Raw genomic sequence first — 230,686 nt, forward strand, 5'->3', positions numbered from 1 at the left:
CCAGTGGTACGATAATTTTCCACACCATGGCACTGCAAACAACGGTTTGTATTCGTGGTAATTTGATACCCTTCAACACTGTGAGGGATCATCGGTGGCTGGTTAACGTAGTTCAGTGCCATTTTTTCCTGCTCTTTAGGAATATGAATGCCACTTTCTGGTGTACCTGACACTTCTGGTGATTGAGCCAGATCGACGCCATTCGCCGACCATGCAAAACTGCTCACGACAACGGCCATACCCGCTATCCAACGGCTTAAAGTTCTTTTCAGGACAGGGTTTTTCATGATTTAGCTCCCGAACTCCATTTTAGTGTTATTTTAAAAACGTCCTCAGAACAGACATCAATACAGCGACCACACGTCGTGCAATCTTTCGCCGTGATCTGTGCTGGGGCTTGTTTATCAAGAACCGGAACGCGCAAAACTTGCGGCTCAGGACAAACGTGGAAACAATCCATACAGCGGTTACACTGCTCTTTTTTATGGGCGGTCACGACTAAAGCCCCTTTACACCCCGCGACACCATACAGTGCGCCGAGTGGGCATAAGTGACCACACCAACCATGTTCCACGACCAATAAATCGAATAAAAACAGTGCAATTAAAACTAAAGCGCCGCTACCAAAACCAAAAATCAAACTACGTCCCATCAGAGAAACAGGGTTAATCCATTCCCAGAGCAACGTTCCCGTTAATGCCGAGCCCAACAAAATCACACCCAGCAAAACATAGCGGATGTAACGTGGGATCGTGGCGGATTGATTGAATTCGAATTTTCGACGCAGCCATGCCGCCGCATCCGTGACCAGATTCACAGGGCACACCCAACTACAGAAAACCCGTTTTCCTAACAGGGCATACACCCCGAAAACAATCCCTGCACCGATTAACGCGGAGATCCCCGGTAAGTAACCACTTGCTAAGCTTTCAAGAGTAATCAGCGGATCCGTCAATGGGATCGTATCCAGCAATAAGCTGCTACTGTAATTGCCATGTAAGATCCACACGCCTAACCATGGACCACTCAAAAACATGGCTAACACTAACAACTGACTGGTACGTCTCAATACCAACCATTTATGGCTTCCCCACCACCCTTTTTTCGCCAGAGCCTCACGTCCGGCATCGTGCTTACGATTTGCCATTGTTACCCTCCAGCCAACCAAAACGGTAATGGTGACCTAATTCCCCTTTTGCCAGCGAACGTGGCAATACTTTAATTGCCGACTCCTCAAGCACACACGCTTGTTCGCATTTACCGCACCCCGTACAGTAATTACTGTTCACAGTCGGCAAGAAACGCGCGTGTTTACCGGTTCGATGGTTTTGTTCAAGTTCCAGAGTGATAGCCTCGTCAATCACAGGGCAAACTCGGTAGCACACATCGCATCGTAACCCTTGAAAGTTCAAGCAGTTCTCTTGGTCGAGTAACACTGCCAGCCCCATACGAGCATCATTGATAGAGGCAATATCCTTATCCAACGCACCACTTGGGCACACTTTGGCGCAAGGAATGTCTTCACACATTTCGCACGGGTTTTCACGAGCAATAAAATACGGTGTACCGGCTGCCATGCCAGACGCCAATGTGGCGAGTTTCAACATGTCGTAAGGACACGCTTGCACACATTGACCACAGCGCACACAGGCACTTGCAAAAGCACTTTCGTCTAAGGCACCCGGCGGGCGAAGATGCACTCCGCTCGCTCGGGAGGTTTGTTGCTGAAGCCCCAGTACCACACCAACAGCCGCCAGTCCACCCGCTGCGCGAGCAACATCACGCAAAAAACGGCGGCGACTATTCTGGGAACTCGGTTTCTGGGACATACGCAATTACACCTTTTCCAATTTAACTGCACATTTCTTGTAATCCGTCTCTTTTGATAGCGGATCCGTTGCATCCAGAGTGAGGTTATTCACTAACTGAGACGCATCGAAGAATGCCATATAAATCAAACCTTTTGGTGGGCGGTTACGGCCACGAGTTTCCACGGTTGAGAGCACTTCACCACGGCGAGAAAGTACTTTTACTTTGTCTCCACGACGTAAGTCTTTGGCTTTTGCATCCAGCGGGTTCATAAACACCACGGACTCAGGGAATGCACGGTGCAACTCAGGCACACGGCGAGTCATACTGCCGGTATGCCAATGCTCAAGAACACGTCCGGTGGATAACCATAAATCGTATTCAGCATCTGGCGCTTCTGCGGCTGGTTCAAATGGCAGCGCGAAAATCACCGCTTTACCATCTGGCTTGCCGTAGAATTGATAACCCTGTCCAGCTTTTACGTACGGGTCATTACCTTCACTGTAACGCCATTGGGTCTCTTTACCATCCACGACTGGCCAACGGATACCGCGAGCTTTGTGGTACGCATCAAAATCCGCTAAATCATGACCATGACCACGACCGAAGCCTGCATACTCTTCAAACAACCCTTTTTGCAGGTAGAAGCCGAGTTCACGGGATTCATCATTCAGCTGGTCATCGGCCAGTTCTGTCAGTGGGAATTTGGTCACAGCCTCGTTAGCAAACAGAATGTCGTATAACGTTTTTCCGCGATATTCTGGTTTTTTCGCTAATAACTCTTCCGGCCAAACGTCTTCCGCTTTGAAGCGGCGAGAGAACAGTACCATCTGCATTAAGTCAGATTTAGCTTCCCCTGGTGCGGGTACTTGCTGACGCCAGAATTGTGTACGGCGCTCTGCGTTACCGTATGCCCCTTCTTTTTCTACCCACATTGCTGTCGGTAAAATCAGGTCGGCAGACAGAGCACTGACGGTTGGGTATGGGTCTGACACCACGATAAAGTTACGTGGATCACGCCAGCCCGGCATACGCTCTTCATTAATATTTGGGCCCGCTTGCATATTGTTATTGCACATCACCCAATAGAAATTGAGCTTGCCATCTTTTAATGCGCGGTCTTGAGCAACAGCGTGTAATCCCACTTTTTCTGGGATAGTTCCCGCAGGTAATTTCCAAACGTTCTCCACTTTTTCACGATGTTTTTCGTTGGTGACCACCATATCTGCCGGTAAACGGTGAGAAAACGTTCCCACTTCACGCGCAGTACCACAAGCTGATGGTTGACCCGTTAAGGAGAATGGTCCACAACCTGGTTGAGAAATTTTACCGGTCAATAAGTGCAGGTTATACGCCAAGTTATTCGCCCAGACGCCACGAGTGTGCTGGTTGAAGCCCATTGTCCAGTAGGAAACGACTTTCACATTAGGATCTGCGTACAGCTTCGCTAGCGCTTCTAACTGATCTTTCGGAACACCCGTCATTTCAGCGGTTTTGTCGAGGGTATATTCCGCAACAAATGCTTTGTAATCATCGAATGTCATTGGCTCAGACGCATCTGAACCTGGGTTTTTGGCCTTCTGCTCTAAAGGATGCGTTGGACGTAAACCATAACCAATATCAGTAGCCCCACGACGTAAATTAACGTGTTTATCGAGGAAGTCCTGATTCACCGCATTGTTTTGAATAATGTAGTTAGCGATGTAGTTAAGGATCACTAAGTCTGATTGCGGCGTAAAGACAATGCCGTTATCCGCTAATTCGAAGCTACGGTGTTTAAATGTAGACAGTACAGCGACACGAACATCAGGGTTAGAGAGACGACGGTTGGTGATACGCGACCATAAAATTGGGTGCATTTCCGCCATGTTCGAACCCCACAGCACGAAAGCATCTGCATGTTCGATATCATCGTAGCAGCCCATAGGTTCATCCATACCAAAGGTACGCATAAAGCCTACAACCGCTGATGCCATACAGTGACGCGCATTTGGGTCTAAGTTATTTGAACGGAAGCCACCTTTAAATAGTTTGGATGCAGCATAGCCTTCCCAAACCGTCCACTGACCGGAACCAAACATTCCGATACCTTCAGGGCCTTTCTCTTTGAGGGTGGTTTTGACTTTCTCTTCCATCACATCAAAGGCTTTTTCCCACGTAATTGGGGTAAATTCACCGTTTTTATCGTACTCACCGTCTTTCATACGCAGAAGCGGTTGAGTTAAACGGTCTTTTCCGTACATGATTTTTGGTAGGAAATAGCCTTTAATGCAGTTCAGACCACGGTTTACAGGAGCTTCTGGGTCACCTTGGCTCGCGACGATACGTCCGTTTTGCGTTCCAACTAAAACCCCACAGCCTGTACCGCAGAAACGGCAAGGTGCTTTATCCCATTTAATGCTTTCTTGCTGACCAACCACTGCTTTCGCAATACTTGGTACGCCAACGCCTGCCGCCGCAGCAGCGGCCGCTATCGCATTGGCTTTCATAAAGTTACGACGACTGAGTTTCATACTTTTTCCTCACATTGCTCATCCTGCTGGTGATAAACCAGTGAAACATCCAATACACCATCGATATCACGGATAAAATCGATAGTATCTAAAAGCGTTTTGCTGTCTTCCCCTTCCACAACCACAATTAACTTGCCATTTTCAGGGGAGGAAATAGCCACTTCGCAGTTGGGTTCTTGATGTAATTCATCTGTCACAGCTGGAATGCGTTCACTTTTGACTTGAACAATCAAACTGCAAACTTGCCAGTTATTGTGCATCTTCATGCTCCATGGTAATGGCTGATACAGGACATCCTGCGACACATGCGCCACAACCTGTACAACCCTGCATATCAATGTTTGGCTGGTAAATACCGGCCAGTGATGGACGAAAGGCGATCACTTGAGGCTCACAACTGTCTTCACAACGACGACATTCAATCGATTTGTACGCCAGACAGTGTTGCCCAATGGCAATCTTGATATTCCAAGGCTGGGTATTTTGAGGAAGGAATATAGGCTCAGGACAGGCCTCTGCACATGCATAACAGAATGTGCATTCACCACGCTGAAAATCGACCATGGGATAACCACCAGGACCCGGTTGCAAAATTGCCGTTTCACAACTCTTGATACACTGGTTACAACGAGTGCACTGTTCAATAAAACGTGCTTCGCTACCACTCCATGGTGGTCGAATTACGGGTGCAGCATTACGCCAAGCCCCCGTTAAAACTCCCCTACGGGTGATATCAACCATGTTTATTTCCTTTACATTGCCCAACCAAAAACTGCTAAAAGAGACTGATAAACCGTACTTTTTATATGATTATTTATTGTGAATATTAATTAGCTAGCTATCAAAAATACATACTACCTAGTAGGTAAACTCATTTTTTGCTTTATTATGAAGAAAACCGTCATTCTTTGACGTTTCACATCGAAGACACAGTTCGAATATCGAGAAATGCAGGTTTGAGGTTGTTTTATAATTATTCATTAACATTTAATAAATATGATTTGCGAATTTAAACCTTATTTTTAATAGTCAAATTTATAATTAATGAAAATATATACCACTAAAGTAGTATATTATGAGCACTTTTACAAAAAACTATATTTACTTTTTTTGATTTTACGCACGTTTTAATTCAAAAATTGACCAACTTATTTATCCATCATATTAGTGAAAATATAATTTACTATAAATATCAGCATGATAATAAAAATAACAATGTGTAAATAATAATCATTATTATTTAATGGTTTAATCTATACTCTGCGTTAAAAAATAAAATTTAATATTTTTTTATTTATTCAATTTTCTCCATTTTTATTATTTTTCATCGATTAAAAAGTAAACTCATTTTAATTATTGATCAAAGACAATATTTTTTGTGTGGTTTTTTGCTAATTATATAAGTTGGCAATTGTCTGATAGCAATAGTGCGATTGTTATCAAATATAAAAATAAATACAGCTAATGGGATGGCTGGCTTAAAAACACTCGAGGCCCTTATGGCAAAGATAAGAAATAATGCACTGTACCTACTGAGTGTGCTTGCAGGGATATTTCTGTTTACCTCTGTACAGGCACAAACTCCAACAAAAGATTCCACATCAACCATCAACGCTCGAAACGAAACCTTTGAAGCGGCGCACCCTGATCAATACCATTCATGGCGCGCGACTTCAGAACAATCACAACGAGAAGATGCACTGGCTGAAGATCCTCGCCTTGTCATTTTATGGGCTGGGTACCCATTCTCTCGTGACTACAATAAACCTCGTGGCCACGCCTACGCGATTATCGATGTTCGTGAAACACTGCGAACAGGTGCGCCAAAAAATGCTGAAGATGGTCCTCTTCCTATGGCATGTTGGAGCTGTAAAAGCCCTGACGTTGCTCGATTAATTCAGGAACATGGTGAAGATGGCTACTTCAAAGGTAAATGGGCAAAAGGTGGCCCTGAAGTCGTCAACGTATTGGGTTGTGCAGATTGCCACAAAACAGACTCCCCAGAGTTTGCCAAAGGTAAACCTGAACTCACACTCTCTCGCCCGTACGCTGAACGCGCCATGGAAGCCATCGGCAAGCCATTCGATAAAGCGAGCCGCTTCGACCAACAATCTATGGTGTGCGGTCAATGTCACGTTGAATACTATTTCTCTGGCGAAACTAAAGCCGTGAAATTCCCTTGGGATAACGGCACTAAAGTCGAAGACATGGAAGTGTACTACGACAACATTGCCTTCTCTGACTGGACAAACTCCCTGTCTAAAGCCCCAATGCTCAAAGCGCAACACCCTGAGTATGAAACTTGGAGCGCAGGTATCCACGGCAAAAACAATGTGACCTGTATTGACTGCCACATGCCAAAACTGCAAAACGAAAAAGGGGAACTGTATACCAGCCATAAAATCGGTAACCCATTCGATAACTTTGAACAAACCTGTAGTAGCTGCCATACCCAAAGCAAAGAGCAACTTCAAGGCATTGTTGCCGAGCGTAAAAAAGCTATCCAAGAAATGAAAATCAAAGTGGAAGATCAGTTAGTACGCGCTCACTTTGAAGCTAAAGCAGCTTGGGATGCAGGCGCAACCGATGCTGAAATGAAAGATATCCTTGCTGATATCCGTCATGCGCAGTGGCGTTGGGATTTAGCTATCGCGTCACACGGTATCCACATGCATGCGCCAGATGAAGGGTTACGTATGCTCGGTGGTGCAATGGATAAAGCCGCAGATGCCCGTGCCAAACTGGCGCGTTTACTGGGTTCAAAAGGCATTACTCATGAAATCGCGATCCCAGATATCTCCACCAAAGATAAAGCGCAGCAAGCCATCGGCTTGGATATACAGAAAATTAATGCCGAAAAACAAGAGTTTTTAAAGACTGTGGTACCTGAATGGGATGCACAAGCTCGTAAAAACGACCTGTTAGCCAAATAACCACTCACCCCAGTTCGCTGGGGTGCAATAACCAATGGAGTGAATATGAGCGTACTACGTTCGTTATTAACTGCTGGGGTGCTGGCGTCAGGCTTGTTATGGGCGATATCCGCGTCGGCAACACCACAAATGGCTGAAGAAGCTAACAAAGACGGTCGTTGGCAAGTTACGCAACAGCGTAATCCAGACAATGCTTGCCTTGATTGCCATAAACCCGATAAAGAAGGGATGCATGGCACCCATGCTGAGGTCATCAACCCGAATAATAATTTGCCGGTGACGTGCACCAATTGCCACGGCAAACCGAGTCCTAATCACCGTGAAGGCGTCAAAGACGTCATGCGGTTTAATGATCCGATGTACAGTGTGGAACAACAAAATAGCGTCTGTTTATCTTGTCACTTACCTGAACAACTGCAAAAAGCGTTTTGGCCCCACGATGTTCACGTGACCAAAGTGGCTTGTGCGAGTTGCCATGACCTCCATCCAAAGCAAGACACCATGAAAGTGCTGAGTGATAAAGGTAAGGTCAAAATCTGTGTGGATTGCCACTCAGATCAGCGAGATAACCCGAACTTTAACCCCGCAGCGGTGAATGTTCTTAAGGAGCAGCCATGAGTTGTTCTCGTCGTCAATTCATAATCTATTCAGGCGCACTGGCGGCGGTAGGCGGTGTGGCGGGGCATTCCCTCGCCAATACCATGAAAGTTGACGGGGTGCGATATGGCATGATCCACGATGAAACACTGTGTATCGGCTGTACTGCCTGTATGGATGCATGTCGGGAAGTCAACCAAGTTCCAGAAGGCGTATCAAGGTTGACGATTATTCGCAGTGAGCCCATCGGCCAATTTCCTGACATCAAATATCGATTCTTCCGCCACTCTTGCCAACATTGCGAACATGCCCCTTGTGTCGATGTTTGTCCAACAGGGGCTTCATTCATCGATAAAACCACGGGGATTGTGGATGTAAACCCTGATCTGTGCGTTGGCTGTCAATACTGTATTGCCGCCTGCCCTTACCGCGTCAGATTTATTCATCCCATCAGCAAAACCGCCGATAAATGCGACTTTTGCCGTAAAACCAATCTCAAAAAAGGGAAGCAACCCGCTTGTGTCGAAGCGTGTCCAACCAAAGCGTTGGTGTTTGGTAATTTAGATGATCCAAACAGTGCGGTGTCGCTAATGCTCCATGAAAAACCCACCTATCGATTCAAAATTGCACTGGGAACGAAACCCAAAATGTACCGAGTTCCCTTTAAATATGGGGAGGTTAGCCAATGACAACCACTTCAGCTTTTCATTTTGAGTCGTTAGTCTGGGACTGGCCCATCGCCGTTTACCTGTTTTTGATTGGTATCTCTGCGGGGTTAGTGGTTCTGGCTGTATTAATGCGCCAATATGTCCCCAATGCTGCCACCAGCAACAGTACTATCATGCGTACTACGCTAATTTTAGCGCCGACCACCATTATTCTCGGTCTACTGATCCTCATTTTCCACTTAACCCGTCCATGGACGTTCTGGAAATTGATGTTTCACTACAGCCCAACTTCTGTGATGTCCATGGGGGTGATGCTGTTCCAAGTTTACATGGCGGTATTAGTGGTTTGGCTGGCTAAAATTTATGAGCAGGAGCTCGTCCAACTGCAACAAAAATGGCTACCTAAACTGACGATAATCCCTCGTGTTTTAGGTTGGCTAAGTCGCATCATGCGAGGATTAGATATTGCTATGCTAGTCTTAGCTGTATTGCTAGGGGCGTATACAGGGTTCTTATTATCGGCACTCAAATCCTATCCATTCTTAAACAACCCAATATTACCGGCTTTATTCCTCTTTTCGGGAATTTCGTCGGGACTGGCGGTGAGTTTACTGGCAATCGCCCTGCGCTATCGCAAAAATGTTCATAACCCTGAAACGGTCTTTTTACACCGTGTAGAAAGCTTCGTCGTTTGGTTAGAGATATTTTTGCTAGCGGCCTTCTTTGTGGGATTGGCGCTCGGTGATGATGGAAAACTGCGTTCGTTAATTGCGGCATTAGGCGGTGGTTTCTGGACTTGGTGGTTCTGGCTTGGCGTCGTGGGAATTGGTTTTGTGGTTCCCCTCCTATTGAAAAAATGGCAACAACAAGGTAGCCAAGCTTTTCGGGTTATTGTGGTCAGTGGCGCAAGCTTAATTGGCGTGTTTTTCCTGCGTTTCTTTGTCCTATACGCAGGACAACTGACAGTCGCATAACCGACTTAAACTAAAGGTGATACTTGGAAATTTTCCTTCCCGAAATAGGGTTTATCAGCTTGCTACTGGCGCTGTGTATCACCAGCTATCATACCCTATTGGGGTTTATCGGCGTTTTCAGGCACGTCCCGAGGCAAATGTCTCAGGGCGTGCTCTGGACGTCTTTGCAATTCACTTTTTTATTAACCGCGTTTCTCAGCTTAACCGCCAGCTTTGTTCTCAGTGATTTTTCCGTTATTTATGTGGCTCAACATAGCCACAGTTTGTCCCCTCTTGTTATCAAAATTGCGGCAGTCTGGGGAGGACACGAAGGTTCACTGCTTCTGTGGGTGCTGTTTTTCTCCGGTTGGAGTACCTTATTTGCATGGCGTTATCGCCGCCAAAATAGCCCATTTTTTCCTTTAACATTATGTGTACTGGCGGCTATTTGCACGGCGTTATTACTGTTTGTTGTGTTCTATTCCAACCCGTTTGAACGCCTGTTTCCGCCTGCAATTGAAGGTCGCGATCTCAACCCGATGCTGCAACATTGGGGGTTAATTTTACACCCGCCGCTACTTTACCTTGGTTACAGCGGATTGATGCTGGTGGCCGCGTTAGTGCTCGCGTCATTAATGGCGACGCCCACTCTACTTCCCGAAAATTCCAGTCAACCTATAGCTCAGTTGTGTTGGCGCTTTGCGGTGCCAAGTTGGTGCATACTCACTAGCGGTATCATCCTCGGTTCTTGGTGGGCATACAGTGAATTGGGCTGGGGAGGATGGTGGTTTTGGGATCCCGTTGAAAACGCCTCTTTACTTCCTTGGCTTTCAGCCACTGCGTTGCTGCACAGTTTATCTATCACTCGCCGAACAGGGCTGTATCGCCACTGGAGTCTGTTGCTGGCGATTATCACATTAATTTTAGCGCTGCTCGGTACACTGATTGTCCGCTCTGGGATCTTAGTGTCCGTTCATGCATTTGCCTTAGATAACGTGCGTGCCGTTCCGCTATTTTTACTCTTTACCGTTTTAAGCCTTGGCGCCCTGTTTATTTATGGTTGGAAGGCGAAATTCCCACCTCAAGAGCCTCGGTGCAAAACATCACGAGAAATCTATTTATTACTGACATTGATTTTGTTTACCGCAGTTTTATGTATCGTACTGACGGGCACCTTATACCCGATGCTCTATGGTTTATTAGGGTTAGGTAAGATCTCGGTGGGCGCCCCCTATTTCAATCAGACATTACTGCCATTTGGCCTGTTTATGCTGGTGGTAATAGCGCTTGCCACGCTCAAATATCGCGATATTGCCAAGAACGAAAATCACACGCCACTTCAACGGCTGTTGATGATTATGCAGCGAAAACTTCCTGCCATTATTGCTCACGCAGGGGTTATTCTGTTCGCTATGGGAATTGCCCTTTCCTCAACACAGAAATCAGAAATCAGCCAAAATATCGCCGTCGGGCAATCAATCTCAGTTGGCGGATATCAATTCCAATTTCAGCAATTACAACTGGCGGCTGAATCCAACTACACCACCGAAAAAGCGCTGATCCACGTCAGCCAAAATGCAGGTCAAAATGGCTTTGATATTGTCACTGAGCGTCGCCTGTATATGGCTCGCCAGCAATTGATGATAGAGCCGGGGATCCACTGGGGATGGATGCGTTCTTGGTATGTAGTGCTGGGAGAAAAAACGGGCACTGAGCGCTATGCGATGCGTTTTTATGTACAAGAAGGCATTCAATGGATTTGGGGTGGTGGGTTTGTGATGTGCTTAGGTGCGTTGATGAGTTGGTTTAGGGGGCGAAAACATGATTAAAAAAATCGTTATGTTGCTCCTGCTGCTGTGCGCCTTGAATGCGCACGCCCAAATAGTGGATACCTGGGAATTTAATTCCAATGAGGAACAAGAATTATCTTTGCAGATTGCCTCACAGTTACGTTGCCCTCAATGCCAAAACCAAAACTTATTAGAATCCAATGCACCTACCGCAGTCAGTATGCGCCATCAAGTTTTTAAAATGGTCTCTGAAGGGAAAAGTGAATCTCAAATTAAACACTATATGACCGAGCGTTATGGTGACTTTGTTTTATATAATCCCCCATTAACGCTTAGCACCCTACTATTATGGTTACTTCCCGTATTTACGGTTCTTTGTATTATCTTTATTTTATGGAAAACATTAAAAGTAAAAAATAAAATTAATCAGCGCATTATTTTATTAGACCCCTCTATTCCGTTAATAGAAAAATACAACCGGACTCACTCTGACATACAATTATTACCGGCTATCAATAATGAAAAAATACTTCAGTATCCTCATTGGAATAAGATAAGTAACATCCTTATTATCATCATAATCTGCATTATGATAGCGGGATATTTTTTATTACCACGATTCCACTCAACACTTGATTTATATCAAAGACAAAATGACCCTATTTTGCTGTTTACACCATTAGAGCGTGAAACGCAGGATCTACAACGTTTACAAGCAGATATCCGCCAATCCCCTGAAAACAGTGAACTTTGGGCTGTTTTAGGTGAATACTATCTTTATCAAAATAGCTATGAAAATGCTTTAATTGCCTATGGCTATGCACTCAAATATCGCGGGGAGAATGCCCAACTCTATGCCGCAATTGCCACAGTGATGTATTACCAAGCCGGACAAGTGGTTACAAATGACACACAGAAAATGATAGACAAAGCATTAAGTCTAGATAAGAATGAAGTCACCGCATTGATGTTATTAGCCTCAGATGCCTTTATCAATGCCAATTACACAACGGCGATTAATATCTGGCAAAACCTACTTGATAGTAATAATCCTAGAGTCAATCGCGCTCAAATTATTGAAGCCATTCATATGGCTAAATTAATGGAAAATAGTGGGAAACAGTGAAAAAAAATAATAAAGGCCCCTGAACCTTTATTACTTCGCGGTATCCATAATTGATAAAAAATAATAATAAGTTTATTTATTAAATATAATAATCTAGAAAAAATATCATGACGAATAAGATGCTTTCTATCTTAGTGATTATTCTTATCGCAGGAGGATCATTTCTTGCAGGAGTAATGGCTAACTACACACCTGATTTAGATGTTATCAAGAAATCCGAGCGAGCTGTGGAAGACTTGTTGAATTTCCCTAAAACCGTCGAATTTAAAGATGTGAAATACCATGTCATCAGAGAGACCTCTGATCGCGGTATGTTAGGCTACGTTTGTGGTCAAGTTCTGGTATTTGATGCAAAAAATAGCTATACCTACAAACGTTTTATGGTGAAAACGTACCTGAATGAAGATGGTAGAAATATCGTTTCCATTCCGCTATTGGATAGAGACGAAATGGAATTTCCGCTTGAGGAATTTAATTACTTGTGGCGTAAAAATTGTCAGAATAGATAATTATACTTAATTGAATATTATCTATTTCCTACGAAATTAATGATTTTTCTCTGAGTCTTATTTACAGCAACATGAAGGCTTGCCTGTTAATTCTGCTTCTTGGATTGGTGGGCATTTCACCGTGCCATAAGAACAAAAAAACGCAGCAATCCCCTTCTAATGGCTTTAATAATACACCGCAACCCGTGCATTCATAAAACCACTGACAAGCATTGGTTGGCATCATCTTCCATTTTCGAACACCCACATTCTGGGCACGTAATTTCAGACATCAATTCAATTTTGGCTTGACTCATTTGATCCTCGATAGGGTATTTCACAATAAATAATTCTGTTTATCCTACAAAATTATGTCGCCCTTATCCTTGCGCCAAATTAGGTTTCTCACACAAAATAAAAATGCGGTTCCAATAGCATTTCCCGCAAGGTTGATATACAGTTTTCCACTTTTTTCAAAGCACCCTAGATTTTGGAGGCGAAATGTTTATTGGTTTTGACTACGGAACATCTAACTGCTCCGTCGCAATCATGAAAGATGGCAAACCGCAATTGTTACCCCTTGAAGGCAACAATTTTTATATTCCATCAACCTTGTGTGCGCCGACAAGAGAATCGGTTTCAGAGCACTTATTTCGCCATCTGAATATTTCTCCGACAGACTCAGTTGGTCAGCAAATCCTCCGACGCTCTATTGCGTTTAATCAGGATGAAGGCATTGAACTCGAGCCGGAAGATATCGTTTTCGGGCAAGCGGCGCTGGACTTATATTTAAGCGACCCTCGTGATGTCTACTATGTAAAATCACCTAAATCTTTTTTAGGTGCATCAGGCTTACACGAAACCCAAGTCAGTTTCTTCGAAGATTTAGTGTGCGCCATGATGGCAAATATCAAGCATACTGCCGAAGCAAGTACCCAACAAACCATCACTGACACGGTGATTGGTCGCCCAATTAACTTCCATGGACGTGGTGGCGAACTGGCGAACCAGCAAGCGGAAGCTATCTTATTAAAGGCCGCCAAACGTGCTGGATTTCAGAATATTGCGTTCCAGTTTGAGCCCGTTGCCGCAGGGTTAGAGTATGAATCCACCCTCACCAAAGATCAGACCATTTTAGTGGTGGATATTGGTGGGGGAACCACCGACTGCTCACTGATCCAAATGGGTCCTAGCTACAAAGATAGCCACGACCGTACAAGTTCTTTGCTAGCCCATACAGGTCAACGTGTTGGCGGAAACGATCTGGATATTTTCGTTGCCTTAAAACAGTTAATGCAGCTTTTTGGTATGGAAAGCCAATATCAATCGGGGATCAAGATGCCTCTGTTGCAGTTTTGGAACCCAATTGCCATTAACAATGTGGAAGCACAAAAAGAGTTTTATTCTCGTGCTAACCTCAATGCATTAACCCGCTTACAGCAAGATGCTCAAGAGCCTGCCTTGCTCGCCCGTTTGCTCGAGGTTTATCACCAAACGCTGGGTTACAGCATTGTACGCAAAGCGGAAGAGGCGAAAATCGCCCTCTCTGATGAGCAAAATTATTTAGCGAAAATTGCATTATCTAAAGAGCTGCTTGAAGTGAATATTGGACGTGATCAATTGATTGATGCGATTGAATCACCAAAAAGCAAAATGATTGAGTTGGTGAAAGAAGCCGTTGTGCAAGGAGGCGTTCAACCGGATGCTATTTTTGTCACCGGGGGTAGCGCCCGCTCGCCTATTTTACATCAAGCGATTCAAGAACAATTGCCGAACATTCCCATTGTTCGTGGTGATGATTTTGGCTCGGTTACCGCTGGGTTAGCCCGCTGGGCGCAAACCTGCTTTAAATAATCGAGTTCCCAATGCCGTTCATACGGCATTGGGTTTTCACGCTCCTCAACTACTCCTCGAGTAGACGCCCCTCTTTTAAGTAGCTGATTTTATTTGCCATTAACTGAGCTTCATCTTCACTGTGGGTCACCAACAACGCAGTTTGCCCCGCTGCGCGTAAAATATCCCGCACTTCTTGCCCTAAGCGTTTTCGGCTATCCGGATCAAGGCTCGAAAGCGGTTCATCCAGCAACAACACCGCAGGCTGTGGCGCTAACGCCCTTGCTAATGCAATGCGCTGCTGCTGACCACCCGACATTTCGTGAGGATAGCGTTCCGCTAAGCCGCTCAATTCTACCAAGGTTAATAGCTGTTGAACGCGAGCATTTTGCTGTTCTTTAGGCTGTTTTCTTAGCCCAAATGCCACGTTCTGCGCCGCCGTTAAGTGAGGAAACAAGGCATAATCTTGGAAAACCATACCAACATTACGCTGTTCAGGCGGCAGGTGAAGATTTGGGCCAGCAACACAGCGGCCACCCACGTAGATGGTTCCTTGCTCTACCTGTTCAAACCCAGCAATCGCTCTCAATGCCGTGGTTTTCCCGCATCCTGAAGCCCCAAGTAAACAACCAATTTCCCCAGCATCGATATGCAAAGAAAAGCCATTAAGCACATGGTTACGTTGATGTTTGTTGCCATAAGAAACATGGACATTGTCAAGAACTAAGGTTGAATCTGACACTGAAGACATTCCTTAACATAATCATTTTTATTGAGACGACCGTTTTGATTGAGATGAAGTCAACTGACTGCGCGCTAGGAGGATCACAGGCAATGTTCCTGCTAGCACAATTAATAGTGCCGCGATCGCGCCTTCTTCATAGGTTCCTCGCGCTGCCTCTGCATATAACGAGGTTGCCAACGTCTCAAAATTCACCGGACGTAACAGTAATGTGGTCGGCAACTCTTTCATCGCATCCGCAAACACCAATAAAGCACTGGTGACAAGTGCCGGACGTAATAGTGGCAGGTGCACACGAAAGAACGTTCGCAGCTCGCTTTCCCCTAGCAGCCTTGAGGCTTGTTCCATACTCGGCGGAATGCGTGTTAACCCAGCATCAATCGCCCCAATGGAGATCGCCATAAATCGAATTGAACAGCAGATAACCAATAAAATTCCCGTTGATAACAGCGGTAATCCTCGAAAATCCAATAGCTCCGCCAGAAAATTATCCAGCGCCATACCCGGAGTTAACAAACCAATCGCCAATACCGTCCCGGGTACTGCATAACCCAGCGACGCAATTTTCATCAAGGTTCGTCGCCATTCTTGAGATGAACCGGAAATCGCGCTCGCTCTGGCATACCACGCCACCACAATGCTCACCAACGTCACAACGACGGTGACACCCGCCGCTAGCAATAATGAGTTTTGTAATGACTGCAACAGGCTGCTTGAGATTGTCATGCTGTCACTGATGCGTTTAAGACTTTCCCACCCCAAAAATAGCGCTGGCGCTAAAAAGCCTAACACGACGGGTAGCGCGGTGACACACGTCGCTAATATGGCTTGCCATCCCGTCAAACGCGATGGCAAGATCCCCCGCATTTGCCGCCCAGTACTGTAGCGCTGATTTTTTCGACCGTAATATTCTAATGCTAACAGCAAAATAATCACGGTTAACATCGAGCAGGCAATTTGCGCCGCAGCGGGTAGATCAGAGCGTGTCACCCATGTGGTGTACACCGTCACGGTCAATGTATTCACACCTAAAAATTCCGATGCGCCGATATCATTGAGGGTTTCCAGCAGAGCGAGGCTAGTACCCACTACTAAGGCAGGTCGCGCCATGGGTAGCGCCACTCGGAAAAATGTTCCCGTGGAACTGAGCCCAAGGGTTCGAGCCGCTTCCAGCAAATGGGCTGGCTGGCTCATAAACATGGCTCGCATGGTCAAGTAAACATAGGGGTAAAGTACCAGACCAAGCAGCAAAATAGCGCCCGTCATCGAACGGAGATCAGGCAGGCGGAATTGGCGCGGTGAGTCGTACCCTAAAACGCTACGAATAAATTCTTGAATCGGTCCAATAGGATGCAGTAAATCTAACCATGCAAACGCCACAATGTAGGTTGGCATCGCTAGAGGTAGTAACAGCGCCCAGCTAAACAGCTTTCGACCTGGGAAATCAAATGCAGTCACCAACCATGCACACCCCGCCCCAATGGTCATCACCATGGCGCCAACACCCAGCAATAAAATTAAGGTATTTAAGGTGGCATCGGGAAGCACATAGCGCATCAAATGTTCCCAATGGCTGAATCCTGAGCTTGCAGCCAGACCTAATAAAAACAACAAAGGGGTCAGAACGCCGAGCGTAATGACCACCACAGAAAGGGTTAATGGCGAGAAACCAACGCGCGGTAACCCGAAAGCCCCGCGCGTTGAGGTTAAGCCAGTTTTATTGATCGAATCCAACTTTATCTACCAACTGACTCGCTTGTTTACGGTATTTCACAATTTCGGTAAGTGGAAGAGTATCCACATTAATTTCACCAATCGCGTTATTGATGGTCGCATCCAGTGGAACGCCTTTGCGAATTGGGTATTCATAGTTTGCTTGCGCGTACAGTTGCTGTGCAGGAACAGAAACCAAATATTCCATCAACTTAACCGCTTCGGCTTTGTGAGGAGCATGACGAGCAACGGCTGCACCAGTGATGTTGACGTGCGTACCGCCATCGGTAAAGGTTGGCTGAACCACTTTGATAGCATCCCCCCATTTACGTGCGTCAGTGCCTTCTTTGGCATTTTTCATGTGGCCCACATAATAAGAGTTCGCTAAACCAACATCGCAGATACCGCCAAGAATATCTCGAGCGACATCACGGTCTCCGCCCGTTGCTTTACGTGCTAAGTTAGCTTTCACACCGCGTAACCACGCTTCCGTTTTCGCTTCACCGTCGTGGGCAATCATTGCTGCCACTAACGCGGTGTTATACGGGTGCTGGCCTGCACGGATACAAATCTTGTCTTTCCATTTTGGATCGGCTAAATCTTCGTAAGTGATGCTAGTTAACGGCAAATCTTTTTCCGCATACAGCACGCGAGCGCGCATCGATAAACCAAACCATTGGTTATCTTTGTCGCGTAATGAAGCAGGAATAGCGTCATTTAATACTTTTGAATCCACAGGCTGGGTAACGCCTGCTTCGACTAAATCGATGAGATTCCCTGCATCCACTGTCATTAATAAGTCCGCAGGCGAGTTTTTACCTTCCGCTTTGACGCGCTCTAACATACCGTCTTTGACATAGACAGTATTGACATCAATAGCCGTTTCTTTGGTAAAGGCATCCAGCAGTGGCTGGATCAGTCCCGGCTCACGAGTGGTATATAACGTTAAAGAATCTTTTGCCATGGCAGGCAGTGCGCAGGTAATAATAAGCGATGAGGCCAACGTAATTAAACGTGTTTTATTACGTAAAAAATACATTTTTTTCAACATGTTGCTATCTTCTCCAAGGTGAAGTGATGCTTAAACTAGTATATTGAGTATTTTTAACTGGTCGAAAAAAGTATATTGATAACCAATCTCGTTTGCAAATTATTTTCATCGGTTAATAATACGCATTAATGACTATTAAAATTTATTTATAATTTATTATTTGGTATTTATTCTTTTGTGAAGGATTTTTTGCAGGTGGTCTGTGGTCTGTATTCAGGATTTTTAAAATAACAGTCAATATTACCAAAACGATAATGATGACAACATTCTACAGTAATATTAATATGTTAAGGTCTCAGTGATGGGTAAATGATAAAAGATCCACTGCCCCCTATCACAACGGATCATCCGAATTTCTGATGAGCATATGAATCCTTATTTAAAGCAAAAAGGCTCAAGATATTTCTTCTTGAGCCTTTTCATCTATCTAATTCCATTCACTAATCATACATAAATGTCACGCCAATCACAGACTGCACTTTCCCTGCGGTTACCTGACCTTGAGTTCTCGAATATCGTGCGCTTAGTCCTAAGTTCACCGCTGAACTTCCTACTCGACCTAACTGGACGTTTTGGTTTGCTGGGATCGCATTACCATTGCGAACCATTTGGATCCCTACTCCTTTTGCAGCATTAGCACCAGACAGGGTATTAGCAAAAATATTGCTGCTCGTATCCGTTGTACCTGTTAAATAATAGGAGATATTCTGGCTCGAAGCGCAATAGATAGATAAGGGTACCGGCTGAGCACTTCCCGGATATTCCGGTAAGTTGACCACCACATTACGCGAAGAAACATCACAGCCACCAATAGGTACCACAACATCATTGTTGGCATACAAGTTCCATGTAAAGGTCGATGTATTGACGTTACCGCCCCCTACGATGTTAGAACCAACTTGGTACATTACCAATGTTGCAAAGTGGGTTCCTCGGTTAACCACTACACCACCCGCCGCAGAAATAGGGGTTAAATACAATTGGGTATTCCATGCGGTGTAATTGCCCGATGGAAAATCTTGCTGGTGAGTTGGGTTAGTCAAAGGGAACGTATAGCTTGAGCCATAATATCGTAATGAGCCTCGAAAGTTATTCAATACCCCACCATAAGCGGAACCACGGATCATATTCACTTGGTCACGTCGCGCTGATGGGTCATCGTTCTTACAAAATATTGAATTCGACAAATCGACTACTAAGTTTTGACCAGCTTGAACACTTGGCTGCAAGTTAACATACGCATTGGCAGTCACTGGGCTTTGTGTGTAGCTTAAAACGTTTCCTGTTGAGTCGTAACAGGTAAAAGCATATGCCGAAGAAACACCGGCAAAATAGATAAATGAGTTAACACAGATTAATTTAACTAGCTGTTTTATATTCATAATATTGCTCACAGATACGTATAGGTGACATCAATTGCCGCTTGGATGGTGCCTTGTGTCGCCCCGCCTCTCACCGATATTGCTCTTACTTGTAAAGGAAAACTGGTTGAAAGCGTTGCATCGCTGACTGGCATGCGTTTTTGTGCGCCGTTATTTAAATTATTGCCCGATGAATCTTGAAGTTGTAGCTGGATATTGCCTGCTGTACCTTGGTTTTTGTAGTATCCCACCGAATCAGCGACACCTTTGAAAGTCGCCATAACTACCGATGTACCAACAGGGCAATTGGTCAAATCCAGCGACACAGTATGCCAATCCGATGCCGACCCCGGTGAGGTCAAATTGAACGTGTAAAGATCACCCAGATCCACATTGGCCGTCTTGGTTGATACCGTACAAGGTTTCGCAACAACGCTTCCATTGACCGTCACTGTTACGTCAGCCGCGTGTGTGGAGGTTATTGATGAAGATAACAGCCCCAAAAATAAAACTGTCATCATTGTTGATTTATACGTCATTCATCGCATCCTCTATTTACTGGAATTCGAGCGTAAATGTGGCGGTTGCTCGAATATGCCCTGCCGTAACGGGCAATTTTGACGCCATTAAACGTGCATTGAAATTGAGTGTATTGGCTTTTCCTGCCACTAAAGGCGTCCATGCAATATTATTTGAGTCCGCATTGAGGACTAATGGGTCTTTAGCACTGTCTAAAATCTGAATGCCTGCCCCTGTCGCATTTGCGCTACCGGGTTCTAATGCCAGTAAGGTTTTGTTACTCGAATCTGCAATACCGACAAACCCGACTTTGACTGCTGTTACCGCAGAACCGCAAGGTGTTAGCTCAATACGAAACGGTACTGTTGGCGTCACTTCCCCCACTGAGTGCAGCTGTTTCACCGCATTCAGGAGCAAATCCACCACTTGATTTTGTGAACCAGGAGCCACGGCACAAGTGTTATCTCGTACATTGCCTGTAATGTTAATGGTGCTATCCGCCGCCAATGCATTGGAACACAAGCACAAAGAGGTCAACATTGAGGCAAAGAAAATATTCGATTTATCAAACACTATGGGCTCCTTAGAGGCACTCGGCACTATACTTACTGAGGATTTCATATTGGCTTTCTGCTGGCAGTGTGTAATTAACCTTACACTGAGCATCCGCCCCATCTCCCCAACGTGCGATTAATTGTCCGGTTAACGGCAAACCAGTTAAGTAAACTTGCCCATCTTCCGCCACAATATTGCCACCACTATTTTCACCAGAAGAAACAACCGAACCGAATGGCACCGGTTTTCCATGGCGAGTTAATGTCATCAGAACTTTGACCCCAACTTTCGGTTGGAAATCAGCGCGAACTACAGCACCACGAGTTGGCACCACATTCAGGACGGGATCATCCAGATCCACGTTGTTCGCTAACGTATTGGTATTCAAAGCAATACGGTTTTCACGATATTCAGTGGCATAAGGTAATACCGCATAGCCCCGCCAGTCAGTCTCAACCCCAGTTTGGTTTTCGACTTTCACATGTCCCGCACCCGGCGCTTTCACTAATACCACGGTATCGTTCATTGGTTGACTTAGCGTTAATCCATTTTCATGAGCTAAGACGCCCCCACTCACACCGTAGTAAACTTGGCGAATATTATCGGCATAGCTATAACCGACGTTGGCATTTCCATAAGCCCCGCGATAGTTCAGAGATGTATAACCCGTTCCTGAAGAGTTACCTTGCCCACCGCCTGCATACCCAGCTTGAACGCTATAACTTAAGTTATTGTCTTCCAATAACGTTCCGTATAAACCGGCGGTGTTATTTACGCGACCTTTGAGATCGTGAGAAACGTTGTAACTTGCGCTGGCATTACGCCAGATAGACTGACTGTCTGAACGTAACCAATGGCTAAAGGGAATGTTGACGTTCAATGCCAGCATTTGGTCGTTGCCATCCTGCCATGAGTTTTTGGATAGGCTGTAACTTAATCCCCAGCTAATCCCTTTAATCAGCGTGTTAATCCCTACCTGTAATTGCTTATCCGCTTTACTGGTATTCCAATACGTTTCATGACTTCCCGTCACATACATAGTGGATTGCTCACCCAGCTGCTGGGTTAGAGTTAACTGAATTTTTTCGCGCTTGTTATAAGCTAAGTTGTAATAGTCAGAAAACTTAGGTGTCACTTGGATAATGCCGTCTTGCGTCGCAAGGTTATACCCTGACATCCGCTTGTAGGTCGTATCCGCAAATGAGTAGTAACCCTTTGTTGAGTACCGGTAACCCGCCAGCTGAATAATCGTGCCCGTTTCATTCAGAGATTTGTTATATAAGAAACGAATTGACTGACCTTGATGGTTGCTGTCATCCGGTAATTTGGCATTTGCATGGGTAATATCGATGGATAACGCCCCAAAGATACCGATATTTTTACCTACCCCAGCGTTAAAAGCTTGGTAGCGATTAGCTAACTGAGTTCCACCATAGAGCGTCCAGCCATATGACAAACCGTGCAGTAACGTAGTTTGTAAGAATGTCGGTTTTTCCTGATTGCCGCTTCCCGAACGGTAATCCCCTACAGTGACGGCATATTGAGTATGCCCTTCACGTTGGAGCAACGGAACGGATGAATATGGCACGGTAAAGCTCTGTACGGATCCATCCGCTTCCGTGATCGTCACATGCAAATCACCACTATTCCCCGCAGAATAGAGATCGTTAATAACAAACGGTCCCGGTGGGAATGTGTTGCGATAGATCTCATAGCCATTTTGCTTAACAGAGACATCCGCTGTGCCGCGAGCGATCCCTCGGATCACGGGTGCAAATCCTTTTTGGCTTTCAGGCAGCATATTGTCGTCCGAAGCTAATTGGATGCCTCGGAAGTTAACGCTGTCGAAAATTTCGCCCGGTGTGTAGCTATCACCCAGCGTTAAACGAGAGCGGATCACATTGATGCCGCGCTCTAAATAGGTATTGATATGTTCCCAGCGAGTTTCACTATTTGCTGTGCCTGTGCTGTGGCTCCATGTGGAGTTATCTCGTAAGCGCCACGCGCCAAAGTTTAAACCACTTTGTAAATTCAAATAGTTATAGCTACTGTGCTTTCCGTCTTGGTTACGCGCACTGCTTCCCGTCAGGCTATAGTTTAAAATACCTGCAGTGATCCCTGAATCCCAAAGCTCCGGAGGAATAAAACCTCGTGCTTTGTCTTTCATAAACAGCTGTGGAACGGTGATATATAACCGTTGCAAACCCACATCAAATCTCGCCGTTGAATCCTTCACGGTGGATGATAATGGTTCACAGGTATCTTTGGGTTTCGTCTGTAATTCTGGCAGCGCTAATGTATTGATCCCCATCTTGGCCAATTCATTAGGCGTTAAACAAGGGGATAGCTGTTTATCATTTTTATCCAGAACAAAGTTCACATCCCGGGTAAGTAAATAACCATCATTAAGATAGACATCAACACGATAAGTCCCTTCAGGAACTTCTTGCCCTTGTTCAAACGCAGATAAATCTGCGACTGCTGAAGGATCATCCGCTAAGAAACGGGGGTTAAAATATAACTCTGCCGTCGCCCATGTTGGATAAAGGCATGCGCTTATCAAGAATGCCAGCGGAACCAAAGGAAAATGGCGTTCGAATCTGCATCCCAAAAATGATCCTTTTTTTGAAATTAATAGCCCTTTTTCAGATGTCAGATGTGACATGCTCCCTCCGCTCAACAATGTTGCTCAGCAAATTTCCAATTTGGAATGATGTTTAATTATTTTCGAGAAATAAAAACGTATGTTTTTACTGCATTTTTCCTGTCATTTTCGGCGTTAGTGCGCCGTAATCATTAATGGTTTGGTAGCTAATAGCACCATTTCCATTGGAAGGAACATTCACTGACGCATCACCAAATGGAGGAACAAGCACATTATCCAATTTTGCTGCACCGATTTTTAAATCTGTGACAGTGGCAAAATAAGGCGTTGGGTTAACCACAATCAGTGAGCTGCCTTGGCGCTTAAAGCGTAATTCTTCAGCCACTTTATCCGGTGCAATAGAGAGACCTGTAGGACGGTAATACAATTTAATGCGGCTAATAATCGCTAACTGCAACGTATTCTCGCTCATGTTCGCTTTGTCCATTGCTGGAATCGCTTTCACATTCAGCCAAAACAGCGTTTCTCTGTCTTTCGGCAATTGGTTATTGGTCGCATCAATAATGCGCAGTGTATTTTCTTTAACGCCTTTCATCGTGAAAAGAGGTGGTGTAATCGCAAATTGGCTATCTTTTTGGCCATTGGCATTTTCAACCCACGATTGGATCAGAAAAACGCCCTTTTCATCATTATTGGTCACGGCAAGTTGAACCTGCTTTTGATCCGCAGGATAAATCACTCGCGTTGCACCTAATGCAACACCTGCATAAACCTGAGTGGACACGGTTGAACAGAGTAAAAGTAATAAGGCGGTAATGAACTTATATGTTTTTCTGGTTTTCATGTTTACATCTGTCCTTTTTTTACTAAAAAATGAAATCAATATGTCACTGTCTTTTTCGGTATTTTTATTCATAAGTCAGTGAGAATAGTGCTTGAGCATTCGCTTTTCCGCCCATGATGTTCTCGCTTGTCGAGCGATACTTAGCAACAAAATGCAACGTCATATCCCCATCACGCAGATTAGCTATTTTACGTGGAGCACTATTCACCGGAATTAAGGTATTTTTTGAATCAAAAATGGCTACTCCTACACCTTTCGCGGTGCTAGGCCCATCGCCGATGGAAAAAATATCTGGGTTCCTTTCATTAGCCACACCGTTGAAGGTTATGGATATATACTCACTGACCGCATCGCTACACTCTCGTAGGTGAAGATCAAACGCAGTCGGTGCTGAATCTTGGCCTGGAGCCTTGAATGCATTAGTGCGCACTTGCCCCATATTCACTACCAAATTACGATCTGAAGTTTCAACAGTGCAGCCTTCTGCAATTAACTCCCCTTGAAAGCGCATCCCGCCACCAGGAAGTTGAACTTTCCATTTATTCCCAGCTTGCAAAAATGGAGAAAACAGAAGGAGTGAAACTGCCAGCAGCTCTCTCATAAACTTCCACCTTTTGGTTCGTGAATAAAAGCCATCCTTGGCTTATCAAATGGGATATCCCTAATCCTTTTTAATGATTACTCGTATTGAACTGCGAAGGTTGCATCTGCGTTAGCAACACCAGCAGTTGTTGCACCCAGTGCGAAGTAACGAGCTTGGAATGGCAGAACGTTTGCACCGTCATTCAGAGTGATAGGGTTACTGAATGTTGCACCATCCAGACCCAGAGGCGCGCTCTTACCATCTAAAATTTGGATACCAACGTTAGTCGCTGCACCTGAAGCTGAAGAAGCAACAGATAATACTGTTGGGTTAGTTGCATCTGCAGCAACACCGGTAAAGGCAACTTTTGCAGAAGTAGCAACTGTTGTATCACAGTCGTTTAATTGGATATTGAAACCAACAGAACCACTGGTATCGCCCAATTTAGCTAATTTAGCTGTACGAACTTGACCTAAACGAACAGTTTGCTCTACAGAACCAGCATCAACAGCACACGCTGCATTCACTAGCTCACCTTTAAAGTGTACTTGACCGCCGTTTACGGTTGTTGTTGCAGCCATTGCAGCGACTGAACCTAAAGATAAAGCTGAAATAACAACAAGTGCTAGTGATTTAACTTTCATAATATTTCCTTATGTATATTTATTAAGTACATCTTGATAGAAAAAAACAAATACAGACTTCATGACACCATAATTAAAACGACCGAATTTAATTAAATTGCCTAAAACAATTTAATTAAATTTGAATGATTTTAAAAAATAAGGGTCTATCACTCTATTTTCGAGTGTTTGTATACACTAGAATCAAACAGATACTTCATTTTTTCGAAGAAAACATCAATATCCCTGCTACTCATCTCAAGTGCATTAAATAGTATGATAAGTTTGTCGAATGATATATTATTCACGCCGTTTTCATACCGAGATATTTGCTGCTGGCTTACATTAATACGCTTCGCCAATTCACTTCCTGTTAATCCTGTGCGCCTACGGTAGTCTTTTAACATCCTGCCAATATTATTTGATAATGGTTCATAATCTCGCATTTCAAACCTCTCAGATCATATTTCGCTGATTATTTTTTTATATTATCGATATAGGAAAATACTCTTCAGCTGTTATTAAGTTATAGAATTAAAACTGTAGTTAAAAATTGTTTTTTTCGATCGAAAAAGAGCTATTTGATATACGCAGGCTATCAATCATAAATATTAATTCATTTAAATCAATAAATAATCAAATATGAGTAAAAAATTAAAATATAAAAATCAATGCCTTATAAATATCTTGAAATACCAAAATAAATAATTGAAGATATTTCTTTAAATGAAATAAGACACGTATAACACGATATACATGTGAAATAGACACAATAATTTACAATAAGGAGCAATATATAAAAACAAAACCGTTAATTAATGGAAAACAATAACCAGCACATTAAAATTAATTCGCAAAGATAAAGATAAAAACAAATCGAAAAAAAGATAATCGATATTGGAATACCCTTAGATTTATAAAAAAATAATAAAACAGCACAAAATCGTAATACCCACAAAAAACCCCAATTAAGAGTTGAAAATAATTTTCAAGAAAAACAAAAAACTGAATTCATTATAGCTGCATATAAGAATAATCCTAGTAAGAGTTAAATAAATATGTAAGTAATTATTACACCCACTATTTAACCTTTATTTCGTGTTTTTAATTACATTATTTAAATTAAATTTAATAATTTTATAACTTTGTAGATTAAATAATCATGTATGTTTGAAAAATATCAATAAAACCTATTCATTAACTATCAATTATTTATTTGATGATTTATTCAACTCGAATCACTGAACTAAAAGCTCAATATATACATTAAAGATAGTTTAGAAATAATAATGCAATTGATCAGTATAAATACTAAGTAACATTGTATAGGTTTTTTATAGAGCTCCTAGGAAAGCTAGCTCGCCTATGTTGTGAGAGTTGAGTCGATAGCATTAGAGAACGATTGGATAAGGAAAGCAGTAAAGATACTCGGAATAACAGAAGGGAAATCGGTATTATTTAGACAACGTCGTTGATATGCCTTTAGAGGGTCAAATAAACCACCCACTATAGGGGTGGTTAGAATTTAAAACAATTAGGATACGGCACTTGCCTTCTCTAAAATTACTGGAATATTTTTATACGCAGGAATACCACATTGAGGGTCAAAGTTATCAAGTGCTATCAAATTATTTGCTTCAGGAAAATAAGTGGCAACACAGCGATCAGCCATATCATAGATAACCACTTTTAGATTATCTAAACGACGTTTAGTCCTATTTTGTCGATTATCCAAGGCAATAACATTGACTCTATCACCCGCAGATAATTTTTGTTTTTTTGCCTGAGCTTCACTGATAAAGATGACGTCTCTCTGTCCAAAAACACCACGATAGCGGTCATTCATTCCATAAATAGTTGTATTGTACTGGTCATGACTACGTATAGTTGCCAAAACTAATTCGCTATGTGTCGCAGACTCTGGATCTTCAATGACACCTTCAGTTGTTATAAAGTTTGCTTTACCTGATTGAGTTAACCACTTACGCTGAGCCGCTGCATTTGTTAAATGAAAACCGCCAGGAATTCGGATTCTTTTGTTGTAATCTTCAAAACCTGGTAATACAGCTTCCATTGCATCACGAATTTTATCGTAATCATCAATGAAATCATCCCATTCAACTTTTGAGTTAGGAATCGTCGCTTTGGCGAGACCAGCAACAATGGCACATTCAGATTTTAAATATGGGCTAGCAGGTTTTAGCTTGCCATGTGAAGCATGTACCATTGACATAGAATCCTCAACAGTAATGCTTTGCGGACCTGATTTTTGAATATCTACTTCTGTACGACCTAATACAGGAAATAAAAATGTATTCTTTGCCGTCAACAAATGTGACCGATTAAGTTTGGTCCCAATATGAACAGCCATATCAAGTTTTTTCATTCCACTGTAGCACGCATCTTTATCCGGCATTGCAACAGCAAGATTCCCACCCATACAAATCAATGCGTTGACTTTCCCTTCAGAGATTGCTTGCATGCTAGCCACGGCCGCATGACCAAAAGCGACAGGAGGCTTAAAACCAAAGCGTTGCTCAATTTTGTCTAGAAAAGATTGGCTTGGCTTTTCGGTTATTCCAACGGTACGATCGCCTTGCACATTAGAATGCCCTCTCAATGGACAAATTCCCGCACCATCCCGACCAATATTACCTTTCAATAATAAAAGATTGATCAGTTGCTGAATATTTTGAGTGCCATGCTGATGCTGCGTAATTCCCATTCCATAACAGATAATAGTGCTTTTTGCTTCAATATAAAGTTGAGCAATTTGTTCCATTTCATCGCGAGTCATGCCACTCACAGATAAAATATCATCCCAAGAAGTAGACAATACATCGTGCTTAAGCTCCTCGAAACCAACGGTATGAGTACTTATAAATTCATTATCTAATATAGACGCTTGACCTTTTGCTACCGCCGCATCGTGATGCTCAATAATGATGCGAATAACACCCTTAATTAATGCAGTATCTCCACCAATTCTAACTTTATAGTAATATCCTGCGAGGGGCGTGGACTCTAGCGCCAACATCTCAATTGGATCTTGCGGGTAAGTGAATCGTTCTAACCCTCTTTCTTTTAAAGGGTTAATTGCGATAATTTTGGCACCTCGTTTTGATACTTCACGAAGTGAACTGAGCATTCGAGGATGATTCGTTCCTGGATTATGTCCAATACAAATCACTAAATCAGCCTTGTCAAAATCGTCAAGTAATACCGTACCTTTACCCACACCTATTGAGGCGGCAAGCCCGACACTTGTCGGCTCATGGCACATATTTGAACAATCTGGAAAATTGTTGGTTCCATACTCTCTGGCAAAAAGCTGATATAAAAACGCAGCTTCATTTGAAGTTCGACCTGAAGTATAAAATTCAACAGAATTAGGATCTGAGTAATTTGATAACCGTTGACCTATTTGAGCAAACGCATCGTTCCATTCAATTTTTTCATAGCAATCTGTTTGCTCATTATATTTCATTGGGTGAGTTAGACGACCTTCATTTTCCAAGTCACAATCATTCCACGTTAACAATTCACTAACGGTATGTTTCGCAAAAAACTCAAGTGTTGCTCTCTTTGCCGTGGCTTCCCATGCCATCGCTTTTGCACCATTTTCACAGACATCAAACGATGCACTATGTTTAGGGTCGGGCCATGCGCAACCTGGACAGTCAAAACCTTGGGGCTTATTCATTTCAAACATAGTAATAATATCGGGTACAATATCCATCTGCTCGCGTATAGCTTCAGCGACAGCTTTAACTGCCCCCCAACCCGCAGCAGGTCCAGTGTAATTTTCGATTTTTTCTTTCATTTTCATTACTCTTTTAAATTTAAATGTAACAAGAAATAAACGTTATTTTATTACAGTGTAATTATGATTAATGTGGAGTGACGAATACCGACTTATCTTTTTTTGAATATAATTCAAAAAAAGAAATATTATTTCATGGATAACATATCAAATAGAATTAATAATAATAAGGAATTATCTTCCATTAATAACTTTTAATGTATCGGCTATAGATTAAAACTCTAGTGGATTTAAAAAATATAAAATTATCAAATAAATATATAAATCCACATACATGTTCTTGCTCTGTTTTAAACAAATAGGACATTTTGCAATATAATATAATTCAATTAATGAAGTGTTAAATAACAAAATCAACAGTTAAATATTATATGGCTTAGTTTGAGCAGAAAGCACCATATTCATCACCTAACAAGGATATCAACATCCAAAATCTACAACTATTTTAGGTATTAATGATGAATTACCTTATAGTTAAATAGGTAGACGTTAATTGAACGAAGATAGGCTAAGATCAGCTGATTCCCTGAATTTTAGGCATAAAAAAAGACATCCTTTGATGTCTATTGAGATGCGCTTGCTTGAGAATGGTACGCCCTACAGGATTCGAACCTGTGACCTACGGCTTAGAAGGCCGTTGCTCTATCCAACTGAGCTAAGGGCGCATTGTATGCGCAGACAGCCTATCTGGCTGATGGCGTTGAATTATACGGTTGCTGAGCGCCGAGTCAATGGCTTTTCACTACTTAAATAACGATATGGTTACTTTATCTATCAGATAGACCTGACATTGCTAGCAAGTTCTGACAAAATAGAGGCATCCCCCGTGTCTCATATATGGATTAAGTTACAGATGTTAGCAAAAATTATTGATGGGAAAACGATTGCGCAAGCAATTAGACAGGAAGTTGCTCAAAAAGTACAAACTCGTATTGCCAATGGTAAACGAGCTCCAGGGCTTGCCGTTATTCTCGTAGGCGCTAACCCCGCTTCTCAAATTTATGTTGGCAGTAAGCGACGTGCTTGCGAAGAAGTTGGCTTTATTTCTCGCTCCTATGATTTACCAGACACGACCACTGAAGCTGAACTGCTCAAGCTGATTGATGACCTTAACCAAGATAATGAAATTGATGGCATCTTAGTTCAATTACCATTACCTGCTGGCATTGATAACGTCAAAGTGATTGAACGCATTCATCCCGATAAAGACGTCGATGGTTTCCACCCTTATAACGTCGGTCGCTTATGTCAACGTGCCCCTCGCCTGCGTCCTTGTACGCCAAGAGGGATTGTTACCTTACTTGAGCGTTATGACATTAATACCTACGGTTTAAATGCCGTTATCATTGGCGCATCAAATATTGTTGGTCGTCCGATGAGCCTTGAATTATTATTAGCGGGCTGCACCACCACCGTCACCCATCGCTTTACCAAAGATCTCGAACAGCATGTCCGTAATGCGGATCTACTGGTCGTGGCTGTGGGTAAACCTAACTTTATTCCAGGCGAATGGATCAAACCGGGCGCTATCGTTATCGATGTGGGTATTAACCGCTTAGAAAATGGCAAAGTGACTGGAGATGTTGATTTCGATGAAGCGTCAAAACGCGCTGCATGGATCACGCCAGTACCGGGCGGTGTTGGGCCAATGACCGTGGCTACACTGATTCAAAACACGCTACAGGCGTGCGAAGAGTACCACGATATTTAATGTAATTTGGAGTCACAATGGATATTTTTCATCTTGATGGTCATCCCCATATCGAGCTATGCGACCTGCTAAAAATTGAAGGTTGGGCAGAAAGTGGTGCGATGGCAAAATCAATGATTGCTGATGGCTTAGTGCAAGTTGATGGCGTTGTTGAAACACGTAAACGCTGCAAAATTGTCGCAGGCAAAGTCGTTTCTATGGGAAGCGAGCAAATCAAGGTACAAGAGTAGTTCTAACCACATCCTTGATGGAGGTAAGCTGAGACCCAATTCAGCTTACCTTTTGTTACCCAATCAAAAAGCCCACTTACTGCTTGTTTTTGTTGGGGATAATGGTGCATTTGTGAATTCTTGTAATTGCCGATATTGCGCTTCATTTTGAACCATATTCGGGCTTCCTGTCTCCCGCAACGCTAATACGATATTTTCCATCGATAATTTATTTCCTGCCTTCCTCCACTGCATGCATGCTGCTAATACCCCTGTTCGGCCAATGCCAGCTTTGCAATGAATAACGGGAAGTGGTTTATTTTTTCCTTCTATTTCTACTCCTTGATTTTTATAGAGTTCAAATAAGCTGCCTTCATTAATTGTTCCAATAATCCGGTTTAATTTAATTAATTCCTCGGTTGACACCGTTCCACCATCATCCCAATTAGTCACGTGGATCACAGGGATTGAATGCTTTTTATAGCCATTAAAAATATCCATTTTATATTGGCTAAACTCTAATGATTTTTCTCCTACATTGATTTGTTTAGGTTCTACTTTATAGTCTTTTTTTTCTCGCTTAGTGGTAACTTCAATGGCGCCATATTTTTGATTACTCATAAAGTAAGGTGGCAGCTTATCTTTTTGAAAAACAGAACCGTGGATCTCTTGCTTTGATGCTAAGACAACTAATATCGGAGTCTTATTTGCCATGAGCATAGATAGATGATTTTCAATGGCTTGAGCATTATCTTTGGGGTATTGGCAGCGAATAGCTAAATTTTCCCCATTAATTTGTAGTCGATTAGCTGCGAGAGGCACAATGGATTTATCGACACTCCGTATTGATATTTGCGTGTGTTTCGCACTACCAATATTGGGATATCGCTGCCCTCTATTCTCCGTATCGTATTCAATGTTTTTTTCATTCAGCAATAACTGCGTTTTTTCAGTCAATTTATCGAATACCGAAACTTGGGTAGCGGCTTCTATATTTAATTTCAACTTTAGCCTATTTTTTTTGACGGATTTTGCTTCAGACAAGTGAGGGCTAAGTTCGGAGATATTTTGGATAGAATGAATACGCTTAGGGAAATGGCTTGCAGTTGATGATGCAGGAAATTCTGTCGATTGAGATACGGTTAGTCGATTAGCGTTTATTGGAAACATATTTATCCTTATCTATGTTTTCATTGTGAGTGAATTCACCATTTCGGTGACCCAATGTTAAATTCCACTGTTAATATTTCACTCAACAGTATCGCCAATAACCCTCATCCTCTCTTGCAAATTTAGCCGCAATACCCATAAAAAAAGCCACCAAAAATAGATCATTTTTAGTGGGCCTTATTCTTATTTGTTAACCTGATTAACCTGACTAACTTGGTCAACCTAAATTCTCTAAATTACTCGAATTGTAGCAAACAGGTATTACGCAAAGTTCGAGAAAGAGTAATATTCTAAATAGTTCGTGTTGTGGCTAGGCGGCTAGCAAGGATATCTCGGGGAGCATACATAAGTATGTGACCCGAGTAGCCGAGTGACGCCAACAACGCCACAGCGCGAAATATGACGAATATTATTTGCGACGCCACGTCGTGCCAGCAGACGAATCCTCCAACACAATTCCCATCGCTGTTAAAGCATCGCGTGCCTGATCCGCCAGCGCCCAATCCTTACTTTGACGCGCATCGTTACGCTGTTTAATCAGTGCTTCGATTTTTGCGACTTCCGCGTCATCTTCGCCTTGTGCGCCACCTTGCAGGAAGGTTTCAGGATCTTGCTCTAACAGACCCAGCACTTTTGCCAGCTCACGTAATTGAGCCGCCATACCGTTTGCTGCATCCATGTTTTCAGTTTTCAAGCGGTTTAATTCACGCGCCATATCAAACAATGCCGAATAAGCTTCTGGTGTATTGAAGTCGTCATTCATCGCTTCACAGAAACGGCTCTTATACACTTCACCGCCTGCTGGTGCAGCCGATTTATCCGTACCACGCAGCGCGGTATACAGACGCTCTAACGCGGTGCGGGCTTGCTTTAAGTTCTCTTCGGTATAGTTCAATTGGCTACGATAGTGACCCGAAAGCAGGAAATAACGTACGGTTTCTGCATCGTAGTACTCTAATACATCACGGATGGTAAAGAAGTTGTTGAGAGATTTAGACATTTTCTCTCTATCAACCATCACCATACCGGAGTGCATCCAGTAATTAACGTACGGGCCATCATGGGCACAAGTAGATTGTGCAATTTCATTTTCATGGTGCGGGAACATTAAATCTGAACCGCCGCCATGAATATCAAAATGGTTGCCTAATGTTTTGCTGTTCATTGCCGAACATTCAATATGCCAACCTGGACGACCTAATCCCCACGGTGATTCCCAGCTTGGTTCACCCTCTTTGGACATTTTCCATAACACGAAGTCCATTGGATTACGTTTTACATCAGCCACTTCAACACGGGCACCCGCTTGAAGCTGGTCTAAATCTTGGCGAGATAATAAGCCGTAATTTGGATCAGTTTTGACTTCAAACATCACATCGCCATTATCTGCAACATAAGCATGACCGCGCTCAATCAAGCTTTCGGTTAGCTCAATGATTTCATGAATATGGCGAGTAGCACGCGGTTCGCTGTCTGGACGTAGGATATTTAATGCATCAAAATCTTTGTGCATTTCCGCTAACATGCGCGTGGTTAACTCTTCCACGCTTTCATTATTTTCAGCGGCACGTTTAATGATTTTGTCATCAATATCCGTCACGTTACGCACATAATTCAGGTCATAACCTAAATAGCGTAAATAGCGGCTAATTGCATCGAAAGCCACAAAGGTACGACCGTGACCAATATGACACAAATCGTAAATGGTGATGCCACACACGTACATCCCAATCTTTCCAGCATGGATGGGTTTAAATTCTTCTTTTTGACGACTCAGTGTATTGAAAATCTGCAGCATCTTTTTATTTCCATTTTATTAGTACGTGTATATCTATCATACATCAGATTATCGCGATGTTGAGGATAAAATATCCAGATTCAACCTTACGAAAATAGCACGGTATTGAATCGCGATCACCCGAAGAAAGCAAGGTTAGCACCTGACTTTATCGCCTGATTTATTAGGTCACTGTTATGGGATAACCTATTTTGCAAACACACTGTCGCTTCAAGTCAGGTTTTATCTGTGATATAAACTTGCTGATCTCAACGCTTTCGCAAGTTAGCGCATAAAAAACAATTATTCAGGATAGCTATTATGGTTACATTTCATACCAATCACGGTGACATCGTTATCAAAACTTTCGCAGACAAAGCACCCGTTACTGTCGAAAACTTTTTAACCTACTGCCGTGAAGGTTTCTACAATAATACCATTTTCCACCGTGTTATTAACGGCTTCATGATCCAAGGCGGTGGTTTTGAGCCGGGCATGAACCAAAAAGACACTAAAGCGCCTATCAAGAACGAAGCTAATAACGGACTGAAAAACAGCCGCGGTACATTAGCAATGGCTCGTACTAACGATCCACACTCAGCAACAGCACAATTCTTCATCAACGTCGCTGACAATGACTTCTTAAACTTCCGTTCAGAGCGCCCAGATGGTTGGGGTTACTGTGTATTTGCTGAAGTGGTTGAAGGCATGGACGTTGTTGACAAAATCAAAGGCGTTTCCACAGGTCGCAGTGGTTTCCACCAAGACGTACCTCGCGAAGACGTAGTGATTGAAAAAGTGACTGTCAGTGAGTAATCCCTGAATTTATGTCCACTTATATCATTGCAGACTTGCATTTAAGTGAAGATGAACCGGCGATCACCGCCGGTTTTCTTGCATTTATTGAACAGCAAGCCATCCACGCCGACAGCCTGTATATCCTCGGTGATTTTTTCAATTATTGGATTGGCGACGATGATAATACCCCCTTGCATCATCAAATCGCTCAAGCCTTAAAACAGCTGAGTGAACGTGGAATTCCTTGTTATTTCATTCATGGCAATCGCGATTTTTTATTGGGTCAACGTTATGCAAAGCAGTGTGGCATGACCATTTTGCCCCAAGAAACTTTACTTGAACTTTATGATAAGCGTATTTTAATTATGCACGGCGATACGTTATGCACCGACGATGCCGCTTATCAAAACTACCGTAAAAAAGTCCATACTCCTTGGATCCAACGGGTATTTTTACTTCTACCGCTCTTTATTCGCCGCCGTATTGCGCAAAAAATGCGTCGCAATAGCCAATATGCCAGCAGTATGAAATCCGAAGCCATTATGGACGTCAATTCTGACGCGGTGATTGATGCCTTAAATCGCCACCAAGCACAATGGATGATCCACGGACATACGCATCGCCCTGCTATCCACGAAATTAATATCGGTGGTCAACTTCATTTTCGTGGAGTTTTAGGCGCATGGCACAGCGAAGGTTCCGCCTTTGTGATCAACGAAAACGGCATTGAGCTTATTTTCTTTCCTTTTTAACATAGTTTCCTTTTTAGCATTCCTATCTTGATAAAGACACCTAGGTAAATTGTTGGTCGTCAGTACGACCGTTTGCTTACTTTATAATCACGCAAACGTTTTCCTTGTCCAATTACCGTGATATGATCGGGGCAATTCACATTCCCACCCTCAGGGTGATATTTTTCAATACAGGGATCACACCAAATGACTGCCCAAGTTCCTGCTCAATCTGCGGCAAAAATCGCCATTGTTATGGGTTCTAAAAGTGATTGGACAACCATGCAGCATGCTGCTGACGTGCTGACCGAACTGCAACTGCCTTTCCATGTTGAGATTGTTTCTGCACACCGCACGCCAGACAAACTGTTTTCTTTTGCTGAAAATGCCAAACAGAACGGTTTTGATGTGATCATCGCAGGTGCCGGTGGTGCAGCCCATTTACCAGGAATGTTAGCCGCCAAAACGCTGGTTCCCGTCCTTGGTGTCCCTGTACAGAGCGCGGCATTAAGTGGTGTCGATAGCCTGTATTCTATCGTTCAAATGCCAAAAGGCATTCCCGTTGGCACACTTGCTATTGGGAAAGCAGGCTCAGCTAACGCCGCTCTGCTAGCCGCACAAATTTTAGCCACTCATGACAGCGAACTATTCAATCGCTTATCCGCATGGCGTGAAGCACAAACTAACGACGTATTAAATAACCCAGATCCGAGGGAAGCGTAATGAAACCGGTTTGTGTCCTTGGTAACGGTCAATTAGGTCGCATGTTGCGCCAAGCAGGCGAACCGCTGGGTATTTCTGTCTTTCCGGTTGGGTTAGATGCCGAGCCTGAAGCCGTTCCTTATCAGCAAAGTGTGATCACTGCTGAAATTGAGCGCTGGCCTGAAACCCCATTAACCAAAGAGTTAGCACGTCATAATGCATTTATTAACCGTGATATTTTTCCTCGGTTAGCTGACCGCTTCCCACAAAAAAGCCTGTTCGACTCGTTAAATTTATCGACAGCGCCTTGGGCACGATTAGAATCACCAGACCAATGGCCTGAATTATTTGCCACTCTGGGTGATTTTTTAATCGTCAAGCGCAGAACGGGTGGCTACGATGGCCGCGGCCAATGGCGTGTTCGCCCCGGTGACGAGCAAAACCTCCCAGCAGAAATTTACGGTGAATGTATCGTAGAGCAAGGGATCCCATTTGATGCTGAAGTCTCCGTGATTGGTGCTCGTAGTCAATCCGGCGAATCCGTATTCTACCCAATCACCCATAATCTTCACCAAGAAGGAATTTTACGCACCAGCGTCGCTTTCCCTGATGCAAACCCTGCCCAGCAACAACAAGCACAGGCGATGCTCAGTGCCGTGATGGATGAGTTAGGGTATGTCGGTGTGATGGCAATGGAATGTTTTGTGGTTAGCGATAAACTGCTGATCAACGAAATCGCCCCTCGCGTTCATAATAGTGGACATTGGACACAAAACGGCGCTTCCATTAGCCAATTTGAGCTTCACTTACGCGCGATTTTAAATTTACCGATGCCAACGCCTGAAGTTTTCAGCCCTGCAGTAATGGTCAATTTAATTGGCACTGATGTTAACCAAGAATGGTTAAATCTACCTTTAGTCCATTTACATTGGTATGAGAAAGAAGTGCGCCCAGTGCGTAAAGTGGGTCACTTAAATCTGACTCATAGTGATGTTCATCAACTCGAAAATACCCTCGATAGTTTGATCCCAATGCTGCCAAATGAGTATAAAAGTGGCATTGAGTGGGCAAAAACAAAATTAGGCTGGTACTCTCGCCAAAAATAGGGAAAATAGCGCTATTCGTGCCCGAGAGTAATATTTCGGGCATTGTGCTATTTTTGCCCTACTTTTATAGTGATTACTTGTGAGTGATGACTAACTCACTAGGGCACCACTGGAGTACATATGCCAGAAACACAAGCCTCACCATTTAGTCCGTTATACCAATGGTCAATTCTTATTCTCCTCGGGCTGGTTTACTTCCTTGCTACCGCCACCACCTTCACCTCATTAGGCGTAGTATTACCGAGCATGATCGGCGAATTAAAATGGAGTTGGACTGAGGCAGGCTTTGGTTTTACTTTACTCGGGTTAACCTGCGGTTTAGCGAGCTTTCTACCCTCATTGCTAATACGTAAAGTCGGTGTTCGTCTCACGCTGCTTTTAGGGATGCTGGTGTTCTGCTCTGGCTTCTATAGCCTCTATTCCACCGAAGCTATCAGCACCTATTTCTTAGGCACTGCCTTGATTGGCATCGGGTTTACACTATTAGCGACCGTTCCGGGCACCTATGTACTTTCTCGCCTATTTGAAAAACAATCTCTGGCATTTGGATTGTATTTCACAATTGGCGGATTAGGCGGCGTTGCCGGTCCTTGGATTTACTTCTACGCATCGAATCAATTAGGCTCTTGGCGGATGCACTGGGTATTGTGTGCAGTTTATCTTAGCATCGTCACCATCATCACTATCTTGGCATTACGTGAAGGAAAAAAAGAACAAGACCACGCCAAGAAAGTAATGCAAAAACAAGTCAGTCACGCGAATAAGCCTATTTATCGTACCGCTGAAGTTTGGACCGTTCGCCGCGCATTACGCACTTGGCAATTCTATTTAATTGCTGCGACGTATACCTCTTTCCTATGGTGCGGGATCACTGTGAACAGTTTTGCCGTAGCACACATTGAAGAGCGTGGATTTGGCATGACTATCGCGGTTTCTTTGCTGAGTACCATGGCGTTTGTGAATGCATTTTCGCGCTTCTTAGGCGGCGCAGCGGGTGAATGGCTGGAGCCGAAACGTTTATTGATCGGTAGCCTAATTATCATGGTGCTTGGCGTCGTGGCACTAAGTATCTCCACATCATGGTTCTGGCTGATTTTGTTCGTGATTTGTGTGGGTGTCGGCTACGGCATGACCTTCTTAGCGTCCAGTGTTTTACTGTCCAATTATTTTGGGCGCGGACCTTATTTAGAGTTGTTCTCCGTCGTCAATTTAATCTCAACAATTGCCTGTTTAGCGCCATTTATCGCAGGGGCAATTAAAGATATTACGGGTAGTTTTACCCCTGCATTTTTAACCATCGCCGCCCCTGTCATTGTCATTCTCTTTTTTACGTTGATGATGAAGCCCCCTGCTTTAGAAGTAAAAAAAGATTAGCCCACAAAAAGAAAAATGCTCGGGGATAACCCGAGCAAATATCAAACCAAGGGAAAAACAAGGATCCATTTACACGTTCTACTTCTTACCGGTATAACCGATTACGCATTACTTCAATAACTCTGGTACTTTCAGCAAGATAAATTCATTATCATCCGCTTGATTGGGTTCACGACTGGAAGAGAATGGGTAGTTATTATCGTTACCGACAATAATATGTTCATCATCCACCACATCCACGTTTTCAATCGTGAAGAATGGGAAGGTAAATACCCCATCATTTAGCGGTTTTCTGGCTAGATTATTAGGATCTTGGATGCTCATCAGGTCAATATAGGCTTGCTTATCCACTGCACCACCTACATTTTTATCCGAAAACTCAATACGATAAACACGTTTAAATTTGGCTAAATTGCTAAAGCAATTTTCTTTGTTTGTTGCGCCTTCCGCACACGCTTTATCCGCAGTGCCTTCCCCATTATCACGTTCGATAATTAAACCGTGAGTGTCATCAATCAGGTTAAAATCACCGATGGCATTTTGATTATCTTCAAACACATATAACCAACTGCGCCCCGTCCAATCTTGCTTTTTCACATCAAATTCAAGAATACGCGCCGCTTTTTTGCCGTTCACATTCTCGTGGTCTTGTTTATCTTCTTGCCACAAAGCCCCTTCCAGCATCGGATAAAGTTTGGTGCCATCCGGCGATGATGCCATTCCCTCAAAACCTTTTGAGCGATTGACTTGGAAAGTCACTTTATCCGCAGGTTTACCCGGCGTTGTCAGTGTGTAGTGGTCAGGGGAAACAACTTTCTTGCCTTCAACTTGCGTTTCAAATAGCGCCAACACCTTGCCATTTAAATCCATCTTGATGAGATAAGGTCCAAATTCATCTCCCACCCACAAAGCCCCATCCGCAAATTGAAAACTCTCTGGGTCAAAGTCACTGCCTGTTAAGTAACGCTGTTCACTACTTTCGTTAATAATATGAAAAGGAATGATTTTATTGGGGTCGTGGAAGAAAATCGTTTTCAACGGGTTGGTTTTTCCCGTTTTAAAATCAATATCATATTGGGTTAAATAGAGCATCGAATCGGGGGAATTCATTTTATTCCCAAAACCATTATCCGTCAGAACCCAGTAGGTACCATCATCCATACGCTTGATACCCGAATGACCTTGTAACGGCTGCCCCTTGATAGGCACAAACTTACCTGTTGGGCGTCCATCGGACTTCCCTTCAACTTTACCCAGCGTATCAACACGGGTTCCTGTGGTGTATTTGCCGCTGTATTGCATATCGGACGGTGCATTTTCCGGCGTTGGTACTGTCGTATCCACCGATAAAATGGCATGCCCTGCGAGAGTGGCTGGAACTTGTTTTTGAGCAAACCCTGTGGTGCTAAAAGAAAGTAATCCCATCAGTAAAGAGAGTGATGTCAGCTTAAATGTTATTGGAGTTCGGCGAGCCATTGTTATTTTCCTATTTAGTCGCATCAATAATTGACACAGGAATCATAACCACGGTGAATGAAGGTTTTGTGAAGGATTAGAGACAGTTCGTTTAACCAGTCGCATTAACAAAATAATATTTATTTGATGTTGATACATAAACTTAAAAAACTTATACAGCGAAGCTCAAGCATCCGATTTTCATTTTTAAATAGAATAGCCACCTTCGTGGCTATTCTATTTTTTATCCCATTAACCGTTTGATAATCGGCGATGTTGATTGCCAGTACCGAGTAATCTCAGCCCCAACCAACCGCCGCACACCGATAATAAGAACCCAGCACAGAGCGGTAATAGCACCCACAAGCGCCATTCTGGCTGCCACGGGAAATCAAATACCTTAGTTTGCAGTAACCATAGTGCGACTTCAGCCCCAAATGCCGCAGCTAGCCCTGCCATTCCACCGAGTAAGGCAAATTCACTCCATAAAGTACGGCGCATCAATTTTTTGCTCGCACCGAGGGTGCGATACACCACCAGCTCCCGCTCTCGTTGGCTCATACCCACTTGAATCTGTGCGAGTAGCAATAATAAGCCACAGAAAATCACCAAGACCACCATCACTTCTAAAGCTTGGCTTACCTGCTGTAAAATCTGCTGAATTTGCGTGATGATAGCGCCAGTATCCAGCACATTAATCGTCGGATACTGATGGCTCAACTGAGTTAACAGTTGCCCATCACCATCATAATGGAAGCTACTCAACCACGTTTCTGGCATTGGTGATAACGTTTCTTCCGCAAAAATAAAGTAGAAATTAGGACGCAAACTTTCCCAATCCACTTTACGAATACTACTCACTTTTGCCGTGAAAATCTGCGAACCTGCATTGAATGTTAGCTTATCGCCGATTTTTAACCCTAACTCTTTAACGACAGTTTGCTCAATGGAAACTTCCCCCGCTTTCGGTGGCCAACTCCCTTGCTCTAACTCGTTTGCAGGCGGCAATGTTGATTGCCACGTTAAACTAAGCTCTCGCCTAACCGTGTTATTATTGGGATCGCGAGCATCCGCCCACTCAATCGCAGACTGATCATTTATTTCCGATAAACGCGCTAACACAACCGGATTAAACTCCGTTGGAGTGACTTGGTACTGCTTCAAAAGCTGCGTTACGGGATCAAGCTGAGACTGAGTCATATTGATCAGAAAATAGTTCGGGCTATCCGCAGGGAGCTGCTGCTGCCAGCGATCTAAAAGATCCCCTCGAACCAAAATCAATAACGCCAATAACATAAATGACAGTGAAAATGCGCTCATCTGCGTAATAGTTTGCAATGGTTGGCGTAACAAGCGACTGACTGATAAACGCAAGCTTAGCTGGCGAAATTGCATTTTTCTCAGCAACCACAACCCTAGCCAACCAATTAATGCCAGAAGCACCGCTACTACGACAATCCCCAGTAAGATTGACCATAGCAGTGGGTTTACCCCCGCAAACAGGAATAACCCGCCGACCACAATCAACGTAACCACAGGCAGATAATAATACAGTGGCCAAATGGGTGATTTGGCATCTTCCCGTAACACTCGAGAAGGTTGAGTGCCCATTAATTGGTAGTAAGGACGGATCCCCACAATAATCGCGATGATAAACAGCGTGGCCACCGCCCAGATCCACGGCCAAAGACTGGCGCTCGGCAAGGCTTTAGGTAACATTGCCGACAATATCTGCATTAAAATGCCTTCAAAAGCCAGTCCCAGCAAAGACCCTAATAATGCCGCAGCCACTAAAATCACTAACCACTGACCAATAATCCACTTACGTAGCGCACTGCGGCCAGCCCCTAGTGTTTTCAAAACCGCAATAAGCTGATGACGGCTTCGACAATAATGGGTCATTGACACCACCACCGCCGCGATCGCCAATAACAGCGTTAGCAACACCGATAACAGTAAAAACTGCTGAGCGCGCTTAAAGGTTTTCCCCACCGCACCGCTGTCATCATCCAAAGTATACCAGCGCTGATCGCTACGTAACTGAGCATCATATTTCTCTTTGAATACATCAATCGCTTGGCGAGAACCCGCAAACATATCGCGATACGTTAAGCGGCTTCCCACTTGAATCGCCCCAGTTAATGGCGCATCCTCAATCGAGATCAACACCCTCGGTGCAATTTGAAAGGGGTTAAAACCACTATCCGGCTCCTGAATTAACGTCCCTGAAATCGTGAACGTCCCATCGCCGATATCAATCTGTTCGCCAACCTTTAAGTTCAGTAATTCCAATAACCTCGGAGCGACGAGAATATGCCCTTTGGTGGGTTTTAACCCCGCAGGCTCGGTCACTAAGTCACCGTATAGCGGATACCCCGTATCTGCCGCTTTCACTAACACTAACTGCGGGCGCCCCTCTTCATCAGCAGTAGAATACGCCATGGTCGAAAATGAAATCTGCTGGCTCAAAGTCAGACCTGCTTGCTTTGCAGCATCAAGCCAAGTTGAATCGCTCGGATGAGATGAACGCAGCACCAGATCCCCTGCCAGCAACTCTTGGCTCTGATAGCTCATGCTATTTTCAATGCGGTCACTGATACGCCCTAACGCCAGCACGCAGGCTACCGCCAAGGTTAACGCGAGCCACACAATCAACAGAGACGGCGTTTTCCATTCACGCCAAAACCAGCGCCAAATCATGACTCTTCCCTCAGTTGCCCATCAACTAACCGTAATCGACGTTGGCAACGGGCAGCTAACTCATTGTCATGGGTGACCAAAATTAGCGTGGTACCGTGCTCTTTGTTCATCGCAAATAACAAATCGGCGATTTTATCCCCCGTATGCCGGTCAAGGTTCCCCGTCGGTTCATCAGCAAACAAAATTTTGGGCTGGCCGTTAAATGCGCGCGCCAATGCCACCCGTTGTTGTTCACCGCCCGAAAGCTGAGCAGGCATATGCTTTAAGCGATTCCCTAACCCTAAATCCGTCAGTAAGCTCACTGCCTGCTGGTGACTTTTAGCCTCGGATTCGCCACGTAGTAATGAAGGTAATTGAACGTTTTCAAGCGCATTCAAGGTTGGAATAAGCATAAAGGATTGGAAAACAAAGCCGACACTTTGCGCCCGTAATCGCGCCCGCGCTTCTTCGTCCATGGTCGTTAAGTCTTGGTCAAGCAACTTCACGGTGCCGCTAGTGCCATCATCCAACCCAGCAATAATGCCTAGTAAGGTGGATTTTCCTGATCCTGACTCACCAATTAAGGCAATTGTCTGACCAGACTCGACAATTAGCTCGACTCCTTGCAATATAGTCAGTTCATGTTCACCTTGACCAACACGTTTAATGAGATGATGAACTTCAAGAATATTTTGCGCCGACATATATTGGTTTTTCTCCTGTTAGTTACCGCCAGTGGTCAAACACTCGCGGCAACGAAACTATTGATCCTCGGCGATAGTCTTAGTGCAGGCTATCGAATACCCGCCGAGCAAGCTTGGGCAACATTACTTGCCGAACGTTGGCAAAAAAAGTCGCCACCGATTTTAGTTATTAATGGCAGTATTAGTGGAAATACCGCCTCTCAAGGGTTAGAGCGTCTCCCCACTCTTCTAGCCCAGCACAAACCTGACTGGGTGCTGATTGAGCTGGGAGCTAATGATGGTTTGCAAGGGCTATCTGTTGAACAGTTAGGTATAACATTACAACAGATTATTGACCAAATAGAGCAAAATGGTGCTAAACCGCTCTTAATGCAAATTCGTATCCCGCCAAACTACGGTAAACGCTATACATCCAGCTTTGAAAAAGTGTACCCAACGCTGGCTGAAAAAAATAACCTTCCGCTGATCCCATTTTTTATGGAGAGCGTGATCACCAAACCGGAATGGATCCAGCCTGATGGTATTCATCCAACTGAGCAAGCCCAGCCCACGATTGCAGATTTTATGGAAAAACAGCTATCGCCCTATTTATTAACCAAATAAAGTTGTTCATAAAATAAAGTTATTACCCAAATAAAGTTATTAGCTAAATAAATTTGTTGGGTAAATAAATTATAATGAACCAATATGATAGCGAACATTTAGCCCAGAGTAGGTAAAGTTATGCAAAAAACGGTATTAGTGACAGGGGCGTCAAGTGGCATAGGGTTGTGCGCTGCACAGACTTTAAAACAGCGTGGTTATCGCGTGATAGCCACCTGTCGAAAACAGGCTGATATTGAACGATTACAATCACTTGGCTTCGAAACTGTGGCGTTAGATTTAGACGACCCAGTAAGTGTTGAAGCCGCTGCTCAGCAGGTTCTGACGCTCTGTAATGGGAAACTTTTCGGATTATTCAATAACGCCGGATTCGGAGTATATGGCCCATTGAACACCGTGAGCCGCCAGCAATTGGAATCCCAATTTTCCAGTAATTTTTTCGGAGTTCACCAATTGACCTTCCTGCTGCTTCCCGCCATGCTGCCGCATCATGAAGGTCGTATCGTGCAAACCAGCTCTGTAATGGGCATTATTTCAACGCCGGGTCGCGGAGCTTATGCCGCCAGCAAATATGCGCTGGAAGCTTGGTCAGATGCCTTGCGCTTAGAATTACAAGGTTCTGGTATTCACGTCAGCTTAATTGAGCCTGGACCTATCCACAGTGCCTTTACCCAAAATGTGGCGCAAACTCAGAAAGATAAGCCGGTTAAGAATCCGGGAATTGCCGCAAAATTTACGTTATATCCTGAAGATGTGGTCAAAAAATTGATTTTGGCATTAGAGAGTCCGCGTCCACGTGTACGCTACTCCGTCACATTATTAACGGTTTTTGTGCGTATACTAAAACGTATATTACCCGATAAGCTGATGGACAAAGTCCTCGCGGGTCAGGGCAAGAAAGATTGAAAAAACAGAACTAAGCCCCCATTTCATTGACATGATTAATAACGAATTTTAAAGAGACTGTTTATGTTAGCTAACGCACAAATTATTGATATTAACGAGACCAACCTACACCAGACCATCGAACAATCCATGAACATGCCTGTCATGTTCTACTTTTGGTCACCACGCAGCCCGCAAAGCTTAGAGTTCACCAGCATGTTAGAGCGTATTGCTCAAGATTACGCGGGGCTATTTATCCTTGCAAAAGTTAACTGCGATGAAGAACAAATGATCGCCAGCCAATTTGGCTTAAAAGGCGTTCCAACGGTTTATGTGCTGCAAAATGGTCGCCCAGTTGATGGCTTCGAAGGTCCACAACCTGAAGAGGCGGTGCTGCAAATACTCTCTCGCGTATTACCAAGCCCAGAAGAGTTAAAAGCCGCGCAAGCCGCTGAATTAGTGGCTGAGGGCAAACTTCAAGAGGCTCTGCCATTACTGAAAGAAGCCAACCAACTTGCGCCTAAAAACAGCGATATCACATTCTTATTAGCCGAAGTGCAAATTGGTCTACATTTAATTGATGATGCCGAAGCCTTGTTAGCCACTGTGCCAATGCAAGATAAAGATAGCCGTTATCAAGGCTTAGTGGCTCAAATCGAATTAACCAAACAAGCTGCGGATACCCCAGAAATTCAGCAGCTGATAAAAGAATTCAATCAAGATCAAGAAAATACTACGTTAGCCGTTCAACTGGCGTTAAAGCTTCACGAAGTCAATCGCAATGAAGAAGCGTTAGACATGCTGCTCACCTTCTTACGCAAAGACTTAAACGCAGGGGATGGCGCAATCAAAAAAACCATGATGGATATCATGTCAGCAATGGGAACAGGTGATGCACTTGCGAGCAAGTTCCGTCGCCAAGTTTATTCATTACTTTACTAGTTAAGGATTACCTATGGATTTGTTCGCGTCTGGTGCGTTACCAGTTGTTATTCTTGTCATTATTGCCGTTGTTATCGTTACCACTTGCGTAAAAACGGTACCACAAGGCTTCCAGTGGACAGTTGAGCGCTTTGGGCGTTATACCCGTACGTTACAGCCGGGTTTACACCTTTTAGTGCCATTTATGGATAAAATTGGTCGCCGTATCAATATGATGGAACAAGTCCTTGATATTCCATCCCAAGAAGTTATCTCTCGTGATAATGCCAACGTGACCATTGATGCAGTCTGCTTTATTCAAGTGATTGACCCAGTGCGTGCGGCGTATGAAGTCAGCAATTTAGAATTATCCGTTCTGAACCTCATCATGACCAACATCCGTACGGTTCTTGGGGCGATGGAGCTGGATGAAATGCTCTCCCAGCGTGATTCTATCAATGGCCGCTTACTGCACGTGGTGGATGAAGCCACCAACCCATGGGGCGTAAAAATCACCCGTATCGAAATTCGTGATGTCAAACCGCCAAAAGAACTGGTCAGTGCGATGAACGCTCAGATGAAAGCGGAACGAACCAAACGTGCCGATATTCTGGAAGCGGAAGGTATTCGTCAAGCGGCTATCTTAAAAGCGGAAGGTGAAAAGCAGTCGCAAATTTTGAAAGCGGAAGGTGAACGTCAATCCGCTTTCTTACAAGCAGAAGCGCGTGAGCGTGCGGCAGAAGCGGAAGCCAAAGCGACTCAAATGGTTTCTGAAGCGATCGCCGCCGGTGATATGCAGGCTATCAACTACTTTGTGGCACAAAAATACACTGACGCCTTGACCAGCATTGGCTCAGCGGAAAATAGCAAAGTGATCATGATGCCATTAGAAGCCAGCAACTTAATGGGCGCGATTGGTGGGATCACTGAACTCATTGGCGAAAGCAAAAAAATGGGCGCAAACAAAAAGCAGGCTAAAGAATGATAGAATTTATCAGCACTCAACCCGTCTGGTTTTGGCTATGTCTTGGGGGATTACTGCTGATTGCTGAACTTCTTGGCACAGGTGGCTACCTACTTTGGTCCGGCATTGCCGCCGTCACCGTTGGAGTGCTCACCTTTGCATTGCCATTCCTCAGTTGGGAATGGCAAGGTATCTTATTTGCGGTATTTACCGTCGTTTCTGCGATTTTATGGCGAAAATGGCTCAGTCACCGCAAAGCCAGCCGTGCCGATGATGTCAATCAAATCAGCCACCAGCTGGTTGGTGTCAGGGCACGCTTGCTAACTGATACCGAAGAGGGGTTTAGCCGCGTGCGCCTCGCCGATGGCAGTTGGCGCGTATACAGCGACGTCCCATTAAAAGCGGAAGCTGAAGTGGAAGTGACCGCCGTGGACGGAAACACCCTAAAAGTTAAGCCTTACCATGGTGACAACAGCCACGCGCCAGATGGTCAATAATCGGGCAGTCTGCCCCTTCATCACCGGGGCAGACATCCACTAATTCTTGTAACGTATCTCGAATAGCCGACAGCTTTAAAATCGTCTGCTGAATTTCATCAATTTTCGCTATCGTCGCACTTTTCACATCCGCACTGTGGCGGCTTGGATTACGAAACAATCCCAGTAATTCCCCGCACTCGTCCAGCGTAAACCCCACATCTTTGGCTTGCTTTAAAAGCATCAGCTCATCGAGATGTCTGGCTTGATAATAGCGATAACTATTATCCCCGCGTTCCGGTGGTGTGATCAGCCCTTTATCTTCATAAAAGCGAATTGCTTTAGCTGTCAGACCGGTTTTTTTGGCAATTTCACTAATATTCATAATTCCCCTTGACCTTACCCTTGTGGGAAGGTTTAACCTTAACTACATAGCGGATTATAGACTGATTTTGTGTACAAATTATAGCCCCTCGTTATGAGAAGGCCCGGAGAATCAAAAATGAAAATAATTCTATCCTTACAAGGTTTGAGCTGCATGCATTGCGTCGGCTCCGTGACAAAAGCACTGCAAGCACGCCCTGATGTTGAATCGGTCAACGTCACTATTGATTACGCGGTAATTGAAAGTAGCGCTAGCGTCGAATCCCTCATTCAAACCATTGTTGATGCGGGTTATGAAGCCACTGAAGCGACTGCGCCAAATGTTGAATTGCAACTCTCTGGCTTAAACTGCATGAAATGCGCAGGGAAAACCCAGCAAGCATTAGAAGCGGTTGAAGGCGTTGCTGCTGCGGTTGTAGATACTCAACTGGCGAAAGTTTATGGCACTGCCTCTGCAGCGGATTTAATCGCAGCGGTAGAAGGCGCAGGATTCCACGCAGAACTTGCCCAAGAAGGTGCTAGCTCCCCAAAAACTGAGCCGCTGAAGACATCAATTGAACAGCCGGAAACGGGTTCAGCGGCAGTTTGCGATATTCCGGCACAAGAGTCTGACCTCGGCGAACAACCTGACATTGCCGTGACCGATGACAGCATTCAATTATTACTCGATGGCATGACCTGCGCCAGCTGCGTCAGTAAAGTGCAAAAAGCACTTAATAGCGTACCTGGCGTGGAAAACGCACGAGTGAACTTAGCGGAACGCAGTGCTTTAGTCACTGGAACTGCGAAGCCCGATGACCTCGTTGAAGCTGTTGTAAAAGCCGGTTATGGCGCTGAAATCATCCAAGATGAAGCCAAGCGCCGTGAACGCCAGCAAGAAATCGCGCAAGCTAATATGCGCCGCTTCCGTTGGCAATCTGCGCTAGCCCTTGCTTTAGGTGTGCCCGTGATGATTTGGGGGATGATCGGCGACAACATGATGTTAAGCGCTGATAACCACAACATTTGGCTCACTATTGGGGTGCTAACGCTGCTGGTGATGATTTTTGCAGGTGGGCATTTTTATCGCAGTGCATGGCAAAGTTTAAAAAATGGCAGCGCCACCATGGATACCTTGGTTGCCTTAGGTACTGGTGCGGCTTGGCTCTACTCGATTGTCGTCAATATTTGGCCTGAGATGTTCCCAGAACAAGCTCGCCATCTTTATTACGAAGCCAGCGCCATGATCATCGGTCTGATTAACTTAGGTCATGCCCTTGAGCAGCGCGCACGCCAGCGTTCCTCCAAAGCCTTAGAGCGATTGTTGGATTTAACGCCACCAACGGCCCGCGTTGTCACCGAACAAGGGGAAGTCGATATGCCCCTTGCTCAAGTGAAACAAGGCATGGTTTTACGCTTAACCACTGGGGATCGTGTCCCTGTCGATGGCGAAATCATTGAAGGCGAAGTGTGGCTGGATGAAGCTATGCTAACGGGTGAGCCTATCCCGCAGCAAAAAAGCCGTGGCGATGCAGTACACGCAGGAACTGTTGTGCAAGATGGTACCGTGTTATTCCGCGCTGCCGCTGTGGGTAGCCAAACCACGTTAGCGCGTATTATTCACTTAGTCCGCCAAGCGCAAAGCAGTAAACCGCAAATCGGGCAATTAGCGGACCGTATTTCGGCAGTGTTTGTCCCTGTTGTGGTAGCTATTGCAGTGATTTCAGGGGCAATTTGGTATTTCGTGGGCCCGGCCCCGCAAATTACCTACGCGCTGGTTATCACGACCACGGTACTGATTATTGCCTGCCCGTGTGCTTTAGGTCTTGCAACGCCGATGTCAATTATATCTGGTGTCGGTCGCGCTGCAGAATTTGGGGTATTGGTGCGTGATGCGGATGCACTACAACAAGCTAGCGAACTTGATACCATCGTCTTTGACAAAACGGGTACCTTAACTGAGGGTATGCCACAAGTTACTGATATTCACCTGTTCAACGGCTTTAATGAATCACAAGCTCTGCAATTTGCGGCGTCCCTCGAAAGTGGCTCTAACCACCCGCTGGCTCGTGCAATTGTTAGCCGAGCAAAAGGTCTGGATATTGTTGCCAATCAGCAATTTAGGACTTTGGCTGGATTAGGTGTCACCGCAGTTGTTGAGGGTAAAACCGTTTTACTCGGCAATCAGAAACTGCTGGCTGAAAACCAGATTGATACCCGTGAAATAGATGAAACGCTCCATCAGCAAGCGTCTCTTGGGGTTACGCCAGTGCTATTGGCGGTTGATGGTCAGATTGCGGCACTGCTGTCTATTCGCGACCCATTGCGTGAAGATAGTGTTAGCGCCCTCGCCCGTCTGCATAAACAAGGCTTCCGCTTAGTGATGTTAACCGGGGATAACCCAGTCACAGCCAAAGCGATCGCCAAAGAGGCGGGAATTGACGAAGTGATTGCGGGGGTGATGCCAGACGGAAAATCTGCTGCAATTGAAGCTTTGCAAGCCAAAGGTCATAAAGTGGCAATGGTGGGTGATGGTATCAACGATGCTCCCGCTCTCGCTCGCGCTGATGTCGGGATTGCCATGGGTGGCGGCAGTGATATTGCGATTGAAACTGCGTCAATTACCTTGATGCGCCAGAGTCTACACGGCGTTGCAGATGCAGTGTCTATCTCCAAAGGAACTCTGCGTAATATGAAACAGAACTTGTTTGGGGCCTTCGTGTATAACTCGCTAGGTATTCCGATTGCTGCCGGTATTTTATACCCAATTACTGGTACGTTATTGAACCCTGTTGTGGCAGGAGCCGCCATGGCGCTCTCTTCCATTACCGTAGTCAGCAACGCCAACCGTTTATTACGTTTCAAACCTGAAAAATAGCCGCATCAAGCCACCTTTATTCTTTAAAGGTGGCTTTTCCAACATTTTGACTCAACGCAATAAATCGCCCGAATACCTCAGTGACTTCATCATTCCTGTTCTATAATTAAGTGATTTTAATTATTTTCACTGTTTGAGGGTTCCATGTTAAATATTAATCGCGAAAAACTCACCAACTTAGCTAATGGTGATGTGAAAAAGCAACGTAATATTTTGGCGGTTCTCGCCGTGTTATTACTGCTAGGTGGTATCGCCTGTTTAGCTAATCCGGTTGCCTCTGGTATTGCCGTCAGTGCTATTGTGGGCGTGTTATTAATCTTAAGTGGCGTCGGCGCCATTGTGAGCATCCTGAGCACCACTATCTATACAGGTTGGTCTCGTCTCTTTGGATTTGTCATCGGGATTATTTACTGCATCGTCGGTTATGCTTTTATCAAAGAGCCTTTACAGGGTTTAATCGCCATGGCAATGCTGATTGCAGCGCTGTTTATTATTGGCGGGGTAATGCGCCTATATGCCGGTATCCAGCAAATTAAATCTGCGGGTGGTTGGATGCAGATTATTATCGGGGTTCTGGACTTCTTTATTGCTTACTTATTAATTGGCAATGGTCCGATTACCTCAATTGCGCTGTTAACCGCATTAATCGGTATCGAATTAATTTTCAGTGCGTTTGGTTTATTCTCTCTATTAAGCCTATTAAAGCGCAAAGACTAATTTGCATAATGACTCACGTAATATAATGAATAGCGCCTGATGATGAGGTGCTATTTTTTTATCTGCAATTTGTCTGCTTAGTGATAGGCAATATTTTAGTAATAGACCGTATCGTGCGGTGTAATTCGCAAATTCCCACAAGATTGTTTACTCTGTTTGTCTCAGTCGTTAAATCAGGATAAATATCAGATGGGAAAACTACTCGAAAACTTAAAAAGTTGGCTGCACCGGGGAGTGGCTCCGAATTATCCTTATCCTGCTGTTGATGTTCGCTTGCCTAATAATATAAAGCTGCACATTGTTGGCAGTATTCATATGGGAACTGAAAATATGTTTCCCTTATCCGCGACCTTGCTCGATAAAATCAACCATGCAAATGGTCTGATTGTTGAGGCGGATATCACTCAAGCAAACTCCCCTTTTCCAACGTCTACAGCCTTGATAGCGCCGATTTCCCAGCGATTAACGGACACCGAATTTTCCCTGTTTTTGCAATACTGCCAAGAGATACGTCAATCCCCCACTCAGTTTGACCATCTTCCTTCATGGCAAGTCGCCCTGACCATGCAAGCCACCCAAGCGCAGTTATTGGGTTTACGGGGTCACTACGGGATTGATTACCAACTGATCCATAACGCGCTAGCCCAAAATAAGCCCATCATTGAGCTAGAAGGTGTAGACTCCCAAGTGCAATTACTGCTCGATTTACCCGATGATGGTTTGCCATTATTGCAAGATACCTTAATCCATTGGCGTGCCAATGCCCGCTCCTTGCAAACCATGATTAGCTGGTGGCTGGATTTTCAACCGGAAAATTGCGTTACATTACCGAATACCTTTAGCGAAGGGGTTTATAATGTGCTGATGACCCAGCGTAATCAGGAATGGGCAAGCAAGCTGAAAACCTTGCCTACGGGCAATTATGTTGTCGCCGTGGGGGCGCTGCATTTATTTGGTGAACAGAGCTTAATTGATTATTTACGAAACGATAATTGATAAAACCCAGTCATGAAAAAAGAAAAGGAATAATTATGACTCCGGCAGTAAAATTACTGGAAAAACAAAAAATTAAATTCACGCTACACCCTTATGATCACGATCCCAATGAGAGTAATTTTGGTGATGAAGCCGTCCAAAAATTAGGCTTAGATGCCAAGCAAGTCTTCAAGACCTTATTAGTCGCGCTTAATGGCGATCAAAAAACCTTAGCCGTGGCTGTCACTCCAGTCTCTGGGCAGCTCGATCTCAAATCTGTCGCCAAGGTATTTAAAGTCAAAAAAGTCGAAATGGCCGACCCGCAGATTGCCCAAAAAACCACGGGATATTTGCTGGGTGGGATCAGCCCATTAGGTCAGAAAAAACGCCTTCCGACCGTGATTGATAGCCAAGCCCAAGAATTTACGACTATGTTTATTTCCGGTGGCAAGCGCGGTTTGGATTTAGAACTCGCACCAAGCGATCTGGCGAGTGTACTAAATGCCAGCTTTGCGGATATTAAGAAAGAATCGTAAAAAATAAAAAGCCCCAATCAAGGGGCTTTTTCATACTCATTACCGATTATTTATTTTTATAAACAATCTCGCCTTTTGGCTCGTAATCAGCAGCTTTTAATGGGGAATGTTTCTCAATATAACCTTTGAGCACTTCCGCATCCACAAAGCCCGTATTAACGTAGTTTGGATGATTATCGATAGCTGGATAACCGTCGCCGCCAATCGCGTTGAAGTTTAACGTCGCCATACGATAAGTTTTATTCTTATCGACTGGCTTGCCATCAATCTTCACGTCGCTGATTGTGCCATCCGCATTCAGAGTCAGGCTCACATTATAGAACTGGCCGTAAGCACCAGAGTCAGGTTTCATGTTAGCGACCGCTTGCAGGTACGGCAGAACTTCTTCGCCTTTAAAGTCCACATACACTAATTCGTTAGCAAATGGCTGAACTTTCAGGACATCTTTATAGGTGATATCGCCGCTTTCGATGGAATCACGCACGCCGCCGCCACTCATGATGGCAAAATCCGCCCCTGCACGCTCTTTTTGAGCCGCCAGCAGTAAATGCCCCATATTGGTTTGCTCAAAGCGCACTTTATTACGGTCGCCCATTAGCTTGCCTTCCACTGAACCGACTTTCACGCCTAATTGCTGGTCACCTTTATCTTGATAAGGGGTTAGCAATTTTGTCATTTCAGGGTTATGTGCAATTTCCTGTGTGTAGTAGACGTAATCCGATGAACCGTCGTCTTTCTTCACTTTTTTCTTCAGGTTAATTGGGATCAGCTGATAGTGTTTTAAGGTGAATTTACCGTTTTTGAATTCAAAATCGGCACGACCCACATATTTACCCCACTCATGGGCTTGAACAATCCAGGTGCCATTTTGGTTGTCTGGCGCACATGGCGTTCCCGGCACATAGTCTTCTTGTTTGTAGTTTTTATTCTCTTGAGACATACAAACAGGGTCTTGTGAGTGACCACCCACTATCATATCTAAATAGCCAGCAGGTAAGCTACGCGCCATTTCAACATCACCTGGTGCGTTAGAGCCATGTTTGCCGTCATCGTAATGCCCCATATGGGTTGCTGCGATAATAATGTCCGGTTTCTCTGTTGCGCGTAACTCTTCCACCACTTTTTTAGCTTCAGCGGCAGGAACACGGAATTCAACATCAGGGAAGTTTGCCGGATTACCGATTTTTGCCGTGTCATCTGTGGTTAAACCCAGAACTGCAATTTTCACGCCTTGCTTATCAAAAACCTGATAAGGCTTAAACAGACGTTTGCCTGTGCTGGTTTGATAAATGTTGGCAGATAAAAATGGGAATGTTGCCCATTTTTCTTGCTGCTTCAGAACTTCTAGCGGGTTATCAAATTCGTGGTTACCAAGCGCCATCGCATCGTAGCCCACTAAATTCATCCCTTTAAAATCAGGCTCGGCATCTTGTAAGTCAGACTCTGGTACACCAGTATTAATATCCCCACCCGAGAGTAATAAAACGCTGCCACCTTGCTTCGCAACTTCGTCACGAATTTCATCAACCACGGTTTTTTGTGCCGCTAAGCCATACTCACCTTTTTCATTGTGCCAAAAATGACCATGGTGATCGTTAGTATGCAAAATAGTGATGTTATAGGTTTTATCTTTTTCCCACGCATTTGCCATCGCTGCGGGTAGCAGCGCTAACGAGACAGTTAATGCGCATGCGGATGCCTTAAATGTCAGTTTCATACATTCTCCCTGCTGGTATAGAAATCTCTACCGATTACGTAGTTTTTTATGCGTAATAAGCTTATGAGGTAATAAGCCATGTGTTAATAGACTCAGTCTTATAGCATAAAAATGATGGCAAGATCTGAGCGGCTATGCACAAACAGAACGCTGTTACAAAGAAATGAGATCTGGATCGACTAATATTTTCCACCAATTTGCCCATGCCACTCATATTGCCATTTAAATAATTTCTATATTAGTTATATTGGTTACAATTACGCAACAAACTAAAGTGACGATGATGAGCGAGCAAACAGCAGCGAATGGCGGCGCCAAACCCGCTAATAAAACGGGAAAAACCGTTTTCAGTATTTTGACGGCAATCAGTGTCTCCCACTTACTGAATGACATGATCCAGTCGCTAATATTAGCGATTTATCCCCTATTACAATCTGATTTTTCCCTAAGCTTCGCTCAAATTGGGATGATCACCCTCACTTACCAAGTCACGGCATCACTTTTACAGCCGATTATTGGTTATTACACCGATAAGCACCCACAACCCTACTCTTTGCCAATAGGCATGAGCTTTACCTTGTCGGGCTTACTATTATTAGCGATGGCTGAAACCTTCCCAACCATCTTAATCGCTGCCGCGTTAGTGGGTACTGGTTCTTCTGTATTCCATCCTGAATCTTCACGGGTGGCGAGGATGGCATCCGGTGGTCGCCATGGTTTAGCACAATCCTTTTTCCAAGTGGGTGGCAACCTCGGCGCATCATTAGGCCCTCTACTTGCTGCACTGATTATTGAACCTTATGGCAAAGGCAACATCGGCTGGTTCTCGTTCGCAGCACTACTCGCCATTATTATTCTTTTGCAGGTTAGCAGTTGGTATAAACAGCAGCATCGCGCAGCAAAGAAAAAACCCGTTATTCACGGAGAAATTAAAGTACTGCCTCGCAAAGTGGTGATTGGCTCTCTCAGCGTTTTATTAGTTTTAATTTTCTCAAAATATTTCTATTTAGCGAGTATTAGCAGCTACTACACTTTCTATTTAATCGATAAGTTTGGTGTTTCGGTACAAAACGCCCAAATTCACTTGTTTGTATTTTTATTCGCCGTTGCGGCGGGTACCATGATTGGTGGCCCTATTGGCGATAAAATTGGACGCAAGTATGTTATCTGGTTTTCTATCCTTGGAGTTGCCCCATTTACGTTGATTTTACCTCATGCGTCACTCTTCTGGACCGGCGTCCTGACGGTGATTATCGGAATGATTTTAGCCTCAGCATTTTCGGCGATTTTGGTGTACGCTCAAGAATTGATCCCAGGTAAAACGGGGATGGTTTCAGGGCTATTCTTTGGTTTAGCCTTTGGTATGGGAGGCGTTGGTGCTGCTGTCTTGGGTCATATTGCAGACCAAACCAGTATTGAGCAAGTTTATCAATATTGTGCCTTTCTACCATTATTGGGTATTTTTACTGTATTGTTACCAAATATAAACAACAAATAGCCTTATTACCTTATTTTATCCATACTTATGTTTTCATAAGTATGGATAACCCTTCCTTTATTTCACAAAAGACTTCCATAAAAATGACTAAAATAAAAAGCTTGTAACGATTTAGCCCTATCAGCTCGATTTTTTTTTAGAAACCAGTCAATTTTTTAAAGAAATTTGTTTTCAAAACCGCTAAAATAGATGAACACGCAATTTGTATTTCAAAATGGTGATTAACGTCATCAACATTTTGAAAGCCAAAGGCATGTACCCACCTTTCTATTCATAAACAAACCAGAGGAGACTTAATGGAGCATTCAACGCCCTTAATTACAACCATTGTTGGTGGTCTCGCCCTTGCATATATATTAGGCATGCTCGCGCAGCGCTTAAAAATTTCGCCACTTGTCGGTTATCTTGCCGCGGGTGTGTTAGCGGGTCCTTTTACCCCCGGTTTTGTTGCAGACACCACCCTAGCCCCTGAACTCGCTGAGATTGGGGTTATTCTTTTGATGTTTGGTGTTGGTCTACATTTCTCATTAAAAGATTTATTAGCCGTAAAAGCGATTGCCATCCCCGGCGCCATCGCTCAAATAGCCGTCGCGACTTTATTAGGCCTTGGCTTATCGATGTTATTCGGTTGGGGCATATTTACGGGAATTGTCTTCGGTCTCTGTCTCTCAACCGCCAGTACCGTTGTATTACTACGCGCACTTGAAGAGCGACAACTGATTGAAAGCCAACGCGGGCAAATCGCTATTGGCTGGCTGATCGTTGAAGACTTAGCCATGGTTCTCGCCTTGGTGCTGTTACCTGCTGCCGCAGGGATCATGGATAGCAATGAAGCCAGTTTTGGCGAATTAGCCATGAGCCTTGGATGGACAATAGGTAAAGTCATTGCCTTTATTGTCATTATGATTGTCATCGGGCGAAAAGTTATCCCATGGATTTTATCTCGCACGGCATCAACAGGTTCCCGTGAACTGTTTACGCTTGCGGTTTTAGCGCTTGCATTAGGTATCGCCTATGCTGCTGTCGCGATTTTTGACGCCTCCTTCGCACTAGGTGCATTCTTCGCAGGCATGGTGCTAAATGAATCAGAGCTGAGCCATCGTGCGGCTCAGGACACTTTACCGTTACGTGATGCATTTGCAGTACTGTTCTTCGTGTCTGTCGGGATGTTATTCGACCCAGTGGTTCTCATTGAGCAACCGTTAGGGATCCTCGCTGTTCTCGGTATCATTATCATTGGTAAATCCGCCGCCGCGCTGGTGCTCGTACGAATGTTTGGGCACTCACGCCGTACCGCATTAACCATTTCTGTCAGCTTGGCACAAATTGGTGAGTTTGCCTTTATTTTGGCCGGTATGGGTCTAGCACTCGGAGTCATGGATAAAGACGCGCAAAACTTGGTATTAGCTGGTGCGATTGTCTCTATCATGTTAAACCCAGTGTTATTCAGCCTATTGGATAAATATCTGGAAAAAACCGAGACCATCGAAGAACAGCTTCTGGAAGAAACACTGGAAGAAGAGACTCAGATCCCTGTGGATATTTGTGGTCATGCAGTGATAGTGGGTTACGGTCGTGTTGGCGGCATGCTGGCTGATAAACTGCGTCGTCGTGAAATCCCATTGGTTGTGGTTGAAGATACCCGTGCACGCTTTGAAGAGCTGGCTGAAAATGGTTTCTGTGCCATCTTAGGTAATGGTGCAAGTAAAGATATCTTAAGCTTGGCCCGCATTGAATGTGCAAAATCCCTGTTACTGACCATTCCAAACGGTTATGAAGCAGGTGAAATTGTGGCTACCGCCAAAGAGCTGAATCCGAATATCACCGTGGTCGTACGCGCCCACTATGATGATGAAGTCAGCTTTATTAGAGAGCGCGGTGCAGACCACATTATTATTGGTGAACATGAGATTGCAAAATCTATCACCACGTTAATGTGCAATGATGTGGCCGAATTTGGTTGTGCTATCCCGGATGATAAGGATAATCACAACTCAGATGGTAAAAATTTGGATGAATATCTAAAACCGAGCCACTAAGTTCATTATCAATTAAGTTTATTTTTAATTGAAAACAAAAAAGCCGTAACTGATTAACGTTACGGCTTTTTTTATTATGAATTCAGCATTTTTTCAGCAAATTCACTGTCAGTCCACACAGGTAAACCTTTATCTTTGAAGAATTGAATTTCTGCGGCAACACCACCGCTTTTTTCCCATCCCGCCAGCGTCAGAACAATCAAACCATCACAACGCTTTAAAAACTCCATATCAATCTCTGACCATGCCACTTTTTGCCCTTGAGAGGCTAAGTACTGGTTGATTGGATGAGTCATAGTAATTTGGCTATAAGTTGCAATTCCTTTAAGCGCTAATTCCGCGGCATATTGGGTACAAGCTTGGAAACGCATTTCCACAACATTACTATCAGGATCAGAGTATGGGCACGCAATAAAATAGAGTTTCATTTTAATTCCTAGTGTCGTATTTAACGAATTTTAAGCAAAGTAATCCTATGAAAAATAAATGAATTATTCTCCATAGGGTATAAATTAAATGAGTAATACTTTGATTTTTATGGCTTACAGAATATCTGCAATAATAATTTTGGTTTTCGGGCGCTTTTTATTTTCAGCTAATTTAAAGTCTTTAGTGGTAGTAATGAGATAATCGATATTCTCCCATCCTGCCACAAAATTAATCGCATGCTTATGGGCTTTTGTTCCATCAGCTAACACCATCAGCTTATCGCTATTTTCCTGCATTTTTTGCGCAATGGCTGCCTCATCAACGTGTTGATCCATTACACCATGCTGAGGATGAAAAGCACCAGCGCCGATAACCGCATAATCCGCGAAAAATTCCGTAATATTCTTTAATGCGATTGCGCCTAAGCAGGCATTTTGTGCCGCATTAAATTGCCCACCAATCAAAATCGTTTCGATGGTCGGGTTTTCCTGCAATGTGCTCGCTAACAACGGTGAGTTTGTTATCACCGTAATATTATCAATCGACTTAATGCGTTGGCTAAACTCAAAGGTCGTCGTACCAAAATCAATAAACAGTGTGTCTCCGGGCTTAATTAATTCCGCTGCTTTTGCTGCTATCGCTTTCTTTTCATCAACAGCAGCTTGCGCTCGTTCTGTAAAATTACGCTCAAATTTGGACTGAATATTGACAGCCCCACCGTGAACTTTCTTTAATAATTTTTGAGTTTCAAGCTTACTCAGATCACGGCGGATAGTTTCTTGCGCCACATTAAAATGCGTTGCAAGCTCCTGTACATACACCTGACCTTGAGTCGATAACATCTCAATGATGGTTTGGTGTCGTACTTTTGAGGAGCGTCCCTCACACATAGTTTAATCCTTCTGACCATTTAACATTTCCAGCACTATACAACAGTGACAGTAATTTCAGTAGCACTCGCTTGGATTTTTGTTAAATCGATATTTTTCAGCAAAATACGACGAGTCGGTAAGCAGCGACGACGCTTTTCATACAGCACGGTATTGCCCGCCATCACACGGATTGTTCCCGTTATTGCCGTGTTGACTTGAATGTTGAAATCCACATTTTTCGCCGTATTTTCGGACATATTAATACATGCAGGTACTGTAAAATGAATTGGCTCAGCAAATCGAACCGGCAATCTATTTCCTTGCTGTACATCCATTTGATGATGATTAGCTAATAAATCATCCGCAATATACCCGCCGGTGATCACCCCTTCTTGATAGCACTGATCCCCCATATCCGCAGGATGTAGCATGTTACCCGCCGCGTAATAGCTGCCATCCGAACAGCGGCTACGCTGGTCAGTGACGGGTTTGCCTGTATTGGCCTCAAAATTCAGGTGGCTTTTACGAATTAACGTATTTTCACCCACAAAGCCCCCGGTGAAAATCACAGAGTCGCACTCAATTTTGCGTATTTGTCCTGCGGTTTCCACCATCACATATTCCACGCGCTCTAACCCACCAATTTCCGTAATTTTGCTATTCACATACACTGGCGTTCCCATGGCTTTAGCAAACAATGAGGCAGGTTTGAATGCCAGAATTCGTTCGCCGCTTTCAATCATGGCTTTGGCTTTTACGCCCGCATTTTTTAATGTCCATAATGCGGAGAAACTGACTAACTCGCTACCAACGATCACCGGGTTTAAACACGGTTTTTGCCCTTTTAAATAGACAAATTGCTGCAGTGCACCCGCTGTTAAAATACCTTGAGGACGTAAGCCTGACACCAATCGAGGATGACGTGGAGTTTCTCGAACGCCTGTGGCAATCAAAATACGCTTACCGCGCATTTCAACCACCCCATCTGGTGTTGTGACTGTTAAAGTGCCATTAGGTTGTAATTGCGTCACAGTGCAACGCGTTAGTATTGGTGTATCGCCCAAGTCTTTAACAATTTTTTCCGCAAACTGGTTGCCTTTCATTGGGCGTTTGAATACTAACAAACCGAAAGTGGGATGTTGGCAATGACGAGGGACACCACCCGCGTGGGCTTCACGCTCTAAAATCGCAATATTGTGAATACCACGGCGACGCAATGTTTGTGCTGCCGCGATACCTGCCGGCCCTGAGCCAATAATGATCACATCGTAATTTAAGCTCATTTCACTGCCTCCATCGCTAAGGTATTGTCAAAGCGGTCGTTAATAATTTCAGCGACCTGACTACTACAATAAAAACCGTTGCAACGCCCCATCATGACGCGAGTTCGACGACGAAGTGCACCTAAACATTCTGGTGGAATGTCAGAATCAAACGCGGCTTCAATTTCTCGTTGAGTCACTAACTCACAGTGGCACACAATGCCGCCATTATTTTTACATTGGTAATCACGCTCATCATATTCAGAGAGCATCGGCATCTTAGGCCAAATTAATTCAGTTGGCGGTGATAGCTCAAATAATGCGTCAAAATTCTCTTGGTAAAGTTTCCCTAAGTGATTGGCGACCCCCAACGCTGCCGTTAAGCCCGTTGAACGAATTCCCCCAGCACATATCCACTGCCTTTCGGGGTAATCATTAATTCGATAATATTTTTCTTCCGTGGCGGGACGTAATCCCGCATAGGTGGCCGTCACACTGTAATTATGCAGTGATGGCAACATCCGTGAGCCTTGGTCGATTAAATCTTGCAAAACCTCTTGCTTCACTTCCGCTTTCCAGCGGTCTTGCTGTTCTTCCGCTGTTGGGCCTAACAGTAAATTACCGAAAATGGTTTTCGATAACAGAACACCTTTAGTAATCGCTGTGGGTACAGGCAAAATGATCGCATTGATATCGGCCGCAGCCACTTTGTCGTATACCAAAAACTGACCTTTGCGCGGTTTAATTTCGAATGGTGATGGGTGGCAAATCGATTCCACAATATCCCCATTAATACCGGCACAGTTAATCACTAATCGGGCAGAAAATTCACCTTTTGATGTGGATAATGTCCAAATTCCCGCATTTAGCTCACCCGCAGTCACTTCACAGTGGAATTGATATTCTGCACCGTGCTTCACGGCTTGAGTTAAATACGCCAGCGGCGTGCTCCATGGGTCAATCACCGATTCCCCCGGAACCTCAACCGCTGCCAGCGCACCTTCAGCCAAATGGGGCTCTCGACGATAAAGCTCTTCTTTATCTATCATGCCCACATCCATGACGTTGTTAGTGTGTGCTTGCTCTACAATGCCCGGCAACTTATTGAGCTGCTCTTCGTTCCAAGCCACGACTAACGCGCCAGTTTTGAGTAACGGCAAGTTCATTTTTTCTCTAATATCAATGAATTCCTGATACCCATCTTGCATGCATTCCAATTCTAATGTCCCTGGTGTGGCATCAAAACCGGTATGTAACAACGCGCTATTTGCTTTGCTTGCTCCTGATAAAATATCGCCACCACGCTCTAACAGCAGTGTTTTAGCGCCCATCAATGTGAATTTTCGGGTCACTGCACAGCCAATGACACCCCCACCGATGACAATGACATCCCACATTTTTTTATTATTAGCATTCATGGCTGAAATCCTTAATATAAAACTTGGACACATAAAACCACATAATTCCCACAACCACAACACATAAAACAACACAAACCACAATAACACTCCAAAAACTTCTCACATTGTTATCTTATTGTGACAGTTCTCACATTCACAGAAGTTATTGTGAGTTTTTTGTGGATTTTATTTCCGATTAAACGATAGTAAGCAAAAAAACAAACCTATTTACAACATTTATAACACTGGGAAATTCAGCGATGCTCAATCAACGTTATGCCGCTATCGATCAGGGAACAACGGGAACCCGGGTCGTCGTCTTTGAAGAAGGCGGCCATTACTATTCCCCGATGAGTATTCCACACAAGCAAATCACCTTAAACAGTGGTTGGGTTGAGCACGATCCTGAAGAGATCCTAACGAACATCATTAAGTGTCTGAATAGTTGTGAAGTCGTTGATGCTATTGGTATTTGTCACCAAGGCGAAAGTATTGTTGCGTGGGATGCTCAGACTAAGCGCCCCCTTTATAACGCAATTGTTTGGCAAGATCTGCGTACTGAAAAAACCATCCAGCAACTTAAAGAGGCGGGACTTGAGCCGCTTGTCCAAGCAAAGTCGGGGCTGCCCTTAGATCCTTATTTCTCGGCCAGCAAAATGGGATGGATTTTGGAGAATGTGGTGGGGGCCAAATCCCTTGCGGATAAAAATCGTCTACGCATAGGCACTATGGATGCATTTTTCCTTGATCGTTTATGCGATGTTTTTGTGACGGATTATAACTCCGCATCACGTACCTCTTTACTCAACATTCATACGCTAGAGTGGGATCCACAGCTGTGTGAGATTTTTGGTGTACCAATCCACTGCTTGCCACCACTGCGCGACAATATTGGTGACTTTGGCTCCGTCAATCTCGACGGGCATCTCACGCCAGTCACCGCGATTATTGTCGACCAATTTGCAGGAACCTTTGGCCATGGTTGTCGCCAAAAAGGGGATGCCAAGATTACCTTTGGTACTGGCGCATTTTTGCAAGCCTTGACGGGAAGCTATATCCCACAAACTCATCAAAGCGGATTATTACCCACACTTTGCTGGAAATTTCCAGGAGAAGCCCCTGTTTTCGGTTTAGATGGTGGTGTGTATAACGCCGCCTCGGCAATCAACTGGGCACGTAAAATCGGTCTATTTGAGGATTTTGATGAGCTTTCAGATTTTCGCGATGAGCCCGCGATTAAACGTGGTTTAGCGTTTGTACCTGCACTTTCAGGCTTAGGCTGCCCTTATTGGGATCGCAGCGCTGCTGGCTTATGGGCGGGACTCTCATTAGATACCGATAAGAAAGATATGATGCAGTCGGTCTTAGAAGGAATCGCCGCCCGCTCCGCCGAAGTTATTTTCACAATGGAGAAAATCTCTCCATTAGGTCAGTCCATTTCAGTCGATGGAGGGTTATCGTCAAATCAGTACTTTAAGCAGTTTTTAGCTAATTTATTACAAAAAAATATTGAAGCACCAGCAAATCGTGAAGTCACAGCACTCGGGGCTGCCTTGCTTGCTCGTAAAGGTTTGGGAATAAGCCATGAAATGGCGATACGACGCAATACTAGCGTCACACGCCCTGATGGAACCAACATGCAAGGTGTAATGGAACAGTATCGCGACATTATTGCCCGTTCTCGCCAGCTCAGAAATTAATTCTTCCAACAATAAAAAAGAAAGGAAACCCTACTATGGCCGAATTCGGAAACTATATTATCTACTTAATCATGTGCGGTGCCGTGATTGGTGCCGTTGCATCGATTGTCAGGCCTGCCAGCGACCTCGGAAAAGAGTTTGTAAACGGTATTTTTTCTATTGGTCCCGTGTTTCTCGCTCAAGCTGGGATCATGGCAGCCGTTCCGCTACTTTCACAATTAATATCTTACATCCTAGGGCCAGTATTTAGCTCAGTAGGCTCAGATGTCTCCATTGCAGCGCTGTCTATTATCGCTGTGGATATGGGCGGATATCAGTTAGCCGATGCCTTAACTACAAATCGCGATATGTGGATCACCGCGATGTTGATCGGTTATACCTCTGGAGCAACCATTGTTTATCTGATCCCTGTTGGTTTAACGATGTTAAACCGTAAAGATCACAAATATTTAGCCTTAGGGGCAATGGCAGGATTGATCTCAATCCCATTCGGGGTACTGGCTTCATTGCTGTTGATCACACTCAATAATATCCCGGTTCGCGATATTATTTCGACGAACTCCCCCGCCACGCATCAACTCACCCTTGATTTCTTGACGATGCTGCAATATTTAATGCCGCTATTCGTTTTCTGTTTCTTGCTGGCAGCGGGCTTAAAATATCGTCCAATGTTAATGGTTACGGGCTTTTTGATCTTCGGTAAGATCATGGATGCATTCGTAAAATTAGTATTAGCCTTCTCCATTGTGGAACATTTTACCGGCGTATTTAGTAAAGTCTTTGGGGCTTGGGGATTCGATCCGTTATTTGCCGATCAAAATGAATTATTCCGTGCGATCGAGATTGCAGGTTATATCGGGATCATGCTCGCAGGTACATTCCCTATCTGTTACCTGTTCCAACGCTACTGCAAACCGTTAGTCAGCGCACTCAGCCGTCGATTAAAGCTGAGCGATACAGGTTCACTGGGTTTCATCATGGTGATGGCAAATATCATTGCAACTTACCACTTATTCAAAGAAATGCGTGCAAGGGATAAAGTATTGTGCGTGGCCTTTGGGGTCTGTGCTCAAGCGACGATTGGCGACCACTTAGCCTTTACCGCAAACTTCCAACCAACATTGGTACTACCAATCCTGTTAGGTAAATTAGTGGGTGGTTTCTTAGCGGTATTTATTGCGATTAAAATCTCTGTTCCACAAGCTATGCGCTATGAACAAGAAGATGAAAAAGCCGTTGAGGCTGTTAAAGCTGAGCACCCTGCGGGGATCGCCAAAGAAGCTTAATCGTTCTCATCATGATAAAAACAAAAACACCTCATTCGAGGTGTTTTTTATTTCTGTGTTATTTATTTCTAACTACCAACTTCAAGTTAGCGATCCCAATAGGACTCTTCTAAGCTATCTTCTTTTTCTGGTAGCCCGCGGGTTAAGCGCGGTGAATGCTGAGAAAGAACTTGATAACTCACACGGTTCGCATACTTACACACCTGCGCCAGCGAGGAGTAAGTGAGATATTGGCGTTCGTGCTTACTGGAATTCGGCACATTTGAACGGTGATAAGAGTTCGCCGTAATATCATGCAGTAACGCAGATAACGCCCCATCACCCGCGCCATTGGTGTTCATGATTTTTTCGGGGCCACCCATATAAGGTTCAATATGAGAGAAAATTCGACGAGGTTGTTTGCAATCTTGCATACGCATCGCGCGGCTAAATTCATACAGATTAAATTCAGCAATGGCTCCCGGCAGTAGTGGGTGCTGAGTTTTACGTTTATATTCTTCTTCTGTAAAACCTGCCATATACAGCCCTGAAGGCCCTGCGGTACATAAAACAAGGTCAACCCAATCCAGCGCCATATTAGATGCCAATAGGGGATCGCTAAAGCCGGTTAATTCTAAGGCCTCATCTTCGTTCATGGCGACCACGGAGACATGATCTTTAAGGAAATCACGCCAGAATTGCGGGTCTTGAGCGATAACAAACTTGGTTCCCAATGTCAGTACCACGGGAACATTATGTTTTTTCGCATAATGGATAGCTTGCATCGTCGCATCCGGCATGGTTTCCCCCGGCTTGCAACGCACTAAATAAGCCGTTAATACCAGCGCTGATGCGCCTGCGATAATCTCTTCAGGAATGCTATCGGGGTGTAAGCGGTTCATATGCCCCGGGCTAATCGCAAACGTACGTTCACCGTTATCAGTCACGAGCGTAAAACAACGCCCGATAGGGCCATCTACCCCTTGTAGGTAGTTTAGATCCATACGGCTTGAAGTATGGCAGAGGTAGCGATAAGCATAACTACCAATCTGAATATTGTTGCACATCGTGCCCAATAAGACGGAGCGGTCATCGGCTAAGACAGAGTAATTGTGAAGCGTATTTCCTATCGTACCGCCTGCAAACTCATGGGTGATCAGTTTCTTATCGGTGAGCTCTTTGTAGAGCGCTTCAGCCGCATCGTCTTCGATAACTAAAGAGTGACCTTTACTTAATTGATAACGTTCAATAAATTCATCATCAATTTTGGCTTCAATATCGACGAGCGTTTGGTCGATGCCCACAATATACGATTTGCAGTTTTCATCATCAGAGAGCATCTCTTTCATCGGTTGTAAAAGAGGATCTCTGAGAGAGACGGGAAAGTAATGTTTAGATTTGCGTTGACCGGGGAATTTCATATTGGGAACATTAAAAAAGGAACATTTCCGTATTCTAACACGATAAAACAAAACCGGCACCCTTCGATAAAAAGGTGCCGGTTAGGTATTTATAACGCTTTAGAGTGATTACTTACGGCGAGTATTTTGCTGATTATAGTTACGGTACAGGTCACGACCTAGTACAAACGCACAGCTCATAATAAAGCCAAGAATAGCGCCTAATGCCACGATAAGCATCGATTTAGGTGAGTCTTTAGTAATCGGTAAATCCGGAGTCAGGATAAATCTCACTGGCTCAAAATCTAATTCTTTAGTTGTGAGTGAGTTTAAGTTTTCAATATAGACTTTTGCATTTTGCAGTTTTTCACTGATCAGCGCTAAGTCGCGGTTCTTTAACTCAATGCCCAATTTTTCTTCTAACGCTTCTGAACCTAATGCAATTGGGTAATCAGGGTCATCATTAATTGCCACTGAGTCTCTTGCAATAGGACGTGTAATTCCGGCGGCTTTCGCGATGGTAATAGCGCGTTTTAAACGCTCAATTTTAACATCATAAGAAATCTGAATTTTGTTGGTATCTTGTTTTAATGCTTCAACGCTATAAATCAGTTGGCGTGCAATCGCATTATCCACTTCAGTTTTCATTCTTTTACGGACAATACTCGCCGTATAGCGAATATACCCATCCATTAAATCTTGCGCTTCAACCGCTGTTGGCGCGGTAAATGACAGAACGACGTCGCTATCATCACTGTCTTTTTCTTTACCGTTGTATTTCAATTTAATCGAATCCGCTATGATGCGATTCACTAAGCGTTGAACCTCGAGAGGATCATTTTTATTCTCGAGTTTATCAAGCAGTGTTTTAAAATAATCGGTGCTTTTAACGAAGGCTTCTTGGTTAACTTTAGAACGGTATTGAACGATAAATTCGTTATAAATACGCTGAGAACCCAAGTCAACTTCCATGCCTAATGCATTTAAGCGTGCTGAAAATTCATTAGCTTCTTTTACCTCTTCAGACGTTGGCGGAATAATAACCGCTTCACTCGTCCACTTCTGAGGTAACATTTTGACAACCCCAATACTCAGTGCGGTAACAATGACTGTTGCAATAATAATCAATAACTTATTCTTGAACAGAACCGCTACCAGCGCCATGAGATCGATCTCATCATTGTGCTGCAATTTATATTGCGGATCTTGCTCTAGCTGTTTTTTTAATTCTGGAGATAAATTGGTTTTTTCAGTCATGTTAATTCCAAACAACGCACTCTAAATTGTACCATTGAATATTGAGGTCATAATTATAGTCAAAATTTAAGTTTTGGATATAACCATTAACCTTCTTTATGAAATTACCTATCAAATCACTCTTTCTAAGTGATTTTTCAGAATTAACTGAATCATATTGATGCTGATATCGCTGTCATTCAGTGCAGGAATATAACGATATTGCTCACCACCATTATGTAAGAAAAATTCTTTATTTTGCTCGCTAATTTCTTCTAATGTTTCTAAACAGTCCACCGAAAACCCTGGGCAAACCACTTGCACTGACTTAACACCCTCTGACGGTAGCTTTTTCATCGTCTGATCCGTGTATGGGCTTAACCACGGTTCACGACCAAATCGAGATTGGTAAGTCATTAACACTCGGTCACTTGGAAATTTCAGGGCCTGCTTTAATAATTCTGTGGTTTGCTCACATTCTTTATCATAAATATCCCCTGAATCGCAGTAACGCTGCGGGATACCGTGGAAAGAGAGGATTAACCTATCCGGCTCACCATGTTCCGCAAAACTGGCTTCGATAGATTCCGCTAAGGCTTGAATATACGCTGGGTGTGTCGCATAGCTGCGAATAAACTGCACTGACGGGATAGTCCGCATCGGTTTAAAGGCGCGAGTGATGGCTTCATAAACCGCGGCAGTCGTGGTGCATGAATATTGTGGATACAGCGGTAAAACCACTAATTCCGTCACATCTTGTGCAATCAAGTTGTCGATAGCACTCTTTATTGACGGCGAGCCGTAAGTCATTCCCAGCTCAATCGGCGTATTAGGAAAAAATGCAGATAATTTTTCTTTCTGACGCTGTGAATAAACCAATAATGGCGAACCTTCATCCATCCAAATTGAGCCATAAAGTTTTGCTACTTTGGAAGCGCGGATTGGCAAAATAGCGCCATGTAAAATCGGCTTCCAAATCAATGGGGAAACATCAATAACACGCGGGTCAGTCAAGAATTCAGCTAAATAGCGTTTAACGGCTGTTGTTGTTGGGGCATCGGGTGTCCCCAAATTTACCAATAGAATTCCATATTTTTTTTCTAACATTAGAACAGCTCCTAATTGATAATTATTCCCAACAATAACAGATTTTAGTAACTAATTTTGCCAACTTGTGGCACAAAAAGAAAGGCAGCGTTTTTGCGCTGCCTTGTTTATTTGAATCTATTTAGATCACGCTCAGAAAAATTAGCCTAAAATTTTTGCTAACTCTGCGCTCACTTCAGTCACTTTGCGAGTACCGTCTAACTTGAAGTACTGAGTGCTGCTCGCTTTCGCTTCATTTTGATAGTAAGCGATTAATGGCGCTGTCAGTGCATGATATTCAACCAAACGTTTACGAACCGTGTCTTCTTGGTCGTCTTTACGGATAGTTAATTCATCGCCAGTTACGTCATCTTTGTTTTCAACTTTAGGTGGGTTGAAAGTGACGTGGTATACGCGACCTGATGGTGCGTGAACACGGCGACCAATGATACGCTCAACAATGATTTCGTCAGGAACATCGAATTCTAAAACGTAATCAACGTTGATGCCTGCTTCTTTCATTGCATCCGCTTGAGGAATGGTACGCGGGAACCCATCCAACAAGAAGCCATTGCGACAGTCATCTTGTTTGATGCGCTCTTTCACTAATGCGATAACCAGTTCATCAGTCACTAATTTGCCGTTATCCATCAGCTCTTTAGCTTGTAAACCTAATTCGCTCCCTGATTTTACAGCGGCACGTAACATGTCGCCGGTTGAAATCTGAGGGATCCCAAACTTCTCCATAATAAATTGAGCTTGAGTGCCCTTACCAGCGCCTGGAGCGCCAAGCAGAATGATACGCATTGCGTAAACCCCTTGCTATTTAGTTTTTTATAATTTGAAAAGAAAACGCTCTACCATACCATTAGCATGGCATCTGACTCAAGAAGACACGTAAACGTTTTCCCATTTATCTTTTTTCGCAAAAGAAAAAAACCACGCAAAAAATCGCTTTTTTACGTGGTTTATGTTCGAAAACGAAAATACCTTAATGGACTACTTTAAAAGTAATTCGTTGATTTTTTTGATGAATAAGTTTGGATCTTCCAGCGTACCGCGTTCTGCCAGCAAGGCTTGGTCGAGTAGTACATCCACCCAATCTGCAAACACGCTTTCATCTTCCACTTCAGACGCTTTTTTCACCAATGCATGGCTCGGGTTCAGCTCGAAGTTATATTTCACTTCTGGCGCCGCTTGACCCGCAGCCGCGAATAATTTCGCCATTTGGGTGCTCATTTCATCCGCATCTGTGGTCACAATGGCTGGTGTATCGGTTAAACGATGAGTCAGTTTCACCTCTTTCACACGGTCGCCCAAGAAGGTTTTTACGCGCTCAACAAATGGCTCTAACTGCTTCTCGGCTTCTTCTTGCTCAGCCTTGTTTTCATCCGCTAACTTGTCTAACGACTCATCAGCTTTGCTCACAGATTGGAACTGTTTGCCATCAAACTCAGAGAGGTAGTTCATCATCCATTCGTCAATGCGATCGGATAACAGCAGAACCTCGATGCCTTTCTTACGGAACAGCTCTAAATGCGGGCTGCTTTTCGCGGCAGCGTAGCTATCGGCAGTGATAAAGTAAATCTTATCCTGACCTTCCACCATGCGGCTTACGTAGTCTTCCAGCGAAACATTTTGTACGCTACTGTCGTTATGGGTGGTTGCAAAGCGCAGCAGTTTTGCAATCGCTTCACCGTTGCCCATATCTTCCGCAGGGCCTTCTTTCATAACCAGCCCGAATTGCTGCCAGAAAGTTTGGTATTTCTCTGCGTCGTTTTTCGCCAATTTTTCCAGTGTTTGCAGAACACGTTTTGTCAGTGCACTGCGCAAGTTGCGAGTCAGTGCGCTGTCTTGCAGAATTTCACGGGAAACGTTCAACGGTAAATCGTTGGAATCCAATACCCCACGAACGAAGCGCAGGTAATTAGGCATGAACTGCTCAGCATCATCCATAATAAAGACGCGTTGAACATACAGTTTTAAACCGTGGCGCTGGTCGCGGTTCCACAAATCAAATGGGGCTTGAGATGGAATATACAGCAGACTGGTATATTCCTGTTTCCCTTCCACACGGTTATGCGCCCACGTTAATGGGTCAGCGTAGTCGTGGGAGATATGCTTGTAGAACTCAATATACTCTTCGTCTGAGATTTCAGATTTGCTGCGAGTCCACAGCGCTTTCGCTTGGTTGATTTTTTCCCAAGTAACCGTGCCGTCTTCTTCGTTTTTCTCTTCGATTTCAACGGGCAGCGCAATATGGTCAGAATACTTGCTGATAACGGAACGTAAGCGCCAGTTATCTAAAAACTCTTTTTCGTCATCACGTAAGTGCAGGGTAATTTCGGTTCCGCGATCGGCTTTTTCGATATCTGCGATAGTGTATTCACCTTCGCCAGCAGATTCCCAGAATACTCCTTCGCTCGCATCAGCACCCGCTGCACGGCTGCGTACGGTGACTTTATCGGCAACGATAAATGCGGAGTAGAAGCCCACACCGAATTGGCCGATCATTTGGCTATCTTTGACTTGGTCACTGCCTAATGATTCTAAGAATGATTTGGTGCCTGATTTAGCGATAGTACCTAAGTTTTCAATGACTTCTTCACGGCTCATACCGATGCCGTTGTCACTGATAGTTAGCGTACCTTTGTCTTTGTCTGCGCTAATACGCACACGCAGTTCGCCGTCATTTTCATACAGTTCAGGCTTAGATAATGCACGAAAACGCAGTTTATCCGCCGCATCGGATGCGTTGGAAATGAGCTCACGCAGAAAAATTTCTTTGTTTGAGTAAAGAGAGTGGATCATCAACTGTAGCAGTTGTTTGACTTCTGATTGAAACCCACGAGTTTCTTGTCCTTTCATACTCATTAATCGCCTCTATATCATCAATCTAATAGTTAGTTTTGACTTATCGATGGAAACTAATTTGGGGACAAAAAAATAGAATTCAACCACTAACCACAAATTAGCCGCCAAATTAATCTAAACGAAAGGAAATTACCAAAAACTACGATGCTTTGCTTTGAAGGTTTTGAATTAAGGTTTTTGCTTTGAGGGGTTTGCCTTTAAATTTTAAAAACAACTCCCCACCATCATCCTCTAAATAATTTGTGCCGTAGCTAGGCGTCGAATGCATTAATCCCTGGGAGCATACACAAGTATGTGACTAGGGTTGATGCATGAAGACAACAACGCTACGGCGCAAAGAATGACGAGGACTTTAGAGCCGTTGGCGTCCCGCCAACGAGTGAGAAAGGGTGGTTCCGTCAACCATCTCTAACTCCCCACCGACAGGCACCCCATGCGCAATCCGGCTCGCCGCCACCCCATACTGCGCACACATCTGCCCAATATAGTTCGCCGTCGCCTCCCCTTCTACTGTCGGGTTGGTCGCCAAAATCACTTCAGTGATGTTTTCCGATGCAAGTCGCTCTTCGAGCCTATCTAGCCCAATATCCATCGGTCCAATGCCATCTAATGGTGACAGATGCCCCATGAGTACGAAATAGCGACCTGAGAATTGACCGGTTTGCTCAATAGCATAAATATCTGCGGGGCTTTCCACCACGCAAATCAGCCCATTTTGCTGACGGCGCGGGTTATCGCAGATATTGCAGGTGTCTTGCTCAGTAAATGTGCGGCAATCGCGGCAATGCCCGATTTCGGACATTGCACGAGTCAGAGACTGAGCCAAACGCATTCCGCCACTACGGTCACGTTGCAGAAGTTGGAAAGCCATTCGCTGCGCTGACTTGGGTCCCACACCGGGGAGACAGCGCAGCGCTTCCATCAATGATTCAAGAAGCGGACTCGTTTGCATTAGAATGGCATCTTAAAGCCTGGTGGCAGTTGCATACCGCTAGATACGCTAGCCATTTTTTCTTTTTGCGTTTCTTCGATACGACGAGCTGCGTCGTTGAATGCCGCAGCAATCAAGTCTTCCAGCATATCTTTGTCGTCTTCTAACAGGCTAGGATCGATTTCAACACGACGGCAGTTATGTGAACCGTTGATGGTCACTTTGACTAAGCCAGCACCAGATTCGCCAGTAGCTTCGAGTTGAGCGATTTCTTCCTGAACTTTCTGCATTTTATCTTGCATTTGCTGGGCCTGTTTCATCAGGTTACCCAATCCACCTTTACCAAACATAGTTTTCTCTCACAACTGAGGCTACAGATTCGCAACTGTAGCGTTAAACGGGGCGAATACTCTCTTCATCCAATTGCGCATCAAACATGGCGCGCAATTTTTGAATTGTTTTATCCGCAATAATAGACTGACGGGCTTGCGCCAGTTTCTCTTCATAAATCGCCTGACGCCACTCCAGCGGCGTTTTCACCGCCGTATTATCATCGTGAACGATTTTCAGTTCAACAGGGCGACCATAATGTTCACTCAACGCGTCTTGCAACGCTTTGAGAGCGTTAGGTTTATCAAGATGGCGTTGAGCAGAGCGCAAGTGCAATACAATTTGCGACTCATCCAATTCTTCTTTATATGAATTCAAAGCCAATTGTTCAACTAGCTTCGGAATATTTAATTGCGCAATTTCCCCTGACCAACTATCACGCTCGCGCCCTTCTTCGGTGATTTTTATTGCTAATTCAGGGGTTTTCTCATATTCCAACGCCTCTTTGATTTCAGTTGGCGTTGTTACTGCGTCTTTTGCGTCAAGAACTTCACCATTTTGAGGCTTCCACTGGTAAGGCTTCGGCTTCGCAGGCTTTGTCTTCTGTGACGCTTTTTCCATCACATTTTGCTGATGTTTGCTGGTTACCGCGGCCAGCCGTTCAAGTGCTGAAACCGCCGGCTTAGCCCTTTCGGACGTCACCGGATGAGTCTTTTTTGGACTCGGATCCTCACTTTGTGGCGTTTGTAGTGCCTGTCTGGCTTTTAATAGCTGCAATGTTGGGCTATTTTCCGGTAAGTTCTCTGCGCTCGCAGGCTGCGGGGCCGGGCGTCTTACCGTTGATGGTGCTGGCTCTGGCTGAAAAGTGGACGTCGGCGCGCTTGAAACTAATTTCGGCGGCAATTCCACTTCTTCAATAATGCTCTTTGGGTGGAAGGCTAGCGCTCTTAATAGCGCCATTTCCACGCCCATGCGTCTTTCTGGCGCGAATGTCAGTTCTTTGCGCCCCACCAGCAAGGTTTGGTAGAAAAGTTGAAGATCCGCTGGAGAAATTAATCGTGCCACTTGTCTTAGGCGCCCTTCCGTGGAGGAAGGATCGGTTTCTTGTTCCGCGGGCAGTAGTTGGATCATCGCGATGCGGTGAAGCTGAGAGAGGATTTCAACCAGTAAGTTTTCCCAATCAGCGCCACGGGAAGCAGCTTGCTCGACTTGGGCCATCACACCAAGACCATCAGCACGAACTAAGGCTTCAATAATGGCGAGCGGCTGCTCATCGTCAAGTGTGCCCAGCATTTGGCTAACGATATCCGCAGTGACTTTACCTTGCCCCATGGCAATTGCTTGGTCAGTCAAGCTCAATGCATCACGCAAACTGCCGTCTGCGGCGCGGGCAATCAACTGACGAGCGCGAGTATCGTGCTCAATATTTTCCGCGTTTAGGATCAACTCAAGCTGTTCGCTGATTTGTGGGACATCCAACGCTTTTAGATGGAACTGCAAGCAGCGGGATAAAATCGTGACAGGCAGTTTTTGCGGATCGGTTGTCGCCAGTAAAAATTTGACGTGTTCCGGTGGTTCTTCCAGTGTTTTAAGCAACGCATTAAAACTGTGGCGCGACAACATGTGAACTTCGTCAATAAGATAGACTTTAAAGCGACCACGCGCTGGTGCGTACTGAACGTTATCCAGTAATTCTCGCGTATCTTCGACTTTAGTGCGTGATGCCGCGTCAATCTCAATCAGGTCAACAAATCGCCCCTGTTCAATTTCCAAACAGTTGGCGCATTTTCCGCAAGGTGTTGCCGTGATCCCCGTTTCGCAGTTTAACCCTTTGGCAAACAAGCGGGCGATCGTGGTTTTCCCGACACCGCGGGTACCCGAGAAAAGATAAGCGTGATGAAGCCGTTGGTGCTCTAGCCCATTAGCAAGTGCAGTCAACACATGCTGCTGACCAACAACGTCTGAAAATTTTTGGGGGCGCCACTTACGGGCAAGTACCTGATAGCTCATGGATTCCACTGTTATTCAACATGGGACATTGATAAATATAATAATAGTACCATGCTACCACAGCCTCAACCCATTGGGCGAGACTGCAGTAAAAATAGTAAGAAGAGTGCGGAGCAGATTAGTGGCCTGGGAACTCAACAAGACTATAGGAAGTAACGCCTTCTTTTGCTAAACGCTCAACGCCGCCTAAATCTGGCAGTCCGATAACGAAAGCAGCATCCACCACTTTTGCGCCTAGCTGTTTGATCATTTTCACGGTCGCTTCGACAGTACCGCCAGTTGCTAGCAGGTCATCCACCACCAGCACGTTGTCTTGTGCGGTAATGCTGTCTTTGTGGATTTCCAGAGTGTCGGTGCCGTATTCCAGATCATACGTCATACTTAAAACTTCACGCGGTAATTTGCCTTTTTTACGCACAGGCACAAAACCTACGCCTAAGCGTAATGCAACAGGAGCGCCGAACAGGAAACCACGGGCTTCAGTACCAACAATTTTGGTCACACCTTTGTTTTGATAATGCTCAACCAGCATATCGATTGTCGCTTGATAAGCCGCCGGGTCATTTAACAGTGTGGTAATATCGCGAAACAGCACACCCTCTTTTGGATAGTTAGGGATAGTCGCGATACTTTCTTTAATCAATTGCAGTTGTTGCTCTTTAGCGGTCATAATAAAAACCAATATAGTAAATACGAAAGGGTAGAATCTATGCAAACTACCATAAAAATGCAATAAGAAGCCGTCTATTTGCTGTAAGTTTTATTGTTGGATATCAATATTCCGCCACTTTTCACATTTATTGAGAATAAAAAATGAAAACACAGGCTCTGTTAGAGGCATTGAAAAAGCAGATTGATGAGTTAGCTGAGCGCGTCGCCCCCATCAAAGACCATGAGTTTTCACACTCCCGATTTGATATGCAGCTATTTAGCCATAAATCCACCAAACTGGGTGATTGCCAGAAAGAGCTCAATACCTTGTATCAGCAATTGTGTAATAGCGTTTCGCTAAACCATGCCCAGCAAGTGAACTTTTTAACCGAAAAAATCGTGCATCAAATGCAAGCTATTTCCCGCGAACTCTCCACTCAAGGATTACGGGAAAAAGAAGATTCTTTTCGGACGAAAAAGGAGCAGGTTGATTTATATGAACGTTTATCACAACATCAAGATTATGAACGCCGTTTACAAGCAATGGTAAGCGAAAAAGAACTCTATTTAAGTGGCTTAACTGACTCACATTTACAGCACCAGTGCCAAAAAGAGCTCGCCGCGTTAGCCGGGCGCTTATACCGCTGTAGACAAGCATTAATGCGTATTGAAAAAGCCATCGAGCACCAAGAAAACCAATTTTTTGATTAGAGGATCGTGAATGGAAACACTGGACACTGCACCACTCGAAACTCAGCTCGCGGTAGATTTAATTTACTTATTAGAATCGGCTGAAGTCGATACCCATACCGTCCTGAAAGCATTAGAGATAGTTAAGCAGGATTATCTCAACAAACAGGCCGCCGAAGCAGCCTGTCAGAATGGTAATTAACGCAGGTTATTTTTCATCGCCATTTTTATCATTATCTTTGTCTTTGATAATTTTCGTCACTTCCTGCACTTCATCACCCTGATTGTTATGCAAATGCACTTCTAATTGATTGAAGGCGATATTGATATCGTTTTCACGGCATAACCGGTCAATTTCACGGTTCACTTCATCACTGGTGATGGTACGCTCACCGATCTGGCGTACATAAAAACGCAGTTCGTGGTCTAACGTGCTAGCGCCAAAACTTAAGAAGTAGGCTGCAGGTGCAGGGTCCGTCATCACTTTGCTGTTAGAGGTTGCCGCTTGCAGTAATACGCGTTTCACTTTTTCCAGATCGGAACCATACGCAACACCTAAAGAGACCGTAATTCGCGTAACCGTGTCTGAGAGCGACCAGTTGATTAAGCGCTCAGTAACGAATGCTTTGTTCGGGATAATCACCTCTTTGCGATCGAAATCCACAATCGTAGTGGCACGAATACGGATCTTACTGATCGTTCCCGAGTAAGTCCCGATGGTGACGGTATCCCCAATACGAATCGGTCTTTCGAACAATAAAATAATCCCCGAAACGAAGTTCGCAAAAATTTCCTGTAAACCAAAACCGAGACCAACGGTTAAGGCAGCGGCTAACCATTGCAACTGATTCCATGTCACCCCTATCATCCCGAGGGAAGCAATCGCCCCGATACTGACAATCACATAGGTCAACATGGTGGTGATGGCATAGGTGGAACCTTGGCGAAGTTTGAGTCGTGACAACACCAACACTTCCAATAACCCTGGTAAGTTGCGCGTCATAATCCACGCCACCACTACAATCACCACCGCTAAAATTAGGTTGGCCAAAGTCACATGCTGCATGATATTCGCCCCTTCCGCTGATGTAGCGGTATAGCTCCAGAGTTGGATGCTATCGAGGAAGGAGAAAATCGTAATAAAATCAGACCAAATGGCGTAAAACGCAAACGCAAAGATAATAAACAGCACCATTGTCGTTAAGCGCAGAGACTGCTGGCTAATCAACTCAATGGTCATAGGCGGCTCTTTGATAGGCTCGTTTTCAGTTTCTTCTTGCTGTTTTGACTGCGCTCGACGCTCAAGCGCACGCTTATACGCCAGTTTTCTAGCGCCTAAACTTAAGCCTCGCAAGCAAACATTATACGTGATGTACCAAAGCACCAGAAGATACAAGCTATCTAACCAACGGTTGGCTAAACGGAGTGTGGTGTAATAGTAACCCGCAATCATCAAGCCAATTAAAATTAGCGGCGAGAATGTCAGTAACGTGATCAAAATGGAGCGCGTTAAGTGGCTACCCGTTTCCTTCCAAACCTGTTTACAGAACGGAATAGTAAAAATACACAATAATAATAAACAGATAGAAACCACGAGCTGCCCAATCACATCCTCAGACACCTTCAGCGGGTTAATCATTCCATAGGTGGAAAAGAAGATAAGCGGGATCAGCGGCACCGATAAACGCACCATACGACGACGCATACGCTGGGCATTTTCATGTTCAATATTAAAGTGTTTCTCTGCAATACCTTGAGGTTTTAATACCCTGAACGTTAATTCAAATAGCGCCCAGAAAATCGCGAGTTGCAAGAAATAAGACCAAATAAACTCCCCTTGCAGATTACCGGTTTTTAAGAACCAGTAACCAATGGCGATAACCACTAATGAAATTGGGATGGTTTGCAGCAACGTGAGTAACAGAGCCAACGGTGTATTCAGTACGCTGTCGTTACGCAAGCTAGATAAACGCAGGTCAATATCATGTAGACGCTGAGTGATTTTTCGATTCAACCAGATAAAGATCAGTGCCGCCAATAACAACGGAATCGTCACCCACAGCGAGCTCAGCAAGCCTTTTTTCAGGCTCGATAATGAAAAATCAAAATCGAGGTGAGTTAGTTGATTTTTGGCCGCTTCAGGGAACGCTTTTAACCACTCAATATCCATCGGTTTATTACTGTTTACCCAGAAAATCTGCTGAGCCAAAGTATGCTCAAGCGAGCTAACCACACTCAATAATTGGTTTTGATCCAGTTGCAAATTAATGGCTTGGGAAATTTGACCACCTAATTGTAAATTCAATTCATCCAATAATTCACGGCGAACATCCAGAATTTTTACCAGCGCCGCTTTATCTTCTGGGGTAAACAAGCGGGCATTTTCTTGTTCTCCGACCTTAACCGCTTGCTCATGCTCCAGATTATTAATGTAATCCGTAGGTTGGTATAACGCATCACGCTGCTGGTTTATATCAAACTGCTCCAAACGTAGGTCGGCGATGGTGACAGGCAAATTTTTGGTGAGAATATCCGCGGGTAAATCAATTTGTTGCTGAAAAAGAATTCGCGATAGCAGCAAGCTTCCGCGTAATACGTTGATTTGCTCTTTTAAGTTTCGTTCTGATTGAGTGGCGCGTTCTAACCAAGTTTTTACTCGGATACCATTTTGCACCATTTTGTTGCCGTCTTGAGTCACTTCAATCAAGCGGTTGCTCAGCTTGTTATTGATCTCCACCTCTTTTTGTATAATCGGATTTTGCTGCACCGCATCATCCGTAGAGGTATTTTGTGCTTCACGTACTGTCGATTGAGAATCACTGAGACGCACTTTGCTGATAGCGTCTTGGATCACCTGAATTCGGGCATCGAGTTGCTCAATGTACGCCGCCGTGTAATCACGCTGTTTCTGCAAAACATCTTGGAGTTGCGTATTAGCTTGGAGAACGCGCTTTTGAAATTCGTTTTGCTGCTGTAGAAGGTATTGCTCAAGTTGCAGCATATTCACTTGTGTGGTGCGCAGCTTGCTGGAGTCGGTCAATGTGCTGTTAAGCTCGTTACGGATCTCTTGCAGTCTTCGAGCATTGTCCAACATGATAGCTTGGGCGCGCTCAGGTTGAGTTTGCAAACCGATCAGTTGGCTGTTGTATGTGGCGAGATCATTTTGCTCAGCTTGCAGGTTATCCAAATGGGTTGCCAACATGGACTCTAATTGTTGCAGGCTGCTATTTTCAATTTGGTGCTGAAAGTTAATATCAGGATTTTCATTCTGATTTTTTATTTGTAATAAACCTTGAACCGCTTTTTTTGACTCTTCACCGGAGTGACTTAATTTTTTTTGCAGTTCGTCTGAACGCTGATCGAGTTTTTCCAGTTCATCATAATAATTTAATGACTTTTCCAAATCGGCGATAGCGAGTTTATCTTCTTGCCCTGCATTGTTTTTTTTATTTAGCGAATTGAGCTCTGTTTTTATCTCGTTTTTGCTGGGAAGGTTACTAATTGTTGCTGCGGAAATTTGAAAAGAGAAAAAGGTGATGGCAAATGCCAAAAATATTCTAATTGAATATAACCACGCTTTTCTGTATTGCATTAGTGGGCCCATGATATCTCGTTGTGATCCTACTATTATCTAGCTCTTAAATTGTTTAGTTCTAATATACTTAGATCTAATATACTGAGTTCTAACTTGCTATTTGAGCTGCAATTTTGACAAACCGCAGCTCAATTCTCAAAAAGCTTTTTTAATCTATGGCGATAAAATTAAAAGGTGAGAACTTTTTCAGCATCTAATGTCCACGCAGCCAAATCAACCAATGTACCGATTTCGACACCATCAATTAATGGCAGATCACTGATACCTCGAGCATCAGTGCAGGTTTTGCATAACTTAACAGGGACATTTTGCGCGGTTAAAATCTCTAACATTTGCTGAAGGTTATACCCTTCTTTCGGTTTTTGCGCTGTGATCCCAGCAGTAACTGCGTCAGACATTAAGAAAATTTTCAGGTCGGTTTGTGGGTGTTGCTCTTTTAGCGTGATAGCTAAGCGCAGAGAGTTAAACAACATTTCACTTCCGTATGGCGCGCCATTCGCAATGATCAAAATGGATGACATGGTTTTCTCCGATTATTCGTTTGGCGTTGGTTTGACTCGCAGTGAGACGCTATTTTTAAGCGTTTCTAATAGAGTATCAACTAACGTCGTGGTATGTGCGTCTATCATAAAACGCTCTGGCTGTAATAACCAGTTTTCAAGTAAGCCCGACATCAGTGCTCGGATCATCACCGCGCTACACGCTAAATCTAAATCGGCTGGAAGTTGTCCCGCATCCACGCAATCACGTAAATTTTTAATAATCCGCTGTTCACTTGCGAGATAGTTTTCACGCTTAAAATCAACGACAGATGCCATTTCTCCGACTAATTCGCATTTTAAGAAAAAGATTTCCATTAACGCGCGATTTTTAGGAGTACTAATAAAATCGGTAAGAATATATATTAGCAATTCTCTTAGTATTAAAAGTGGATCATTGGTATATTTCGAACGATAATAATCCTCAGCTTGAGTAATTTGATTATCGCTAAATTCACAGGCTTGATGGAACAGATCCACCTTATTCTTAAAATGCCAATATATAGCTCCCCGGGTAACACCCGCAGCTTTGGCTATATCGGCTAATGATGTGGCTGTTACTCCTCGTTCAGAAAATGTTTTGATGGCTGCATCTAATATTTCCTGACGGGTTTCTTCAGCCTGTTGTTTAGTTTTTCGTGCCATTGACGCCCGTTTTTATCGAAAGCTGATTTACATACATTAGTGTATGTTTGTACTATAGCATAGTGATAAATCATATAATTTGCTTTTTTTCTTAATTTTGTTTTGAACTCATATCGATTAATTGAGGTTAACTTATGCGAAAAAACAGAGGGGTGTTACCTCTGGCTCTGTTGGTCCTTTCAGGCGGCTTAGCGTTATCTGGTTGTAACGAAGAACAGAAAGGTGGCGGTGAACGCCCGGCGCCTGATGTAGGAATTGTTACGCTGAAAGCTGAACCTCTGACCATTAAGACCGAACTTCCTGGCCGTACATCTGCATTTCGTATTGCAGAGGTTCGCCCACAAGTAAGTGGCATCATCCTAAAACGTAACTACAAAGAAGGTAGCGATGTTGAGGCTGGCGTATCGTTGTATCAAATCGATCCGGCACCTTTCCAAGCAACCTACAATAGTGCTAAAGCAGAATTAGCCAAAGCGCAAGCAAATGCTAATCTCGCCGCATTAACTGTTAAACGTTATAAGCCACTGCTTGGCACGAATTACATTAGCCAACAAGAGTACGATCAAGCTAGCTCAACATATGCGCAATCATTAGCAGCGGTAAAAGCCGCTGAAGCGGCAGTTGAAACAGCGCGTATTAACTTGGATTACACCAAAGTCACTTCCCCTATCAGTGGACGTACAGGCAAATCCAACGTAACTGAAGGTGCTTTAGTTTCTGCTGGTCAAGCAACTGAACTAATGCGCGTTCAACAGTTAGATCCAATCTATGTGGATGTCACTCAGTCGAGTGAAGATTTCTTACGTTTAAAAGCTGAAATCGAAAATGGTGCTCTGCAAAAAGAGCCGGGTAAAGCACCTGTTAGCTTAGTCATTAGTGGCGGACAAGAATACGCGCAGAAAGGACAATTAGAGTTTTCTGACGTGACTGTCGATGAAACCACAGGTTCCATCACAATGCGTGCTGTATTCCCTAACCCGAATAAAGAGCTGATGCCAGGTATGTTTGTTCGCGCTATTTTAGAAGATGGTGTGAAAGAAAACGCGATTTTAGTCCCACAACAAGGTGTTGCACGTACTCCACAAGGTGATGCGCAAGTGATGGTTGTTGGCGCTGAAAACAAAGTTGAAGTACGCAAAGTACAAGTCGCACAAGCGATTGGCAACAACTGGTTAGTGACTGAAGGCATGAAAGATGGCGACCGTGTCATTGTGATTGGCTTACAGAAAATCAAGCCAGGTATGGTTGTTGTGCCGAAGCAAGCAAACTTAGAAACTCAATCCATTGTAGACACTCAGGCAAAACCTGAAACCGCGTCTAAATAAGGGAGCTATTGATTAATGCCTAAGTTTTTTATAGATAGACCAATTTTTGCATGGGTAATTGCGATTATCACCATGCTTGCGGGTCTGCTGGCAATTATCAAGTTACCTGTCGCTCAGTACCCGACGATTGCACCGCCGGCTGTTTCCATTTCAGCTAACTACCCAGGGGCGGATGCGTCAACGGTACAAAATACGGTGACCCAAGTTATCGAACAGAACATGAACGGTATCGATAACTTGGTGTATATGTCATCAACCAGTGATTCATCAGGTTCAGCAAGTATTACGCTGACTTTTGAAGCGGGTACTGATGGCGATATCGCCCAAGTACAGGTACAGAATAAGCTCCAGTTGGCGATGCCACTATTACCTCAAGAAGTACAGCAACAAGGTATTAGTGTGGATAAGTCCACCAGCTCATTCTTAATGGTTGCAGGCTTTATTTCTAAAAACGGTTCAATGGGTCAATACGACATTGCCGACTACGTAGGGTCAAATATTAAAGACCCACTTAGCCGTGTAAATGGTGTTGGTGAAACCCAGCTGTTTGGTACCCAATATGCAATGCGTATTTGGTTAAAACCAGAGCAACTTGTTAAGTACAATATGACAACTTCGGATGTCATTAATGCTATTCGCGTACAAAACAACCAAGTTGCTGCCGGTCAGTTAGGGGGAACTCCTCCTGTTGGCGGCCAGCGTTTGAACGTCTCAATTATTGCTCAAACCCGTTTAAGTAACGTTGAAGAGTTCTCTAACATCTTACTGCGTGTGAACCAAGATGGTTCACAAGTACGTTTGAAAGATTTAGCCACTGTTCAACTGGGTGCGGAGAACTACAGTACCGTTGCTCGCTTTAACGGTATGCCAGCAGCAGGTATCGGTATTAAATTGGCAACTGGCGCTAACGCACTGGATACGGCGAATAACGTACGTGCAGCCTTAGCTGAGATGGAACCGTTCTTCCCTGAAGGGTTAGAAGTAGTTTACCCATACGATACAACGCCATTCGTTAAGATTTCGATTAACGAGGTAGTTAAAACGCTAGTTGAAGCGATCATGCTGGTTGTTGTGGTTATGTATCTGTTCTTACAGAACATCCGTGCAACATTGATCCCAACTATCGCCGTACCGGTGGTTCTGTTAGGTACCTTTGCTATCTTGTCGGCCTTTGGCTACTCGATAAATACCTTAACCATGTTTGCGATGGTACTTGCCATCGGTCTTCTCGTGGATGACGCCATCGTTGTTGTTGAAAACGTTGAGCGTGTAATGCAAGAAGAAGGTCTGCCACCAAAAGAGGCGACCAAAAAATCCATGGGCCAAATTCAAGGTGCTCTGGTCGGTATTGCAATGGTGCTGTCTGCGGTATTTATCCCAATGGCCTTCTTCGGTGGGTCTACAGGGGCAATTTACCGTCAGTTCTCTATCACCATCGTTTCATCGATGCTGCTATCGGTATTAGTTGCGATGATCCTGACCCCTGCACTGTGTGCAACTATGTTGAAGCCAATTGAAAAAGGCAGCCATGGTTCCACGAAAGGGTTCTTTGGATGGTTTAACCGCGTATTTGAAAAGCAAGCTCACCATTACACAGACAGCGTAAGCCGTATGTTGAATGGAACAGGTCGTTACCTTGTGATCTACGTTTTACTGGTCGTAGGCATGGCATTCATGTTCGTTCGTCTGCCATCGTCATTCTTGCCAGCAGAAGACCAAGGGGTGTTCTTATCCATGGTGCAGTTACCACCAGGATCAACTCAAGAACAAACCGAAGTCATCTTGGATGAAGTCAGTAATTACTTCAGAGTAGATGAAGGTAAAAACGTTGAGTCTGTATTTACCGTTGGTGGCTTTAGCTTTGCAGGTGCAGGGCAAAACATGGGTCTCGCGTTCGTCGTTCTGAAAAACTGGGATGAGCGTAAAGGTAAAGAAAACCATGTGGATGCGATTGTTGCGCGTGCAAACGCAGCACTATCCAAAAAACAAGGTGCCTTTATTTATGCCTTTAACTTGCCTGCAATCGTCGAATTAGGAACATCAAACGGTTTCGATTTCGAACTGGTTGATAAAGGCGGTTTAGGCCATGACAAACTGATGGAAGCACGTAATCAGTTACTTGGACTGGCAGCGCAGCACCCTGAAATTCTGCAAGGTGTACGCCCTAATGGCCAAGATGATACATCGCAATACCGTATCTATATCGACCAACAAAAAGCACAGGCGCAAGGCGTTGCGATCAGCGATATCAACGCAACTCTCAGCTCCGTGTTTGGTGGTACTTACGTCAACGACTTTATCGACCGCGGTCGTGTGAAGAAAGTTTACGTACAAGGTGACGCGGAAAGCCGTATGTTGCCGTCAGATATCAGCAACCTGTATGTTCGTAATAACCAAGGGAAAATGGTGCCATTCTCGGCATTCTTAGATACATCTAAAGATCCTTGGAAATACGGTTCACCACGTTTAGAACGTTATAACGGTGTTCCAGCGATGAACATTCAAGGCCAAGCAACAGAAGGTCAAAGTACCGGTGCTGCAATGCTGATGATGGAAAAACTGACCACAGAAAACCTACCTGCGGGTATCGGTTATGAGTGGACAGGTATGTCGTACCAAGAGCGTTTGTCTGGTAACCAGGCACCTGCCCTGTATGCGATTTCCCTGATTGTTGTATTCCTGTGTCTGGCTGCACTGTATGAAAGCTGGTCTGTACCGTTCTCAGTTATGTTAGTGGTGCCACTTGGGGTTATCGGTGCGTTACTCTTCACCTCCGTCCGAGGCTTAGATAACGACGTTTACTTCAAGGTAGGGCTGTTAACCACCATTGGGTTATCGGCGAAGAACGCAATCTTGATTGTTGAATTCGCCAAAGACTTGATGGAGAAAGAAGGTAAAGGATTGATTGAAGCAACATTAGATGCAGTTAAAATGCGTCTAAGACCAATCCTGATGACATCACTGGCATTTATGCTGGGTGTTATCCCTCTGGTATTCAGTAATGGTGCAGGTTCTGCGGCACAAAACTCCGTCGGTACAGGTGTACTGGGTGGTATGTTCGCAGCAACATCATTGGCTATCTTCTTCGTTCCGGTATTCTTTGTGGTGATCCGTCGCCGCTTTGCAAAGGTACCAGAGCACGTTGATAACCATCAGCCACCAGCAAACCACTGATTAAATTCATAAGTACAAAAAGACCACAGCAATGTGGTCTTTTTTTTTTGCTATCGCTCAGGGATTTTTAGTAGGTCTATTCTATTTTTTGATAACTGCAGAATGAGAAATTAGCGTTATAGTCATCCTCGTTAAGGACATTTAATAGCAAGGAACTTATAACAGATGGCTCATACAATAATGCTAACTAGACCCTTTCTACTCAGTCGGAATATTCGTTCAACAACGGCTATTGAGCATCATTTTTTCTTGAGCAATGAAAACCATGGTCAACGGAGTTTGACCATCCAAATCGCCAAGATGATATGGGCGAAAATCACCCAAATGGAGGGACGCTCTCCAAAACAACGAGTCATCAAGCTAGTTAATTCAAATTCATCTAGCCAACCCTCATCATCCTCACCTTTTCAATTCGCAAAGCCTGTCTTGTTTGCTAATCGCTTCAATCATCAAAATGCCCCTTTTATCACTTCCTCGAAACAACACAACTTCAATCCATCGAACACCATTTTCATTCCCCTTCATGACGGTATTTTGAGTGCAGGTCGTTATACGAAAATCGAGACTTTTCATCAACAAGCACACCATCTTGTGACAGACAAGGACGTCACGACTTTCGGTAATACCCGCCCTCTTGAAAGCCATCAAACATTATGCAAAGTATGCACTCTTTGCCTGCAAAATATAATTGATATTAAAGGATTCACTCAAACTAGAAATTCCTCACTACGTGGAAATAGTGAGATTTCAATATTCAGAACAGGAGCCTTTCAGCTAGGGAAGAACCAATAGGTGCTTGTCATATCAACAGCATCAGAAATAAAAAACGGCCTCATTCTCTGAGGCCGTACTATTTATTTGTCGAATTTTCTGGTTTCTATTACAGCCAGAAGAACCAAGCAAATAGAGAGATGACAATGATACATGCCACGTTCAATACAGCACCCACACGTACCATTTCAATTTGTCGAATATAACCCGAGCCAAACACAATCGCATTCGGTGGTGTCGCGACAGGTAGCATAAAGGCACAAGATGCACCAATACCGATAATCATGGTTAACGCCATGACTGGCATACCTAATGCTTCCGCAACTGTTGCAAAGATTGGAACCAACAGTGCCGCACTGGCTGTATTACTGGTAAATTCCGTCAGGATGATAATAAAGGTTGTCACCGCAAGAATGATCACAAACCAATGGCTTTCACCAAATGTCATTTGCATCCAGTCTGCCATGATTTTACTTGCACCAGATGAGCTTAAAATCGCGCTCAGTGTCAAACCACCACCAAACAGCATTAATACGCCCCACTCGGTATTTTTTTGGATTTGTGACCAGCTAGCCACGCCCGTAATACCGATTAATACTGCCGCGCTCAATGCGATGATGGTATCTAAATCTTTCACACCACCTAAAGCTTCGCTAATAAATGTACTGGTGATCCAGCAAACAACCGCTAAAAAGAAAATGCCCATTGCGGTAATACGTTTACCATTCCATTCAACTTTTTCTAATTCAATGTCAAAACGGTGTTTTAAATTCGGACGCAGCATCATGTACATCAGCACAAACATCATTGGCAGTAAAACTACCATGATTGGAATGCCGTATTTCATCCATGATAAGAAATCCAAGCCAAGCGCAGAAGCGGCGATCGCATTCGGCGGGCTACCTACAATCGTACCTAAACCACCAATACTGGCACTATAAGCCACACCCAATAACACGAATACAAATGTATTGCGCTCATGGCGAACATCAAGGTTAGAAAGAATACCTAAAACCAGCGGTAACATCATTGCGGCTGTTGCCGTGTTGCTGATCCACATGGATAACCCAGCGGTCACCACGAACAGTAAAATCACAGCAACCGATAGACGCCCACGAGCAGCCATCAACAAGCGGTTAGCTATTAGGCGGTCAAGACCTTGAATATGCAGTGCAGTTGCTAACGCAAATCCACCAAAGAACAAAAAGATAATTGGGTTAGCAAAAGCTTTTAACGCATCCCCGGTTCCCATTAATCCCAGCCCAACAGCCAGTAAAGGAATACATAATGCCGTGATAGTGACGTGAATAGCCTCTGTTAACCAAAGCACGCCCACAAAGACCATTAAAGCCAGTCCCGCATTTGCTTTTGGATCAAAAGGCAAAAATTTCAACAGTAAAAGTAAAACTACAATATCAACCGCTAGGATAATCCAACCACGCTTATTTGAAGGGGTTGGAGAAGCCGATGGTGTCAAAGATTCGGAAGCATCCATGTTAACTCCATAGCTCGGAAGCAATTTAAGTTTTCGAGTAATTTTTGTTAATCGTTTTTTAAGAGGAGTAAAATATAGAGTTAATTGAATGAGATGAAAATGTAGATAGCCCAAAATTGCGATCTGCACCCCGCAATTAACTCACTTTATGGTGAAAATCGTAAAAATCTCACTGCTAATTCACAAAAATGGCAATTAATTACTTAAGACAATGTATAGGTAAGAATAACTAACTGCGACGTTTCTCTATAAATTCCCCTCACCAGAAATATATAACAATTTGATAGTTCAGATAAATAATTCCATTTCTATTTTGTGAGCTGTAAACCAGCGGACTATGTAATTCAGGCTGGCTTACATTTTTATGAGTTATCCTTGGGATGGATGGCCTAACAAACCATTATGCAATGTCATGCTCGGTAACCACTGGGTATCCATTCTAGGCATTCCTAATGAATCTTTCTGTGCAAACCCTGCAGCCTGTTCCGACAACAACGAAAAATGAACATCACTTTCAATACGCTGATAATCCTTAAGCTCAATATGCGTTTCTGCCAGATCAATCGTTAAATCCAGTGAGTGGCGCTGAATAAATTGTTCTAATGACACATCTTTTGTTTGGTTGATGAAACGTAACTGCAAATGTTGATGAGCCTGTTTTTGATCACCAAAAACTTGCCTCAACACTAAAGTGGTATTTTGGCTCATATCTGTGATAAATAAATCGTCATCGTGCTGGCTCATCACCAATTCATCACTCTCTGAGACAGGTAAAATTAGCGTATCTAACTGAGAATCAAGCGCATGATTATCGATAATAATAGAGTGGTAATACGCCCATGATTCTTTCGAAATCCTGTAAGTATCCTGTCCATTTCCAGCACTCAGCACGATGTTTTCCACATCCTGAATGATTGCGGGCGATAACCTATCATTTTGCTTGCCACCACGAATAATCAATGAAGAACCGATATGAGCGCTTTGTGATTGGTTTTCATTCGCTAAAATATCGACATACAGAATTTCACCGCTTTCAGCAAACATTAACAAGCCATTACCGACAATTTTCACATTATCAAACCGTAAATCAGGATAAACATCGACAATTTTTGGTAACTGAGCGCTGCTGATCAAGTGCTGGCCTTGTCCAAATGCAGAAGATAACTGATTCTCCATCGCAAATGACTGGCGATACAATTTCTTAGCTGTTGGATCAAAAATTAATCCAGCTGAATTATCCGCACTTAATCCCAGAAACTGAATATTATTTTCTAATGATAATTCATCAGCAATAATCAATTTTCCATTCATGTACCATGCGGGAATATTTTGCAGGGAATTTTCTTTATTTAGCCCAATCAACGTGATTGTTTTACAGCAATAATAATCCCCCAATTTTTCCCACCAATTTGCCCGCTCTTTAAACCAAACTTCATTTAATGCAACGGGATGATATTTCCCGCTAGCATCAATTTGGCAAACGACACCATCCGAATCAGACAGAAATAAATTACCTTGCCAAAATATAACGTTTTGTATGTTATGAGGGGTGTTCACAATCCATGCTGTCGGTTTAATCACATTTAATATGTTCTGCCCTGCACCTTCTTGGCGATACAGTTCTTTATTTTTATGGCTGTAAAAATAGAAAACTTCCGTTCCCTTATCATCAAATAGGCTTCCCATTAATGCTAAATCAGGCGGAATAGCCCAATGGTTTTGATGTAATCGGATATTGGTCGGCTCTTTACCATAACCAAGAGAAGGAGATAAATTAGGTTTAATAAGAAGATTGTCCTCCACTCTTAACCAATAACGGTGTAGAGCTTGGTTACTATCAATCCCTGATATCGTCACGCTCTGACCTAAATCAGCTTCAATCTGTACAGACTGCTTACCATCAGGTTTGTGAGTACCACTTAACATATAGTTCTGTAGGAATCTCTGAGGCGTTATCGTTGAAAACTGGGTTGGTGTTTGAGCTAATTGTTCTAATAAAGTTGAATTCGCATTTAAGCCGATTAATTTAATTTTATTTTGCTCAAGTTGAAAATTAACAACTTCATTAGTATCAGTATATTTGCATGAAAAATAAATATGCCCATCACCTTTCCATAACTGTAATATTTCAAATGGACGATTATTTTGATTTTCTAATTGATATTCAGCACTCACCCCACCGGTTGTAATATCCACTTCCCATATTCGCTTTTGTACTGGTAAGTAGAAATAAGCCAAATCATCCACCACAGCACTAAAAATAGCGTACTGTTTATTAGAATCTAAAGTATCAATAAAAATATAGCGCTGATTGCTCACATCATAGAAAGCTCGCCCCACATCCTTGCCATTGTGTTGGTGATTATCGATAGCAATATACTGCCCGTGCGCTTTATGCTGCTTAGCATAGTGCTGTAAATGTTGGTCTAAACTTTTGGGAATTCCTTGCCATAATTTTTCATCTTCACTCAAAATAGCTACCTGAGATGCTGAAAAATCAATTTCCTGTACTTCTTTATTTTTATCAACAACGACGATTTGACCTTTCACGCGGTCAACATCGATATCGATTTCAATATTCCCCACTATTAATTGATTATTTTGAATTTTAACCGCGCTATTATCCAACTGGCTGGCGTCTATAATCCATTTTGAATTTTGATTATTTTGCGCATCATCCGTTAGGCTGATACGTACCCCATTATTTAGATTGAGCTTATACGTTCCACCGTAACCTTTTATTTTATATTCAATTTTTCCATACCATTCCTTCGCTAGCTGAGGAATAACTAATTCACGATTTTTTTCATCTAAAATAACATCAATTGGGGTATCCACATATTCATGGAAAATCTGTGTAATAGTATTTTCGCTAGGGAATATATAGAAATCATAATCAAAATTATCTTCCTGTTCTAATCGGCGAATAACATCGAAACCATTATCATGACGCGATGTACATCCCGGCCATAAGTTGTAATTGTATTTAATATAGGACTTAGGAATAACAGGTAACATAACGGAATCGGCATGACTAAAATCTAGTTCATGCGTCGCTGACTGATAGCCAATACCCTGACGGATATTTATAGCTTGCTCTCGATCTTTAACCATAGTAGGGAAATTTCCTGCCCAAAATATATAGTTATGGCGCCCACCACCCGAAGAGCGAGGACTTGTTCGATAAATATATTGGCTATCAAATTGAATTTTGTTATTTCTTAAATCGAGTGAATCAAACACAGCGCTGATGAATCCCCTAATGATTTTGGTAAAAATCATTAAGTTAAGGTGGATACACATCTTGTCATATGATCAAATGGTTTCGCGAAAAATCAATAATCAGACAACAAGATGTGCGAACTCGATATTTTACACGACTCTCTTTACCAATTCTGCCCCGAATTACACTTAAAACGACTCAACAGCTTAACGTTGGCTTGCCACGCATTACTTGACTGTAAAACTCTCACTCTTACCGAACTTGGCCGTAACCTGCCAACCAAAGCGAGAACAAAACATAACATCAAACGAATCGACCGATTGTTAGGTAATCGTCACCTCCACAAAGAGCGACTCGCTGTATACCGTTGGCATGCTAGCTTTATCTGTTCGGGCAATACGATGCCCATTGTACTTGTTGACTGGTCTGATATTCGTGAGCAAAAACGACTTATGGTATTGCGAGCTTCAGTCGCACTACACGGTCGTTCTGTTACTCTTTATGAGAAAGCGTTCCCGCTTTCAGAGCAATGTTCAAAGAAAGCTCATGACCAATTTCTAGCCGACCTTGCGAGCATTCTACCGAGTAACACCACACCGCTCATTGTCAGTGATGCTGGCTTTAAAGTGCCATGGTATAAATCCGTTGAGAAGCTGGGTTGGTACTGGTTAAGTCGAGTAAGAGGAAAAGTACAATATGCAGACCTAGGAGCGGAAAACTGGAAACCTATCAGCAACTTACATGATATGTCATCTAGTCACTCAAAGACTTTAGGCTATAAGAGGCTGACTAAAAGCAATCCAATCTCATGCCAAATTCTATTGTATAAATCTCGCTCTAAAGGCCGAAAAAATCAGCGCTCGACACGGACTCATTGTCACCACCCGTCACCTAAAATCTACTCAGCGTCGGCAAAGGAGCCATGGGTTCTAGCAACTAACTTACCTGTTGAAATTCGAACACCCAAACAACTTGTTAATATCTATTCGAAGCGAATGCAGATTGAAGAAACCTTCCGAGACTTGAAAAGTCCTGCCTACGGACTAGGCCTACGCCATAGCCGAACGAGCAGCTCAGAGCGTTTTGATATCATGCTGCTAATCGCCCTGATGCTTCAACTAACATGTTGGCTTGCGGGCGTTCATGCTCAGAAACAAGGTTGGGACAAGCACTTCCAGGCTAACACAGTCAGAAATCGAAACGTACTCTCAACAGTTCGCTTAGGCATGGAAGTTTTGCGGCATTCTGGCTACACAATAACAAGGGAAGACTTACTCGTGGCTGCAACCCTACTAGCTCAAAATTTATTCACACATGGTTACGCTTTGGGGAAATTATGAGGGGATCTCTCAGAACACAGCGCCAAACTTAGGAATCAGCAGTTTTTTATCTGCCATAAAGTCATAACCATTGCCATTATAGGCGCTATCCAACGTAGAAAAATAGACGCCAACGGCTTTTGCATCTTCGCCAATAATCGCAAAATTACGTGCTAGCCCTACGAAGCCAATACCTACCCCTGCAACCATCACACTGGCACTCCCTAATGCAGCCGCTGCTGTGGAACACCCTATTACACCTAGCCCAACCCCACCCGCTCCAGTCACAAAGCTTGCTGAATCAAAAGTAAGTTGAGTGCTAAATATAATGCGCTCGGGATCACTATCTGCATTGGTGAGTTCGTAAATATCAAATCCCACAAGAACACCACTAAAAAGGACGACCAACCCTTCATTTGCTGTTTTTGCCATCGATGAAAAGAAACAGTTCATCTCCGTTGCACTGGCTTCGCTTTCCGCTTTTAATCCAAGCTTGATGATTTTATTTATTTTTATCATATCATTGACGGTACTATGTGCCATCATTGAATAATTTACGTAAGTATGAATTTTTAGCGCCAGAAATAAATTCGATGATTTTTTTCTCTCTGAGACTTCGTTACGATTTTTATTCTCCACCCACTGAATAATGGATTGAATTGCGATCCCTGCATTCAAACCATCAACGGAGATAGCGCTTGCTTCATTAAGTCGTACTTTTATTTCATTCTCTTCAAATCGATAATACTTACTGAAAATACCCATTTGTTCGACTGAATATTGGTGAAACTCGATAAAAGTTTTATCTGTCGTTTCAACCCAACGAGTTAAGTCTGTATTATCAATATTGATAAATTTAATTCGATATGTATTGTTCTCAGTTTGCTCTACAGTCGAAAATAGTGGGATCCATTTTTCATTAAAGTATTTTTCCTCAGCAAGTTTCATTGTTGCTTCATTGATTCGCTCTCCCCACTGTTGAGCATCAAGTATTGCCAGTGTACTTTTTAATTTTGTGTCTTCAGTAATTTCTTTTTGATTAAAAATTAATTCTTCAACTTTTTTTCCTCTGTCACTTAAATCAGATAATTTTTCATCAATACTTAAATCATTGACGGTTAAATGATGACCGATAGGGACTTTTGCCATATCGTCTGTATTAATAAAGACCAATTCAAATGCTGGTTTATTATCAACTTCATAGGCAGAATAGTAATCGGCCATTTTCTTTTCATTGAAAAATTTTTTTAAAGATGAAAAAAGACACTTGCTATTTTTAAATGAAAACAGCCCAAAATTAGGATCATAAAAGTAATAAGTACTTTTCCCTTCAATTACTGTTTTACCTACCAGCATTGAGTGGCTTTTGCTGTTTACAGCGAACATTATGGTTTCAGACTTAATATCTAGCAGAGTTTGGATTTTTTTCAGTCCCATAATACCGTGGGAAAAAGAAGCTTCGACTGCTGCAACATTAGAGTGTAATTTTTTCAGCGAATCTTGTAATAATAAAGAATCTCGGCTTTCAGGGTTAGCCGCTGCGATGTATAGCTTATCAATGAGTTTATCCGCACCAAAATGCCCTTCTCGCGCTAAGCTCACCGACATCCCTCTGACCAAGGGATAACAGCGCCCACCGGATTCACTTTTTACTAACGATAAATAAAAATCTTGTGGAATTAATCGATTTACCTTACTGCCAGATTCAGAAAATAACTCGCTGATTTTCCCTGTTTGCGTCAATATGTTAGTGATATATTCAGCATGTGCTGTTTCTTGAATAACACGATATAACGCACCACGTTCTCTTGCCGTATACTCATTTGTGACATACATTTTTTTCAGTTGCTGTGAAGGGACAGTATCATTAACACCTTTCATACTGATGTTTTTGTATTTATTTACTCCTTCATTAAATTCATTTTTAAACCGAATATTTCGCGTTAACTTGTGCAGATAAATTAAATTTTCATACCGTTCATTGATCGTTAAATAGTAAGCATATGGCGAGTGTATTTCCATATTTGGATCAAACTCTTTAATTTTAACTACAGCATTCATACCTTGTTTTGTTTTAATACGTTGCCATAACCAACTATATTCCACTTCACGTAAATGATAAAAAAGCTCGCCATATTGCTTATTCTGCATTGAGACAATAGTTTTATTCATTTCAATGGCATTTTCTATTTTCTTTTTTTCTACTATATCTGTTACACCAATTAAACTTTCCTCTAGTAACCGGCGATTTTTTTTTAACTCTTGAATTTGAGTATCTAATTTTTGTTTGACTTGGCTACCAATATCCAGCCACGTTTTTAATGATGAATGGTTTTCAAAAGGCTCAGTCAGTGGTTCTGAAATGAGTACTTCTTCATTCGGAATATCACCAATTTTCACATTGGCTTTTTTGGCCAGCATTTTTAATTCACTATGAAGTCTCTCCCTAACATTTTCAAAGCGCAGCTTTCTATCGGAAAGATTATAGTCCCCCGCCTTTTGGACTCTAACCATATTTTTTTCTGCACTGAGGACGATTCGATTGCGCTGGGGTTGAACAATCAATTTCCACTCATCACCATTAAAATGCATGAATGCGCTAGCTTTACTAATATTTTGCTCGACGATCGTGTAATCCCGCGCATCAACAGCCATCACAACATTATCATAAAGTAATGAGGCATCTGCACGGTTATCACGATAAACACGGTAGTTTTCGTGGTCTAATTCAATCACCACAACCGACTCACCACGTAATAACCCTGTGAATAAAAACGCTTTCTCCGGATGATTTTTAGGAATATCCACATATTCGACACGTTTGCTTTCTTTATTTCGCGCCTTTGAATCTAAAAGATAGCAATCTATGGCGTAACGCTGGTCTTGACCATAACTGGCGTCCACATATTCAACTTGGTAACCTTTACCAAAATTTTTACTGAATAATATTTTACCTTCCGTGGGTATTTGCAAAATAGAGTTAAGTATTTTGGTATTAATATTGTAGTCACGGGCAAATTCAACTGGGTTTTGCTTAAATTTTTCAATATCTATACTAGGCTGATTATCTGAATTCGTGCCGCCGCCAGTAATCGAAATGTCAAAATACGTTTCCTTAACAGACTGAGACAACAAAGCGGGCTGTTCCACATCGTAGCCTTGTATCCTTAATTCTTTGGAAAGGCTTTGTTCTAATGGTTCATCTGAAATCAGTGATGAAACAATCCCTTTAGATATCATTTCAGATCTTGATTCACCATGACTACTGGATTGCCCTTCAAGGGTTTCTGAATAAGAAAAACCTTTATCAACACGATACATTCCCATCGGGACGTGCTCAATCATCGCATCTTCGGGTAATAATGCTTTTAGTTGCTGGCTAATCTCGGTGGCACTTTGTAGATTCGCTTCAGAAAAATAAATCACCGCTTGATCCGTTATTCGTCCTAATTTTTTAGGACCCATAATTTTTGTCTGCATCACTTTTTTATGGGGATCATTCTCATAAAGCTGCATTAATCCCTTGGCTAAGTCTGAAAAATATTCTTTCTTCACATTAACTGTTAATCGAGACATTAACATTGAGCGGCTATTATATCGCTCACGATAATTCTTCGGTAATATTCGATATGCAGAACCATCTAACAATTCATCATCATTTAACAATGAAAAATTATTATCATTTTGCCCCTGGACTTTAACTTCAATATGAGTATTTTCTGAGAAATGTTTTTTAAAATCGGCTAAGAATTGTTTCTGCTCAATGATATTTAAGCCTTCGATACCCAAAGGAATAGTGCGGCTATAATTAATATAGGTAACATCAGTAATTTTCTCTTCTAATGCCGCTTTTAGGTTTGAAAGGGGTTCATTCCATGCACCATTTTGCTGATAACCTAACTTTATTGTAGCAACGCACTTCATTAAATCTGCATTTTTTTTTACATATGCATATACTTGTTTTGCCGCGGTAAATAGCGAGTCATGGCTATCCTTCCCCATAATAATTTCCTTATTTAATATTCATGTTAATTATCCAAACAATCACTATTTGATTGCGGCTCTATTAGTAGCATAAAAATTAAAAAGGACGAGATGGAGTTATTCCGCATTATCTATAAGGCTTAAATACTTTCAAAACTATTTATCTAGCACATTTATTTCAGACAAAAAAATGGGTCGATTTCTCGACCCATTCTAGGAGTTAATTTCAGCGAATATAAATTACGCTTGGCCTTTAACTTCTTTCAGACCGTTGAATGGTGCGCTGTTACCCAGAGCTTCTTCAATACGGATCAGTTGGTTGTATTTAGCAACACGGTCAGAACGGCTCATAGAACCAGTCTTGATTTGACCTGCTGCAGTACCAACCGCTAAATCAGCGATAGTTGCGTCTTCAGTTTCACCTGAACGGTGAGAGATAACAGCCGTGTAGCCAGCATCTTTCGCCATTTTAATCGCAGCTAATGTTTCAGTCAGAGAACCGATTTGGTTGAATTTGATCAGGATTGAGTTAGCGATGCCTTTCTCGATACCTTCTTTTAAGATCTTGGTGTTAGTTACGAATAAATCGTCACCAACTAATTGGATTTTGTCACCAAGAACTTTAGTTTGGTATGCGAAACCATCCCAGTCAGATTCGTTTAAACCATCTTCGATAGAAACGATTGGGTATTGTTTAGTCAGTTCTTCTAAGTAGTGAGTGAACTCTTGTGAAGTGAAGGTTTTACCTTCGCCTTTCAGCTCGTAGTTACCAGTTTCTTTGTTGTAGAACTCAGAAGCTGCACAGTCCATCGCCAGAGTCACATCTTTACCCAGAACGTAGCCCGCTTGCTCAACCGCTTCTTTGATAGCAGCCAGTGCAGCAGCGTTAGATTCTAAGTTAGGTGCATAACCACCTTCATCACCAACAGCCGTGTTCATACCTTTAGATTTCAGTACTTTTGCTAAGTGATGGAAAATTTCAGACCCCATACGTACCGCTTCTTTCAGTGTCGGTGCGCCAACTGGTTGGATCATGAATTCTTGGATATCAACGTTGTTATCTGCGTGCTCACCACCATTGATGATGTTCATCATTGGCAGAGGCATAGAGTATTGACCGTGAGTACCATTCAGATCAGAAATATGCTCATACAGAGGCATACCTTTTGCCGCAGCAGCTGCTTTTGCGTTTGCTAAAGAAACTGCCAGAATTGCGTTTGCACCGAATTTAGATTTGTTTTCAGTACCATCTAAGTCAATCATGATTTTATCGATATTTGCTTGATCTTTAGCATCTTTACCGATAACTGCTTGAGCGATTGGACCGTTAACAGCGGCAACAGCTTTCAGAACACCTTTACCCAGGAAACGTGATTTATCACCATCACGCAGTTCCAGTGCTTCACGAGATCCTGTAGATGCGCCTGATGGAGCCGCAGCTAAACCAACAAAACCACCTTCTAAATGTACTTCAGCTTCAACAGTTGGGTTACCACGAGAATCAATGATTTCACGACCGATCACTTTAACAATTTTGGACATTAGGTTTTCCTCAGTACAAGTTAAATTTCGGGAAGTTGGCGAAAATTGCCGACTTCCCCGTATCTTATTTCAACTCACCTTTCTGGTACTTACCAGCGGCTTTAACAAAACCTGCAAACAACGGATGACCATCTCTTGGGGTCGAAGTGAATTCTGGGTGGAACTGGCAAGCCACAAACCATGGGTGGTTTGGATTTTCAATGATTTCAACCAGTTTATTATCCACAGAACGACCTGCAATGTTCAGACCCGCATCTTCGATACGTTTCAACAGCAGATTGTTCACTTCGTAACGGTGGCGGTGACGCTCAACAATCGTTTCTGCGCCGTACATACCGCGCACTAAGCTGCCATCAGTTAAATGACATTGCTGACCACCAACACGCATCGTACCGCCAAGGTCGCTCTCTTCAGAACGCACTTCAACGTTGCCATCTTCATCGCGCCATTCAGTAATCAGCGCAACAACTGGGAATTTGCAATCTGCATCAAATTCAGTGGAGTTCGCGTCTTTCATGTTCGCAACATTACGTGCAAACTCAATCAGCGCCACTTGCATTCCCAGACAAATACCTAAATAAGGAATTTTGTTCTCACGGGCATATTGTGCCGTCAGAATTTTGCCTTCAATACCGCGAGAACCGAAACCGCCTGGGACTAAAATCGCGTCCAGACCTTTAAGTAGCTCAACGCCACGGGTTTCGATATCTTGAGAATCAATCAGCTTAATATTCACGGTTAAGCGATTTTTCAGACCTGCATGTTTCAGTGCTTCGATAACTGATTTGTATGCATCTGGTAATTCAACATATTTACCCACCATACCAATGGTAACTTCACCTGCTGGATTGGCTTCTTCGTAAATAACTTGTTCCCACTCAGATAAATCAGCTTCTTTGCATTCAAGGCGGAAACGGTTACAGATGTACTCATCCAAACCTTGCGCCTTCAGCATGCCAGGGATTTTATAGATTGAATCTGCGTCTTTCAGAGAGATAACCGCTTTTTCTGGAACATTACAGAATAGGGCAATCTTCGCGCGCTCATTCGCAGGAATAACGCGATCTGAACGGCAGATCAGCACATCAGGCTGAATACCAATTGACAGTAACTCTTTCACAGAGTGCTGTGTTGGTTTTGTTTTCACTTCGCCCGCAGCCGCTAAGTATGGCACTAAGGTTAAGTGCATATACAGTGTGCGCTCACGGCCCACTTCCGCAGCCATTTGACGAATAGCTTCTAGGAATGGCAGAGACTCGATATCACCGACTGTACCGCCGATTTCGACTAATACAACATCATGACCTTCACCACCACGGATGATGCGATCTTTGATTTCATTAGTGATATGAGGAATAACTTGGATGGTCGCGCCTAAGTAGTCGCCACGACGCTCTTTGCGCAGGACTTCAGAATAAACACGTCCAGTCGTAAAGTTGTTGCGACGTGTCATTTTGGTACGAATAAAACGCTCATAATGACCTAAATCCAAGTCAGTTTCAGCGCCGTCTTCTGTAACGAAAACTTCCCCGTGTTGGGTTGGGCTCATTGTGCCTGGATCTACGTTAATGTAGGGATCCAGTTTCATAATGGTCACATTGAGTCCACGGGCTTCGAGTATAGCCGCCAAGGAGGCTGCGGCAATGCCTTTACCCAGAGAGGATACGACCCCGCCGGTCACAAAAATATAATTAGTTTTCATGCTGAACCTGAACGTTTAGGTTTAAAAGATGATGGATATAACAGGACGGGAAAACAGTATACCCGAACCTTAAATCTCCTACAAATGTTCTAAGCGCAATAAGGCTAGTTTTCATTAATACCTTAAATAAATCAGCAAGTTAAAAATAAAAATATTTATCGTTTGATAAATAGTCACTTTCTAGGGTGCTATTCAACTGTTTTGCAAGATTAACACATTTTTGTATAAATGCTAAATCCTTTCAGCTTAATCTATCACTGAAAAAACATCATTTTACCGATTGTTTGATTTTGAATAACTATTTCAATCCGTGACTATCATTATCGACGAGCATTCTTTGCAAAAATTTAGCTGTCTAGATTGAATCATTCATCTAATTTGATAGACGCCCACAATGCTTCCATCTCATCAAGTGTAGCAGTTTCTGTCGATTTGCCAGTTTTTGCTAATCGTCTTTCGATTTCACGAAAACGGCGCTCAAACTTACTGCACGCTTTTTGTAAGGCAAGATCAGGTTTGTGTCCTAAATGGCGAGATAGATTGACAGTCGCAAATAATAAATCGCCAATTTCTTCTTCAAGATGCTGTTCATCCACGACTGCTTGAGTGGCTTCTTCCATCACTTCCGCTAACTCTTCGGTGACTTTGCCAGCTACAGGGCCCAGCGTATCCCAATCAAAACCGACTGAGGCACAACGTTTTTGAATTTTATAGGCTTTCATTAAGGCAGGAAGTGCATTCGGGATATCATCCAACACTGAGTATTGGTCTTTCTCTGCACGCTCTTTGGCTTTGCGTTGTTCCCAGCCCGCAATAGCTTCTTGGCTGCTGAGCTGGTTGTTTTCGTCGAAAATATGAGGATGGCGACGTTCAAGTTTGTCGCTGACAGCTTGGCAAATATCATCAAAATCAAAGAGATTTTGCTCTTGTGCCATTTGCGCGTAGAACACCACTTGAAAGAGGAGATCCCCCAACTCGCCTTTTAAGTCGGTAAAATCTTCTCGTTCAATGGCGTCTAGGACTTCGTAGGTTTCTTCAAGGGTATAAGGGGCAATGGTTTTAAACGTTTGTTGCGTATCCCACGGGCAGCCATTTTGCGGGTCACGCAAACGCGCCATAATAGTGAGTAACCGCTCAATTTGTTTATTGCCCTGCTGCATATTTAACCCTTATCAAAAATTATTCATCGTGACTTAATGAGAGCTATACCTTAACCAAATTGAATTAAATACGCTAAATCTTTCAAGCTTTTGTTATAGCAATTACTCGCTACTAAAGTGTATTTTCAAAATAGTTTGGATGTGCAGCTAGGCGGCAAGTAAGCAAGACCCTAGGAGCATACACAAGTATGTGACTAGGGCGAGCGCGCGCAGCCAACAACGCTGCACGCCAAAATATGAAGAAAATTAATTTGAATGTCTTTTTGCTTCGATAACATCCGGCAATTGATTTAACTTCGTGAGAACTCGTCCCAGCACCTCAATATTATATAACTCGATGGTCATGTCGATGGTGGCGAGCTGCTGCTTCACATCGCTGCGGCTGCTTACCCCTAACACGTTGACTTTTTCGTTCGCCAAAATCGTCGTGATATCACGCAGTAATCCACTGCGGTCATTGGCTATGACTCTTACCACCAACGAGTAACCGCTCGAGTAGTTTTCACCCCAAACGGCATCGATCACACGCTCTGGCGCGTGGCTTTGCAGCTCGGCAAGCTGTTCACAATCCGCACTGTGAATCGAAATTCCGCGACCTTTGGTAATAAAGCCGACGATTTCATCTCCCGGAATTGGCTGGCAGCAACGCGCAATATGGTGCATCAGGTTACCGACCCCTTCGACCACCACGCGCCCACTGCCATGGGATGGTGCTCTTGGGACACCAGATTTATTCTCCAGTGATTTCATCGCCGCGCGATCTTCTTCCTCTGCGGTCGCTTTATTAAACTTAGCTTGTAGGAAGTTAACCAATTGGTTGATACGAATATCACCACCGCCAATACCCGCTAACACTTCATCTAGTGAGTGCACGTTATAGCGAGCAATCAACTGTTTCTCTGCGTCTCGTAAACTGATATCCAGATGGGATAATTCGCTGTCGAGGATTTGACGCCCCGCCAGAATGTTTTTATCGCGGTCTTGTTTACGGAACCAGTTTTGAATTTTCGCCCGTCCGCGGCTGGTCGTCACGTAACCGAGGTTAGGGTTGAGCCAGTCACGACTCGGGTTTGGGTGTTTCTGGGTGATGATTTCAATCTGGTCACCCATCTGTAATTGGTAGCTAAATGGCACGATGCGCCCACCAATTTTCGCCCCAATACAGCGGTGTCCGACATCACTGTGAATATGATAAGCAAAATCGAGTGGTGTAGAACCTGTTGGTAAATCCACCACATCGCCTTTTGGTGTAAACACATACACACGGTCATCAAACACTTGGCTACGGACTTCATCCAGCATTTCGCCAGAATCTGCCATCTCTTCTTGCCATGAAATCAGTTTACGCAGCCATGCAATACGGTTTTCGTAGCTGCTGCCTTTACCAACACCACTTGCGCCTTCTTTGTATTTCCAGTGCGCAGCAACGCCCAGCTCAGCATCTTCATGCATTTGGCGGGTACGAATTTGAATTTCTAAGGTTTTGCCATTTGGCCCTAAAACCACGGTATGAATCGATTGATAACCATTGGGTTTTGGATTCGCAACGTAGTCGTCGAACTCATCGGGTAAATGACGGAAATGGGTATGCACAATCCCCAGCGCCGCATAACAATCTTGCAGGCGTTCAACCACGATACGCACCGCACGCACATCGTATAATTCGCCGAATGCTAAGGATTTCTTCTGCATTTTGCGCCAAATACTGTAAATGTGTTTTGGTCGGCCATACACTTCCGCTTGGATTTGCTCTTTGAGCATATATTTGCGCAGTGTGCTGACGAAATTGTCGATGTACTCTTCACGGTCAATACGGCGCTCATGCAGCAATTTCGCAATTTTTTTGTATTCATCCGGGTGCAGATAACGGAAACAGAAATCTTCTAATTCCCATTTTAATTGTCCAATCCCTAAGCGGTTTGCTAACGGCGCATAAATATTGGAACACTCTTTCGCTGCTAAGACGCGTTCATCTTCGCTGGCATCTTTGACTTCCCGTAAATGGGCGATACGCTCGGCGAGTTTAATGACCACGCAGCGGAAATCTTCCACCATCGACAGCAGCATACGGCGGATGTTATCCACCTGTACGGAACTGGTTTCGTTAGATTGTGTGGCTTTAAGTTCGCGGATGGCATCCATCTCAATCACGCCTTTTACCAGCGCATGAATGGATTGGCCGAAATCATCAATAACGGATTGTTCGTCGAGTTTTCCCTCTTCAACCAGAGGGAACAGTAACGCAGCTTGTAAGCTACCGATATCCATGCTGAGCGTGGATAAAATTTCGGTCATTTCAATGCCGCGCCACAGTAGCAGAGGCGCAATATCCTGCCCCGATAATTTATCGTGACAATACTGCCAGGTATGGATGAGTTTTTCTTCTGATTGTTTGTTATTCAAACCCAAATCATTAACCCACTTTTCGGGGGCAAATTCACCTGCTGGGGTTAAATGCGCACTTCTTACTGCAACCATATATTCTCCCTACCTGTTACACCTCTGGGCTACGAACAAATAGCGCCATAGATTCCAGATGACTAGTTTGCGGAAACATATCCAACATCCGCAATTGAGATAACTGATACCCGCCTTCAAGCAGAACTTTACTGTCTCTTGCTAACGTTGTTGGATTACAAGAAACATAGACAATTTTTTCTGGCATCAGTTTAATTAAATGTTCCATTACACCAGCGGCACCTGCTCGAGCAGGATCTAGCAGCACTTTATTAAAACCTTCTTGCGCCCACGGCTGAGTGTGGATCTGTTCTTCCAAATTCTCATTATAGAACGCCGCATTCTCAATTGAGTTGCGCTGGGCGTTATTTCTCGCTTGAGTGACTAAATTTTCAACACCTTCAACACCAACCGCCATTTTTGCTAAACGGGCAATTGGCAGCGTAAAGTTACCCATCCCACAGAAAAGATCCAATACCCTATCTTCTGGGCTTAGATCTAACCATGCTAAAGCTTGCGCCACCATGTGCTGATTAATTTCGCCATTCACTTGAATAAAATTGGCAGGGCTAAATTGCAAGGTTTCACCCGCCACCTGATATTCAGGTAACGCGGAGTCAATCTCAAGCGGCAATAATTGCCCTTCATTCCCCGCTAACCAAATACTAAGCTCATGAGATTTGGCAAACTCTAGCAAACATTTTCTATCAGATGCGTCAACAGGGGCTAAATGGCGTAACAGGATAAGATTACCGTTATCCCCGTGAATTAGCTCTACATGCCCTAATTTACTAGCAATCGATAACTGATTTAAACAACTGGACAGTGGGGCTAGCAGCGCATCGAGTTCTGCGTGTAATACAGAACAACTTTTAATGTCCACCAGCGTATTGGTTTGCGTTTGGCGAAACCCCATCATTAAGTGATTGGATTTATTTTGATATTGCAGTCCCAAACGCGCGCGGCGGCGATAGCCATATTCTTCACCACCAATCACCGAAATAGGTGGCAATACAGACCCAGTTTCGCGCCCGATTAAATGCTGTAAAGCCTGCGCTTTGCTTTCACGTTGAAGCCCAATCTCCACATGCTGCTGTTGACATCCGCCACATTGATTAAAATAACGGCAGCGGGGTTTCACACGTTGCGGGCTAGTACTGAGGCGTTTAATGACTTTGGCTTTCGCGAAATGGCGTTTATCTTCAGTCAGTTCGACTTGCGCCTCTTCCCCTGGTAATAAACCAGTGATAAATATGGCTTTGCCATCATGGCGAGCTACACCTTGCCCTGCGGCATCTAGACTGTCGACATGAACCGTGATTTGACGGCGTTGGGTGGTGCGGCGATTTGGCGAGTAAAATTGGGCCATAAGTAGTCACTAAACGGGGTTAAATAATTTCTATTTCAAGCCACAGGTTGGTAAGCCCATATTTACTGTATAACGGCTTACTTTATCACTGCGACTGCCTGATAATTGGGTAGACAAATTAGCGGGCTATCATAGCATTTTTTTACCGAAATTAGTGACCACTTAGTTTTTTTGTCACGCTATATACTGACTTTTTTTATCAGCATTAATTTGTCACCATAAATTTTCGATACTCTTCATAAGCATAATGGTCAGTCATTCCGCTAATGTAGTCTTGAATCAGTCTGGCTCGATAATAAAACTCTAACATCGATTTATCCGCATCGCTGGTGACTGAAATTTTTTCTAAGGCTTCGTTATACGAGAGTCGATGTTTATTCGATAACTTATGAAATAGGCGAGTTTCGATAAAAAAGTGTTTATGGTAATTCTGCGCCACTAATGCTGCAAAATCCTCTTTATCCATCATCAACAGTGGGCTGTAAACATCTAATAATCCGCTGATAATTCGGTAGCCTTGTAGCTCTAGTTCTTCCACTTCATGGTGATTAAACACATGCTTAAACGCCACTGTTTTTAAAGCTTTTAATAGGCGATGCTCTTGGCTTTTATCTTCAAGTAACGCGCTGTTAAAGCTACCGTGATAAATTTCAGGTAGGTTTTGAATAAAGCGTTGAGCACTGTAATGTGCAAGCTTTCCCGTAATATTGACGCGTAAATACATGAAAAACTGATCTTGCTGAATACGCCTCGTGTGGTTATCGCTGATATTATTGAATGCCCGCAAAATAGTTTGATCGAAGAGATCCCCAGATTTTACCTCGCCCCACTCTGCTTTTAGGTACTCAATTAGCTGCTCAACGGTATAAATGCCCTTTTCTGCTGCATCGTCTAAATCCGCAATACAATAAGAAATATCATCCGCCGCTTCCATGATATAGGAGAGCGGAAAACGGCAATATTTGTCCATCTCCAGTTTTTTACTGAGCTCGCTGACAAAATCCGCTTCAGACCAGTAATAGCCTGGCTTTTTCATTAAATAATCAAACTCTGGAGGAATAGGTTCAAGATCATAGGCGCCGCGAGTATATTTTAAGATAGAGCCAATCTGGGCGTAGGTTAAATTCAGCTTCAATAGGCGATGAGCCATACGCAGCCCTTGCGCATTCCCCTCAAATGAACATAAATCCCGCTTCAACTGGCGGCGAAATAAGTCCTGTTTTTCATTACCCGTCAGTTGCAACGCTTTAATTTTACATGGGTCTTCAGACTCAGGCGTGAACAAATAGTCTGGTGCTAATAATTTACTAAACCAGCGTTGAATCGCGGCTTCACCGAAATGCCCAAACGGCGGGTTGCCAATGTCATGCATCAAGCACGCCATTTCTACGAGGCTCTCAAAGGCATCACAACGGTCGGTTAACCCATATTCATCAAGCAATTTTTTCTTTTTCAATTCACCCAACACCGTTTTGCTGATGTAGCGCCCAACTTGTTGAACTTCAAGAGAATGGGTTAAACGGCTGCGTACGGCGGAATTTTGTTCAAGGGGAAAAACTTGGGTTTTCTGTTGTAAGCGACGAATGGCTGCCGAATTAATAATTCGCCCACGGTCACTTTCAAATAGACGGTTTACGGCATCTTCATCATCGGGTGAGACTCTTTGATTTTTCCCGCTGCTCATATAGTTACGTTGAAAACTCAGCTTCTTAACAAAATTAATCTCTTTTTCCGCCATGCTAGCCTCTGCGCCTTACCGTTTTATTCCTAAATCCTCAAAGAAAAGGCAGAGGAAAACCCACCTTTCGATGTTACACTTTAGCCATCTACGACATAAGTGTCTAATTAATCAACAGTGAGTATGACATAATGAAAATCGGTATCATAGGTGCGATGGAGCAAGAAGTTGCGACCCTACGCGAAAAAATTGAAGGTTGCCAAACATTGAGCCTTGCTGGCTGTGAAATTTACACTGGAAAAATGAACGGCGTTGATGTTGCCTTATTAAAATCAGGGATCGGTAAAGTCGCAGCGGCAATCGGTACTACTTTACTGTTAGAACACTGTAAACCAGATGTGGTGATCAACACGGGGTCAGCGGGTGGTTTAGATCCTCGTTTAAATGTTGGGGATATTGTTGTCTCTACAGAAGTACGTTATCACGATGCGGATGTCACCGCATTTGGCTATGAACCCGGTCAAATGGCACAGTGCCCACCTGCATTTATTGCAGATGCAAAATTAATCGAAACAACCGAAAAATGTGTCAAAGCGCTAGATATGAACGCAGTGCGTGGTTTGATTTGCAGTGGTGATGCATTCATCAATGGTGCCGAGCCTTTAGCACGCATCAAAGCCACCTTCCCAAGCGTTGCTGCCGTTGAAATGGAAGCTGCTGCTATCGGTCATGTTTGCTACCAGTTTAACGTGCCTTTTGTGGTGGTTCGTGCAATTTCAGATGTGGCGGATAAAGAGTCTCACACCAGCTTTGATGAGTTCTTACCTGTCGCTGCACGTCAATCATCCCTAATGGTTGCTGCGATTGTCACAGCATTAGCGTAATTTATTTCTCACTTTCTAAGGCATAACTGACCTTCATTTATGCCTTTTCTAATACCTCTTTGTGAAGTAATGCTATGAATCTAACGACCAAACTCATGCGCTCACTGATTGGTTTTCTATTTTTCTTAACCCTAATCAATAGTGCATTCGCCGCCCCCAAATCCCGAATCATTAGTTTATCGCCAGCTAATACTGAACTGGCTTATGCCGTGGGATTGGGAGATAGCTTAGTTGCCGTAAGCGCCTATTCCGATTATCCCGACTCTGCCAAAAAGCTTGAGCAAGTTGCGGATTGGCAAGGGTTAAATGTGGAGCGAATTATTGCCTTAAAGCCGGATTTGATTTTAGCGTGGCGAGGCGGTAACCCACAGAGACCATTAGATCAACTAGCGTCGTTGGGGATTCCAATTGTCTATTTTGATCCGCAAAGCATTGATGGCGTTATCGCCTCATTGGAGGAACTTGCACAATACAGCCCTCGTCCTGAAGTGGCAGAGAAAAATATCAGCCAAATGCGCAGCGCGCTAAAGATACAAAAAGATAAATTAGATACTAATAAGAAACCTAAGCAATTATTTATTCAACTCGGCACTCAGCCATTATTTAGCGCTGGTAATCATACCCTTCAAAATGATGTGGTTAAAATTTGCGGCGCTCAGAATATTTTTGAAAACAGCGCAGTCCAATGGCCTCAAGTCAGCCGCGAGCAAGTTCTCGCTCGCAAGCCCGATGCCATCATCATGACCGGCTCACCAGAGCAAGAAAATGCCGTCAAAGCTTTCTGGGGCACTCAACTCAATGTCCCTATCATTCGCTTAAATGAGGATTGGTTCTACCGCGCCGGCCCCCGCATCATCAATGCCACCGAGCAGCTATGTGATCAACTAAACGCACTACCAAACTAAGAAAAGAAGTTAAAAATCTAAGATTACAGCAGGATTTTTTGAGCAGAATTAATACAACAGGACAATAAGATAATTAAACTAATTTTTTTCGTTTAAAATCTCACGAAATAATCTTTCTAAATAGTTTGTGCTGTGGCTAGGCGGCAAGTGAGGATATCTCGGGGAGCATACATAAGTATGTGACCCGAGTAGCTGAACGAAGCCAACACCGCCACAGCGCAAAATATAACGAAAGATCAGATGCTGAACGACGAACCACATCCGCAAGTGGATTTTGCATTAGGATTCGTCACAATAAAGCGCGACCCTTCCAGCCCTTCCGTATAATCCACACTTCCACCCACTAAATATTGCAGGCTCATTGGGTCTACAACCAGTGCAACGCCTTGTTTCTCAATGGTCATATCCCCTTCGTTGATTTGATCATCAAAGGTAAAACCATATTGGAAGCCACTGCAACCACCGCCCGTAATGTAGACGCGCAGACGCAGATTTGGGTTATTTTCATCGGCAACTAAGTCTTTGACTTTGGTTGCAGCTGCATCGGTAAATTGCAGAGGCAGAGCTACATCATCACTCATTTATTACTCCAGACCGGTGACCGGTAAATTCATAGGTAAGGCAAAGCCTACTTAGATCAATTTCTCAATTATCCGTCACCTGACTCATTGGTTCAAGTGTTGTTACACAATTGAGCACAGAGTTACTATTCATCTTTATGATTGATCCATCATTGTGATTGATAGCATTGGTTTAATCTCCCTTGTGCTTTAGAATAGCGGCAACTTTTTATTTAGTCTCTTTTCAGGAGCCCTGCAATGCACCATTCCGAAGAATTATATAATGAAGCCCAACAGCTGATCCCTGGCGGTGTTAACTCCCCTGTTCGCGCCTTTAATGGTGTGGGAGGTACTCCGTTATTTATCGAACGCGCTGATGGCGCTTACATTTATGATGTCGATGGCAAAGCTTACATTGACTATGTGGGTTCTTGGGGTCCAATGGTACTGGGTCACAACCATCCGGCTATCCGCGATGCGGTGATTAAAGCCGTCAATAAAGGCTTAAGCTTTGGTGCGCCAACGGCTGCTGAAGTGGAAATGGCAAAACTGGTGTGTGAGTTAGTGCCATCTATCGATATGATCCGTATGGTTAACTCCGGCACTGAAGCCACCATGAGCGCGATCCGCCTTGCTCGTGGTTATACAGGTCGCGATAAAATTATTAAGTTCGAAGGTTGCTACCACGGTCACGCTGACTGCCTATTAGTGAAAGCAGGTTCCGGTGCACTGACCATGGGTGAGCCTAACTCTCCGGGCGTACCTGAAGATTTCGTTAAGCATACATTAACTTGCACATACAACGATTTAGCCTCTGTACGCCAAGCTTTCGAAAACTACCCTGAAGAAGTGGCATGTGTGATTGTTGAACCTGTCGCGGGCAATATGAACTGCGTTCCACCAACCGCAGAATTCCTGCCGGGTCTGCGTGCATTATGTGATGAATTCAATGCACTGCTGATCATCGATGAAGTGATGACTGGCTTCCGTGTTGCACTCGGTGGCGCTCAAGATCACTACAACGTACAACCGGATTTAACCTGTTTAGGTAAAATCATCGGTGGCGGTATGCCAGTGGGTGCTTTTGGTGGTCGCTATGAAGTGATGGAAAAATTAGCGCCTATCGGCCCGGTTTACCAAGCAGGCACACTTTCTGGTAACCCTGTCGCGATGGCGGCTGGCTTAGCCTGCTTAAATGAAGTCTCTCAACCGGGAGTTCATGCACGCTTAACAGAACTGACCGATAAGCTGGCTCGTGGCTTAGCCCGTGTTTCTAAAGAACAAGGCGTGCCAATGGTAATCAACCATGTGGGCGGGATGTTTGGTCTGTTCTTCACTGACGCTGAGTCTGTAACTTGCTACCAAGACGTGATGAAATGCGACGTGACTCGCTTTAAGAAATTCTTCCACTACATGTTAGAAGAAGGCGTTTACTTAGCACCATCTGCATTCGAAGCGGGCTTTATGTCTGTCGCTCATAGCGATGAAGATATCCAGCGCACCATCGATGCCGCGGAAATTGCACTGGCAAAAATCAAAGCCGAATAATCCCCGCAATAATCCGCTCAAAAAAATAGGCGCCATCTACATAAGACGGCGCCTATTTTTTTATCTATTTTTTGGTCTTTTTTCGTTTTCAATCAAACAAATTATTCTCCTAAATCCCGTGCGCTGTAGCTAGGCGGCAAGTGAGCTAAGCCCTAGGAGCATACACAAGTATGTGACTAGGGTTAGCGACCGCAGCCAACAACGCTACGGCGTGCGGGATGACGGAGAATCGCCAAACATATCCTTCACCCAGTCAGGAGCTGCTCCATCTTCTTGCGGCGCCTCACCATTCCCATTCAAATTCCACGCCGGATCTTGCGATGCTGATCCTTGGCATAGGCTTTGCGGATCTTCTGTCCAGACTGGCAACATTCTGCCGCCACCTAAATCAGAGCAGCTAAATTGGCCATCCATCATGACGCGCATGTCGGTTATCCCTTCTGGCGCTCGGTTGATAAGTGTCAGTGGCGTTTGGTTATCTAAATAGCGCTGATAAACACGTAATGCCCCTGTTGAGCCTGTTAACTGTGTTGGTCCGTTGTTATCGCGACCGACCCAGACAATAGCCACTTCCTTACCGTCGATACCCGCGTACCAGCTATCACGCAGATCGTTGGTGGTACCCGTTTTACCCGCCAGATTGTATTTACCATATTTATTCAGTAATACGCGCCCAGTCCCTTGCTGTACCACTTGCTGCATACCAAACAGCGTTAAATAAGCGGCTTGAGATGGTACGGCACGCTCTGCGGATGGGTAACTTTGATACAGCTCTTTGCCATCACCATCAATCACTGAACGTAATGCAGATAATTTTGCACGATTACCTTCGCCACCAATGGTTTGGTACACTTGCGCCACTTCAGCTGGCGTTAAGTTCACCGCACCTAACAACATCGCAGGCACTTTTTCCATCGCACTTTCTGGTGCGCCCAGGCGGATAAACGTATTCATCACTTGGTCGAGACCAATTTCCATCCCTAAGTTTACGGTTGGAATATTTTGTGATTTCGCTAATGCATCCACCAGCATCATACGGCCATTGAAGTTACGGCTATAGTTTCGTGGACTCCAGCTTTGATTACCGACTTTGATAGTCAGTGGTTCATCGGATAGCCACGTATTTAAACGGAAGCGGTCTGGCTCACTTAATGCCGTTAAATAAACCGGTGGTTTTGCTAAAGAACCAATGCTACGACGGGCATTCAACGCTCGGTTAAAGCCTGAGAATTTTGGATCAGAGCCGCCGACCATTGCACGCACTTCGCCGTTAATACGGTCAACCACCACCATGGCACCTTCGATATCATCCAATTTACGTGCTTTACGTAAATCAGCCACGCCGAACTCGACTGCATTTTCCGCCGCCGTTTGCGCCACAGGATCTAAGGTCGTAAAGATTTTCGCACCAGAGAGATCTTTAACTTTATCCCCAAGCTTCTCACTTAGCTCTTGTCGCACCATCTGCATAAACGCGGGTTGAGATGCGACTAACCCTTCTTTGTTTTTCACACCGAGTGGTCGAGCGCTCAGAACTTGGTACATCTCATTGTCGATAACACCGCGGGTTTCGAGGATTTTAAGCACAATGTTACGGCGTTTAATCGCATTTTGTGGCTTAGTCCACGGGTTAAAGGTCGATGCACCTTGCACCATTCCCACCAGCAATGCTTGTTGGTCAAAGCTTAACTCATTAATTGGTCGGCCAAAGTAATACAAACTCGCCAGCGGGAAGCCGCGAATTTCGTCATTACCATTTTGCCCTAAATAGACCTCATTCAAATACAGCTCAAGAATGCGTTCTTTGCTGTAGTTGTAGTCTAAAATCAATGCCATAAAGGCTTCGTTAGCTTTACGTTTCAGGGTTCTTTCGTTGGTTAAAAATAGGTTTTTCACCAACTGCTGCGTTAAGGTACTTCCCCCCTGCACGGAGCGACCCGCGGTGACGTTCGCCACCACCGCACGACCGATAGAATATAAGCTAACACCATCATGCTCATAAAAGTTTCTATCTTCCGTTTCGAGGAGGATTTTCACCAAGGATTCAGGAAAATCCGCCATTGGCAGCACTAAACGCTGTTCATTATTCGCAGATTGCATCATGGTGATCAGTTTCGGATCTAAACGGAAGAAACCGAACGAGCGCCCATTTTCAATATTTTCAATCTTGCTCAGCATGCCATTTTCAAACACCAGACGCGCGAGGACTTGCCCCTCTTTTTGGTCTGGGAAATTAAATGGGCGACGCAAAATTTCAATGGTATTGCCTTTCACCACAAACTCACCGGATGTGGTGATTTTGCTGACTTTACGGTACTGCATCCCTTCAAGCAGGTTGGTCATTTCAGCTTGGCTGTAATCCATACCCGGCTCAAGGTTTACCATGCGTCCGTATACCGCCGCAGGCAAGTCCCACACCTTACCATCAAGGCGCTCTTTAATTTGTTGGTTTAGATAAAAACCGTAAGCCGCCAGTATCACTGCGAGTACCAGCATTAATTTAACTAGCAGCCAGAACCAGCGCCATTTACTCTTGCGAGGTTTGTTCTTTTTTGAGCCTTTTTTGGTCATTTGCTCTTCTTCATCGTCTTCATCATCAAGATATTCATCATCAATATCTTCGTCATCATACAGATCTTCATCATAATCATCGCGGCGTCTACGGCGGCGTGAAGAGGAGGATTGTTTCTCGGCAGCGCGTCTTTTGCGTCTGCCAATGGGTTCAAAATCTTTACCGGACATGGTCGCTCCATATCTCCTATACCTAAATAGGCATTAAAATCTAACTATGTATGCGCAAACATAACGACATGTGCGTAAGCACAATTACAGATGCGTAAATGTAACATAAGGCTAATTTTGGCTCATAATTCAAGGAATTTCACGGAAGAAAGCTCCTAATTACACTTCCTTACGCTGCCTATTGGACGCCATTGCCTAATTTACAGCCCGTTATTAGAGCACAAAATTAGGTTATTTCGCACTCATCATCGCTTTTTTTGTTTGTCGTGTTGGTTCAGCATTCGCAGGGTCATCTGGCCAAGGATGTTTTGGATAACGCCCTTTCATCTCTTTTTGTACCTCTTTATAGCTCCCTTGCCAAAATGCACCGAGATCTTGAGTTATCTGAATAGGGCGCCTTGCCGGTGAAAGCAATGATAATATTAATGTCACTTTGCCATTTGCCACCGTTGGATTGGCTTTTTCACCAAACACTTCTTGCAGGCGAACTTCAACCACCGGAGGCTTGTCTAGCGCGTAGTGAATACTTACCTCGCTCCCAGAAGGGGCAACATAGGTCATAGGGAAAGTGCTGTCGAGCCATTGGCGTTGCTGCCAATCCAATCGATTCAATAATAAATTCATTAAATCAATTTCTTGTAGCTTTTTCTTGCTTGTCACGCCATTAAGATAGGGGGCTAGCCATTCATCAAGCGTCTCGAGTAAAGTCTCATCATCCATTGCAGGCAATGGCGAGTCAGGAAAATAACGCGCCGCTAATTCACAACGAATGCGCAACTGTAGGGTATTTTCTTGCCAGTTTAACTGTTGCAAACCATTTTGCTGAAGCCAGTAAACCAGCGCTTTTTTAATCTCTTCCGGTTCTGGATTAGTCAGTCGTTGAGATTTCACGACTAGCTGCCCACATTGCAAGCGCTTCCATGCCAGCAAGCTTCCTCGCTGCTCATCCCATTCAACTGTCTCTTGAGTGCTAAAAAGATGCGGGCAATCCTGTTGAAGCTTTTCAATTTCAATAGGATATGCCAAGGAGATACGCGCATCTGCCGAGGTTTCTGACTGCCATAATGCCGCTACCATCAGCCATGTATTGCCCATTAGTGGGTCATTATCATTCAGTGTGGCCCCTAACCCGCTGGCTAATTGATAACGGGTTTGGTTGTCTCTGGATTTCGCAATATAGCCAGGAAACCCTGCGGCAAGTAAGGTTGGTAACCACTCACTAATCAACCCAGAAGTTTTCCCTAAAGAATGGGTAACTTTCTCACAACTTAAGATAGAGGCGCGTTTGCACCAATTTTCCGTCGGGCGTTCTAAATAGGTATGTAGGTCTATCACTCCGCCACGGGGTGGCTCTTCAATAATTGCCGTTAATAATGCAGCCAGTTGAATAACGGATTTATTTTGAGTTTGTTGCGCGTGATACAGCATGGCAGCAGTACGCACTGACGTTCCCGTTCCCGCCATTTTATTGCCCATCGACGTGAGTTTCCCTTGGGCATCGGTGACACCCAATTTGAATAACAGGGTTTTCGCTGCCGATAATGCCGCCTCAGGGGGAACATCTAACCATTGGAGTTGGGAAATATCGTGACAGCCCCATTGAAGGAGCGCTAACCATAATCCACTTAAATCACTATTATTGATTTCTGCTTCACTAAATTGTGCTGCACGTTCAGCTTGTTCGGCGCTCATTAGGTGCCAGCATACACCCGCTTCTAAACGCCCTGCTCGCCCCGCACGTTGAGTCATTGAAGCTTGGCTAATGCGTTTTTTAATGAGCTTTGTAAGCCCACTTCGCGGGTTAAATTGCCCTACGCGCTCAAAACCGCTATCCACCACTAAACGGATCCCCTCGATGGTGAGACTGGTTTCCGCAATGTTGGTCGCCAGCACAACCTTACGTTTTCCTTCGGGGGCAGGCAGAATCGCGTGTTGCTGGGCTTGAATTGATAGCGCGCCATACATTGGGCACAACATCACATCGTCAGTCACTAACCCTTCTAACTCGCTTTTCGTCCGCTCAATTTCGCCTACACCCGGTAAAAAGAGTAACAAAGAGCCAGTTTGTTGCTGCATCAGCTGCCAAACCGCGCTCGCGACTTCTTGATGAAACGGTTTGTTCGGATTGATAGGCTTATATTCCCGTTGAACAGGGAATGCCCGCCCTTGTGAACTGATCACTGGCGCATCCGGAAATAACTGGCTAAGCCCTTGATCATCCAGCGTAGCGGACATTAGTAGAATTTTTAAGTCGTCCCGCAGTGCTTGCTGAGAATCCAACAACAGCGCTAACCCTAAATCGGCCTGCAAATTACGCTCATGAAATTCATCCAAAATGACCAATCCGACACCTTCAAGCATCGGGTCATTTTGTAATTGGCGAGTGAGAACCCCTTCCGTCACGACTTCCAAACGCGTTTTTGCACTCACTTTGCTTTCTGAGCGCATACGTAAACCAATGCTTTCCCCTACCAACTCCCCTAACTGCTGCGCCAAGCGAGCGGCGACTGAACGCGCTGCAATACGCCGCGGCTCTAACATAATAATTCGCCCGTCTATCTGCCCACTTTTGAGGATTTCTAGCGGCAATACCGTTGATTTTCCAGCCCCTGTCGGTGCATGCAACAGAACTTGAGAGGATTTCGCTAAAGCAGCGAGTAAGTCATCGCTTACTTCTAAGATAGGGAACACTAAGGGGTAACTCCATGAGGTTTAACTTTCTATGAGAAGCATTGTAGCATTAACAAATTGTCGCATTAACGAATATGACGCATTAATACTGTCTATTAACTAACCCCATCTATAGCATGGTGCTATGTTATGTCACGAACAACGCGGTAAACGGAGAATACATGGAATTTATCCCCCCTTTAAAATCAGCCATCTTAATTAAACGCTATAAACGTTTTTTAGCGGATATCGTCACCCCCGAGGGTGAGGAAATGACAATACACTGCGCAAACACAGGGGCGATGACAGGCTGTGCAACGCCTGGGGATACCGTGTGGTACTCCACCTCGGATAACCCAAAACGAAAATATCCGTACAGTTGGGAGTTAACACAGACCAAAAATGACCATCTAATTTGTATTAATACGCTGCGAGCGAATCAATTAGTGGCAGAAGCGTTGGCAAAAAAGCATATTCCAGAATTATCTGACTACAGTATAGTGACCCCTGAAGTGAAGTATGGCAGTGAAAACAGTCGGATTGATTTTTTACTCACTCAAGAGGGCTTAGCTGATTGTTTTATTGAAGTAAAATCAGTGACTTTGCTGGAAAACAACCATGGCTATTTCCCTGATGCTCAGACAATCCGAGGACAAAAACACCTTAGAGAGTTGACTTTGATTGCGAAAGAAGGAAAACGCGCCATACTTATGTTTGTAATTTTACATAGCGGTATCCACGTAGTATCCGCGGCTGCACATATTGATCCTAAATATGCAGCGTTGTTAGAACAGGCTATAGCCAATGGCGTCGAAGTTCTGTGTTATCAAGTGGATATATCTAAACAAAAAATGCAAATAGGGACATCAATTCGCTTCACCCCGACTAAGTCATTTTAGATTAGTCGATATTTAAACAAGGTCATCGAGTTAGGAGTGCTAGTGAAGGGAAGAAACACGCTTGTCCTCACAGCATTACAAAACTCATCACATGAACGATTGCCAAGACGGCTGTCTTCTGATATTTATAGCGACCTTAAATTTTCCCCCTTGGGGTTTTTGTAAAATTTGCGTGTGTAGGAGAAGCATTATGCAAGAAGGGCAAAAACGTAAGACATCGTCCTTAAGCATTCTCGCCATTGCCGGGGTTGAGCCCTATCATGAGAAGGCTGGCGAAGAGTACATGAACGAAGCCCAATTGGCGCATTTTAAGCTCATTCTCGAAGCATGGCGCAATCAACTCAGAGATGAAGTGGACCGGACTGTTACTCATATGCAAGATGAGGCAGCTAACTTTCCAGACCCCGTTGATAGAGCCGCTCAGGAAGAGGAATTCAGCCTCGAATTACGTAACCGCGACCGCGAACGTAAATTGATCAAGAAGATCGAAAAGACGCTGAAGAAAGTTGAAGATGAAGATTTTGGCTACTGCGAATCTTGTGGTGTGGAAATTGGCATCCGTCGTTTGGAAGCGCGTCCAACAGCAGATTTGTGCATCGACTGTAAAACATTAGCAGAGATCCGCGAAAAGCAGATGGCTGGCTAATTGTTGTTTTGGGAGTCCTCAACGGCGCATTAACCCTGCGCCGTTATAAGGATTCGCACCCTCAAAAATGTTTAAATTCCCCTTTTCCTCATCTTTATTTCTCTCATTTTCTCTACATTTGTTATCGTTTGCGTCTCGCGCAAAAAGCTACAATTTGTATAATATTCACTGGTTTAATTGATATAAAAAATAATTAGCCATGACTTTTATTCGTTTAACCATTCTCAAAGAAACTTCAGTGAGCTATGATTAGCCGCTTATTTTGTTTAATGAATCTATGTAATGACATCGAGGTGTACTATTTTTAACCGAGTAGCAAATTTCTGCCGCAATATTTTATCTCGCAATGAACCAGCATCGTCCGCAGAACAGGACTCGATGCCAAAGCGTGGTGCGCGAGACACACAGGCAGCCGGTGAAAGGCCAGTCACTCCTTCTGCATCAGAGAAAAAATCTGAGAGGAAAACTCGGCATGAGCAGAATACTAGACATGACCAGAATACGAGACAAACAAAGAAAGCGGTTCGTCCCTCTAAACGTTCCGATGCTCAAACACAGAAGCGAACATCCGTGACGAAACAAGAATCGATTACCGTTATTCCACGCGCTCAACACATAATCTCGCGTGATGACATTAGTGAAAATGCACTGAAAGTATTGTACCGCCTTAATAAAAATGGCTATGAAGCCTATTTAGTTGGCGGTGGTGTACGTGATTTATTATTAGGCCAAAAGCCAAAAGATTTCGATATCACCACCAATGCAACCCCAGAACAAATTCGCAAGCTATTTCGTAATTGCCGACTGGTTGGTCGCCGATTCCGCCTTGCGCACATTATGTTTGGCCCAGAAATTATTGAAGTCGCCACCTTCCGCGGTCACCACGACCAAGAAGTCGATGATAAAAACCTGTCATCTCAAGCGCAAAATGGCATGCTGCTTCGCGACAATATTTTCGGTTCCATTGAAGAAGATGCTATCCGCCGTGACTTTACTGTCAATAGCCTGTATTACAACATTGATGATTTCTCCGTACGCGATTACGTCAATGGATTACAAGACTTAAAAGATGGCGTTATTCGTTTGATTGGCGACCCAGAAACTCGCTACCGTGAAGATCCAGTTCGTATGATCCGCGCCGTGCGTTTCGCCTGTAAGCTGAATATGCGTATCGAGCCAAATACCGCAGAGCCAATTCATCGCTTAGCTCCATTGCTGCGTGAAATTCCTTCTGCACGACTGTTTGAAGAGTCATTAAAATTACTTCAAGCAGGTTATGGTTACGCCACCTATAAAATGCTGAATCAGTATCATCTGTTTGAACAACTGTTCCCAGTGATTGCGAGCCGCTTCACTGAGAATGGTGACTCACCAATGGAAAAAGTCATTGAACAGGTGTTAAAAAACACCGACTTCAGACTAAAAAATGATAAGCGCGTCAACCCTGCATTTTTATTTGCAGCCATGTTATGGTATCCCGTCACTGAGCACGCAGAGAAACTATCACAGGAAGGCGGTCTTGCTTACTATGATGCCTTTGCGCTGGCAATGAACGATGTACTGGATGAACAGTGCCGCTCTATTGCAATACCAAAACGTATTACGACCACCATGCGTGATATCTGGATGTTGCAATTACGCTTACCACGTCGCCAAGGGCGTCGTGCGAATAAATTGATGGAGCACCCTAAATTCCGTGCTGCCTTTGATTTATTAGAGCTTCGAGCCAATGTAGAACACCGTAATGAGCTACAAGAACTCGCTTTATGGTGGAATGACTTCCAACAAGCTAATGCACAGAAACAGCGTGAAATGATCTCGGAACTCGGTAGTGCCCCAACTCGCCGCCGCCAGCGTCCGCATCGTTCATCACAATCCGGTAATAGAAAACCGAATAAATCATAATGGTTCAATCGCAGCGGCTTAAACGGTCGTTGCGATCACCATAGAGAGATTAAGATAGAGAGATAAAGAGATGGAGCAAGTGTACATTGCCATTGGCAGCAACTTAGGCGAGCCACTGAAGCAAGCACAACAAGCGATTGCCGCATTAGATGCGATTCCAAGCACTCGCGTTGTGAGCACTTCCTCTATTTATCGAACTAAACCCCTCGGCCCACAGGATCAACCTGATTATCTCAATCTGGCAGTTTTGCTGGAAACTGAACTCGAACCTGAAGAATTACTCAATTACACCCAGAAAATTGAATTAGATTTAGGCCGCGTTCGTAAAGATGAGCGCTGGGGGCCGAGAACATTAGATCTCGATATCATGTTGTTTGGCAATCGAGTGATCCACACCGAGCGCTTAACTGTTCCACATTATGGGCTAAAAGAGCGTGAGTTTATGCTTTATCCGCTCAGTGACATTACCCCTTCCCTGATTTTTCCTGATGGTGAAAAACTGTCAGAAAGACTTACACACGTCCCTCTAAATGGCCTAATGCTTTGGGAATAAATTCCTAATGTGTTTAACCTCGTTCAGGTATGGTCATAAGAGAAATCATTTCCGGAGGTTATTTTAATGAAACCCATTTCTCTCGCCGATTTGTGTCAATATAAAAAAGAGAAACACAAATTCGCTACCATTACAGCCTACGATGCCAGTTTTGCTCAACTGTTTGCTGAGCAAGGTATCCAAGTGATGCTGGTTGGTGACTCTTTAGGTATGACTATCCAAGGCGAAACCAGCACCCTACCAGTGACCATCGAGCAAATCGCCTATCACACTCGCTGCGTACGTAAAGGCGCCCCTAACACATTCATCATCGCCGACATGCCTTTTATGAGTTATGCCACACCGGAGCAAGCCTGTGCCAATGCCGCTATTTTGATGCAAGCTGGCGCGAATATGGTGAAAATCGAAGGTGGCAGCTGGCTATGTGAAACCGTCAAAATGCTGTGTGAACGCTCCGTACCGGTCTGCGGCCATTTAGGCTTAACCCCACAAGCGGTGAATGTCCTTGGGGGCTATAAAGTCCAAGGTCGTGATGAAGTTACCGCCAATCAGCTTATCAAAGATGCGATTGCCCTCGAGAATGCAGGTATTCAGCTGCTGGTTCTTGAGTGTGTACCAACATCCCTTGCGAACCAAGTGACTGAAGAATTACTGTTGCCAGTCATTGGTATTGGTGCGGGTAATGGCACTGACGGGCAAATTCTGGTGATGCACGATGCGTTAGGGATCACCGCCAAACCACCGAAGTTTGCCAAAAACTTTCTGGCTGAAGCGGGCAATATTCACGATGCAATTCGCCTCTATATTCAAGAAGTTGAGCAAGAAATTTACCCGAGTGACGCTCACTCATTTTCGTAATTCTATATAAAATATAACGATAAGGATGGGAAGTATGCGGATCGTTGAAACATCGCCAATCTTGCGCCGTGAAATTCGTCGCTGGAAACAAGAAGGCAAACGTATTGCGTTTGTCCCAACGATGGGCAATTTACATGATGGGCACCTGACACTGATTGACCAAGCTAAACAGCAAGCCGACATTGTTATTGCCAGCATTTTTGTCAATCCAATGCAGTTTGACCGTCAATCCGATTTAGCCAATTACCCTCGTACCTTGCAGGAAGATTGCGAAAAACTGAAACGTAAAAGTGTTGATTTAGTTTTCGCACCGTCTGCCGCCGAGTTTTATCCTGAAGGTATGGACAACCAAAGTTACGTTGAAGTACCTGAAATTTCCACCATGCTAGAAGGCGCTAGCCGTCCAGGGCATTTCCGTGGCGTTGCAACAGTGCTGACCAAGCTATTTAATCTCGTGCAGCCTGATATTGCATTATTTGGTGAAAAAGATTATCAGCAGCTTCAGTTAGTACGTAAATTGGTAACTGACCTTTCTTTCGATATTCAGGTTGTCGGTGTCCCTATCGTTCGCGCTAAGAATGGCCTGGCTCTGAGTTCACGCAATAATAATTTGTCTGCCGATGAGCTAAAAATCGCCCCTCAGCTGTTTGCGATTATGCAAAAAGCAGGTGAGAAGCTCACGAACTCTCCCGCGGCAGCAACCAGTTTAATTGGTGAAATGGAAGAGTCTTTGCGCCAAGCAGGATTTACCCCTGACGAGCTCTTTATTCGCGATGCCGATAACCTCGGCGAACTGACGGTTTCCAGCCGCCGCGCTGTGATTTTAATGGCCGCATGGTTAGGTCAAACCCGTTTAATCGACAATCTGCAAGTCGAGTTACCGCTCGATATCGCTTAAAAACAAAATACTTTAGATTCAAGTCACCTAATATTTATTCAAACTCATTGCTGTCACAGTTAGGCGGCAAGTAAACGCAACCCTAGGAGCATACATAAGTATGTGACTAGGGCAAGAGCGCGCAGCCAACAACGCTGTGGCATACAATGAGGAAGAATAAATGTGACTAGGTAAGAGCACATAGCTAACAACGCTGTGGCTTGAATACGGAAGAATAACCTGAGATTTATTCAAACCCATTCATGTCACAGCTAGGCGGCAAGTAAACGCGACCCTAGGAGCATACATAAGTATGTGACTAGGGCAAGAGCACGCAGCCAACAACGCTGTGGCTTGAATACGGAAGAATAACCTGAGATTTATTCAAACCCATTCATGTCACAGCTAGGCGGCAAGTAAACGCGACCCTAGGAGCATACATAAGTATGTGACTAGGGCAAGAGCACGCAGCCAACAACGCTGTGGCTTGAATACGGAAGAATAACCTGAGATTTATTCAAACCCATTCATGTCACAGCTAGGCGGCAAGTAAACGCGACCCTAGGAGCATACATAAGTATGTGACTAGGGCAAGAGCACGCAGCCAACAACGCTGTGGCTTGAATACGGAAGAATAACCTGAGATTTATTCAAACCCATTCATGTCACAGCTAGGCGGCAAGTAAACGCGACCCTAGGAGCATACATAAGTATGTGACTAGGGCAAGAGCACGCAGCCAACAACGCTGTGGCTTGAATACGGAAGAATAACCTGAGATTTATTCAAACCCATTCATGTCACAGCTAGGCGGCAAGTAAACGCGACCCTAGGAGCATACATAAGTATGTGACTAGGGCAAGAGCACGCAGCCAACAACGCTGTGGCTTGAATGAGGAAGAATAAATGCAAAGAAAAATGCTACTAGGCAAACTCCACCGCGCTACGGTCACTCAAGCTGATCTTCACTATGAAGGCTCTTGCGCCATCGATCAGGATTTCTTGGATGCTGTCGGCATTTTAGAATACGAAGCTATCGATATTTATAATGTGGATAATGGCGAACGTTTTTCAACCTATGCGATTGCAGGGGAACGCGGTTCTAAAATTATCTCTGTGAATGGTGCTGCGGCACGTCGCGCTGCGGTTGGCGATAAGCTGATTATTTGCACTTACGGTATGTTACCTGATGAAGAGGCCCGCCAGCATCAACCCAAAGTGGCTTACTTTGATGCGAACAACACAATGAGCCGCATTGCTAAAGCCGTGCCTGTTCAAGTGGCTTAATTTAATATAGAAATGCCCCTCTTAGGGGCATTTAAAGTGACACATAAAGAGGGATAAACGCGTGATTTTCCTTCTTTATATATTAGGCGAAAAGTCCTATTTCACCCTCAACTCAACCTATTTGCTAGGTTAACTTCTTAATCCGCGACCTTGTTCAATTAAATACCATGTCAAAGCATAGAAGATAATTAAAAACACCATTAATACGCTCAAAGTCACGACGATAGACACATCTGCAATGCCTAAAAAGCCATATCTAAAGCCACTGATCATATACACAATCGGGTTGAGCTTAGAAACTGCCTGCCAGAATGGCGGCAGTAAAGATAGCGAATAGAACACCCCACCCAGATAGGTCAGTGGCGTTAAAACGAAGGTTGGAACAATGCTGATGTCATCGAAGGTTTTGGCAAAAATCGCATTTAACAGACCCGCAAGGGAGAACACAATCGCCGTTAATAACAGCGTGATCACCACCATTGACCATGAATGAACCTGCAATGGGATAAAAAACAGAGATACAATAGTCACCAAGAATCCGACTAAAATCCCACGTGCAACCCCACCGCCAACAAAACCGGCAATAATCACGTGAGTCGGTACGGGAGCAACTAATAGCTCTTCAATATTTTTCTGGAATTTAGACCCAAAGAATGACGAACAGACGTTGGAGTATGAGTTAGTGATCACCGCCATCATGATAAGGCCAGGGACGATAAACTGCATGTAGTCTACACCGCCCATATCGCCAATCCGTGAACCAATTAAGTTTCCGAAAATCACAAAATAGAGCGACATAGTGATTACAGGTGGCAGCAATGTTTGCACCCAGATACGGCCAAAGCGAGTGACCTCTTTGATCCAAATCGTTTTTAGGGCAACCCAATATAGCGAGATCATTGCGCACCTTCCTGCTCTGAAACTTGGTTATCTTTTTTCACTAAGCTGACAAACAGCTCTTCAAGGCGGTTAGCCTTATTGCGCATACTCAAAATTTGAATTCCTTGGTCACTTAACTGACTGAATACGCCATTGAGCCCTTGCTCACGCTTCACATCCACTTCGAGAGTTGACGTATCCACTAAGCGAGATTCATACCCCGTTAGACTTGGAATTGGGCTTTTTGGCATTAAATCGAAAATAAAGGTTTCTGACTCTAGCTGGCTTAAAAGCTGCTTCATGCTGGTATTTTCCACCAGCTCACCATGCTGAATGATCCCGATATTACGGCACAGCATTTCCGCTTCTTCCAGATAGTGAGTGGTCAAAATAATGGTAGTGCCCTGTGCATTCAGCTTTTTCAGGAACGTCCACATAGAACGACGCAGTTCAATATCAACACCGGCAGTCGGCTCATCGAGGATCAACAGTTTTGGCTGATGCATCAAGGCACGAGCTATCATCAGGCGGCGTTTCATCCCACCGGATAAATTACGCGCACGCTCATTACGTTTCTCCCACAAATCTAATTGAGTAAGATATTGCTCTGCACGTTGGTTTGCCACATGACGAGGAACACCATAATAACCCGCTTGGTTTAAAACAATCTGTAAGACCGTTTCAAACGGGTTAAAGTTGAACTCTTGAGGCACTAACCCAAGTTGCTGTTTAGCCAGGACAACTTGCTTATCTAAGTCATAGCCAAACACTTTTACCGAGCCACTGGTTTTGTTGACCAATGAGCTAATAATGCCTATCGTTGTTGATTTTCCTGCACCATTCGGTCCAAGTAAGGCATAGAAATCACCATCTTCCACGCTTAAATCAATGCCACGCAAGGCTTTCACGCCACCTGCATAGGTTTTGGTCAGCTGCGATAGTTCGAGTGCGTAAGTCATATATTAAAAATACCTTTATTCTTGGGGCTGTTTGGAGGCAATATAGATTAATGATGCCACTTTTTCCTGTCGGATGTTATGCAGAAAAGTGATAATAATTTAACAATATATTATTCAACATCCCCCTTAATGAGGGTTGTCATGTATAAATGAGTGGTTCATCATAGATGTGAAATTAGTATAACTAATTATTATTTAATCAATAAATGCTGTATAAGATTTTATCGCAAAGTCACACAACTAGGCTATAAGTCATGATGAGAAAAATTGAAGAGCTGTTTGCTAATAATGAAGCATGGTCAGCGTCTGTAAAAGAAAAAGATCCTGAATTCTTTAAAGAATTATCAAAAGCTCAAAAACCAAGATTTCTATGGATCGGCTGTTCAGACAGTCGAGTGCCTGCCGAAAAGCTGATCAACGCAGCCCCTGGGGATCTCTTCGTTCACCGTAATGTGGCGAACTTAGTTATTCATACGGACTTAAACTGTTTATCAGTTATTCAGTATGCGGTTGATGTTCTGGAAGTCGAACACATTATTATCTGTGGTCACTATGGATGTGGTGGTATTGAAGCAGCGGTGGATAACACCGAATTGGGCCTGATCAATAACTGGTTATTACACATTCGAGATATCTGGTATCGCCATAGCTCTATGTTAGGTGAACTAAAACCGTGCGAACGCTTAGATCGTCTTTGCGAATTAAACGTGGTTGAGCAAGTGTATAACTTAGGTCACTCCACTATCATGCAATCCGCATGGAAACGTGGTCAGAAAATCATGATCCACGGCTGGGTTTACGGTATCAATAATGGTCGCTTACACGACTTACACATTACCTCAGATAGCCGCGAGAAGTTAGAGTTAGGTTATCGTGAGGCTATTTCTAAGCTCACACAGAAAAAATAATTTTTCGAAAACGAGATAGTATTCGAAAATAAGATAGCAAAAGAGCAGCCTAGGCTGCTCTTTTTATTGCTAAGAATACAGTTTAAAAAACTTACTCTTCCAGCAGGGTGACATGCCCAATGTACGGCAGGTGGCGATACTGCTGCGCGTAGTCGATACCATAACCGACAACGAATTTATCTTCGATTGAATAACCAATCCACTCAACCGGTACATCCACTTCACGACGAGATGGCTTATCCAACAGAGTACAAATTGCTACAGATGCAGGCTCACGCAGGCCAAAAATCTCACGGACTTTATTTAACGTGTTGCCTGAGTCAATGATATCTTCCACGATCAGCACATGCTTACCGCGAATATCTTCATCTAAGTCTTTCACGATTTTCACATCACGGCTTGATGTCATTGCATTGCCGTAGCTTGATACGGTCATGAAATCAACTTCATGAGGTACGGTGATTTTACGGCACAGATCCGCCATAAAAATGAAGGAGCCTTTTAACAGACCAACCAGCACTAAATCACCTTGTTTGTCTTGGTAATGAGCACTAATGCTGTCTGCTAATTCACTGATTCTTTGAGCAATCTCTTCTTCAGAGATCATTACATCCAGAGTATGTTTCATCATCTATTACGCATGTATGGGAAAGGAAAGCGCGTAATTTTAACATAAGCCACACAAAGACGCGACGACAAAACAAATGGCAGTGACCACATCGCCACTGCCAGTTTCGATGACCCTAGCCTACGGTAAAGCCCATCATCATGCCAGTATCTTCATGCTCCAGTAGGTGACAATGTGCCATATAAGGGTGCTGTGGCGTCGCAGTATGTTTAAATTCCACTAAGACTTCGCTCACTTGGCCTTCCACTTTCACAATATCTTTCCAACCTTGGCGATGCGGTTCAACTGGGCGACCATTTTCTTTGAGGATCCTAAAACGCGTTCCGTGAACATGGAATGGGTGCAACATCATATCGCCACGCCCTGAAATCACCCAAATCTCTTGCTGATTTAGCGGCGCATTAAACGCAGGATGGGTCATTGAGAAAACCTGTCCATTGATGGTGTTCGCATTATGAATATCCAGATCACCCGTGCCCATACCGCAATGACCGCCATTACTTTGCGTACCGGCTGCCATATTACCATGACCCATATTGCTGTTATTCATATTGCCATGGTTCATGTTTCCACTCCCCATATTGCCACCATTCATATTGGAATGATCCATATTCCCCATCATACCACCATGACCCCCCATGTTCCCCATAGCCTGCGGACCATATTTTTCGCGCAGCATCATCATGCCTTGCATATCCAAGCGCATATCCATCATCAAATGGAATTTACGGCGATTTAGCCCCGTCAGTGAAGGAATGGCAGCAATCGTTGCTAATTGCTCAGGTAATTTTCCAGCTCCCGCACTTAAAGTAGTTTCAATGCGTAAAACAGGCAGTGGCTGATCAAATGGCGCGATGGTCATTCCCATTTGCCCAACAGGTAAAGTGACAAGGTCGAAGGAACGACCATCTGAGGCATCAATCAATACTTCAAAGCGCTCGCCCATTAAAATTGGCAATTCAGTTAATGCGATAGGTTCAGCCAGCAATCCACCATCACTGCCCACCACATACATTTTTCGTCCATCACTGGTCGATACGTTCAAACTACGTGCGTTACAACCGTTTAATAACCGCAGGCGGATCCAACCTTTCGGTGCGACATGTTTAGGATAAACCGCTCCATTCGTCAGCATCATATCCCCAAACCAGCCCACGGCAGCACTCATGACGTCTAATTGATAATCAATTTGTCCGTCATCTTTTAAGCGCTTATCTTGCAGAATAACGGGAATATCATCGACGCCCCACTCGCTCGGTAAGCCATGTTTTTGGCTATCTTCATCTTTAACAAGCACTAATCCCGCTAACCCCATCGCCACTTGGTAACCCGTTTTTCCGTGAGTATGAGGATGGAACCAGCAAGTGGCTTCAGGTTGGTTGAGGGTGAAATTGACTTTACGGCTAGCTCCGGGAGCGATAATTGCTTGAGGCCCACCATCTTGCTCACCGGAAATTTCCAGACCATGCCAGTGTACGGTTGTCTCTTCAGGTAATTGGTTGGTGATATTAATGTTTACTGACTGCCCATTTTTCAGGCTAAGTGCGGGTCCCAATAAATCACCATTATATCCCCACGTTGTGGTTTTCTTGCCCGGCACAAACTGTGAAATACCTTGCTTGATGGCGATTTGAATATTCCCTTGTGCATCCGGTTCTACAAGTGGTGGAATAGCCAATGAGGGATAATTCCCGGCAGCGACGGCCATGCGGCTCCAAACTGGCAGTGCGCTCGCGGCATAAGCGATAGCACTCAGCTTCAGAAAATCACGACGTAACATAGATAACCTTCCTTTTATTTATCAAAATCAACAATCAGTGAGCACGGTATGACAAGTCTGAAATTGCCCTTGCCAAGCAAAACGTGGTTTAATGATTGGGATGATAAAGCTTCCCCTTACAGGAAGGTCAATAAACCCATGCATCTAATATGGGTTTATTACATAGATTTAAGAAAGTTAGAATTGACTAACGAATCTATACACAAAATAATCTAAAGTACTTAGTATCTATAGAGCACATCGTAGCCATAAAGAAATCAGGCAAATTGATGTAATGCGAGTATGTTCTTATGCTAATGTTACTTGACATAAAAACCAGATGAATATCGAATGCAAAAATTTATATTGATGTCATGCTTAATGATGCTTTTGGGGCTAACCAATACCGCCAAAGCACTCTCTACCAATGAAGCTGAAGACCTCGCTGATCTGACCGCTGTATTTATTTATTTAAAATATGATTGCGGCTATTCCCAAATTCCTGACAGAGAAATTGAACGCGCCATTGTTTACTTTGCGAAAAGTAATAAGTGGGATTTGGGAAACTACAACTCCGATAAAATGAGTAAGCTGAATAAAGAAAGCTACGATGATTTAAAAGGCATTCCACTGACTCAAGAGTTTAAATGCCAATCTTTGGCGAGAGACTCTTTAGGGCTATTTGCTTACGTAAAATAAGCCTAAAATCCCAGCGGAAACATGTCGATGCCCCTTATAATCCACATCGATACATGTTTCCATCTTATCCCTCTTTCTTCCCTTTTCGCTCCTGCCAAAACAGAACTACTGATGGAATCGTTTGGATAATCACCATCCGAATAATATGGTTCGACATGACAAAGCCCGCATCTAAATTCATCGTTATTGCTGCGAAAGTCATCGCTTCCATACTTCCCGGTGCCCAAGCCAACAATAACACCGCAATATCATACCCCGTGATCCACGCAGCAAACACCGTGATCAAAAAGGTCAAAATAATATTGATGATCACCACTTGGGCTGAAGAGTAGATATTTTTTATCAGCGCGGATAGCGGGAATACAATGAAATGATTTCCGATATTCATCCCAATTAACACCATGCTCAGCTCAGTCAGCATCAATGGGAAATCGAGCTGAACATCAATCCAACCTTGAATTAACGTTGCCGCCCCGAGGGACGTTAACATAAAAGGCGCCGGTACTCGCAGGCGTTGCAAAAACATCCCGACCACCACTCCCACCGTCACTATCACCAATAACCAGAACGTGGATTCTAGGGTTAACGCTGGCCATTCAATTAGTGGCTGAGGATCGCCTTCACTCCCCACCACCAAACCTGCCAATAAAATAAGGATAATCAAACGTATAGTATGTGAGATGACAATTTTTTGCGGCGGAGTATGGGTGTGATCCGTTAAGGCAAGGATAGCGGCCATTGCTCCCGGTACCGAGCCCAACATCGCTTCCTGTTTTGTCCACCCGACCTTGCGGTGAAACCAGAAAAAGCTAAATGAAAACTGCACGGCCAAACAGACCACCAGCATCAATAACAGTAATAATAAGTTATCTGCATCCTTCAGCGACACTTGATTAAACATCAACCCCACAGAGGTTCCGAGCGTCACTTGAACAAAAGTAATGGTATGTTTAGGGATAGGAAATGAGAAGCCAAAACGATGGAAAATTATAATGGCGATAATAGGGCCAAACATCAACGCTAAGGGAATGCCGATATAAGTGAGTGCACCGCCAACAATGGCACAAAGAATGATCCCAACACTCATTTTTATCAGCTTTATCATCGGACAGTAACCATTGATATAATTAATTATGAGATTAAGTTATATCACAATCATTCAAGCTCATGAGGCTAAGAATGCTGAAATGAGTGTCGTGCCTGTTTTTCGTGAAGGTTTGACCGATAATCCTACGAGGTGCATAAAATCCCCCTATAGACAGGAGGATATTAGGTGAATTTGAGAGGGGTTAATGTCTATGGTTTTTCAATCTGCTGCTTATCCGCAGTCGCTTGATTAATAATCGCTTTTGCCATCCATTGTGCGATTTCAGTGACCTGATCGTTATCCAATTTCCAGATATCTTTTAATACCAAGAAAATTTCCGATCCGTAGATCACGGAAAATGCTTTAATCACTTTATCAATGACTTCATCCGGAAACTCAGATTTCATCGGTGATGTTACCATCGCCAAAATATCTTTACGATTACCACGCTCTAATCGTTTCTCTTCGGGTTCCGGTGAAGGTGATGAACGCCCAAGCGCCCACTGTTGAAGTGATGTTTGTAACGCTGCACGCAAAACCCCTTCGTGAGCAAACATACGTGGAAATGCATAACGTAACAGCTCATCGATCCGCTCTTCTGTTTTTTCGCTTTGCGGTTTCCACGTCAAAATAGGGCCGAGGCTAACATTCACTGTCGCGGCAATCAGATCACTTTGCGTTGGAAAATAACGATACGCAGTCGCACGCGAAACGCCCGCTTCCATCGCTAACTCAGACACTGACGGCATTGCCCCTTTTTCAAATAGATCAACTGCCGTTGACACGAGTAAATTATAGGTACGTTTGCGCGTTCCTTTGTAGTCTGGCATGAGATGGCTCAGTGGCATGTCTTTATCCTTAAAATCGCCTTTCTATGAGTGTAGACAATATCTTTCACAGTACATATTTTCCGATAAGCATTCTTAATCGTCTGACGAGTATATTGTGTGCTCGCTCTCAAAATTACGCTATAAATACAGCACGGTAAATCATTATATTTAAATATTCATGGACAAAAACCATTAATCTGGTTTAACTATTTTATGATAACCATTCTATTTATAATGTTTAATCAATAAGATACAAATCATCTTCTATACATCAAAGCAGATAACGCCAAAAAATGAGACTGCAGTCTCATTATTGACTTATCGTAAATGATACTATAGTCTCATTGAGATGGAAAATTCAACATACCCTACACATATTAAGTAACCAAACAAAGTTACATAAAAAACAAAGGATTTTTCTATGCCAAAGCATCAGGGTTTTATTTATGTCGCAAGCACCCTAGACACCAAAAGCGCTGAACTTTTTTATGTCAGTGACTTAATTAAAAATGCAGGGCTTGCTGTACGTACCGTTGATTTGAGTACTCAGCCATCATTATTAGAAAAAAATGCTGATGTCACCGCTGAAATGGTTGCCAGTTTCCACCCTCAAGGTGCTGGCGCCATTTTCTGCGGAGATCGCGGGAAAGCGATAGAAGCGATGGCGCAAGCCTTCAGCCTCTATCTTGCTGCACAAACTGACGTCGCCGCAATACTTGGGCTAGGCGGCTCAGGGGGTACGGCACTGATTACACCAGCAATGCAAATTTTACCTGTCGGTGTGCCAAAACTTATGGTCTCCACCATGGCCTCGGGCGATATTTCCGGGTATATCGGCGCGAGTGATATCGCCATGATGTACTCCGTCACGGATGTTTCTGGACTCAATGTCATTTCACGTAAAGTCCTGAAAAATGCAGCCAACCAAATTGCTGGCGCTGTCTGGTTTGATAACGGTGAAGCCGATACCGCTGAAAATAAACCCGCCATTGCCTTGACCATGTTTGGCGTCACCACCCCTTGCGTCCAGCAATTGACAGCAAAATTAGAACATGACCATGATTGCCTAGTATTCCATGCAACGGGAAGTGGCGGCAAAGCCATGGAAAAATTGATTGATAGCCGCTTATTAGATTCCGTTTTGGATATCACCACCACGGAAGTGTGCGACTACCTATTTGGTGGCGTATTGGCTTGCGATGAAGACCGCTTTGGTGCCATCGCGCGAACTCAAACACCTTGCGTATTATCTTGCGGTGCGTTGGATATGGTGAACTTTGGTCGCCCTTCCACCGTGCCAGAACAGTATAAAGACAGACAGTTTTATCACCATAATGCCCAAGTCACACTGATGAGAACAACCGTAGAAGAAAACCGTCAAATGGGACATTGGATAGCAGAAAAGCTGAATGCTTGTGAGGGCGAAATTCGCTTTATTATCCCAACAGCCGGTTTTTCCGCATTAGACATCGACGGCGCACCATTTTGGGATCCGCAGGCAGACCAAGCCTTTATCGACGCATTAACACAGCACTTAGTCACAACAGAAAAACGACAATTAATATTAAGCCCGCATCACATTAATTCCCCTGAATTCTGTGAGCAGGTTATTGAATTACACCAGGAAATAGTAAACAAGTAGAGGTTCATCAATGAAACATAACCGCGAAGACTTACTGAAAAATTTCAGAGAGATGATTGCTCGTGGAGAACCCATCATTGGCGGTGGCGCAGGTACTGGTCTGTCCGCTAAATGTGAAGAAGCCGGTGGCATCGACTTAATCGTTATTTATAATTCAGGTCGTTACCGTATGGCAGGTCGTGGCTCTCTCGCCGGTCTGCTAGCTTATGGTAATGCCAACGAAATCGTGATGGATATGGCGAAAGAAGTTCTCCCTGTCGTGAAGCACACCCCTGTGCTTGCTGGGGTTAACGGTACCGATCCATTCTGTCAGTTCGATAAATTCCTTGATGATATCAAGGCAACTGGCTTTGCTGGGGTGCAAAACTTCCCAACCGTAGGACTGATTGACGGTAACTTCCGCGCCAATTTAGAAGAAACAGGCATGGGTTACGGTTTAGAAGTCGATATGATCCGCATGGCGCATGAAAAAGGGTTATTAACCACGCCATACGTCTTTAGCCGTGAAGATGCCATTGCAATGGCACAGGCGGGTGCGGATATTATTGTGCCACACATGGGCCTGACCACTGGCGGCAACATCGGCGCGGAAACCGCTGTCACACTGGCGGATTGCGTTGAACTTATCAATGATTGGGCGAAAGCCGCAAAATCTGTACGTGATGATGTGATTATTCTGTGCCACGGTGGCCCTATCGCCACGCCGGAAGATGCAGAATATATTTTAGCGCACTGCCCAGATTGCCACGGCTTCTACGGTGCAAGTTCCATGGAACGTTTACCGACAGAAGTGGCATTAAAAGAGACCACACAGCAATTTAAATCAATAACTCGCTAGTTTTCATTCTGTATTTTTTGTTTTACTTTATTTTTGCCAACACCAGGACGCCTACTTCGGTAGGCGTTTTTCTTTCTATTTATTATTCAACTTATTGGCTATCCAACCTATTGACCGTCCATATCGGCCATTTGGGCTTTTTTCTTTTTGCGTAAACTCAGTAGCCCAAATAACGCAGGCAAGACAACAGGCAACGAAAAATAGAGCACGCCAAACGCAAACGCCACATGCGGCTTTTCAGGAAACTCCCCACCCGTACCGATAGAGTCTAAATAATGAATCGATTCCAGATACGCTGGCGTTAACCCACCATACGGCACCATCCACGATAACAACAGCGCAGTAAAGATACTGAACATAAAGTTCATTGCCATTAAAGCGGAATAACCCATATTTTCTTGGCGCTCTTGGTCGGTTCGACTAGTTAATCCAAACAGCATCCTGTTGACCACTGTCGCACTGTAGAGATATAAAATGACGGGAGAATCTCCCAGCACTGACATATTAATGGCCAGCGCAAAAAGACCATAAAACAAGGCAAATCCTAATATCACAAAAAAATTCTTAAATACCGACATAAATACGCCGGAGTGCACTAGGATAAACTCGAATATAAGGATCAACGTGAGGTTATAAATAATCTCGACACTGTAATTTTCAGGGAAAAACCAAACCGAAATAATAAAACCCACATAGAATATTGAAAATCCATAATTGATCATTTTCGAAAAAGCACGAACGACGCTAAATGAATTATGGGTCTCTTTAACGCTTTTGACCGCTTTCTTCTTAGGGAAAAAACTCGCTGATGAGGATTGGCGCCCTCTATTTTTATTCGTAACCGGTTTCTTTTCCTTGGGTGTTTCCATTCTATTTCTCCGTTGACACTCTTCTATGCTGGTGTCGAACCAATCCTAAATAATGGCGTTATTCTGAAGGGGAATAAAATAAAAAGCGAGGAGAGAAAATGACACGCAGTCACAATGCTATTCATTATGCTGCGCACCATTAATCAGTGATTAACGCTATTTGAAAATTAAACCAGCTTAGCGATTAAGCTATCTAAATCACCTTGCAGGAAATTCACTGGTGGAATTTCAATGACGGTATACGCCCCCGCAGGCTGTTTCATGGTTGCACGTGCGGCAGATACCATAAACTGCGACGTTAATGCAGGGTTATTGATACGCATTGAGTATTCGAATAACTGATTGTGTGTCGCACCAGAAACCCCTTTATGGGTCATTTGAACGCCGTGTCCCACATCTTTTAATGCATCAATGCTATCCACTTGGCGAATATGCGTTTCATCGGAAGAGAAATAACTATCTTGCTTGATTGCGCGCACCACATCATCAAACTTTGCACCCGCTTCCAGCTCAACATACACCATACGACGATGGACGCCAGTACCTAGAGGGATGGTGACTGAAAGTGCATCTTTCACGCCATCAACTGCTTTCGCCGCAACGCTATGCCCCATACTCATACCTGGGCCAAAGTTAGTGTAAGTCACCCCTTTTGGTGCCATTGCCAGCATCAGCGTACGCATGATGGAGTCTGAACCCGGATCCCAGCCTGCCGATACAATTGACACACTGTTATGCTTCTTCGCGACGCTATCAAGCTGGTGTTTTAATGCCACGATATCAGAGTGCACATCGAAGCTATCTACGGTATTAATCCCTAGGCTTAAGATTTTCTCTGCTAAAGTTCCGATAGCACGTGTAGGGGAACAAAGTAACGCAACATCCACGCCATCTAATTTTTCGATGTCATCAACCACGTTATATCCGGCTAATTCCGCTGGAATATCTTGGGTATTACGACGTACAATTCCGACTAATTCGAAATCATCAGCGGCTTGAACAGCTTCTAGTGCATAACGACCAATATTGCCGTAACCCACTATTGCTGTTTTAATTTTTGTCATTGTGACTCCTCGGTCATTCTGATGTCATATTTCAAATACAAGATGCATATCAATAACAAATTTATATAGATTAAACAAAGCTTAATTATCTAAAAAGTTCCGGCTTTTATTACTAGGTTACTTTATCAATTAGAGGTAGAATCCGAGCAAATCTCGTTCTTTTCTCTAATTTCAACGAATACAAAGGTTCTTAATGCATCAGCCCGATGTCACTGAGAGGTCACTCTATTCCCTCAGTTGGCCAATCTTTATTGATATTTTCCTTCATTTGGCCACCTTATTAATTAATACCTACATGGTGAGCCATGTATCGACGGCCTACCTTGCTGCAATGGGGGTCGGGAATCAGGTTTTTGACCTATTTATTACTATCTTTAACTTTATTAGCGTGGGATGTAGCGTCGTTATCGCCCAATATCTGGGGGCAGGTCGCCGTGATAAAGCCAGCCAAGCGATTCATATTTCCATCGCCTTTAACTTTATATTAGGTTTCTCCAGCGCCTTAATTGCGCTCTTTTTTGGCTACAAAATTCTGACCATTATGAATACCCCATCCCACTTAATGGATGATGGGTACGCATATTTACACATTTTGGGTATCTGTTTAATTCCAGAAGCGATCTCCATCATTCTCGCGGCTTGTTTACGCGTTTATGGTAAAGCTCAGCCAGCGATGTGGGTCACTCTGATTGCCAATATCATTACCGTGATTGGTAACATGATTGTGCTGTATGGCTTCTTTGGTTTACCGCAATATGGTCTGGAAGGCGTTGCATGGTCAACGGTGGTTGGACGCGTTGTGGCAGTCATTTTACTGTTCTGCCTGCTGTTCTATGGGCTAAGAATCAAATTTACCCCAATGATGCTGATCCGTTGGTCCAGTAAAATGCTCAGCAAAATCCTGCATATTGGTTTACCTGCCGCGGGCGAAAACTTGGTGTGGATCCTGCACTTTATGACCGCATCCGCCTTTATCGGCTTAATGGGTGAAACTGCCCTTGCTGCGCAAACCCTCTATTTCCAACTTTCGCTATTTATTATGCTGTTTGGAATTTCCATTAGTATTGGTAATGAGATTATGGTCGGGCATTTAGTGGGCGCTAAGCGCTTTGAAGATGCCTATCGCCGTGCGTTTAAGAGTTTGAAATGGGGCTTTTACGTCACTATCGGCGTGGTGTTTGTATTCTGGTTATTCCGCGCACCCATCCTCGAAAGCTTAACGGACGATCAAGGCATCATTCAGTTATTGCTGCCAATTTTCTTATTATCCGTATTCTTAGAGCCGGGACGTACTATCAACATCGTCATGGTAAACGCCCTTCGCGCCTCTGGTGATGCGAAATTCCCATTATTAACCGCCGTACTCTTTATGTGGGGGATCGCCATTCCATTGGGCTACTTCCTTGGCATAAAAATGGAAATGGGGTTAATCGGTATCTGGATTGGATTCTTTGTCGATGAGTGGGTTCGCGGGCTCACCAATGCGTGGCGCTGGCGTTCACGTAAATGGCAAAGTAAACGCCTCGATTTAGAAAGCTAAGCTCTCCGTATCCTACCTATGAAAATAGGTAGGATTTTTGTGATCGGCATCATATTTAAAAATATTTACCCCAAACAAATCATATTAGAGATAAATTTTCTCTCTCATCCCCATTTATCCATAAACATTGTGAAGTTTTTCTCCGTCCTCTTCATTAGAATAATTCCATCACCACATGACTTTTAGGGATATCACCATGGCAACGCAAACTGAAGAACTTCTCTGGCAATATTTTATCAATGCCGTCAAACAAGACGTTAAACCTGCTCTGGGTTGTACTGAACCCATTTCCCTTGCTTATGCAGCGGCAAAAGCAGCGTCTTATCTGTCATCGCCAGTGATCCGCGTTGCCGCATTTGTTTCCCCTAATCTCATGAAAAATGGTATGGGCGTCACCGTTCCGGGAACAGGAATGGTGGGATTACCGATTGCCGCGGCGCTAGGCGCAGTGGGCGGTGATGCCGACGCTGGGTTAGAAGTATTAAAATCAGCATCACCTGAAGCAATTGCACGCAGTAAAGCGATGCTCGCGGACGGTTCCATCACCGTTGATATTAAATCCCCTTGTGATGATGTTGTTTATTCAGAAGCGACAGCCTACAGCGACAATGATTCTGCCACGGTGATCATCGCAGGCTCTCACACGCATATTGTCAAAATTATCCATGGAGATCAGGTTCTGTTCGATATTACTGAGAATAAAACAGAAACCCGGGATCCCGTTGATTGTGGTACCGATGTCAGCTTACCGAAAGTCACTGCTAAAGCGGTTTATGAGTTCGCAACTCAAGCACCATTAGACGATATTCGTTTCATTCTTGAAGCCGCACACTTAAATGATGCGTTATCTCAAGAAGGTTTGCGCAATAGCTACGGCCTGCATATTGGTAAAACGTTGCAGGCTCAACGTGACCGCGGTTTATTGTCCAAAGATTTATTATCCGAAATTATGATCCGCACAACGGCAGCCTCTGATGCACGTATGGGCGGTGCGGTATTGCCCGCCATGAGTAATTCCGGTTCCGGTAACCAAGGTATTGCAGCTACTATGCCGGTCGTTGTGACCGCAGATTATCTGCAATCTACCGAAGAACAGTTAGCTCGTGCGCTGATGCTCTCCCATTTAATGGCCATTTATATTCATAACCAACTGCCTGCGCTTTCTGCATTATGTGCGGCAACCACCGCAGCAATGGGTGCTGCTGCTGGGATTGCATGGTTATTGGAAGCTCGCTATGAAGTGGTCGCAATGGCAATCTCAAGCATGATCGGCGACGTCAGCGGCATGATCTGTGATGGGGCATCCAACAGCTGTGCAATGAAAGTCTCCACCAGTGCGAGTGCGGCATACAAAGCCGTATTGATGGCGCTAGATAATAGCTGCGTAAGAGGCTCGGACGGAATTGTGTCGGATGATGTGGATCAGTCGATTGCGAATTTGTGTTCGTTGGCGGCGGGCTCAATGCGGCATACGGACATTCAAATAATCGAAATAATGTCCTCCAAAGCTCGCTAATTCTTCGCTCTTCGAGCTGTCGCTGTGTTGGTTGCACTCGTTAAGGCTAGTCACATACTTATGTATGCTCCTAGCCCTTAACTCGATTACCGCCTTGCGACAACTCGAATATCTTTGAATTAGAATCTTCTGTTAGCTTCTTCTTTGTTTTTATTGAGTTTTTATTGCGTTTTTATTGATTTTCTAGTGCGGCGAATTTTTCGCGAATTTCGGCTTCGGGGAGATCGATGCCGATGAAAACGAGGACGCTGCTGCGCGTTTCATCTTCGCCCCAATCTCTATCCCAATCGGCGCTATACAGGCGCTGGACACCTTGGAATAATAGGCGCTTTGGCTCGTCGATAATGGACAAAATTCCCTTATAGCGTAATAAATTATCTGCAAAACCGAGTAATAAATCTTCCATCACTTGGGAGACGGCCATCAACTCTACAGGGTAATCAAACTCCAGCACAATCGACCCTACTTCATTTTGCTGCTTAGGCGCGAAACGGAACGTCGGTTGCTTAACATTGAGTTTTGAATCCAACAAAAAGCCTTCAATATCTAGCAGCAAATCTAAATTAATATCCCCATGAACCACTGGATAAATCGGTGCTCGGGCATTAATGCGCTGCAAACGCTCAATCAACGCATCAGTATTTGGCTCAATATCGGTTTTGGTGAGAAGGATTCGGTCAGCATAACCAATTTGCGCTTGGGCAATGGCGAAATCATTAAGCTGCTTATCGGCATGAACTGCATCCACCAAAGTAATAATGCCATCCAATAAATAACGCTCGCACAGCACTTCATGAGAGAAAAATGTTTGTGTAATCGGACCTGGATCGGCCATACCCGTACACTCAATCACTAAACGCTCAAAATCGAGTTTGCCGCTGTCTAAACCATCCAATAAATCCAACAGCGCATTTTCTAATTCATTAGAACGACTGCAACAAATACAGCCATTACTTAAGGTGGTGATTTGCGTGGCACGGTCGCCAATCAACGCATTATCGATAGGAACTTCGCCGAACTCGTTTTCGATCACGGCAATTTTATGGCCATGCTCCGCGTTGAGAATGTGGCTCAATAGCGTGGTTTTTCCTGCCCCCAAAAAGCCCGTTAAAATCGTTACATTGATTGGTTTCATTATTGCCCTCATCATGCCATTCATTGATAAGAAAGTTCGTTAACAGCAGCGAAATCCGCCTTTACCATTGCCGCCGTAGCGAGCATCTTGTCGTTCACGAAAAAACTCTTTATAGGTCATCACAGGTTTATCGGGGTGATTATCTTTCATGTGCTGCACGTAAGTATCGTAGTCGGGGATCCCCACCAGCATACGCGCCGCCTGCCCTAAATATTTACCAGTTTTACCCAAGTTTCCAAACATAACCATCTCCAAAGGCAAAATGCCCGACACTGCATTTTCGTACAATGTCGGGCTTCCCTTACTGTTTCGAGTGAAACTTAACTCGATGCATTATTCTGCTCTTAGTGTGAAGATGACACTTTCACACCCTCTTTAGGAACAGGAACATAAGGGGTTTCTTTATCTGTACGATTTGGGTTTTTATGGGCTTTCATTCCCACACGGATACCGTAGAAGATAATACCGTAAACCACCACTAAGAACAGAATACTCAGACCCGCGTTAGTGTAGTTATTAATAATAATGTGATTCATATTAGTAATTTCTTGTGCCGTTAACTCAGCACCACCCGCGGCGATTTTCTCTTTGTAAGATTTCGCTAAGTATAAGAAACCTTCCAGTTGAGGATTATCGCTGAATAATTTCAGTCCCAGAGCCCATGTGGTACAGATTAATAACCATACCGCTGGTAACACAGTGACTAAGATGTATTTACTGCGTTTCATCTTAATCAATACAACCGTACTCAGGACTAACGCTACCGCTGCCAGCATCTGGTTGGAGATACCGAACAGTGGCCACAAGCTCTTAACGCCGCCCAGTGGGTCAACAACGCCTTGATACAGTAAATAACCCCATAAACCTACGCATCCAGCTGTACCGATGATCCCAGCAAACAGAGAGTCGGTTTTCTTCAGGAATGGCACGAAGTTACCCAGTAAATCTTGCAGCATAAAGCGGCCAGAACGGGTACCCGCATCCAGTGCCGTTAAGATAAACAGTGCTTCAAACAGGATACCGAAGTGATACCAGAAGCCCATATTGGCAGCAGGCATAATTTCGTGGAATACAAATGCAATACCGACAGCTAAGGTTGGCGCACCACCGGCACGGTTCAGAATCGAAGGTTCACCAATATCTGTCGCTGTTTGCATAATTTGTTCAGGGGAAATCACAAAGCCCCATGAACTGACCGTTGCTGCTGCATGAACAGACACATCTTTCAGTTGCGCCATAATTGCCGCGCCATCAGGGCCACCCAGCTCATGCAGGTTAGGCATAGTGATACCTAATGCTGATGGTGGAGTGTTCATTGCAAAGTACAGGCCTGGCTCGATGATAGAAGCGGCCACTAGCGCCATGATAGCCACGAAAGATTCCATTAACATCGCACCGTAGCCGATGTAACGCGCGTCTTTCTCGTTCGCTAACAGTTTTGGCGTCGTACCTGAAGAGATTAAGGCGTGGAAACCGGATACAGCACCACACGCAATGGTGATAAACAGGAATGGGAACAGTGTACCTTTCCAAACAGGACCAGAACCATCAACAAACTGCGTCACCGCTGGCATTTTCAGTTCAGGGTTAAGGATAACAATACCCACTGCTAAACCAACGATAACCCCGATTTTCAGGAATGTAGCTAAGTAGTCACGAGGCGCCAAAATCAGCCATACAGGCAGTAACGCGGAAACAAACGCATAACCGACTAAAGCATAAGTAATGGTTGTATCTTTAAAGGTCAGTGCTGGGCCCCAGTAAGGGTCGTGTGCAATCACACCACCAAACCAAATAGAAGCGACTAACAGTGCAATACCGATAACGGCAATTTCACCCACACGTCCCGGTCGGATATAGCGCATGTATATCCCCATAAAGAGTGCAATCGGCACAGTGGAGCAAACCGTAAAGACACCCCATGGGCTTTCTGCCAGTGCTTTAACCACGATCAGCGCCAATACGGCGAGGATGATGATCATAATTAAGAAGCAGCCAAACAGTGCTAGCGTACCTGGGATTGGCCCCAATTCTTCTTTAACTATCTCACCAAGGGATGCACCGTTACGGCGTGAGGAGATAAACAGCACCATAAAGTCCTGTACCGCCCCCGCAAGGACAACCCCTGCCAGTAGCCACAATGTTCCCGGTAAGTAACCCACCTGAGCCGCCAATACTGGTCCAACTAATGGACCCGCCCCTGCGATAGCCGCAAAGTGGTGACCAAACAGAACGTTTTTATTGGTTGGAACATAGTTTAAGCCGTCATTATTAATGACCGCTGGTGTAGCACGCGTTTCGTCCAGCTTCATCACTTTTTTAGCGATATATAAGCTGTAGTAGCGATAAGCAATCAGATACACCGCCACTGATGCGACGACGATCCATAATGCACTAATGTGCTCGCCGCGTCTTAGCGCGACAACCCCTAAACAGATTGCACCGATGATCCCGAGGATCATCCATGGAATGTGTTTTAAAATACCATTTTTGTTCATAGAACACCCTTCTGAGGTAGAACGAACATGCCATTAATACGTAATTACCGTTTATTAAACTGCGAAAACGTTGTTTTTAGTCGTTTTCGATGAATAACAAATGATTTTTTAATAGGCAGTGGTTGAATGATTTTGAATGTGAAAAATTGAGTTCTGCCATAGTGGGTATGGTAAGAAATTACTATCAGGAAAAGCGAAAAGTTACCTTGAGTGGTGGCATACAGAATTAAGCGGTTAGTTTTTTGCAGTGAATGGTTTTCAAGCGTCGCCCAACCCTAAAAAAATGTGATCTGAGTACCAAATATTTTCTATTTCAATAAGTTAAGTAATTTTTAAAATCATGTTTAAATTGTGACTTTTGTTAAATCCCAGAGGGTAATACATGAATAAAACGCTAATTCCCCCCCTTGAGCGGATTAACAATTTCTTGCCATTCTCCCCCAATCCACCAGCTATGTTCTCCGTCGGTTTGCCGCTCACACTTCTCGCCGACCTTGGCTTTACCGTTTTCGAATGGATATGCACAATCATAAATCGGCTCAATCACAATCTCTCCAGTTTGTGCGTTGGCATAACCTATTTTTTCCCCCTGACGAATTCGGTATAGCCCTTCACTCGCAGGGTCAAGACCATTATCAAAATAGTAAAACTGATACACTTCATTATCCTGCTTATCCACGAGCCTGATGCCACCTTTTGTATATACGCTTCCTTTAAGGCAATACAGGAAAGGTGAAGAAGGTTCAAAGCAGCGGATTTTTTCGCTTTCTTCTTCCGCCATTAACTGAAACTGTTCTTCGAGTGGCATGGCAGCTGCCATTGTCGTCAACACAGAACTCATCAGCATGCTTTTTATTAGTATCGCTTTCATTCGTAAAGGCGCCTCTCATTTTATTAGACGCCCAGCATCCCTTAAAGCATTCCTAATGGGTATCAGATAATCACGCAATTCTTTTCTATGCGTCTTTTTCGTTCGCACTATTTTTCACTAAGAATAACCCAACCAATAAAACATTAACTTATTAATAAAATTAAAAACAAGACTAAAAAATTATGAAATTAATATTTTCCTTTTAAATAACAATAATTAGATAAAACTAAAAAATAGTTACATAGGAAATTATTTTTGAAGCAAATCACACTAAAAGAACATTATTCATACATTAATAACTCAAAGGCGTTATTGTTAACTAAATGATGATTGAATGTTAATTTCAATGAGGATATGAAATGAGCACACAAAAATATGACTATATTATTGTCGGTGCAGGCTCCGCAGGTTGTGTTCTCGCCGCACGCCTGATCCAAGAAACCCAAGCTCGCGTGCTACTTATTGAAGCGGGCGGTTGCGATAACCACATGTTTATCCGTATGCCTGCTGGTGTAGCAAAAATTATTGCCCAAAAAAGTTGGCCCTATGAAACCGAACCAGAACCTCACGCCAACAACCGCAAAATGCAAATTGCTCAAGGTCGCGTGCTCGGGGGCAGCAGTTCAGTCAATGGCATGATCTACATTCGCGGGCAAAAACAGGATTATGATAACTGGGAACAAAAGTACGGATGCGAAGGCTGGGGTTATCAAGATGTCCTACCGTGGTTTAAAAAAGCCGAACGCAATGAAAGCCTAACCGGGGAATACCACGGCACTGAAGGACCTCTTCCCGTCAGTGAAAACCGTTATCGCCATCCACTTTCTATGGCATTCATTCAAGCGGCTCAAGAACATGGTTTACCTTACGTTAATGACCTTAATGGAGAGAGCCAACAAGGAACCAGTTTCTATCAAACCACCACACACAATGGGGAAAGAGCAAGCACCTCCAAAACCTATTTGAAATCAGTGGCAAATAGCGACCGTTTAACTCTCAAACTTAATACCCAAGTTAATCGCATTATTATCCGCGATGGGCAAGCGGTTGGCGTGGCTTACCAAGGTAAAAATGGTCACGAAGTCGAAGCCCTAGCGCGAGAAGAAGTGCTAGTTTGCTCCGGCGCAATGGGATCAGCGAAGTTATTGATGCTCTCTGGTATCGGCCCTGAAGAACACCTTTCTTCTTTAGGGATCAAAACCGTAACGAATTTACCCGTGGGCAAAAACTTTCACGACCATTTGCATATGTCCATCAACGTCACCACCAAAGAGCCCATCAGCTTATTTGGTGCCGACCAAGGCTTTGCCGCTATCAAACATGGTTTTGAGTGGATGGCATTTCGCAGTGGGCTACTCGCTTCTAACGTTTTAGAAGGAGCCGCCTTTAAAGACAGTTGCAACCAAGGTCGCCCAGATGTGCAAATTCACTTTTTACCTATTTTAGATAGCTGGGATGATGTACCGGGAGAGCCGCTACCTGCCGCTCACGGTTTTTCACTGAAAGTCGGTTACTTACAACCTAAGTCTCGCGGGGAAATTTTACTGCGTAGCCAAAACCCGCAAGATCCGTTAAAAATTCACGCCAATTACTTAGCTGAACCAGAAGATATGGCAGGTTGTAAACGTGCGGTGAAATTCGGTTTAGAGGTATTAAGCCAGCCATCATTGCAAGCTGTCAGTAAAAATACATTGATGCCGCCAGCCCAAGTTCAGCATGATGAGGAGCAATTAGAAGAGTTTGTGCGTAATTTCTGTAAAACGGTTTATCACCCTGTTGGCACTTGCCGTATGGGAACCGATACCGCAAATTCCGTCACGGATTTACGTCTTCGCGTTCATGGGATCAACAAACTACGTGTGGTGGATTGTTCTGTGATGCCAGAAATCCCAAGTGGCAATACCAATGCGCCAACCATCATGATTGCGGAACGCGCAGCCGCGATGATTATTGAAGATAGGCAATAATCCCCCTAAAAAGCCCCCCGCCTAAACCCAGCATGGCGGGGGATAATCACTAGCCTGTTACTTTCACTCGATCCGCCGCCGTTTTTGCCATCTCTAGGGCTTGCTCAATCGAATCTCCGACCGCGAGCGCCACACCTAAACGACGCGTTCCTGCTATTTCCGGCTTACCAAATAGACGCAATTGAATATCAGAACCAAGTGCCTCATGAATGCCCGAAAAAACTACATTCCGGCTATGCAGCTCTGGTAAAATCACGGCCGATGCGCTAGCCCCATACTGGCGAACAGTGCCAATCGGTAAGCCTAAGAAAGCGCGGACATGTAATGCGAATTCAGATAGGTTTTGAGAAATTAACGTCACCATGCCTGTGTCATGAGGGCGAGGAGAGACTTCGTTGAAAATGATCTCATCGCCACAGACAAACAGCTCCACACCAAATAAGCCGTATCCACCTAAAGCGGTGACAATTTTCTTCGCCACATCCTGCGCTTTTTGCAAAGCAATGTCACTCATCGCTTGCGGCTGCCAAGATTCGCGATAATCGCCTTTCTCTTGGCGATGCCCCACTGGTGCGCAGAAATGCACACCGTCTGCCGCGCTAATGGTTAATAAGGTAATTTCAAAATCGAAATTCACCATTTTTTCAACAATCACGCGCCCTTGACCTGTACGCCCGCCTTCTTGGGAATAATTCCACGCACTATCAAGCTGCTCCGCGGAGCGAATGATGCTCTGCCCTTTCCCCGACGAGCTCATGACTGGTTTTACAATGCAGGGAAAGCCAATTTCATGGGCTGAGGCTTCAAAATCCGCTTTCGTTTCCACGAAGCGGTATTCAGAGGTTGGGAGCTGTAGCTCTTCAGCTGCTAAACGGCGGATCCCTTCACGGTTCATGGTTAAGTAAACCGCATTAGCAGATGGCACGACTTTTTGACCTTGCTTTTCGAGTTCCACCAACGTTTTGGTGGCAATCGCTTCAATTTCAGGCACGATAAAATCCGGTTTCTCGCTCGCAACAAGTTGGCGTAGTGCTTCACCATCCAACATATTAATGGTGTAGCTACGATGAGCAACATGCATCGCGGGTGCGTTGTCATAGCGATCCACCGCAATCACTTCAATACCCAAACGCTGGCACTCAATCGCCACTTCTTTACCTAACTCCCCCGAACCGAGAAGCATAACTTTTGTCGCGCTAGAACAAAGTGCAGTACCTAATTGGCTCATGATAATGACCTTATATCCCCAGAGATAAATGCTGCTACATAAAAGATAATGTCTAAAAAGATGGCAGGGATTATATACGCAATCGTTTGCTTTGACCATGATAGAAGCGCAGCCTGCTGACGATATTCTCCATAAACAGGCTAATTGATTAAAATCACAGGTTAAATTTGAGGAGGTTCATCTCGCCCGGTCACATAAGGTTGGCGGCGCGCACCTTTGCCATAGCGTTTATGAAGCAGCGCTAACACGCAAAACAGTAGGCCAATCCAAATCAAGGTGAAGCTGACACCTTTGACCCAATCGAAAATTTCATTAAACAGGAAAACGGCTAACAAGAATTGAATTGTTGGCTCTATATATTGTGCTAAACCAATCACCGTTAATGTGGTGCGTTTAATCGCTGCCGTGAAAAAGAGTAATGGAATAATTGTCACAGGTGCCGCCAACATGTACAGCATTTTGGTTTGCCAATCACCATTTTCTACTGCACTCATTCCATGTGCGGATAACCACCATGTAATACCTACCGCTAGGGGTAATAACCAGAGCGCCTCTAAAAACAGCGAGGTGATAACATCAAAACGAATAAATTTACGGATCAAACCATAAACCGCAAAGGCGCTCCCCATCACTAACGCTAAAACGGGCAGTTCCCCATATTGAATAATTTGGTAGGCAACACCGGAGAAAATAAACACCACAGCGAGTTTTTCTGCAAAAACTAAGCGCTCTCGCAAAAAAATCACCCCAAGCAAAATGGAAAATAAGGGATTAATAAAATAACCCAAGCTCGCAGCCAGTACTTGTCCATGGGTTAAAGCATAAGTGAAGGTTGTCCACGACACCGCCATAATCGAGGAGCTAAAAAAACATAGTACAATTGAACGTTTATCTGCCCACACTTGTTTCCACAGGGATTTATTCTTGATAAGCAACCGAATAAAAAATAAGAACGGAAGAGACCAAATCAATCGTTGCGCCAGTAATTCCATGGCTTGAGCATCTGGAAGTAACCGATAAAACAGCGGGGTTATCCCCCAAAGAATATAAGAAAAGATAGCTAATGCTACCCCGGAACGCAGCAACATAATTTATCCGTATGAAAGTGTGGTTGATTTTTCTTCTCTATAATACGCCAATAACGGAAAGATAATAGGTTGAAGTGCAAACTATCACTAAGGTTATCGACCAATTTATTCACACTAAACACTTTTATTAATGATATGAAAACCTATAGTGCAATATCTTTTAAGGAAATCATTACGTGTATTCACTCATTTTTTTTAGAGTGCATTGCAATTTTACGGAGCGAATTTTAATAACTTCATCACAAAACATAAAAACAGATAAAAAATATCAAGGCGGATGATTAATTAAATTTCATAAAATTGCTAATAGTGCTTTTTATGACTAACATTTTGCGATATTATTACTTAGCTAAATAACATTATTTTCATGTTATCTAGAAAACATAATAATCGTAAGACAAGCTTAAAACTCTATCTTGTTACAAAACATTAAACAGATGTTACGTTTTGACACATACTTTAACTTTTGTTTCTTTTTTATATTAAAATTAGGCTAGTACTTTTTTTAATATCAATTACGTTCAGCAATAATCTATAAAAAAGAATAGTTGGAAATATATTGCCATTTTCATCGGTAAATTATTCTCATTCTATTAAACTACGTTAATTTGAATGTCAAATCCGTTTAACAGGAGTTTGGTGATGAATAACGCCATTCATGTAATCGTTGAAAACGATAATGTCTTTAAGAATAAACTGAAATCAAAGATGGAATCTTTAGATTTTATTTTTAAATTCTATAATGACGAAGAGGTATTTATTAGTACTTATACTTACCCTAAAGAAGAGAATGCAAAGGATTGTGTTTTATTATTCGTAGGCAATAACTCAAGTCATATTAATAAATTAAAAAACCTTACTCAATCTTTAGCCGTTGTCCCTGTTATCGTCATCGCAGAAGAACCTTCCGCGGCACTATGTAGAGACTGTTTCAAGGCTGGGGCCTTTGATTTCTATGCATTTCCATTTGATGACAGAGTGTTTCTAAGCGCTATTCAAGGAGCTAATGAACACTTTGATAAACAAAATGAAAATCATAAAAAATATATCTATTTAGCCGATAAATTCGACCGTCTTTCTGCAAGAGAGCGTGAAATCATGGACATGATTTTAGACGGGAACACCAGCAGAGAAACGGCTGAAAAACTATCATTATCACCAAGAACCGTAGAAGTACACCGTTCAAATATTTATACAAAACTAGGAATAAAATCACTGCCTCAATTAATCCAAGAGTATGAATATATTAATACTTATTCTGCAAACGCTTAATTATCTTTATTCACCAGACACCCTTCCTGCCTAATGGTTTATCAAAAAACCATTAGGCATTTTTTCTTCCTCGAGATCATCCAGAAAAATACAATTAAATTTAGATTTTTATTTAGATAACGATTTAGTTTAATCATTTAACTTAACTATCCACTTAACTATTCGGCTAACTATTTTTCACTATCAAACTTAGCATAACGATTATGCATTCTATTTCGCTTTATTAATTCATCACCCTAAAATAACTATTTTTTAATCAATAGTGGAAAATTAAATAAATTGCACTATCATTTTTATACAAGGAAACTGTTACTCTAGTTATTAATAACAAAAATCGCATTTATAGCTAAATATAAGATTAATATATTTAGTTTAAAATAAAATATAAACCTATATATATCCCCATAGCCATTTACTCTAACTGTGAGTATGCGTATTCACTGAAATAAAAATCTATAACGTCAAATTAAAACCAATTCCTAAAAAAAAGCGTACTGAGATCAACATACTTATCGACAAGATAGGTTGATAATCTTAGCTCTTTTTCATTTCTTCTCTTTCGTTTCGCTGCAAGGCGTGACTGAGCCCGCAATCAATATGCATTGATAGTGGGCTTAGTGATTACCGTAAGGCTGTGTGATTTGAATGCTTCGAACGTTTTCAGCATTGCTGCTGAAAATCAGTAGAAGCTTTTTTTATTGGCAGGACTGTTTTTATTGACGGAACTGTTTTTATTAACATAGCTATAGCTTGTATTCGCGAATATCAATCTGATACTGCTTCAACTTGCGCCACAGTGTCGTACGTCCCATATTTAACGCTTGATGCATCTCCTGAATTTTTCCGCCGTAAGCCAGTGCGGCTTCGATAATTAACGCTTTTTCCACTTCATGAATGTTCAAGTCATGGAACAGATTATGTCCGAGAGTCTTCTCTGAAAGTTTTTGCCAGTAAAAGTGACACTTCAACTTTTCACTGATTTCTCGCCCTAGGGTAAGAGTGAGTGCTAACAATATATTGCTGCTGGTTGGCTCCCCACGTAACACCAACGTGGCTAGCAACCGCGTTTCATCATAAATAGGGGCAAAATAATAAGTATGTCCTTGTGAGTTAATCGGCTGGTCATCTAACGAAGTGACCTGCATTTGAGAGAATATCCAAGATGGCAACATAGCGCCGCTGTCTGATTTACGGTTAGACCATAAGGTTTGACCATATTTATCCAACAACATTCCTTCAATGTCGAAATCATGGATAGGTGATAAGCCACTTGTGATAGCTTCACTTGCCAGTTGTATCAATAACTCCGGATTAATGGAGCATGAAGATTTTTCTGTAAGCTGTGCGAGTTTGGGAATTGTAAAATCAATAGTCATAATCAGCCTTATTCTTCGATAAGTATTCTCTCTGATTATGTCAAGTTGTCAGTTAAGTTTTATATCCTAGATCAAGTTATGATTTGATAGATTTTGGCGGGATGATATAGATCAAGTATTTGAAATATAGAAAAAACCCAAAACAGTGGGTTATATCGAAAAAAGCCTGCGAAAGTGATCCGCAGGCTAAATTTTGAGCCAGATAATAGCCTATTTTTTATTCGCTAACAACGGTGCCCCACAGGTCATATTCATCAGCATGCTCAATCAGCACTTTAACGATATCCCCTGCTTTCACATCAAACTCGCCATTAAGGTACACCATGCCGTCAATTTCTGGCGCATCGGCCATACTACGGCCTACAGCACCTTCGTCATCGACCTCGTCGATAATAACTAAAAGCTCGCGACCCACTTTCTCTTGTAAGCGCTGAGTGGATATCTCTTGCTGAAGCTGCATAAAGCGATGATAACGTTCTTCTTTAATCTCTTCAGGGACTTGATCAGCCAGTTCATTCGCTTTTGCGCCTTCAACTGGGCTGTATTTAAAGCAACCGACTCTATCTAATCGCGCTTCTTGTAAGAAATCCAATAGCATCTGGAAATCTTCTTCTGTTTCACCAGGGAAACCAACAATAAACGTCGAACGCAATGTCAACTCAGGACAAATTTCACGCCAACGTTTAATACGCTCTAACGTTCTTTCTACCGCACCCGGACGTTTCATCAGTTTTAAAATTTTCGGGCTAGCGTGCTGTAATGGAATATCCAAATAAGGTAATACTTTACCTTCGGCCATTAATGGGATCACATCATCAACATGTGGGTATGGATAAACGTAATGCAGACGAACCCAAACGCCCATAGACGCTAACTGTTCACATAATCCAACCATGCTGGTTTTTACTGGCTGACCATCCCAGAACCCTGTACGGTGTTTAACATCCACACCATAAGCAGACGTATCTTGAGAAATCACCAGTAACTCTTTCACACCTGATTCCACTAAACGTTTGGCTTCATTTAGTACATCGCCAATGGCACGGCTATCTAAGTCACCACGCATTGAAGGAATGATGCAGAAAGTGCAACGGTGGTTACAGCCTTCCGATATTTTTAAGTAAGCGTAATGTTTTGGCGTTAATTTTACGCCTTGCTCTGGGACTAAACTAAAGAACGGATCATGCTCTGGTTTTGGCACATAGTGGTGAACGTGATTTAACACTTGTTCATAACTATGTGGGCCCGTAATTTCTAATACCTTCGGGTGAACTTCACGGATTTGGTTCTCTTTTGCGCCCAGGCACCCTGTCACAATCACTTTACCATTTTCGTTCAACGCTTCGCCGATAGCTTCTAACGATTCTTGAACGGCACTATCAATAAAGCCACAGGTGTTCACGATAACCAGATCGGCATCGTCATAGCTAGGAACGACTTGGTAACCATCAGTACGCAGCTCCGTTAAGATACGCTCTGAATCAACGAGATTTTTTGGACAGCCAAGCGAAACAAAGCCAATCTTTGGCACTGAATTCGTATTTTGCGACATAGCTCACTTCTTTATTGTGTTATAGATGTTTTTTTAAAAAATGGGCTGGATTTTACCTGAAGTATAGCGGGAATTGTATATTTTTTTGGCGGTGGGAATGACAAAACGGTTACTTGTGCAGTTAATCCTATTGATGCCGATAACATTATTTAACACACTAATAATGAGATATTTCTAATGAAGAAACTACTGCTCCTATCCATACTTTTTAGCTCATCACTCTATGCCTCTGAAGCTGATGTTGGAAAAGTATGTAAAGCAGCTTCCGCTGCAATGTTTGGTCGTGATCATAAAATCATGCAATTAGAGAAAATTGAATCTGCAGTTGCATATGTACACTACATCAGACCTGTTGACGGAACACAGTGGGCAATTAAGTGCAAGCTAATAGGTAATCAAGTGATGTGGGCATCTAACAACCCAGATAGTATCGGGCGTTGGAGAGATGATCCATTAGATGAAAAGGTATTTTATAACGTTAAAGATGATCAACTCAGTATCACCGAAATGTACAGTGATGGCTCAAATATAAAAAAAACCTATCCTGTAAAAGAACTTTAATTATTTCAGTGATAGTCATGCAATCATAGAAAGCTGTTGATTTACTAATTGCAAAAATGAGAAATGGCATTTCGAGCGAAATCCCCGCGCCATTTCTAGCGCAGGGATTTCACTCAGAAAAACAGCAAAGATTAGCGGTTAATTGAGCGGGCGATACGGGAATAGGTGTGCCTAACACCACGGATTACAATACTGTAATTCAAAATATTCTCTGGCAAGGCAATGCCGTTATAACCTGAGTCACCAATATGATGTAAATCTGTTCCTGCCATTTTGCACATTAAAGCAATCTGGCGGATGGTTTGCAGATCAGCCCCTTCTTGGGACGTGCCAATCGCCGTCATGGTCATCACTCGCTGAGAATGGCAATAACTCACCATTTTCTGCACAAATTCCGACGATATTCCCGGAACGGTTCCCGGTGCTGGCAATAAAATAATATCCGCACCGCTCTCTATAAAGGAATGAATATCCTCTTTGGTAATTAATTGCTCAGCAGACGCATTGAGGACTCCCGCTGCATGCATTTTCCCCGTAATAAGAACGATATCTTCCCCCACCACCGCTTTGAGTTCTTTGAGGCTTTGGTTGATTTCTTGGTTAGTGACACCATTACCCGGATTCCCTGTCAGGACAATAATATCTGCCCCCATCTGTTTTAATTTCAAGGCATTTTTGACAGTGGCCAAACGCCCTTCAGAAATTTTCCACTGTTTATCTTGATGGGGATTATTAAACCCTGCAGGAACAGGTTCCAAATTCACGCCAATTGCACGTCCTGTTAAGTGCTTTAAGGTACGGATAATGTCATCGGGTGCAATGCCTTCTGGTAAACCTTGCATCACAGGATTATTCACATCAAAAACATTCAATAGCAAAATATCTGCACCTTGGCTTGCTGCCAGTTCCGCATTAGTGACGTTCATCAAGACGGGCTGAATAGTCCCGATAGTTTCACTCACCAGTAATCGCCCTTCGCTGGCTTTAATCGCTTCTAGTAAGTTTTTCTTGTTCATTTTTGCAATTTCAGAAGCGGAACAATCCAAATAACGTTTTTGCATCTCCAGTACCTCGATTTTATACCTAATAAATACCGATCAACGTTTCGACTATAGCATGTGAAACCCACTACGGTGTCTGAAGCAAATCACCTTTCTAACACTTATTTTTTATCACTAAAAAAGAAAGCATTAACACTTTGATTAATATTAAATTTAAATATATTCATAGTAAGGATTGGATATAAGCCTAAAACATTCTGCTTGTTTTTGATTAATAGTAATGATTATCATTATGCTTCTAACTTCATTCAGGTAAGGATGTCACAATGAAATTCGCTTATCAGGCAGCCGTTTCGGGCTTAGCCTTATTCTCTCTATCCGCCTTTGCTCAAGAGTATCCTCTCGGTCACCCAGTCATTAAAAACGGCATGGAAATTCAAGGTGTTTATTTACAGCCTATCACCATGGACACCGAAGAAGGTCATCACAAGATGGCTCACCTGCCAGCGGATAAAGCCGACGTTCACTTAGAAGCCGACATCCACGCCGTAGAAGATAACCCGAACGGCTTTGCAGAAGGCGATTGGATGCCTTACTTAACTGTCGAATATACCGTCACCAAGCTGGGCGATAAACCACAGACTCAATCAGGCACCTTTATGCCGATGGTAGCGAGCGATGGTCCTCACTACGGTGAAAATATTAAACTGGATGGTAATGGTAAATATCGCGTTACTTATAAAATTTACCCACCTTCACACAATCAACAAGCTGCTTTCGGTCGCCACATTGATAAAGAAACTGGGGTTGCGCCTTGGTTCGAACCGTTTGAAGTCTCTTGGGACTTTGACTATGCCGGCATAGGTCGCAAAGGCAGTTACTAATTTTTCAATGATGCGCTGAGGGCTTTCGCGGGGGTAATATTCCGCGCGAGCCCTTTTTCGCTAGTAAGGAACTCTCTATTTTCAATAAGTTTGAGCCAACAATGAAAACACTACTCAGCTTTTTACTGGTTTTTATTTGCGCATTACTTCCACAATCTGCCTTAAGCGCCGAAAAATATACCGTTGAATTAGAAATGAAAAATGGGGATTTAATCCCTCGCGTTCTGGAAGTGCCAGCAAAAACCATTATTCGTATCAAAATTACCAATACCGGCACTGAACCCGCAGAGTTTGAAAGCCTGCAACTGCGCAAAGAAAAAGTATTAGCCCCCGGTGCCAGTTCCGTGGTGGTCATTGCACCGTTAAAACCAGGTAGTTACACATTTTTCGACGATTTCCATCTGTCACATCCAAAAGGCGAGATCATCGCTAAAGAGTAGGACTCAACATGGGACAAGTTCTCTTCGTAGTTTGGCGCGAAAGTTTTGAAGCGCTATTAGTTATCGGCATCATCTATGCGTGGATCAAACGCCACCCTGACGCTCGCAATGGGATGAAATTCCTCTGGGGCGGAGTTGGACTGGGTATCGCCATGTCCATCTTACTCGCACTGCTGATTTACGGCGTATTCAATGTCCTTGATGACACTGGACAATCTATTTTCATGATAGTCATGGAGATCCTCGCCTGTATCTTGATTGTTCAAATGGTCTATTGGATGAACAAAAGCGGCGGCTCGATGAAAAAAGAGCTGGAATCGGGTATTAATCGTAATGCAGAACACCACAGTTGGTGGGGCGCAACCTTGATTATCGCTATCGCGATTGCCCGTGAAGGCAGCGAAATTGTCGTTTTCCTTTCCAGTTTCATCATGTCGTTAACCGCTGAAAATGCTAACGAATTTATCTTTGAAGTTGCCGCGGGTGTCGTTATTGCAGGTATGACGCTGTACGCCTTCTTACTCACTAACCGCATTATTTCGTGGAAAATTTTCTTTAAAGTCACTGGCGTGATTTTACTGTTCCTCGCCCTCTCCTTATTGCTCAGAGGCGTCGAAGAGATTTCAAACTTAATGATTGAGTTTGACTATCCAATTCCTGAATTTTTAATCTACCCAGCATGGGATACCAGCGCATTACTGGATGACTCCGGTGTGGTTGGCAACTTTATCTCATCATTCTTTGCATACCGTTCACAGCCAATTTGGCTCAGTGTCATCACCTTTGTTATCTATTGGGTTGTGATCCTCGCACTGTTTGTTTGGAGCAAAAAACATGCCGCTAAACGGAACTTACAAAATGCGTAAAATCACCCGCATAGCCATTAGCGTAATCGTCGCGTCACTCGTGGCATCTACCGCTTATGGCAAAGCCCTGCGCTCCCCTGTGCAAACAGGGGACAATATCATCATTGCTAAAGGGGATATTCCTACCCCTGAGAAATATCAGCCCGCCATTAAAGAATACTTATCCTTCGTCAACAAGGAGTTAGGTGAAATGGTGGTGCAATTAGAAAAACTCAATCAAAGTGTGCAAAAAGGCCAATTAGCGCAGGCGAAAGCGGCCTATATTCAAGCCCATCAGCACTATGAATCCGTGCGTCCGGTCATTGTGTTATTTGGTAATACCGACCGAACCATCAACCCTCGTGCGAATTATTTTTTGGATAAAGAAAAAGATTACCGCTTCGTGGGATTTCACTTGGTTGAATACCTTTTATTTTCCAAACAAGATCTCAAAGCGGCACTGCCAGCATCTGATGAGCTGTTATTAAAAGGGAAAGATTTACAAAAACGTGTCCTGACCGAAACCATTGAAATTCCGAAATTGGTGCAAGCCTCCGCTGATTTTATGGAGATGATCCTCGAAACAAAACTGTCGGGACAAGAGAATATTTATAGTCTCTCTGACCTGTCGGATATGGCGGCAAATGCCAAGGGTTCTCAAGCCATCATCGAGGTTATCAGCCCGTTTATTGAATCCAAGACCCTTGATCAAATAAAAGAAAATGATCAGAAAATTAATAAAATAGTGCAGTCATATCAATTAGCTAAAGGTCAATACAAGCCTTACAGCCAACTAAAACAACAAGACAAAATGGCGCTCTATTCCCTGTTAACGCAACAAGCTGAACTGCTCGCCACATTACGCGCTCAGTTAGATGTTGATGTTTACTATAAATATTAAGGCATAAATTTATGCAAGCTAAACTAAAAAGCGAGTCACAACCTTTGGGATTTTCTCAATCTAAAGTATCTCGCCGCCATGCGCTAAAAACCTTAGTCATGGGAGGCGCAATCCTCGCCGCCCCAGCTCTCAGTGCGAAAGCATCCATTGCGGATTGCGAGCTGACTTATGACAAAAGCATCAATTATTTAGGTTCACACCAAGCGGGCGTGTTAACCCCAGAACAGAAAAATGCCTCGTTTATCGCTTTTCGAATCACGTCGACGACTCTTGATGAGCTGCAAACGCTGTTCACTGTATTAACTCAACGCATTGCCTTTCTGACCCAAGTACAAAAATCTACGCCGAATCAGAATGATAAAATGCCGCCCGCAGAGTCTGGGATTTTAGGTACGCTTATTCAGCCTGACGCCTTGAGTGTCACGGTCTCCTTGGGCGATAGCTTATTCGATTCACGCTTTGGATTAGAAAAGCTTAAGCCGAGCCAATTGGTGGAAATGACCAGCTTCCCGAACGACCGTTTAGAAGACAAATGGTGTGGTGGTGATGTGGTGCTGCAAATATGTGCCAATAGCCAAGAAAGCGTGATTTATGCGCTGCGCGATATTCTCCGCCACACTTCACCTTATTGGTTCCCACTCTGGAAAATCGATGGGTTCTTACCCTCAAGGGATATTGATAAACGCTCTACTCCAATTAATTTATTTGGCTTTAAAGATGGTACCGGTAATGCGCCAGCCGACGACAGCAAATTAATGGATGAGCTGATTTGGGTCACTGAAGACAGCAAAGAGCCAGCATGGTGCGTTGGTGGAACCTATCAAGCGGTTCGCTTAATTCGTTTTAATCTTGAATTCTGGGATAGAACCCCGCTGGAAGACCAAGAAAATGACTTTGGGCGCCATAAAACAACTGGCGCACCAATGGGCATGAAGCACGAAATGGATGACCCTGCATTCGACAAAGATCCTCACGGTGACCGCGTCTTATTTGACTCCCACATGCGCCGTGCCGAACCAAGAAACCCAACGCGCCACACCGCTAAGTTACGCCGCCGCAGTTACAGTTACTCTCTTGGCTTAACCGATAATGGCGCTCTGGATATGGGGCTGATTTTCGTTTCATATCAAAAGAACTTAAAAACCGGCTTTATTGATACTCAAAAACGGTTAAATGGCGAACCACTGGAGCGCTATATTAAACCATTTGGTGGGGGTTACTATTTCGTTTTACCCGGCATTCAATCCGAGCAAGACCAACTCGCTAAAGGGTTATTTGCCGCGCTGAAAGACGCTAAATAGAACCATAAAAAAAGACCCCGAATATTATTTCGGGGCCTTCAGCTTCTTCATCTACAGACTGATTTTATTATCTTCTTATTTTTTGCGATCCTTCGCGTCTTGCTCAACTTCCTGTTTCCATTCCTCTGATATTGGTGCGGCATTCTGTTTGGCTTCTACGGCTTTATTGACCGCTTTATATGCCTTATCGTAGCCTGTGCCATCTTGAACATAACCTGTGGCATTAGAACTCTTAATACCAATATTATCCGCAGCCGTAATTGCATCAATATTGGCACCTAAGAAAATAAAGTCCCACTTATCTTCAACTTCTGCAGATTTAATCATAGATTTAATCTTAGCCTGACTATATTTGGTGCTACTGTTCTCTTCACCATCAGTAATAATCACAAACAAAACATTATTGTTCTTGGTGATTTTTCTATTCTCACGCATTTTCACCATGGTATCGCCAATGGCATCTAATAAAGCGGTATTGCCACCGACAGAATAGTCATCTAGCGTGAGGTTTTTAACTTTATCAATGGGTTCTCTATTGTGTAATAAACTGGTTTTATTATTAAACAACACAGTGGTAATAAAGGTTTTACCCGATTTATTTCTATTTTCTGTCAGTACGCTGTTATATCCACCGACAGTGTCAGATTCAAATCCTGACATAGAACCGCTTTTATCCAAGATAAACACCAAGTCTAATACTTCAGAATCTTTAACGGGTTCAACAATGGATTTAGCGCCAGAGACGCTGGAAAAAAAGAGTAGGAATACAGCAGATATTGCAGTAAAAAATGAAGTCTTAAATAAATTCATCACTGAGCCTCTTTATAATATTATCCTAACGAAACTATCTCTTAGTTTCCGTGTTTCAACGGGATATCACATAAGATTACTCTGCTTAATTTATAAGCAAATTCTTAATTATAAAGACGCTCAAATAAACTTAATGGAATAGACTTATCTTATCCACACACCATAATTTCTGAGTTTGTTAATTTCTTTAATAAACCCATTCAATTTTATATATTCCTCAGCCACATTGCTGGAAGGACTTTCAGTATACGTTTCCACTAACTGAACAGTTAATTGATGATATTGTTTATTTAAGTCTTGATGAATATCGACTTTGTTCGCATTTTTCAGCGTTTCCGTTAGCGCGATAATCTCATTCGCCACCGATTGAACCTGTGGATCACGGAAAGCCGCTTGAGGAATTTGATAACTTAAATGCTGACTAATCGAATTATTCTCTTCATTTTGTGGTGAATTAGGCACTAAATTTTGATCGTGTTCGTTAGCAAAATATTCAATTAACTCTGATTGATCAAAACATTTTGATTTAATATCTTCTTGCTTGTATTGCTTATTTTCTGCCCCCGGCAACGCTTTGCCAATTGGGTAAGTACAACGGAATAAATTGCCATCAATCACCACGGCATTACTGCTTTTAATGGGTAAACTTAATTCGTGCCCATAAATAGTGACATTTCGCAGCGCTGGCTGATAACCCTTATATTTATCTTGCTCGGTATACACTTCCGAGAACGTGTAATACACCCCTTGATTAGGGTTTAGGATCCCACCGGAATTATGTTCAAACACCATAAATTTGGTGACATGACCGGCATCATCTTCAAGCGTATGTTCACCGCTAGCTAATGATACTGAGCCATACTGGCTAGGTTCGACCTGATAATCTTTACCGTCCACTTTAAAGGAAATCGTGTTTTCTGTCGGATTGCTATAATAAAACTTTCCTTTATTTCCCATAAGATCGAGATCACCACAGGCAGTAATCAATAGCATTACTGTCGTGAGCAGGCTGACTTTCAATATAGCTTTCATGTATATCCTCAACATATTACACATCAAAAAATAGACCAAAAAATAAACAGTCAAGGGTAGTAATCTTATTCATCTCAATAAAAATAGTTTTACGATTAGTGCTTAATACTTCTTACTTGTTGAAAATCAAACAATCATGATGAACTATAAAAAATCTGATATAGAAGTACCCTGTAAAATTAAGATTGATGAGTAGGCGTACGACGTAATGCTCTAAATAATAGCTGAAAAACGGATTCCATCATTGGCGTTAGCATTTGGTTATTACGCATTAAAGATATTGAGCGCATTAATGCGGGTTGTTGTAGCTGTAAAACTTTTAGTTCCGGATCCCGTAAATGCACCGTGTATAACTGAGGTAAAATGCCAATCGCTAATTTCGATCTTACTAATCCATATAAGGTTTCAATATAATCGACTTGATAACGCGGATTAATATTAAAACGATTACTTTCAATTGTTGCGCTCACTAGTCGATTAATATTTCCTTTCGAAAACATGGCAATATCACGGTTATTTAACAGCTTCCACGGCAGATGAAATGCATTATCTGAAATAAATTCATCACGGTGGATCACCGCCACAAAGGGGTCATCTTGCAAAGGATATAAAGTTAATTCGGCAGGAACGGAGCTATCCAATACACCTACCCCAAAATCAATTTCGTTATTCACTAATTTACTCACTAATGCGTCATTCGTTTGGTCATAGAATTCCACATTCAGCTTAGGAAAATGTTGCTGTAATTGTTCAGGAATAATCGGGAATAATAACGAACTGACAGAAGGAACCAGCCCAATACGCAATGTGCCATCGCCCCCCTCCTCGATAATTTTTTGAATATCACTGAAGCCTCGGTGGGAGACACTTAAAATACGCTCCGCATGCGGTAAGATTGCGGCGCCTAGCTCCGTCAATGTTACTGACGCTGCCGTGCGGTTAATCAACTTACCGCCAATCACAGTTTCAATCTGCCGTATCGCGCTGCTCAATGCAGGCTGACTCACCGCTAAGCGATTTGCGGTTTCGGTAAAATGACGCAGATGCGCAAGAGTCACAAAATATTGCAGCTGCTTTAATGTTAATGCCGGAAGGCGCTGCCATGGCTCAGTCATTGTATTTCCTCGCAAATTGGATCGTCATTCTTATCATGATGCGCTTCATTATAACCTCTCTTTATGATTCGATAAATTTTATCATCTTGGCAAACGTTTGCCTTGCTCATAAAGTAGCGGCATAAATCTTTGAGATGGTGTTTTATGAAGCTAACAAATCAAACTCGACGTCGTGCCGTACAAGCCGCAAAAGGCGAAGTGCCTTTTGATCTTTTACTCACCAACGCCAATATTATCGATATGGTGACTGGGGAAATTCGACCTGCGGATATCGGCATTACCGATGGCCTTATTGCCAGTGTACACCCAACAGGGAGTCGTACTGATAGCCATGAAACCCATGATTCATCAGGGAAATTTATTTCTCCAGGTTTTATTGATACCCACGTTCATTTAGAAAGCTCCCACCTTCCTCCTGCTCGTTATGCTGAAATTGTCCTCACACAAGGCACCACCGCCGTATTTTGGGATCCCCATGAACTTGCCAACGTTTTGGGATTAGATGGCGTACGCTATGCCATTGATGCTAGCCGTAATTTGCCACTTGATGTGATGGTTGCAGCCCCCTCTTCTGTGCCGTCAACTCCCGGTTTAGAAATGTCAGGTGCAGACTTCGCAGGACAAGAGATGTCCACCATGCTGAGCTGGCCAGAAGTACGGGGGGTGGCAGAAGTGATGGACATGTTCGGCGTGCTAAATGGCAGCGAACGCATGGAAGAGATCCTCGATGCTGGATTAAACTCCGGCAAAATCATTGAAGGTCATGCCCGCGGGTTAAAAGGCGCTGATTTACAAGCCTATCTCGCTGCTGGCGTCACTTCAGATCATGAGCTTACTTCAGCGGAAGATGCTCTCGAAAAATTACGTGCTGGGCTAACACTGGAAATTCGTGGCTCTCACCCGTATTTGCTCCCTGAAATTGTGGCGGCATTGCAAACACTGCCTCATTTATCCTCACAAATCACGGTATGCACAGACGATGTTCCGCCAGACATATTGATTGAAAAAGGCGGTGTAATTGCACTGCTGAATTTATTAATTGAGCACGGAATGAAAGCAACCGATGTGTTGCGCTTTGCGACACTCAATGGCGCAATTCGCCTACAGCGCAATGACTTAGGTTTGATAGCCGCAGGTCGTCGCGCCAACTTAGTGATTCTTGATTCACTCGATACCTTAAAAGCTCAGCAAGTTTATGTCGACGGCAAAAAAGTGGCAGAAAATGGGCAACTTATTTCGCCAATTGCCACTGAAAATACGATTTTACCGCCATGCGATACTATGCACCTGACGCCAATCTCCCCCCAAGATTGCCAGCTTCAATTAGCTGACCTGCAAAATGGTACTGCGCGTTTACGCCATATTAGCGGGGCCCGCTTTACTCAGTGGGGAGAGGTCGATGTTCAAGTCGAAAACGGTATCGTGCAACTGCCAGATGAATTTAGTTTAATCCGCGTACAACATCGCCATGGACGCCATGATGCCAAACCACAAATTGCCTTACTCAAAGGATGGGGAGAATTACGAGGCGCCATTGCCACCAGCTATTCCCATGATTCCCATAACCTTGTCGTGCTCGGGCGTGATGCCAACGATATGGCGATGGCAGCCAATCTATTGATTGAAAGCGGTGGCGGTATGGCATTAGTTCAAGACGGCAAGATCCTTGCTCATGTGGCCATGCCAATTGCAGGTATGCTATCGGAATTACCTGCACCTGAACTGGCAGAACAATTTCGCCAACTCAGAGAATTGAGCAGCCAGATTGCTGACTGGGAACCTCCGTATCGCGTATTCAAAGCCATTGAAGGTACTTGCCTTGCTTGTAATGCAGGCCCTCATTTAACCGATTTAGGACTGACTTGCGGTACCACTCGCAAGATAGTTGATGCCGTCTTAGAACGTACTGAAAGTAATAGCGATATTAAAAACACTCATCCAATAAAAAATAATGATAGGAGCGCCAATTAATGGCTAACGATTCTCTTCATCAGCCAACATCAGGGAGTTGGTTAGAAAGGCGTTTTGCGCTGCGTGAACGCGGTAGTTCAATCAGAACAGAATGCCTCGCCGGAGCCACAGGGTTCCTTGCTGCCGCCTATTTACTCGTGGTTATTCCCGGATTGTTAGCCGCGGGTGGCATGGATAAAGGCGCGGCGACCACAGGCACTATCATCGTGTTTGTACTCGCCAGCCTATTAATGGCGTTTTACGCCAACCTGCCTTTTATTGTGGGTCCCGGTATTGGCGGCTCCGTATTAGTGGGGATCACCCTTGCAGGCAGTGAAGGGATTGATTGGCAAATCGGTTTAGGTATCGCCTGCTGGTCTGGAATTTTATTTTTCCTGTTAACCAAATTCGGTTTGCGTGAAGTGGTCACTCGCTCCGTACCACAATCCATCAAATTAGGCTTAACAGCATCTATCGGTCTGTTTGTGGCAGTGTTGGGTTTTCGTAATGCTGGCTTAGTCTTAGCCAACCCAAAAACCAACGCATTAATGCTGGGGGATTTTCTCTCTCCGGGAGCCTTAGTCGCTCTTGCGGGCTTCTTTGTGGCTATCGCATTACAGGCTCGCCGTATTCCTGGTGGGATCTTATGGGCCATTTTGTTCGCTACTATACTGGGCATTCCGTTTGGCGTCACAAAGTTACCCGAAAGCTTTATCGGCATGCCGCATTCTATTGCTCCAGTCTTAGGTCAGGTAGATTTAATTGGCGCATTAAACATCGCCTTCTTACCTTTCTTATTTGTGTTCTTCGCAGCGGAATTTTTCTCCACCATGGGAACCACACTAGCGGTTGGTGGCGAAGCCGGATTACTGGATAAAGAAGGCAACATGCCAAATATCAACCGCCCGTTTATTGTGGATTCCATCGCAGCAGCGTTAGGTCCAATGGTGGGTATCCCAGCAGCGACCGCATTAATTGAATCTTCAGCAGCCGCAGAAGCAGGCGGTAAAACCGGTATGACCGCATTAGCGGCGGCGTTCATGTTCCTGCTAATGTTACTGTTCACCCCAATCGCATTAATGATCCCAGCACAAGCCACCGCACCTGCACTGATTTTAATTGGCTTAAATATGTTCAGCGGATTACGTAAAGTGGATTTAGCTAACTTTACCGACGGTCTGCCAGTATTAATGATGGTGATGATCACGTTAATCGCGAATAGCTTCGGTACAGGGATTGCAGGCGGGTTACTGTTCTATATCTTAATTAAAGCCGTGGCAGGCAAGTGGCGCGAAATTCCAATCAGTCTGTGGATCCTTGCAGTGCCATTAGTGTATTACTTCTCAACGTTAGTGAAGCACTAAGTCTGCTCCCCTCTTTATTAAAATAGCCTCTACTTGAGGCTATTTTTCTATCTGTTTCTTATTCCTATCTGTTTCTTATTTAAATCCGCATATTAAATCAGTGGTGGAATTTGTGGCTGAATAGGCACTTCGATCACCGTTGGGCCTTGGCGCTTAAATGCCTCACGGCAAGCCGCTTTAACCTCATCCACCGTCGTGGCTTTTAACGCCGTGCAACCATAACCTTTACCCAATGCCACAATATCCAAGTTTGGAATATTCAGCCCAGGGACCCCCGGCGTCTCTTCTAACACCGCGAAAGATTTTAAAATGGCATATTCGCTATTTCGTGGGATCACAAACACAATCGGTAAATTATGTTGCGCAGCGCTCCATAGCCCTTGAATCGAGTATTGCATCGAGCCATCGCCAATAATCGACATCACAGGGCGGTGTCGGCCACTGTCTTTTTCCGCTAAGGCAATTCCCACGCTTGCTGGTAAGTTCCAACCTAATGATCCACTGGCAAAGGTATAGAAAGAATCCGGTGCATCAATTGGCCATTCACGATGTAATTCGCCGAGGTTTGATGGCGATTCTTCTACCAAGATAGTCTCTTTCGGGGAGACTTCTCTCAGCGCTTTAAACAGCTGCGCTGCACTTAATACCGTTGAACTTCCCTTCACCTCTGGCGCGGCAGGATGTGGAGCCATACCATGGGACTGTTTTTCAACCTTATTTTTCGAGGCCGTTCTAGCATTCACTAACGATGTCAGTCCTTCAATGGCCAATACCGCATCACTGAGTAAGCTGTCGCCAACGGGTGCCCTTCCTACCTCAATAGGGTCATCGGTAATGTGCAGTAAACGCATTCCATCTGGTAAATAACTTCCTGTTACATAAGGATAATAACGGAAAACAGGCGCCCCAATAATCAACGCCAAATCATGCCCTTTCAACTTGTCTGACAACGGACCCATCGCGAAAGGCAACCCACCTGCATACAACGGATGAGTTTCAGGGAATGGCGGACGTTCCGATGCTGGCGCCGCCCAAACAGGCACATTCAATTTTTCGGCTAATGCAATGCCCGCGTCCCAGCCTTCCCCCCGCGCAATGGCGGAGCCATAAATTAATACTGGATTTTTGGCGGCATTAAACGCATCAGCAAACGCTTGTAAACGAACAGGGTCATAGCCTATGCGCTGGGAAACTTCACGCACAACCGCCTCTTGGGCAATGGCTGGTTTATCCCAATCATCAAGGGGGATTGATAAGAAAACGGGGCCTGCTGGTGGCTGAAGTGCCATCGCATATGCTCGCATAAACGCGGCAGGGACATCTTCCGCACGCTCAGGCTGATAGCTCCACTTAACCCATGGCTTTGGAAGAGTTTCAGGCTCAATATTGGTTAGCCAAGGCTCCATCAGCAACATTTCACGGGTTTGGTTACCCGCCGTGATAATCAGTGGCGTACGGTTCATATAAGCGGTCAGAATATTACTCATCCCATTACTTAGCCCCGCAGAGGTATGCAGGTTGACCATCGCCACTTTACGCATGCCTTGGGCATAGCCATCTGCGGCTGCAACGGCAGAAGCTTCATGCAATGTTTGGATATAACGAAAATCACTCGGAAAATCTTTTAAGAATGTCTCTTCCGTCGAACCGGGATTCCCAAAAATAGTGGTAATGTTCAATTGACGTAGTAAATCAAAAGTCACTTGGCGAATGGTTTTCTTCATTTAAAATACCCTAATTAAGATACCTGAATTAACGCCCATCATAACCAATCCCTACAATGAAGAATATTGACTCATCCGAGCACTAGGGCATTAAGAAAATCCACTCTATTTTTTAATTATCATTAAATACAATTAGTTAAATAAGCATCTTGTTTCGATGATAACAATACAATGGGAATAAATACTGCCCTCTAAGATTTAATCCATATAAAGCATGAAAGGTACTTAAGAATATTGGTCTTTATACTAATTTCAGCCTCAATTTGTCGCGGAAAAAGCAGATTCATCGGCATCAAAACTGGCTAAAACGTGAGTTACGTTGCAATTTCTTAACATTCATTAACAATATAGCGGCTTTTATGCCACCCATCACATTTCCAACAATTACCACGACTTAACGCCAGCGCTATCGCTCGAAAAAAGACGATAAAATTATGTCATTTTCCCGCCAGATGAGAGAAATTAAAATACATCACAAAATCAATACAATAACTAATCATTAGTGATTTCATTGATTAAATAACCTTCTAGTAATGAGTTAAACCAATCAATAAAAGTACTTTTTTCGAACGATTTACTTAACTAAAAGTTATATCAACCTCAATAAAACTCATTGTTAAACAAAAGTTAAGCAAAGTAACTTCATTTAACACTAATGTTAAATCGCAAAAGTGAATGCTCTGGTAAATAAATGTGAGGTAAAAATAATGACCCTAGATGCCAGCTATACGCTATTGTTTGCATGCTTAGCGCTGCTTATTGGGATGATTGTGGTGAAAATCAGCCCTTTTCTACAGAAAAACCATATTCCTGATGCTGTAGTCGGCGGATTTATTGTTGCTATCGTTTTATTAATTGTTGATAAAGCGGCAGGCTATACTTTCTCGTTTGATACCTCATTACAAAGCACATTGATGATCGCCTTCTTCTCATCAATTGGTTTAAGTTCAGATTTTTCGCGATTAATAAAAGGCGGGAAACCTCTCGTTATTTTAACACTTGCTGTAACCATCTTGATTGTGATCCAAAACGCTGTGGGCATGGGTTTAGCTGTCATGCTAAACGAAAGTCCATTTATCGGTCTGATTGCAGGTTCAATCACCTTAACAGGTGGTCACGGTAACGCCGGTGCTTGGGGCCCTATCCTTGCCGATAAATATGGCGTAACAGGCGCTGTTGAGCTGGCGATGGCGTGTGCGACTATGGGTCTGGTTCTAGGTGGACTAGTCGGGGGGCCAGTTGCGCGCCACTTACTGAAAAAAGTGACCATTCCAAAAGCGACTGAGCAAGAAAAAGAGACCATCCTTGAAGCATTTGAACAACCAACGGTAAAAAGAAAAATCAACGCCAATAACATCATTGAAACCATTTCAATGCTGATTATCTGTATCGTTGCGGGTAGCTATATCAGTGAGTTAGTAAAAGATACGCCAATGCACTTACCGACTTTCGTTTGGTGTTTATTTGTCGGTATCATCATCCGTAACGTCTTAACTCACGTGTTTAAACATGAAGTTTTCGAGCCGACTGTTGACGTTTTAGGTAGCGTGGCGCTCTCGTTATTCCTTGCTATTGCGCTAATGTCATTGAAGTTTGGTCAATTAGCTAGCATGGCGGGTCCAGTATTAATCATTATTGCGGTACAAACCGTTGTGATGGTGTTATTCGCCTGCTTTGTCACCTTCAAGATGATGGGCAGTGACTATGATGCTGTCGTTATCAGTGCGGGTCACTGTGGGTTCGGGATGGGGGCAACACCAACGGCAATCGCTAACATGCAGACCATTACTCGTGCATTCAGCCCATCACACAAAGCCTTCTTAGTGGTACCGATGGTCGGTGCGTTCTTGGTGGATATCACCAACAGTATCATCATCAAGTTATATATTGAATTAGGCGCAGCCATCGCATAATTCTTGATAGCACTTGCCGGCTCATAACCAAAAGTATATGAGCTGGCATTTTTCATTTCTGGTAAGTGACCTCGATATCGGATCCATGGAATTTTTTTCTGTAGAATAAGAAAAAATGCAAAGTATTACCCAGCTCTAACCATGGACGACCAATAATGAAGTTAAGGCACCTTGATATCTTTTATGCTGTGATGACCTGCGGCTCACTCACTCGTGCAGCAGAAGTTCTGCATATTTCCCAGCCAGCGGCGAGTAAAGCCCTCAAACATGCTGAACAGCAATTGGGGCTCGTTTTATTCCAACGGATCCGAGGGAAATTACTGCCAACAGATGAAGCCAATTTATTATTTGAAGAGGCGAAAGAGGTTTATCAGAATTTAGATAGGCTCAGAATTTTGGCACAGAATTTATCCAGAAACCCACAAGGGAAATTAGCGATTGGCTGTTTACCTAGCCTTGGTCTTAACCTAGTGCCTGAAGTCACCGCGCTATTTATTAAAAAACACCCGAATATAAAACTCACTATTGGAACCCATCACACCACGGATATTTTGCAATTATTAACGCAGCAAGATCTTGATATCGGTATTGCATTTAATTTGGCCATTGAAGGTGGGATCACCGTATTGCCTGTTGCTGATATTCCACTCGTCTATGTGGATAGCCAGACTCCCGTAAAATCTCCCGTTTCACTGGTGGATATTGACCAAGACCGCTGGATCCACCCAGGCTCCGACTCCCTCTCTCAACTGCTACAGCAAAGACATGAGTTCCAAGAATCCAATATCAGCGTACACACCTACCACATGGCGGCGGAGTTCGTTCGTGCTGGCCTAGGTTGCAGTATTACCGACATTTTTTCTGCAGAACATACCTTGCCAGAATCGATGATCTACCCTCTTAAAGAGAACTTGCATTTAGCCGTATCCGTTTTCCACCGCGCAGATAGACCGCTCACGAAAGCCGCACAAAATTATGTAAACACCTTGTCATTAATACTAAAAAAACGCAACGCAGTAGTTAACCAAAAGTTATACTCCGGTGATGAAAACTCAATTGTTTAGTCTGACTATTCGCCGTTAAATGATAACTCCTACGTTATTATTGGTTGCGGAATATTATGACTAAACATGTGGTAGTGATCGGTGCTGGAGTGATTGGATTAAGTACTGCATATGCTTTAATTAAAGCGGGTCAAACCGTCACATTAATTGAATCTGATTCTGACGTTGGCATGGAAACCAGCTTTGCCAATGGTGGACAATTAAGTTATCGCTATGTTTCGCCACTTGCAGATGCGGGCGTTCCATTACAAGGCTTACGCTGGATGGGTAAAAATGATTCCCCATTAAATTTGAGAATCGATTTTACATTACAGCAGCTTTCTTGGATGACCCAATTCACCTTAGCCTGTAACCGCACAACCAATAAAATTAATGGCGCTCATTTATTACGATTATCACTACTCAGTCAAAATGTCATGAATACTTGGCGGACGAATGGTGATATTGCTGATTTCGCTTGGGAAAAATCAGGAAAATTAATTATCCATCGCGAGCAATCTAGCTTTAAAAAAGCCAGTGAAACCGTGGATAAGGAATTTCAAAAAGTCCTGAATGCGGATGAAATCGTTGAATTAGAGCCTGCATTAAAGAATATCCAATCACAACTAGTGGGCGCGATTTACGCGCCCGATGATGAAACCGCTGATTGTTATTTATTCTGCAAAAATATTCTGGCTTATTTATCAACACAGCCACAATTTACATTATGCCTAGAGCACTCGGTCAAATCCTTTATTAAACTTGGCAATACCATTAAGGGTGTAGAAACAAATCAAGGCACAATTCAAGCGGATGATGTGGTAATTTGCGCAGGCAATGGTAGCCGTGAGTTATTAAAACCCCTTGGCATTGATGTGCCAATTCTCGGTTTAAAAGGCTACAGCCTCAGTGTGGAATACCCACAAATGGCACATATCGTTCCTAAACTTAGCGTAACCGACTACGGCAATAAAATTGTCTACGCCAAGCTTAATGACCAATTACGCATCGCGGCTATGGTCGATATTGGTTATGACAAATTTGGATTACGAGAAAACAGAATTTCTGCATTAAAAAACATTATTAGAAAAACATTCCCGGATTTACCTAAAATTGATGAAGCTGAAACATGGTGCGGTTTACGTCCGTCAACACCAAAGGGACCACCAATGTTAGGCAAAACTACACACAGCAACTTATGGCTCAATGTGGGTCACGGCAGTTTAGGTTTTACATTAGCAGCGGGTAGCGCAGAGATATTAACTCAGCTCATTACCCAGCAACGCCCCCCTATTTCATTAGAAGGATTAACGAGGTAATTAATGTCCATTAAACGTAATAACCCAAAACCACGCTTAGCAGACAGCGTTGAATATGCTGGATTAGTTTACTTATCTGGACAAGTGCCTACAGATTTAACCGGAGACATTACCGCTCAAACCCAAGATGTATTAAACAAAATTGACGCATTATTAGCTGCTAGCAATAGCGATAAAACCCGCATTTTATCAGCTCAAGTGTGGATAAAAGACATGAAGCGTGATTTTGCTGACTTTAATACCGTTTGGGAAAATTGGATGCCAGCTGAATTTAGCCCTGCTCGCGCCGCTGTTGAAGCGAATATGGCACGTGAGCAAGTACTCGTTGAAGTGATGGTGACCGCAGCACAACGCTAATATTCACTTCACCTAGGGCATTAAAAAGATTAAATTTATTCTCTTGAATGCCTTTTTTATCTTTTTTCTATCCTTTTCGTACATTTCACTACGTCAATATTCTTTTTATTATCATTTCTGATAAAAAAAACACTCCCACATTTGATATTCCAGCTACTATTATCAATATACAAAAATAAAATAATCACCTAAAAATTAAAAATAAATTTATTTTTTATTTTATTGAATGATTCTAATATGGAGAAATCACATGGTCCAAACTGTTATCGAACATGTTTTATCCAGATTACAAGCACTCGGTATTAATGATATTTTTGGTGTTGCAGGTGATTATGCCTTTCCTATTAATGATGCCGTCTGCGCCTCCCCAAATTTACGTTGGGTAGGAAACTGCAATGAATTAAATGCGGCCTATGCCGCAGATGGTTACGCTCGCGTAAAAGGGTTTGCGGCACTCGCAACAACCTTCGCAGTTGGAGAACTCAGTGCATTAAATGGCATTGCAGGGGCGTATGCAGAAAGATTACCTATTTTTCATTTAGTCGGAATGCCTGCCAGCCATATCCAAAAAAATCAACCTATTATGCACCATACTTTAGGTGATGGTGATTTCGAGGTATTTTATAAAGTTGCTCAATCCTTTTCGTGTGCTCACGCGATTTTGACACCAGAAAACTGTGTCAGTGAAATGACCCGTTTAATCGCTCAGGCTTTTGCTCAAAGGCGCCCAGTTTATATTGGCATACCTGCTGATCATGCTGTGAAACGCATCGTAGTACAGAGTATCAAGCCGTTCACATTACCAAGTAGTCGTCCTGATACCTTAAAAAAAGTCCTCAGTTTGATAGTCAATAAACTCAGCCACAGTGAATCCCCATGCGCCTTACTGGGTTCGCTCATATCACGATTTGACTTAGTCAAAGAAGCAGAAGCACTGATTAAAATCACTCACTTACCTTATGCCACAATGTTTATGGATAAAGGTGTTTTAAATGAAACCCACTCACAATATATAGGCATGTACAGTGGACATTTAATGAACCCAGCCATTGCTGAGTTTATTGAAGGCTGCGATTGTATTCTCAATATTGGCGCGATGATGAGTGATGTAAACACAGGGTGTTTCACTGCAGATCTTGATACAAATAATATGATCCACATAATGGATAATTATGTCGTTATCGATGCAATTCGATATTCCGATATTTATATTTATGAACTACTTGCTGAACTAAGAGATATTCTGACATTTATTCCGAGCAGCTCAATAAAAGTTCACGGCCTAGGTGAACCAATCAGTAATGCTAACGGAAAAATAACCAGTGATTATTTATACCCGCGATTTGAACAATTTATTAAGCAAAATGACATCGTTATAGCAGACACTGGAACATTTTCCATGGGATTAGGCTTTGCACTTCTTCCTAAAGAAGTGTCTTTTCAAACTCAATCCCTATGGGGTTCGATTGGCTGGGCAACCCCTGCGGCACTAGGTGCAGCACTTGCCGCACCTCATCGCCGCGTGATCCTGGCTACCGGCGAAGGCTCCCATCAATTAACCGTGCAAGAAATTAGCTTATTTGCTCGCTGGGGGCTGAAACCACTTATTTTTGTTCTCAATAATGATGGCTATTTAATTGAACGCCTTTTCTGCCATGAACCCGAGGCCTATTACAACGATATCCACCCTTGGAACTATGCTCAGCTTCCCGCAACCCTTGGATGCAAAAATTGGTATTGTCAGAAAGTCACCACTTGCGATGAACTCGATCGAGTTCTCAATACACTCGAAAGAATAGATACTGCCGCCTATATTGAAATCGTCACCGACAGATATGAAACCTCAGATTTGCTGCAAGCAATGGGAAAAATAATCAGGGCAGAAACACCAAAACATCTTAAATAATGACGCTTAGCCCCCTAGGCCACGGTGGCTCACAATCATCAACGATGATCCTCAGCGTCGCCGCTGGCGGATCCACCAAACACCAACAATCACCAAAACAATGATAGCTAGCCAAGAGAGATGCGGGTGAAATGGGAGCGCAAAAACAAGGGAGCTGACAAAGTAGCCGATAGAAACAATCAAACATCCCCAAATTGCGCCACCAAGGATATTTAATACAAAAAATCTGAGTGGATTTACCTTACTAGCACCAATAATAATCGGTCCAACCGTTCTCATTCCATATGCAAAGCGGATCCCAATAATAATCCAATTTTCATGGCGTTGTATTAACTGCTGAACTCGTACAATCTTACCCTGATGTTTTTGAAGTTTAGGCAATACCCGAGCTCCCGCATAACGCCCGACAAAAAAAAGCACATTGTCACTGACGACACCACCAAGCGCAGCAAATAACATCGTCAAAGGATAAGAGAGTAATTGATTATGTGCGGCCACTCCCGATAGAAAAGCTGCCGTTTCCCCTTCAAGCATCGCGCCAAGAAATACAGCCCAATAGCCATATTCCATTAACCACTGAGTTAATACTTCAGACATAAGACTGAGATCCCTTCCTGAACACCTGATAATGGATATCTTTAGCCAAAATCTTAACACAGATAAAATTAAATTTTTGTTTGTATTCTTGGTAATTCAATAAGGTGGGAGCCTTGCGGATAAAATGAATGGCGTACAAAAAAACTGCACTTAACGACAACTTAAGTGCAGGGGATCACGACGCATAAAATATAAATATAGACTATTTATTGTATAAGCTAGCATTGATTGAAATATCGTTACCTTCACCTTCAGAGTTCACTGAGGTAATAATAAAGTATTTTGCGCCCGCTTCATCCGCTTTTTGTGAAACTGCATTCACATAATCCGTTGTTGTCGCTGCATTCATTACGATATTAATGTTGCCAACTAATTTCATTTCCATGGACTGAACATAATTAATCTCAGTTGCACTCATCGCAAATGGACTTAAAAACATCAAAGAAACCAATGCTATTTTTAATTTATTCATCAAAATCACCTCTTATTAAAATAACGTCCCCATTGAAATGCATTCTTTTTTAGAGAATAAAATTATGAGTATCGTTAAAAGAATATTATTTACCTGATAATATAAGATTATATTTACCTATTAAAATAAAGAATGTAGCGATGAATATCAAATTTAATATCGTGCGAAACTTAGCATAAATTGCTTTTATTTATGCTATTTCTAACGTTTTAAATCAGTACTAAAAATATGGCTCAGCCTGATGTTAAAACGAATATAACGATGCCACAGACTTACCTAATTTTTTGGCCAGATCGGAAGCGGCGTATCTATCCATAACTATCTCAATATAGGCGGCTGAATCCGTCACTTCAGCGTGTTTAATAGCAGCGTCTAATTCATCGCAAGTGGTGACTTTTTGGCAATACCAATCAGTGCACCCTAATGCCGCTGGCAATTGAGCATAATTCCACTGAGGTAGATCGTTATAATAAGCTTCAGGCTCTTTACATAATAATCGTTCAATTAAATAACCATCATTATTAAGCACAAAAATAATCGGCTTTAATCCAAAACGTGCAAACTGACTAATTTCTTGCGCTGTTAATTGATGTGAACCTTCCCCTGTCACTAAGATCACCCGCTTATTAGGTGCTGCAATTGCTGCGCCAAATGCTGCTGGCGTTGCCCAACCAATTGATCCCCATAATGTTTGGTTATGAAACTGAGCATCTTTAGGCAGTAAAGCAAAACCCAAGCCCATTGATGCTGTCCCTGTTTCCGCAATCACAATATCGTCGTCCTTAAACATTTTCTCTAAGCGCGGATACAGATATTGTGCGGTAATTTGACCGTTATCACCTTGTCGAGGCTCACCCAATCCTTGAGCCGCAATACCTTGATGCTTTAACGAAGGCGCTAATATTTTCAGTTTATCCAATACCTCTTTCATCATCACATTTGGGTAAACCGCTGAACCCACTTTCACCTGATCCGCTAAAATATTAATACGTTGCTCAGGGGAGATAGATGCCGTAAAACTGCCTGAGTTAAAATCCGTTAATACCGCGCCAATGCCTAAAATACAGTCGCAACTTTCAACAAATTCGCCCACTTGGGCATTCATTAATTTGCCATTATAAATTCCCATATACGTCGGGTTGGATTCACTCACAATACTTTTGTCCATAAACATCGTGGCATACGGCAGACCTGTCTTATCAATAATTGCCTGCACATCATCCGAATACCCTAAACGCGCCGTCAAAATCCCCGGAATAATACAGGCTTGTTGGCTGGCATTAAGTTTATCTAAAATGGCATTCACTGCGGCATTGAGTGACTGTGTATCACTTTTCTGTGACTCAGTTTTTTTATGTTTCCCATTGGCAATGACGGGCATCACCGCGTAATCAGATGGGAAGCCCATATAGACGGGGCGACGTTCTTTTAGGGCTGCTGCAATTAATCGCTCGGTTTCATCAATGCAATTTTCTGGAGTCAATATCGCATGAGCGCAGCTCAAATGCTGACTCATTTGATAAAACACATCAAAATCACCATTGCCTAAAGTGTGGTGAACAAGACGATGGTTTTTCTGGACACCACTCGCTGGCATGCCCACCAGATGGAAGACAGGTAAATGCTCAGCATAAGACCCCGCAAGACCATTCAACGCACTGAGTTCCCCCACACCAAATGTTGTCGAAAGTGCGGCAACACCTTTGATTCTTGCGTAACCATCCGCGGCATAAGCGGCATTTAACTCATTACAATTACCAATCCAACGCAATGAGCCACTTTCACAAACGGCATCTTCAATAGGAAAAGCGTAATCCCCTGCGACCCCAAAAACTTCGTTGATACCCAGTGCTTGCAAGCGTTCCAGAACATATTCGATAACCGTCTTCATAATGCAATTCCTAATAATAATTTATGCTGATTATTCAGCTTTGTATTATTACTAGCCCTAATATTGCATTAACGGAAATTATTTATAATCATTATCGCTATAACAAAATGTAATAGAGGTCACGATGGACATTCGAGGATTACGCTATTTTGTCGAAGTAGTACAACAAAATAACTTTAGCCGAGCAGCGGATAAATTATGCGTCACCCAGCCAGCAATCAGCCGTAGCATTCAAAAATTAGAACAAGAGCTTGAAGTAACCTTACTGATCCGCGAAACCGACGGCGTGAAACTGACCGATGATGGTGAGATTTTATTCCGCCATGCTCAGCAAATTCTGGCGCAATTCGACAGTCTTAATAACGCATTAAAAGACAAATCAGGCCCACTCACAGGGATCTTGAAGGTCGGTTTACCCCCTGTAATTGCCTCAACCTATTTTGCCGATATCATCATGGCATTTAGTCAGAAATATCCACAAGTCGAATTGCAGATCATTGAATTAAGTTCAAACCATATGATGAATGCCATACTCAAAGGAGATGTAGAAACGGCAGCGGTAATGTCTCCATTTGATGAACAACGATTTAATTTATATCGATTTGCGACTGACCGATTGATGCTACTCATGAACGAAAAACACCCATTAGCCACTCAAAATAACGTTAAGTTTGCAGAACTTCTGAATGAACCATTTATCTTTTTTCAAGATAGCTTTCGAATTAATGAACTAGTTGTTAGTGCGTGCGGGATCTATGGCAAAAAACCAATTATTGCAGGACGCAGTGGGCATTTAGATCTTGTGATGGCGATGGTGCGCGCAGGAGTTGGTATCACCTTACTCCCTGAAAGTATGTGGAAAAAGAATCATATTGAGGGGCTTTCCATTATTCCAGTGACGGAGCCTGTTCTAGCCTATGAGCTGGCTCTAGCAACTTTGAAAGAATCCCATCCAAGTCGTCGGGCTACGGCATGGATCGAGTTAGCGCTGGAAATGTTGAATATGCCCTCATCATTATGAACAATTATAATGAGTTACAACTGAATAGCCACCGACTTGATAGACCCTTTAAGTTAGACAAGCTTGTTTTAGGAAGATATGTTGAGAATAACGCAACATGCAGAAATTGAAAGAGAAATGCGAAATTTTATCGGTGCCAGTTAAATAACCGACACCAGAGAAATTAACGCCAGCGTTCTGCCGCCCAGGCGACCTGCTGTTGTGCGTCGTGGAAAGTCCAGGCCACGAAGCGACTGATTTTTTGCCCCTGTGCCATTTCAATGGTACGGACTTCCGCCGCCCCCACCAGCTTCAACGCATGATAAATCGAAGGCAGGGTCGTGCTTTTAGAAATCAACGAGGTAAACCACAGGCAGTTTTGTGCTAGGCTAACGCTCTCCTCTACCATTTTACGTACAAAGGCTTCTTCACCGCCTTCACACCATAGCTCTTTATTTTTTCCACCAAAGTTCTGTACCGGCGTGTCGGCTACCTCGCCTTTACCCAGCTTGTGCAGCTTGCGGCGGGTGCTGGCTTGCGCTTCCTGTTCAGAGCTATGGAACGGAGGATTACACATTGTGGCATCAAATTTCTCCGCCACACCGATGATACCGTTCAAAATAGATTCAGGTTGTTTTTGCAAACGCAGACGCACGCCGTTTCTCAGCGTCGGATTCATCTCCACGATCATTTTGGCCGCATTGAGCGATACTGGTTCAACCTCCGAACCAGTAAAACGCCAACCGTATTCACGCAGGCCAATGATCGGATAAATACAGTTGGCACCAACGCCCACATCAAGGATTGCCACGCCTTTACCACGAGGGATCTCACCGCCGTTGCTGGTCGCCAGCAGGTCAGCCAGATGGTGTAAATAGTCGGCACGCCCAGGGATCGGAGGGCACAGATAACCGGCGGGAATGTCCCAGTGTTCGATGCCATAAAAATGTTGCAGCAACGCACGGTTGAGCATTTTAACCGCCGTAGGATCGGCAAAATCTACCGAGATGTCGCCCCATGCGTTCGGTTTGACGAACGGCTCCAGTGCAGGACAACTGGCGATCAACGCCGGGAAATCATAGCGCGAGCGATGACGGTTACGCGGGTGCAAACCGCTTTTCTGCTGCGGGAAGGTTTTCTTTTTTTCCACCGTGACGGGCTCTCTTAAAGGTATTTCTGACGCGTACGATACCATATACCCTAGAGCTTTCAAGTTGCAGCTAACAGCTCGGGATGAGACCGTATTAAGCCTGCATTCAGAGTTTATACCGGAATATCCTGCTTGTTATATTGCTTTCTTCTTTTAGCTCAATGACCGGGCATCGACTTAATCGACGTAACTGCTTCAACTCTTGTAACTTAGCTCACCCGCTGCTCAATAACATTGCGAGGTAAATTCCCCGTTATTAGCAGTACAAGTTTTTCCTTAACTGGGCTACTATGAGGGTCGCAAACGCCCTTTCAACTTTCCGCGAATTCACCCTAACAACAAGATAAAATAGCGTTTACGCCGAAAGTCAAAAGCCCATAAATACATCAAATATTCAACAAGTTAAACACATGACAGAAAATCAAAGTTTCGAATCCCATACGCCGATGATGCAGCAGTACTTAAAACTCAAAGCACAACATCCCGATATTTTGCTGTTTTATCGTATGGGGGATTTTTACGAACTGTTCTTTGATGATGCTAAAAAAGCCTCTCAGTTACTGGATATTTCTCTCACCAAGCGTGGTCAATCTGCCGGTCAACCTATCCCGATGGCGGGCGTTCCTCACCATGCAGCCGAAAACTATTTAGCCCGATTGGTACAGATGGGAGAATCTGTCGCCATTTGCGAGCAAATTGGTGATCCTGCCACCAGCAAAGGCCCTGTTGAGCGCCAAGTAGTACGTATTGTCACACCGGGTACCATCACCGATGAAGCCTTACTCAATGAACGCCAAGACAACTTACTGGCAGCGGTATGGCAAGAGCCTCAAGGCTATGGCTTTGCGACCTTAGATATCGCATCAGGTCGTTTTATCATCAGTGAAATTGATGATGAAGAGTCATTAAAAGCCGAGCTTCAGCGTACCCGCCCAGCGGAATTACTCTATCCTGAAGATTTCGCTAGCATGTCATTGATTGAGCTGAATAAAGGCTTACGCCGTCGCCCATTATGGGAATATGAATTAGACACGGCAAAACAGCAATTAAACCTGCAATTTGGCACCAAAGATTTAATCGGGTTTGGCGTTGAAAATGCCCACAAAGCCTTACGTGCTGCGGGTTGTTTGCTGCAATATGTGAAAGATACGCAACGAACTGCACTGCCGCATATTCGTAGCATTATCATGGAAAAACAACAAGATAATGTGATTTTAGATGCAGCAACTCGCCGAAATTTAGAACTAACCCAAAACCTTGCTGGGGGCACCGAAAATACCCTTGCCGCGATCTTAGACAAGTGTGTCACCCCAATGGGAAGCCGTATGCTAAAACGCTGGCTGCATACCCCATTGCGTAACCTCTCCGTGTTGAACAACCGCCAGCAAGCCATTGGTGCACTGCAACAATACGGCTTTGAGCTACAACCGTTCCTTCGCCAGATTGGTGATTTAGAACGAGTGCTCGCTCGTCTCGCATTACGCTCAGCGCGCCCTCGCGACTTAACGCGTATGCGCCATGCATTCCAGCAATATCATGATATTCACCAAATTCTAGCGCAATCAGATTGCGGCTACCTCGGTGCACTAACGCAACGTATTGGTCAATTCGATGAGTTGCAAACCCTACTGGAAAAATCGATTGTCGATGCACCTCCAGTTTTAGTCCGTGATGGCGGCGTCATTGCCCCTGGCTACAACAGCGAACTCGATGAATGGCGCGCATTGGCAGACGGAGCAACAGATTACCTCGATCGCTTAGAAATTCGTGAGCGTGAAAAACTGGGTATCGATACCCTAAAAGTGGGCTATAACGCGGTACATGGTTACTACATTCAAGTGAGTCGTGGACAAAGCCACCTTACGCCAATTCATTATGTTCGTCGCCAAACGCTGAAAAATGCGGAGCGCTACATTATCCCTGAATTGAAAGAGTATGAAGATAAAGTACTGACATCAAAAGGTAAAGCGCTCGCTATCGAAAAAGCCTTGTATGATGAATTGTTCGATATGCTGCTACCGCATTTAGCTGCGTTACAAACCAGTGCCGAAGCGCTGGCTGAGTTGGATGTCCTCTCCACCCTCGCAGAGCGTGCAGACACCCTCGGTTATGCCTGTCCTCAATTAACAGACAAGCCCGGTATTCAAATTACTGAAGGTCGTCATCCGGTTGTCGAGCAAGTGCTTAGTGAGCCTTTTATTTCTAACCCGCTGTCTCTTTCTCCGCAACGCCGCTTGCTGATCATTACAGGCCCCAATATGGGCGGTAAAAGTACCTATATGCGCCAAACTGCCCTGATCACCTTACTGGCTTATATCGGGAGTTTTGTGCCAGCCAGTAAAGCCGTCATTGGGCCTATTGACCGTATTTTTACGCGCGTTGGAGCCTCTGATGACCTCGCTTCAGGACGATCAACCTTCATGGTAGAGATGACTGAAACTGCGAATATTCTGCATAATGCCACTGAACACAGCTTAGTGTTGATGGATGAAATTGGTCGCGGCACATCTACCTATGATGGGCTTTCTTTAGCGTGGGCATGTGCAGAGAACTTAGTCAATCGCATCAAAGCGATGACCTTATTTGCGACTCACTATTTTGAATTAACCACCTTACCGGAAAAATTGGAAGGTGCGGTCAATATTCACCTCGATGCGATTGAACACGGTGATACCATCGCCTTTATGCATAATGTGCAAGACGGTGCGGCAAGCAAGAGTTACGGTTTAGCCGTTGCTTCACTGGCTGGCGTCCCAAAAGAAGTGATCAAACGCGCGAAGCAAAAACTCAAAGAGCTAGAAGTTATCTCCAATAATGCCAATGCGAGTCATGTGGATAGCGCTCAGCTGAGCTTCTTAGGGACTGTGGAAGAAGAACCATCCCCAGTATTAGCCGCTTTAGAGGAAATCGACCCTGACAAACTAACTCCACGCCAAGCCCTTGATTGGTTATATCGTTTAAAGGAAATGGATAAGTAGCATGGATGAGTACGCTGAATTACTAGCGCCAATTAAACAATTTTTGCAGTGTGAAACGCCCGATGCGTGGATCCACAAAGCCAGTCAACCTGAAAATTTACCAACGATTTTGAAGGATCATCTGCTGTGTGAATTAAAAGCCGCGCAAAGTGCCATGTTTTTAATTCGCAAATATGCAGTGGATAAAGAAAGTGCGGCGATTTTATTAGAGTGGTTCAAACCCTATGAAGCCTTTGCGTATGATCGCATTGGTGATGTTCACACATTGAAAAATAAGAACCAAATCTCAAAACAGATCCTAGCGAAAAAACAGTCTCCATATAGCCAAGATTTGATTGATAAAATGGTGTTGTTAATCAAAGAGGAATTGCACCATTTTTACCAAGTGCTAGAAATTATGCATCAACGGAACATTGCGTATGATGGGATCACCGCAGGTCGCTACGCGAAAGGGTTATTCAGTCATTTAGACCCTCATGATCCGAAAACTTTGGTAGATAAGCTCATCATTGGGGCTTATATTGAAGCGCGCTCTTGCGAGCGGTTTGCTAAATTGGCGCCACACTTGGATGAGCAACTTGCCAATTTTTATACCTCATTACTGCGTTCAGAGGCGCGCCATTATCAGGATTATCTGCAACTTGCTCAGTTGATTAGTAAAACAGATATCACTGAGCGTGTGCGTTTTTATGGGGAAGTTGAGGCTAAGTTGATTTTAATGCCTGATGAAGACTTTAAGTTCCACAGCGGCGTACCGATTAATTAGCTCCACCAACTAAAAAGAAAAGCCCCTGTTATCAACGAAAACAGGGGCTTCATGTGTTTTAACACGGCAGATTACATATTGAATAACGCTTCCAGCGTTAAATCTTCGCCTTGTAAAATATCTTTTAAACGTCTTAAACCTTCTACCTGAATTTGACGAACTCTTTCACGAGTGAGCCCAATTTCGCGCCCAACCTCTTCCAGAGTTTCCGCTTCATATCCCAACAAACCAAAACGGCGCGCTAAAACTTCACGTTGCTTCGGATTGAGTTCATATAACCACTTAACGATATTTTCTTTTAAGTTGTTATCTTGGATAGTGTTTTCAGGCCCTGAATCATTATCATCCGATAATACTTCCAGCAGTGACTTCTCAGAATCCCCAGCAATAGGCGTATCAACCGATGTAATGCGCTCATTTAAACGTAGCATTCGGCTAACATCTTCAACAGGTTTATCTAATTGCTCAGCTATCTCTTCAGGACTTGGCTCGTGATCGAGCTTTTGAGCAAGTTCACGGGCTGTACGAAGGTATATATTGAGTTCTTTGACGATATGAATCGGTAGGCGGATTGTTCGGGTTTGATTCATGATAGCGCGTTCAATCGTTTGACGGATCCACCAAGTCGCATACGTTGAAAAACGGAAGCCTTTTTCGGGATCAAACTTTTCAACTGCACGAATCAACCCAAGATTTCCTTCTTCGATCAAATCGAGTAAGGCAAGACCTCGGTTGTTATAACGGCGAGATATTTTTACCACTAAGCGAAGGTTGCTTTCTATCATGCGCTGACGCGATGCCACATCTCCCCGAAGGGCTCTGCGAGCATAGAAAACTTCTTCCTCTGCGGTGAGGAGTGGAGAGAATCCAATTTCACTGAGATAAATTTGGGTTGCGTCCAAAACACGTTGACTCGCGCTTTGGAGTAATTCCGTTTCTTCATCCAGTTCTGAAACTAGATCCTCTTCTTTGAATTGACTCTCATCAAATGCTTCATCCATCGCATTTTCATCGAGGTCATTATACAACTCGTTAACTTTCAGCGAACTTTGGCTCATCAGTGACTCCGACCCAAGATAATGAGGACGGAATGTGTCACTCCGCCCAGTTTATCGCTGCGGTAAATAACGCAACGGGTTTACTGATTTTCCCTTATAACGAATTTCAAAATGCAAACGAACAGAACTTGTTCCGGTGCTACCCATAGTGGCTATTTTTTGACCTTCAGCAACATCCTGTTGGTCACGCACAAGTAACGTATCGTTATGTGCGTAGGCACTTAAGTAGTCATCGTTATGTTTTATTATTATGAGATTTCCATATCCGCGCAGTGCATTACCAGCATAGACGACTTTACCAGGAGCAGCTGCAATAACAGATTGACCGCGAGAACCAGCAATATCAACACCTTTGTTTCCGCCTTGCGCATCAGAGAAGCCTTCAATCATCTTCCCATCAGCTGGCCAACGCCATTTAATTGACGAATTATTGGTGCTACTTCCTGTTGTTGCTGTTGCAGTCGTAGTGGTTGGGCTCGCTGTTGTCGTTGAAACCGTTGAGGCTGGTTTCTTGTTATTCGGCAACATCTTACCTGAATTCTGCCCGCTACTATTTTCAGGATACCCATTAGTTGGTTGAATATCAACCGGGCGCTGTTGACTATTTGACGCAGTTTGTGTGATCGAGCTCACATTTGCATTACCAATATTTATCACCTGACCTACATCTAGGCTGTATGGTTCAGAAATATTGTTTTTCGATGCTAACTCACGGAAATCATTACCCGTTATATAGGCGATATAGAACAGAGTATCACCGCGCTGAACGGTGTAGGTATTTCCGTTATAACTTCCTTTAGAAATGCGGCCATAGTCTCGGTTATAAACAATACGTCCATCGCTGCTGGTTGAAACAGGTCTAGAGGCATTATTTCCCATCGAACTATTAGACGACAAATTAGGTCTGTCTGAAGGCATCGCCGTGCTCATTCCAGTATTGGACGGAGGATTCGGCACCGTTCTTGGTGCGGATTGTTGGCTAGATGAACCTCCATCATTCACACTCGAAATCGGTGCTGCGGGATGATAAGGCGTTGAGCATCCTGCTAATAAAGCACCGCTAAATGAAAAGATAACCGCCCATCGAATTCTGTTTATTGGGCTAACAATTTTCATATTTCTTCTCCCGTGAAGAAAAATCTGACCTGATACTAAAGGGTTAGAATGCAATTAATGCTTATAGAATATTAGTATCTTAAAATATTTCGCTTATTAAAGCAGAAATATAAAATAATGGACAAGTTAAATGTATCAAAAGTATAACAAATTGAGATTATCACTTAACAGTTTGAGTGAAATAACCCATTAATTCAAAATAACTTAAAGGGTTATTAGCTCAAATCGCCAGCAACAAGAGGGACAAAACGCACTTTTTCAATCACATTAGTGTGATAGTCATTACCGCGACGGGTAATTAATTTCAGAGCCTGATCTTTGTCACCGACAGGGAGCACGAGGCGTCCACCATCTTTTAACTGCTTAAGTAACAATGACGGAATTTCGCTAGGTGCGGCGGTCACAATGATCCCATCAAAAGGGCCTTTCGATTGCCAGCCTTCCCAGCCATCACCGTGGCGAGTAGAAATATTATGTAAATCTAACAACTTAAAGCGACGTTTTGCCGTCCACTGCAAGCTTTTAACTCTTTCGACTGAATACACATGCTCACAAAGATGAGCCAAAACCGCCGTTTGATACCCAGATCCCGTGCCAATCTCCAGCACATGATCCGTCGGTTTGACCGCCAATAATGCAGTCATTTTTGCAACAATATACGGCTGCGAAATGGTCTGTCCATGACCAATGGGTAATGGGATATTATCGTAGGCTTTATGAGAGAGCGCTTCGTCAACAAACCGTTCGCGAGGAACTAGCGCGAGCGCGTCTAATAGGCGCTCATCGTGAATTCCCTGTTGGCGCAATTGTGCCAGCAGTTCTTTCATGAGCCCAATTTTCATTTTGCCTTCACTCCTGACTTATCTAGCCACTCTTCTAATACAGCCTGAGTTTTATAAGACGTTAAATCCACTTGTAACGGCGTTATCGAAACATAGCCATTTTGTACCGCTTCAAAATCCGTACCTGGGCCTGCATCACGAATTTCCCCAACTGGCCCTAACCAATACAGCATATTACCGCGAGGATCTTCTAGATTATAAACCTCAGATGCCGCATGACGGCTGCCACAGCGGGTAACTTTAATTCCTTTTAGCTCCTCATAAGGAATATCTGGCACATTGATATTCAAGATATTTCCCGCACGCAATGGATTTTTTTGCAGCATAGTGAGGATATCGCACGTTACCTTGGCCGCCGTTTCATAATGCACATCACCATCCAATGAAACCGCAATAGACGGTAAACCTAAGTGACGCCCTTCTGTTGCCGCCGCAACGGTACCAGAATAAATCACATCGTCCCCGAGATTTGGGCCACAGTTGATTCCAGACACCACAATATCAGGGCGAGGACGCACAACTTTATTCACCCCGATATACACACAATCCGTTGGAGTGCCTTCTTGTACAGCGAGATCACCATTACTTAATGTTTGGATTTTTAATGGTCTATCCAAGGTTAATGCATTTGAAGCGCCACTACGGTTGCGATCGGGTGCAATCACCTGCACATGATAATGTTGGCGCAATGCCGCTGCCAGAGTTTGAATCCCCGGCGCCGATACACCATCATCGTTACTCAATAATATGTTCAGCATCAATACAATCCTGATTAATAATTTCGCGTACAACACTCGTGGCAAAGCTGCCTGAATTCAGGAAAAAGCACAGCTTCACGGTTGACGAGTCTAGCCACTGCCATTGCAGATTTTGCGGCTTAACCAGTACAGCTCGTCTCGCTGGAGAAACTCGCTCACTTTTCATTAGTGCCATAAATGGCTGATAATTTTGTAAACAGTGAGTCTCGAAAGCTAGGGCATCATCTTGAGTGCCTAAATCGCCATCCCCAGGAAGCGGCGCTGTCACACTTAGCTCAGCAGATTGTAAACGCGCTTGCAGAGAGTCTAACTCTTCTGCCGTCGCCACAAACCAGCTACCACGTCCGGTTAATTGCAGTGCATCCCCCAACATTGCGTGTTGCTGTGTATGATTTGCGATGCGCGCACTGGCGATATCATTAAACATAGCACTTCGCGCGGCAGAGAGATAAAAACTGCGTTTATTTCGTTCACGTACTGTAATTTCTTGATTTGCCCAGCGGCGAGCTTGAACCAAGTTTTGCCCATCCCGACCAAAACGTTGTTCGCCAAAATAGTTCGGAACACCTAAATCAGCCACTTTTTGTAGGCGTTGTTCTACATCATCGGTGTCCGTAATATCCCGCAATATCACTTCGAATTGATTCCCTTTTAAGGAACCAATGCGTAATTTACGTTTCTGGCGAGTGACCGCTAACACACGGCACCCTTCAAGCTGCCAAGCCGAAAAATCGGGCGTGTCTTTACCCGGCATTTGCAGACAGAACCACTGCTCTGTCACCGCATGTCTGTCTTTTAGTCCCGCATAACTGACTGCTCTTGCTGAAATTTTAGCAAACTTTGCCAGTTGTTCCGCAACAAATAATGTATTGCAGCCTGTTTTTTCGACGCGAACCATAACGTGTTCGCCTTCGCCATCAAGCTCAAAACCCAAATCTTCTTTCACCACGAAATCTTCAGGAATACTTTTTAATGTCCCTGAAGAGAGGGGTTTACCATGCAGGTACTGAACATTCATAACTTTCATTACTATTATCTTTGATAAGTAAAACCACAGCGGCGCAAGCAATCCCTTCTTTTCGCCCCACAAAACCCAATTGTTCTGTGGTGGTTGCTTTCACATTGACGTCGTCCATGTGGCATTCGAGATCTTCGGCGATATTCACGCGCATTTGTGGGATATGCGGCAACATTTTTGGTGCTTGCGCCATGATAGTGACGTCGATATTGCCAATTAAATAACCTTTTTTACGTACTTGGCAAAAGGCTTCTCTGAGTAATACTCGGCTATCTGCGCCTTTATAAGCAGGGTCAGTATCTGGGAATAATTTTCCGATATCCCCAAGTGCCGCAGCACCTAAAATGGCGTCTGTCAGCGCGTGTAAGACCACATCACCATCCGAATGTGCGATAAGACCTTGTTCGTAAGGAATGCGAACGCCACCAATAACGATAGGGCCTTCTCCGCCAAACTTATGCACATCAAAACCGTGTCCGATTCTCATTTTTTTTCCTTATGATTTCATTCTTGAAAGATAAAATTCCGCCAGCGCCAAGTCCTCTGGTCGCGTCACCTTAAGGTTATCTGCTCGTCCCGATACTAATATCGGTTGATAACCGCAATGCTCAAGTGCGGAAGCCTCATCCGTGATTACTGCATTTTCTTTCAATGCTTTATCTAAACAGTCACGTAGTAATACTAATGGGAAAAACTGCGGTGTTAAGGCATGCCAGAGCGCTTCTCGCTCAACAGTATGGGAAATACTTTGCGTTCCCTCCACGCCCCGTTTCATCGTATCCCGAACCGGAGCCGCCAGTATGCCCCCACAACAATCATTCTGAGTGGCTAACTGAACGATAGTATTTAAATCATCTAAATGCAGACACGGACGTGCCGCATCATGCACCAATACCCAAGCATCATCATACTCAGGTTGCGAAACCAGATAGTTTAATCCTGATAATACTGAATCTGCACGCTCTTTCCCCCCGATAACCGTGATGACGCGAGGGTCTTTGGCTATATCGAGGTGATGGAAATAATCATCTTCGGCACTTAATGCAACCACGATTTTTTGTACGTCGCCACTGCGCAATAAGGCGTCAATGGTGTGTTCAATAATAGTTTTCCCTGCGACCGACAAATATTGCTTTGGGCAATCCGCATTCATACGACTGCCCACTCCCGCAGCGGGGATCAGCGCAACAATCGGTACTGCGCTGGATGTTCTTGGATTTATCATGATTCGAATCTTACATCAGAAATTATCAGGCTCTTGGGTGTGGTCTGCCCTACACGATGATTATTGAGATGACGGTGGATTATTACGCTCTTTGACCATTCGATAGAATGATTCTCCAGGCTTTAACATGCCTAGCTCGCTACGTGCGCGCTCTTCAATTGCATCCTGACCATCATTCAAGTCATTGATTTCTGCAAATAGCTGCTCATTACGCTGTTTTAAACGCGTATTCACAATTTCCTGCGCAGCAACATCATCCTTGACTTTGACATAGTCATGGATGCCATTTTTGCCTAACCATAAGGAATATTGTAACCAAGCTAATATCGCAATTAATAGTAGCGTTAATTTACCCATCTTGCCCCCTGAAATGATTTGCTAATCATCCCATAACTGAGCGCGTGACGCTACTGCGATGCAAATATTGTCTAAAAAAGTCAGAATTGTTCGCGCTAGAAGAGATTAAATATCATCCAATTCCCTATAAATGTAGAAAAGGATGATATTTAAGTAAAATCAATTTGCTATAGAAATGATATTTCGCTGTTGCAGCAGTTGAATCACCTGCGCTAAAGAATCATGGATAGGGCGCAGACCATCAAGGTGTAATTCTGGATTTTGTGGTGGTTGATAAGGCGAATCAATCCCCGTGAAATGGGTAATTTTTCCTGCTCGTGCTTGCTGATATAACCCTTTGGGATCTCGCTTTTCACAAACCTCAATGGGCGTATCCACATACAGCTCATAAAACTGATCGGGTTCAAACAGTTCACGTACACGCTGCCTATCTTCTTGATAAGGAGAAATAAACGCTGTAGCCACAATCAGCCCCGCATCCACCATTAACTTGGCAACTTCGCCAATCCGTCGAATATTTTCCTGCCGATCCGCATCACTAAACCCAAGGTCACGACACAATCCATGGCGAACATTATCTCCATCAAGAAGATAGGTTTTGATCCCCAAATTAGCCAATTGTGTCTCTATCACCCCCGCCAACGTGGACTTTCCCGACCCCGATAAGCCCGTCAACCACAGCACCGCACCTTTGTGACCATTACGCTGCTCTCGCCATTGCCGAGTCACATTATGGGAATGCCAAACAATATTATCCGACAGGCCATTTTCCAATGTATCCATAACGTTACTTCCCACCTAACACATCCCGGGCACCCCAGTGCGGGAAATGGCGGCGGATCAGTTGGTTAAGCTCAACTTCGAATTGGCTAAACTCACCACGATGTACCGTTTCTTCTGGCTGCACCTCTCTAACTAGCCCAGCCCCCACCGTCACGTTGGTTAGCCTATCAATCAAAATCATCCCACCAGTATCACCATTGCTTTGGTAATTTTCCAGTAGTAATGGCTCATCGAATGAAAACTCCACCAAACCGATGCCGTTCAATGGCAGTTCCGTGGCCACTTTCTGAGTTAAGTTATTCACATCCACTTGGTATTGAATGTTTTCAACTTTGCCTCGGCTTCGCTTGCCTGCCACTTTAATATCCACTTGTTGCCCTTGCACCAACGGCTGTTCTGACATCCACACCACATCCACTAAGGCGTGCTGGCTAGCAAGTAACTCTTCGTTTTCAGCGACAATTAAATCGCCGCGACTGATATCAATTTCATCGTTCAGTACTATCGTAATCGCCTCACCCGCAATGGCTGAAGTCGGGTTACCGGAAAATGTCACAATCTCTTTGATAGTTGAAACGCTCCCTGAAGGCAGCACTTTCACGCGTTGCCCCACCTGTACAACCCCCGATGACACCGTGCCACTGTAGCCGCGAAAATCTAAGTTTGGGCGATTCACATATTGCACAGGGAAGCGCAATGGCTGCTCAGCGGCCGTCTGAGTCACTTGCACCGTTTCCAGCAGCGACAATAACGTTTCCCCTTGATACCACGGTAAATTCTCGCTTGGTGAGACGATGTTATCCCCATCCAGTGCCGAAATCGGCACAAACCAGACGTTTAAATCGAGCGGAAGTTGCTGAGCAAATTGCTGGTAATCTTGCTGTATTTTCTCAAACACTGACTGACTATAATCCACCAGATCCATTTTATTCACCGCGACGATCAAGTGGCGGATCCCCAGCAACGTACTAATAAAACTGTGGCGTCGCGTTTGCTCTTGAATGCCTTTTCGAGCATCGATCAGCAGAATAGATAACGAGCACGTTGATGCGCCTGTCGCCATATTGCGGGTATATTGTTCATGTCCAGGTGTATCTGCGATGATAAACTTGCGTTTTTCTGTCGAAAAATAGCGATATGCCACATCGATGGTGATCCCCTGTTCGCGCTCGGCAGCGAGCCCATCCACCAGCAAGGCCAGATCCAATTTCTCGCCTTGAGTGCCAATTCGCTTACTGTCGCTTTGTAAAACGGACAATTGATCTTGGTAGATTTGTTGAGTGTCATGCAGCAAGCGCCCAATCAAGGTACTTTTCCCATCATCCACGTTGCCGCAGGTAAGAAACCGCAATAATCCCTTATGTTGCTGAGCCTGCAAGTAAGCTTCCACGCCACCTTGCAGTTGAATTTGATGCGCCATTGCGTCGTTATACGCTAATTCAGCCATAATGTTGCTCTCCTCACCGATTAATTAAAAATAGCCTTGGCGCTTTTTCAGCTCCATAGAGGCGGATTGGTCACTATCAATCAAACGCCCTTGGCGTTCACTGGTGGTGGATAGCAACATCTCTTCGATAATTTCCGGTAGCGTGCTGGCATTCGACGGCACAGCTCCCGTCAATGGCCAGCAGCCTAATGTGCGAAATCGTACTTTTTTCTTGGCAATAACCTCTCCCGCTTTTAGCTCTATGCGCCCATCGTCCACCATGATTAAGGTGCCGTCGCGTTCAATCACAGGGCGTTCATCGGCAAAATAGAGTGGGACAATGTCGATGTTTTCCAAGTAGATATATTGCCAAATATCCAGTTCAGTCCAATTGGATAGCGGGAAAACGCGGATACTTTCCCCTTTATTAATTTGTCCGTTGTAATTGTGCCAAAGCTCCGGTCGTTGGTTTTTCGGATCCCAGCGGTGCGAGCGGTCACGGAATGAATAAATTCGTTCTTTTGCTCGTGATTTTTCTTCATCACGCCTAGCACCACCGAACGCGGCATCAAAGCCATATTTATCTAGCGCCTGCTTTAAGCCCTCGGTTTTCATGATATCTGTATGCTTCGCACTACCATGAACAAACGGATTTATGCCGAGACGCTCCCCTTCGGGATTTCGGTGGATCAATAATTCAAAACCGTATTTTTTCGCCGTCTCATCACGGAACTGGTACATTTCACGAAATTTCCATCCGGTATCCACATGTAGCAAAGGGAAAGGGATCGTGCCAGGATAGAACGCTTTTCGAGCCAAATGCAGCATCACAGATGAGTCTTTACCGATTGAATAGAGCATCACGGGATTCGCAAATTCCGCCGCCACTTCACGAATAATATGAATACTTTCCGCTTCTAATTGCTGTAAGTGGGTTAATTTTTTTTCGTTCACGATTTACTCCTCGATTAAGCCAATTCCAGCACGGCTGAGCGCCATTGGATGGTTTCGGGTTGCTGGCCAAACCACGCCAGCTGTTGATGTAATGCCGCCACTTCACCAATGACGATTAATGCAGGGGCTGGCGCTTGCTGAGCCAATGACTCCAATTCATGCAAAGCCCCCACAATCACTTTTTGATTTTGCCGAGTCCCACAACCAATCACCGCAACGGGGGTATCTCGATGACGGCCATATTGAATAAGCTGCTGGCGAATATTGGCAGCTGTCACGGTGCCCATGTAGATAGCCAGTGTTTGATGACCGCGTGCTAATGCTTGCCAATCCAACTCAGCCCCCTCTTGTCGGCAATGTCCGGTAATAAACGTGATACTCTGCGCGTGTTCTCTGTGGGTCAGCGGGATCCCCGCATAAGCCGCCGCACCAATAGCAGCAGTGATGCCGGGTACGACTTGAAAAGGGATGTTAGCCTCGGCAGCAACTTGCAACTCTTCACCACCACGACCAAAAATAAACGGATCCCCGCCTTTTAAGCGCACCACCTTTTTGCCTTGCTGGGCATAGTTGACGATCAACCGATTGGTTTCCTCTTGGGAAACGCTGTGATTTCCTGCTCGTTTACCCACACAGACTTTGTCTGCATCACGGCGAACAAGGTCAAGGATTTCCGAGCTCACCAAATGGTCATACAGCACCACATCCGCGTTTTGCAGTACTCTCAGCCCTTTAAGTGTTAGCAGCCCCGCATCCCCCGGACCTGCTCCCACCAAGGTCAGCTCCCCTTGGTTATCCGGCTTCGCTAGCTGTTGCTCCAGCTGCTTTTCGGCATCATCCAGTTGCCCACTTTCCACCAAAGAGGCAAAACGCCCGCTAAAACTCAGCTCCCAAAAACGTTTACGCTCACTGAGCTTGGTCAAATTCTGCTTAACGCGCTCACGCCAACGCCCTGCAATCTCCGCCATTTTACCCAGCGATGTCGGCAACAAGGTTTCCAGTTTTTCTCGTAATAATTTGGCTAAGACAGGTGCGGTTCCACCCGATGAAATCGCCACCATAATGGGAGAACGATCGATAATCGAAGGCACAATAAAGGAACATAGGGGTTGGTCATCCACCACGTTGACAAAAATATGGCGCTGCTGCGCATCATGAAAAACTTTCTCATTGAGCGCTTGGTCATCCGTGGCAGCAATCACCAAGTAAGCATCATCAAGGTGATAAGCTTGATAAGGCTGCTGCACCCAGTGCAATTGTTTTTGCTGATAAGCTAACTGTAAGCTTTCGCAAAGTTCAGGGGAAATCACCACCAGCGAGGCATGGGCTTTCAATAATAATTCGGCTTTACGTGCCGCAACCACACCGCCGCCAATCAAGACAACTTGTCTTTCTCGCACACTCACAAATAAGGGTAAGTAATCCATATATCGCTTCCATCCAACATTTTAATTATAAGAGCAATGAAATTGACTATATGGCCTGAATTGGTCACTTTGAAATGACAAAAAAGCATGAATAGGAACAGAAAGGCATAAGCTAAATAAAGTGAGGAAAACCCAGTAAATTAAGCCTATCTCTCGCGATTTTGTATAAATAAACAATAAAGGGACACCCTTATTTTAGATAAAGGTATCCCTTTGTTATTACACAAATAAATTAACTTTCTACTTATTAGTAATGCAAGTAATTAATTATTTAAACGAAGTCTTTAGTTTTCTTAAAAAGCATTAATTTTCATGCAGCCCACATTCTCGCTTTAAGCCAAAGAAACGGGTCTGTTCTTCGCTCATTCCCGGCTCCCACGGACGGCTGGTATGGGTATCCCCTACTGATAAATACCCTTTTTCCCATAATGGATGGTAGGGTAAATTATGTTTGGTCAGATACTGATAAACATCTTTATTATTCCAATCAATCACCGGCAGAATTTTAAAGATCCCGCGCCCAAGACTCAGTACGGGTAACTCAGAACGGCTCGCCGATTGTTCCCGCCTTAATCCTGAAAACCAGCTTTGCGCCTGCAGTTCATGCAGCGCCCTCGCCATCGGCTCCACTTTGTTCAATTGGTTATAACGCTCTATGCCCTCAATCCCTTGAGTCCACAACTGCCCATGAATGGCTTCTTGCCATGCAGGGCTCGTCGCCGCTCGGTACACTTTCAAGTTTAAATTCAGGCGTTCAGTAAGCTGCTCAATAAACTGATACGTTTCGGGAAACAGATAACCCGTATCCGTCAGAATCACAGGAATATTTGGCACCACTTGCGTGACTAAGTGCAGCGCCAAAGCACCTTGGATGCCAAAGCTTGATGACAACACGAATTCAGCAGGAAGATGTTCAACCGCCCACTCAATGCGGGCTAGTGCGGTCATCTCTTCAAGTTGCGTATTCAATTCCGCTAAATAAGCGACTTGAGCCTGTTTATCTAACGGATGAACTTGCGCTAATTGAAGTCGGCTCATACCGCCTCCTTGACCTCGTAAAAATCGATAGCTGAGTTGAGTACCGGCTTCACGACGTTAGCGCGGATCAGGTAATCACCAAAACCTTCATTCGGTTGACGCTCAACTGCCCAGCGACCAATCAGCTCATCCATGATGGCTAAAATTTCTGTGCTGCTGATATTTTCCTTATACATTCGAGGAATACGCGTACCGATGCGGTTTCCACCTAAATGCAAGTTATAACGGTCGAGGGCTTTACCCACCAATCCCACTTCCGCCAGCATCGCGCGACCACAGCCATTTGGGCAGCCCGTAACCCGTAAAACAATATGTTCATCCGCCACGTGATGCGCCGCCATGATGTTTTCAACTTGCGTGACGAACTCTGGCAAAAAACGCTCCGCTTCCGCCATCGCTAGCGGACAGGTTGGGAAAGAGACACACGCCATCGAGTTTTCACGCTGGCGCGTCACTTCACCGCTCATCAATCCGTGCTCAATGGCAATTTTCTCTATTGTCTCTTTGTCTTCTTCCGCAATCCCCGCCACAATTAAGTTCTGATTGGCCGTCAGGCGAAAATCCCCTTTATGGATTTTAGCGATTTCGGCGACGCCAGTTTTTAACGGTTTATCCGCTAAGTCGATTAAGCGCCCATTCTCCACAAACAAGGTTAAATGCCAGCGGTTATCAATTCCCTTAAGCCAGCCAATTTGATCGCCACGCTCCGTAAATTGGTAAGGGCGAATAGCCTCAAACTGCACGCCGGCACGTTTTTCCACTTCCGCCTTAAACACCTCAATCCCAACGCGCTCAAGGGTATATTTGGTTTTGGCATTTTTACGATCAGTTCGGTTTCCCCAATCCCGCTGCGTAGTGACAATCGCTTCAGCAATTGCCAAGGTTTTATCTAAGGGAATAAAACCAAATTCACTGGCAAGGCGTGGGAATGTGTTGGTATCGCCGTGGGTCATCGCTAAACCGCCGCCCACCAGCACGTTGAAACCGATCAATTGCCCTTTTTCAGCAATCGCCACAAAGTTCATATCATTGGCATGGAGATCCACATCATTCAATGGAGGGATCACCACCGTGGTTTTAAATTTCCGAGGAAGATAGGTTTGCCCTAAAATCGGTTCTTCATCGGTGGTCACAATCTTTTCTTTATCCAACCAAATCTCAGCATACGCACTGGTGCGAGGTAGCAAATGCTCAGAGATTTTTTTCGCCCATTCATAGGCTTGCTGATGCAGTTCAGACTGCACGGGGTTAGAAGTACACAGTACGTTACGGTTTACGTCATTGGCGGTCGCTAACGCATCCAGCCCCACATGACTGAGCATTTGATGCGCCGGCTTCACATCCCCTTTCAGAATACCGTGAAACTGGAATGTTTGACGGTTGGTGATGCGAATACTGCCATACAGCGTGTGCTCAGAGGCAAATTTATCAATATCGAGCCACTGTTTCGGGGTAATAATCCCCCCCGGTAAGCGGCAACGCAGCATCATGGCATGACGCGGTTCCAGCTTCTGCTCAGCTCGCTCTGCACGAATGTCTCTGTCGTCTTGCTGATACATGCCGTGAAAACGGATCAGCAAGAAGTTGTCTCCGTCAAAACCGCCCGTTAAGCCATTTTTGAGGTCGTCTTTGATAGTGCCTCGTAAATAGTTACTTTGCTGCTTCATCCGCTCGCTGTCAGCGAGCTTCCCTTCAACCACTAAGGCTGGCTGAGGTGCAGCTTTTTGATGTTCATTGCTCATTAATAAACGTCCCTCTGGTAACGGCGCATCACACGCAGCTCACTTAAAAAGTCATCCGCTTGCTCTTCATCCATGTGCCCGTGCTCGCTGATGACATCCAATAATGCTTGTTCCACATCTTTCGCCATCCGATTTGCATCCCCACACACATAAATGTGCGCACCTTGCTGGATCCAGTCCCACACTTCATTACCTTGCTCGCGCAATTTGTCTTGTACATACACTTTTTCAGCCTGATCCCGCGACCACGCTAATGAAATATGGGTCAGCAAACCGTCTTTGACATAACGCTGCCATTCCACTTGATATAAAAAATCGTCAACAAAGTGCGGATTGCCGAAAAACAGCCAGTTTTTACCTTCGCTACCATCGTTATCTCGTTGTTGTAAGAAAGCGCGGAATGGGGCAATACCCGTGCCCGGACCAATCATAATTACGGGCGTATTTGAGTCCGCGGGTAAGCGGAAATTATCATTATGTTCAATAAACACCCGCAGTTCGTCACCTTCATTGAGACGATCCGCTAAAAACCCAGAAGCCCCCCCTGTTCTTGGACGACCATCTATTTCATAACGAACAACCCCAACAGTGGCATGCACTTCATCAGCGGCCTCCGCTTGTGAAGAGGAAATGGAGTACAAGCGCGGGGTCAATGGACGCAGTAAATCCACAAATTCTTGCGCACTTGGCTGAGCTGCCGCTTGGCGAACCATATCGACGATCGGCGTGGTTTGCGCATATTGCATAATGGCGGGCTTATCGCTGATCAAACCTAATAAATTGTCATCTTTAGATAGCTGCGCATACTTTTCGACGATCAAATAGGTGTTTTGGGTTAGTTCTAATTGGTAAGTTAACGCATCACGCAGCGAATGGCGCTGTTGACCAATAAATACGTCCTCATCCCCCTGTAGCCATAGCAGGCTAATCAGCTCATCCACTAACGCGGGGTCATTATCAAACCACACGCCCAGCGCATCACCTGGCTGATAGCGTAGACCGGAATCCCCCAAGTCAATCTCAATATGGCGCACATCTTTGTCGGAACCGCGGCCTGTTATCTTTTGATTACTCAATAGCGAGGCGGTTAATGGCGCTGTTTTACTGTAAGGGGAAGAATCGAGCTGATTCACACTGCCTGATTGGGTGTTGATGAGCTGGCTGTCCGTTTGAGCGGGAACTCGCGCTTTTAAAATCTGCGTCAAAGAGCTTACCCACTCGTCTGCCAATGCTTGGTATTCAACATCCGCATCGACCCGAGGAAGCAACGCACTCGCCCCCAGCTTCGCAAACTGGCTATCGAAATCTTTTCCGGCTTGGCAAAAATGCTCATAAGAAGAATCGCCAAGCGCAAAAACCGCATAATGGGCGGTTGAGAGATCAGGCGCTTTCTTCGAATTCAAATATTTATGTAATGCAACGGCCTCTTCGGCTGGCTCCCCTTCACCTTGGGTGGATGCCACGACGATCACCACTTTCTCTTGGTTGATCTGCTTAAACTTATAATCGCCAGCATTGACTAAATTGGCACTGATTTTCTCACTCAGTAGTTTTTCTCGAAGCTGCTCAGCTAAACGGCGGGCATTACCCGTTTGGGAGGCTGAAATAATGGTCACGGTTTCTTGAGGCGCATTGCTTGCAGATGAATGGCTTGCAGCCACAGGCTCGCTCAGCGTACTGTTTTGATTTACCATGCCCCACAAATAGCCAGATAGCCAAGCCAATTGATGGGATGAATAATCCCCCACTGCGGTTTGTAAGCGCCCTAATTGCTCCGTCGAAATCGGTAATGCTGATAATGGAGGTTGCTTGTTTTGCATTATTTTGTCACTCCAACGTGATCCATCATTGAATAGTCAATAAAACGTTATTTATGCCATTCTCTATCCCAAATGAAGATAAAGGTTATAACAGCCATAACTAGGAAGATAAGAAACTATAGCCATAACTAATAGCTAAAAATCCTAAAGAAAATATTCGATGATGAATATCGAATAAAAAGATTAGCCAGAAATCGATAAATAACGACATTTTGAGTAAAAATAACAGTAGAATACGCTACTAAACATTAGTAAGGAGAAATTTATGAGCACAACCATCTACAAAGATTTTCACTTTGAAGCAGCCCACCGCCTTCCTCATGTCCCTGAGGGGCATAAATGTGGTCGCCTGCATGGGCACTCTTTCATGGTGCGCTTAGAAATCACGGGTGAAATTGATGCGCATACGGGATGGATCATAGATTTTGCTGATGTGAAAAGCGCCTTTAAACCTATCTATGAGCGTCTAGACCATCATTATTTAAATGAAATAGAAGGGTTAGAAAACCCAACCAGTGAAGTACTTGCTCGCTGGATTTGGCAGCAAACCAAGCCACTATTACCACTATTAAGCGCCATTACGGTTAAAGAAACCTGCAATGCAGGCTGTGTGTATCGCGGAGAAGCATAAGCCAAAGAGATGCTGAGCTGTAAGTTATCACCTACAGCTCAAAGACATAGTGATTACTGAATATTCAGATATTTATGGGTTTGAATGGATAGCCGCCAGTTGCGTTGAATGCAGGTATCGATACATAGCTTCGTCGCCGACACTTTTTGGCTAATAGGCTGAAGCGCCACAATCGGTGGCTCACCCTGAGTTCGCAAAGATAATAGCAGGTCAAGGGCTTCAATATCCTTTTCACGCGCCACAGGATGTTTGATTTCATTGGCACGATTAATCGCTTGTTCGAGTACTTGTAATCCACCTTTCATCCCCACTTTCGGCGAGACAGTGACCCAAGTATTTTCGGTGCAGATGATAGGGTAAGTGCCGCTGGTTTCTATCTGACATTGAAACCCATTCGCTTCAAGGGATTGTGTTAAGGCAGTTAAATCATAAATGCACGGCTCGCCACCCGTTATCACAATGTGTTTTGCGGTATAGCCGTTTTGTTGCATCAGTTGGATTAGGCTTTCGGCATCGGACATTGCCCATAAATCACTGTCTTGTGTTTTTAATGCAATATCACCCAATGTGGATTCCTTCGCGGGCTCTTTGTCCCAGGTCTGTTTGGTATCGCACCAACTACAGCCAACTGGACAGCCTTGCAAACGAATAAAAACAGCAGGGACGCCAGTAAAAACACCTTCCCCCTGTAAAGTTTGGAAGATTTCATTAATTGGGTATTTCATATTGCTCCTAGAAGATTCCATTTGGCGCATATTATATTGCAGATATCTATCTCGCGGGCAATGCACTTTGTGATAATGTAGTCACCCTGCGTTCAGGAAAGTACGTCAACTCAAACAACGAAACCGAAACAATATTCGGTACAATATTTCGAAATAAAGTCAATGACAGGAAAAGACATGCAAAGTAGTGAACAAAATCAACTCAGAAAGGGGCTGAGTGTCCGGCACATTCGCTTTATGGCCTTAGGGTCAGCGATTGGTACTGGGCTATTCTACGGTTCTGCGTCTGCGATTCAGGCTGCAGGTCCCGCGGTGTTACTTGCCTATATGTTAGGTGGTGCCGCCGTATTTATGGTGATGCGCGCCCTCGGCGAAATGGCAGTTCATCATCCAGTCCCAGGTTCATTCTCTCACTACGCAAGCCATTATATGGGGCCTCTAGCGGGCTTTTTAACAGGCTGGAACTATGTATTTGAAATGCTCGTGGTCTGTTTAGCCGATATTACAGCCTTCGGGATGTACATGGGGTTCTGGTTCCCACATGTCGACCAATGGGTCTGGGTATTGAGTATTGTGCTATTTATTAGCGCCCTCAATCTTTGCCACGTTAAGATTTTCGGTGAGATGGAATTCTGGCTATCGATTATTAAAGTTAGTGCCATTATTGCCATGATTGTCGGTGGTGCCTTCTTGATGATCTACGGTTTTGGTCAAGAAACTAGCCATGAAGTGGGTATCCAAAACTTGTGGGAGCATGGCGGCTTTATGCCAAATGGCATTGAAGGGGTAATTGCCTCTCTCGCAATCGTTATGTTTGCTTTTGGTGGTATTGAGGTGATTGGTATCACGGCAAGTGAAGCGCAAAACCCTGAAAAAACTATTCCGAAAGCTATCAATGCTGTACCTATCCGTATTCTATTATTCTATGGATTAACGCTGTTTATCCTGATGTGTATCTATCCATGGAACCAAATCGGTCAAAACGGTAGCCCGTTTGTCCAAATCTTCGATAGCTTAGGTATTCAATCTGCAGCAAATATCTTGAATATCGTGGTGATCACCGCAGCAATTTCCGCTATCAACAGTGATATTTTTGGTGCAGGCCGCATGATGTATGGCATGGCTCAAGATGGACAGGCCCCTAAGGTCTTTACCAAACTGACCAAAAGCGGTGTTCCATGGGTGACAGTGCTGGTGATGTCTGTTGTGATGTTATTAGGGGTTTACCTGAACTACCTGTTACCAGAAAAAATCTTTGTGATCATCGCGTCAATTGCGACCTTCGCGACGGTGTGGGTCTGGTTAATGATCTTACTGTCTCAAGTAGCCATGCGCCGTAAAATGAGCCAAGAAGAAGTCAAAAAACTGAAATTCCCTGTGCCTTTCTGGCCTGTAGGCCCAGCAATCACTATCGCATTTATGGTGTTTGTTATCGCCTTATTAGGCTTCTTTAAAGATACACAAGTGGCGCTGATTGTAGGCTTTGTGTGGGTGGCTTTACTCAGTATCACCTTCTTTGCAATGCGTTATTACCAAAAACGCTGATCCCTTTTCATTAAGAGATCAATAAAACAGCCCTAGGTCGAGCAGATCTAAGGCTGTTTTTTTAATGTTTTTCGATTCTATGAAACCCCTAGCGCATCAACATCATGCTGATGCAAGCGCTTGTTCGATATCCGCAATCAGCTCATCCACATTTTCTAAACCAATCGATAGTCGAATCAGCCCATCACTAATACCATATTGTAGCCTTTCTTCCCGTGTATAGGTTGAATGAGTCATACTAGCAGGATGCTGTGCCAACGACTCGCAATCTCCCAAACTCACCGCTCTAGAGAACAGCGCTAAATGGTTTAAGAACTGCTTACCAGCTTCAAGTCCCCCTTTTAGCTCAAATGCAATCATGCCTCCTGCTAATTTCATCTGCTTTTGGGCTAACTGGTACTGCTCAAAACTCGGTAACCCCGGGTACATAATGGTAGCGACTTTTGGGTTCACTTCTAAATATTCCGCAATTTTCTGTGTGCTCTGGGCTATCCTATCCATACGAACAGACAAGGTTTTCATCCCTCGAATAATTAGGTTAGCATCATGAGGAGATAAACATGCCCCCGTCATATCTTTCAAACCAACTAATCGAATGAGTTTTGCACACTCTGCCGTTGTGGCTACCGCTCCTCCCATAGCATCCCCATGACCATTCATGTACTTGGTCAAAGAATGCAGCACAATATCCGCCCCCAGTGTTAGTGGTTTTTGAATATACGGCGTGCAGTAGGTGTTATCGACCGCCACTAAAATATTATGTCGATGCGCAATTTCACTCACTGCAGCAATATCCACCAAACGCATGTTCGGGTTAGCGGGTGACTCAAAAAATATCATGCGCGTTTTTTCCGTAATGGCTTTCGCGACATTCACAGGGTCACTCATATCAATGTGCTTAACTTTCACACCAAATCGAGCCAATCCATGATGAAAAAAGGCATAAGTACAACCATAAACCGTTAAGTCCACTAACAGTTCATCACCAGGATTTAATAATGTCCAAAATGTAGCCGTGATTGCGCCCATACCCGACGAGAACACAATTGCAGCCTCCCCTTCTTCAAGGGAAGCAATTCTATTTTCCAATAGATTTAATGTTGGGTTATTAATTCGGGTATAAATATAGCCATCTTTTTCACCACTAAAACAGGCAGCGCCCTCTTCGACACTTTTAAATACATAAGTCGATGTTTGATAAATTGGCGATGCCAGTGAACCTAAATGATCTTGTGCATTATAGTGACTATGAATTACCCGTGTTTCGAAAGAATGCTTTATATCTAAACTCATACCACCTCCGAAAAATTACCCTCCTTGGGATTGAGATAATCGAGAACCGACAATTTGCATTGTTCGCAAAAGTGTCGTAATTCCACGCAATGTATTTGGATCTTTTAATAATCCATACACTGAGCGAAAGTTAGGATTTTTACTATCATGTATTCCTTCCATTTTTGCCATATTGTAGGCAGTACCTAATTCCCATACAGGCACTAAAGTATCTTCAAAAGAATTTGATAATCGCTCTACAGTACTGTTATCTAATATATCGACAAGATCGGATACTAGTGAAAGTAGATCCACAATATTGTCTAGGCGATTTAACTGTAATAACGGTGCTAATTTTTCAGCAAGATGATTACCGGATTCTGAGCTTAATAATTCAACCAGTTTGCTTTGACTTTCATTATTCGACATTTTTAATTCCTTATTAAACTAAGCCACGGATTGCTGCCCAATAAATACCTCTATTGAAGCCATTTCTTAGTAATCCACCGAGTTTCGTTGGCGGAGTCGGAATAACATCGTGCTTGTAATCATATTGCAGAGGCATACCCGCCGTTAATCCCATTTGAGCAACAGCTTGCACTCGACCATCATAAATAGCCGCTGGATAGCCATAAATCAACTCGCCACAAATATTATCAGCGATAATTGCAGCTTGGTTATGGCAGCTACCGCCGGCTTTACTAATTGGTAAATCAACCGTGTCACCAATTACATAAACGCCTTCAACACCATAGACTTGCATAGTTTCATGATCGGTCGGTAACCAACCTTCACCATTATTGTGTTCACTTAACCCTGTATTCACGACCGCCTCTACCGCAGTAATTGGTGGCGTACTAATTAATAAATCGAAAGGCTGTTCATCCCCTTCTTTGGAATAAGCTAGTTTCTTATCTGGGTCGACTTTACTTAAAGTGAATCCTCGCTGAGCTTTAATATCTCTAGTAACAAATACTTCTGGAATAACTTCACAAACTGGCTGTTGCATGAATAAACAGTTACGCAGTAATTGTGCAACCGTTGGGTAGGTATAAACAATTTCAATATTATCTCTAACCCGACGTTTACGTAAAAACTCATCAATCATGAGTGTTGTTTCCATCGGTGCTATACCACACTGATGGGGAACATTTGGTGTTTCAGGAAATGAAACGGTAATAAAAATACGACCTTTTTCAATCTTAGATAATTGATCGGCTAATTTACGCGAGGCATCATAGGCATAAAAATGGTTACCCATTTCCTTTAATCCTTCAATGCGTTCAGGTCTTGGAATACACCCAGTTGCAACAACTAAATAGTCATAGTGATATTTTTTATTATTTCTTGAGTGTAATTCTTTATTTTTAAAATCAAAAGAATCAACTTTATCAATGACTAATTCAATTTCTGGTCTTAATAATTCACGTTCAGGTCGGCTTAATTCTTCTTTAAAGAACATATTAAAAGCCACATACATAAATGCAGGTTTATAATAATGTATCGGATTATCTGTTATTAATGTTATTTTTATTTTTTTAGAAAAAATGTCTTTATTCAGTTTTCTAGCCAAAATATTAGCTAACATGGTACCGCCAGTACCACCACCCACAATAACTATATTTTTCATGATTTAAAATCCTTAAGAAATAAAACAACTCGATAAATAAAACCTGCTCATCGCCGTGCTTTACACTTAGTAAATATAGTTTAATGCCAATAACAACCAATACAATAAATTGCATATAATTCAAAAATTAACAAAAAAAATTAATCACTTTGAGATATTAAAGTACTTTCTCCGGTAAAAGAAAAGTCATGCACTCATAAATAACAAAATAAACTTCATTACAACTCATTGAAATAATAGTATTAATATGAATAATGCCCAACTATCTTCCATTTAAACAAGATGTCCTCGGCGGCTTGCCCATATCCAATATTATGCATCACTAAGTAATATTGATTATTCGACGCTTTGATGGATGTCACAATTCCTATATGTGGACGACCGTTATCTAAACGCCATGAAACGATATCGCCGGGCAAATAATCCTCCCCTTTTAACGTAATAGGTTTAACCGTGCCTTTTCGAGCAAAAAAGGTTTCTAAGTTAGGTACTCGCCGATGATCAATGTTGGTATCAGGCTTACGAAGCCCCCACATTTTTTGGCTTGGATACTGGCTAAAATTTTTCTTTATATCTTCATGAAGCTGTTTTTGAAGATCAATACCCAGCTTACGATAACTGCGGATCACAACATCAGAACAGACACCATAATGGCTGGGAACATCCCCATTGGGGTAATCTATCTGGCGATAAGATGAATCATAAACAACAAGGCGAGGTAACTGTTCAGCCTGTTTTGCCAATTCAAGGTTATTTTTTCCTAATGCATAGGACATGCAAAATAGTAAAGCGATGGGTAATAATCGTTTCAAGGTATGGTCCCCGCAAAATAGAGAATCAAATCTACAATAATTACAGGGATAAATAAGGTGGGATAATCTTAAAAAGGCATTACTTAGTTAATTTAAATTGGGTAATAATAGGGTTATGATCTGACGCATCCGTCTGTAATATGTGGCTTTCTTTATGTTTTAAGCCGCGGTAAAACATAAAGTCTAATGGACGACCAAACGCTTTTGTCCGTAAATCTGAATCGTAGAAAACTTCCTTCAAGCCAACGGAACGAATAAAGCGTTTTAATGCATTTACTCGCTGACGGCTCCATGCATTAAAGTCACCAGCGAGAATAACGGGACCAACATGTTTGCTAATGTGAGAACCTAATTTACTCAATTGCTTCGTATACACATCAACCCCAAAACTAAAGTTGATTGCGTGTACGTTCGCGACCATTAAATGCTTACCATTAGGCAATGGATAAACCGTGATCAACGCCGATTTCGCTAAACGTAATAACGGTTCTTTTTCTCGTAATGGGCAACAATAAATAGGGTGAGCGGTCGCGAGTGTCATTACCCCTGATGGATGAGGGGAAAAAGGTAAGGCAGGGACTTGGTCTGCTATCAACTGATGTGAAGCAGCAAAAGAAACCAATTCTGGTGACATTTGTGCTTCTTGGAGCAATAACAGTTTTTTTTCTTTAACGAGCTCTGCTAACGTAGATTTCCAATTTGGTCGCTGCTGCTTATAAATATTCCACGTAACAACATCCAACGTTTCACCCGCAGGAAACAGAGGAAGACCAATAGGAAGAGAATCTCCCAGCATATGGATTGGCATAGGCTGAATACGTTTTGCAGGCTCGCCTGCAATGTACCGAACAGAATAGGTTCTTTTAGCCACGTACCGGATTCCCTACGAAATTGATAACAACAATATTGTTGTCGACTATGCTAGTTTAGCATTGGTTTGACTGACTCAAGTGCAGTATATCAAATATCTTGCAGGTTATCTTACGGAACTTATTATTCCTTTTTGTGACTTTTCCAGGTTAGCCCAACTATCTTCGTCAAATTACCTGCCATCCGCCATGATAAACTTGCAAGATAATGGCTTAACAAAGAAAAAACATACACGTAATAGAGGCATTCTTTACTACTTGATTAGGATATAAGGCGGGTAAGGTTAATATGGCGGTCGGTTTTCAACTCAATATGCAGGGCAATTTTATTGCTGATAGTAAAAACACCGTTTATGGGTTGGGAAGCAAAGCGATATTAGGCAGTTAGTGAGTGGAGGCATCACCGACGTTGTGAATGGTAAAACAGTTAGTGGTATACCTTTCTGTGATTTCCAGTACTCCAAACGCAAAAAAGCCACCCAATGGGTGGCTTCTCGGCTAATTTAATGTCTGGCAGTTCCCTACTCTCACATGGGGAGACCCCACACTACCATCGGCGCTACGGCGTTTCACTTCTGAGTTCGGCATGGGGTCAGGTGGGACCACCGCGCTATTGCCGCCAGACAAATTCTGTTTATTCCCGTTTAGTCTCTAATCCACTAAACCAGAATATCAATCCTGAACAAGCTGTCGTGTCCACCTCTCGGCGTCCCACTTCATTGAATCAACTTTAATCTCTCATCTCGAAAACACCTTCGGTGTTGTCAGGTTAAGCCTCACGGTTCATTAGTATTGGTTAGCTCAACGTATCGCTACGCTTACACACCCAACCTATCAACGTCTTAGTCTTAAACGTTCCTTTAGGACCCTTAAAGAGTCAGGGAAGACTCATCTCAAGGCAAGTTTCCCGCTTAGATGCTTTCAGCGGTTATCTCTTCCGCACTTAGCTACCGGGCAATGCCATTGGCATGACAACCCGAACACCAGTGGTGCGTCCACTCCGGTCCTCTCGTACTAGGAGCAGCCCCTTTCAATCTTCCAACGCCCACGGCAGATAGGGACCGAACTGTCTCACGACGTTCTAAACCCAGCTCGCGTACCACTTTAAACGGCGAACAGCCGTACCCTTGGGACCTACTTCAGCCCCAGGATGTGATGAGCCGACATCGAGGTGCCAAACACCGCCGTCGATATGAACTCTTGGGCGGTATCAGCCTGTTATCCCCGGAGTACCTTTTATCCGTTGAGCGATGGCCCTTCCATACAGAACCACCGGATCACTAAGACCTACTTTCGTACCTGCTCGAGCCGTCACTCTCGCAGTCAAGCTGGCTTATGCCTTTGCACTAACCGCATGATGTCCGACCATGCTTAGCCAACCTTCGTGCTCCTCCGTTACTCTTTGGGAGGAGACCGCCCCAGTCAAACTACCCACCAGACACTGTCCGCACCCCAGATAATGGGGCTACGTTAGAACATCAAACATTAAAGGGTGGTATTTCAAGGTTGGCTCCACGCAGACTGGCGTCCACGCTTCAAAGCCTCCCACCTATCCTACACATCAAGGCTCAATGTTCAGTGTCAAGCTATAGTAAAGGTTCACGGGGTCTTTCCGTCTTGCCGCGGGTACACTGCATCTTCACAGCGAGTTCAATTTCACTGAGTCTCGGGTGGAGACAGCCTGGCCATCATTACGCCATTCGTGCAGGTCGGAACTTACCCGACAAGGAATTTCGCTACCTTAGGACCGTTATAGTTACGGCCGCCGTTTACTGGGGCTTCGATCAAGAGCTTCTCCTTACGGATAACCCCATCAATTAACCTTCCAGCACCGGGCAGGCGTCACACCGTATACGTCCACTTTCGTGTTTGCACAGTGCTGTGTTTTTAATAAACAGTTGCAGCCAGCTGGTATCTGCGACTGGCTTCAGCTCCATGAGTAAATCACTTCACCTAATGCCAGCGTGCCTTCTCCCGAAGTTACGGCACCATTTTGCCTAGTTCCTTCACCCGAGTTCTCTCAAGCGCCTGAGTATTCTCTACCTGACCACCTGTGTCGGTTTGGGGTACGATTAATGATAATCTAGAGCTTAGAGGCTTTTCCTGGAAGCGGGGTATGAGCTACTTCGCCACCGTAGTGACTCGTCATCAGACCTCAGCATATAGTGAACCGGATTTGCCTAATTCACCTGCCTACATCCTTAAACCGGGACAACCGTCGCCCGGCCAGCCTAACCTTCTCCGTCCCCCCATCGCAATTATCACCAGTACGGGAATATTAACCCGTTTCCCATCGACTACGCATTTCTGCCTCGCCTTAGGGGTCGACTCACCCTGCCCCGATTAACGTTGGACAGGAACCCTTGGTCTTCCGGCGTGCGGGTTTTTCACCCGCATTATCGTTACTTATGTCAGCATTCGCACTTCTGATACCTCCAGCATGCCTCACAGCACACCTTCACAGGCTTACAGAACGCTCCCCTACCCAACAATATTTACATATCGCTGCCGCAGCTTCGGTGCATAGTTTAGCCCCGTTACATCTTCCGCGCAGGCCGACTCGACCAGTGAGCTATTACGCTTTCTTTAAATGATGGCTGCTTCTAAGCCAACATCCTGGCTGTCTGAGCCTTCCCACTTCGTTTCCCACTTAACTATGACTTTGGGACCTTAGCTGGCGGTCTGGGTTGTTTCCCTCTTCACGACGAACGTTAGCACCCGCCGTGTGTCTCCCGTGATAACATTCTTCGGTATTCGTAGTTTGCATCGAGTTGGTAAGTCGGGATGACCCCCTAGTCGAAACAGTGCTCTACCCCCGAAGATGAGTTCACGAGGCGCTACCTAAATAGCTTTCGGGGAGAACCAGCTATCTCCCGGTTTGATTGGCCTTTCACCCCCAGCCACAAGTCATCCGCTAATTTTTCAACATTAGTCGGTTCGGTCCTCCAGTTAGTGTTACCCAACCTTCAACCTGCCCATGGCTAGATCACCGGGTTTCGGGTCTATACCCTGCAACTCATTCGCCCAGTTAAGACTCGGTTTCCCTACGGCTCCCCTATACGGTTAACCTTGCTACAGAATATAAGTCGCTGACCCATTATACAAAAGGTACGCAGTCACACCACAAGGGTGCTCCCACTGCTTGTACGTACACGGTTTCAGGTTCTATTTCACTCCCCTCGCCGGGGTTCTTTTCGCCTTTCCCTCACGGTACTGGTTCACTATCGGTCAATCAGGAGTATTTAGCCTTGGAGGATGGTCCCCCCATATTCAGACAGGATAACACGTGTCCCGCCCTACTCGTCGAGTTCACAACACTAACACCTTCGGATACGGGGCTATCACCCTTTACTGCCGGCCTTTCCAGACCGTTCTCCTGATGCTAATGCTGATTAAGACTCTGGGCTGCTCCCCGTTCGCTCGCCGCTACTAGGGGAATCTCGGTTGATTTCTTTTCCTCGAGGTACTGAGATGTTTCAGTTCCCTCGGTTCGCCTCGTTTGACTATGTATTCATCAAACGATAGTGCAACGAATTGCACTGGGTTTCCCCATTCGGAAATCGTCGGTTATAACGGTTCATATCACCTTACCGACGCTTATCGCAGATTAGCACGTCCTTCATCGCCTCTGATTGCCTAGGCATCCACCGTGTACGCTTAGTCGCTTAACCTCACAACCCGAAGGTGTCTTTTCATCAGACGACACGAAACGTCATGGCTGTGCGTGGTGAAGTTCTTCGTTGGGCAGGGTTCGCAATGCTCACGTACTCATGTACGCTGCGCTTGCTGCACGCTGTCCGCCTTGAATTTCACACTGCTCGCTCATGCCACTTGCTTGTGTGTTTGAAAAACACGTTCAAGTTGAGATTTTTGAGAGACTCTCACATTGTTTAAGCGATAAACAATGTGCGTTGTTTTCAATTTTCAGCTTATTCCAGATTGTTAAAGAGCATAATTATTCGCAATAGACTATTTCTAATCTATTCTGAATAATCAGAAAGTTTATGGTGGAGCTAAGCGGGATCGAACCGCTGACCTCCTGCGTGCAAGGCAGGCGCTCTCCCAGCTGAGCTATAGCCCCATAAAGGTAATTCCAGTATCGATTCTCTCACTAAGAAAGAATTTTGAGTTAAATCGAATTTAGGCAAGGCATAACTTGGCGACGTTTACGTCAGGTAAACGAGCTGAGTTATAACGAAGCATCAATTCGATTTTGGTAGGCCTGAGTGGACTTGAACCACCGACCTCACCCTTATCAGGGGTGCGCTCTAACCACCTGAGCTACAAGCCTATCGATACCGTTACTCTATTTCATCAGACAATCTGTGTGAGCACTTCACAAGTACACTTCAATGGTAAGGAGGTGATCCAACCGCAGGTTCCCCTACGGTTACCTTGTTACGACTTCACCCCAGTCATGAATCACAAAGTGGTAAGCGCCCTCCCGAAGGTTAAGCTACCTACTTCTTTTGCAACCCACTCCCATGGTGTGACGGGCGGTGTGTACAAGGCCCGGGAACGTATTCACCGTAGCATTCTGATCTACGATTACTAGCGATTCCGACTTCATGGAGTCGAGTTGCAGACTCCAATCCGGACTACGACGTACTTTATGAGTTCCGCTTGCTCTCGCGAGGTCGCTTCTCTTTGTATACGCCATTGTAGCACGTGTGTAGCCCTACTCGTAAGGGCCATGATGACTTGACGTCATCCCCACCTTCCTCCGGTTTATCACCGGCAGTCTCCTTTGAGTTCCCACCATCACGTGCTGGCAACAAAGGATAAGGGTTGCGCTCGTTGCGGGACTTAACCCAACATTTCACAACACGAGCTGACGACAGCCATGCAGCACCTGTCTCAGAGTTCCCGAAGGCACTAAAGCATCTCTGCTAAATTCTCTGGATGTCAAGAGTAGGTAAGGTTCTTCGCGTTGCATCGAATTAAACCACATGCTCCACCGCTTGTGCGGGCCCCCGTCAATTCATTTGAGTTTTAACCTTGCGGCCGTACTCCCCAGGCGGTCGATTTAACGCGTTAGCTCCGGAAGCCACTCCTCAAGGGAACAACCTCCAAATCGACATCGTTTACAGCGTGGACTACCAGGGTATCTAATCCTGTTTGCTCCCCACGCTTTCGCACCTGAGCGTCAGTCTTTGTCCAGGGGGCCGCCTTCGCCACCGGTATTCCTCCACATCTCTACGCATTTCACCGCTACACATGGAATTCTACCCCCCTCTACAAGACTCTAGCTGACCAGTCTTAGATGCCATTCCCAGGTTAAGCCCGGGGATTTCACATCTAACTTAATCAACCGCCTGCGTGCGCTTTACGCCCAGTAATTCCGATTAACGCTTGCACCCTCCGTATTACCGCGGCTGCTGGCACGGAGTTAGCCGGTGCTTCTTCTGTTGGTAACGTCAATCGTTGATGATATTAGCATCAACGCCTTCCTCCCAACTGAAAGTACTTTACAACCCTAAGGCCTTCTTCATACACGCGGCATGGCTGCATCAGGCTTGCGCCCATTGTGCAATATTCCCCACTGCTGCCTCCCGTAGGAGTCTGGGCCGTGTCTCAGTCCCAGTGTGGCTGATCATCCTCTCAGACCAGCTAGGGATCGTCGCCTTGGTGAGCCATTACCTCACCAACTAGCTAATCCCATATGGGTTCATCCGATAGCGCAAGGACCGAAGTTCCCCTGCTTTGCTCCTAAGAGATTATGCGGTATTAGCTACCGTTTCCAGTAGTTATCCCCCTCTATCGGGCAGATCCCCATACATTACTCACCCGTCCGCCGCTCGTCAGCGAGAAGCAAGCTTCCCCTGTTACCGCTCGACTTGCATGTGTTAGGCCTGCCGCCAGCGTTCAATCTGAGCCATGATCAAACTCTTCAATTAAAAAGCTTGATGCTCAAAGAATGTTACTGTCGTTTGATTTCCGAAGAAACCAAATTACCTATTAGTTCATATATATGAATTAACGTGTTAGTCACTCTTCAAGACTTAAAATCAAATATTTTTTTGATAGTGTCCTGTGAGTGCCCACACAGATTGTCTGATAAATTGTTAAAGAGCGGTGCGACTTAATCTTTTGATTATCGACTTTAGGTCGTTGTCGCGAGGTGTCGTATACTACGTTTTTTATTTAGAAAGTCAAGCGATTATTTTCAACTATTTTCTTTCTTCACCTCTGTTATCACGGGGCTTCGAGGTTTTCTTCGAGCCGGTTTGTCGTGACAACGGATGCGCATTATAGGGAGCTCGAAAAATCTCGCAAGTGTTTTTTTTAAAATAATTTCCAAGTGCTGATTTATCACCCAAAAAGGTTACTTTGTGATGCTTTTTAAGGCTTTTGGTAGGTCAGCAAGGCTATTAATCACCAGATCTGCACTCGCAATAGCGTCATCTGTAACAGGTTCTCCGCTTTTTACTAATACATTTGTCCCCACAAGAGCCGCTTTGCCCGCTTGCATATCCGCAAGCTTGTCGCCAACCATAATAGAAGAAGCCATATCAATGTTTAAAAATTGCTGGGCATCTAAGAGCATTCCTGGTTTTGGTTTGCGGCAATTACATTCTTGCTTATATTCTTCTACTGTTGCATCCGGATGATGAGGGCAGAAATAGATACCATCTAAATCAACACCACGGTCGGCAAGAGACCAATCCATCCACTCAGTTAGCGTCATAAACTGGTCTTCAGTATAGATACCACGACCAATACCAGATTGATTAGTCACGACAACTAATGCATATCCCATTTTTTTGAGTTCAATCATGGCTTCAATAGCGCCATCGATAAATTCGAAGTCATCGATTTGGTGTACATAGCCATGATCGATATTAATTGTGCCATCTCTATCTAGAAAGATTGCTGGAATGCCTTTGCTCACTGCTTTACTCCTCAAACTGAAATGGTTTTTAGTATCTCATGAAAAGAAATGAAATGAGAATAGAATAAATCCATCAAACTTTATTGACTTAGACGTCTAGACGCCTTAACATCCAATGCATGTTAGATACAGTATCTTGAATATAATTCGTCAGAGAATAGAAGATAGTATGATAAAGCTCTCAAATATTAATAAAGTGTTCCAGCAAGGAAACCGCAATATACAGGCACTGACTGATATCAGCCTGCATGTTCCTGCTGGTCAAATATATGGTGTCATTGGTGCATCCGGCGCAGGTAAAAGTACCTTAATTCGTTGTGTGAATATGCTGGAGCGTCCAACATCAGGGCAAGTCATTGTTGATGGACAAGATTTAACGTCTCTGCCAGAGAAAGAAGTTACAAAAGCACGCCGTGGAATTGGCATGATCTTTCAGCACTTTAATTTATTATCTTCGCGCACTGTGTTTGATAACGTGGCACTGCCACTAGAATTAGACAATACACCGAAAGAGACCATTAAACAGCGCGTTAATGAATTATTAGAGTTAGTCGGTTTATCTGAAAAAAAAGATGCTTATCCAGCGAATCTTTCTGGTGGTCAAAAACAGCGTGTGGCTATTGCCCGCGCCTTAGCAAACTCACCAAAAGTATTACTGTGTGATGAAGCAACAAGTGCACTAGACCCAGCTACAACGCGCTCTATTTTAGAATTATTGAAAGATATCAACCGTCGCTTAGGTTTAACTATCTTATTGATCACCCATGAAATGGATGTCGTGAAACGCATTTGTGACCAAGTGGCAGTGATCAGTGGCGGTCAGCTTATTGAGCAAGATAAAGTGAGTGAAGTTTTCTCTCACCCTAAAACGCCTGTTGCTCAAGCATTTATTAAGTCAACATTAGTTATCGATATTCCAGATGACTATAAAGAACGTTTGCAGCCAGAATCAGGTAAAGATCTCTCCCCGTTATTGAAACTGGAATTCACAGGACAATCAGTGGATGCGCCATTAATCTCAATGGCCGTACGTAAATTTGATATCGATATTAATATTTTAAGCTCTCAGATTGATTATGCCGGTGGCGTTAAATTCGGTGTGATGCTGGCTGAATTACACGGTTTAGAAAATGGCATTGAGTCCACCATTACATTTTTGAAAGAGCACCACGTGAAAGTTGAGGTTTTAGGTTATGTCTGAGGGAATGATTTCACTGCTTATTTCAGGAACGATTGATACGATTATCATGACTTTCGTTTCTGCAATTTTAGGTTTTATTTTAGGTATCCCGACAGGCGTCCTACTTTATGTCACTCGTCGTGGGCAAGTTATGGAAAACACCGTTCTGTATAGCGTTATTTCTGCTGTTGTGAACGTATTCCGCTCAATACCGTTTATTATTTTATTAGTCTGGATCAGCCCGTTTACCAAATTCATCGTAGGTTCTGCGATTGGTATCGAAGGTGCGATTGTTCCATTGACTGTTGGTGCAATTCCGTTTATTGCTCGCATGGTTGAAAACGCATTATTAGAAGTTCCGAATGGTTTAATTGAAGCTTCACGCGCTATGGGCGCAACACCGTTACAGATTATCCGCAAAGTATTACTGCCAGAATCTTTACCGGGGTTAATTAACGCAGCAACCATTACGTTAATCATGTTAGTCGGCTATTCCGCAATGGGTGGTGCAGTAGGTTCCGGTGGATTAGGACAAATTGCAATGCAATATGGATACTATACTTATAATCCATTAGTTATGAATACCGTTCTGGTTCTATTGATTGTCTTAGTATTCATCATTCAGTTCACTGGTGAATATCTAATGAAAAAAGTGTCACATAAATAGTCCGTAATCTAGATAGTCAGAAACAATAGCAGCGCCAAAAAACGCTACACAGTAGTTAAGGTGCTATAAATAGTGTCTAAAGGGGTAAATTATGTCTATTAAGTTAAAATCAATTGCAGTAGTTGGCGCGCTGTTAGGAACATTAGCTCTCGCTGGCTGTGGTGAAAAACAAAAAGATCCAAATAGCATCAAAGTCGGTGTGATCATGGGCAAAGAGTTTGAAGTTGCTGAAGTTGCACAAAAAGTTGCTAAAGAAAAATATGGACTGAATGTTGAATTAGTCTCTTTCAATGACTTCGTATTACCAAACGAAGCATTAAGCAAAGGTGATATTGATGCAAACGCATTCCAACATAAGCCTTATCTGGATCAGCAAATTAAAGACCGTAACTACAAGTTAGTCCCTGTTGGAAATACCTTTATTTACCCAATCGCGGGATATTCTAAACAAATTAAATCTATTGATGAATTGGCTGATGGTTCACAAGTTGCGCTGCCAAATGACCCAACTAACTTAGGTCGTTCATTACTGTTACTGCAAAAACAAGGTTTAATTAAGTTAAAAGATGGCACAGGTTTAATGCCTACCGTGTTGGATGTTGTTGAGAATCCAAAAGGCTTAAAATTTGTTGAATTAGAAGCACCACAATTACCACGTGCTCTGGATGATCAAAAAATTGCACTGGCTATCATCAACACAACTTGGGCTAGCAGTGCAACACCAAAACTGACTCCAGCAAAAGATGGTCTGTTTGTTGAAGATAAAGATTCTCCATATGTGAACATTATTGTGGCTCGTGAAGATAATAAAGATAGCGAGAATGTGAAGAAGTTTATTCAAGCATATCAATCTAATGAAGTGGCAGAAAAAGCCAACGAAGTATTCGATGGTGGTGCAGTTAAAGGCTGGTAAGCTTTTCTCTTAAAAAAAATGTGTATAAAATGCTAGGTGACTTTATGTCACCTAGTTTTTTTGTATCATACCAACATGCATTAAACCGATTTGTTTTAAATAAATTAGCTTTAAACCGATTACATAATTAATGCGCTAGCGCAGATAATAAAAAGGTAATATTTATGAGATTGTTTTTGCTCGCCCTCGCTACATTTGCTTTAGCTGGGTGCGGAATTAATCAATACACCAGTCCCAGCATGAATAAAGGGTTTTCGAGCATGAAATTATCGAAGCCTTTGCCTGTAGAAACTGAAGAAGAAGATGTCAGTGCAGAAAACATTAAATTAATGAACAGCCCTGAAGAATTATTAGGAATGCCATTTCGTGACTTAGGTATTGTGTCTGGTGAGTCATGCAGAAAAAATGCAAAGAGTCCGCCTATTAATCTTGATTCAGCTAAAAACAGTATGTTGACGCAAGCCGCTTATATCGCTGCGGATGCCGTGTTACTACATCAATGCCAAACCAAATCAGCGCCGGGTTGTTTCCAAGCAACGGTCTGTGAAGGTAGTGCACTTAAAATTGTTGAATAATCAACTTATGCAATCTTTTCAATTTAATGTTATCGGGCATATCGAATCCCCTTATAAAGAAAAGTTTGCTATTCCTCGCCAGCCTGGGCTGGTTCAAAACGGCTTTGGGCGTTTGCATTTACATCCGCCATACAATGACCCCAATGCCGTTAGAGGATTAACTCAATTTAGTCATATTTGGGTGTTGTTTGTTTTTCACCAAACGATGGAAGGTGGCTGGAAACCTCTCGTACGCCCTCCCCGCTTAGGTGGCAACGATAAAATGGGTGTATTTGCCACTCGTTCAACATTTCGACCAAGCCCTATCGGGATGTCATTAGTTGAATTAAAAGACGTGACTATCGAAAACAACCAAGTCATTCTTGAACTCGGTAGCCTAGATTTAGTTGATGGCACACCAGTGGTCGATATCAAACCGTATCTGCCTTTTGCTGAAGCTATTACAACAGCCAAAGCCGGTTATGCTCAAGAAGCGCCATCAGAAGATATGCAGGTTATATTTAGTACACAAGCTCAACTTGAATGTGAAAAATACCAATCTCGCTATCCCGGATTAGCCTCTTTTATTGAGCAAGTATTAAAGCAAGACCCACGTCCTGCCTATAAGAAACAATCCAATGAAGCCCGTGATTATGCGGTTCATTTATTAGATTTCAATGTGCGTTGGCGAGTGACTAATAATATCACTGAAGTGTTTGCCATCGAACGTAATGAAAAATCGCGTTAACCTCTTTTGACAAAGCATCGTCACTGGTAGACTAGCTGTTTATTCCGCTGCTTAGCAGCTTTAAATTATTGGGTAGGCGTAAGCCCTACCATGATTTGTTGTTCTAATGGAACCTATACAATGCGTACTAGCAAATATCTGCTCTCAACTCTGAAAGAGACCCCTGCGGATGCAGAAGTTATCAGCCACAAGCTGATGCTGCGTGCAGGGATGATCCGTAAACTTGCTTCTGGTCTGTATGACTGGTTACCCACTGGCGTGCGTGTTCTGCGTAAAGTAGAAAACATCGTTCGTGAAGAAATGGAAAATGCAGGCGCTATCGAGGTATCTTTACCCGTCGTTCAACCTGCTGACTTATGGCAAGAAAGTGGACGTTGGGAACAATATGGCCCTGAGTTACTGCGCTTTGTAGATCGTGGCGAGCGCCCATTTGTTTTAGGTCCAACCCACGAAGAAGTTATTACTGATTTAGTGCGTAACGAGATCACTTCATACAAACAATTACCATTGAATTTATTCCAAATTCAAACCAAATTCCGTGATGAAGTTCGTCCTCGTTTCGGTGTAATGCGTTCTCGTGAATTTATCATGAAAGATGCATACTCGTTCCACACAAGCCAAGAGTCATTGCAAGAAACTTACGATGCAATGTACCAAGCTTATAGCAAAATCTTCACCCGCATTGGCTTTGATTTCCGTGCAGTGCAAGCAGACACCGGTTCTATCGGTGGTAACGCGTCTCACGAATTCCAAGTTTTAGCACAAAGCGGTGAAGATGATGTTGTCTTCTCTACTGAATCTGATTTTGCAGCTAATATCGAATTTGCTGAAGCGGTTGCACCAAATGTTCAACGTGCAGCGCCAAGCCAAGAAATGCATTTAGTGGATACACCAAATGCAAAAACGATTGCTGAATTAGTTGAACAGTTCAATCTGCCAATTGAGAAAACCGTTAAGACTCTGATTGTTCATGCAGAGAAAGACTCTGGTCATACTTTAGTTGCCCTGTTAATTCGTGGTGACCATGAACTGAATGAAATCAAAGCAGAAAAACACCCATTAGTGGCAAGCCCACTGCAATTTGCATCAGAAGAAGAGATCCGCAAAGCTGTTAACGCAGGTCCAGGCTCTTTAGGCCCAGTGAATATGCCAATGCCAATCGTCATTGACCGCAGCGTTGCGGTGATGAGCGACTTTGGTGCTGGTGCAAATATTGATGGTAAACACTACTTTGGCATTAACTGGGAACGTGACCTCCCACTGCCAGAAGTTTACGACCTGCGTAATGTGGTAGCGGGTGACCCAAGCCCAGATGGTAAAGGTACCCTGTTAATCAAACGCGGTATCGAAGTAGGTCATATCTTCCAGTTAGGCACAAAATATTCTGAAGCGATGAAAGCCTCTGTGCAGAACGAAGAAGGTCATAACCAAATTGTGACAATGGGTTGCTATGGTATTGGTGTAACTCGTATTGTTGCAGCAGCGATTGAGCAGAGCCACGATGAACGCGGTATTGTATGGCCAGATGCTATCGCACCATTCCACGTTGCTATCCTGCCAATGAACATGCATAAGTCTTATCGCGTTAAAGAAGTTGCTGAAAAACTGTATGCAGACCTGAAAGCACAAGGTATCGATGTTATTTTCGATGACCGTAAAGAACGCCCGGGTGTGATGTTTGCCGATATGGAACTGATTGGTGTTCCATACACTATCGTCATTGGTGACCGTAATTTAGATACTAACCAAGTTGAATATAAATCACGCCGCAGTGATGACAAACAACTGGTTGGTTTAGATAACGTGGTTAGCTTCCTGAAAGAAAAACTAGCTAAATAACCGTTACGTTAGCCTAAATACAAAAAGCTCAGAGTTCAGTTTTACTGTCTCTGAGCTTTTTTATTGTCACTAAGCCTTTTTACTATATAACCAAAACGAATTCAGGTTATTTGCAAGAGCGGGTTTTATCGAACTGAATATTCCCAGTAGGAATAAATGCAGAATCAAATTGGCCATCCTCCATGGATGGGCGAATAGAATAGAAACCATCCACCTCTAAATAAACTGGCGTGCCGCCATCCACATCAGTATCACTATAAGCTTTCTCTAGTTCAATGCCTGACGTTGCATATTTACGCCCAGAACCACATTCAGTAAATATAGCGGCATCCGCCATATAACGATATTCGCCACGTTTTTTACTTGGAGTGACCTGTTTTAAGGTATGGTTCATTGAGCTCTCAATCGCTTTGCCTTCTAAATCCAGCAGTGTGATTGACTGGTTATCAGGAGATTGTGCAAAGTATGTACGCTCTGCTTTCGAGTTAGTTAATGTTAATACATTTTCCGTGCTAGACCAGTTCCCTGTTTCATGGAACATTTGGTTCCCTTCACGGGTTTCTAAATAAAGCAGTTGCTCAACATAGCTACCATCTGGATTGACTAATAATGTGGCTTCAATACCTGAACAATCCGCACAAGGAAGTACACCACTATAAACATGGTCTACAGGAGCGAAGTTCGCTTCGTTCACACTGCTTTGACAACCGGATAATGCCACAGCACCCGCCGAAATAAGAGCCAATAAAAGTACTTTCTTCATTATAATTCCTTTCAGATCATTCAATTATTACTGTTTCGCTTATTAATACATCATAGCATTTCAAGAAATAAAAAAATAAGGTATGCAAAAATTTACAATCGGATAAATAACCAGCTAAAGATATCAGTTTAGTGAATAAGAATTTTCCTTTTCCCACGTCACTGATTATAGTTATTAAATTACTATGCTATTATCGAGCGAAGCACTTTTTGATTTAGCTTTTTATTTCATCGGTAAATGCTTAGTCGATAAATGCTAGTGTTTTTAGATAAAACAAACATGTTCAAGGCGGCAATAACCGCCACTAACACAGTGGTGAGGGAATATGTCTACAGATAATGAATATCAACCAATCAATTGTGATGATTACGAATATCTAGAAATCGCATGCCAGCGTCAATTAAAGCTGCAAATTAAGCTTAATGACGGCGAGAATATTGAAGGGCAAGCCAGTGATTTGCTCCTACGAAAAAAAATTGAGTACCTCGTCCTGATCACACAGGAAGGCACTAAGGAGCTACGACTGGATATTATCTCATCCTTCAGTCATCCTGAAATCGGCACTATCGTTGTCGACCACTCCCACTAATACTCGTTTTTTCTGAGTTTCTTCTATGCCCCTTATGGTAGTCACAGTCATAAGGGGTTTCTAATTTATAGATAGTTTATTCACGTTATTCTCTGGAAAACTCATCGGTATTAATCCAATACTCGGAATTTTGCCAATCAATAGCAATGCCAATATTATTCTCTCCCACAAATCCGTCCGGTGTAATAAAACAGCCTACTGCACAAATAAGTATTTCATTATAGTAAATTAGTGGGGTTCTTTCCCTCATCCACGGTGCAACGCACAGCTCTTGCCAAATTTTCTTGCTGCTACGTGAATGATGACGACCAACAATATTTAGCGAGCCTTGCAATCCAAAGCGAACTGTCACTTTTTCTGTTTCTTGTGGTGGACGGATCTGCCCTTCTCCATCCATCACAACCAGCGTTCCCAGTGATTCAGGTAATAAATAATCCTCAGGATAATTCCACTGATATTGTTTTCCCATCAGGCTATTAATGCGCTTAACCACCCATAAAGCCCCTTGATAACGGCGAATTTCCACGCCCCCCAAACGGCAGATAGGTTCTGCATCCTGCCGAGCAAGTGCCACTTCCTGCCAAATTCGTTCTAATTGATTAAATGGTGGCATAGCAAGATGATGGAGGCCAATCCAACGGCGGATCAAGGCGTTACGCTTGGCAGCTGAACACTGGATAAGCCCATCAATATATAATCCACCACGGTAATCAATGATATCATCCAGTGAATCTTGCAGTAGCTCGTCCAGCAGCGCCTCTTGTTCTGCACATAATGAGGCGCTTCGGGAAACTGCATTCGCAAAATGTGGCCAGCGTTCAGATAATCTTGGCATAATATGCAAGCGCAGGAAATTACGATCATATCGGTCGTCTTGATTACTATCATCTTCAACCCAAGGAAGTTGATATTCCGCTCGATAGTTTTCTAATTCATGGCGAGAAATGACTAATAAAGGTCGTAGTAGAATCGTTTTTCCATTTTTCGCTTGAAAAGGAAGTGACTCTGGCATTGAGGAAAGTCCTGCGGGTCCACTGCCTCGCTTAAGCGCCAGCATGAATGTTTCAGCTTGATCATCAAGATGCTGAGCCGTCACTAAAATCTCATCTTCAAGTAGCTCATCGCGATATGCCTGATAACGTTCAGCTCTTGCTGCTGCTTCAACACCAATCTGAGTGCTGTCTACGGTTACACGCTGGCAAATAAACGGGATATTCCATTGTTGACATAATGAAGCACAGTGAGTTTCCCACTTATCCGCTTGAATATTTAAACCATGATGAATATGAATGGCGCGGATTTCTAATGACGGTAATTCACTGATTTTTATCTGATAAAGAGCATGAAGCAATACCGTGGAGTCGATACCACCACTGAATCCAACCAGAATTTTTCGGTAGCTTCCGATTTTTTCTCGAACTGTTGCGAGAATATGCTGTGAGGATTTCGCCATTATCTTCCCTTTATTCCACTCACTTCTTAATTCAATATTATATTAAAGATAATAAAAAACGGGAGTTGGCTAAACCGACTCCCGTTTCAAAATAGAATGGATTGCACTTAATAGGTTAGCTAATTAGCAGTAACCATATCCCATCAGACGTTGATAACGACGATTTTTCAGTGCTTCTTCATCCAGAGTTTCTAACTCATTCAAGTCTTGCGTGATTTGTGCTTTCAGAGATTCTGCAATTTCATCGTAGTTACGATGAGCGCCGCCCAGAGGTTCAGGGATCACACTATCAATCAGCTTCAGCTCTTTTAAGCGAGGCGCCGTAATACCCATCGCATCAGCCGCTAATGGTGCTTTATCGGCACTTTTCCACAGAATAGATGCGCAGCCTTCTGGTGAGATAACGGAATAGGTGCTGTATTGCAGCATATTCACTTTATCACCCACACCAATCGCTAATGCTCCACCTGAACCGCCTTCACCGATCACAGTACAAACCACTGGAACGGATAAGCGAGACATTTCACGTAAGTTACGCGCAATCGCTTCGGATTGACCGCGCTCTTCTGCACCAACACCCGGATATGCACCCGGAGTATCGATAAACGTAATAATTGGCAGGTTAAAACGCTCAGCCATTTCCATCAGACGCAGTGCTTTTCGGTAGCCTTCTGGTGCTGGCATACCAAAGTTACGGCGAATTTTCTCTTTCGTTTCACGGCCTTTTTGATGGCCAATAACCATCACAGGACGCCCATCTAAACGAGCTAAACCACCAATAATTGCTTTGTCATCGGCATATGCACGATCACCCGCTAACTCTTGGTAATCTGTAAAAATACGGGAAATGTAGTCCAAAGAGTATGGACGACGTGGGTGACGAGCGAGTTTAGCAATTTGCCAAGCCCCCAGATCAGAGAAAATCTTACGTGTCAGTTCAACACTTTTTTCACGTAAACGAGCAACCTCTTCATCTAGGTTGACTTCTAAGTTGTTATCTTGACGGCTAACTGCAGTTAGGGAATCGATTTTCGCCTCTAATTCAGCAATCGGCTGTTCAAAATCAAGAAAGTCCAGACTCATAATATTCCTATTTTAGTCAAATTCTAATTCTACCTGCTCACTACCCAGCAGAGTTCGAAGGTCGTTCAGAAGGGGATCCACGGGTGTTACACGCCAAACAACGCCAAACTTAAGCTTAGCTCTGGCATCATCCTTCTGATAATACAAGTGAACCGGTATCGTGCCTGAACGGTGAGGTTCAAGCGCATTACGAAGCCGATTCAGTAATTGATCGTTAATCTGTTTATCGGACAGTGAAATTGCAAGGCCGCGCGCATACTTTTCCCTTGCTTCGCCGATATCCATCAATTCGCGCACTGTCATTTTATTACCACCATTGAAATCATCAAAGCTGACCTGACCGGTGGCAATTAAAATATTGTCTTTTTCCAACATATGTTGGTATTTATCCAGCGCATCTGAAAATAACATAATATCCAGACGACCGGAACGATCATCGAGCGTGCAAATCCCAATTCGGTTTCCACGTTTGGTTGTGATCACTTTGGCAGAGAGCACTAAACCTACCACAGTTGTCACTTGACCACGAGGGGTTGGGTTCACATCTTTCAATCTCAAACCATTTGTATAACGCTCTATCTCACTTAAGTATCGCGTTATTGGGTGACCTGTCAAATAGAGACCCAACGTTTCGCGCTCACCTTCTAGCACGACTTGCTCAGGCCACTTCGGCACACTCGCGTAAGAACTTTCAACCTGCTCTGGCGCTTCGGCAAGCACCCCAAACATATCCCCTTGCCCGATAGCTTCTGCTTTCGCATGCTGATCTGCCGCTTTTAATGCGTCTTCAAGGGATGACATCAAGGCTGCTCGGTGAGGACCTAAATGATCGAATGCCCCTGCCATGATCAGCTTTTCCATCACGCGGCGGTTGATCTTTTTAATATCCACGCGAGCACAAAGATCGAAAATTTCTTTAAAGATCCCACCTTGTTGGCGAGCTTCAATAATCGCTTCGATTGGCCCTTCACCAACGCCCTTAATTGCGCCGATGCCGTAAACTATCTCACCTTCATCATTCACATGGAAGTGATATAACCCACTATTGATATCTGGTGGCAATACTTTCAAGCCCATACGCCAACATTCATCGACCAGCCCGACTACTTTTTCCGTGTTATCCATATCCGCAGTCATTACTGCAGCCATAAATTCAGCCGGATAGTGGGCTTTTAGCCATAATGTTTGGTACGAAACCAGCGCATAGGCCGCGGAGTGTGATTTGTTAAATCCATAACCAGCGAATTTCTCCACCAAGTCAAAGATTTTCATCGACAATTCGCCATCTACCCCGTTTTTGATGGAACCTTCTTCAAAAACAGAGCGCTGTTTTGCCATCTCTTCAGGTTTCTTTTTACCCATCGCACGACGCAACATATCCGCGCCACCGAGGGTATAGCCTGCTAAAACCTGAGCAATCTGCATAACCTGTTCTTGGTATAGGATAATACCATAAGTTGGCTCTAGAACAGGTTTTAATGATTCGTGCTGCCAATTTACATCAGGATATGAGATCTCTTCGCGACCATGTTTACGGTCGATAAAGTTATCTACCATCCCCGATTGCAGCGGGCCTGGGCGGAATAGCGCCACCAGAGCGATCATATCTTCAAAACAGTCCGGTTGCAGACGTTTAATCAGATCCTTCATTCCTCGGGATTCTAATTGGAATACCGCCGTGGTTTCCGAGCGCTGCAACATATCGAAGCTTTTCTTATCCTGTAAAGGAATAGCTGCAATATCAATCGGTTCTAAATTTTTCTTGGCTCGACGGGCATTGATCATCTCCAATGCCCAGTTAATAATGGTTAGCGTACGCAGACCTAAGAAGTCGAATTTTACCAAGCCAGCATATTCGACATCGTTCTTATCGAATTGTGTAACGGGGTTATTACCTTCAGCATCGCAATAGAGCGGCGCAAAATCCGTAATTTTAGTTGGTGCAATAACTACCCCACCGGCGTGCTTACCGGCGTTACGCGTTACCCCTTCAAGCTTACGCGCCATATCGATTAGCGCTTTAACCTCTTCATCTGCTTCATAAATTTCAGGCAGCTGCGGTTCTGCTTCAAAGGCTTTTTCAAGGGTCATTCCCGGATCAGGGGGAACCAGTTTAGAAATTCGGTCAACGAAACCGTAAGGGTGACCCAGTACACGTCCCACGTCACGAATAACGGCTTTTGCAGCCATCGTACCAAAGGTAATAATCTGGGATACCGCGTCCCGCCCATACATTTGAGCAACGTGATCAATAACTTGGTCGCGTTTTTCCATACAGAAGTCAACGTCGAAGTCTGGCATTGATACCCGCTCTGGGTTCAAGAAACGCTCAAACAGTAGGTCAAGTTCAAGTGGGTCTAGGTCAGTGATTTTTAGAGCATAGGCCACTAAAGAACCCGCACCTGAGCCTCGTCCCGGACCAACAGGGACGCCGTTATCTTTCGACCACTGGATAAACTCCATCACGATCAAGAAGTAGCCAGGGAACCCCATTTGGTTGATAACGTTGAGTTCGATTTCCAAACGTTCATCATATTCAGGGCGTCTTTCTGCTCGAACTTTTTCATCTGGGAATAGGAATTTGAGGCGCTCTTCCAGACCTTCTTTTGAACGCATGACCAGAAAGTCTTCCGTTTCCATATCCCCTGTTGGGAATTTCGGTAGGAAATATTCACCAAGACGAATAGTGACGTTACAGCGCTTAGCAATCTCTACACTGTTTTCTAATGCTTCAGGGATGTCGGCAAACAGCTCGCACATCTCTTCTTCAGTACGTAAGTATTGCTGAGGACTATAATTTTTTGGACGCTTCGGATCGGCTAACGTGAATCCATCATGAATCGCGACACGAATTTCATGGGCATCAAAATCACTGCTTTCAATGAAACAGACATCGTTGGTTGCCACAACAGGCAGGCCACGCTGAGTTGCTAACTCGACAGCGGCATGTAGGTAGCTCTCTTCATCAGGTCGCCCAGTACGAATAAGCTCAAGATAGTAAGCATCTGGAAAATGGGTTTGATAAAACTCAAGGCTTTCATCCACTAACGCTTGATTGCCGCGCAGTAAAAATTGCCCCACATCTCCTTTTCGCCCGCCTGATAATAGGATTAAACCTTCTTTATGTTTGACAAGCCAATCCCGGTGAATCGTTGGGCCAATGGCGCCATAGCCTTTTTGGTATGCTTCGGAGATGAGTAAGGTGAGATTTTGATAGCCTTCGTTGTTGCGAGCTAGAACCGTTAAATGTGCAACCTCATCACCAAGTTGCTCACTTTCCATATAAAAATCAGCCCCAATGATTGGCTTGATACCCGCACCATGAGCCGCACCATAAAACTTCACTAACCCACAAAGGTTAGTAAAATCCGTGATGGCAAATGCAGGCATGCCCATGGCGGCGACTTTTTTCACTAATGGGCCGGTTTTTGCCAGCCCATCAATCATGGAGTAGTCACTGTGAACACGTAGATGAATAAAACGAGGAGAAGCCATTAACCTTATACCTATTTTTCTTATGCCGACTATTTAATGTCTAACGCACGTCTTACAGGCGCGAAGCTTTTACGGTGAAACTCGGTAGCGCCAAACTCAGCTAATTTTTCTAAATGATACGCTGTGGGATAGCCTTTGTGTTTCGCAAAACCATATTCAGGGAAAGCTTTATCAAGCTCGACCATTTCTCTGTCTCTGACCACTTTCGCCAGAATGGATGCAGCGCTGATCTCTTGGACTAAACTATCACCTTTAACAACGGCCTGTGATGGCATGGTCAGTTTAGGGCAGCGGTTACCATCGACTAAAACGAACTCTGGTTGAATGGAAAGGCCTTCTACCGCTCTTTGCATAGCTAACATTGTGGCATGCAATATATTCAATTGATCGATTTCTTCTGGTTCTGCGCGGCCAATACACCAACACAGCGCTTTTTCTTTGATCTCATCGAACAGCTTTTCACGCTTTTTTTCGCTCAGTTTTTTTGAGTCCGCAAGCCCTTCAATCGGATTGTTGGGGTCTAAAATCACAGCAGCGGTCACGACGGCACCGACAAGCGGTCCACGTCCCACTTCATCAACGCCAGCAATTAAGTTGGCTTTTGGGTATATAAATTCCATTATTTTCTAACCAAATCTAATACAGCATCAGCGGCTTGTTGGTCTGCATCACAACGAATCAGTTGATGCAATTGTAAGAAAGTTTCCTTCAGCGCATCGACTTGCTCTCCGCCTTCCAACAATGGAAGTAACTGGTCTGCAAGTTGCTGTGGCTGGCACTCTTCTTGGAGTAATTCTTTCACGATTTCTTTCCCTGCCAATAAATTTGGCAAAGAAACATAAGGCGTTTTGACTAAGCGCTTGGCAAGCCAGAATGTGAAGGGCTTCATGCGATAACCCACTACCATTGGGCATTTGGTTAGCATACATTCTAAGGCAGCAGTGCCCGAAGCGAGTAATGTCGCATCTGCTGCGGTCATTGCATCACGAGCCTGTCCATCCAGAATATGGACATTCAACTCTGGAGCAACCTGTTGTTTTATCTCATCGAATTGCTGGCGTCGTTTCTGATTTACCAAAGGCACTACAATATGTAGATCGGTAAAGTGGCTACTTAATAGTGTAGCGGTTTTTAAGAAATCAGCACTGAGCATTTCGACTTCAGAATGGCGGCTTCCCGGTAACAATGCTAAACATTTTGCAGTCGTGGGGATATTTAAACGCTCACGCGCAGCCTGTTTATCAGGATTTAAGGGGATTGAGTCTGCCATAGTGTGCCCGATAAAACGGCAAGGGACATCAAAACGGTCATAAAATGCTTTCTCAAACGGGAGAAATGCCAAGACTAAATTTGTGGAACGACCAATTTTGAATACGCGTTTTTGGCGCCATGCCCATACCGATGGGCTGACATAATGGATAGTTTTGATACCTTTTGATTTTAAACGACCTTCAAGGGTGATATTAAAATCAGGCGCGTCAATACCAACAAATACATCAGGTTGTAACTCAGTAAAACGCTGAGTTAGATCTTTACGGATGGATAATAAACGCGGTAAACGACCGAGGACTTCAACAATCCCCATGACGGCGAGCTCTTCCATTTCATACCAAGCTTCACAACCTTCTGCTTGCATGAGTGGGCCAGCAACACCAACAAAACGGGCATTGGGAATTTGTTGTTTTAAAGCGCGGATGAGCCCAGCGCCTAAGATATCACCAGAGGTTTCTCCGGCAACAAGGCCAATAGTAAGTGGGCGGTTGCTATTCACCAAAATTCGCTCCTTATTAAAGGCCTTTTCTTGTGTTCATCTACAGCAGCAAAAGTTAACGAATAATTCCGCGCTTAGATTGTGCTGAGTCTTCTAAGAAATCACTAAATACTTTGACGTGTTCGTCAGTTTTTGCCATTTCAGCAATTTCTTCACGTGCTTCTTCTAAAGATTTCCCTGAACGATATAACGTTTTGTAAGCGTTACGAATAGCGTGCAGAGATTCTTTTTCAAAACCACGGCGTTTTAAACCTTCAAGGTTTAAACCAAATGGAGTTGCATGGTTGCCCTGTGCAATAACGTATGGAGGTACGTCTTGTGCAACACCAGAGCATCCACCGACCATTACGTGCGCACCAATCTGACAGAATTGATGCACCGCAGTCATACCACCAATAATAGCGAAATCACCAAGAGTGACGTGACCACCTAACGTTCCGTTATTCGCGATAATACAGCGGTTACCAATGATGCAGTCATGCGCAATATGGACGTTAACCATCAGTAAATTATCATTACCAATTTTAGTTAGATCGCCACCTTGTGTGGTTCCACGGTGGATAGTCACACTTTCACGGATGCGGTTACGGTCGCCAATCTCAACGCGAGTTGGCTCACCTTGGTATTTCAGGTCTTGGTTAATTTCACCAATCGAAGCAAATTGAAAAATAACGTTGTCACGACCAATTTTCGTGTGTCCGTTGACAACAACGTGAGATTTCAGCTCAGTACCTTCACCAATTTCAACATTAGCGCCGATATAGCAAAAAGGACCAATGCGAACATTGGCACCAATAATAGCTCCATCTTCTACAATAGATGAGGGATGAACATAGGCAGTTTTGTCAATCATATCAGACCTCACGACGACGGGCGCACATCATTTCTGCTTCGCAGGCCACTTCTCCATCAACTTTTGCAACACCTTTAAAACGTGCAACACCGCGACGTTCTTTGATAAATTCAACTTCCAGGATCATTTGGTCTCCTGGCAGAACGGGACGTTTAAAGCGTGCGTTATCAATCGCTGCAAAATAATACAATTCGCCAGGTTCAAGTTTGCCTACGCTTTTAAACGCAAGGATACCCGTAGCCTGAGCCATTGCTTCTAAAATTAAAACACCCGGGAAAATTGGTTTGCTAGGGAAATGTCCCTGAAAGAATGGCTCGTTAAAAGAGACGTTCTTTACCGCGCGCAAAGATTTACCTTCTTCAAAATCCAATACACGGTCAACCAAAAGGAATGGGTAACGGTGCGGAAGTAGTTCTAAGATTTCTTCTATATTCAGAGTATGATTATCACTCATCGAAATACTCTTCCTGTCTATTAATACTATCTAATTAATGAATCGGCCCGCTTTAACTCAAGGGTGAGTTAACAGGCAGGCCGGAAAAAACGTAACTCAAGAAACTATTTTAGCTTGAATTACCAAATAATTACTGATTTTTTTGATTTTGGCTATCTAATTCACGTTCAAGTGTCTTTAGACGCTTATTCATCTCATTGATGCTTAAGACTAAAGCCGCGGTTTTACGCCATGCTTTATTCGGCTGTAAAGGAATACCGGAAGAGTAAACTCCTGGCTCAGTAATTGGTCGCATGACCATTCCCATACCTGTTACGGTAACCTTGTCACAGATTTCCATATGACCATTGATAACACTGGCTCCGCCAATCATACAATAGCGACCGATTTTTAAACTACCAGCCATGATGACGCCACCCGCAACTGCGGTATTATCGCCTATTGTTACATTGTGCGCAATTTGGCATTGGTTATCGATGATAACGCCATTACCAATGACTGTGTTATCTAATGCGCCACGGTCAATTGTTGTACACGCGCCGATCTCAACACGAGACCCGATGATCACGGTACCTAATTGTGGGATCTTGATCCAATTACCACGATCGTTGGCATAACCAAAGCCATCAGAACCGATCACTGTACCTGACTGGATCAAGCAACTTTCACCAATCTCAACATGATGGTAAACACTGACATTCGCCCATAAACGAGTGCCTGCACCAATGCGGGTATTTTTACCAATAAAACAACCTGCACCAATCACAACGTTATCGCCTAGCACAACGCCACTTTCGATAACAGCATTCGCGCCAATTGCAACATTCTGGCCAAGCTGGGCATCATCAGCGATAACCGCTGACGCATGGATATTCTCAGCAGGAGCTGGAGTGGTATCCATAATTTGCGCCATATGCGCATAAGCAAGATAAGGATTATCTACAACCAGTGCAGCAACCTTACAAGCACTCAGATCTTTTTCAGTTAATACCACAGCAGCAGCTTGGCAATCTGCCAACTTATCGCTGTAACGGCTATCAGATAAAAAAGTAATCTGCTGATTGTTCGCTGAATACATCGGTGCAATACCGGTGATGACGATATCGCCATCACCGTGTAACTGTGCATTCAACTGCTGAGCGAGGTCAGCTAATCGAATTGAAGACATCTATTATTTAACCTGTTTTTGAACCTGACTGGTGATATCGATACCATCTTTTGCATACGCAACCGCGTTTGCATCGATAACAACGTCATAGCCTTCTTTCGCTGCAACAGATTTAATAGAATCTTGGATACGGCTCAGGATCTTATTACGCTCTTCAGCTTGACGACGACGGTTGTCTTCTTCAAATTTTTGAGCTTTCTCAGCGAACTGGTCACGTTTAGTGATTAATTCTTTTTCCTGCTTTTCACGATCGCTAGTGCTCATAGTCGCACCGTCACGACGCAGTTTTTCTACGCGTGATTGCAGATCTTTTTCCAGATTCTGCAGTTCAGTAGCACGGCTTTTGAATTCACTCTCAAGCTGTTTAGCAACGGCTTCACGAGCAGGCATGTTTTGGAAAACTTCGCCAACATTCACGATAGCGATTTTTTCAGCATACGCACCCGCAGACATTGCTAAAGCAATACTCACACCCGCTGCACACAACAATTTTTTCACACTAAACTCCTTAACCCATTCTTATGGCTGGAAATTTTGGTAGCCCTCATTATTTTATGAGGGCTGATTTCGATAGAGACTGAATTATTACCAAGTTCTACCAATATTAAATTGGAACTGTTCTGATTTGTCGCCTTCGTAATCCTTGATAGGTTGCGCATAGGAGAAGACCAGAGGCCCAAGTGGCGAAATCCACTGTAAAGCAATACCCGTAGAAACACGGACGTTAGTTGCTGTACCGTAGTCAGGCATACCTGCACGCCATGCTGGGTTAATGCTGTTCCAGTTGGTATCCCATACGGTTCCCGCATCTACAAACAGAGATGTACGGATCGTATTCGCATATTTTTCATCGATAAATGGCGTTGGTGTAATCAACTCAAATGAACCTGCATACATCGCATTACCACCAACCGCATCGCTGGATGGGCTACCTGGCTCAGGACCATCTTTGCCATCTACATTCTTCAGATATACAGCTTTCGGACCGATATTATTTGAACGGAAACCACGGATGGTACTAGAGCCCCCTGCATAGAAGTTCTCATAGAATGGCATTTGTTTGCTACCAATTCCATCACCATAACCCGCCTGTGCACGACCTAATACAACCCATGTTTCATCATCATTTAATGGGACGTATTGGGCGGTATCAAAACGCAGTTTGTAGTATTCGTTATCAGAACCAGGGATTGTCACTTTACCTGAAACGCTAGTTTTGTTACCCGATGTTGGGAAGAAACCACGGTTTAAGGAGTTATAAGTCCAACCTAAATTCAGTGTAAAGTCATCCGCTCTGAAGCTTTCTTTGTTACGACCATCTTTAGTCACCGGTGGGTTTTCACCCATAGATTGTAGATAATCCCACATTGCAGCTTGAGCACGCATGTCAGACAGGTCGTTATGAACATAACCCGCACCAATACGGAAGGAGTTATTTTCATTGAATGGGAAGCTTAATGTACTATCTAAACCATACGTTTTGTTGTTATAGCCAGATAAGTCCGCATCTTTCGCACTAAAGTCGTTATAGAAGATACGTCCACCCAGACTCACACCGTTAACAGTGAAGTAAGGGTCTGTCATTGAAAACTCGACGTTTGTTGAGTAGTCATTTCGGCTAGCGTTAATGCCAACCGCATTACCTGTACCCAACCAGTTATCCTGAGTGACACCGACTTGGAAGCTCACGCCACTTTCAGTACCAAAACCAACACCAAAGTTCATTGAACCGGTATTACGTTCTTTAACTTTATAGATAACATCAACTTGGTCTGGGCTACCCGGAATACGCTGAGTTTCAACATCAACGGTTTCGAAGAAACCAGTACGGTTTAGACGCTCTTTACCTAATTCAACTAAATCGTTACCTAACCAAGCACCTTCCATTTGACGCATTTCACGGCGTAAAACGGAATCTTTACTGGTATCGTTACCTTGGAAACGAATTTGACGAACATAGAAACGGTTACCTGCATCCACGTTAACATGCAGTTTAACTGTCTTATCAGCATCATTAATCTCTGGCTGAGTCATTACACGCGGATAGGCGTAACCATAGCGACCAAACAGGTCTTTAATTTGGTTTTCCATCTGAGTCACTTGCGCACCATTGTATAACTCACCTGGTGTGATGGTGATCAGCTCTTGGATATCCGCTAAATGCTCTGCCGTATTACCATTAACGTCCACGCCAGAAATCTTATATTGATCTCCTTCAGTGACATTAATCGTAATGTAGATATCTTTTTTGTCTGGTGTCAGACTCACTTGCGTTGAGTCAATATTGAAACGTGCATAACCACGATCAAGGTAGAAACTGCGCAGGGTTTCTAAGTCACCCGCCAATTTTTGTTTTTGATATTTTTGGTCAGCCGCCAGGTTCCACCATGGCACATCGTCACGCAATTGGAGTTTGTTCACCAATTCCGCTGTTGAGTAGTTTTTATTACCCACAATGTTGATCTGCTGGATTTTTGCAGACACGCCTTCAGAGAACACAAATTTTAAATCCACGCGGTTACGTGGTAATGGCGTGACCACCGCTTTTACTGTCGCGTTGTATTTACCAACACTGTAATAAAAGTCCTCTAAACCTTTTTCAATATTCGCAATTTTAGTGCGGTCTAATGCTTCACCCACACGGACATTGGATGCTTCCAAGTTCTGCTTTAGCATGTCATCTTTTACAGATTTATTACCTGTAAAAGTGATACTCGCGATGGTTGGTCGTTCTTTAACTTGAACGATCAGAGTATTTCCATCACGCAGGACCCTAACATCTTCGAAGTTACCTGTAGAGAATAGTGAGCGAATCGAACGACTAATATCTTCGTTATCGATTGAATCCCCGACCCTGACAGGCATGTTCAATAATGCTGCACCAACGGCGACGCGTTGTAGACCTTCGAAACGAATGTCTTTAACTACGAATCCGTCTGAACCGTATGCAGTGGCGCTACCTAAAAGCAGCGACGCTATGAGCAACTTTTTCATCGCCATCGTTGTTATGCGTATTCCTTACTGGTCCCAAGCTTACAAAATTAGAAGCGAGAGAAATCATTAAAAAGTGCAAGTCCCATTAACAGAATCAATGCCATTGCACCAATTCGAAAACTAAAGTCTTGTAC

Annotated in this window: 190 protein-coding genes, 3 tRNA genes and 3 rRNA genes (2 of these 196 cut by a window edge); 77 read left to right on the forward strand and 119 right to left on the reverse strand. The window is 43.8% G+C overall.

Translation table 11 applies throughout. The annotated features are described in order from the left end of the window. The 6 genes in view from napB to napF are tightly spaced (at most 6 nt apart) and all read right to left on the reverse strand, a layout consistent with a single transcriptional unit that may run on beyond the window. On the reverse strand, positions 1 to 287 hold the 5' portion of the coding sequence (gene napB, locus QS795_RS12700) for a nitrate reductase cytochrome c-type subunit (RefSeq protein ID WP_036952098.1). The gene continues 163 nt to the left of window position 1, outside the view; 287 of the gene's 450 nt are visible here — the first part of the coding sequence; the start codon lies at positions 285 to 287; its stop codon lies off the left edge, out of view. Continuing rightward, the gene (gene napH / locus QS795_RS12705) at positions 284 to 1,147 is read right to left on the reverse strand and encodes a quinol dehydrogenase ferredoxin subunit NapH (RefSeq protein ID WP_318626521.1); all 864 of its coding nucleotides are present in this window, start codon (positions 1,145 to 1,147) and stop codon (positions 284 to 286) included. The genes napB and napH overlap by 4 nt, the downstream gene beginning before the upstream one ends. Further along, positions 1,134 to 1,829, reverse strand: a complete 696-nt coding sequence (napG, locus tag QS795_RS12710) for a ferredoxin-type protein NapG (RefSeq protein ID WP_036952102.1) — start codon at positions 1,827 to 1,829, stop codon at positions 1,134 to 1,136. Before napG ends, napH begins: the two co-directional genes overlap by 14 nt. A gap of 6 nt (positions 1,830 to 1,835) precedes the next feature. Further along, on the reverse strand, positions 1,836 to 4,322 hold the full coding sequence (gene napA, locus QS795_RS12715) for a nitrate reductase catalytic subunit NapA (RefSeq protein ID WP_286271392.1): 2,487 nt from the start codon (positions 4,320 to 4,322) through the stop codon (positions 1,836 to 1,838). After that, entirely contained in the window at positions 4,319 to 4,588 is a 270-nt protein-coding gene (napD, locus tag QS795_RS12720) for a chaperone NapD (RefSeq protein WP_006660695.1), read from the reverse strand. Before napD ends, napA begins: the two co-directional genes overlap by 4 nt. Further along, entirely contained in the window at positions 4,572 to 5,063 is a 492-nt protein-coding gene (napF, locus tag QS795_RS12725) for a ferredoxin-type protein NapF (protein WP_108478306.1), read from the reverse strand. Before napF ends, napD begins: the two co-directional genes overlap by 17 nt. A 758-nt stretch (positions 5,064 to 5,821) precedes the next feature. On the opposite strand from napF, the gene nrfA reads away from it, so the two are divergent. The 7 genes from nrfA to QS795_RS12760 all read left to right on the forward strand — a co-directional run bounded on the left by nrfA (position 5,822) and on the right by QS795_RS12760 (position 12,898). Next, positions 5,822 to 7,255, forward strand: coding sequence for an ammonia-forming nitrite reductase cytochrome c552 subunit (gene nrfA / locus QS795_RS12730; protein ID WP_286271388.1), 1,434 nt, complete (start codon positions 5,822 to 5,824; stop codon positions 7,253 to 7,255). Between the two features lie 45 nt (positions 7,256 to 7,300). Beyond that, entirely contained in the window at positions 7,301 to 7,873 is a 573-nt protein-coding gene (gene nrfB, locus QS795_RS12735; protein ID WP_318626522.1) for a cytochrome c nitrite reductase pentaheme subunit, read from the forward strand. Further along, positions 7,870 to 8,541, forward strand: a complete 672-nt coding sequence (nrfC, locus tag QS795_RS12740) for a cytochrome c nitrite reductase Fe-S protein (protein WP_318626523.1) — start codon at positions 7,870 to 7,872, stop codon at positions 8,539 to 8,541. The genes nrfB and nrfC overlap by 4 nt, the downstream gene beginning before the upstream one ends. Then, on the forward strand, positions 8,538 to 9,494 hold the full coding sequence (gene nrfD / locus QS795_RS12745) for a cytochrome c nitrite reductase subunit NrfD (protein WP_286271382.1): 957 nt from the start codon (positions 8,538 to 8,540) through the stop codon (positions 9,492 to 9,494). Before nrfC ends, nrfD begins: the two co-directional genes overlap by 4 nt. Positions 9,495 to 9,517: 23 nt before the next feature. Next, positions 9,518 to 11,302 carry a heme lyase CcmF/NrfE family subunit gene (locus QS795_RS12750; protein WP_286271381.1) on the forward strand — a complete coding sequence of 595 codons (1,785 nt, stop codon included), beginning with the start codon at positions 9,518 to 9,520 and terminating at the stop codon, positions 11,300 to 11,302. Next, positions 11,295 to 12,389, forward strand: coding sequence for a heme lyase NrfEFG subunit NrfF (gene nrfF / locus QS795_RS12755; RefSeq protein ID WP_181477433.1), 1,095 nt, complete (start codon positions 11,295 to 11,297; stop codon positions 12,387 to 12,389). The genes QS795_RS12750 and nrfF overlap by 8 nt, the downstream gene beginning before the upstream one ends. A 107-nt stretch (positions 12,390 to 12,496) precedes the next feature. Continuing rightward, positions 12,497 to 12,898, forward strand: a complete 402-nt coding sequence (locus QS795_RS12760; RefSeq protein ID WP_154602475.1) for a hypothetical protein — start codon at positions 12,497 to 12,499, stop codon at positions 12,896 to 12,898. 61 nt (positions 12,899 to 12,959) lie between these two features. On the opposite strand, the gene QS795_RS12765 is transcribed toward QS795_RS12760, so the two are convergent. Next, complete coding sequence (locus tag QS795_RS12765; protein ID WP_470385889.1) at positions 12,960 to 13,124, reverse strand: GDCCVxC domain-containing (seleno)protein; 165 nt, start codon at positions 13,122 to 13,124, stop codon at positions 12,960 to 12,962. Between the two features lie 254 nt (positions 13,125 to 13,378). Between QS795_RS12765 and yegD the strand changes: the two genes are divergently transcribed. After that, positions 13,379 to 14,731: a molecular chaperone gene (gene yegD / locus QS795_RS12770; protein ID WP_286271378.1), complete on the forward strand. Its 1,353-nt coding sequence runs from the start codon at positions 13,379 to 13,381 to the stop codon at positions 14,729 to 14,731. A gap of 49 nt (positions 14,732 to 14,780) precedes the next feature. Here the strand turns inward: yegD and QS795_RS12775 are convergent, their stop codons facing one another. From QS795_RS12775 to QS795_RS12835, 13 genes are all read right to left on the reverse strand, one after another. Beyond that, a complete protein-coding gene (locus tag QS795_RS12775) occupies positions 14,781 to 15,452 on the reverse strand; it encodes an ABC transporter ATP-binding protein (protein WP_286271376.1) in 672 nt (223 codons plus the stop codon). 27 nt (positions 15,453 to 15,479) lie between these two features. Next, complete coding sequence (locus QS795_RS12780; protein ID WP_286271375.1) at positions 15,480 to 17,186, reverse strand: ABC transporter permease; 1,707 nt, start codon at positions 17,184 to 17,186, stop codon at positions 15,480 to 15,482. Continuing rightward, the gene (locus QS795_RS12785) at positions 17,170 to 18,216 is read right to left on the reverse strand and encodes a Fe(3+) ABC transporter substrate-binding protein (RefSeq protein WP_286271374.1); all 1,047 of its coding nucleotides are present in this window, start codon (positions 18,214 to 18,216) and stop codon (positions 17,170 to 17,172) included. The genes QS795_RS12780 and QS795_RS12785 overlap by 17 nt, the downstream gene beginning before the upstream one ends. Positions 18,217 to 18,656: 440 nt before the next feature. Then, the gene (locus tag QS795_RS12790; RefSeq protein ID WP_286271372.1) at positions 18,657 to 19,598 is read right to left on the reverse strand and encodes a fimbrial protein; all 942 of its coding nucleotides are present in this window, start codon (positions 19,596 to 19,598) and stop codon (positions 18,657 to 18,659) included. A gap of 8 nt (positions 19,599 to 19,606) precedes the next feature. After that, entirely contained in the window at positions 19,607 to 20,098 is a 492-nt protein-coding gene (gene fimG / locus QS795_RS12795) for a type 1 fimbrial minor subunit FimG (RefSeq protein WP_418055382.1), read from the reverse strand. 34 nt (positions 20,099 to 20,132) lie between these two features. Beyond that, positions 20,133 to 20,636, reverse strand: coding sequence for a type 1 fimbrial adaptor subunit FimF (gene fimF, locus QS795_RS12800; protein WP_230086558.1), 504 nt, complete (start codon positions 20,634 to 20,636; stop codon positions 20,133 to 20,135). Between the two features lie 43 nt (positions 20,637 to 20,679). Further along, a complete protein-coding gene (locus tag QS795_RS12805) occupies positions 20,680 to 23,316 on the reverse strand; it encodes a fimbrial biogenesis usher protein (protein WP_286271370.1) in 2,637 nt (878 codons plus the stop codon). Between the two features lie 85 nt (positions 23,317 to 23,401). Continuing rightward, positions 23,402 to 24,100, reverse strand: a complete 699-nt coding sequence (locus QS795_RS12810) for a fimbria/pilus periplasmic chaperone (protein WP_036952256.1) — start codon at positions 24,098 to 24,100, stop codon at positions 23,402 to 23,404. Positions 24,101 to 24,164: 64 nt separating this feature from the next. After that, positions 24,165 to 24,701, reverse strand: a complete 537-nt coding sequence (locus QS795_RS12815) for a fimbrial protein (RefSeq protein WP_154602466.1) — start codon at positions 24,699 to 24,701, stop codon at positions 24,165 to 24,167. Between the two features lie 77 nt (positions 24,702 to 24,778). Next, entirely contained in the window at positions 24,779 to 25,327 is a 549-nt protein-coding gene (fimA, locus tag QS795_RS12820; RefSeq protein ID WP_036952127.1) for a type 1 fimbrial major subunit FimA, read from the reverse strand. 149 nt (positions 25,328 to 25,476) lie between these two features. Further along, on the reverse strand, positions 25,477 to 25,752 hold the full coding sequence (locus tag QS795_RS12825) for a helix-turn-helix domain-containing protein (RefSeq protein WP_036952128.1): 276 nt from the start codon (positions 25,750 to 25,752) through the stop codon (positions 25,477 to 25,479). 1,088 nt (positions 25,753 to 26,840) lie between these two features. Next, entirely contained in the window at positions 26,841 to 29,129 is a 2,289-nt protein-coding gene (locus tag QS795_RS12830; RefSeq protein ID WP_286271368.1) for an FdhF/YdeP family oxidoreductase, read from the reverse strand. A 588-nt stretch (positions 29,130 to 29,717) separates the two neighbouring features. After that, positions 29,718 to 29,794: transfer RNA gene (locus QS795_RS12835), tRNA-Arg, on the reverse strand. A 188-nt stretch (positions 29,795 to 29,982) separates the two neighbouring features. On the opposite strand from QS795_RS12835, the gene folD reads away from it, so the two are divergent. Both folD and ybcJ read left to right on the forward strand, forming a co-directional pair. After that, the gene (gene folD / locus QS795_RS12840; protein WP_036952132.1) at positions 29,983 to 30,840 is read left to right on the forward strand and encodes a bifunctional methylenetetrahydrofolate dehydrogenase/methenyltetrahydrofolate cyclohydrolase FolD; all 858 of its coding nucleotides are present in this window, start codon (positions 29,983 to 29,985) and stop codon (positions 30,838 to 30,840) included. A gap of 17 nt (positions 30,841 to 30,857) precedes the next feature. Then, positions 30,858 to 31,070, forward strand: a complete 213-nt coding sequence (gene ybcJ, locus QS795_RS12845; protein ID WP_108478314.1) for a ribosome-associated protein YbcJ — start codon at positions 30,858 to 30,860, stop codon at positions 31,068 to 31,070. Positions 31,071 to 31,133: 63 nt separating this feature from the next. Here ybcJ and QS795_RS12850 read toward each other — a convergent pair whose 3' ends face one another. Together QS795_RS12850 and cysS are read right to left on the reverse strand one after the other, a co-directional pair. Next, the gene (locus QS795_RS12850; RefSeq protein ID WP_318626525.1) at positions 31,134 to 32,219 is read right to left on the reverse strand and encodes a protein-tyrosine phosphatase family protein; all 1,086 of its coding nucleotides are present in this window, start codon (positions 32,217 to 32,219) and stop codon (positions 31,134 to 31,136) included. A 409-nt stretch (positions 32,220 to 32,628) separates the two neighbouring features. Beyond that, the gene (gene cysS, locus QS795_RS12855; RefSeq protein WP_286271366.1) at positions 32,629 to 34,017 is read right to left on the reverse strand and encodes a cysteine--tRNA ligase; all 1,389 of its coding nucleotides are present in this window, start codon (positions 34,015 to 34,017) and stop codon (positions 32,629 to 32,631) included. 300 nt (positions 34,018 to 34,317) lie between these two features. Between cysS and ppiB the strand changes: the two genes are divergently transcribed. The 5 genes from ppiB to QS795_RS12880 all read left to right on the forward strand — a co-directional run bounded on the left by ppiB (position 34,318) and on the right by QS795_RS12880 (position 38,707). Further along, positions 34,318 to 34,812, forward strand: a complete 495-nt coding sequence (ppiB, locus tag QS795_RS12860) for a peptidylprolyl isomerase B (protein WP_006659258.1) — start codon at positions 34,318 to 34,320, stop codon at positions 34,810 to 34,812. Positions 34,813 to 34,823: 11 nt separating this feature from the next. Beyond that, the gene (lpxH, locus tag QS795_RS12865) at positions 34,824 to 35,546 is read left to right on the forward strand and encodes a UDP-2,3-diacylglucosamine diphosphatase (protein WP_286271365.1); all 723 of its coding nucleotides are present in this window, start codon (positions 34,824 to 34,826) and stop codon (positions 35,544 to 35,546) included. 186 nt (positions 35,547 to 35,732) lie between these two features. Then, a complete protein-coding gene (purE, locus tag QS795_RS12870) occupies positions 35,733 to 36,248 on the forward strand; it encodes a 5-(carboxyamino)imidazole ribonucleotide mutase (protein WP_154627529.1) in 516 nt (171 codons plus the stop codon). Further along, positions 36,248 to 37,333, forward strand: coding sequence for a 5-(carboxyamino)imidazole ribonucleotide synthase (gene purK / locus QS795_RS12875; protein ID WP_286271364.1), 1,086 nt, complete (start codon positions 36,248 to 36,250; stop codon positions 37,331 to 37,333). The genes purE and purK overlap by 1 nt, the downstream gene beginning before the upstream one ends. Positions 37,334 to 37,453: 120 nt before the next feature. Beyond that, positions 37,454 to 38,707, forward strand: a complete 1,254-nt coding sequence (locus QS795_RS12880) for an MFS transporter (RefSeq protein ID WP_036952144.1) — start codon at positions 37,454 to 37,456, stop codon at positions 38,705 to 38,707. Positions 38,708 to 38,815: 108 nt separating this feature from the next. On the opposite strand, the gene QS795_RS12885 is transcribed toward QS795_RS12880, so the two are convergent. The 3 genes from QS795_RS12885 to ybbA all read right to left on the reverse strand — a co-directional run bounded on the left by QS795_RS12885 (position 38,816) and on the right by ybbA (position 43,545). Next, on the reverse strand, positions 38,816 to 40,183 hold the full coding sequence (locus QS795_RS12885; RefSeq protein ID WP_286271362.1) for an esterase-like activity of phytase family protein: 1,368 nt from the start codon (positions 40,181 to 40,183) through the stop codon (positions 38,816 to 38,818). A 231-nt stretch (positions 40,184 to 40,414) separates the two neighbouring features. Then, positions 40,415 to 42,862: a putative ABC transporter permease subunit YbbP gene (gene ybbP / locus QS795_RS12890; protein ID WP_286271361.1), complete on the reverse strand. Its 2,448-nt coding sequence runs from the start codon at positions 42,860 to 42,862 to the stop codon at positions 40,415 to 40,417. Further along, complete coding sequence (ybbA, locus tag QS795_RS12895; RefSeq protein ID WP_318626526.1) at positions 42,859 to 43,545, reverse strand: putative ABC transporter ATP-binding protein YbbA; 687 nt, start codon at positions 43,543 to 43,545, stop codon at positions 42,859 to 42,861. The genes ybbP and ybbA overlap by 4 nt, the downstream gene beginning before the upstream one ends. On the opposite strand from ybbA, the gene tesA reads away from it, so the two are divergent. From tesA to QS795_RS12920, 5 genes are all read left to right on the forward strand, one after another. Next, entirely contained in the window at positions 43,513 to 44,148 is a 636-nt protein-coding gene (gene tesA, locus QS795_RS12900; RefSeq protein WP_036952149.1) for a multifunctional acyl-CoA thioesterase I/protease I/lysophospholipase L1, read from the forward strand. The genes ybbA and tesA overlap by 33 nt on opposite strands. A gap of 120 nt (positions 44,149 to 44,268) precedes the next feature. Further along, complete coding sequence (locus QS795_RS12905) at positions 44,269 to 45,054, forward strand: SDR family oxidoreductase (protein ID WP_154637802.1); 786 nt, start codon at positions 44,269 to 44,271, stop codon at positions 45,052 to 45,054. Between the two features lie 63 nt (positions 45,055 to 45,117). After that, positions 45,118 to 45,975 (forward strand): co-chaperone YbbN, encoded by an 858-nt coding sequence (locus tag QS795_RS12910; RefSeq protein WP_036952152.1) that lies wholly within the window; start codon positions 45,118 to 45,120, stop codon positions 45,973 to 45,975. A 13-nt stretch (positions 45,976 to 45,988) separates the two neighbouring features. After that, positions 45,989 to 46,939: an SPFH domain-containing protein gene (locus QS795_RS12915; protein WP_132496720.1), complete on the forward strand. Its 951-nt coding sequence runs from the start codon at positions 45,989 to 45,991 to the stop codon at positions 46,937 to 46,939. Then, a complete protein-coding gene (locus QS795_RS12920; protein ID WP_154602449.1) occupies positions 46,936 to 47,415 on the forward strand; it encodes an NfeD family protein in 480 nt (159 codons plus the stop codon). The genes QS795_RS12915 and QS795_RS12920 overlap by 4 nt, the downstream gene beginning before the upstream one ends. Here the strand turns inward: QS795_RS12920 and cueR are convergent. Then, complete coding sequence (cueR, locus tag QS795_RS12925; RefSeq protein WP_036952159.1) at positions 47,369 to 47,779, reverse strand: Cu(I)-responsive transcriptional regulator; 411 nt, start codon at positions 47,777 to 47,779, stop codon at positions 47,369 to 47,371. The genes QS795_RS12920 and cueR overlap by 47 nt on opposite strands. A 117-nt stretch (positions 47,780 to 47,896) precedes the next feature. Between cueR and copA the strand changes: the two genes are divergently transcribed. From copA to ybaK, 4 genes are all read left to right on the forward strand, one after another. After that, positions 47,897 to 50,635, forward strand: a complete 2,739-nt coding sequence (copA, locus tag QS795_RS12930; protein ID WP_286271355.1) for a copper-exporting P-type ATPase CopA — start codon at positions 47,897 to 47,899, stop codon at positions 50,633 to 50,635. A 144-nt stretch (positions 50,636 to 50,779) separates the two neighbouring features. Next, the gene (locus QS795_RS12935; RefSeq protein ID WP_286271353.1) at positions 50,780 to 51,352 is read left to right on the forward strand and encodes an HdeD family acid-resistance protein; all 573 of its coding nucleotides are present in this window, start codon (positions 50,780 to 50,782) and stop codon (positions 51,350 to 51,352) included. Between the two features lie 189 nt (positions 51,353 to 51,541). Next, the gene (locus QS795_RS12940) at positions 51,542 to 52,348 is read left to right on the forward strand and encodes a TraB/GumN family protein (protein WP_318626527.1); all 807 of its coding nucleotides are present in this window, start codon (positions 51,542 to 51,544) and stop codon (positions 52,346 to 52,348) included. 35 nt (positions 52,349 to 52,383) lie between these two features. Beyond that, positions 52,384 to 52,863: a Cys-tRNA(Pro)/Cys-tRNA(Cys) deacylase YbaK gene (ybaK, locus tag QS795_RS12945; RefSeq protein ID WP_036952167.1), complete on the forward strand. Its 480-nt coding sequence runs from the start codon at positions 52,384 to 52,386 to the stop codon at positions 52,861 to 52,863. 46 nt (positions 52,864 to 52,909) lie between these two features. Here the strand turns inward: ybaK and ushA are convergent, their stop codons facing one another. Next, positions 52,910 to 54,580, reverse strand: a complete 1,671-nt coding sequence (ushA, locus tag QS795_RS12950; protein WP_286271349.1) for a bifunctional UDP-sugar hydrolase/5'-nucleotidase UshA — start codon at positions 54,578 to 54,580, stop codon at positions 52,910 to 52,912. Between the two features lie 283 nt (positions 54,581 to 54,863). Here ushA and QS795_RS12955 point away from each other — a divergent pair, with 283 nt between their 5' ends. Beyond that, positions 54,864 to 56,078 (forward strand): MFS transporter, encoded by a 1,215-nt coding sequence (locus QS795_RS12955; protein WP_154627543.1) that lies wholly within the window; start codon positions 54,864 to 54,866, stop codon positions 56,076 to 56,078. A gap of 296 nt (positions 56,079 to 56,374) precedes the next feature. Continuing rightward, positions 56,375 to 58,117: a YbaL family putative K(+) efflux transporter gene (gene ybaL, locus QS795_RS12960; protein WP_286271348.1), complete on the forward strand. Its 1,743-nt coding sequence runs from the start codon at positions 56,375 to 56,377 to the stop codon at positions 58,115 to 58,117. 74 nt (positions 58,118 to 58,191) lie between these two features. On the opposite strand, the gene QS795_RS12965 is transcribed toward ybaL, so the two are convergent. From QS795_RS12965 to QS795_RS12980, 4 genes are all read right to left on the reverse strand, one after another. Beyond that, positions 58,192 to 58,545 (reverse strand): DUF1937 family protein, encoded by a 354-nt coding sequence (locus QS795_RS12965; RefSeq protein WP_286271347.1) that lies wholly within the window; start codon positions 58,543 to 58,545, stop codon positions 58,192 to 58,194. Between the two features lie 114 nt (positions 58,546 to 58,659). Next, positions 58,660 to 59,436 carry a DeoR/GlpR family DNA-binding transcription regulator gene (locus QS795_RS12970; protein ID WP_154602441.1) on the reverse strand — a complete coding sequence of 259 codons (777 nt, stop codon included), beginning with the start codon at positions 59,434 to 59,436 and terminating at the stop codon, positions 58,660 to 58,662. Positions 59,437 to 59,471: 35 nt separating this feature from the next. Beyond that, the gene (locus QS795_RS12975) at positions 59,472 to 60,701 is read right to left on the reverse strand and encodes an NAD(P)/FAD-dependent oxidoreductase (protein WP_286271346.1); all 1,230 of its coding nucleotides are present in this window, start codon (positions 60,699 to 60,701) and stop codon (positions 59,472 to 59,474) included. Beyond that, entirely contained in the window at positions 60,698 to 62,098 is a 1,401-nt protein-coding gene (locus tag QS795_RS12980) for an NAD(P)/FAD-dependent oxidoreductase (RefSeq protein WP_318626528.1), read from the reverse strand. The genes QS795_RS12975 and QS795_RS12980 overlap by 4 nt, the downstream gene beginning before the upstream one ends. A 242-nt stretch (positions 62,099 to 62,340) precedes the next feature. Between QS795_RS12980 and QS795_RS12985 the strand changes: the two genes are divergently transcribed. Next, entirely contained in the window at positions 62,341 to 63,780 is a 1,440-nt protein-coding gene (locus tag QS795_RS12985; protein ID WP_286271344.1) for an FGGY family carbohydrate kinase, read from the forward strand. A gap of 35 nt (positions 63,781 to 63,815) precedes the next feature. Then, entirely contained in the window at positions 63,816 to 65,066 is a 1,251-nt protein-coding gene (eutH, locus tag QS795_RS12990) for an ethanolamine utilization protein EutH (protein ID WP_036952538.1), read from the forward strand. An 86-nt stretch (positions 65,067 to 65,152) separates the two neighbouring features. Here the strand turns inward: eutH and QS795_RS12995 are convergent, their stop codons facing one another. The 9 genes from QS795_RS12995 to apt form a co-directional block, all read right to left on the reverse strand. After that, the gene (locus tag QS795_RS12995) at positions 65,153 to 66,466 is read right to left on the reverse strand and encodes an inosine/guanosine kinase (RefSeq protein ID WP_036952541.1); all 1,314 of its coding nucleotides are present in this window, start codon (positions 66,464 to 66,466) and stop codon (positions 65,153 to 65,155) included. Positions 66,467 to 66,574: 108 nt separating this feature from the next. Then, positions 66,575 to 67,702 carry an LPS O-antigen length regulator Wzz(fepE) gene (wzz(fepE), locus tag QS795_RS13000; protein WP_286271343.1) on the reverse strand — a complete coding sequence of 376 codons (1,128 nt, stop codon included), beginning with the start codon at positions 67,700 to 67,702 and terminating at the stop codon, positions 66,575 to 66,577. 111 nt (positions 67,703 to 67,813) lie between these two features. Beyond that, the gene (gene hemH, locus QS795_RS13005; protein WP_154602436.1) at positions 67,814 to 68,788 is read right to left on the reverse strand and encodes a ferrochelatase; all 975 of its coding nucleotides are present in this window, start codon (positions 68,786 to 68,788) and stop codon (positions 67,814 to 67,816) included. A 141-nt stretch (positions 68,789 to 68,929) separates the two neighbouring features. Then, positions 68,930 to 69,574 carry an adenylate kinase gene (adk, locus tag QS795_RS13010; RefSeq protein ID WP_036952549.1) on the reverse strand — a complete coding sequence of 215 codons (645 nt, stop codon included), beginning with the start codon at positions 69,572 to 69,574 and terminating at the stop codon, positions 68,930 to 68,932. Positions 69,575 to 69,766: 192 nt separating this feature from the next. Continuing rightward, on the reverse strand, positions 69,767 to 71,641 hold the full coding sequence (gene htpG / locus QS795_RS13015; RefSeq protein ID WP_272521395.1) for a molecular chaperone HtpG: 1,875 nt from the start codon (positions 71,639 to 71,641) through the stop codon (positions 69,767 to 69,769). Between the two features lie 352 nt (positions 71,642 to 71,993). After that, positions 71,994 to 72,593: a recombination mediator RecR gene (recR, locus tag QS795_RS13020; protein ID WP_154602434.1), complete on the reverse strand. Its 600-nt coding sequence runs from the start codon at positions 72,591 to 72,593 to the stop codon at positions 71,994 to 71,996. Next, positions 72,593 to 72,922 carry a YbaB/EbfC family nucleoid-associated protein gene (locus QS795_RS13025; protein ID WP_006659291.1) on the reverse strand — a complete coding sequence of 110 codons (330 nt, stop codon included), beginning with the start codon at positions 72,920 to 72,922 and terminating at the stop codon, positions 72,593 to 72,595. Before QS795_RS13025 ends, recR begins: the two co-directional genes overlap by 1 nt. Positions 72,923 to 72,965: 43 nt before the next feature. After that, positions 72,966 to 74,912, reverse strand: coding sequence for a DNA polymerase III subunit gamma/tau (gene dnaX, locus QS795_RS13030; RefSeq protein ID WP_154602433.1), 1,947 nt, complete (start codon positions 74,910 to 74,912; stop codon positions 72,966 to 72,968). A gap of 118 nt (positions 74,913 to 75,030) precedes the next feature. Next, positions 75,031 to 75,582, reverse strand: coding sequence for an adenine phosphoribosyltransferase (gene apt / locus QS795_RS13035; protein WP_036952557.1), 552 nt, complete (start codon positions 75,580 to 75,582; stop codon positions 75,031 to 75,033). A gap of 143 nt (positions 75,583 to 75,725) precedes the next feature. Between apt and priC the strand changes: the two genes are divergently transcribed. Together priC and QS795_RS13045 are read left to right on the forward strand one after the other, a co-directional pair. After that, complete coding sequence (gene priC, locus QS795_RS13040; protein ID WP_154602432.1) at positions 75,726 to 76,274, forward strand: primosomal replication protein PriC; 549 nt, start codon at positions 75,726 to 75,728, stop codon at positions 76,272 to 76,274. Positions 76,275 to 76,284: 10 nt separating this feature from the next. Further along, positions 76,285 to 76,455, forward strand: a complete 171-nt coding sequence (locus QS795_RS13045; protein WP_154602431.1) for a DUF2496 domain-containing protein — start codon at positions 76,285 to 76,287, stop codon at positions 76,453 to 76,455. Between the two features lie 6 nt (positions 76,456 to 76,461). On the opposite strand, the gene mscK is transcribed toward QS795_RS13045, so the two are convergent. The 3 genes from mscK to acrR all read right to left on the reverse strand — a co-directional run bounded on the left by mscK (position 76,462) and on the right by acrR (position 81,032). Beyond that, positions 76,462 to 79,857, reverse strand: coding sequence for a mechanosensitive channel MscK (gene mscK / locus QS795_RS13050; RefSeq protein WP_318626529.1), 3,396 nt, complete (start codon positions 79,855 to 79,857; stop codon positions 76,462 to 76,464). 158 nt (positions 79,858 to 80,015) lie between these two features. Continuing rightward, positions 80,016 to 80,369 carry a DsrE/DsrF/TusD sulfur relay family protein gene (locus tag QS795_RS13055; RefSeq protein WP_286271332.1) on the reverse strand — a complete coding sequence of 118 codons (354 nt, stop codon included), beginning with the start codon at positions 80,367 to 80,369 and terminating at the stop codon, positions 80,016 to 80,018. Between the two features lie 12 nt (positions 80,370 to 80,381). Then, a complete protein-coding gene (gene acrR, locus QS795_RS13060) occupies positions 80,382 to 81,032 on the reverse strand; it encodes a multidrug efflux transporter transcriptional repressor AcrR (RefSeq protein ID WP_132496735.1) in 651 nt (216 codons plus the stop codon). 134 nt (positions 81,033 to 81,166) lie between these two features. On the opposite strand from acrR, the gene QS795_RS13065 reads away from it, so the two are divergent. The 3 genes from QS795_RS13065 (at position 81,167) to QS795_RS13075 (ending at position 86,323) form a co-directional block, all read left to right on the forward strand. After that, positions 81,167 to 82,357 (forward strand): efflux RND transporter periplasmic adaptor subunit, encoded by a 1,191-nt coding sequence (locus tag QS795_RS13065; protein WP_154602428.1) that lies wholly within the window; start codon positions 81,167 to 81,169, stop codon positions 82,355 to 82,357. Positions 82,358 to 82,372: 15 nt separating this feature from the next. Then, positions 82,373 to 85,531 (forward strand): efflux RND transporter permease subunit, encoded by a 3,159-nt coding sequence (locus QS795_RS13070; RefSeq protein WP_318626530.1) that lies wholly within the window; start codon positions 82,373 to 82,375, stop codon positions 85,529 to 85,531. Positions 85,532 to 85,696: 165 nt separating this feature from the next. Continuing rightward, entirely contained in the window at positions 85,697 to 86,323 is a 627-nt protein-coding gene (locus QS795_RS13075; RefSeq protein WP_286271325.1) for a hypothetical protein, read from the forward strand. Between the two features lie 88 nt (positions 86,324 to 86,411). Here the strand turns inward: QS795_RS13075 and QS795_RS13080 are convergent, their stop codons facing one another. Both QS795_RS13080 and QS795_RS13085 read right to left on the reverse strand, forming a co-directional pair. Beyond that, positions 86,412 to 87,797, reverse strand: a complete 1,386-nt coding sequence (locus tag QS795_RS13080) for an SLC13 family permease (RefSeq protein ID WP_286271323.1) — start codon at positions 87,795 to 87,797, stop codon at positions 86,412 to 86,414. Between the two features lie 369 nt (positions 87,798 to 88,166). Next, the gene (locus tag QS795_RS13085) at positions 88,167 to 91,100 is read right to left on the reverse strand and encodes a TcdA/TcdB pore-forming domain-containing protein (RefSeq protein WP_318626531.1); all 2,934 of its coding nucleotides are present in this window, start codon (positions 91,098 to 91,100) and stop codon (positions 88,167 to 88,169) included. A 51-nt stretch (positions 91,101 to 91,151) separates the two neighbouring features. Between QS795_RS13085 and QS795_RS13090 the strand changes: the two genes are divergently transcribed. Beyond that, positions 91,152 to 92,360, forward strand: a complete 1,209-nt coding sequence (locus QS795_RS13090) for an IS4-like element ISVsa5 family transposase (RefSeq protein ID WP_001339197.1) — start codon at positions 91,152 to 91,154, stop codon at positions 92,358 to 92,360. 9 nt (positions 92,361 to 92,369) lie between these two features. Here the strand turns inward: QS795_RS13090 and QS795_RS13095 are convergent, their stop codons facing one another. The 7 genes from QS795_RS13095 to dgt form a co-directional block, all read right to left on the reverse strand. Continuing rightward, positions 92,370 to 96,341, reverse strand: a complete 3,972-nt coding sequence (locus QS795_RS13095) for a TcdA/TcdB pore-forming domain-containing protein (RefSeq protein WP_318626532.1) — start codon at positions 96,339 to 96,341, stop codon at positions 92,370 to 92,372. A gap of 222 nt (positions 96,342 to 96,563) precedes the next feature. After that, positions 96,564 to 97,865: a phosphopyruvate hydratase gene (eno, locus tag QS795_RS13100; RefSeq protein ID WP_006659306.1), complete on the reverse strand. Its 1,302-nt coding sequence runs from the start codon at positions 97,863 to 97,865 to the stop codon at positions 96,564 to 96,566. A 64-nt stretch (positions 97,866 to 97,929) separates the two neighbouring features. Continuing rightward, entirely contained in the window at positions 97,930 to 99,567 is a 1,638-nt protein-coding gene (gene pyrG / locus QS795_RS13105; protein WP_154602423.1) for a glutamine hydrolyzing CTP synthase, read from the reverse strand. A gap of 365 nt (positions 99,568 to 99,932) precedes the next feature. Beyond that, on the reverse strand, positions 99,933 to 100,727 hold the full coding sequence (gene mazG / locus QS795_RS13110; protein WP_318626533.1) for a nucleoside triphosphate pyrophosphohydrolase: 795 nt from the start codon (positions 100,725 to 100,727) through the stop codon (positions 99,933 to 99,935). A 246-nt stretch (positions 100,728 to 100,973) separates the two neighbouring features. Then, positions 100,974 to 103,205: a GTP diphosphokinase gene (relA, locus tag QS795_RS13115; protein WP_286272787.1), complete on the reverse strand. Its 2,232-nt coding sequence runs from the start codon at positions 103,203 to 103,205 to the stop codon at positions 100,974 to 100,976. 16 nt (positions 103,206 to 103,221) lie between these two features. Beyond that, positions 103,222 to 104,553 carry a 23S rRNA (uracil(1939)-C(5))-methyltransferase RlmD gene (gene rlmD, locus QS795_RS13120; protein ID WP_154637784.1) on the reverse strand — a complete coding sequence of 444 codons (1,332 nt, stop codon included), beginning with the start codon at positions 104,551 to 104,553 and terminating at the stop codon, positions 103,222 to 103,224. A gap of 205 nt (positions 104,554 to 104,758) precedes the next feature. Further along, positions 104,759 to 106,291, reverse strand: coding sequence for a dGTPase (gene dgt / locus QS795_RS13125; RefSeq protein WP_154602419.1), 1,533 nt, complete (start codon positions 106,289 to 106,291; stop codon positions 104,759 to 104,761). Between the two features lie 131 nt (positions 106,292 to 106,422). Between dgt and mtnN the strand changes: the two genes are divergently transcribed. Together mtnN and btuF are read left to right on the forward strand one after the other, a co-directional pair. Further along, positions 106,423 to 107,115: a 5'-methylthioadenosine/S-adenosylhomocysteine nucleosidase gene (mtnN, locus tag QS795_RS13130; RefSeq protein WP_154602418.1), complete on the forward strand. Its 693-nt coding sequence runs from the start codon at positions 106,423 to 106,425 to the stop codon at positions 107,113 to 107,115. Between the two features lie 95 nt (positions 107,116 to 107,210). Next, positions 107,211 to 108,020 (forward strand): vitamin B12 ABC transporter substrate-binding protein BtuF, encoded by an 810-nt coding sequence (gene btuF, locus QS795_RS13135; protein WP_418055383.1) that lies wholly within the window; start codon positions 107,211 to 107,213, stop codon positions 108,018 to 108,020. Between the two features lie 236 nt (positions 108,021 to 108,256). Here btuF and erpA read toward each other — a convergent pair whose 3' ends face one another. Beyond that, positions 108,257 to 108,601: an iron-sulfur cluster insertion protein ErpA gene (gene erpA / locus QS795_RS13140; protein WP_132496746.1), complete on the reverse strand. Its 345-nt coding sequence runs from the start codon at positions 108,599 to 108,601 to the stop codon at positions 108,257 to 108,259. A gap of 237 nt (positions 108,602 to 108,838) precedes the next feature. Between erpA and hemL the strand changes: the two genes are divergently transcribed. Further along, on the forward strand, positions 108,839 to 110,128 hold the full coding sequence (gene hemL / locus QS795_RS13145) for a glutamate-1-semialdehyde 2,1-aminomutase (RefSeq protein ID WP_154602416.1): 1,290 nt from the start codon (positions 108,839 to 108,841) through the stop codon (positions 110,126 to 110,128). Positions 110,129 to 110,332: 204 nt separating this feature from the next. Here hemL and mrcB read toward each other — a convergent pair whose 3' ends face one another. Together mrcB and hrpB are read right to left on the reverse strand one after the other, a co-directional pair. Continuing rightward, positions 110,333 to 112,870, reverse strand: coding sequence for a bifunctional glycosyl transferase/transpeptidase (mrcB, locus tag QS795_RS13150; protein ID WP_286272793.1), 2,538 nt, complete (start codon positions 112,868 to 112,870; stop codon positions 110,333 to 110,335). A 231-nt stretch (positions 112,871 to 113,101) separates the two neighbouring features. Next, entirely contained in the window at positions 113,102 to 115,561 is a 2,460-nt protein-coding gene (hrpB, locus tag QS795_RS13155) for an ATP-dependent helicase HrpB (protein ID WP_286272795.1), read from the reverse strand. Between the two features lie 161 nt (positions 115,562 to 115,722). Here hrpB and sfsA point away from each other — a divergent pair, with 161 nt between their 5' ends. From sfsA to panD, 7 genes are all read left to right on the forward strand, one after another. Beyond that, a complete protein-coding gene (gene sfsA / locus QS795_RS13160) occupies positions 115,723 to 116,439 on the forward strand; it encodes a DNA/RNA nuclease SfsA (RefSeq protein ID WP_286272796.1) in 717 nt (238 codons plus the stop codon). Between the two features lie 190 nt (positions 116,440 to 116,629). After that, positions 116,630 to 117,085: an RNA polymerase-binding protein DksA gene (gene dksA / locus QS795_RS13165; protein ID WP_006659320.1), complete on the forward strand. Its 456-nt coding sequence runs from the start codon at positions 116,630 to 116,632 to the stop codon at positions 117,083 to 117,085. Positions 117,086 to 117,463: 378 nt separating this feature from the next. Next, positions 117,464 to 118,990 (forward strand): polynucleotide adenylyltransferase PcnB, encoded by a 1,527-nt coding sequence (pcnB, locus tag QS795_RS13170; protein ID WP_220127909.1) that lies wholly within the window; start codon positions 117,464 to 117,466, stop codon positions 118,988 to 118,990. A 70-nt stretch (positions 118,991 to 119,060) separates the two neighbouring features. Then, positions 119,061 to 119,543 carry a 2-amino-4-hydroxy-6-hydroxymethyldihydropteridine diphosphokinase gene (gene folK, locus QS795_RS13175; protein ID WP_286272798.1) on the forward strand — a complete coding sequence of 161 codons (483 nt, stop codon included), beginning with the start codon at positions 119,061 to 119,063 and terminating at the stop codon, positions 119,541 to 119,543. Between the two features lie 66 nt (positions 119,544 to 119,609). Continuing rightward, on the forward strand, positions 119,610 to 120,401 hold the full coding sequence (gene panB, locus QS795_RS13180; RefSeq protein WP_154602411.1) for a 3-methyl-2-oxobutanoate hydroxymethyltransferase: 792 nt from the start codon (positions 119,610 to 119,612) through the stop codon (positions 120,399 to 120,401). Between the two features lie 34 nt (positions 120,402 to 120,435). After that, positions 120,436 to 121,299, forward strand: coding sequence for a pantoate--beta-alanine ligase (gene panC / locus QS795_RS13185; protein WP_154602410.1), 864 nt, complete (start codon positions 120,436 to 120,438; stop codon positions 121,297 to 121,299). Positions 121,300 to 122,182: 883 nt separating this feature from the next. Next, positions 122,183 to 122,563, forward strand: a complete 381-nt coding sequence (gene panD / locus QS795_RS13190) for an aspartate 1-decarboxylase (protein WP_006659325.1) — start codon at positions 122,183 to 122,185, stop codon at positions 122,561 to 122,563. A gap of 129 nt (positions 122,564 to 122,692) precedes the next feature. Here panD and QS795_RS13195 read toward each other — a convergent pair whose 3' ends face one another. Next, positions 122,693 to 123,463: an ABC transporter permease gene (locus tag QS795_RS13195; protein ID WP_108478347.1), complete on the reverse strand. Its 771-nt coding sequence runs from the start codon at positions 123,461 to 123,463 to the stop codon at positions 122,693 to 122,695. Then, on the reverse strand, positions 123,460 to 124,401 hold the full coding sequence (locus QS795_RS13200) for an ABC transporter ATP-binding protein (protein WP_154602409.1): 942 nt from the start codon (positions 124,399 to 124,401) through the stop codon (positions 123,460 to 123,462). Before QS795_RS13200 ends, QS795_RS13195 begins: the two co-directional genes overlap by 4 nt. A 254-nt stretch (positions 124,402 to 124,655) precedes the next feature. Between QS795_RS13200 and can the strand changes: the two genes are divergently transcribed. Continuing rightward, complete coding sequence (gene can / locus QS795_RS13205; protein ID WP_036955599.1) at positions 124,656 to 125,309, forward strand: carbonate dehydratase; 654 nt, start codon at positions 124,656 to 124,658, stop codon at positions 125,307 to 125,309. A gap of 91 nt (positions 125,310 to 125,400) precedes the next feature. Here can and hpt read toward each other — a convergent pair whose 3' ends face one another. Together hpt and cueO are read right to left on the reverse strand one after the other, a co-directional pair. Further along, complete coding sequence (hpt, locus tag QS795_RS13210) at positions 125,401 to 125,937, reverse strand: hypoxanthine phosphoribosyltransferase (RefSeq protein ID WP_108478397.1); 537 nt, start codon at positions 125,935 to 125,937, stop codon at positions 125,401 to 125,403. 115 nt (positions 125,938 to 126,052) lie between these two features. Then, complete coding sequence (cueO, locus tag QS795_RS13215) at positions 126,053 to 127,717, reverse strand: multicopper oxidase CueO (protein ID WP_286271947.1); 1,665 nt, start codon at positions 127,715 to 127,717, stop codon at positions 126,053 to 126,055. Positions 127,718 to 128,047: 330 nt separating this feature from the next. Between cueO and QS795_RS13220 the strand changes: the two genes are divergently transcribed. Next, positions 128,048 to 128,395: a YacC family pilotin-like protein gene (locus QS795_RS13220; protein WP_036955602.1), complete on the forward strand. Its 348-nt coding sequence runs from the start codon at positions 128,048 to 128,050 to the stop codon at positions 128,393 to 128,395. A gap of 64 nt (positions 128,396 to 128,459) precedes the next feature. Here the strand turns inward: QS795_RS13220 and QS795_RS13225 are convergent, their stop codons facing one another. Together QS795_RS13225 and QS795_RS13230 are read right to left on the reverse strand one after the other, a co-directional pair. Continuing rightward, positions 128,460 to 129,500, reverse strand: coding sequence for an AbrB family transcriptional regulator (locus QS795_RS13225; RefSeq protein ID WP_286271950.1), 1,041 nt, complete (start codon positions 129,498 to 129,500; stop codon positions 128,460 to 128,462). A 191-nt stretch (positions 129,501 to 129,691) separates the two neighbouring features. Further along, a complete protein-coding gene (locus tag QS795_RS13230) occupies positions 129,692 to 130,330 on the reverse strand; it encodes a TetR/AcrR family transcriptional regulator (RefSeq protein WP_154602406.1) in 639 nt (212 codons plus the stop codon). A 403-nt stretch (positions 130,331 to 130,733) separates the two neighbouring features. Here QS795_RS13230 and QS795_RS13235 point away from each other — a divergent pair, with 403 nt between their 5' ends. Then, positions 130,734 to 131,954, forward strand: a complete 1,221-nt coding sequence (locus QS795_RS13235; protein ID WP_154602405.1) for a Tm-1-like ATP-binding domain-containing protein — start codon at positions 130,734 to 130,736, stop codon at positions 131,952 to 131,954. Between the two features lie 10 nt (positions 131,955 to 131,964). After that, on the forward strand, positions 131,965 to 132,792 hold the full coding sequence (locus QS795_RS13240) for a phosphoenolpyruvate hydrolase family protein (protein WP_036955608.1): 828 nt from the start codon (positions 131,965 to 131,967) through the stop codon (positions 132,790 to 132,792). A gap of 107 nt (positions 132,793 to 132,899) precedes the next feature. Here the strand turns inward: QS795_RS13240 and QS795_RS13245 are convergent, their stop codons facing one another. Then, a complete protein-coding gene (locus QS795_RS13245; protein WP_286271956.1) occupies positions 132,900 to 133,661 on the reverse strand; it encodes a hypothetical protein in 762 nt (253 codons plus the stop codon). 167 nt (positions 133,662 to 133,828) lie between these two features. After that, the gene (locus QS795_RS13250; protein ID WP_154627581.1) at positions 133,829 to 134,725 is read right to left on the reverse strand and encodes a diaminopimelate dehydrogenase; all 897 of its coding nucleotides are present in this window, start codon (positions 134,723 to 134,725) and stop codon (positions 133,829 to 133,831) included. Between the two features lie 193 nt (positions 134,726 to 134,918). On the opposite strand from QS795_RS13250, the gene QS795_RS13255 reads away from it, so the two are divergent. Both QS795_RS13255 and QS795_RS13260 read left to right on the forward strand, forming a co-directional pair. Next, entirely contained in the window at positions 134,919 to 136,265 is a 1,347-nt protein-coding gene (locus tag QS795_RS13255; protein ID WP_154602402.1) for an MATE family efflux transporter, read from the forward strand. A gap of 196 nt (positions 136,266 to 136,461) precedes the next feature. After that, positions 136,462 to 137,781, forward strand: a complete 1,320-nt coding sequence (locus QS795_RS13260) for an L-cysteine desulfidase family protein (RefSeq protein WP_286271958.1) — start codon at positions 136,462 to 136,464, stop codon at positions 137,779 to 137,781. 172 nt (positions 137,782 to 137,953) lie between these two features. On the opposite strand, the gene yjiA is transcribed toward QS795_RS13260, so the two are convergent. From yjiA to QS795_RS13280, 4 genes are all read right to left on the reverse strand, one after another. Next, positions 137,954 to 138,916: a GTPase gene (yjiA, locus tag QS795_RS13265; protein WP_286271960.1), complete on the reverse strand. Its 963-nt coding sequence runs from the start codon at positions 138,914 to 138,916 to the stop codon at positions 137,954 to 137,956. A 39-nt stretch (positions 138,917 to 138,955) separates the two neighbouring features. Further along, positions 138,956 to 139,159, reverse strand: a complete 204-nt coding sequence (locus QS795_RS13270; RefSeq protein ID WP_154602399.1) for a YbdD/YjiX family protein — start codon at positions 139,157 to 139,159, stop codon at positions 138,956 to 138,958. A 101-nt stretch (positions 139,160 to 139,260) separates the two neighbouring features. Then, positions 139,261 to 141,414: a carbon starvation CstA family protein gene (locus tag QS795_RS13275; protein ID WP_154602398.1), complete on the reverse strand. Its 2,154-nt coding sequence runs from the start codon at positions 141,412 to 141,414 to the stop codon at positions 139,261 to 139,263. Positions 141,415 to 141,808: 394 nt separating this feature from the next. Continuing rightward, a complete protein-coding gene (locus QS795_RS13280; protein ID WP_154637772.1) occupies positions 141,809 to 142,285 on the reverse strand; it encodes a WG repeat-containing protein in 477 nt (158 codons plus the stop codon). Between the two features lie 359 nt (positions 142,286 to 142,644). Between QS795_RS13280 and QS795_RS13285 the strand changes: the two genes are divergently transcribed. Next, on the forward strand, positions 142,645 to 144,252 hold the full coding sequence (locus QS795_RS13285) for a GMC family oxidoreductase (RefSeq protein WP_286271964.1): 1,608 nt from the start codon (positions 142,645 to 142,647) through the stop codon (positions 144,250 to 144,252). A gap of 49 nt (positions 144,253 to 144,301) precedes the next feature. On the opposite strand, the gene purT is transcribed toward QS795_RS13285, so the two are convergent. After that, positions 144,302 to 145,480: a formate-dependent phosphoribosylglycinamide formyltransferase gene (gene purT, locus QS795_RS13290; RefSeq protein WP_286271965.1), complete on the reverse strand. Its 1,179-nt coding sequence runs from the start codon at positions 145,478 to 145,480 to the stop codon at positions 144,302 to 144,304. Between the two features lie 161 nt (positions 145,481 to 145,641). Next, positions 145,642 to 146,568: an EamA family transporter RarD gene (gene rarD, locus QS795_RS13295; protein ID WP_154602394.1), complete on the reverse strand. Its 927-nt coding sequence runs from the start codon at positions 146,566 to 146,568 to the stop codon at positions 145,642 to 145,644. Between the two features lie 642 nt (positions 146,569 to 147,210). Between rarD and QS795_RS13300 the strand changes: the two genes are divergently transcribed. Next, positions 147,211 to 147,840, forward strand: coding sequence for a response regulator transcription factor (locus QS795_RS13300; RefSeq protein ID WP_286271967.1), 630 nt, complete (start codon positions 147,211 to 147,213; stop codon positions 147,838 to 147,840). A gap of 743 nt (positions 147,841 to 148,583) precedes the next feature. Here QS795_RS13300 and QS795_RS13305 read toward each other — a convergent pair. Together QS795_RS13305 and rimO are read right to left on the reverse strand one after the other, a co-directional pair. Next, entirely contained in the window at positions 148,584 to 149,216 is a 633-nt protein-coding gene (locus tag QS795_RS13305; protein WP_286271968.1) for a helix-turn-helix domain-containing protein, read from the reverse strand. Positions 149,217 to 149,433: 217 nt separating this feature from the next. Next, complete coding sequence (gene rimO / locus QS795_RS13310; RefSeq protein WP_154600113.1) at positions 149,434 to 150,768, reverse strand: 30S ribosomal protein S12 methylthiotransferase RimO; 1,335 nt, start codon at positions 150,766 to 150,768, stop codon at positions 149,434 to 149,436. 177 nt (positions 150,769 to 150,945) lie between these two features. On the opposite strand from rimO, the gene QS795_RS13315 reads away from it, so the two are divergent. Next, positions 150,946 to 151,329, forward strand: a complete 384-nt coding sequence (locus QS795_RS13315; RefSeq protein WP_286271969.1) for a hypothetical protein — start codon at positions 150,946 to 150,948, stop codon at positions 151,327 to 151,329. A 131-nt stretch (positions 151,330 to 151,460) separates the two neighbouring features. Here the strand turns inward: QS795_RS13315 and QS795_RS13320 are convergent, their stop codons facing one another. Continuing rightward, positions 151,461 to 152,390: a DUF7916 family protein gene (locus tag QS795_RS13320; protein ID WP_286271970.1), complete on the reverse strand. Its 930-nt coding sequence runs from the start codon at positions 152,388 to 152,390 to the stop codon at positions 151,461 to 151,463. A 266-nt stretch (positions 152,391 to 152,656) separates the two neighbouring features. On the opposite strand from QS795_RS13320, the gene QS795_RS13325 reads away from it, so the two are divergent. The 5 genes from QS795_RS13325 (at position 152,657) to efeB (ending at position 156,701) form a co-directional block, all read left to right on the forward strand. Continuing rightward, entirely contained in the window at positions 152,657 to 153,214 is a 558-nt protein-coding gene (locus tag QS795_RS13325) for an iron transporter (protein WP_036955660.1), read from the forward strand. A gap of 101 nt (positions 153,215 to 153,315) precedes the next feature. Beyond that, a complete protein-coding gene (locus tag QS795_RS13330) occupies positions 153,316 to 153,654 on the forward strand; it encodes a cupredoxin domain-containing protein (protein WP_036955670.1) in 339 nt (112 codons plus the stop codon). A gap of 8 nt (positions 153,655 to 153,662) precedes the next feature. Then, positions 153,663 to 154,520, forward strand: a complete 858-nt coding sequence (locus tag QS795_RS13335; RefSeq protein WP_286271971.1) for an FTR1 family iron permease — start codon at positions 153,663 to 153,665, stop codon at positions 154,518 to 154,520. Continuing rightward, a complete protein-coding gene (locus QS795_RS13340) occupies positions 154,513 to 155,400 on the forward strand; it encodes an EfeM/EfeO family lipoprotein (protein ID WP_286271973.1) in 888 nt (295 codons plus the stop codon). The genes QS795_RS13335 and QS795_RS13340 overlap by 8 nt, the downstream gene beginning before the upstream one ends. 11 nt (positions 155,401 to 155,411) lie before the next feature. Next, the gene (efeB, locus tag QS795_RS13345) at positions 155,412 to 156,701 is read left to right on the forward strand and encodes an iron uptake transporter deferrochelatase/peroxidase subunit (protein ID WP_286271975.1); all 1,290 of its coding nucleotides are present in this window, start codon (positions 155,412 to 155,414) and stop codon (positions 156,699 to 156,701) included. A gap of 75 nt (positions 156,702 to 156,776) precedes the next feature. On the opposite strand, the gene QS795_RS13350 is transcribed toward efeB, so the two are convergent. The 3 genes from QS795_RS13350 to QS795_RS13360 form a co-directional block, all read right to left on the reverse strand. After that, positions 156,777 to 157,511, reverse strand: a complete 735-nt coding sequence (locus QS795_RS13350) for a vWA domain-containing protein (RefSeq protein ID WP_286271977.1) — start codon at positions 157,509 to 157,511, stop codon at positions 156,777 to 156,779. A gap of 144 nt (positions 157,512 to 157,655) precedes the next feature. Then, a complete protein-coding gene (locus QS795_RS13355; protein WP_286271978.1) occupies positions 157,656 to 158,543 on the reverse strand; it encodes a hypothetical protein in 888 nt (295 codons plus the stop codon). 179 nt (positions 158,544 to 158,722) lie between these two features. Continuing rightward, the gene (locus QS795_RS13360; protein ID WP_286271979.1) at positions 158,723 to 159,658 is read right to left on the reverse strand and encodes a LysR family transcriptional regulator; all 936 of its coding nucleotides are present in this window, start codon (positions 159,656 to 159,658) and stop codon (positions 158,723 to 158,725) included. 144 nt (positions 159,659 to 159,802) lie between these two features. Here QS795_RS13360 and QS795_RS13365 point away from each other — a divergent pair, with 144 nt between their 5' ends. Both QS795_RS13365 and QS795_RS13370 read left to right on the forward strand, forming a co-directional pair. After that, entirely contained in the window at positions 159,803 to 161,629 is a 1,827-nt protein-coding gene (locus QS795_RS13365) for an adenine deaminase (RefSeq protein WP_286271981.1), read from the forward strand. Further along, a complete protein-coding gene (locus tag QS795_RS13370; protein WP_154602381.1) occupies positions 161,629 to 162,972 on the forward strand; it encodes an NCS2 family permease in 1,344 nt (447 codons plus the stop codon). Before QS795_RS13365 ends, QS795_RS13370 begins: the two co-directional genes overlap by 1 nt. A 92-nt stretch (positions 162,973 to 163,064) precedes the next feature. Here QS795_RS13370 and mdlC read toward each other — a convergent pair whose 3' ends face one another. Next, complete coding sequence (gene mdlC / locus QS795_RS13375) at positions 163,065 to 164,696, reverse strand: benzoylformate decarboxylase (RefSeq protein ID WP_286271984.1); 1,632 nt, start codon at positions 164,694 to 164,696, stop codon at positions 163,065 to 163,067. Positions 164,697 to 165,403: 707 nt separating this feature from the next. On the opposite strand from mdlC, the gene gltS reads away from it, so the two are divergent. The 5 genes from gltS to QS795_RS13400 all read left to right on the forward strand — a co-directional run bounded on the left by gltS (position 165,404) and on the right by QS795_RS13400 (position 171,234). Further along, complete coding sequence (gltS, locus tag QS795_RS13380; protein WP_154602379.1) at positions 165,404 to 166,609, forward strand: sodium/glutamate symporter; 1,206 nt, start codon at positions 165,404 to 165,406, stop codon at positions 166,607 to 166,609. Between the two features lie 155 nt (positions 166,610 to 166,764). After that, positions 166,765 to 167,673, forward strand: a complete 909-nt coding sequence (locus tag QS795_RS13385; protein ID WP_154602378.1) for a LysR family transcriptional regulator — start codon at positions 166,765 to 166,767, stop codon at positions 167,671 to 167,673. 56 nt (positions 167,674 to 167,729) lie between these two features. Then, entirely contained in the window at positions 167,730 to 168,971 is a 1,242-nt protein-coding gene (locus QS795_RS13390) for a D-amino acid dehydrogenase (protein ID WP_286271987.1), read from the forward strand. Between the two features lie 3 nt (positions 168,972 to 168,974). Beyond that, the gene (locus QS795_RS13395) at positions 168,975 to 169,328 is read left to right on the forward strand and encodes a RidA family protein (protein ID WP_154602376.1); all 354 of its coding nucleotides are present in this window, start codon (positions 168,975 to 168,977) and stop codon (positions 169,326 to 169,328) included. Positions 169,329 to 169,578: 250 nt separating this feature from the next. After that, positions 169,579 to 171,234 carry an alpha-keto acid decarboxylase family protein gene (locus QS795_RS13400; protein ID WP_286271991.1) on the forward strand — a complete coding sequence of 552 codons (1,656 nt, stop codon included), beginning with the start codon at positions 169,579 to 169,581 and terminating at the stop codon, positions 171,232 to 171,234. Between the two features lie 51 nt (positions 171,235 to 171,285). On the opposite strand, the gene QS795_RS13405 is transcribed toward QS795_RS13400, so the two are convergent. The 3 genes from QS795_RS13405 to QS795_RS13415 form a co-directional block, all read right to left on the reverse strand. Then, complete coding sequence (locus QS795_RS13405; RefSeq protein WP_318626534.1) at positions 171,286 to 171,831, reverse strand: DedA family protein; 546 nt, start codon at positions 171,829 to 171,831, stop codon at positions 171,286 to 171,288. Positions 171,832 to 172,033: 202 nt separating this feature from the next. Continuing rightward, entirely contained in the window at positions 172,034 to 172,303 is a 270-nt protein-coding gene (locus QS795_RS13410) for a YdgH/BhsA/McbA family protein (RefSeq protein ID WP_108478370.1), read from the reverse strand. A 244-nt stretch (positions 172,304 to 172,547) separates the two neighbouring features. After that, positions 172,548 to 174,194, reverse strand: a complete 1,647-nt coding sequence (locus QS795_RS13415; RefSeq protein WP_286271996.1) for an alpha-keto acid decarboxylase family protein — start codon at positions 174,192 to 174,194, stop codon at positions 172,548 to 172,550. A gap of 124 nt (positions 174,195 to 174,318) precedes the next feature. Here QS795_RS13415 and QS795_RS13420 point away from each other — a divergent pair, with 124 nt between their 5' ends. After that, a complete protein-coding gene (locus QS795_RS13420) occupies positions 174,319 to 175,215 on the forward strand; it encodes a LysR family transcriptional regulator (protein WP_318626535.1) in 897 nt (298 codons plus the stop codon). Positions 175,216 to 175,378: 163 nt separating this feature from the next. Here the strand turns inward: QS795_RS13420 and rlmF are convergent, their stop codons facing one another. Further along, positions 175,379 to 176,344, reverse strand: coding sequence for a 23S rRNA (adenine(1618)-N(6))-methyltransferase RlmF (rlmF, locus tag QS795_RS13425; RefSeq protein WP_286272000.1), 966 nt, complete (start codon positions 176,342 to 176,344; stop codon positions 175,379 to 175,381). Positions 176,345 to 176,754: 410 nt separating this feature from the next. Between rlmF and mutS the strand changes: the two genes are divergently transcribed. Together mutS and miaE are read left to right on the forward strand one after the other, a co-directional pair. Further along, entirely contained in the window at positions 176,755 to 179,322 is a 2,568-nt protein-coding gene (gene mutS, locus QS795_RS13430) for a DNA mismatch repair protein MutS (protein ID WP_154602370.1), read from the forward strand. A gap of 1 nt (position 179,323) precedes the next feature. Further along, positions 179,324 to 180,088, forward strand: coding sequence for a tRNA isopentenyl-2-thiomethyl-A-37 hydroxylase MiaE (gene miaE, locus QS795_RS13435; protein WP_154602369.1), 765 nt, complete (start codon positions 179,324 to 179,326; stop codon positions 180,086 to 180,088). A 71-nt stretch (positions 180,089 to 180,159) separates the two neighbouring features. Here miaE and rpoS read toward each other — a convergent pair whose 3' ends face one another. From rpoS to cysJ, 15 genes are all read right to left on the reverse strand, one after another. Further along, positions 180,160 to 181,146 (reverse strand): RNA polymerase sigma factor RpoS, encoded by a 987-nt coding sequence (gene rpoS / locus QS795_RS13440; protein WP_154602368.1) that lies wholly within the window; start codon positions 181,144 to 181,146, stop codon positions 180,160 to 180,162. Between the two features lie 51 nt (positions 181,147 to 181,197). Continuing rightward, on the reverse strand, positions 181,198 to 182,262 hold the full coding sequence (gene nlpD, locus QS795_RS13445; protein WP_154602367.1) for a murein hydrolase activator NlpD: 1,065 nt from the start codon (positions 182,260 to 182,262) through the stop codon (positions 181,198 to 181,200). Positions 182,263 to 182,477: 215 nt separating this feature from the next. Continuing rightward, positions 182,478 to 183,104: a protein-L-isoaspartate(D-aspartate) O-methyltransferase gene (locus QS795_RS13450; protein WP_006659377.1), complete on the reverse strand. Its 627-nt coding sequence runs from the start codon at positions 183,102 to 183,104 to the stop codon at positions 182,478 to 182,480. Next, a complete protein-coding gene (gene surE / locus QS795_RS13455; protein ID WP_154602366.1) occupies positions 183,101 to 183,862 on the reverse strand; it encodes a 5'/3'-nucleotidase SurE in 762 nt (253 codons plus the stop codon). Before surE ends, QS795_RS13450 begins: the two co-directional genes overlap by 4 nt. Continuing rightward, positions 183,840 to 184,889 carry a tRNA pseudouridine(13) synthase TruD gene (gene truD, locus QS795_RS13460; protein ID WP_286272004.1) on the reverse strand — a complete coding sequence of 350 codons (1,050 nt, stop codon included), beginning with the start codon at positions 184,887 to 184,889 and terminating at the stop codon, positions 183,840 to 183,842. The genes surE and truD overlap by 23 nt, the downstream gene beginning before the upstream one ends. After that, on the reverse strand, positions 184,855 to 185,367 hold the full coding sequence (gene ispF, locus QS795_RS13465) for a 2-C-methyl-D-erythritol 2,4-cyclodiphosphate synthase (protein WP_108478380.1): 513 nt from the start codon (positions 185,365 to 185,367) through the stop codon (positions 184,855 to 184,857). Before ispF ends, truD begins: the two co-directional genes overlap by 35 nt. Positions 185,368 to 185,376: 9 nt before the next feature. Continuing rightward, entirely contained in the window at positions 185,377 to 186,105 is a 729-nt protein-coding gene (ispD, locus tag QS795_RS13470) for a 2-C-methyl-D-erythritol 4-phosphate cytidylyltransferase (RefSeq protein ID WP_154602364.1), read from the reverse strand. Positions 186,106 to 186,165: 60 nt separating this feature from the next. Continuing rightward, positions 186,166 to 186,462, reverse strand: a complete 297-nt coding sequence (gene ftsB / locus QS795_RS13475; RefSeq protein WP_036955764.1) for a cell division protein FtsB — start codon at positions 186,460 to 186,462, stop codon at positions 186,166 to 186,168. A 159-nt stretch (positions 186,463 to 186,621) separates the two neighbouring features. Next, positions 186,622 to 187,245 (reverse strand): adenylyl-sulfate kinase, encoded by a 624-nt coding sequence (cysC, locus tag QS795_RS13480; protein WP_318626536.1) that lies wholly within the window; start codon positions 187,243 to 187,245, stop codon positions 186,622 to 186,624. Positions 187,246 to 187,249: 4 nt separating this feature from the next. Further along, entirely contained in the window at positions 187,250 to 188,692 is a 1,443-nt protein-coding gene (gene cysN, locus QS795_RS13485; RefSeq protein ID WP_286272010.1) for a sulfate adenylyltransferase subunit CysN, read from the reverse strand. 24 nt (positions 188,693 to 188,716) lie between these two features. Further along, positions 188,717 to 189,625 (reverse strand): sulfate adenylyltransferase subunit CysD, encoded by a 909-nt coding sequence (gene cysD, locus QS795_RS13490; protein WP_036955774.1) that lies wholly within the window; start codon positions 189,623 to 189,625, stop codon positions 188,717 to 188,719. Between the two features lie 14 nt (positions 189,626 to 189,639). Next, positions 189,640 to 191,052, reverse strand: a complete 1,413-nt coding sequence (gene cysG / locus QS795_RS13495; protein ID WP_154602361.1) for a siroheme synthase CysG — start codon at positions 191,050 to 191,052, stop codon at positions 189,640 to 189,642. A gap of 303 nt (positions 191,053 to 191,355) precedes the next feature. Beyond that, complete coding sequence (locus QS795_RS13500; RefSeq protein WP_286272012.1) at positions 191,356 to 192,090, reverse strand: phosphoadenylyl-sulfate reductase; 735 nt, start codon at positions 192,088 to 192,090, stop codon at positions 191,356 to 191,358. After that, the gene (gene cysI, locus QS795_RS13505; RefSeq protein WP_154602359.1) at positions 192,087 to 193,832 is read right to left on the reverse strand and encodes an assimilatory sulfite reductase (NADPH) hemoprotein subunit; all 1,746 of its coding nucleotides are present in this window, start codon (positions 193,830 to 193,832) and stop codon (positions 192,087 to 192,089) included. The genes QS795_RS13500 and cysI overlap by 4 nt, the downstream gene beginning before the upstream one ends. Further along, complete coding sequence (gene cysJ / locus QS795_RS13510; RefSeq protein ID WP_286272014.1) at positions 193,832 to 195,652, reverse strand: NADPH-dependent assimilatory sulfite reductase flavoprotein subunit; 1,821 nt, start codon at positions 195,650 to 195,652, stop codon at positions 193,832 to 193,834. The genes cysI and cysJ overlap by 1 nt, the downstream gene beginning before the upstream one ends. A gap of 265 nt (positions 195,653 to 195,917) precedes the next feature. Here cysJ and queD point away from each other — a divergent pair, with 265 nt between their 5' ends. Continuing rightward, positions 195,918 to 196,283 (forward strand): 6-carboxytetrahydropterin synthase QueD, encoded by a 366-nt coding sequence (queD, locus tag QS795_RS13515; protein ID WP_154602357.1) that lies wholly within the window; start codon positions 195,918 to 195,920, stop codon positions 196,281 to 196,283. Between the two features lie 53 nt (positions 196,284 to 196,336). Here the strand turns inward: queD and queE are convergent, their stop codons facing one another. Next, positions 196,337 to 197,008, reverse strand: a complete 672-nt coding sequence (gene queE / locus QS795_RS13520) for a 7-carboxy-7-deazaguanine synthase QueE (RefSeq protein WP_286272015.1) — start codon at positions 197,006 to 197,008, stop codon at positions 196,337 to 196,339. Positions 197,009 to 197,185: 177 nt separating this feature from the next. Here queE and QS795_RS13525 point away from each other — a divergent pair, with 177 nt between their 5' ends. Then, positions 197,186 to 198,553, forward strand: coding sequence for an amino acid permease (locus QS795_RS13525; RefSeq protein ID WP_318626537.1), 1,368 nt, complete (start codon positions 197,186 to 197,188; stop codon positions 198,551 to 198,553). 102 nt (positions 198,554 to 198,655) lie between these two features. Here the strand turns inward: QS795_RS13525 and megL are convergent, their stop codons facing one another. The 11 genes from megL to gmhB form a co-directional block, all read right to left on the reverse strand. Then, positions 198,656 to 199,846 carry a methionine gamma-lyase gene (megL, locus tag QS795_RS13530; protein WP_318626538.1) on the reverse strand — a complete coding sequence of 397 codons (1,191 nt, stop codon included), beginning with the start codon at positions 199,844 to 199,846 and terminating at the stop codon, positions 198,656 to 198,658. Between the two features lie 15 nt (positions 199,847 to 199,861). Then, entirely contained in the window at positions 199,862 to 200,254 is a 393-nt protein-coding gene (locus QS795_RS13535) for a helical membrane plugin domain-containing protein (protein WP_154602353.1), read from the reverse strand. Positions 200,255 to 200,267: 13 nt separating this feature from the next. Continuing rightward, a complete protein-coding gene (locus QS795_RS13540) occupies positions 200,268 to 201,455 on the reverse strand; it encodes an NAD(P)/FAD-dependent oxidoreductase (protein WP_154602352.1) in 1,188 nt (395 codons plus the stop codon). Positions 201,456 to 201,697: 242 nt separating this feature from the next. Then, positions 201,698 to 202,231, reverse strand: a complete 534-nt coding sequence (locus tag QS795_RS13545) for a DUF1287 domain-containing protein (protein ID WP_286272020.1) — start codon at positions 202,229 to 202,231, stop codon at positions 201,698 to 201,700. A gap of 115 nt (positions 202,232 to 202,346) precedes the next feature. Further along, the gene (locus QS795_RS13550; protein ID WP_286272018.1) at positions 202,347 to 203,138 is read right to left on the reverse strand and encodes an endonuclease/exonuclease/phosphatase family protein; all 792 of its coding nucleotides are present in this window, start codon (positions 203,136 to 203,138) and stop codon (positions 202,347 to 202,349) included. A gap of 506 nt (positions 203,139 to 203,644) precedes the next feature. Continuing rightward, positions 203,645 to 203,760 (reverse strand): 5S ribosomal RNA (gene rrf / locus QS795_RS13555). Positions 203,761 to 203,901: 141 nt separating this feature from the next. Then, a 23S ribosomal RNA gene (locus QS795_RS13560) occupies positions 203,902 to 206,807 on the reverse strand. Between the two features lie 334 nt (positions 206,808 to 207,141). Beyond that, positions 207,142 to 207,217, reverse strand: a tRNA-Ala gene (locus QS795_RS13565). Between the two features lie 133 nt (positions 207,218 to 207,350). After that, positions 207,351 to 207,427, reverse strand: a tRNA-Ile gene (locus tag QS795_RS13570). A 65-nt stretch (positions 207,428 to 207,492) separates the two neighbouring features. Beyond that, a 16S ribosomal RNA gene (locus tag QS795_RS13575) occupies positions 207,493 to 209,033 on the reverse strand. The 16S, 23S and 5S rRNA genes sit together here with 2 tRNA genes alongside, the layout of an rRNA operon. 428 nt (positions 209,034 to 209,461) lie before the next feature. Continuing rightward, a complete protein-coding gene (gene gmhB, locus QS795_RS13580) occupies positions 209,462 to 210,028 on the reverse strand; it encodes a D-glycero-beta-D-manno-heptose 1,7-bisphosphate 7-phosphatase (protein WP_179897019.1) in 567 nt (188 codons plus the stop codon). A 169-nt stretch (positions 210,029 to 210,197) separates the two neighbouring features. Between gmhB and metN the strand changes: the two genes are divergently transcribed. The 6 genes from metN to proS all read left to right on the forward strand — a co-directional run bounded on the left by metN (position 210,198) and on the right by proS (position 215,929). Further along, the gene (gene metN / locus QS795_RS13585) at positions 210,198 to 211,229 is read left to right on the forward strand and encodes a methionine ABC transporter ATP-binding protein MetN (RefSeq protein WP_006662999.1); all 1,032 of its coding nucleotides are present in this window, start codon (positions 210,198 to 210,200) and stop codon (positions 211,227 to 211,229) included. Then, positions 211,222 to 211,875 (forward strand): methionine ABC transporter permease MetI, encoded by a 654-nt coding sequence (metI, locus tag QS795_RS13590; RefSeq protein WP_036968878.1) that lies wholly within the window; start codon positions 211,222 to 211,224, stop codon positions 211,873 to 211,875. Before metN ends, metI begins: the two co-directional genes overlap by 8 nt. A gap of 91 nt (positions 211,876 to 211,966) precedes the next feature. Continuing rightward, the gene (locus QS795_RS13595) at positions 211,967 to 212,788 is read left to right on the forward strand and encodes a MetQ/NlpA family lipoprotein (protein ID WP_036956390.1); all 822 of its coding nucleotides are present in this window, start codon (positions 211,967 to 211,969) and stop codon (positions 212,786 to 212,788) included. Between the two features lie 164 nt (positions 212,789 to 212,952). Next, positions 212,953 to 213,363 (forward strand): Rcs stress response system protein RcsF, encoded by a 411-nt coding sequence (gene rcsF / locus QS795_RS13600; RefSeq protein WP_181477510.1) that lies wholly within the window; start codon positions 212,953 to 212,955, stop codon positions 213,361 to 213,363. 7 nt (positions 213,364 to 213,370) lie between these two features. Next, positions 213,371 to 214,090 (forward strand): tRNA (N6-threonylcarbamoyladenosine(37)-N6)-methyltransferase TrmO, encoded by a 720-nt coding sequence (tsaA, locus tag QS795_RS13605; RefSeq protein ID WP_286270650.1) that lies wholly within the window; start codon positions 213,371 to 213,373, stop codon positions 214,088 to 214,090. Positions 214,091 to 214,210: 120 nt separating this feature from the next. Next, a complete protein-coding gene (gene proS, locus QS795_RS13610) occupies positions 214,211 to 215,929 on the forward strand; it encodes a proline--tRNA ligase (RefSeq protein WP_286270648.1) in 1,719 nt (572 codons plus the stop codon). A gap of 106 nt (positions 215,930 to 216,035) precedes the next feature. On the opposite strand, the gene QS795_RS13615 is transcribed toward proS, so the two are convergent. Next, positions 216,036 to 216,692, reverse strand: a complete 657-nt coding sequence (locus QS795_RS13615) for a copper resistance protein NlpE N-terminal domain-containing protein (RefSeq protein WP_154603336.1) — start codon at positions 216,690 to 216,692, stop codon at positions 216,036 to 216,038. A 325-nt stretch (positions 216,693 to 217,017) separates the two neighbouring features. Here QS795_RS13615 and rof point away from each other — a divergent pair, with 325 nt between their 5' ends. Beyond that, positions 217,018 to 217,281: a Rho-binding antiterminator gene (gene rof, locus QS795_RS13620; RefSeq protein ID WP_006658392.1), complete on the forward strand. Its 264-nt coding sequence runs from the start codon at positions 217,018 to 217,020 to the stop codon at positions 217,279 to 217,281. 85 nt (positions 217,282 to 217,366) lie between these two features. On the opposite strand, the gene tilS is transcribed toward rof, so the two are convergent. The 11 genes from tilS to rseP all read right to left on the reverse strand — a co-directional run. Beyond that, entirely contained in the window at positions 217,367 to 218,734 is a 1,368-nt protein-coding gene (tilS, locus tag QS795_RS13625) for a tRNA lysidine(34) synthetase TilS (protein WP_286270646.1), read from the reverse strand. A gap of 123 nt (positions 218,735 to 218,857) precedes the next feature. Then, a complete protein-coding gene (accA, locus tag QS795_RS13630) occupies positions 218,858 to 219,817 on the reverse strand; it encodes an acetyl-CoA carboxylase carboxyl transferase subunit alpha (RefSeq protein WP_286270644.1) in 960 nt (319 codons plus the stop codon). A 12-nt stretch (positions 219,818 to 219,829) separates the two neighbouring features. After that, positions 219,830 to 223,312, reverse strand: coding sequence for a DNA polymerase III subunit alpha (dnaE, locus tag QS795_RS13635; protein WP_154627644.1), 3,483 nt, complete (start codon positions 223,310 to 223,312; stop codon positions 219,830 to 219,832). Between the two features lie 29 nt (positions 223,313 to 223,341). After that, positions 223,342 to 223,932 carry a ribonuclease HII gene (gene rnhB, locus QS795_RS13640; protein WP_154603340.1) on the reverse strand — a complete coding sequence of 197 codons (591 nt, stop codon included), beginning with the start codon at positions 223,930 to 223,932 and terminating at the stop codon, positions 223,342 to 223,344. Then, positions 223,932 to 225,086 carry a lipid-A-disaccharide synthase gene (gene lpxB / locus QS795_RS13645; protein WP_286270643.1) on the reverse strand — a complete coding sequence of 385 codons (1,155 nt, stop codon included), beginning with the start codon at positions 225,084 to 225,086 and terminating at the stop codon, positions 223,932 to 223,934. The genes rnhB and lpxB overlap by 1 nt, the downstream gene beginning before the upstream one ends. Positions 225,087 to 225,138: 52 nt before the next feature. Then, positions 225,139 to 225,936 (reverse strand): acyl-ACP--UDP-N-acetylglucosamine O-acyltransferase, encoded by a 798-nt coding sequence (gene lpxA / locus QS795_RS13650; protein WP_286270642.1) that lies wholly within the window; start codon positions 225,934 to 225,936, stop codon positions 225,139 to 225,141. A gap of 1 nt (position 225,937) precedes the next feature. Beyond that, complete coding sequence (gene fabZ, locus QS795_RS13655) at positions 225,938 to 226,390, reverse strand: 3-hydroxyacyl-ACP dehydratase FabZ (RefSeq protein ID WP_006658399.1); 453 nt, start codon at positions 226,388 to 226,390, stop codon at positions 225,938 to 225,940. Positions 226,391 to 226,520: 130 nt separating this feature from the next. Beyond that, entirely contained in the window at positions 226,521 to 227,558 is a 1,038-nt protein-coding gene (gene lpxD / locus QS795_RS13660) for a UDP-3-O-(3-hydroxymyristoyl)glucosamine N-acyltransferase (protein WP_108478502.1), read from the reverse strand. A 3-nt stretch (positions 227,559 to 227,561) separates the two neighbouring features. Beyond that, entirely contained in the window at positions 227,562 to 228,056 is a 495-nt protein-coding gene (gene skp, locus QS795_RS13665; RefSeq protein WP_036956365.1) for a molecular chaperone Skp, read from the reverse strand. Positions 228,057 to 228,143: 87 nt separating this feature from the next. Further along, a complete protein-coding gene (gene bamA / locus QS795_RS13670) occupies positions 228,144 to 230,558 on the reverse strand; it encodes an outer membrane protein assembly factor BamA (protein ID WP_286270639.1) in 2,415 nt (804 codons plus the stop codon). Positions 230,559 to 230,599: 41 nt separating this feature from the next. Beyond that, a protein-coding gene (gene rseP, locus QS795_RS13675) for a sigma E protease regulator RseP (protein ID WP_318626539.1) crosses the window boundary here: on the reverse strand, positions 230,600 to 230,686 show its 3' portion. It continues 1,266 nt past the right edge of the window; the window shows 87 of its 1,353 coding nt (coding positions 1,267–1,353); the start codon falls outside the window, past its right edge — the gene reads right to left on this strand; it ends in the stop codon at positions 230,600 to 230,602.

The organism is Providencia zhijiangensis (genome assembly GCF_030315915.2).
Lineage (GTDB): Bacteria > Pseudomonadota > Gammaproteobacteria > Enterobacterales > Enterobacteriaceae > Providencia > Providencia zhijiangensis.

Coding starts and splice junctions, on each gene's coding strand:
- napH (WP_318626521.1), bottom strand. CDS start 1,147: ATGGCAAATCGTAAGCACGATGCCGGACGTGAGGCTCTGGCGAAAAAA.
- napG (WP_036952102.1), bottom strand. CDS start 1,829: ATGTCCCAGAAACCGAGTTCCCAGAATAGTCGCCGCCGTTTTTTGCGT.
- napA (WP_286271392.1), bottom strand. CDS start 4,322: ATGAAACTCAGTCGTCGTAACTTTATGAAAGCCAATGCGATAGCGGCC.
- napD (WP_006660695.1), bottom strand. CDS start 4,588: ATGAAGATGCACAATAACTGGCAAGTTTGCAGTTTGATTGTTCAAGTC.
- napF (WP_108478306.1), bottom strand. CDS start 5,063: ATGGTTGATATCACCCGTAGGGGAGTTTTAACGGGGGCTTGGCGTAAT.
- nrfA (WP_286271388.1), top strand. CDS start 5,822: ATGGCAAAGATAAGAAATAATGCACTGTACCTACTGAGTGTGCTTGCA.
- nrfB (WP_318626522.1), top strand. CDS start 7,301: ATGAGCGTACTACGTTCGTTATTAACTGCTGGGGTGCTGGCGTCAGGC.
- nrfC (WP_318626523.1), top strand. CDS start 7,870: ATGAGTTGTTCTCGTCGTCAATTCATAATCTATTCAGGCGCACTGGCG.
- nrfD (WP_286271382.1), top strand. CDS start 8,538: ATGACAACCACTTCAGCTTTTCATTTTGAGTCGTTAGTCTGGGACTGG.
- nrfF (WP_181477433.1), top strand. CDS start 11,295: ATGATTAAAAAAATCGTTATGTTGCTCCTGCTGCTGTGCGCCTTGAAT.
- QS795_RS12760 (WP_154602475.1), top strand. CDS start 12,497: ATGACGAATAAGATGCTTTCTATCTTAGTGATTATTCTTATCGCAGGA.
- QS795_RS12765 (WP_470385889.1), bottom strand. CDS start 13,124: ATGATGCCAACCAATGCTTGTCAGTGGTTTTATGAATGCACGGGTTGC.
- yegD (WP_286271378.1), top strand. CDS start 13,379: ATGTTTATTGGTTTTGACTACGGAACATCTAACTGCTCCGTCGCAATC.
- QS795_RS12785 (WP_286271374.1), bottom strand. CDS start 18,216: ATGTTGAAAAAAATGTATTTTTTACGTAATAAAACACGTTTAATTACG.
- QS795_RS12790 (WP_286271372.1), bottom strand. CDS start 19,598: ATGAATATAAAACAGCTAGTTAAATTAATCTGTGTTAACTCATTTATC.
- fimG (WP_418055382.1), bottom strand. CDS start 20,098: ATGATGACAGTTTTATTTTTGGGGCTGTTATCTTCATCAATAACCTCC.
- fimF (WP_230086558.1), bottom strand. CDS start 20,636: ATGTTGACCTCTTTGTGCTTGTGTTCCAATGCATTGGCGGCGGATAGC.
- QS795_RS12805 (WP_286271370.1), bottom strand. CDS start 23,316: ATGTCACATCTGACATCTGAAAAAGGGCTATTAATTTCAAAAAAAGGA.
- QS795_RS12810 (WP_036952256.1), bottom strand. CDS start 24,100: ATGAAAACCAGAAAAACATATAAGTTCATTACCGCCTTATTACTTTTA.
- QS795_RS12815 (WP_154602466.1), bottom strand. CDS start 24,701: ATGAGAGAGCTGCTGGCAGTTTCACTCCTTCTGTTTTCTCCATTTTTG.
- fimA (WP_036952127.1), bottom strand. CDS start 25,327: ATGAAAGTTAAATCACTAGCACTTGTTGTTATTTCAGCTTTATCTTTA.
- QS795_RS12825 (WP_036952128.1), bottom strand. CDS start 25,752: ATGCGAGATTATGAACCATTATCAAATAATATTGGCAGGATGTTAAAA.
- QS795_RS12830 (WP_286271368.1), bottom strand. CDS start 29,129: ATGAAAGAAAAAATCGAAAATTACACTGGACCTGCTGCGGGTTGGGGG.
- folD (WP_036952132.1), top strand. CDS start 29,983: ATGTTAGCAAAAATTATTGATGGGAAAACGATTGCGCAAGCAATTAGA.
- ybcJ (WP_108478314.1), top strand. CDS start 30,858: ATGGATATTTTTCATCTTGATGGTCATCCCCATATCGAGCTATGCGAC.
- QS795_RS12850 (WP_318626525.1), bottom strand. CDS start 32,219: ATGTTTCCAATAAACGCTAATCGACTAACCGTATCTCAATCGACAGAA.
- cysS (WP_286271366.1), bottom strand. CDS start 34,017: ATGCTGCAGATTTTCAATACACTGAGTCGTCAAAAAGAAGAATTTAAA.
- ppiB (WP_006659258.1), top strand. CDS start 34,318: ATGGTTACATTTCATACCAATCACGGTGACATCGTTATCAAAACTTTC.
- lpxH (WP_286271365.1), top strand. CDS start 34,824: ATGTCCACTTATATCATTGCAGACTTGCATTTAAGTGAAGATGAACCG.
- purE (WP_154627529.1), top strand. CDS start 35,733: ATGACTGCCCAAGTTCCTGCTCAATCTGCGGCAAAAATCGCCATTGTT.
- purK (WP_286271364.1), top strand. CDS start 36,248: ATGAAACCGGTTTGTGTCCTTGGTAACGGTCAATTAGGTCGCATGTTG.
- QS795_RS12880 (WP_036952144.1), top strand. CDS start 37,454: ATGCCAGAAACACAAGCCTCACCATTTAGTCCGTTATACCAATGGTCA.
- QS795_RS12885 (WP_286271362.1), bottom strand. CDS start 40,183: ATGGCTCGCCGAACTCCAATAACATTTAAGCTGACATCACTCTCTTTA.
- ybbP (WP_286271361.1), bottom strand. CDS start 42,862: ATGATTTGGCGCTGGTTTTGGCGTGAATGGAAAACGCCGTCTCTGTTG.
- tesA (WP_036952149.1), top strand. CDS start 43,513: ATGATGAACTTCAAGAATATTTTGCGCCGACATATATTGGTTTTTCTC.
- ybbA (WP_318626526.1), bottom strand. CDS start 43,545: ATGTCGGCGCAAAATATTCTTGAAGTTCATCATCTCATTAAACGTGTT.
- QS795_RS12905 (WP_154637802.1), top strand. CDS start 44,269: ATGCAAAAAACGGTATTAGTGACAGGGGCGTCAAGTGGCATAGGGTTG.
- QS795_RS12910 (WP_036952152.1), top strand. CDS start 45,118: ATGTTAGCTAACGCACAAATTATTGATATTAACGAGACCAACCTACAC.
- QS795_RS12915 (WP_132496720.1), top strand. CDS start 45,989: ATGGATTTGTTCGCGTCTGGTGCGTTACCAGTTGTTATTCTTGTCATT.
- QS795_RS12920 (WP_154602449.1), top strand. CDS start 46,936: ATGATAGAATTTATCAGCACTCAACCCGTCTGGTTTTGGCTATGTCTT.
- cueR (WP_036952159.1), bottom strand. CDS start 47,779: ATGAATATTAGTGAAATTGCCAAAAAAACCGGTCTGACAGCTAAAGCA.
- copA (WP_286271355.1), top strand. CDS start 47,897: ATGAAAATAATTCTATCCTTACAAGGTTTGAGCTGCATGCATTGCGTC.
- QS795_RS12935 (WP_286271353.1), top strand. CDS start 50,780: ATGTTAAATATTAATCGCGAAAAACTCACCAACTTAGCTAATGGTGAT.
- QS795_RS12940 (WP_318626527.1), top strand. CDS start 51,542: ATGGGAAAACTACTCGAAAACTTAAAAAGTTGGCTGCACCGGGGAGTG.
- ybaK (WP_036952167.1), top strand. CDS start 52,384: ATGACTCCGGCAGTAAAATTACTGGAAAAACAAAAAATTAAATTCACG.
- ushA (WP_286271349.1), bottom strand. CDS start 54,580: ATGAAACTGACATTTAAGGCATCCGCATGCGCATTAACTGTCTCGTTA.
- QS795_RS12955 (WP_154627543.1), top strand. CDS start 54,864: ATGAGCGAGCAAACAGCAGCGAATGGCGGCGCCAAACCCGCTAATAAA.
- ybaL (WP_286271348.1), top strand. CDS start 56,375: ATGGAGCATTCAACGCCCTTAATTACAACCATTGTTGGTGGTCTCGCC.
- QS795_RS12965 (WP_286271347.1), bottom strand. CDS start 58,545: ATGAAACTCTATTTTATTGCGTGCCCATACTCTGATCCTGATAGTAAT.
- QS795_RS12970 (WP_154602441.1), bottom strand. CDS start 59,436: ATGTGTGAGGGACGCTCCTCAAAAGTACGACACCAAACCATCATTGAG.
- QS795_RS12975 (WP_286271346.1), bottom strand. CDS start 60,701: ATGAGCTTAAATTACGATGTGATCATTATTGGCTCAGGGCCGGCAGGT.
- QS795_RS12980 (WP_318626528.1), bottom strand. CDS start 62,098: ATGAATGCTAATAATAAAAAAATGTGGGATGTCATTGTCATCGGTGGG.
- QS795_RS12985 (WP_286271344.1), top strand. CDS start 62,341: ATGCTCAATCAACGTTATGCCGCTATCGATCAGGGAACAACGGGAACC.
- eutH (WP_036952538.1), top strand. CDS start 63,816: ATGGCCGAATTCGGAAACTATATTATCTACTTAATCATGTGCGGTGCC.
- QS795_RS12995 (WP_036952541.1), bottom strand. CDS start 66,466: ATGAAATTCCCCGGTCAACGCAAATCTAAACATTACTTTCCCGTCTCT.
- hemH (WP_154602436.1), bottom strand. CDS start 68,788: ATGTTAGAAAAAAAATATGGAATTCTATTGGTAAATTTGGGGACACCC.
- adk (WP_036952549.1), bottom strand. CDS start 69,574: ATGCGTATCATTCTGCTTGGCGCTCCAGGCGCTGGTAAGGGCACTCAA.
- htpG (WP_272521395.1), bottom strand. CDS start 71,641: ATGAGTATGAAAGGACAAGAAACTCGTGGGTTTCAATCAGAAGTCAAA.
- recR (WP_154602434.1), bottom strand. CDS start 72,593: ATGCAAACGAGTCCGCTTCTTGAATCATTGATGGAAGCGCTGCGCTGT.
- QS795_RS13025 (WP_006659291.1), bottom strand. CDS start 72,922: ATGTTTGGTAAAGGTGGATTGGGTAACCTGATGAAACAGGCCCAGCAA.
- dnaX (WP_154602433.1), bottom strand. CDS start 74,912: ATGAGCTATCAGGTACTTGCCCGTAAGTGGCGCCCCCAAAAATTTTCA.
- apt (WP_036952557.1), bottom strand. CDS start 75,582: ATGACCGCTAAAGAGCAACAACTGCAATTGATTAAAGAAAGTATCGCG.
- priC (WP_154602432.1), top strand. CDS start 75,726: ATGAAAACACAGGCTCTGTTAGAGGCATTGAAAAAGCAGATTGATGAG.
- QS795_RS13045 (WP_154602431.1), top strand. CDS start 76,285: ATGGAAACACTGGACACTGCACCACTCGAAACTCAGCTCGCGGTAGAT.
- mscK (WP_318626529.1), bottom strand. CDS start 79,857: ATGGGCCCACTAATGCAATACAGAAAAGCGTGGTTATATTCAATTAGA.
- QS795_RS13055 (WP_286271332.1), bottom strand. CDS start 80,369: ATGTCATCCATTTTGATCATTGCGAATGGCGCGCCATACGGAAGTGAA.
- acrR (WP_132496735.1), bottom strand. CDS start 81,032: ATGGCACGAAAAACTAAACAACAGGCTGAAGAAACCCGTCAGGAAATA.
- QS795_RS13065 (WP_154602428.1), top strand. CDS start 81,167: ATGCGAAAAAACAGAGGGGTGTTACCTCTGGCTCTGTTGGTCCTTTCA.
- QS795_RS13070 (WP_318626530.1), top strand. CDS start 82,373: ATGCCTAAGTTTTTTATAGATAGACCAATTTTTGCATGGGTAATTGCG.
- QS795_RS13075 (WP_286271325.1), top strand. CDS start 85,697: ATGGCTCATACAATAATGCTAACTAGACCCTTTCTACTCAGTCGGAAT.
- QS795_RS13080 (WP_286271323.1), bottom strand. CDS start 87,797: ATGGATGCTTCCGAATCTTTGACACCATCGGCTTCTCCAACCCCTTCA.
- QS795_RS13085 (WP_318626531.1), bottom strand. CDS start 91,100: ATGTGTATCCACCTTAACTTAATGATTTTTACCAAAATCATTAGGGGA.
- QS795_RS13090 (WP_001339197.1), top strand. CDS start 91,152: ATGTGCGAACTCGATATTTTACACGACTCTCTTTACCAATTCTGCCCC.
- QS795_RS13095 (WP_318626532.1), bottom strand. CDS start 96,341: ATGGGGAAGGATAGCCATGACTCGCTATTTACCGCGGCAAAACAAGTA.
- eno (WP_006659306.1), bottom strand. CDS start 97,865: ATGTCCAAAATTGTTAAAGTGATCGGTCGTGAAATCATTGATTCTCGT.
- pyrG (WP_154602423.1), bottom strand. CDS start 99,567: ATGAAAACTAATTATATTTTTGTGACCGGCGGGGTCGTATCCTCTCTG.
- mazG (WP_318626533.1), bottom strand. CDS start 100,727: ATGCAGCAGGGCAATAAACAAATTGAGCGGTTACTCACTATTATGGCG.
- relA (WP_286272787.1), bottom strand. CDS start 103,205: ATGGTTGCAGTAAGAAGTGCGCATTTAACCCCAGCAGGTGAATTTGCC.
- rlmD (WP_154637784.1), bottom strand. CDS start 104,553: ATGGCCCAATTTTACTCGCCAAATCGCCGCACCACCCAACGCCGTCAA.
- dgt (WP_154602419.1), bottom strand. CDS start 106,291: ATGGCGGAAAAAGAGATTAATTTTGTTAAGAAGCTGAGTTTTCAACGT.
- mtnN (WP_154602418.1), top strand. CDS start 106,423: ATGAAAATCGGTATCATAGGTGCGATGGAGCAAGAAGTTGCGACCCTA.
- btuF (WP_418055383.1), top strand. CDS start 107,211: ATGCGCTCACTGATTGGTTTTCTATTTTTCTTAACCCTAATCAATAGT.
- erpA (WP_132496746.1), bottom strand. CDS start 108,601: ATGAGTGATGATGTAGCTCTGCCTCTGCAATTTACCGATGCAGCTGCA.
- hemL (WP_154602416.1), top strand. CDS start 108,839: ATGCACCATTCCGAAGAATTATATAATGAAGCCCAACAGCTGATCCCT.
- mrcB (WP_286272793.1), bottom strand. CDS start 112,870: ATGTCCGGTAAAGATTTTGAACCCATTGGCAGACGCAAAAGACGCGCT.
- sfsA (WP_286272796.1), top strand. CDS start 115,723: ATGGAATTTATCCCCCCTTTAAAATCAGCCATCTTAATTAAACGCTAT.
- dksA (WP_006659320.1), top strand. CDS start 116,630: ATGCAAGAAGGGCAAAAACGTAAGACATCGTCCTTAAGCATTCTCGCC.
- pcnB (WP_220127909.1), top strand. CDS start 117,464: ATGCCAAAGCGTGGTGCGCGAGACACACAGGCAGCCGGTGAAAGGCCA.
- folK (WP_286272798.1), top strand. CDS start 119,061: ATGGAGCAAGTGTACATTGCCATTGGCAGCAACTTAGGCGAGCCACTG.
- panB (WP_154602411.1), top strand. CDS start 119,610: ATGAAACCCATTTCTCTCGCCGATTTGTGTCAATATAAAAAAGAGAAA.
- panC (WP_154602410.1), top strand. CDS start 120,436: ATGCGGATCGTTGAAACATCGCCAATCTTGCGCCGTGAAATTCGTCGC.
- panD (WP_006659325.1), top strand. CDS start 122,183: ATGCAAAGAAAAATGCTACTAGGCAAACTCCACCGCGCTACGGTCACT.
- QS795_RS13195 (WP_108478347.1), bottom strand. CDS start 123,463: ATGATCTCGCTATATTGGGTTGCCCTAAAAACGATTTGGATCAAAGAG.
- QS795_RS13200 (WP_154602409.1), bottom strand. CDS start 124,401: ATGACTTACGCACTCGAACTATCGCAGCTGACCAAAACCTATGCAGGT.
- can (WP_036955599.1), top strand. CDS start 124,656: ATGATGAGAAAAATTGAAGAGCTGTTTGCTAATAATGAAGCATGGTCA.
- hpt (WP_108478397.1), bottom strand. CDS start 125,937: ATGAAACATACTCTGGATGTAATGATCTCTGAAGAAGAGATTGCTCAA.
- cueO (WP_286271947.1), bottom strand. CDS start 127,717: ATGTTACGTCGTGATTTTCTGAAGCTGAGTGCTATCGCTTATGCCGCG.
- QS795_RS13220 (WP_036955602.1), top strand. CDS start 128,048: ATGCAAAAATTTATATTGATGTCATGCTTAATGATGCTTTTGGGGCTA.
- QS795_RS13225 (WP_286271950.1), bottom strand. CDS start 129,500: ATGATAAAGCTGATAAAAATGAGTGTTGGGATCATTCTTTGTGCCATT.
- QS795_RS13230 (WP_154602406.1), bottom strand. CDS start 130,330: ATGCCACTGAGCCATCTCATGCCAGACTACAAAGGAACGCGCAAACGT.
- QS795_RS13235 (WP_154602405.1), top strand. CDS start 130,734: ATGCCAAAGCATCAGGGTTTTATTTATGTCGCAAGCACCCTAGACACC.
- QS795_RS13240 (WP_036955608.1), top strand. CDS start 131,965: ATGAAACATAACCGCGAAGACTTACTGAAAAATTTCAGAGAGATGATT.
- QS795_RS13245 (WP_286271956.1), bottom strand. CDS start 133,661: ATGGAAACACCCAAGGAAAAGAAACCGGTTACGAATAAAAATAGAGGG.
- QS795_RS13250 (WP_154627581.1), bottom strand. CDS start 134,725: ATGACAAAAATTAAAACAGCAATAGTGGGTTACGGCAATATTGGTCGT.
- QS795_RS13255 (WP_154602402.1), top strand. CDS start 134,919: ATGCATCAGCCCGATGTCACTGAGAGGTCACTCTATTCCCTCAGTTGG.
- QS795_RS13260 (WP_286271958.1), top strand. CDS start 136,462: ATGGCAACGCAAACTGAAGAACTTCTCTGGCAATATTTTATCAATGCC.
- yjiA (WP_286271960.1), bottom strand. CDS start 138,916: ATGAAACCAATCAATGTAACGATTTTAACGGGCTTTTTGGGGGCAGGA.
- QS795_RS13270 (WP_154602399.1), bottom strand. CDS start 139,159: ATGTTTGGAAACTTGGGTAAAACTGGTAAATATTTAGGGCAGGCGGCG.
- QS795_RS13275 (WP_154602398.1), bottom strand. CDS start 141,414: ATGAACAAAAATGGTATTTTAAAACACATTCCATGGATGATCCTCGGG.
- QS795_RS13280 (WP_154637772.1), bottom strand. CDS start 142,285: ATGAAAGCGATACTAATAAAAAGCATGCTGATGAGTTCTGTGTTGACG.
- QS795_RS13285 (WP_286271964.1), top strand. CDS start 142,645: ATGAGCACACAAAAATATGACTATATTATTGTCGGTGCAGGCTCCGCA.
- purT (WP_286271965.1), bottom strand. CDS start 145,480: ATGAGCCAATTAGGTACTGCACTTTGTTCTAGCGCGACAAAAGTTATG.
- rarD (WP_154602394.1), bottom strand. CDS start 146,568: ATGTTGCTGCGTTCCGGGGTAGCATTAGCTATCTTTTCTTATATTCTT.
- QS795_RS13300 (WP_286271967.1), top strand. CDS start 147,211: ATGAATAACGCCATTCATGTAATCGTTGAAAACGATAATGTCTTTAAG.
- QS795_RS13305 (WP_286271968.1), bottom strand. CDS start 149,216: ATGACTATTGATTTTACAATTCCCAAACTCGCACAGCTTACAGAAAAA.
- rimO (WP_154600113.1), bottom strand. CDS start 150,768: ATGTCGCAAAATACGAATTCAGTGCCAAAGATTGGCTTTGTTTCGCTT.
- QS795_RS13315 (WP_286271969.1), top strand. CDS start 150,946: ATGAAGAAACTACTGCTCCTATCCATACTTTTTAGCTCATCACTCTAT.
- QS795_RS13320 (WP_286271970.1), bottom strand. CDS start 152,390: ATGCAAAAACGTTATTTGGATTGTTCCGCTTCTGAAATTGCAAAAATG.
- QS795_RS13325 (WP_036955660.1), top strand. CDS start 152,657: ATGAAATTCGCTTATCAGGCAGCCGTTTCGGGCTTAGCCTTATTCTCT.
- QS795_RS13330 (WP_036955670.1), top strand. CDS start 153,316: ATGAAAACACTACTCAGCTTTTTACTGGTTTTTATTTGCGCATTACTT.
- QS795_RS13335 (WP_286271971.1), top strand. CDS start 153,663: ATGGGACAAGTTCTCTTCGTAGTTTGGCGCGAAAGTTTTGAAGCGCTA.
- QS795_RS13340 (WP_286271973.1), top strand. CDS start 154,513: ATGCGTAAAATCACCCGCATAGCCATTAGCGTAATCGTCGCGTCACTC.
- efeB (WP_286271975.1), top strand. CDS start 155,412: ATGCAAGCTAAACTAAAAAGCGAGTCACAACCTTTGGGATTTTCTCAA.
- QS795_RS13350 (WP_286271977.1), bottom strand. CDS start 157,511: ATGAATTTATTTAAGACTTCATTTTTTACTGCAATATCTGCTGTATTC.
- QS795_RS13355 (WP_286271978.1), bottom strand. CDS start 158,543: ATGAAAGCTATATTGAAAGTCAGCCTGCTCACGACAGTAATGCTATTG.
- QS795_RS13360 (WP_286271979.1), bottom strand. CDS start 159,658: ATGACTGAGCCATGGCAGCGCCTTCCGGCATTAACATTAAAGCAGCTG.
- QS795_RS13365 (WP_286271981.1), top strand. CDS start 159,803: ATGAAGCTAACAAATCAAACTCGACGTCGTGCCGTACAAGCCGCAAAA.
- QS795_RS13370 (WP_154602381.1), top strand. CDS start 161,629: ATGGCTAACGATTCTCTTCATCAGCCAACATCAGGGAGTTGGTTAGAA.
- mdlC (WP_286271984.1), bottom strand. CDS start 164,696: ATGAAGAAAACCATTCGCCAAGTGACTTTTGATTTACTACGTCAATTG.
- gltS (WP_154602379.1), top strand. CDS start 165,404: ATGACCCTAGATGCCAGCTATACGCTATTGTTTGCATGCTTAGCGCTG.
- QS795_RS13385 (WP_154602378.1), top strand. CDS start 166,765: ATGAAGTTAAGGCACCTTGATATCTTTTATGCTGTGATGACCTGCGGC.
- QS795_RS13390 (WP_286271987.1), top strand. CDS start 167,730: ATGACTAAACATGTGGTAGTGATCGGTGCTGGAGTGATTGGATTAAGT.
- QS795_RS13395 (WP_154602376.1), top strand. CDS start 168,975: ATGTCCATTAAACGTAATAACCCAAAACCACGCTTAGCAGACAGCGTT.
- QS795_RS13400 (WP_286271991.1), top strand. CDS start 169,579: ATGGTCCAAACTGTTATCGAACATGTTTTATCCAGATTACAAGCACTC.
- QS795_RS13405 (WP_318626534.1), bottom strand. CDS start 171,831: ATGTCTGAAGTATTAACTCAGTGGTTAATGGAATATGGCTATTGGGCT.
- QS795_RS13410 (WP_108478370.1), bottom strand. CDS start 172,303: ATGAATAAATTAAAAATAGCATTGGTTTCTTTGATGTTTTTAAGTCCA.
- QS795_RS13415 (WP_286271996.1), bottom strand. CDS start 174,194: ATGAAGACGGTTATCGAATATGTTCTGGAACGCTTGCAAGCACTGGGT.
- QS795_RS13420 (WP_318626535.1), top strand. CDS start 174,319: ATGGACATTCGAGGATTACGCTATTTTGTCGAAGTAGTACAACAAAAT.
- mutS (WP_154602370.1), top strand. CDS start 176,755: ATGACAGAAAATCAAAGTTTCGAATCCCATACGCCGATGATGCAGCAG.
- miaE (WP_154602369.1), top strand. CDS start 179,324: ATGGATGAGTACGCTGAATTACTAGCGCCAATTAAACAATTTTTGCAG.
- rpoS (WP_154602368.1), bottom strand. CDS start 181,146: ATGAGCCAAAGTTCGCTGAAAGTTAACGAGTTGTATAATGACCTCGAT.
- nlpD (WP_154602367.1), bottom strand. CDS start 182,262: ATGAAAATTGTTAGCCCAATAAACAGAATTCGATGGGCGGTTATCTTT.
- QS795_RS13450 (WP_006659377.1), bottom strand. CDS start 183,104: ATGAAAATTGGGCTCATGAAAGAACTGCTGGCACAATTGCGCCAACAG.
- surE (WP_154602366.1), bottom strand. CDS start 183,862: ATGCTGAACATATTATTGAGTAACGATGATGGTGTATCGGCGCCGGGG.
- truD (WP_286272004.1), bottom strand. CDS start 184,889: ATGAAAGTTATGAATGTTCAGTACCTGCATGGTAAACCCCTCTCTTCA.
- ispF (WP_108478380.1), bottom strand. CDS start 185,367: ATGAGAATCGGACACGGTTTTGATGTGCATAAGTTTGGCGGAGAAGGC.
- ispD (WP_154602364.1), bottom strand. CDS start 186,105: ATGATAAATCCAAGAACATCCAGCGCAGTACCGATTGTTGCGCTGATC.
- ftsB (WP_036955764.1), bottom strand. CDS start 186,462: ATGGGTAAATTAACGCTACTATTAATTGCGATATTAGCTTGGTTACAA.
- cysC (WP_318626536.1), bottom strand. CDS start 187,245: ATGGATACATTGGAAAATGGCCTGTCGGATAATATTGTTTGGCATTCC.
- cysN (WP_286272010.1), bottom strand. CDS start 188,692: ATGGCTGAATTAGCGTATAACGACGCAATGGCGCATCAAATTCAACTG.
- cysG (WP_154602361.1), bottom strand. CDS start 191,052: ATGGATTACTTACCCTTATTTGTGAGTGTGCGAGAAAGACAAGTTGTC.
- QS795_RS13500 (WP_286272012.1), bottom strand. CDS start 192,090: ATGAGCCGACTTCAATTAGCGCAAGTTCATCCGTTAGATAAACAGGCT.
- cysI (WP_154602359.1), bottom strand. CDS start 193,832: ATGAGCAATGAACATCAAAAAGCTGCACCTCAGCCAGCCTTAGTGGTT.
- cysJ (WP_286272014.1), bottom strand. CDS start 195,652: ATGCAAAACAAGCAACCTCCATTATCAGCATTACCGATTTCGACGGAG.
- queD (WP_154602357.1), top strand. CDS start 195,918: ATGAGCACAACCATCTACAAAGATTTTCACTTTGAAGCAGCCCACCGC.
- queE (WP_286272015.1), bottom strand. CDS start 197,008: ATGAAATACCCAATTAATGAAATCTTCCAAACTTTACAGGGGGAAGGT.
- QS795_RS13525 (WP_318626537.1), top strand. CDS start 197,186: ATGCAAAGTAGTGAACAAAATCAACTCAGAAAGGGGCTGAGTGTCCGG.
- megL (WP_318626538.1), bottom strand. CDS start 199,846: ATGAGTTTAGATATAAAGCATTCTTTCGAAACACGGGTAATTCATAGT.
- QS795_RS13535 (WP_154602353.1), bottom strand. CDS start 200,254: ATGTCGAATAATGAAAGTCAAAGCAAACTGGTTGAATTATTAAGCTCA.
- QS795_RS13540 (WP_154602352.1), bottom strand. CDS start 201,455: ATGAAAAATATAGTTATTGTGGGTGGTGGTACTGGCGGTACCATGTTA.
- QS795_RS13545 (WP_286272020.1), bottom strand. CDS start 202,231: ATGTCCTATGCATTAGGAAAAAATAACCTTGAATTGGCAAAACAGGCT.
- metN (WP_006662999.1), top strand. CDS start 210,198: ATGATAAAGCTCTCAAATATTAATAAAGTGTTCCAGCAAGGAAACCGC.
- metI (WP_036968878.1), top strand. CDS start 211,222: ATGTCTGAGGGAATGATTTCACTGCTTATTTCAGGAACGATTGATACG.
- QS795_RS13595 (WP_036956390.1), top strand. CDS start 211,967: ATGTCTATTAAGTTAAAATCAATTGCAGTAGTTGGCGCGCTGTTAGGA.
- rcsF (WP_181477510.1), top strand. CDS start 212,953: ATGAGATTGTTTTTGCTCGCCCTCGCTACATTTGCTTTAGCTGGGTGC.
- tsaA (WP_286270650.1), top strand. CDS start 213,371: ATGCAATCTTTTCAATTTAATGTTATCGGGCATATCGAATCCCCTTAT.
- proS (WP_286270648.1), top strand. CDS start 214,211: ATGCGTACTAGCAAATATCTGCTCTCAACTCTGAAAGAGACCCCTGCG.
- QS795_RS13615 (WP_154603336.1), bottom strand. CDS start 216,692: ATGAAGAAAGTACTTTTATTGGCTCTTATTTCGGCGGGTGCTGTGGCA.
- rof (WP_006658392.1), top strand. CDS start 217,018: ATGTCTACAGATAATGAATATCAACCAATCAATTGTGATGATTACGAA.
- tilS (WP_286270646.1), bottom strand. CDS start 218,734: ATGGCGAAATCCTCACAGCATATTCTCGCAACAGTTCGAGAAAAAATC.
- accA (WP_286270644.1), bottom strand. CDS start 219,817: ATGAGTCTGGACTTTCTTGATTTTGAACAGCCGATTGCTGAATTAGAG.
- dnaE (WP_154627644.1), bottom strand. CDS start 223,312: ATGGCTTCTCCTCGTTTTATTCATCTACGTGTTCACAGTGACTACTCC.
- rnhB (WP_154603340.1), bottom strand. CDS start 223,932: ATGGAATTTATATACCCAAAAGCCAACTTAATTGCTGGCGTTGATGAA.
- lpxA (WP_286270642.1), bottom strand. CDS start 225,936: ATGATTGACAAAACTGCCTATGTTCATCCCTCATCTATTGTAGAAGAT.
- fabZ (WP_006658399.1), bottom strand. CDS start 226,390: ATGAGTGATAATCATACTCTGAATATAGAAGAAATCTTAGAACTACTT.
- lpxD (WP_108478502.1), bottom strand. CDS start 227,558: ATGTCTTCAATTCGATTAGCTGACCTCGCTCAGCAGTTGAATGCACAG.
- bamA (WP_286270639.1), bottom strand. CDS start 230,558: ATGGCGATGAAAAAGTTGCTCATAGCGTCGCTGCTTTTAGGTAGCGCC.